This is a genomic window from Trebonia kvetii, from assembly GCF_007827045.1.
GTDB lineage: Bacteria > Actinomycetota > Actinomycetes > Streptosporangiales > Streptosporangiaceae > Trebonia > Trebonia kvetii.
This window is the reverse complement of the sequence record NZ_RPFW01000006.1, coordinates 455398-681557: the sequence shown is the minus strand read 5'-3', so window position 1 is coordinate 681557 and position 226160 is coordinate 455398. Positions and strand designations below refer to the sequence as shown.

The following is a 226160-nucleotide window of genomic DNA, read 5'->3' as shown; positions in this document are numbered from 1 at the left end:
TGGATCACCGTGTTCTGGACCCAGCTTCACCGGGTCGCCGCCCCCTTCGGCGAGATGGCCTGGGACCACGCCCGCGCCCGCCAGCCAGGGGCCACCGAGGCAGAACTCGCGGACGCCGTCGAAAGCCTGCTCCAGCGGGCCAGCCTGGGTCCTGGCGGCCCGGGCGGGCCGAAGCAGGACCGCCGAAGCCGGCGAGTCGCAGCACGGACCAGGGCAGCGCAGCAGCTCCCCGCCTCCCAGAAGAACCCCCGGCCCGCCCGGAACGACGCCCGGCCGCAAGCCGGAAGCCAGGAGGACGCCCCGCTGGCCGAGGTCATCCCGATGCCGATCTTCGACCCCTTCGCCGAGGCCGACAAGCCATGGTGACCCGCCAGCCCGGGCCCGACGTGGACCCCCAGCTCCAGGCCCTGACCTCCCTCTCCGGCTGGCGGCAGTTCGCCAGCGAGCTGCCCGCCATCCCAGAGCTGCTCGACACCGTGACCTGGCAGGACCTGGACCCTGGCAAGCGGGCTCACTATGACGATGACCGGATCGCCCACCACTCCCGGCTCCTGGTCGTCCAGACCCCGGCGGTCCGCGACGTCGTGACCACCGGCAGGCGGCTGGCCCACATGAACCGGGCCGCCCGCTTCGGCCGCTCCGGGCTGATCGTGTCCGGCCCTGCCCGGACGGGGAAGACCACCGCGATCACCCAGCTCGGCAAGACCATCGAGGTCATCCACCGCCGCCGCTACCCGGGCTGCGCCGATCACATCCCGGTCATCTACATCACCGTCCCGCCCGCCGCCACCCCCCGGATGATCGCGGCGGAGTTCGCCCGGTTCCTCGGCATCCCGGTCACCCGGCAGGCCAACATCACCGACATCATCGAGGCCGTCTGCGGCGTCTGCGCCGATGTGAGGACGACCGCCATCTGCGTTGACGAGATCCACAACCTCAACATCGCGACCCGCCCCGGGGCCGAGGCGTCCGACACCCTGAAGTACTTCTCCGAAAGGATCCCCGCGACCTTCGTGCTGTCCGGGATCAACGTCGAGAGAGCCGGGCTGCTGTCCGGCCCTCGCGGCGAGCAGATCGCGGGACGCTATTCGATGGTCCGCACCGGCCCGTTCCCCCGCGACGCGCAGTGGGCCACCCTGGTCGCCGCGATCGAGGGCAGCCTGCGGCTGCACCGCCACCCGGCCGGCGCCCTCCCGGACCTGGCCGGCTACCTCCACCAGCGGACCGGCGGGATGATCGGCAGCCTGCTCTGGCTCATCCGCTCCGCCGCCATCCAGGCCGTCATCGACGGCACCGAGAAGATCACCCGCACGTCCATGGACGCCATCCCCGTCGACATCGCCTCCCAGGCATCCAGCACCCGGCAGGGAAAGCCGTGACCGGGACCGGCAACGGCCAGAGGCCCCCGCCGCTCCCTGTCCGGCCCCGCCCCCGCCAGGGTGAGACCGCCGACTCCTACCTGCGCCGGCTGGCCGCCGCGAACCACCTGCGCTTCAGCTACCTGCGCCGATACCTCGCCACGCCCCGCGGCAGCTACGGCCCCATCGACGCTGCGGAACTCGCCGTCCTGGCAGGCCGCAAGCCGCACGCGATCCTGCGCGCCTTCCCCGAACTTGGCCCCGCCGCTCTCCGGCAAACAGGGACCGGACGCCGCTACACCAGAGAAGACATCCAGCATGCCTACGCCGCAAAACAGCAGAGATACGCGGTGATCCGCCGCGACTCCGACGCGGGCATGTCCGAGCGGACGATCGAGCGCAAGCACCACGTCGGCCGCCGCACCATCATCAAGGCCCTCGACTCCCCGGACCCGCCCGCGAGGAAGAAGATCCACCGCGAGCCAGCAGCCCTCAACGGCCTGCACCCCCAGATCGACGCGATGATCGACGCAGACCCCGCGATCGCCACCGCCACGATCTGGCAGCGCCTCGCCGACGACCACAGCACCACCGTCGCCTATCCGACTCTCCGCGCCTACGTCGTCAGCCGCCGGGCAGCACAGGCACCGGACAAGATCGACTGAGACAAACCTGCGTCAACGCGTCCTGCCCGCCCGACGGCGCCCCCACCACGGCAGCCAACCGTCCCATTCAAGATTGTCCGGCCCTGGTCACAGCGTCGCACCAGGCAACGAATCCTGAGACAGGACACGCTGGTCCGCAAGCGAACCGCGTCGCAGTCGCTGACGCAGCGGGCGCGGATCGTGCTGGCCTGCGCGGATGAATCCGGCTGGCTGACCGATGACGTCCTCGGCGGAGGTGGGGAGGGAAGACATGCGCGAAGCATTTCAGGACCGCCGCCGACGAGCAAACGACCGGCATGAGCAGACAGGCTTCGAGCGAGTCTGTGATGCATCGACTGCCGGCCATATCGGCGGATATTTCGCCTGCCCTGGCTCTGCGGACAGCATGGAACGTGACCGCCGCCGGACGCACTCGGAGGGGACCACCCGGGACCCAGCAATCAGGACGGAACGCGAAATGCCTGGCGCCCGCAAGCAGCGGCCGTTACGCTCAAGCCATGGAAATTTCCCCGAACTGGGGAAATTTCCCGCGTTTCCTTGTTCAAGTCCCCCTCGGACACAATCGCACGTCACTGACCAGTGCCGGTCCGTTTCCAGGATCGGGCCAAGATGCAAAGCCGCACGTCACAACAGAGCGGATTCAACTCCCTCTCGGACACAACCCCTTTGCGCATGGCGACACCGCCAATCTTGCGGCTAACCGTACTGAGGCGCGTCGATCGCCGATCCGGGCGACCGGGAAACGACTACGTCGGCGCGATATTTAGAACCTGGCAGATGACCACACGCTGCGCGAACTGCAGAGAGCGCCGCCCGCCGGTTTCGCTGTCTGAGCCGTGGCGCGCAGTCCATCCGCTTTGGGCATGTTGGCGGCCGGCCTTCCACGGGGTGTCTTCCTGCGGCAAGACGATCCCGTTACCGGCCACTGGGAACTTCAGCAGCCTCGAAACGGAAAATCGGAGGCGGTCGTGGTGAACAGGCTAAACGGCCGGATAGCGTCGCGGGTCCCCAACGGGACGAGGGGAATTTGCCCGGTGCCGGTAACTAGCCGAGCATGCTGCGGTAGACGGCAATCAGCGCCGCCTTCTGGTCTTCGTTGAGGCGCTGGTCGGCGCGGATCGCGACCTCGGTGGCCGGCACCGCTAGCTCCTGGTCGGCTTGCTTCCTGTCCGGGCTGGTGCCTGCCACCGCGTCGATCAGCCCTGCCTCAGCCAGCAGCGTCTCGGCCGACAGGTTAAGCGCGTCGGAGATCGCCTTGAGCACGCGGACCGACGGCTGGTGCAGGCCTCGCTCCACCTGGCTGAGGTAAGGGTTGGACAGGCTGGTCAGCTCAGCGAGCTGGCGCAGCGACAGGCCAGCCCGCTTTCGCTGCTGCCGGATGAAGGCGCCAAGCACTTCCCGCTGCGACTGCCACAGGTCCGTCACGGCCTGCCTCCTTCACGAGGGGAACGGGCCGCAGCAGCCCGGGGTGGGTTTCCGGCGCTGCCGCGGCCCGTTCCTCCCCCGCGCGCGGGGGATTCCGTGTGCCTGGGCCTCACTCGGCGGCCTTCTCTGCCCTAACGGGCCGCAGCGGGGACACTGCCGTGATCACCTCGTCGGCGAACTGCCGCTGGTTGGCGAGCAGGCGCTCGGCGAAGTCGTAACCGCCGGCCACAACCTCGTGCGCCGTCGGCAGCCGGTCGGCCAGCGGCACGCGGACGGCCGGCATCGCGGGGGTGACGAACTGAACACTCTCGACCAGGGTCTTCAGCGCGTCTAGCGCGATGTCCTGGCCCTTGCGGAGGGTAGACAGGAACTCGTCCTGCAGCTCCTCTCGAACCGTGGTACCCATGACCTTAACCTCCTAGATCCGCTCCTGTTGCTAAGTATATCAATCGATCGCTAGGTAAATCAAGCAGCATGCCGCGGCGCCATGGCCGGGCGCGGAGGACCTGCTTCACCTGACCGACCGGAGCACGCCGGCTTCGGCCGAGGCGCCAGCATGCCGGGGAAGTTAGGCACCCAAACAGCGCGGCGGACCGGCGCTACTCCGGGCCCGCCGCGCTGTCATGGTGCTCACGGAGCAGGTCGCGCATGACTGCCCACACATCGCGATGGTTGAGCAGGTCGAAATGATGCAGGCCGCCAAGCTGCCGGCCCAGGTCCACACGGAACGGGATGTGGCGAACCGTGCCACGCCACCCGTGTGCACTGGCGGGCTGGACCAGCAAGTCGCCAACCGCGGCACCGACCGGACCACCGGGACGGGCGGTGACGGTGGCGCTGACGACGCGCAGGTCCTTGATCCCGTCCGACGAGGCGACCATGCCCGCGAAAGGCCTGGTTTCTGGCGCCTACCCCAGGACCCAGCCCGCATACCCGGCAGCCCGGGCAAGCGGGGCACCCAGATGCGGTGAGCCGAGATAGAAGATGTGCCGGACCCGGTCTACCCAGGCGGCCCCGTCTCGCCGACCGTAGTGGCACGCGCTGCGGATGACGAGGCCGCCCATCGAGTGACCGATCAGCAGGATCTCGCCGACCCACTCCGGCCACGCCGCCATCAGGCTCTCCAGCAGCTCAGCCAGGTCGTGGCCGTTGGCGGACACGTGCCTGCCGGTGTTGTACCGGATATGGACCGGCGCATAGCCGAATTCCGCCGCCAGGCGGGGCCCGTAGGGCGCGGACGCACGGGCACGGCGCCGCCAGGAGTTCTCCGTCTCCGCTAGCCCATGGACGAAGACGGCGATGCCGGGCGTGGCATGCGGGAACTTCGCCGCGACCGCGCCGGCGGTCAGGGGGTCGAGGTCGTATCCGTCCGCCCGCACGGCCATGCGGATGGCCAGCGGGGCCAGATCACGGCCGAGCCGATCACCAGTGACCGCGTTTAGCGCGGCCATCGCCACGCCACCGCCCGGCCCACCCCTCAGCGGCTGCCTGGCCGCCCCGAGCAGCGACACCGCCTGTCCGCCCATCGTCCCTGCCGCCCGGCCGGTGGCCCGGACCGCGAGGTATACGGCACGCGAGACAGAATCATGGGCCGGCCGCGCCATCCCGCTCACTGGCCCGAGAGTGGTGAAGACACGCTGCCCGGTGGCCAGATGCGCTTGCTCGATCCGGGATACCAGCCCGGCCATGGCGTGACCGCCCAGCTTGCCCACCGCGCGGATTTCCGCTGGCGTCACCGTCCACCTCCACAGCGCCGCCGGACAGACCACTTCATTACGGCCCAGCCCGTTCATTACAGCCCAGCCCGCGGCTGCCGGCAAGGCATCACGTGCGGCGACGGTACGTGGCGAAGGTCCCGCAAGGTCAGGACAAACGCCGCTGACACGAGCCGGCTGGACGACAAACGCTGAAGAAGACAACGTCGCTTCGTTGTGCCGGATCCGTCACAACCTGGATCCCTCGCGCGGCGCGCGTTGGGTGACGGAAAAGGGGAGCAAAGCGATGAATTTCAACCTTGCGGTCATCCTGCGGGAAACGGCGCTCGACTCCCCCGGCCGTCCGGCGATCCTCTATCCGGGCGGGTCACTGACGTACGCCGAGCTAGACGGGCTGTCCGACCTGGTAGCGGCCAGCCTGCAAGCCAGCGGGATAAGGCCGGGCGACGCCGTGGCTCTGCAACTGCCCAACATCCCCGAGTTCGTGGTCGCCTACTTCGGCATCCTCAAGGCCGGCGGCGCTGCCGTGCCCGTCAACATCATGCTCAAGGCGCCCGAAGTGGCATTCATCCTCGGCGACTCAGCGGCGAAGATCCTCATCACGTGGGGTGGCGCGCTGGATCACGCGCTGACCGGCGCGGCGTCAGCCGGGGTGAGCGAGATCTACGCCGTCGGCGGCAGCGACGACGAACGCGCCATTTCCTTCAGCCGCCTGCTGGCGGTAGCCACGGCCAGCGGCCGGCTCGCCGAGCGCAAACCGGACGACACGGCGGTCATCATGTACACCTCCGGTACGACGGGGCAACCCAAAGGCGCCGAGCTTACCCACCTGCAGCTGTACATGAACGCCGATGTCCCCGGCCGCCTTTTCGACGTGCAGCCAGCCGACGTGGTGATCACGGTTCTCCCGCTCTTCCACGTATTCGGCCTGTCCAGCATCCTCAACGTGTGCGTGCGGTTCGGCTGCACGATGTCCCTCATCCCGCGGTTCGATCCCGCCGTTGTCCTAGAGGCGATCCAGCGTGACCGGGCCACCATCTTCGAGGGCGTCCCTGCCATGTTCATCAGCCTGCTGTCGTACCCGGACCTGGACAGCCACGACGTTTCCTCGCTCCGGGTCGCCATCTCCGGAGGGGCCTCGATACCCGCGGACGTTCTCGACGCGTTCGAGAAGCGCTTCGGCATCCCGGTCCTCGAGGGTTACGGGCTGACGGAGACGGCATCGACCGTCACGTTCAACAAGAACGCCAGCGACCGGCGGATCTACAGCGTCGGCAAGCCGATCTGGGGAACCGAGACGGAGATATGGAGCGAAGACGGCAAGGCACTGCCGCCAGGCAAGGACAACATCGGCGAAGTAGTCACCCGCGGTCTGCACGTGATGAAGGGATACCTGAACCAGGCGGAAGCTACCGCACGCGCCTTCGCTGGCGGCTGGTTCCACACCGGTGACCTCGGCTATTTCGACGAGGACGGGTTCTTGTTCATCGTCGGCCGGGCGAAGGAGCTCATCATCCGCGGCGGGTACAACGTGTACCCGCTAGAGATCGAGAACGTGCTGCGCGCGCATCCGGCGGTCGTCGAGGCCGCCGTCATCGGAATGCCGCACGAGCGGATGGGCGAGGAGATCATGGCCGTCGTCGTGCCGCGCCCCGGTACTCAGGTCACTGCGCCGGAGTTGACCGCATTCTGCAAGGAGCGGCTCGCCGCCTATAAGTACCCGCGGGTGATCGAGTTCCGCGCCGAGATGCCGAAGAACACCCTGGGCAAGGTCCTGAAGGATGAACTGCTCCCGGCCGCCGTGCGGAGCGCGGGCCCGCGCGATTACGAAGGATCGCGGCCATGACGACGACCACGGGTCAGCGCGCCCCGATCCCGCGCCTGAATCAGGACTACACCCGAGGCGCCGGTGCGCGTCGCCTGGAATTCCTCGGCGATGCCACCGGCACCCGTCCCGCGCATATCGGCCGTTACTCCATCGACCCGGCCGCGGTCGTCGGGAATGTCGAGAACTTCATCGGCGTGGCGCAAGTGCCGGTCGGGATAGCCGGCCCGCTCCTCGTCAACGGCGAGCACGCACGCGGTGAGTTTTACGTGCCGCTGGCGACGACCGAGGGGACGCTCGTGGCCAGCTACAACCGAGGCATGAAGCTGCTGCACCACGCCGGCGGGGTCACGACCACCGTGATGGATGACCGGATGCAGCGAGCGCCCGCGTTCGGGTTCGACAGCGCGCGAGAGGCCAGGGCCTTCGGGCAATGGGTGACCGCGAGCTTCGACGCCATCAAGCGGGAGGCCGATGCGACCACCCACACCGGCCGCCTGCACGATATCGAGCAGTTCTCGGCCAGCAGGTTCATCTTCCTCCGGTTCAACTACACCACGGGTGACGCCGCCGGCCAGAACATGACGGGCAAGGCAACGTCACGGGCGTGCGACTGGATCCGGGACCGCTACCCCGGGGTGCGCCAGTTCTGCCTGGAGTCCAACCTGGCCACAGACAAGAAGAACTCGCAGATCAACATCCTCGCCACAAGGGGCAAGCGGGTCACAGCGGAAGCGACGATCCGGGCCGGACTGATCCGTGAAATCTTGCACACCACCCCTGAGGAGATGTTCTGCGCCCGCCAGATGTCCAACCTCGGCGGCCTGCTGTCCGGGGTGAACAGCAACGGCAATCACTCGGCTAACGGGATCGCCGCGCTGTTCGTGGCGACCGGCCAGGACATCGCGAACGTGGCCGAGTCATCGGCCGCGCTCGTGCACAGCGAGCTGCTCGACGACGGGTCCTACTATTACTCGATCACGATCCCCGCCCTGATCGTCGCGACCTACGGCGGCGGCACCGGACTTCCCACCCAGCGCGAGTGCCTTGAGCTCCTGGGCTGCTACGGGACAGGCAAGGTGCTCAAGTTCGCGGAGATCGTCACGGCGACCGTCTTGTGCGGCGAGCTTTCGCTCGGCTCGGCGGTCGTGGCCGGGGAGTGGGTCGACGCGCATGAGCGGCTCGGCCGGAACAGGCCCTAGCACGCCCGCTACTACAGCGTGTTCAAGTGGCGGCTCGGACACTCGAACTCACGCATCCCGCTTTAACACGCCTGCGGTCGGCCTCGATGTCGCCCGCCTTCCGGCGTCCGATCCCGCTCTCCTCCCTGCGGGGAGGCAGCCGTGACCGCGCCGCTTCTCGCACCTGTCATCCCGTCGTCCCGCGTTTCGGAGGCCCGGCAGCGGCCCGGGTCCGCCACGGGTCGGCCGCTGCCTCTGGCGCACGCCGAGCCCGTGCCGCCGGCGCCCGAGGATGTGGTTTACGGGATCGGCCGAATCGATGCCTCGGGCCGTATCGCTGACCGGACCGTGACCAGCGCGCTGGGCTGGTCTGCCGGTGACCGGCTAACCCTGACCGCCGGTGATAACCGCCCGCCGCGACCCGGGCGGCATGGTGACCCTGCCAGACCGGGCGTACATCGCGATCCCCGCCGCGCTGCGCCGCCGCTGCGGCCTGCGGCCCGGCGACCGGGTACTGCTGGCCGCAGTGCCTGCCTCCGACACCCTCACTGCCTACTGTCTCGCCGTGGTGGACCAGGCCCTTCGCGCCCACGGCTTCTTCCCGCACGCGCAAGGAGCTTCCCGATGACTGCCACCTCTGTTTCCCGCCGCCTCGCAGCAGGCCGCCTTGGACGCGGCGCTGCTGATCCTGGAGCGGATGGGCCTGTCCCCCTGACGACCTGACCGCCGCCGCCATCCGGAAGCGCCCGCCTGTGCCGACGTTCGCCGACTATGTCCCTGGAACCGGGTGACCGAGCAGTGGGGCACCCGGCGCTTGGACGAGCCGACCCCATCGGAGATCCGGCAGCTTATGGCTCACGTCAGGGCTGCGATGCTGGGCGAGAAAGAGTTCTTCATCCGCAAGGCGATCGGCTGGGTCCTGCGCGAGGCCTCCAAGCGTGACCCCGAATGGGTCGCCGCCTGGACGGCGCGCCACCTGCGGGAGATCTCCGGCGTCACCTTCCGCGAGGCGGTCCGCCGCCTCCCGGTGGAGACGGCGGATCAGCTCCGCGCCCGGCGGGAATCCGTCCCAGCAGGACGAGCGTCAGGATCTCGACCGCAGGAAATCCGCGGTTAAGCCGGGACGGAAACCGGGACGACGGTTATGACGGACTCGAGTCCGTGAAAGTCTGCTGGGTTGGTGGTAAAGAGAGGTAGCCTGTTCGCCGCCGCGATGCTCGCGATCATCAGGTCGGCCACGCGCCCGCGCGGTTTGCGGCCGATGCTGATGACCTCGGCGGCGATGATTCCGTACCGCCTGGCTGCTTCGACGTCGAAGGGCAGCGGGCTGAAGGTGGCTTCCACTCGCTGCACGCGCATCATCCGCCGGGCGCGCTCGACGGCATCGACGGCCGAGTGGACTCCTGCTGAAAGCTCGGCGAGGCTGACCGTGCTGATGGCAAGCTCGGACGGCAGATGATCTGCTGCCAGCCGCTCCAGGAAGATCAGGATGTTCGTGTCGCCGAGCCCTCGCAGGTAGCGGGTGCTCACTCTCCGTCCTGGGCGTCCTCGGGATCGCCAGCGCGGCTGTAGGCGTCGAAGTATGCGTCGGTGTCGGCGTAGCGGTCTTGCTCGGCACGGAAATCCGCGGCATTCATCGGCGGCAGGTCACCGAAGAGTCCTACGAGCTCGGCTGCCGGGACCAACTGACGGCGCAGCGGAGTGGGCTGATGGACGTAGGCGTCGATGGCAGCTTGGGCGACCTGCTGCATGGAACGATGCTCAGCCTCGGCCTTCCGCCGGAGGGCCTCGGTCTGTTCTTCGCTGAGTCGAAGCGTCATGGCCATAAGCAGATGATACCGCATGGTATCAGTAGCGCCTAGACCGCTGCACCCTGCGCTCGTCCTGGTCGCGCTGGTGGGAGCGGGGACAGCCGCGCATGAGCCCATGACCGTCCCTGTCGAGGATCTCGGCGAAAAGGCGGCCAGCCTGGCGGTGGCGGTCATCACGGCCACGGTCCTGCTCAGCGTGATCACGCACGGCGTCAGCGCACAGCCGCTGGCGCGCCGCTATGGGGCAGTGTCTGCCCCGGCAGGGAAAGGCCAGGACTCAGCCCCGCCCCAGCCCGAGGAGGGGACCGGGGCGCCATGCTTAGCCGGTGCCGCCCACCACGGCGGGATGACGCTGGTGAGCGGCGCTTGCTGGCCACCGGCGAGTGTCGCGGTCCCCGAACGTGCGGCGAGACGCCTTGCCCGGCCCGAGCCCGCAGGTACGAACGGCGCAGAGCCGGCGACTGGCGACTTCCACCCCGGCCGTCCGCGCACGGGTGCCGCATCACCGGATGCCGGCGCGAACTCGTCAGTGTCTCCCGTCTAGACCGACGGCCCGCGCGGCTGCCCGACATGAAGCCGCGCGCGAGTAGCGCGCACCGCGGGAACGCGATCGGGTGCCGTCATCAGCCACGCTGATAGGGCTTGTTCAGATTGGCCCTTTCCGCCCGCCTACGTAGTGAGGTCTGCTGGCAGCACCGAGATTTCTGCACCACGACGCGGTTCCCGCTCCGGAACCACCGAGAAAGGCCGGGAATCGGGACTTCTGGCCCCGGTTATCCGCCCTTAGGCGTGCATTGCGTACCCGTGGCATGGATGCGGCATCCGCAGGCACTGGCAAGGAGGAACCATGGACCAGAGCTACCCTGTGCAGGTTCGAGCTCGCCTGGACGAGCCGCTGAGCCGCTGGCTGTGGCTGGTCAAGTGGCTGCTGGCGATCCCGCACTACATCGTGCTGTTCTTCTTGTGGATCGCATTCACCGTCGTCACCGTCATCGCGTTCTTCGCGATCTTGTTCACCGCGCGCTACCCTCGCCCGCTGTTCAGCTTCAACCTGGGGGTGCTGCGCTGGTCCTGGCGGGTCGGCTACTACACCTACAGTGCCCTGGGGACCGACCGCTACCCGCCGTTCAGCCTGGATGAGGAGCCGGACTACCCCGCGAGGCTGGACATCGCCTATCCCGAGCGGCTCTCCCGCGGCCTAGTCCTGGTCAAGTGGTGGCTGCTGGCGATCCCGCAGTACGCCATTGTCGCAGTGTTCGCCGGCGGGGCCGCCTACACCGGTACCGGGACCCACGGGAATACCTGGCAGGCGGATACCCTCTCCGGTGGCCTGATCGGGCTGCTCGTGTGCTTCGCGGCGATCACGCTGCTGTTCGCGGGCCGCTACCCGCGAGGGCTGTACGACTTCGTCGTTGGCATGAACCGCTGGGTGCTGCGGGTCATCGCGTACGCCGCCTTGATGACCGACTCCTACCCGCCGTTCCGACTGGACCAGGGCGGGGCCGACCTGCCCGCACCCGCACCCGATGACCCCGCACCCGCATCGGCCGCTTCGGCCGCACGGGTCGGCTGAGGAACCTTTTCGCCCGCATCCACGCAAGCCACGCGGATAACGACCAACTACGGCCCACCCACAGATACACCCTGGCATTTACGATTTCTGCCGCGCTTCTCGGGCTCGGCGCACTTCTCGCGGTCGTCATGCTGCCGTCCCACCGCAGGTCCAGGGATCTAAACAACGAGGACACCATCCTCGTCTCCGCACCGCCCGCAGCGGCAGCCGCCGACGCGGCGCCCGCGCCGCAGCGGCGAAAGTGATGCCTAGGATGCAACGAGCTATCGGAGGACACCGTGGTTGACGACACCGCCCGAGACCGGGCCATCTACCAGGCGCTGAAGGCGACCGACGAAGTCGCGGCGGCACTTCAGACTCACCTCATCGAAGAACACGGAGCCGACCCAGAACGCGCCGCCCCGCAGAGCCCTTCGAGCAATTCATTCAAGCTGCTGCGACAGGCGCGCGAGCGCCTGGGAGAGGGACTGCGGGCCCTCGGGGCAGGCCGCATCGCCGAGTCCGACAAGATCTCTCAGCGTAACTAGCGCCACCGCAGGAACCGGCACCTTCCGGCACGCAGCCGATCGGCGGCAGTCACCGGGCACCACCGACTGCGAGAGTACCTGTCAGGGCATTGTCACCGGCATGCGCAGTCGGTAGGCCTTGGAGCTAACGCAAGAACCCCCAGCCGCGCCTGATGATCGCCCTACCTGCCTCCTACCTGTCTCGCAGCCTGGACCACGGGGCTGGACCCCGCCGGCCGCACCGTCCCTCATCGCACGGCAGCCCACGGCTTCCGCCGGGGCGACGGCACAGGTCTCCCGGAGTGGCCCCTCCTCGAGTGTGCGGCACTGGTCCGCTGCTACGCATCCCTGATCGCCGCCGTCCGCCAAGCGGTCAACCGCAGCGCACCGATGCGGACTGAACTGGTTCCTGCCCAGGGGCCGGGCTGGTGGAGCTGGATAACAACTCGAGGATGTCCCGCGGCTGCCCGGGATCAAAGATGACCTCGACCACCTCGGCATACCGCGGATTGTTGCCGGCGGCCGGGTTGCCGTTCTCCTTGCCGGCGCAGCCGACGCAACCGACGCGGGCGGAGATGCCCAAGTCGTGTTGACGGTTACTTTCGAGCGGCTCGCGCCGGACCCGCGCAGCCGGCCGCCAGGACGTCGGCGAGTACCAGTGCCGCCGTTCGGCACGCTGCTCTGGCCAGCGTGCTCTGTTCACCTTCGCCCTTCGTCGCGCCGCATGCCGCCGGTCGGCGTCCGCCAGCATCTCCTGCTGCCGTAGCCGCCCGAAGGCGCCAAGAAAGGAGGGGTCGTACACGCCTTTACCTCACTTCCGCCCGCGTCTGACTGCGCTGCAGCCAGCCGGCTGCCCGTCGAGCTACCTGCAAGGGTGCACAGTCCCGGCGATCGCGGCCATCCGACGTTCTGCGTATGTCGCGCCGGCCGCAGCCGAAGTAACCTGGCCTGGGAGGGACGGCGTTATGAAAGGACCGGCAGCAGCCAGCGGGCGGGACCTGCGCGCCCTGGCCCGGATCGTCACTGACGACCGCGGCGATCCCCCGGCCGAAGGACTGCCGCCGTCCTTGCTCAGCGACCTGGCGCAACTGGCCGGCTGCGACTTCCTGGTCTTCGGGGGCACAGACAGCAGGCGGATGACGGACTGGTTCGGGCAGACCGTCCCAGCCGAAGCCGACGACCCCGCCTACGACGTCTCGTCGTTCTGGGCTCACTACTGGGACAGCCCCTGCAGCCACCCTGAGCGCACCGGCGACCTGCGCAGCCTCGTGAAGATCTCGGACTTCTACACCGCCCGGCAATGGCACAGCACCGGCATGTACCAGGACTGCTGCAGGCCGTACGGGATCGAGCACGAGCTGATGCTGTGCCTGCCCGACGCCCCGGGGTGGACAGCCGGGCCCGGGAGGAGCCTGCGGCTGGTCTTCATCCGCGGCCCCGGCCCAGATTTCTCCGGCCGTCACCATGACCTGCTCACCGTACTGCGCCCGCACCTGCACCAGGCCTACCTCCAAGCCGAACGCCGCCGCCACCCGGTCCCGCGGCTCACCGCCCGGCAGCAGGAACTGCTGCGCCTGGTGGCCGCCGGGCACACCAATGCCCAGATCGCCCGCCGCCTGGGCATCTCCGACGGGACCGTCCGCACCCACCTGGAAAACATCTACCGCCTGCTGCAGGTATCCAGCCGGACCGCCGCCATCACCCGCGTCTTCGCCGACCGGCAACGGACAGAATGAATTCCCTCGCCAGAGCGATCTCGATCACGTAGGTAAGCTGCACCTCGGCCCGCACAACAGAACCCCCAGGCACGCCTGAACACCCTGGCCTACGGGGATTGGTCTGCGAGGTCGCCGCCGGCGCAGATCGAAGGCGGATACAGACAGATCGTGAAGCGGTAACCAGCGCCTAACACGGAATGTAACCGGACACGGCGTCCAGTCCGGGAGATGCTGTGATCCTGGTTCAAGCGTGGCCGATCTGCACGGGTTATGCAGTTGGGGCCCTTCGCTGGGGTGACCGGGTTGTCCGGCTACTGTCGGCGGGCCAGGAATTCGTCACGGATCGCTGCGAGTGAGAATCGCCCGTCGGGTGTGTCCGCTGTCCAGTATGTCCATCCGTTGGTCGATGTGCCGGAGGCGGCCCCACTTGCGGCCGAGGGAGTGTTGTAGGTCTGCCGCGCCCCGGTCTCTGCCACCGGGCGGGTGCGAGACTTCCCGATGCCTGACAAGCCTTCCGTGCTGTTCGTCTGCGTCCACAACGCCGGACGCTCCCAGATGGCCGCCACCTGGCTGACCCACCTCGCCGGCGACCGGGTCGAGGTTCGCTCCGCGGGCTCGGCCCCGGCCGATGCCGTCAACCTGGCGGTGGTCGAGGCGATGCGCGAGGTCGGCATCGACATCTCCGCCGAGACCCCCAAAGTGCTGACCATCGATGCCGTGCAGGCATCCGACGTGTGCATCACCATGGGCTGCGGCGACGCGTGCGCTGTCTTCCCCGGCAAGCAGTACCTGGACTGGACGCTGGAGGACCCGGCAGGCCAGGGCACTGCGGCCATCCGCCCCATCCGGTACGAGATCAAGAAGCTCGTCGAAAGCCTGATCACCGAGATCGCCCCGGAGACAGACCGCTAAGCGGAAGCTGCGGGTCTTCCGCAGCCGCTATGGGTGCCGACCACGCGGCCACGCGTTCACAGCCTCCTCCGGCCGATGGCGCTGCAGCCATTTGCGGGCGGCCTCCTCGCCGAAGCCGTGTGCCTGGAAGACGTCAAGAGCGGCGGTCCGAACAGTCCGCGCCCGGTCTTCGTGGTTCAGGTGCTCCTTCATGCGCGTCACCACGTCGTCCTGTTCGTAGACGTAGCGGCCGTTTAATGTCTGCGCAAATTGCGGCAGGAGTTTGTAGTAGCGGCGTTCTCCCACTCGGCTAGGCGCGGAAGGCGTGAAGTCAGCTGTCGTCGGCGTGATCGGCGGCTATGAACAGCGAGGCGACTCGCCTTGGTGTCGGGCTCGGCGGCGCTCAGGGCGGCGGTAGCAGCCCTCTACCAGAACACAGAGGCAAACGGCTGAGCTCCACCCGCCTTCTGGCGATCACGCGGGCGGGCCGGCAGCGCTACCTCCCGTTCGGGATGGAATCTCTTATCGGTGGCACCGGCCGGATTCCTGGGCTGAGGGCTGGTAACCCGCTGGCGTGTCTGTCTGCCCTTGTCCTCGCTGGTTGCTCAGGCCGCAGGCCGGCCTGTGTCCGTGTTGTCGCCGAGCGAGAGGTAGGTCTCGTCTTCCTGCGCCGTGTGCAGCCGCAAGATGGCGTGCAGGCCGTACAGGAGGCCGCGCAGTTCGGCGATGTCGGTGTCGTCGGGCTCACGCTCGCCGATATCGTCAGCGAGGCGCCCGAGCCGCGCTATCTGGACGGCGATCTCGGCGTGCGCCCTGCTCATCGGGGCGGTGGGGTCCACTCCGCCGAGCACCCGGTTCAGCGCCGGGTACAGGTCCGATTCCTCCGCGTGCTCGTGCGGCCATACCTCGCTGGTGAGCAGTTCGCACATGCGGCGGACCCTGGCCATCGCACCGGGCTCGGTCAGCGTCTCAGCGACCGTCCGGAGCTGGTCAATGTCCGTCCGGATCGCCTCGTGCTCGGCGCGGAACCGCCGGGTGAGGCCGGTGTCGGCGGCTGTCAGCCGGACCTCGGGAGCGGCCGGCCGGAGGGCACGAAGCGCGTTCAGTATGACCGCGACGTCGATGGCCTCTTGCAGCAGCGCGCCCCATACCGCGGGCAGCATCCCGGCCGCCGCGACGCCCATGGCGGCCAGTGACATGCCCATGCCGGCCATCACGCTCTCCAGGGCGATCCGCCGGGTACGCCGGGCTATTACGGCCACCTCGCCGAGGCGGCCGATCTGGTCGACGGTGAGGACTGCGTCCGCCGCTTGCGACGACGCGGTGGAACCCCTGGCTCCCATGGCGATCCCTACGTCGGCCAGGGCCAGCGCGGGGGCGTCGTTGATCCCGTCGCCGGTCATGATCACCGGTGCCAGGCGCTGCTCACGGCGCACCACGTCCAGCTTGTCCTCCGGGGTGAGCTCCGCGATCACCTCGTCGACGCCGGTAAGCGCGCCGACGGCGTCGGCCGCTTCCGCGCGGTCGCCGGTCGCCAGCACGATCCTGCTGATTCCGCCCTGGCGCACTGCCCGGATGGTCTGCCGGGCATCGGGGCGGATCCGGTCCTCAAGCAGCAGCACGCCCGCCGGCTGGCCGTCGACGGCGGCGAACACCGTCAGCGCGCCGTCCAGCCGGACCCGGCGGCGCGCGGCCCGGACCCACGGCTCGGTTTCCGCGGCGCCGACCCATCCGGCGCGCCCCAGCCTGACCACGCGGCCGCCGACGGTGCCTGTGATGCCCTGCCCCGCTACCTCCGTCACGGCGGCCGGCCGGCTGATCGGGCTGCCGTGCTCGGCCGCTGCCCGGACGACCGCGGCGGCCAGCACGTGCCCGGACACCTGGTCCAGCGACGCGGCGAGGCTCAGGATCTCTTCCTGGTCCGGGCAACCGGTCCCGGCCGGGATGACCGCGGTCACCTCGGGCTGCCCGACGGTGAGCGTCCCGGTCTTGTCGAGCACCAGGGTGGTGCAGCCGGCCAGCCGTTCAAGGACACCTCCGCTCTTTACCACCACGCCGCGCCGGGCGGCCGCCGACAGCCCGGAGACCAGGGCGACCGGAGCGGCCAGGATGAGCGGGCACGGCGTCGCGACCACGAGAACCGCGACGGCGCGGGCCGGCCCGCCGAGCGCCCATGCGATCCCGGCTACGGCGAGGGTCAGGGGCAGGAACCACATGGCGTACCGGTCGGCGAGCCTGACGAACGGTGCCTGCGAGTTCTCCGCCTCGCTGACCAGGCGCACGATGCCCGCGTAGGTGCTTTCCGCGGCGCTGCCGCTGGCCCGCAGGCTGAACGGGCCGCCGGCGTTTACCACCCCGCTCGCTACCGGGTCGCCCTGGACGCGTTCGGCAGGCCGGACCTCGCCGGTCAGGGCGGACTCGTCAAGGACGGCAACGCCCGCGGCCACGATGCCGTCCACGGGGACCACGTCACCGGGCGCTACGAGCACCATGTCGCCGGCCGCGATCTCCTCAAGCGGCACGACTTCCACCCGGTCGGCGCGCGACCGGCGCGCGGTCCTGGGCGCCCGGTCCAGCAGCGCGCTCAGGTCATGCCTGGCGCGCAGCGCCGCCCACGCCTCCAGGGCCCGGCCGCTGGTCAGCATCACGCTGATCACCGCCGCAGCCAGCAGCTCGCGGACGGCTACCGCGCCCGCCAGCGCGAGCAGCGCGATCACGTCCACGCCCAGGCGACCGCGCCGGATGCTGTCGGCGGCGGACCACAGCGCGTAGCCCAGGCCGCACGCCGCCGCGGCGAGCCACGCCACGTCCGCGGTCCCGCCCGCACCGGCCAGCCAGGCCACGCCACCCGCCGCCAGGCCAGCAGCCGTCAGGGCCAGCAGCACAGCCGCCGACCGCCGGCTCAGCCGTGCTGCCGCCGCCCGGAATAGACCGCTCCCCATCATTCCCTCAGCATGCGCGCCCCCTGACCGGGAAGCACCCGGGCGGAAGGTACCCGTCCTGGGGACCTTGGTCACTCCTTGCTTACCTGTCTTCTCGCGTCTGATCTAGCCGTTCAGCCGGCCCGCGGTGCCGCCGGCATGCGGCTCCCTGGGGTGCGTCGCCCGCCCCTCGGCAGCCGCCCGGACCTGAGCATCCGACGGGACGCCGTCATCAGCACTCATGCCCCCACTAGACCAGCCGACTCCGGCGTCCACGGCGGCCCCCTCGGCCTAGACCGCTCAGAAGTGATGCTCTGGCTGCTCAGAGGGGGAAATTAGCTTCAGCTGTGAGAATGTGGCCGTGATGAGCGGCGGGCAAGTCTACGAGTCTGGTCAGTTGCCACCCCAGGAAGAAACACGGACATGGAGTAATCCACCGCCGGCGCCCGTGCCGCGTCCTGCGCTAGTTGACGCGGGTGCCGCGCTGGCCGGGCTTGGCTTCGGCGCCGTCCTCGCCGCGGTGATCCTCGGCGAGTCCCGGGGCTCGCTCGCCGCGCCGGGCGGGCTGTTTTCTGCGACCGGCCGGCTCGCCGGCTTTGCCGGCACCTATCTCATCCTGATCATGGTGGTGCTGATCGCCAGGCTGCCATGGCTGGAGAGCTCGGTAGGCCAGGACCGGCTGGTCCGCTGGCACCGGCAGCTTGCCCCCTGGTCGATCAGCCTCATCACGGCTCACGTAGTACTGATCACACTCGGTTACGCACAGGCGGCGCGCACCGGGGCGCTGCACGAGCTGTGGGTGCTGGTGACGTCCTACCGGGACATGCTTGCCGCGGCGGTCGGCTTCGGCCTGCTGATCATGGCCGGGGTCAGCTCGTACCGGCATGTCCGGCGTCGCCTCAGGTACGAAACCTGGTGGGTCATTCACCTGTACCTCTATCTAGGGCTCGCCATGGCGTTCGCGCACCAGATCTTCACGGGCGTCTCCTTCATCGGTCACCCGCTGGTCAGGGCGCTGTGGATCATTATCTGGACGGCTACCGCGGGGATGGTCCTGGTGTTCCGGGTCGCGCAGCCAGTCTGGCGGAGCCTGCGGCACCAGCTCCGGGTGGTCGAGGTCCGCCAGGAGGCGCCCGGGGTCGTCTCGGTGGTCTGCCAGGGACGGCATCTCGACCGGCTTGCGGTATCCGGCGGCCAGTTCTTCCACTGGCACTTCCTCACCAAGGGGATGTGGTGGCAGGGGCACCCGTACTCGCTGTCCGCCCTGCCGCGGCCGCCGTACATCCGGGTCACCATCAAGGGGCTCGGCGACCAGAGCCGCGCGGCGGCCAGCCTGCGTCCTGGTACCCGGGTCGCGGTCGAAGGCCCCTATGGCACGTTCACCAGCCACGCACTCGTCCGCGACGGGGTAGCCCTGTTCGCCGCCGGGGTCGGGATCACCCCGGTGCGCGCGCTGCTTGAGGACCTGCCGGCCGGGGTCGACGTGGTGGTCGTGGTCCGCGCGTCGACCCCAGCGGACCTCGTTCACCGGGACGAGGTGGCCACCCTGGTCCGGCAGCGCCGCGGCCGGCTCCAGGAGATCGTCGGGTCGCGGCACAAGGTCAAGCTCAACGCCCGGGTCGTGCGGTCCCTCGTGCCCGACATCGCGCACCGCGACGTGTACATCTGCGGGCCTGCCGGGTTCAGCGCGGAGATCGCCGCCGCCGCGCTGCAGCTCGGGACGGACGCGGAGCAGATCCACACAGAGACGTTCGGGTTCTGATGCCTGAAAGGGGCAGACAGCAGATGCGCACCAGCCAAGGCCCGGCGCTGTGAAGCGGGCACCAATCGTAATCACGGGGACCGTAGCGGGCCTCATCGGCGTGCTTGCGTTCCATACCCGGTCGCCGGCCATCTCCGTCGCGACGATCCCCGCGGCGGGAGCGGCCGCTACCAGCCCCGCGGGAGCAGCCATCTCCCAGGGCAGTTCAGGGACGGCGCCCTCGTCGAAGAGCAAGTCCAAGGCCAAGGCCGGGCGGTCTGCCGCGCCCAAGGCGAGTTCGGCAGGCACGCCGAGCAGTTCACGGACGGCCGTCGGGCCCCAGGTGAACTACAGCTGGGGCGTGCTGTCGGTCTCCGTCACGGTGTCCGGGACCAAGATCACCAAGGTCGGGATCGCCTCCCTGGACGACGGCGGGAACCCCCGCTCGCAGTACATCGACCAGAACTCCATCCCGGTCCTTGAACAGCAGGCCGTGGCGGCGCAGAGCGCCAACATCCAGGGCGTCTCCGGGGCAAGCTACACCAGCGCGGGATTCCAGCAGTCGCTGCAGGCGGCGCTGAAACAGCTGGGCGTCGGGTGACCCCTGACCCCGGCGCGGCGGCCGGGCCGGCTGGCTCGCCGCCCGTTCACCTCGTCCACCATCTCGAGGACGTGATGGGCACAATCGTGGTCATCGACGTCTACGCGACCGCGGGCTCCGCCACCCCGGACACCGCCGCTCGTCGGGCGAGCCAGGAGATCAGCGGGCAGCTAGCCGAGGCGGTAGCCACGTTGCACCGGGCCGATGAGATCTTCAGCACCTGGAAGCCCGACAGCCCAGTCAGCCGGCTGCGCCGCGGAGATCCCAGCAGCGCCCAAGCCCCCGTCGAGGTGGCCGAGATGCTTGACCTCTGCGCAGCAGCCCGCGACCTGTCCGGCGGGTGGTTCGACCCGTGGGCCGTGCCCGGTGGGTTTGACCCGTCCGGCTACGTGAAAGGCTGGGCCGCGCAGCGGGCGCTCGCCGCGTTCCGCGCCAGTGACATCTGCGGGGTCCTCGTCAACGCCGCCGGCGACATCGCAAGCAGCGGCGGCCTTGGCGACGGCACGCCCTTCAGGATCGGCATCGCCGACCCTCATGCGCCGCACCGCCTGGCTGAGATCGTCGAGCTGACCGGGGCGATCGCCACCTCGGGAACCTACGAGCGGGGCGAGCACCTCATCGACCCTCGCTCGGGGCGGCCGGCCGCGCGCGCCGCCTCGGCCAGCGTGACCGGACCCGACCTCGGCCTCGCGGACGCGCTGGCCACCGCGCTGGCGGTGGCCGGAGAGCCTGGCCTCGCGCTGATCGAAGGACTCGACGGTTACGAGGCGCTCATCATCAACCCCGACGGCAGCAAGCGGCGGACGAAACGGTTTCCCCTCGTCGCGGCCGGCACCGCGCAAGCCCGGTAACGACGCGCACCTCCCTGAGTGCTTTGCCTCAGGCCAGCGATTACCTGGGGCGGGTTCCTGAGACGATGCCGGCTTCCGCGACGACCGGCTCGAAGCGCACGTCGCTGAAGCCGGCATCGCGCAGCGCCAGCTGCCAGAATTGCGGTGCGGCCGGGTGCTCGTGGCCGACGCCAAGCCCGTACCTGGCAAGGTTCTTGGCGATCCGCCACCAGCCGGCAGGGCCCCTGAGCGCGAACGTCTGCAGCTTTTCGCGGAGTATCTCCCGGTCGCGCTGGGTCGCGCCGCGGCCGAACATCATGTCGGCGACCACGATGCGGCCCCCGGGACGCAGCCACCGCGCCGCCTCGGCGGCAAGCATCCGCTTGTCGTTGTCCCTGAGGTGGTGCAGTGCGTAGCTGGAAACGACCAGGTCGACGCTGGCTGGCGGCAGCCGCAAGACCCGCAGGTCTGCCACCGCGGTTCTGACGTTGCACGATCCGGCCTGCACAGCACGCGCGGCCAGAGATTCCGCCATCGCGGCCGAGATATCGACAGCGAGCACAGAATTCACCAGCGGGGCGAGCGCCAGCGCCACGAACCCGGTGCCCGCGCCCAGGTCCACGCAGGCATCGGCGGGCCCGGGGGCCGAGATGGCGAGCAGCCGGTCGCGCACTATGTCGAATCCGCTCGCTGAGGTGACGTGCGTATGCCAGCCCGCGACGCGCCTGTCCCATATCCGCGCTAGTGACAAAACGGCACCCCCTTCAGGTTGCCTGGAAGTTACGCGGTGAGGATCTGTCGCACCGATCAAGCTGGCATGGAGAATTTCTGCATCCGCGCCGATTCCGCAGAGGTCGTTAAGTGGCTCTGAATACGACCCGGACGGTGCACGGGAGAAGCACGGCCGGGTTATGGTGGCGGATCGAAACGTGCAGATATCGACGGGACAGCCGCATGCCCCGACGGGCAGCCGGCGTGCTGGCGGCTGCCGCGAGCCTGGCGGCTGCCGCGAGCCTGGCGCCGAGCACGGACGCGATCGCCAGTCCGGCCGCGATATCCGGAAAGGCGGGCGGCCCTGTCGGACCGGGAGTCGAGAAGGTCGCGAGCGGGACCGTACGCAGTCTGGGGGAGCCGGCCGCGGCGCAGGACGCCGCGGCCACCGCGGTCGCGGCGACCACCTTCGGCACCGCAGGGGCACAAGCGGCGGTCTGGACCAGGCGGGTCGGCAGCGCGGTGTGGCGGCGGTCGGGGTCCGTCCTGCCGGCCGGGTTCGGCTCCAGTTACGACCCGGCGGCGGCCGCCGTGCCGGGCGGGCCGCTGCTCGTGGTGGCGGGCACGGCGCCGCCTGGGGAGCAGTGCATTACCAGCGGTTCCGTCGCGATCGCGAGCGTCGGCTCCCGCGGCACCCTCGGCACCGCCAGGCTGGTCAGCGATCAGCGCGGGACGGGCAGCTTCGATGACCGGCCGATCGTCGCGGTCGGGCAGCACGGCACGGCATGGGTAGCGTGGTCACAGGGACCTGACGCGGACGCCTGCCAGGACGTAGGCAGGGCTGACCGGATCGAGGTCGCCGTCTCCCACGACGCGGGCATGACCTTCGGCGCCCCGGTCGCCATGCCCGGCGACGGCGGCCACTCGGCATTCGGCGTGCGGCTCGCGCCGCTGCCCGGCGGGCAGGCAGCGGTCTCCTGGACCGAGACGACAGCGACCGGAGGCCAGGCAGTCCTCGTCTCGGTCCTCGGTGCCGACGGACGCCCGCGGCAGCCGGAGCCGGTGCTGACCGGAGACGGACCGCCGCTGGTCCTGCCGGGCGCCACCTTCTACGACTTCCCCGCCGGGGACATCGCCGCGCTCCCCGACGGGAAGCTCATGGTCGCCGCGCCCTTCTGGGTATCGGGCCGGAGCGTGATCAAGCTGGCCGCCGGCACGCCGGGCGGCCCGTGGCAGCAGACGAGCCTGAACCCGCCAGCCGGCGCCGACCTGCTGCTACCCGCGCTCGGACTGCTGTCACCCGGCGAAGTGCGGCTGCTGTGCGCCGTCCACACCCGCTCCGGTGACCGTCTCGGGTACCACTGGGCCAGCATCACCCTGACGAGTCGCGGCGCTGCCGTCAGCCTCGCCGGGCTGAGGGAGCTGACGCCCGCACCGCCTGGTCCCGGCTTCTTCGAGATCGGCGAGGAACTGGCGCTCGCCCGCACGCACGACGGACTGCTGACCGCGGTCGTAGTCGCCGGCCAGGACGGGGCCGCGCTCGAGACCGCCACGTTCAGCTCGCCCGCCGCGGCCACCACCCCGCCGGACAACACGGGCACGCCCGCGTCCAGGACGCCATCGCCAGGAACACCGGGGACATCCGGACGCACCGCGGCAGGTGCTGGCACAGCGAAGGCCGCGAACGCCCGGCCGCGCGGTTTCGCTACTACGGCCGCGTGGCTGGCCGCGGCCGCGCTGGCCTGCGCCGGCGCGGCCGGCGCAGTGCTCCTCCGGCGCCGCCGCGGCAGCGCACGGCACCATCGGCCCAGTCACAGGAGACGGTGACGCGATATCCGGTCAGCGATGGAACCCGACGGGGGTGCCTGCCGGCCGCCACTGGCCCGCGAGGTGCACGGTGAGCAGGGCGATCACCAGGCCGGCCAGCAGCGAGGCGATCAGCAGCGCCAGCCGGGTGCCGCGCCCGCCGAGGACTTCCACCGCCCGGCGGGCGTGCCGCCCGCCGCCCGCGTGCCCGACTGCGCCACCCTCAGGGATGGCGAGGCCCCGCGCCTCGGCGGCGAGCAGCCTGGGCAGGCGCGGGACGTAGGCGAGCACGTGGACGGCCATCGCGCAGAACCACACTATGAACGAGGCCTTGTGCAGCAGGAGCCACGGGCCCTGACGGGAGCCGGTAGCGACGAGCATCACGCCAGAGCCGAAGACGCACGCCGTCAGCAGGATGAGGACCGGCCCGAGCAAGCGCAGCAGCGGCGCGGGCGGCCCCTTGCGCCGGTACGGGGCGCTCCCGGTGTAGTAGCGGACGAAGCGGTAGATCACCGACCCGGCTTTGAGTGCGACCGGGCCGAGCAGCAGCATGCCGAGGAAGACGTGCAGGGTAAGCAGGCGGCCGAGCCGCAAGATGGTGAAGCCCTCGACGGCGAGCAGGACCAGCAGCACCGCCCCGGTCATCGCGGTCAGCCGCTCGTTGCCCTCTGTCCCGCCGAACCGATGGGCATGCTGAGCCGGCCCTGGCGGCCGGAGCCGCTGGGGTGGCTGCGGTGGCCGCTGGCGGGCACCCAGAGAATCCGGCCAGTTCCCCCGGTCCCCGTACTGGTCTGGATATGACACGCTCGCAAGCTAGCCAACGATGCTCTGCGCCCGTTCGAGCCAGTGTTTCAATTTCCTATGAAGAAGTTCTGCTAAAGCCCCCTCGCACCCGGTTCGTTGCCGTCAGGCAGAACCTGTTTCCCTGGTCGTGAACGGCAGGCCCAGCGCGCTCGGGTTCACGCGGCGCTGGCGGGCGTGGGGCGGCACCTGCCCCTGCGGAGCTGAGCATCCCGGATCGGAGTACCAGTGGCGGTCAGGCCTGGGCTGGGCCACCGCGGGCGGCGCCCTCATCTACGTGGCCGGCCCGGTGCTCGTCATCCCGGTCCTCGAGTTCCCCGAAGAGCAGGAGCAGGACGGTGAGGAGGGGTGCCTGTCCTTCCCCGGCATCTTCTACGACGTGAAGCGGCGGCTGGCCCCGGTGCCTGCAGCACGAGACCGACCACCTGGACGGCGTGCTGTTCATCGACCGAATGGACGTGGCGATGAGGAAGCTGGGTATGAGGGAAATCAGAGCATCAAAGTGGGATGTGCAGATGAAGATGAGCGGGCATCGAAAGACTGGCCGCATAGTCTGGCACCTGGCGCGGGCGACTGCGCTCCCGCATAGATTGCGCCGGAAGCTGCAGGTAACTGGGCCGAGGTGTGGGTATTGGCTCGTAACGATTCCTTCAAATTGAGGCAGGCGGCGTGCCCACGAGACTGACCTACGCAGGAGGTATGCGATATGTCACGAAGGGTGCCCCGTGGTGGACCAGGCCGTGAGTGGCTTAACGAGCCCGATGACGGACAGGCCCGCGACGACCAGGGCGCTCAGCGCAACGGTAACGGCGCTCCCGGCCAGGATCAGCAGCAGCACCAGTACGGCCAGTACGGCGGACCCGCGGGTTACGGCCAGCAGCAGCCCTACGGCGGCCAAGGCGGTAATGGGCCCGGGCCGCAAGGCTACGACCAGCCCGGCCCACCGCCTGGCCCCGGCCAGGGCAATGAAAACCAGCCCACGCAGACGTTCAACCACCAGGGCCGTGGCGCCACTTACCCGGGAAATGGTGACCCGCGCGGCCACAACGGCTGCGACGGCGGCCCTCGCGGTTACCAGGAAGGACCCGTGCAGGGAAACATGCGCCGGTACGAGGACCCGCAGCGATTCGACGGCCAGCGCTACCAGCTGCCGGGGCAGGGGCCTGGTGGCCCGGCATCCCCTGGGGAGCCGTCACCGGAACCGCCGACCAGGAAGGTCCGGTTCCGCCGGACCCGCAGGTTCTTCCACCGCCGCACCGTCCGCGTGATCAGCGCGATAATCGCGCTGTTCCTGCTCGTGACGATGTTCTCCGCCGGGCAGGCGGCGTTCAAGAACAACGGCCAGGGCATGACGGCGAACCTGGCGGAGTGGGCCCGCGACCACTACCTCGGCCCGGTCGTGACGTTCGGCGAGTGGCTCTCCTACAACCCGCCACCCAAGGGGGGCAGGCCGTCATTCTCGCTTGCCGTGCCGAGCGGCGAGGGAGTTGCCCCGACTAAGCCGCCGAAGGGCAAGACCAAGATCAAGACCAAGCAGTTCGTGCCCGACATCCCGGGCACGCTGAAGTCGCTCGCGCCGTCGCCGATAGCCGGCGAGGGTCAGTGGCGCGTGGTGGAGAAGGTGAAGGGAAACCCGGCCATCCTGACCACGTTCCTCCGCGACGCCACTTATACCTCCCAGGTCAACGGCGTGGCGTCGATCGACCAGCGGCTGGTCAAGTTCTCACTGCACCCTGGCTCCGAGGACCCGGGGTCAAGCCCGTGGGGCTGGAATGACACCTTCATCCCCGCGGGCAAGCGCACCGGCCTGCTGGCCACGTTCAACGGCGGGTTCAAGCTTAGCTCGGCGGGCGGCGGCTTCTACCTGAACGGCTCGTACCACGGCTCGCTTGTGACGGGTGCCGCGTCGGTCGTCTACTACAAGAACGGCACGATCAAGATCGGCAAGTGGGGCCGCGACTTCTCGATGAACGCCAAGATCGCGGGCGTACGGCAGAACCTCAAGCTGATCATCGACCACGGCAAGATCTCGCCGAACCTCAACCAGGACATCATGACCAATTTCGGCGCCACGCTCGGCGGCGGGTACTACGTGTGGCGCTCCGGCCTGGGCATTACCAAGGACGGCCGGATCGTCTACGTGTACGGCCCCGCGCTGAACGTGCAGGACCTGGCCGAGCTGCTGCACCGGGCAGGCGCGGTCGAGGGCCTGCAGATGGACATCAACCCCGCCTGGATGAAGTTCGACACCTACCAGGCGAAGGGCAACCCCGCCAACCCGACCCCGGTGACGCTGCTGCCGACGCAGCAGCCGAGCGCCTACTCGTACTACACCGCCTCCACCCGTGACTTCACAGCCGTTTACGCACGGTGACCATCGACAACACGGTGACCTCTGGTGGTACACAGCCGCATCCCCAAGGTGAACCTCACAGCACATACCTGCCAACACATACCGCAAACGCTCCAAATAACCTCAGAACGTCCAGCCCAACCGCATACCTGGCAAGCCCGTGCCCCGCCTCGAGTACGCCCAGCTCGGCATACCGCAATAATGGATCATCGAGCACACCCCGGCGCCCTCGGTCCAGGTCCTCACGCTCGATGGCACCGCCTACACCGCCGCCCCCGCAGTAACCCAGGGCACCCTGCTCGAAGCCGTCATCGACGCCGACAAGCCCTTCACCGTCAGCCTCGACCCCGCCGACCTCCTCGACTTCTGACCCAAGCACCCCGCAACGACGGCCAACCGCCCGCAGAACACCAGAACCAGAACCAGAAATGCTTCGAGCACGCGGAACAGCTTTGGAGCAGACTTCCAGCTCGGGGTCGGCGACTGGTCAGGTTCCCGTCACATCCTGGGGCTGTGAAAGCCGTAACGGCGCCGGCCCGGTTGCTCGTCGTAGACGACGAGGCGACAATCCTGGAACTCCTGTCGGGCTCGCTGCGCCTGGCGGGGTTCGAGGTAGTGACGGCGTCGAGCGGCGCCGAGGCGGTGCAGGCCGCCGCGTCGTCCCGCCCGGATCTGGTCCTGCTGGACGTGATGATGCCGGACGGCGACGGGTTCGAGGCGCTCCGCCGGATTCGTTCCCGGGGCAGCGAGGTTCCGGTGATCTTCCTTACCGCCCGGGACGAGGTGCCGGACCGCGTCCGGGGCTTCGACGTCGGCGGGGATGACTACGTCACGAAGCCCTTCAGCCTGGAGGAGTTGCTTGGCCGCATCCGGGCGGTGCTGAAGCGCACCCAGCCGGCCATTCCCGGTTCGCGGCTGCGCGTCGCTGACCTTGAGCTGGACGACGACGCGCACGAGGTCCGGCGAGACGGTGCCATCGTCGCGCTGACGCCCACTGAGTACCGGCTGCTGCGGTTGCTGATGGTGAACGCTGGCCGCGTGGTCAGCAAGGGCGAGATCGTGGAGCATGTCTGGGGGCACGACGACGCGGACGGTGACGGCAACGTGCTCGACCCGTGCCTTAGCTACATGCGGCGCAAGGTCGACCAGGGGCAGCCGCGGCTGATTCACACGGTCCGCGGATTCGGCTATGTGCTCCGGATCCCGCCGCCGTGAGGGCCGGCCGGCGGCGGGCGGCCGTGCGGGGCATGTCCCTGCGGACCCGGGTGATGGCCGCCGCGGCGCTGCTGGTCGCGCTGACCTCGCTGGTGACCACTGTTCTGGGCACCACGCTGGTGCGCAGCTACCTTTTTTCCCGTGCAGACGCCCAGCTTCGGGGCTTCGCGACGGTCGCGACCCGCATCGTGGAGCGGCAACAGCTCCAGCCCAGTGACAGCAGTCGCCCGCAGACGCTGCCCGAGCAGTTCCTGGTAGAGGAAATCGCGCCGGACGGCCAGATCAGCGTAGCGGGCGGCCCGCTGGGCTCCGCGGACGGACCGGAGCTGACCGCCGCGCAGCTCAGCGAGACCGGAACGCCGTTCACCGCTGCGGCTTCGGCGGGAGGCTCCTGGCGCGTGCTGGTGCAACCGCTGTCCGGTGGAAGTCATCTGGTCATCGCGTCCAGTCTCGGCGACCTCGACAGCACGATCACCCGGCTGGAGATCGCCGACGCACTGGCCGCGGCCGTCGCCGTCGTGCTGCTGGCCGGTGTCGGCCTGCCCCTGGTGCGCGCCAGCCTGGCACCGCTGCGCGGGATCGAGTCGACGGCGGCGGCGATCGCGGGCGGTGACCTCTCCCGGCGCATCGACCATGCGGCACGCAATACCGAGGTCGGGCGGCTGGCCGAGGCGCTCGACGTGATGCTGGCCAGCATCGAAGCCGCCTACCTGGCGCGAGCGGACGGCGAGGCCCGCGCCCTTCAATCGCAGGACCGCATGCGGCGTTTCATCGCAGACGCCAGCCATGAACTGCGCACACCGCTGACCTCGGTGCGCGGGCTCGCCGAGTACGGCCTGCAGCAGGGCAGCGACGCCAGCCCCGAGGAACTGCTGCGGCTGATGGGGCTGATCGCCCGCGAGGCCGGCCGGATGGGCCGGCTGGTGGACGACCTCCTGCTGCTGGCCAGGTTCGACGCCGGGCGCGCCCTGGACTGCCGGCCGGTCGACCTGGCCAGCATCGCGGCCGAGGCCGTCCAGCAGGCCCGCCTCGTGGCCACCACGCGGCCGATCACGCTCGAGGCAGCCGAACCGGTGATCGTGGATGCCGACGCCGAGCGGCTGCGCCAGGTCATCGATAACCTGATCGGCAACGCCATCCAGCACACCCCGCCAGCAACGCCGGTCGCGGTAACGGTGTCGGGCGAGCCCGGCACCGGGCGGCTTACCGTCACCGACCGCGGGCCCGGCATGACGCAGGAACAGGCCTCGCACGTGTTCGAGCGGTTCTACCGCACCGACAACGCCAGGACCCGTGGCGGCGCCGGGCTTGGCCTGGCCATCGCGGCGTCGCTGGCCGCCGCCCATGACGGGACGCTCACCGTGGACACCCAGCCCGGCCACGGAACCGCGTTCCACCTGCGCGTCCCACTTGCAGAATCCTTCCCGGTAATCTGACCTACGCTCGCGTGGTCCTTGGCGCGCCCTTGCGGAACGTTTGCCGAAAACTTGGGGTAAATCCGCGCTGCACAAGCTACCGGTGCGCTTCCCGTTTCCCTCCACCGAACCTCCAGCGTGGGCTGGCATAACTGAGATCAACAGCCCGGCGACAAGGAGTAAAAGAAATGTTTTCCGGCATACGGTCTAAGGTCATCGCAGGTGCAATAGCGGCCATCGTGATCGGGGGAGGTTCCTACGGGATCGTCGCTGCCACCTCCGGCAGCGCAACTACCACCACGGCCAGCGGCAGTGGCAGCGGCCACGCCTTCCCGGGCGGCTCCGGAACCGCAGGCGGCGGATCCAACGCCCGGTCCGGGCCTGCCGCGGGCGGCTCGGCCGGGACGGCCGGCAGCGTGTCCGCGTCCGGCTTCACCCTGACGACTTCGGCCGGACAGAAGGTGACCGTCAAGGAGGCCTCCACCACCACCTACGAGCAGGGGACCAGCCCGGCCTCGGCCGGTGCCGTCACCGCCGGCGTGCCCGTCCTCGTGCTCGGGATGACCGACAGCACCACCATCACGGCCGCCGAGGTCATCGTGCAGCCCCCGGCCAGCAGCGCATCGTCACCCGGCGGGCAGGTGATCGCCTACTCCAAGGGGACGCCCGGTTCCTCCCAGCAGGTCGGCATGATCCCGGCGGACTACACCCAGGGGACGGGAACGCTCGCCAGCGGCACCACCGCGGACAAGGCAACCCAAGCCGCGCTGGCCGCCTACCCGGGCGGCGTCGTCGACCGGATCGTAGAACTGGGCAACGGCGACTACGAGGTCCACTACATCGGCGTCAACTGGCCGCATCACATCTTCGTCAACCAGTCCTTCCAGGTCATCGGCGCCAACTCGTAGCTGACGGCAGCCTGAGGTGCCCGCCTGAGCTCGCCCGACCGGCCGAGCAGCGGGTAAGAAACCTCGTATGGGCACAGTTGAGACTGGTTCGGCAAGCCTTCCCGACATTTGGCAGCCGGAAATCGTCGTCGGCCTGCTCGCATCACCAGGGCCGGCTTCAGAGCTGACGGAGAGCCTGGTGCCGGAGATAGCTGGCCGGCTGCCTGAGCGACTGCCCGGCGTGCGCTGGCGGCTTGAATTCATCTCAGACCGGCTGGTTGAGCCGCCAACCGACCTTAGCGCGATAATCTCGGCGGGACGCCGGATGCTTCTTGACCGCGGCTGGCACCTGGCGGTATGCGTCACCGACCTCCCGCTGCAGACCGCGCGGAGGCCGGTGATCGCCCATGTCAGCGCCACGCACGGCGTCGCGGTCCTGTCCATGCCCGCGCTCGGCCCGGTCTCGGTGCGCAAGCGCACCGCTGAGACGATCGTCCGGCTGATCAGGCACATGCTCGGCGATATCACGCTGGCGGCGGACGCCGGGCAGCGCCGTACGCTCGATGACGGTGTAACCCGGCGGATGCGCGAACTGGGCACGCGGATAGAGCACGGGGAACCTGGCGTGGGCTTCGCCGCGCGGGTCGTCACCGGCAACATCTCGCTGCTGCTCGGCATGCTGCGCGCCAACCGTCCCTGGCGACTCGCGCTGCGGCTCATGCGCGTCCTCGCCGCCGCGTTCGCGGCCGGGGTGTTCGCGCTGGTGACCAGCGATATCTGGCGCCTCGCTTATTACCTCGGGCCGACGCGGCTCGCGGTCATCGCCGTCGGCTCGGTGGCCGCCGTCATCGTTACGATCATGGTCACCACCGGGCTGTGGGAACGGAGCCCTCATCCGGCCGCGCGCGAACAGGTCATCTTGTTCAACATCGTTACCGCGGCCACGGCGGGCATCGGAGTGGTCGTGCTGTATCTCGCACTCTTCGTCGCCATGCTCGCCTCGGCCCTCCTCCTCGTGCCAGGAGACCTTCTCGGCGTCCAACTCAGCCACCCCGCTGGCGCGGCGGACCAGATCAGGCTGGCGTGGCTGGCCACCTCGATCGCGACGCTCGGCGGAGCGCTCGGCGCCGCGCTGGAGAGCCATGAGACCGTGCGCGAGGCCGCATACACCTATCAGCCGGATGCACGGCTGGCCGCCGCCCCGCCCGAGCAGGCACCTCACCCCTGAGCACGATCGCTGCCGGGACATCGCCGTGAGGCCGAGCGACCGCGCGAGAAACTGAATGGGGGATCGCGACTAACTGAATGGGGGATGCGGCCAGGCTCCAGCCCCGGCTGTATTCCTGAGTGAGGACAGATTCCCGCGTGAGGACAGGAGGGCATCGGCGGACGCAGGCGATGATTTTCGGCGCCGGCGAGTTCGCCGTCCCGGCGTCCACCCCATGAGCCTGGGGCTCCGGCGCAACCAGCGGGCCACCCAGATCAGCGCCGCGGCACGGACGATTACCCAGCGCGCACCAGTGACCTTGACCCTGGCGCGGCACCGGGCACAGCCAACGGCCGCGTCCATAATCAGGCTGGCCACCTGCGCAGTCTTCGCCTACCTGATCGCCTTGCCGGTGCCGGAGACGTCGCCTCCCGTGCTCGCGCCGTTGACGGCGATTATTGTCCTGCAGGTCAGCATCTACCAGACGCTGTTCAGCGCGGTGCGCCGAGTCGCCGCCGTAATGGCAGGCGTCCTGATCGCGCTCGGGCTGTCCAGATGGATCGGGTTCACGTGGTGGAAGTATCGGGCTCACGATCACGCTCGGGCTCGCAGTGGGGTACGCGCTGCGGCTGCGCGAGGCCGTCCTAGAGGTCGCGATCAGCGCGATGCTCATCCTGTCGGTCGGCAGCAAGGCGGCGGCGACCAGCAGGATAACCGAGACATTGATCGGCACGGCCGCGGGGCTGATCGCCGGGTTCGTCCTCACGGCACCGCGGGTAGAGCCGGCCGAGGAAGCGATCGCGGACCTCGCCCGCACGATGGCCGACCTGCTCGACCAGATGGCGGCCGGGCTGAACGACGGGTCCGTTAACGACTCGGCGCGCGCCTGGCTCGACCGGGCTCGCGCCCTCGGCAACGAGATCAGGCGCGTGGACGAGGCACTTCAGCAGGCCGAGGAGAGCACCAGGCTCAACCCGCGCAGCATGCGGCTGCCATACAGCACAGTGACACTGCGGCAGAGCCTGGAAGCCCTGGAGCACTCGGCGGTGACGGTTCGCGTCCTTGCCCGGTCGCTCGTCGATACCACCCGGCTGGCTGGCGACGACAACTCCGTCAACGATCCTGATGTGCGCCGCGGCCTGGCCGACACGCTGCGGGAACTGTCCGCCGCCGTGCGGACCTACAGCAGCCTCGCGACCGAGTTGGACGCTCACGGTCACGAAGTGCTGAAGGCTGACCTGGAGCGTCACCTGGCCGCGGCGCGCGACGCGCAAGACCGGCTCAGCGAGCTGCTGGCGACCGCTCCGGCGGTCCGCCCGGTCGGATGGCCGTTGCGGGGCGAGCTGATCAGCCATCTCGACCGGCTCAGGTCCGAGCTTGAGGCGGGCACTCCGGACCAGCGGCCCCGGCCACGGCGCAACCGCTCCTGGCGGCCGCCGCGGCCGAGCTTGCAGCGAGTGCCGCCCGCGTTGCGCAAGCTTATGAAGTAATCGGCTCCACGGGCCCGGAGCGGGATGACCGCTATACGCGCCGGAATATCTGCACATCGCGGGCGGCGACCACGACCTTGGTTCCCGCCGGCTGCGGCTGGGAGGGCACGGGGACAACGGCGGTGTCGAAGTCCAGCCGCCACCGCTCGCCCCAGGGCCCGTCGGGGAGCAGGAACGTGACGTCCTCATAGTGAGCGGTGAAAAGCAGCAGGAAGGAGTCGTCGCTGATCCGGTGACCGTGACGATCCGGATCAGGCAGCGCGTCACCGTTGAGGAAGACGCCGAGGGATTTGGCGAATCCTGTCTGCCAGTGGTCCGGCGTCATCTCGGGCCCGTCCGGCCGGAACCACCCGATGTCGGACAATCCGGTATCGAAGACGGGGCGTCCTTCGAAGAAGTGACGCCGCCGGAAGACCGGATGCCGGCGGCGGAAGGCGACAAGCTCAGCACAGAAGTCCAGAAATTCCTTGTCAGCGTGCTCCCAGTCGAGCCAGGAAAGTTCGTTATCCTGACAGTAGGCATTGTTGTTGCCACGCTGAGAATGGCCGAGTTCGTCACCGTGCCGCAGCATGGGGACGCCCTGGCTCACCAGAAGGGTCGTTATCAGCGCGCGCCGGCGGCGCTCGCGTATCCCGAGGATCACCGGGTCGTCGGTCGGGCCCTCCGCGCCGCTGTTCCACGAGCGGTTGTCGTCGGTGCCGTCGTGGTTGTCCTCGCCGTTCGCCTCGTTGTGCTTGCTGTTGTAGGCGACCAAGTCGGCGAGAGTGAACCCGTCATGCGCAGTGACGAAATTGACGCTGGCGTAGGGGCGCCGCCCGGTCCGCGCGTACAGGTCGGAGCTGCCAGTCAACCGGTAGGCGAAATCCGGCAAGGTGTAGTCAGCGCTACGCCAGTAGTCACGGACGGTGTCGCGGTAGCGGCCGTTCCATTCCGACCACAGCGTCGGGAAATTGCCAACCTGGTAGCCGCCGTCACCGAGGTCCCACGGCTCAGCGATGAGCTTGACCTGGCTAACCACGGGATCCACCTGAATCAGGTCGAAGAACGCGGACAGGCGGTCGACCTCGTGGAACTGGCGGGCCAGGCTGGCAGCGAGGTCGAAGCGGAATCCGTCCACATGCATCTCGGTCACCCAGTAGCGCAGCGAGTCGATGATCAGCTGCAGCACGTGCGGCTGCCGCATATTCAGCGTGTTCCCGGTGCTGGGCCTGCTCGATGAGGCGGTGTCCGCGCACCTCCTCGCGGCGACACCAGACGGGCTGGCGTTCCAGCACGAATTCGTCCGGCAAGCGTAGCGCAACTGCTGCCGAAACCCATCCAGCAGGCCCTGCACTGGCAGTTCGGGCACATGCTCCTCGCGCGGGGCGGTTCGGCGGTTCCCGCGGCGCAGCACCTGCTCAACGGAGCCCGACCCGGTGACGCCATCGCCTTCGCCGGGCTTGACAGCGCCGTGGCGGAACTGCTGCCGTTCACTCCCCGGGCCGCGGCTGACCTGGCGACCCGAGCGCTCGTGCTTACCCCGCCGTCCGACCCGGAACGGTCTGCCCGCACGGCGACCACGGTCAGGACGCTGACCGCGGCGGGACAGTGGGACGCGGCGGAGACCCTGGTCCGCTCGGCACTCGCCGCGCCCCTGCCCGCGCTCGACAGCGCGGCGCTGGGATGCGCGCTGTCGTCGCTTCTCACCCTGACCGGGCGGGCCGCGGACGCGATGATCGAGGCCCAGGCCGTGCTCGCCACCCTCGACATCACACCGGACCTGCGCGACGACGCGACCATAGCCCTGCTGTGGGCGTGGGTGGGACTGCGCGGCAACAAGCAGGTCGATCAGCTGGCCGGGGCCGTCCTCGCCGAGCCAGGCGCTAAGCGCGGTGAGGTTGTGATCGCCGCGCTGGTGGCATTGGCGATGGCCGCCTGGGACGCGGGCAGGCCCACGGAGGCGCTGGACCTGGTCGCCCAGGCCGTCAGGAAAGCGGCGGAGGGATCGTACGAGGTCACCCATTTCAACCCCCGGCTTTTTCTCGCCGCGAGGCTGATCGACGTCGGCCGGGCCGACGAAGCTGCGGCGATCGTGAACTCCGTGGAATCTGTCGAGGTGTCGTCGGCGAGCCCCTGGCCGGAGGGAATCGCCGAGGCGATGCGCGCCCGGATCGCCCTGGTGACGGGCCGGCTCGACGACGCGGCGGCGCTCGCCCAGTCGGCTTCGGAGGCGACGGGGACCCACGGACCTGACGGGCTTGACGCGCTCGTGCTGCCGATCCTCGCCACCGTCGCCCTGCGCCAGGGCGATCTGCGCGCGGCCGACGACTATGCGGAGCGGCTGTCGGGTAACGGCCGCTTCCACGGATCGGCCTACCGGGAGGGCGCGGCACGCCTGGTGACAGCCCAGGTTTGCGAGGCCCGCGGCGGCCCGCGGGCCGCACTGGACATGCTGGCAGGCGTGCTGGGCGAACTGGAGGAGCACCGGTCTGTTCTGCTTGCCGATCCGGGCAACGCGCCCTGGCTGGTCCGCGTCGCCCTTGCCGCGGAAGACCGCGGGCAGGCAGCGAACATCGCCTCCGTCATCAGCGAAACGTCCCGGGCCAACCCCACGTTCACGGTCATCCGCGCGTCGGCCCACCACGCCGAAGGGCTGCTGGCTGGCGACATTCCCCGTCTGGGGCACGCGGCCTCCCAACTGCCGGACCCGTGGCTCCGCTCACGCGCGACCGAGGACCAGGGTGTCCTGCTCGCTGAGGCGGCCAAGGGGGACGAAGCCGCCCGGGCATTTGACGAGGCGCTGCGCGAGTACACGCGGTTGGGGGCAGGCAGAGACGTTGCGCGCACGCGCCGGCGACTGCGCGAGCTGGGGATACGGCACCGGCACTGGGGAACCGCGAAACGGCCCGCGGCGGGCTGGGAGAGCCTCACCGACACCGAGCTGGCTACGGCCCGCCTCGTCGCCCAGGGACTGACGAACCAGCGGATAGCCAATCAGCTGTTCATCAGCACGCACACCGTCGCGTTCCACCTGCGCCGGGTGTTCCGCAAGCTCGACATCAGGTCACGCGTCGAGCTGACCCGCATCGCGCTGGAGCAGGCCGAGGCCGGGGAGGAAGACGCTTCATGACTGCCGGAGGCGGGATCGAGAACCTGACGGAGCCGCTGCATCGGGCCGTAGCCTCTTACCGGAGCCCAGTCCTGCCACCACGACCGGCCAGGCCGCGGCCCACGCCAGCAGCCGCTCGGCCTGCGCTGCGCTAGCGCGCACCCGCAGCTCACCCAGCGGCGCGGTAGCCGGTGCGACCATCGACCTGGGCCGGCACGAGCAGGCCGACCTGGTGGTAGTGCCGCAACGTCTCCACCGTCAGCCCCGACAGCTGCGCGAACGCGCTGACACCGACCAACTCGCCTGAGTCCACTCCAGCAGTGTGCAACCCTCGGCCGCCCGAGAGTCAAAGCCGGACCGTTAGGCCCGGATCGCTCAATAGGACGCTGGCTCGGCCCGTTTGCTTGGGCAACGGGCTTGACCACGCTGGTCTCAAGAGCGCCGCGCAGATCAGCCTTTCGGGCTCGGCGTCGAAGCCCGCGCCGACGATCAGACCTTCCGTCCAATGAGGCGGCTCGCACTCAGGCTTAGTGGTGACGCCTCGTGACAGTTTGATCGTTACGAGAGCCGCTGATGACCGCATCAGCCGACGGATCCCGAGGCTGCTGGCGGGAGTCGCCCGCTGGGTTCCTGGGGCCGGAGGCTCTCAGGGACCGCCCGGCTCGCGACGGAAGAGTGCCTTGTCAGCCGTACGGCGGGGGAGGCTCATGGTCGGTATCCGGTCCGCGGTTTGCATTTCATCGGCCGAGTACCTCGCCATCCGGAACGTGGCGCGGGCCGTTCACGGCCAATCCGCCCTGTCGTGAAACTGGCTGAAATGTAACGAGGAAGGCGAATCCGAATGGATTGCCCAGGTTAATTCCACCCTATTCCCTGGCCGCGATCGGTTGCATGGTTCAGGAGTAGCCCCCCCTGCTACCTGCAGCCATAATATTGGCGCCGTCGCCCTTCAATGGCGAGCCGAAAGAGCAGTTTACGCGTCCACAAAAGACCGACCTTTAAGGAGCGGCAAATAAAATGAGGCGAATCAGGGCAATCATTGCAGCGTCAGGGCTGCTCGGGCTGGGCGTTGCCGGGTCCATCGCTGCCGCTGGCAGCGCGACGGCCGTCGGTGCCGGAGACGGCCACGGATGCGGGGACGGTCAGCGGTGCGGATATGTATACGTGAACGACAATACGACCGGGACCAACACCATCGCCGGCTTCCTCCGGCACGCCGACGGCAGTCTGAGTCCGCTGCCCGGCTCGCCGTTCCCGGCTGGCGGTGCCGGCACGGGGTCGGGCATCGGATCGCAGGGCGCGCTCCAGCAGACCAGCGATGGGCGGTACCTGCTGGCCGTCGACGCCGGCAGCAATCAGGTATCAGTGCTGAAGATTGGGTCCGGCGGCGGGCTTAGCCTGGCCGGCAGCCCGGTTTCCTCCGGCGGGACCATGCCCGTCAGCATCGCCGTGCACCAGAGCCTCGTCTACGTCGCAAACGCCGGCGGAACCCCGGACTTCACCGGTTTCACGATCAACTCAGCGGGAGTGCTGGCACCGCTTGCGGGCTCCACGGTCACCCTGCCCTCCGGATCATTGCCCGGCGACGTCCTGTTCAACGCCACCGGCGCCGTGCTCGCGGGAACGCTGGTCGACAGTTCGCAGATCGTCACGTTCACTGTCGGGTCCGGCGGGCTGCTGACGCCCGCGCCGGGCTCGCCGTTCCCGGCCCAGGCGACCGGCCCGTTCGGCAGCGAGTTCCGGCCCACCAACCCGGGCCAGCTGTTCGTCTCCAACGCACATGCCGGAGCCAACCTGGGTACCGTCTCGGCCTTCAGCGTGGCGGCCGACGGCACCCTGACTTCCATCGGAGCCTCCCCGTTCGCCGACCTGCAGACCGCGCCTTGCTGGGTCGAGATCACGCGCAACGGACGATTCCTGTTCACCGTCAACACGGCAGTTCCCAGCATCTCCAGCTATGCGATCAGCCGCGACGGCTCGCTCAGACTGCTGGGCAGCACCGTGTTCAACTTCCCGACCGGCCTAGGCCCTGAGGACGCCCGGCTCAGCCCGGACGGCAAGATCCTCTATGTCGTTGGCACCGGAGCCGGCAAGGTAAGTGGGTTCAAGGTCCGCAACGGCAGCCTGACCGAGCTGCCATCCTCACCGACATCGGTGCCGGCCGGCTCAGCGCCGTTCGGCATCGTCGTCACCGGGCTATCAAGATAGCGGTGACAGCTTCGAGGCGGCAGCGCGAACTGACAGCGAAGAACATTGCCAGTACGCGCTGCCGCCGTCGGGCGCCAGTTCACCAGTGCGGCGGTGAGCGTGATCTTCCTGACCTTTGCCGCCTGCTCCATCTTCTACGTCGTCATCCAGCTGCTCGGCGTGGCGCATAAGAAGGCCCGCAAGGACCTTGAGCCGGGGGAGTCCTGATGTCCACCAATGCCGACCGACGGCGGGCCCACCGGGCGCTGGCGGCCCAGCTGGCGGATCAGCCCGAACGGCAGGCTTGGCACCTGGCCGACCCGGATCTGCACGACAAGCTGAACAGGGCATTCACGGGCCCTCCGCACAGCTAACCTCTCGCCCGCGTGACCGCGAAGGCGATCTCCCGCGGGGCGGTGGCGGCGGTAGGCGGTTCACCTGGGGTCATCGGCGGGCGGCGGCGGCTGCTGCTTTGGCGGCCAGGACGGCGGTGGTGAGTGCGGTGATGTCGTAGCTGCCGTAGTAGCGGCGGCCGTTGACGAAGAAGGTGGGGGTGCCGGTGACGCCGCTGAGGTCGGCGGTGTCGGTGTCCTCGGCGATCCGCGCGTCGCCGGCCCGGTTGCGGAGGTACTCGGCGAATCGGCCGGTGTCGAGCCCGAGGTCGCCGGCATAGCGGGCCAGGTCGCGCGGCAGGAGGGCGTCCTGGTGCTGCAGGAGCAGGTCGTGCATTTCCCAGAACGCGTCCTGGTCCGCGGCCGCTTCCGCGGCCTCGGCGGCGAGCTGAGCGTGCGGGTGGACGTCGTTGAGCGGGAGGTGGCGCCAGACGTAGCGGACGTCGCCGTGGCCGGCGAGCAGTTCCCGCAGGGCAGGCTCGGCCTGGCCGCAGTAGGGGCACTCGAAGTCGCCGTATTCCACGATGGTGACCGGCGCCCGGGCGGGGCCGCGGATGCGGTCGCGGGCCGGGTCGACCGGGGCGCCGAGGTCGGTGATGACCTGCGCGGTGCCGAGCAGTGCGCGGACCTGCAGCCGGGCCGGCAGCAGGCCGGCGGCGCGGAAGACCAGCCAGGTGAGCGCCGGCGCGGCCGGCACGGTGGACAGGACGCCGAGCTTGGCTTCCTGCAGCTGGGTGCCGGTGAACGCGAGGGTCGCAATCAGGATGGACACCGCGAAGCCGATTCCGGCGATCGTGCCGACCCCGGCGACGGTGGCCCAGCCGACCGGCGGCCGGAGCCGTCCCCGGCTCAGGCGGGTGAGCAGCCACGACGCGCCGGTGATGCCGAGCGGCTTGCCCGCGACGTAGCCGATGAGGATGCCCAGGGTGACGGGGGAGGTGTAGGCGCGGGCGAGGAAGGCGCCGCTGAGCGGGATGCCGGCGTTGGCGAGCGCGAACAGCGGGACGATGACGTAGCTGGTCCAGGGATGGTAGAGCTGCTGGAGCCGCTCGTTCGGGGACAGTGCCGTGGCGAGCCCGGCGCGCGCTGACTGCGCGAGGCCGGGGGTTGGCTGCTCGCGGAAGCTGCGGAACAGGTCGCTCGCCCGTTCCAGGTCGGCCCGGGCCACCGGGTAGGCGACGGTCAGCAGCCCCATCACCAGGCCGACGACAACCGGGTCGACGCCGGACTCCAGGACCGCGACCCACGCCGCGGTGCCCGCAGCCGCGTAGATGACCCCGGACCGGACCCCGGCCCGGCGCAGGAGCAGGATCACGGCGAAGATCCCGGTCGCGATGCCCAGCGGGGCCAGCACGACGGCCTTGCTGTAGGCGGCGCCGATCACCACCAGCGAGATCAGGTCATCGACGACCGCGACCGACAGCAGGAACGCGCGCACCCGGCCGGGGAAGCGCGGCCCGGTCAGCGCCAGCGTCCCGAGCGCGAACGCCGAGTCCGTGGACATGGCCGCACCCCAGCCATGAGCCGCCGGGCCGCCGGAGTTGAAGGCCAGGTAGATAGTCACGGGGATGACCAGCCCGCCCAGGCCGGCCGCGACGGGCAGCGCCAGCCGGGCCCGCTCGCGCAGTTCGCCCATGTCGAACTCGCGGCGGGCCTCCAGGCCGAAGACGAAGAAGAAGAACGTCATCAGCCCGCTGTTGACCCACTCGCGCAGGTCCAGCGATACCCCGGTTCCGGCGAGGATGACCGACAGCCGGGCGCCCCACACGGCCTCATACGACGACGCGCTGATGTTCACCCAGGCCAGCGCGGCCACCGCCGTGCCCAGCAGCACCGCCGCGCTGCCGGCTTCCGTGCGCAGGAACACCTGCAGCGGCGTCTGCAGGTTCCGCGCCCACGCGGTCCGCCCGGAAAACGGGTGCACTGCAGCCGGGGGCCCATCCTCAGGCACGGCATCCTCCTCACGGCCGCGGCGACCCGCACAGCGCTGGCCAGCAGGAACGCGCCAGGCGCGGGGCTAGCTGCCCGGCCCCCGGAAAAGGCCATGCTAACTGGAGTGCCTGCCAGCCGGGTTATCAGCCGACGTCGTCGAACTGCGCCGCGCGGCGCAGCAGGCGCACGCCCGTGATACCGCACGGGGCCTGCCTGCGCGCAGCGCGGCCGGCGCTGCCTGCCGATGGCCGAGGCCGGTCGGCCGGGTCGACCAGGATAGCCGCGGCCATGTGGATGGCGTAGTTCAGCTTGCGGTTCCCGCACGCGCGACAGCCGGTAGGCCTTCCGCTTGCGAAGGAGACCTCCATTGGTCGCCGACGGGCGGGACTACCACCGCTGGTCTGGGACCAGCTGCATGTACGCCGGCGGCCGGAGGCTACTGTCACTTTGTGCCTTCCACGCGATTCGTCGTGCAGCTGCATGACGCGACGACGCTCCACTTCGACCTGCGCATCCAGGCCGGCGCGGTGCTGCGCTCCTGGGCCGTCCCGAAGGGACCGTCGCTCGATCCCGCTGTGCGGCGCCTGGCCGTTCCCGTCGAGGATCATGAGCTGTCGGCCGGCGGGTTCGAGGGGGTGCACGACGGACAGCCGCGGGGCAGCGGCGCTGTGATCATCTGGGATGAGGGACTCGCCGAGATCACCCGCGATGAGCCCGGCCACCTGGCCTTCACCCTCCACGGCAGCAAGCTGGCCGGGGGCTTCGCTCTGACTCGCACAGGCGAGCGCCGGTGGATCTTGGTTAAGACCAGGGACGCAACTGCGCGGCCTGGCTCCGACATCGTCGCCGAACGTCCGGAGAGCGTGCGCACCGGAAGGACATGGAAGGAGGTCGCCGCAGAGGCCGGGCCCAGCACGCGCGCCTTGAGGAGTCCCCGCAGCGGCACGGTCTAGTGCGGTCGACCGGCGTGCACACCACGTGCCGGCGAAGCCGCTGCCCTCCCCACAGGGGAAGATGGCCGGAAAGCGGGCCTCAAGTGCACCGATCCGGATGTGGACCTTGCCCGGCTTGATATCAGCCTCCGCACCCAGACCAGTAACCAGTACCTGTTGAACACGAGCGTTGCCGGGATAACCGCACCTAAGGAATCCCTATCGAGTGATATCAGGGCCCAGGCGCCGCTGGCCGGTTAACTTGCGATGCGGTTGCCGACTCGGCCCGGGCGGCCGCTCGCGCCCGGTAGGGGAGAAACCGCGGAGCAGCGCAAGATACGCGTCGAGCCGTGAGTAGCTCAGGCGCCCTGGTCCGTTCGGGCCGCACGGGCCAGCCGGCCGCCGATGACCGCGGCTGCCGCCGCGGCTAGCCGACGCAGTCGCCTGGCGGGTGCCGACGCCGTGGTAACGCCCGGGGTCCTGGCTGCTATGTCACGCTGGTGGCGCTGGTGCTGGTCGGCTTCTGCGAGCACCTGGCGCTGCTGCTGGCAGGCGAGCTGGGTACCGAGGTCCGGATTGATAAACATGACCTTCTCCTGCCTGTCCGGAGCGGCCCTGGTAGCTGGGCCTTTACCAGGCAGGTTCGCCCGCCCGGACAGGCGCGGGGCAGGGATCAGGTGACCCCTTTCGCGCGCGGCGGCGGCCGGGGGCAAATGACCCACACGTGACTTCAAGGGGCCGCGGACAGGCGGCGGGTTCGGGTGCTAGATCAGGCCTTCGTCCGCACGATCACCTCTTCCACCTGGGCGTCGGTGATCGTGCGCGGAACCCCCGGGCGCGGCTTGTCGTGCAGCCCGTCCAGCCGTTCGCGCAAGAACCGCGCCCGCCACCTGGTGACCGTCTTGCGGTCGACGCCCAGCCGCGCCGCGACTGCGACGTTGCTGCCGCCCTGGGCGCAGGCCAGCACGACCCGCGCCCGCAGCGCAAGGCCCTGTGCGGTACTGCGCCGCTTGACCCAGTTCTCTAAAATGCGCCGCTCGTCTTCCGACAGCACCAGCGGCTCCAGTCTCGGATCTGGCATGCCCTCAGCAGAACGCATCCGCCAGCCCGGCGAAAGCCCGGAACCGGAAACTGGGACGCGAAACCACTCGTGTGATGCCCTTTGAACTCAGGGGACCGGCACACTAGCCGTACCGCCTCAGCTACCTCGCCGGCGGCCGCGGCGGCCTGGGCGAGCTGCGCCAGGGCGAGCACCTGCCCGTCTGGATAGCCCGCCGCGCGGGCGACGGCCAGGGCACGGCGGCCATCTTCGGCTGCCTCGGCGAGCCGGTCCTGTGCCATCAGTGCAAACGACCGGCCGTTGAGGGCTTCAGCCAGCGCCCGGGATGGCGGCCGGCCCGCCACCGCGTCGCGCAGCGCGGTGAAATGCCCCAGCGCCTCGGCCGCGCCGGGCGAGTCAAGCGCTGCCCAGCCGGCCCACTCCTGCGCGGTGCACCACCCGTCGCTGCCCGGCTCGGCGCAGCCTACGGCAGCACGCAGCAGCGGGTAGACACCGCGCAGCCCGTTTCGCAGCAGCCACCACCAGCCCAGCGCGGCCACCAGCCGCAGCGCCGCGCCCGCATCGTGCGCCACGCTCCAGGCCAGCACCTGCCGCATGGTGGCATCCTCGGCCTCGAGCCAGCGCGCGGCCTGCCGCTCTTCCGCGCCAGATTGCAGGCCCGCGGCGGCCTGCTCCGCCACCCCCACCGCCCACCCGGCCAGCGCGGAAGCCGCCTGGTCCCGCTCGCCCGCCTCGGCCAGCAGCCCGGCCCCGTAGGCGCGCAGCGTCTCCAGCATCGAATACCGGGCCCGGCCATCGGGCCCGGTGCACGGCGGGGCCAGCAGCGAGCAGTCCACCAGCCGCAGCACCGCCGCCGCCGCGTCACCTGCCACCGCCTCGGCCGCCTCCAGCGTGAACCCGGCCGGGAACACCGACACCGCCCGGAACACCCGCTGCTGCTGCTCAGCGAGCAGCCGATAGCTCCACTCCACAGTGGCGGCCAGCGACCGCTGCCGGGGCGGTGCCAGCCGGTCCGCGCCGGCCAGCAGCGCGAACCGGTCATCGAGCCGGTCAAGCAGCTGGCCCACCCCCAGCGATTCGGCCCGCGCCGCCGCCAGCTCGATCGCCAACGGCATCCCGTCCAGCCGCCGCACCAGCTCAGCCACTCCCGCAGCGGCCTGCTCATCCAGCAGCAGGCCCACACCAGCGGCGCGGGCCCGGTCGGTGAACAACTCCACCGCCTCCGACCCGCTCACATCACCATCCTGGCCGGGCAGCGACAGCGGCCCCAGCCGGTACCGGGCCTCCCCGCCCACCGCCAGCGGCTCCCGGCTGGTCGCCAGCACCCGCACGTCATCGGCCGCAGCCAACAGCCCGGCGCACAACTGCGCCGCCGCGCCGATCACATGCTCGCAGTTATCCAGCATCAGCAGCAGCTGCTGGCGAGCCAGCACCCTGCCCACCGCCTCCGCCACCGGGACACCGGGCTGCTCGCGCACCCCAAGTACCGCGGCCACCACCCCCGCGACCTGGGCCGCGTCCCGCGCCGGCGCCAGCTCCACCAGCCACGCCCCGTCGGCGAACTCCCCCGCTACCCGCCGGGCCACCTCAGCGGCCAGCCGGGTCTTGCCCGACCCGCCGGACCGGTCACCGTCACCAGCCGGTACCGCTCAAGCAGCCCCGCGACCTCCCGCAGCGGCCCGTCCCGGCCGATGAACCGCGTCAGCACACCCGGGAAACCACGCACGCCACCGGCCGCGGTCACCGCAGAGTCCCTCACGCCCGTACCTTAACCGCAGGCCGTAGCGGCCGTACAGGTCACGCTGGCCGCGCGGGCGTTTACCACAGGCGGCGCCGGCACGGTCACTGTCCCTAGCCATGTCAACGACGCAGACGCCTTGGTCGGCCGCGGCGTAGACAGGGGCGGCTCCGGATAATGACCGTTATGGGCGCGGTTGCGAAGTCCTCGGGAATCCGATCTCCACGCGCGCCTAGACGGTTATTCTCCGCTCGGGCGGTTTCCTCAGGCGGCCGACGAGATCCTTGGGGTGGCTTCCGGATATTCGCGGGCAGCGCCTGACTGCTGAGTGCCGCAGAGCACTGTCAGGTACGTGCGCAACCGCCGAGCCCGCGACTGGCCGACATGCAGCCGGGCACGGATCGCACGCACTGACGGAACCCGGCCGGCCGCGACCTCTCCCGCGAACGCCAACGTGGCCTGCGCCGCCACGGCAGCGCCGATGCCCACCAGACGACGACTCTCAGGGCACGGGCGGGCCGAGTGTGGCGGCCGTACGGACGAGGGGGTCGGGCACGACCCCGAGCTGGCGCAGCAGCCGGAGCTCGTCGCCGAAGAACCACGCCTCGGAGACTAGGCCATCCTGGAGCCGCCAGATGCCGGTTTCAAGCACCTCGATCGGCCTGCCGGTCGCCGGGATGCCGAAGAGCTGGCCGGTGTGTGTGCCGCGCATCGTCCACACGGCCCACACCCGATCGCCCTTGGCGATCAGGTCCTCGATGGTGTCAACCCGATCGGAGCAGGTCCGCGCGTCGTAGCCGGCGCCGTCCTTCATGCCGGTGATGTCGGCCAGCGACGCGAACCCCCAGCGGTGACGGACCATCGCGGGGTGCATGTACTTCTTCCGCTGGCTGAACGGCGCCGACCGCAGCCGCAGCACGGTCTCGATGTTCGCCTGCTCCTCGGCCGTGTACGACCGCGGGTCGGTGCCGGTCGGGAGCAGGGCGGAGACGAGGCTATGCATGGACGAGCTCGACCTCAAGGCTGATCGTCACCGTGTCCGACACCACCGCGCCGCCGGTGTCGAGCAGCGCGCCGAACGACACGCCGAAGTCCTTGCGATTGATCGTCGTCGTCGCGGAGAACCCGGCCCTGGTCGCGCCGCGGTGGGAGATCACGCCGCCGAACGTGGCGATGAGGGTGGCCGGCCTGCTGACGCCCTTGATGGTCAGCACGCCGGGGATCTTCCAGTTGCCGTCGGCGCCGTCCTCGGCCGGCTCGGAGGTGAACCTGATGACCGGGAACTTCGCGGCGTCGAGGAAGTCGGCCGAGCGGATCAGCTCGTCCCGCTTGGGGTGCCCGGAGGCCACGCTCGACACGTCGATCGAGACCGTTACCGTGGCGGCGAGCGGGTCTCCGTCTGGCACCTTCACCTCGCCGCTGACGGCGGCGAACCGGCCGGTCACCCGGGCAACGGTCATGTGGCGGACGGCGAACTCGACGAGGGTGTGCGCCGCGTCGATGGTCCAGGTGCCAGGCTCAAGTGGTGCGGTTGTCATGAGTGAATGTCCTCTCGTGGGCGGGGCTGGTCAGTCGCTGAACGCGTGCGAGGCGGCGACGCCGCGCGCGGCGGCGACCGGGCCGGAGAACCTCGGCATCACCGAGTCGATGAACCGGCGCAGCGACGCGGCGGCCAACGCCGGGTTGAGCTGGCCGTAGATGAAGACCAGGGTCAGGTGGTCGACCCCGGCGGCCTGGTACTCGGCGATCGATTTCGCCACGGTCTCCGGGCCGCCGACGATCATCGCCTTGTTCAGGAATCCTTCCCTGTCGACGGCGGAGACGCCGACGATGCTGTTCTTGAACCCCGCGCCCTCCGCGCTGCCGCCGAAGGACTTTGACGACTGCGCGGCCAGGTAGTTGAGCGGCTCGTCGACGTCCGCCATCGCCTGCTCGTCGGACTCCGCGACGTAGATCATCTTCTGCACCATCGACCACTCGCGGCAGAAGGCCAGCGTGGCCCCGTCGTGCCCGGCCGCGTCCAGCGTCGCGTGGTAGAGCGCGAGTTTCCGCGCCGTCTCCTGCGCCGCCTCGCGGGCGGTCATCAGCGCCCAGCCACGCCTCGCGGTGCTCACGATTCCCTCGTCGGACAGCGACGCCCGCCCGAAGCGGGGATGCGGTCTGGTATACGAACCCGGCATGATCCGCCTAGTCAGCACGCCGGCCGAGTGCGATGTCGAGTACGGAAGCTCCGGGTCGTCATCCTCCTTGGCCATCGCCGCCAGGGCGATGTCGATGACCTCTTCCATGAGAGCATTGCGCTGCACGGGGTCGCGGCCGAGGCCCTTGTACTCCTGCGGCGACCCGCCGGTGCCGACGCCGATCACGCACCGGCCGCGGGTGAGCAGGTCGAGGGTGTTGACCGCCTCGGCGAAGTTCATCGGGTTCCAGAGCGCAGGCACGGCGACCGACAGCACCACGTGCGCGCTCTGGAGCTGCGGCGCCAGGTACGCGCCAAAGGTGAACGGGTTGCCGTAGGTGTTGTAGCCGGTGAAGTGATGCTCGGTCAGGCACACGCCGGCGAAGCCGGACCGGTCCGCGAGCACGGCCTGCGCGGTGATGGCGTCGATGACGTCCAGGTCGTGCGCGGGGCCGGGCGACTGAGCGTTCAGGTAAATCGAGAATCGCATAAACGTTTCCCTCGGTGATAGGACGAGCGCGTTGAATTGATCCGCGCCGCACCAGGCCAGCCTGTTGGCACCTCAAATTCAACAGCGCGCTTCGCATACGGGCAACAGGAAAGCGTGTGCAGTTCTGCACAATTGATTTCGCCGTGTATTTCTGCACACACGCTTGCCGGCCGAGAAGCACCCGCCTCATGCTGGCTGCAGCAAGGCAATATCAGACGGACGGAGGACGATATGAGCGCGTGGAAAAATTCGGCGTTCGTGGATTGCATGTCGATGTCAGCCCCGGTCAACCTGGCCGGCTACGGCGTCGCACCCGATCATTTCCGTTCCCTGGCCGCGTCGCTCCCGACCGGCGTCGCCGTGATTACCACGGCGGGCGCGGACGATGAGCCGCTTGGCATGACCTGCGGAACCCTCTGCTCGCTCTCGTGCGAGCCGCCCCTGCTGCTGGCCTGCGTCGGGCTGGGCTCACGGACGCTGACCGCCCTGTGGGCCCGCAAGTCGTTCGTGGTCAACGTCCTGGCGGCCGACGCCGAGCGCCTCGCGTCGCGTTTTGCGGGTCAGGTGCGCGATAAGTTCGCCGGAGTCGAGTGGGCCACCGGCAAGCACGGCCTGCCCGTGCTGCTCGAAGGCATCGTCGCGCACGCGGAATGCGAGCTCTACCAGGTGGTCGACGCCGGCGATCACGCCATCGTGATGGGCCTTATCCTCGACGGCGCGCATCGGCTCGACGTCAGCCCGCTGATGTATTTCAGGCGCGCCTATTCCGGTTTTCCCGTCGGTTAACCGGACGAGCCGGATTTCCTTTTCAGCCGCTCGATATCGAGGATCACTACGGTCTTCTGCTCAAGCCGCACGATGGACCTGGCCGCGAGCTCGGAGAGGGCCTTGTTGACGCTCTCCCGCGACGCGCCGATGTGCTGCGCGAGCTGCTCCTGTGTGAGGTCGTGATGCACGCGCACCCCGTCTGGCACAGGGTCGCCGAACCGCTCCGCCATATCGATCAGGGTCCGGGCCACCCGCCGCGGCACGTCGCCGAACAGCAGGTTCTCAAGCGTGTCGTTAACCCGGCGTAGCCGCCTGGCGAGCAGCCGCAGGAAGTGCCACGCCGCCTCGGGCTCCGCCGCAAGCCACTCCTTCATGGCCGACGCGGTGAACTCCGCGATCTCCACGTCCGTGATCGCGGTCGCGGTGGCCTTCCTCGGTGCGGGATCGAAGAGCGTCAGCTCACCGAACAGGTCACCGGGACCGAGCAGCGTGAGCAGGTTCTCCCTTCCCGGGTCGGCTGGCCGGGTCATCCGCACCTTCCCGTGCAGGATCACGTACATCGACGCGCCCGGCTCGCCCTGGCGGAAGATCACGTCGCCGCGCGGGATGTCGCTGCACTCCGCGACTGCGTATAGCCGCTCCGCCGCGTCGGCGGGCAGTCCCTGGAACAGCACTGTTCCGGCGAGAACCTTGTCCATGAAAACTCCAGACCCATACCTGTTTCTCTCGGGCATCATGCACCTGACCTGGCAGACTTGGCCAGGCACGACTGCACGAAATCGCTCTGGCTGAGTGAGTAAGCCGCTCCCGTTCGGGATTCGCTGCTTTGATCTTGATGTTCGTGCGCGAAGCACGAACCGGGGCGGGCCATGTCAGGCGCTTTCCCGCACCGCCCGCCCCGGCGCCTCACTCAGTCACCCAGATACGCCTGCAGGACCCTCGGGTCGGCCTGTACCTGCGCCGGGGAGCCGGCCACGATGGGGGCGCCCTGGTTCAGCACGATGATCGGGTCGCAGACGCGCATCACGAAGTTCATGTCGTGCTCCACGATCAGGAATGTCACGCCCCGGTCGTGCCGGTCGCGGATGTGCCGCTCCATTGTCTCGATCATCACCGGGTTGACGCCGGCCGTCGGCTCGTCGAGCATGACCAGCCGGGGGTCGGAGATCAGGGCCGCGGCGAAGTCGAGGAGCTTGCGCTGCCCGTAGGACAGGGCCGACGCCTTCTTCCCCGCGTGCTCGGCGAGGTTGAACTCGCTGAGCATGTCCATGGCCTGCTCGCGGTCCCGGTCCGTGACGCGGCGGCCGAACAGGGCACGGACGTCCCGGCGCGCCGCCACCACCAGATTCTCGAGGACGGTCAACTCGGGGAACACCCGGGCCTGCTGGAATGTCCTGGTCAGGCCCGCCTGGTACATCCGGCGGGGGTCCGGCCGCGGGTGCCGCGTGCCGGCGAAGCGGACCTCGCCCGAGGTCGCGGCGAGGTACCCGGTGATGATGTTGAACGCCGTTGTCTTGCCGGACCCGTTGGGACCGATCAGGCCGGTGATGGTGTGCGGTGCCACCGCGATCGAGCACTCCCTGACGGCGTGCACTCCGCCGAAGCTGCGGTGCAGGCCGCGCACGTCGAGCAGCGGCGGGTGCGGCGCATGCCGGCCGGCCGGGGTTTCGCTCACCGGGCCGCTCCAGCGGGTGCGGGTTGCTGCGGGTCGGGTGCGGTCGCGGACGCGACGGATGCCTTGGCCCGACGGCTCCTGATCCACTCGCCGAGCGACGGGACGACGCCGCGCGGCAGCAGCAGGATCACGACGAGGAAGATCGCCGCGTACGAGACCAGGTACAGGTCGCTCGCGCCGAGACGGAACGCGAAGTACTGCTGCGCGGGAACCACGATGAGCGCGCCGATCGTCGGCCCCCACAGGGTGCCCTTGCCGCCGAGGAATGCGGTCAGCGCGGTGCCGACCATGACGAGCGGGTCGATCGCGTACTGCGGCTCGATGAACGTCAGGTAGTAGGCCCAGACGCCGCCCGCCATCGCGGTGATCGCGACGGAGACCGCGAAGGCGCCGATCTTCAGCGGCTGGGTCGGCACGCCGAGGCCGCGGGCCTTCTCCTCGTCCTCGCGTAGCGCCGTGAGCGACAGCCCGAGCCGCGACCGGCGCACCGTCTCGAAGATCACGACGCACAGCGCGAGCAGGATCAGCATCGCCCAGTAGAACGGCCGCTCGAACCAGGACGCGGGGAACGGCGGCGCGGCGACCGCAAGCCCTTGCGAGCCGCCGGTGAGGCCGGTCAGGTTGAACGCGAGCGTCTGCACCATGAACAGCAGCGTGATCGTGACGATCGCGAACGTCACGTGCCTGGTGCGGAGGATCAGCCAGCCGATGGGCAGCGCTGCCACGCCGACGGCAAGCCCGATCGGGATCGTTAGCACGAAGGGGCCGTAGCCGCCGAGTGATGCCGCGCTCGGCCCGGTCCACAGCGCGAGCGAGTAGGCGCCGATGCCGAAGAACGCCGCGTGGGCCAGCGAGATGTAGCCGGTGTAGCCCGCCAGGAGGTTCCACGACGAGGCGAGCACCGCGTACAGGAGGCCGAGCACGGCCAGGTTCAGCTGCCACGACGTTGTCATCACGAACGGCAGGCAGGCGAACAGCGCGAGCGGGATGACAACCCGGACGAGCCACGAGTCCGCGCGCGGTGCGAGCCGTTTCATAGCGCACCTCGTTCCACCACGCCGAAGATGCCCTGCGGCCGCACCAGCAGCACGACCATGAGCACGACGAGGAAGGTGAACGGCGCCCAGACCGGGCTGACCGTGGCCGCGACCACCGCCTCGGCCACACCGAGGGCGAGAGAGCCGACGACCGCGCCGATGACGCTGCCGAGGCCGCCGAGCACGATGATGGACAGCAGCCGGGACACCAGGTCGTAGGAGCTGTTCGCGTTGAACGGGTAGATGAGCCCGAACACCGCGCCCGACGCCCCGGCCAGGGAGATGCCCAGGCCCATCCCGAGCGCGCCGATCCGTTCCGTGTCCACCCCGAGGAGCCGGGCGGACGTCGGGTTCTGCACCGTCGCCCGGACAGCCCGGCCGAAGCCGGTCTTGTTCAGCACCAGCCACAGGGCGCCGAGCAGTACCACCGCGAGCGCGAAAGCGAGCACCCGCACCACGGAAAGCGTGTAGCCGCCGACGGTCCACGAGGAGTTCGCGTACGAGGTGGTGATGGAGCGGTATTCGCTCGAGTACACCAGGTCGAGGATGCCCTCGATGCCGACCGCGAGCGCGAACATGATCAGCAGGGTCTGCTCGAAGCCTGCCTCCGTCCTGTTCCGCTTCACCGGGCGGATAAAGGCAAGCTGGATTCCCACGCCGACCGCGAACATGACCGGTATGACGATTACCAGCGTCAGGAACGGGTCGATGCCCAGCTTCTGGTGCACGGTGTAGGACAGGTAGGCCGACAGGATCACCAGCATGCCCTGCGCCACGTTCACCACTCGCATAACGCCGAACACCAGCGTCTGGCCGGTTGACATCAGTGCGTACACCCCGCCGGTGAGGATGCCGAGAATGAGTGCTTGCAGGAAGGTGTGCACCGATTACCCTCCCCAGGCCGGCTTGGCGATCTCCGGCGCGTGCGCGGCGTCCGCCGCGGGGTAGACCGGGACGAGCTCGTGATTGATCCACTGGAGTAGCAGGCCCGAGGTGCCGTTGGTGGCGCCGTCGGCGTCCCAGGACAGGCTGCCCTCGATCGTGTCGAATGTCCCCGCGTGCAGTGTTGCGATGATCGTGGCGTTGTCGACCTTGCCGGTCTTCTGCGCGACCTCCTGAACGAGCTGGCCACACGCGTACGCCTCGGCCGACGTCGAGTCGATCTGTCCGGCCGTCCCGCCGTAGGCGGCGAGGTATGCCTTGATGAAGTCCGCGTTGCCCGGACGGCTCGCCATCGGCGTCCAGTCGTTGGCAGTGAAGATGCCGTCGACGTTGCCCATGCCGACCTGGGCGGGGAAGTTCACCGGGTCGGAGGCGTCGTTGGGCATGAACAGGATCTTCGGGCTGAGCTTCTGCTGCACGAAGTCCTTGACGGTCTCATATCCGTCCTCGCCCTGCGTGCCGTCGACCACCAGGTCGGGTTTGGCGGCGACGACCCGCGCGACGACCGGGCCGAGGTCGGCCTGCTCCGACGGGTAGGTCTGGTCGAGCACGGTCTTGACCCCGGCTGCCTGGAGCTTTTGCCGGACCAGTTCCACCACTGGGGCGGCGAACGGGTTGTCGACGCTGGAGTAGGCGGCGGTCTGCGGCCGCTGGCCTGGTGGGAGGGACAAGATGTAGTCGGCGAATGAGACGCCGAGGTCGAGCACCGGGGCCGGCTGCGCGAGGAACAGGTTGTGCAGGTGGAGCGCGAACACTGTGGGCGCTCCCCCGGCCGGCTCGATGAACGCGTAGCCGTAGCGCGCCGCGACGCGCGCCGCCGGGACGGTCAGCAGCGAGGAGACGGGGCCGAACACCAGGTCGACGTGGTCCTGGTTGATCAGGGACTCGTAGTTGGTGACCACCTGGGTGGCACTCGTGGTGTCGTCGACGATCTTGAGCTGGACCTGGCGGCCGAGGATGCCGCCTGACTTGTTGACCTGGCTTGCCCAGAGCTCGTAGCCCTTCTCCGCGGCCTTGCCGGTGTCGCCGAAGTCGCCGGTCAGGGAGAGGGAGATGCCGATGACAAGTGGCGCCTTGGTGCCCGCCTGCGTGCCTGCGCCGCCGGTGGCCCCGGTGCCGCCGGTGCCGCCGGCGTGGCCCGGTGCGGAGCAGGCGGCCGCGCCCGCCACGAGCGCCGCGGCCGCGAGTAGCGCGGGCAGCGTCCTCTTCGACGCAATGCGTCTGCGCATGCTGTGCCTCCAGTACATAACGAAGAATGGCAGCTAGTGCCTTGTTACGCTCACTCACAATTTCGGCCCAGGCAAGGCGGTGTTAAAAATTCCACAACGGTAAGCCGAGGGCGTTGGCGTGTTGAAAATTCCACACGCGCCCGCCCGCCCAGCAAACCGGCGGGATCTTGACTCCCTTGCTCAGCCTGGCCTAACATCAGCGCAATCGTTTGCTTCGACCCCGCGCGGAGGAGCCGTCATGACAGCGCCAGAAACCGCTGAGCATAACTCGCCGCCACTGCTATCGCTGAGCGATGTCGTGGCCGGATATGGCGCGGGGGATATCCTGAAAGGCGTATCACTGAAAGTCAGGCAAGGCCAGGTGACCTGCCTGATAGGACCGAATGGCGCGGGAAAATCGACCGTGCTCAAATGCGTGAGCGGCCTGCTGCGGCCGCGCGCCGGCTCCGTCTCGTTCGGTGGGAAGGACATCACCAGCGCCTCGCCTCGCGCCACGCTCGCCCTCGGCCTGGTGCACGTCCCGCAGGACCGCAGCCTCTTCCCGCACATGACCGTGTGGGACAACCTCCTCATGGGCGGCTACAGCACCCGCGACCACAGCGTGATCAGGCCCAGGATCGAGGAGGCCGCCGACCTGTTCCCCATCCTCGGGCAGCGCAGGCACGCGCACGCCGGCTCGCTGTCCGGCGGCGAGCAGAAACAGGTCGAGATCGCCCGCACGCTGCTGCTCAACCCGCGGCTTATCATGCTCGACGAACCGTCAATCGGACTCGACCCCAAGTCGCGCAGGCTCGTCTTCGACGCGATCGGCACCCTCGCCGCGTCGGGCCGCACCGTGCTGCTCGTCGAGCAGAACGCCCGCTCGGGCCTGGCCGCGTCGCAGGTCGGCGCGGTGCTCGAATCCGGGATGGTCCGGCTGGTACGGGCAGCCAGTGCGCTCCTCGCCGACCCTGAGGTCGCGCGGCTCTACCTGGGCGCGCACGCCCAGGCAATTGAGGCGAAGTAACACTGGGTGTCCGGTGAGCCTGCCTGGCTGTTCGGCCTGGCAATGCTGTATCCGCCGTTAGCGTAGGCCCCAGCCAAGATCAGGTCGCTGCGCAAACCCGCAGGTCACACACGCGCGGGTTTAGGTCGCTCTCGGACACGAACCCTTTGGGCATGGCCCGATTCCGCCAGTCTCGCATTCCTGCATCTTGCATCAGGGCTGTCAAACTGACCCGGCAGCCTGGCGGCCGAAGCGAGCGAGGACGGTCCCGTCGGACATGGCGGCGATGAGCATCCCTTTCACCTTCTCCTTGGTCTCTGTCATGGGCAGGTCGATGAAGCATTCGCACTTCGTCAGGTCTCGGTTGTCCATGACGCACAGCAGGATGCCGGCGACCTGGACGCCGCCTGCAACCACGACCATCTTGGCGTCGATGGGGAGCGGCCGTTTGGCCTGTCAGGCGCGGTCGTGCAGGGTGACTTGGTAGCCGTCGGGGTCGGCGAAGGTGAATGTGTGGCCGAAGGGGCCGTCGATCGGGGCGGAGACGATGGTGTGACCATCGGCGACGAGCGCATCGTGAATGGCCTGGACGTCTGTGGCGTGGAGCCAGATCGCGGCACCGATACCGGGCTGGGCAACGGATGCGAGTGCCGTGCCGGGGACGACGTCGCGCAGTGCGAACGCGATCGGCTTCGTCTCGAAGACGACGGCGTGCGGAGGTCCGGCCTGCGAGCGGACGAGGCCGAGGTACTGCTCGTAGAACGCCTGCGAAGTGTCGAGGTCGCGCGTTTGGAGCGAGATGAAGTCGGGGCCGGTGGCGGGCATGATGATGCTCCTTCCCTTTCGTGTCAGTTTTCTGACACAGGCAATCTATGTCAGAATACTGACATGAGTCAAGACGGTGCCGGCGTCGACCTGGAGACGTCACTGGGCTACCTGCTGAAAGAGGCGTCGAGCGCGCTGCGTGCGGCCATGGAGGAGGTGCTGCGGCCGCTCGGGATGAGCGTGACGCACTACTCCTGCCTCGAGCTGCTGGCCCAGCGACCGGGCTTGTCGAACTCCGAGCTCGCGCGGGGCGCCTTCGTGACCCGGCAGACGATGAACGTGCTGCTCCAGGCCCTGGAACGAGACGGCTACGTGACTAGGCCCGCGGAGGCACCCGTCGGGAAGGTTCTTCCCACGCGGCTCACGCCTCGCGGCCGACGCAGCCTCGAGAAGGCGACCGTAGCGGTCCGGTCCGTCGAGGTCAGAATGCTGGCCGGCCTGACCGAGACCGAGCAGTCAGACGCGTTCCGGATCCTGCAGAGCATGACCCGTTCCCTGCGCGATGGCAACGACGGCGCGTAGCCCGTTCCCCGGCGCACGTCTCATCGCGCCCGGACAGGAGTGCAGCCGGGCACGGATGATGCGCACCGGGGGCACCCGCCCGGCCGCTACCTCACCCGCGAACTCCCCAGCGGCCTGCGCCTGCAACGAGTCATCACCAGCAGTGCCGGATGCTACCGGTTCAGCCACTCGACCCGTAGGCACCTGGCCAGAGCGGATGCACCCCGCAGGCCGGCCGCCTCGCGGTCGGCCACCAGTTCTGCGGTCCAGCGCCGTCGGGAGGCGGCTGACGACACGGCTGGCTCAGCAAGCACAGACGTGAGCATTCCGTGCTGGTCAGCCGTCCGCATGCAGTTTCCCGCGGTAGCCCGCGCCGGAGCGAGCACCCCTCATGGTGCCACCCAAAATACTCATAGAGATACTGAGAGTAATTGCCTGCTGGCAGCCGCCGCAACGGTGGGAGACTCCCGCCGAATGCGCACCTGGCGGCCGCCCGGCCAGACGCGAACTGCTCGCTGGAACCACGGCCTTGGGGGCAGCACCCTTCGGGCACCAACCGGGAGCAGTTCGCTTCAACTCGGTCACAGCAACGCCGCGTTGACTCAGGGCAACGCGCCCAGCGGGGAGGACGTTCTGCTAGTCGACGCTGACTCCGCCTTCCGGTCGTTTAGGTCCGCGCTCAAGATCACGATCGGCGCGGGCGGACATGCCTTGCGGCCGATGATGTGGATGTTCGTCGCGATCCTGGTGACTTTCCTTGTCACCAGAACCGTGACTCGGCTGATTCGCTCAGGGAGCGGCGCTGGCGCCGGACTTGGCGACCTCCAGGTCGCGGGCGTTCATGTCCACCACCAGGTGTTCGGGATATTGATCATCATCGCCACCGGGATCGTCCTGGTGTCCGCCACACCCAAGGGAACAGCGCTCGATGTCGCCGCCGCGATCTTCGGGATAGGGGTCAGCCTCTCGCTCGACGAGTTCGCCCTGTGGCTGCACTTGCAGGACGTCTACTGGACCGAGGACGGGCGAAAATCGGTCGATGCCATCTTCTGCGTGCTGGCGGTAACCGGAGCGCTGATCGGCGGCGCCGACTTCCTTTCCGGCCGCGTCGGCACGGCAACATGGTGGTCGTCCGCCTCCCTTCTCGCCGTCAATCTCCTCCTTAGCGTGATATGCCTGCTCAAAGGCAAAGTCCCAACCGGCGTCGTCGGCACCGTCATCGGCGTCATCGCCTTCGCAGGGGCAGTGAGACTGGCCAAACCGGGGTCGTGGTGGGCGAGGCACCGCTACGCTCACCGACCTCAACGAGCGGCACGCGCCGCACATCGCTACGGCCCGCGCTACCAGCGGCGCTGGAACCGGCTGCGCGACTTCGTCGGAGGCGCTCCTTCCCGAGAACGCCCGCTCTAGGAGGCAAGATCGCCGCTGGCAACGGCGTTGTGCGCTTGGCCAGACTGGCAAGTCGGTGCTGCTGCCACCGGTCACCGCCGATTGCGAAACTCCTGGTCAGCGCTATTCCGTAATCCTGCCTGATCGGTAGGCCCGGCCGGGACGTTCGGTAACGGCCAAACCGCGCCGGCGGAAACAAGCGATCTCATATCCGGTCTACGGAGCTGATGGCCCAGGTGCGCCTCATCCTGACCATCCGCAGGTGCGCGTGATACGGGCCGTACCTGACCCGGTAGAGGGTCATCACCACCCCGGACGGGACCGCCCCGATGGAAAACCGGGTCACCGGCCCGCCCGTGCCGTCCAGCATCTGAGCGAGCCGCAGGAACGAGGCCAGCGTCAGCGGGCGGCCGTCCGGCCCTGTCGCACCGGGGGCGAGGTAGCCGAACGCCTTCCGGTAGTTCCTGGTCACGATGGCCTGGTAGTAGCCCGTCACGACCGCGACCACCGATCGCATGGCGGCCGGTGACGACGGGGCGGGCGTGGCACCAGCCACGGTGGACGTCACGGGTGCCGGCTGGGTGGGAGACCGCGCTGGCGTGGCGGCGGTGCTGCCAGTGCACGCGCCGAGAGTTGCCGCACCGGTCCAGGATCGCCTCGGCGCCGACATACGCCTCCAGGCAACCGAAAGATCCGCACCGGCAGCGCCTGCCGCCCGCCACGATCGTGGTGTGTCCCCACTCGGTCGCGCTTGAGGTCGCCTCCTGGCAGGTAGTGCCGCCGGAGATGAGCGACGCGCCGACCCCGGATCCGACCAGGACCACCACGGCGTTTTCCGCGCCCCGGGCCGCGCCGAACCACAACTCGGCCTGGCCCATGTTCTTGGCGCAGTTCTCGAATCGCAGCGGCAGGCCAGTGTGCACCCGCACCAGCCGCTCAAGCGGTACCGCGTCCCAGCCATAGGTCTGGCCATGCACGAGAACTTCGGGGCCTTGCTCGACGAGCCCAGGCACCCCGACTCCGACACCGAGGACCGCGGCGGGGTCTACTCCTCCGTCGGTGAGTACCGCGTTCAGCCCGGACACGATGCCCTGCACGACGGTGTCCACGTCATGCTCGGCGGGGTTGAGCGGGTACTCCGCCTTCGCCCGCGGCGTCATCGCCAGGTCGAATAGCTCCACCCTGATGCGGGTCTCGCCAACATCGACACCGATCGCGTACCGGTGATTCGGGTTGATGTCGAGCAGCATGCGCGGACGGCCGCCGTCGGATCCCTCAGATCCAACCTCGATGACGATGCCGTCGTCGATCAGCTCGCGGACGACATTAGTGACGGAAGTGGTACTCAGCCCGGTCGCGGCACTGAGATCCTGGCGGCTGCCGGGACGGCTGAAGTACAGCGACCAGAGAACTGCTGCCCTGTTCTCTCGCCGGAGATCCAGCATCGTACCGCGACGCCGCCGCAGCATCGCCACCCCCAATTCGAAACTTGTAACAAGCTTCACTATAAAGGAAGCCGTTAATGTAGCATCCGCTGGTTTACGGACCCCTGTCATACGAGCCGACGCCGCCTTCTTGGACAGCGTGGGCACGGGGGCGACCGTGAACCTGCGGCACTTCGCCGCTGTCAGGTGTCGTAGTCGTAACCGTCCCAGGGCGCGTAGTAGCAGATGAAGTCGCCGGGCTCGATGCTGGAAGGCGCTGAAGAACGGGTAGAAGGCGGCGGGCGTGCTTTTATCGGTGGTCGGGATCAGGGTGCAGCCCGCTCCGAAACTCCCGCTGGCCAACACTCCGGGTTGATGGCGGCTGTCGGCGGGCTCGCGAATGAGCACGCAGCAGGCCGTCAACTACGCGGCCGCCGATGGCGCCGGTTTGCTGGCTGGTAAGTAATTTTCATGACTTCACGGTCTCTTTCAAGTCCCTGACCTGGCCCTAAGGTTGGGGTTCCTGGCACTTTATGGCTTTCGGACCTGCTGTCGCCCTAGCGTCCCGAATGTTCGATATCGAACGGAAGATTCGCGAAGGGAGACGCGTCCGGTGTCTCGGATAAACAGGGCGGCTGGTCTGGCCGCAGCCGGGCTGCTCGCGGCCGGGCTGCTCGTAACCGGGTCGGGCGGCGCACGTGCGGCGACCACCCAGCTTTGCCAGTCGCAAACGGCGGCCGTGGGCGGCGGCGTATACACCGTGCAGAACAACGAGTGGGGCTCCAGCGCGCCGGAGTGCATCACGACCGACGGCAACGCCGACTTCACGGTCGCCAACTCGTCCATCAGCAACGCCACCAACGGGGCACCCGGCGGCTACCCGTCCATCTACCAGGGCTGCCACTGGGGCAACTGCACGTCGGGCGGCCTGTCGGGTAACCCGGTCCAGGCTTCGGCCATCACCGCAGGCAAGGTCACCACGAGCTGGAGCACCACGCAGCCCGGCGGCAGCAACGCCTACGACGTCGCCTACGACATCTGGTTCAACCAGACACCGACGACGTCCGGCCAGCCCAACGGTACCGAGCTGATGATCTGGCTGAACCACAACGGCCCGGTGCAGCCGTTCGGCTCGCAGGTCGCCACCGGCACCGCCATCGGCGGCCGCGGCTACAACGTCTGGTTCGGCACCCAGGGGTGGAACACCGTCTCTTACACCATGACGACCCCGACCACCTCGGTGAGCGGTCTCGACCTCGCGCCGCTGGTGCAGGACGCGATCAGCCGCGGCTACATCCAGCCGTCCTGGTGGCTGATCGACATCGAGGCCGGCTTCGAGCTGTGGCAGGGCGGGGCGGGTCTCGCGACCAACTCGTTCTCGGTGAACGTCGGCGGCTCCAACCCGACTCCGGCGGCCTGCACCGCGGCCTACTCGGTGGTGAACTCCTGGAGCGGCGGCTTCCAGGCCCAGGTCGTGGTGAAGGACACCGGAAGCAGCCCGAAGAACGGCTGGAAGCTCGCCTGGAACTTCCCGGGCAACCAGCAGATCACCAGCTTGTGGAACGGCGTCTACACGCAGTCAGGACAAGCGGTCACGGTGACCAACCAGCCATACAACGGCACGATCCCCGCTGGTGGCTCACTCACCGTGGGATTCACGGCCAACGTCACCGGGACTAACAACGCCCCGGCGAGCATCACCTGCTCCTGACCCCGCCGTATGACCAGGGCGCACGGTTACGGCGGCTGGGCTGCCGTAACCGTGCGCCCATGTGCATGACTTGGATGATCCCGAACGGGTTCGGCTTACTCCTATCCGCACCCGCGCTGCGCACGGCCGCGCTGTTCTATGTCGTGCGCTTGGCGGCGGCCAGCCGCTCGTTTTCCGCGATCGCCCGCGCCTGCTGCTGCCGTACCCGCTCGGGGACCACGTTCTCCCGCGGCGCGGTCGGCACGAAGTCGAGCCGATCGACGCCAAGCCCGCGCAGAAGTGCCTGCTCCACCAGGGAAAAGTCATCCGCGTGCGGCCGGCTGAAGTTCATCGGCTGGCGCAGTGCCAACGGCGGGTTCGTGATGATCCGGCCGACACCGAGGACGTTCTGCGACGTGGCGTGCAGCGTGTACGGATGCAGCAGCACCACATCACCGGCCTCGCCGGTCATCTCCACGAAGTCGTGACACTGCGCGATCAACTCGGCGTAATCGAAATCCTCTTGCAGGACTCCCTCGGGGTGCTCGGCGAGGAAGCGAGCGACCACCGGCACCGAATCGGCCGCCACGAACGTGCCCCCGCCCTTGTGCAGCATGTCCGTCCACAGCACGAAGGTCAGCAGCGCCTGCTCTGCCGAATCCAGGAAATGCCGGAAGAAATCACCGTCCTTGTGCCATCCTCCGACCGCCGGCGACGGCGGCTGCCACGGCCGGTCGTCACCCACCCCGAGATTGGCGATGAAACCGTCGCCCCACTGCCACGGCAGCGTTACCCGGCTCTCGCCGCCGACCAGGTCCATGGCCGCGCCCAAGGCGGCAGGCGCGAACGTCCGGGCGTCCACATGCGAACGTGACGATAGATGGATCCGCTTTTCTGCCCAGCTCGCCGGATCATGACGGTCATAACCGAAGCGGAGCCACGCATTGTCCAGCCACTGCTCCGCGTCGGCAGGGTCGAAGGCACCCCGCACCGTCACGAAACCTCGCTCCAGAAAATGCTCGACCTGTTCGCCGGTCAGGTGCCTGCAGTTCCTCGGCACGCGATCTCCTCCCAGCCATGACTTTTCATCATTATGGTCCGCCGTCTAGGGCGGGCCGACGTGAACAGACTGCGTGCGGGGACCAGCGAAGCCACCTTCCGTTCGGGACAATATCTTTCTATCCCGAACGGAGACACGTCGCTGGAACGTCGGGACCATCTCGACGACTCTGGACGTACTTGACGGTTTGGTTCACGACTTGGCGCCGCCGGTTCTGGAGGACCGTGGTCCGGGATTACCGGCCGTCTCGGGACTGGTCAACAGGTGCGGTTCTGGGTAGCCAAGAGGGCACAGGCCCGTTGTAAGCGAGCTGTGAGACCCAACCAATAGCCAGCCGTCACCCTGGAGATGCCGCCCGAGCCTGAGCGTGACTGGACTCGCGTTCACTGGCTGTCCCCAGCAGCGGGTCCCCAGCTCACCGGGTGACACTTTGGAGGTTTCGGTTATGGCCACCGCACTCATCGGCACTGGAGGGCTCGGATCCGTCATCGCCCGCCAGCTCGCCTCAGGCGGCGAGAACTTGCGGCTCTACAACGCCGACAGAAAGACGGCTCGAACACTGGCTGCACAGATCGGCCCCGCTGCGGTCGTCGCCGCCGACAACCGCGACGCGTTGCAGGGCGCCGATGCCGTCGTGCTGGCGCTGCGGTTTACCGTGCTGAAGGGCGTCATAGAGGAGATCGCCGGCGCGCTGGCCGACAAGGTCGTGGTCGTTCCGAGCAACCCGGTCACCATCGACGCGCAAGGTAACCTCGCGCGTGTCCTGCCGAAAGGGCAATCCTCCGGGAAGGTTGTGACCGGGTGGTTGCCGGCTGGGGCGGGCCTGGCCATGGCCTTCGGGACCATGCGGGCCGATCTCTTGGAGTCCGCTGGCCGCCGGCCGCTGAAGCCGGCGGTCCTGTTCTACGTGACCGACGACGACCGCGCTGGCCAGGAGGTCCAGCGGCTGATCCAGACGGCCGACTTCGAGCCGGTGAAGGCCGGCGGGATCGAGCAGTCGGGGCGGCTCGAGGTGGGCGGCGACCTTCACGATCTCGTCGTCGGCAGCACAGAGGCGCGGTCCCTGATCGGTGAGGCCTGAGTCTGGCTGCATCTACTCAGGGCTTGCTGCGGTTGATAGCGGAAGGATGCCACGTCGCCGTCTGGCCGCTGACCTGGCTGGGCACCGGTCAGAGCAGGGGGGAGGCCATTCCGATCGCGTTGTCGACCAGCCGGGCTCGGAACGGCCAGTCCTCGACGGTCTCGGCCTTGACGATGGTCGACTGGGAGAGGTAGCCGAGCTGGCGGTCACGGATCGTCGCGGTGACGCCGGGGTCGATCACGAGCAGGTTGTTTTCGAAGTTGAGTTCCAGGCTGCGCCGGTCCATGTTCGCCGAGCCGACCAGGGTGATCCGGGCGTCGACGGTGATCGACTTGGTGTGCAGCAGGCCCAGCGGGTACTCGAACAGGCGCACGCCGCACCGCAGCATGTCCGGGTAGGCGCTCCGGCAGGCGGCCGCGACGAGCCGGGAGTCGTTGCGGGCGGGCACGACGAGGGTCGTCTCCACGCCGCGGCGCGGCGCGGCGCACACGGCCCTGAGTAGTGCCTGGTCGGGCACGAAGTACGGCGTGGTGATGATCAGCTCGTGCTCGGCGGCGTACAGGGCGCTGACGAAGGAGTCGGACATCGTGTTGCCGGGCGTGGTCGGCCCCGTGCCGAACATCTGCGCGACCACGCCGTCGTCGTACCGCTGTGGCTCGGGTGCCGCCGCGGGCAGCGCGTAGAGGTCCTCGCCGGTCTCGGCGATCCAGGTGCCAAGGAACAGGTGCTGCGCCTGCCGCACGACCGGCCCCTCGCAGCGCAACAGGACGTCGATCCAGGGCGCGTACCTCGCCTTGACCCGGAACTGCGGGTCGGCGCAGTTCTGGCTCCCGCAGAACGCGATCCGGTTGTCGATGACGACCAGCTTGCGGTGGTTGCGCAGGTCGACCCGGCCGACCGCGGCGTGGCCCAGGCGCGGGATGTCCTGCAGGGCGGCGAGCAGATGGGCGCCGGCCTCGCGCAGCTGGCGCCAGCGGGGGCCGCGGACGAAGTCGCGCGACCCGAGCGCGTCGACCATGACCCGGCAGGCCACGCCCCGCCGTGCCGCGGCGCTGATCGCGTCGGCGACCCGGCCGCCGTTGCCGTCATCGAGCCAGATGTAGAAGCTCACGTGGACATGCTCGGTCGCGGCCTCGATCGCCTCGATCAGCGCCTTCATCGCAAGGTCGCTGTCGAGTGCCGGCTCGGCCGGGGACGCAGCCGGATCGCCAAGCAGCACGACGCGGTTGCCCGGCGTCGGGCCGAAGCCGTTGATCGAGCGGCACAGCTCCGAGACGGCCGCGGCGACCGGGTCGCCCGGCTCGGCGCCCGCCGAGCCGGGCGCGGCCAGGCGCCGCTCAGCCTCGTGCAGCCGGCGGACCCGCTCGCGGCCGATGCTGGTCTCGCCGAGGAGCAGATAGGCCACCACCCCGATGACCGGCAGGCACATGACCACCGCGACCCAGGCCACCCGCGAGGCCGGCGTGCGGTTCGGCCGGGTGACCGCGCGAAGCACGGTCAGCAGGTGGATGGCGAACACGCTGACCGCGACGATCGCCACAACCAGATCAGCGGACGCACCCGTCATCACGGCTCCTTATCCTCAGCGCTCGACACGCAGAACGTACCGTTCGATGCACTATCCACGCAGAAGGCCTGGCCACGCAGGCTCCCGAGGTCGCGATGGGTCTCAGCGACGACGGCAAGGTAGCCGCGTAGCAGGATCGGCCGGGCAGACGTCGTCATACGCGCTGGGCGTGAACGCCGGTGTCTGCGCCGCGGATGACCATCATGAGGAGCTCGTACGAACCGACCAGGGCGACGCGGGCGACCGGGCTGAAACTGCTCCCGGAGTGATTCCAGCGGCCATCATGGGATGACGGGCACAGGGACTCCAGTGACTACGGGGCGTAGTAGCTCCGATAATCACCGGCCCGGTGCCTGCCCGCATATCGACTGCAGTCGCGTCACCTGGCGGAACAAAGGAGTTGCCGTGTCCGGGCATGTCGCGCAATCGCCGCGCTTCCGCCGCCTCGCCGCCGCGGCGACGCTGCTGGCCGGGGCCGCCGTCCTGCTGGCCGCCACCGTGGCCGAAGGGCCGGGCGCCCACGCCGCCGCCAAGGCCTCCGCGCCGCCCCTGGCCTGGGGCGTGGTCCAGCGGATTCCCGGCCTGGACGCGATCGCGGCCCGGGGGAACTTGAACTGCCCGGCCGACGGCAACTATTGCGGCGGGATCGAACTCAGAGCCCTGTCGTGTCCCGCGCCCGGCGACTGCACCGCGGGGGGCGAATTCACGGGCCAGGGCCTCAACGACGGCACGGTGGGCGAGGGATGGGTGGCGACCGAGTCGGGCGGCACATGGACGGCACCGAAGATCGTCGAGCTCGGCCAGGGGGGCTTTCCGAGCTACGTGGGGGTCAGCGCGATCTCGTGCGCCTCGCCGGGCAACTGCGCCGCCGTCGGCTACGACTCCGAGGAGGTCGAGGTCAACGGCTACGTGGACACCTACGGCGCCTTCTACCTCAACGAGGTGAACGGCAGGTGGAGCGCGCCCCGGCAGATCCCGGGCACCGACGCGCTCAACCAGGGGAATTACGCCAATGCCACCTCGGTGTCTTGCAGCGCTGCGGGCGACTGCGCGGTCACTGGGAACGTCAACGGCTCGCAGGAGTTCGTCGACACCGAGACCAAGGGCGTCTGGGGCACCGCGGTACTGGTGCCCGGGTCCAAGTACGAGGGCTCGACCTCCCCGGTGATCTCGTGCCCGAAGCCGGGTGACTGCGTCTTCGCGGGCAGCGACGTCTCCGCGGCGAATACCTCGGTGACCGCTGTCGCCACGGAGACCGACGGGGTCTGGGGCGACGTGGCGACGCTGCCCGGCTACGCCGCCGCGGGCGGCGCGGTCACCTCGCTGTCCTGCCCCGCAGTCGGCGACTGCTCGGCTGGCGGCTGGACGAACTCGGGCAAGCACACGGTCCCGTTCGTCGCCAGCGAGTCCGGCGGCACGTGGACATCGAGCGTGGTCGGCGGCTTCGCCAAGCTCAGCCCGGCGTCGGTCGACACCGGCAGCGTCACGGCGATCTCGTGTGCCACCCCGGGCAACTGCTCCGCGGGCGGCAGCTACCGGCCGTCGGCGCCGGAGCAGAACGTGTTCTTCGTCAGCGAGGTTGGCGGCAAGTGGCAGACGGCCCAGCCGGTCGCGGGCATGGCCAAGACGGAGCGGGGCATCGGGGTGGCGTCGATCTCGTGCCCGGCCGCCGGCGACTGCGGGGCCGGCATCAGCCGGGCCGCCATCAGCTACGTCGCCCAGCAGAGCGGCGGCACCTGGGCGACCGCCAGGCAGGTCGCCGGCAGTACCGGCAGCGGGGGCCTGCGGGCCGTCTCCTGCTCCGCCCCCGGCGTGTGCGTCGCGGGCGGCAACGACCACGGCGGCACCGAGGTTTGGGTATTGTCCCGGGGGACGCCGGCCAGCACGCTGACTACCGCGTCGCCGTCGGCCGCGAAGGTCACGTATGGCAAGGAGACGGCCGAGAAGATCTCCGTGGCGGTCACGGCGACCACCCCGACCCCGGCCGGCAAGGTCACGGTAACGGTCAACGGCAAGGCCGTGTGCACCATCACCCTGAAGGTCGGCGCCGGCAGCTGCAAGCTCAGCGCCAAGCAACTGAAGAACGGCACGTACAAGCTGGTCGCCAGATACCACGGCGCCGCCCCGTACGCGGCCTCGTCCTCGGCCGTGAAAACCTTCAAGGTCACCGGGTAGTGGGGACGTGCGGCCGGCTGACGTTCAGCTGGTAATGGCTCCAGTCCGGGGGCCAGTCGGCTGAATGGCCTTCGCGGCGGTCTGCCGCAGGACTGCTTTGCGGATCTCGGCGGCCACCACGATTGACAGTGCAACTGCGATGCAGATCAGCCACTGCTGGCCGTCGAGGCTGACAGTCTTCATAACGGTATGGAAGATGCCAAGGACGGTGGACAGGATCAGCAGGATGAAGGATCCACTGCTCGTGATGACGAACGTCTTGTCGGAGAAGGTGCCAACAGAGAACGCTGAGTCCAGTTCGTCCTTGGACTCGATTGAGAAGAACAAAATGAACAGTGCGAACGTGACCATGCCCATCGTCCGGGCGATGGCCAGCCCGTGAGCCTGGTCCGCCCAGCTGATCGCGCTCATGGTGCCGACGGCCATCAGGAGTCCCACCGCGGCGAGCCAAACGATGAGCGCGCGGGTCAGGATCGGCCGGCTAGGCGGCAGCGGCGGGCGATCCATCAGCCCAGCGGCGGGCTTGCTGTACCCGAGCCCGACCGACTGGATGGACAGCATGGTGAAGCTCACCCACAACGTCTGTAGCGGGAGCAGGGGTATGCCCTCCGCGACATTGAAGATGCTGGCACCGAGGAACGTGGTGATGTAGCCGACCAGGCCGCCGATCTGGAACCGGATGTACCGGGCGAGGTTGTCATACAGCCCGCGGCCCAGTTCGACCGCCCGGACGATGGTCGAGAACGCGGCCCAGTTCGACCGCCCGGACGATAGTCGAGAAGTTGTCGTCGGTCAGGATCATCACCGCGGCTTCCTTGGTCACCTCGGTGCCGGTGCCATGGAGATCCCGATGTCGGCCTTCTTGACCGCGGGCGCGTCGTTGACACCGTCGCCGGTCATCGCGACGATCTGGCCCTTCTTCCTGAGCACGTCCACTAGGCGGACCTTGTGCTCGGGACTGACGCGGGCTCACGCCGATGCCGTCGACCTGAGCTAGGGGTGCTGGGCCCTGCGGAGCTCGAACGCGGTCACGAACTCGGAGATGCCGCGGAACAGGGCGAACAACCCGATCCAGACCAGCAGCAGCGCCCCTTGTATCGCGTAGTACTGCTGGGAGGCCCAGAAGCCGAGCAAGATCTCCAGGATTCCGGCCACGAGGCCAAGCCACCAGGTGCTGTTGGCGTCCCTGGCGCCGACGGAACTGATGATGTCGAGTGTCCCCCGGAAGATCAGCAGCAGGCCCAGGATCGAGGCCAGCGTCCAGAACGCGTCGAACGGCTGCGCGAACGACCAGGCGGCGCCGAAGGCGAAAATGACGCCCATCAGCGCGTGCAGCCAGCGCCAGCTGGAGCGCATCGAGGCGAGCAGGAATTCATTGAACATGCTGAACAAGAACAGCACGCCAAGCAGGGCCCCCACGGTAGCGATGGAGGCGGGGGTGAACCGCAATGCAATCCACCCGATGATCAGCCATGCGATGCCGGTCAGCAGGAACATCCACCAGGGACCGGTCAGCCGCCACAGCCCTGCGCGTGTCCTGGATCCGATGTCCGTTCGTTCGTCCATGGTGCTCATGAGCAGCCTCCATCATGCCGATGGTGACCGCGGCCAACTTTCTGTGGCAGCGGCCTGCCTTCCCCGTTGACTACCCGGGTATGGCCGCGCTGACGCCCGGCATAGCCAGCTCAGAGAATCTGTGTCCAGCCGCCTGGCCTAACCACGACCCCGGCCGTGGCGACCCGCCCGGCCCGGCGCAGCGCCGAACACCGTATAGCCCCGGCCACTGTCGTGAGAGCCGACGTCGCCGTTTCCGCTGGCGACCCTGCCTGGTGGAATGACTCCTATGCGGAGGAGGGCCAGCCTTTCTGGCTCGACATCGAGAACCCGACCGACGAGATCATTGACCAGCTCGCCACCCGCCTGGGGCTGCACCCGCTGGCGGTCGCGAACTCAAAGCAGTTCGGCCAGCGCGCAAAGCTGCGGGTCTACGGGAACGGAGTCATGCTCATCGGCTTCGGCCTCGACAAGCAACTGCGCGAGCCCGTGGAAGTGCACTGCTACTACACCACCGGATTCCTGATCACGCTGCGCCGCGCGCCGAGTCCCGCCCTTGACGCCCTGCGCCAGGCAGGCTCGGTCCGGCCGCAGCCCGGAAGCGACCCGATCCGGGCACTGCACCCGTTAATCAGCTCGCTGTACACCCAGTTCTCGGCACTAGCCCTGCAGCTAGGTGAACAGCTGGACGGGCTCGAGCAGCGGGTGCTGCACAATCCCGACGACCAGGAGCCTCGCTCGCCAGCAAGCACACGGCGGTCGTGAGCCGCCGACTCGCGGACGTGGCCACCATTTTCCTGCCCGTCTCCTTCCTTGCTGGCTTCTGGGACAGAACTTCGACGTGCTCACCGGCAGCATCGAAAAGGGATGGCCGGCGTTCCTGACCCTCGGTGTGGGACTGAGCGTGGCTTGCGTCGCGGTGATCATCTTCATGCTCAGCCGTCGCGGCTGGAGGTAATGACAGGCGAGCTTAAAGCCAGGAACTGACGATGATCCGGCGGACATCCTCGTCGGGATGGTCGCGCACACCGTAGATCGCGCTGGCTCCCACCCATAGCACCCATCGCCCGAGGTGGTTTGGGTACCGCTGGACCATGGCGTTGAAGAAGCCGACCGCGGTGTCCTCGATCCGCAAAAGCTCGTCGGCGTGATCCAGGTACTGACGCGTTTGCGCGATCGTCCGCCCAGCGTCGTCGTCGAGCAGCTTGTTCTGGTGCCCGCAGACAATATGCCGCGGCCGGAGGGCCTCGACCTTGTCGATCGCCGCTTGCCAGGGCCCGAAGCCGCCCGCGACCACGCTTTGAGCGAGGTACATGTGAACCCCGTTGTAGATCACGTCACCGGCGACAACCAGGTCGAGCTCGGGGACGTGCAGAACGCTGCTGTCGGCGGAGTCGCTATCGCCGACCTCAACGATCCTCAGTTCATGTCCCTCCACCTCGAACTGATTGGCCGGGACGGTCACGGCCGTGATCGGGGACGGCGGGATCATCCCGCCGGGGTACACCTTGTCCCAGAGCAGTGGGCGCGTGGCGACGCTGGCGTGCATCTGCTCGATCGTGCCCGCGGAGGCGACGACCCGGGCCCCGAACCTGTCGGCCAGCAGTCCGGCGGCGAACCAGTGATCGCCGTGCCCGTGGGTGACGAAAATGTCGCTCAGGTCGCGTCCCTTTCCTGCGACCCAGTCGCCGACCGCCCGCGCCTGATCCTCAGTCATACCCGGATCGGTCAGCACCGCGCGGTCGCTCCCGTAGATCAGCGTGCTGGCCTGGGGAGAGAACTGCTTGGGTTCCCCGTTGGGCAGGAAGCCGTTGTCCTGTGGCGGCGGGTCGTTGACGAAGACGTCGTAGCCGAGGCTCCCTGCCGAGTTCACAGATCTCCCGCCTGCGTGCGGTAGTTCCGGTCTTCGATGGCCTTGACGGTATTCTCCAGAGCCTTGCCCAGGACGCGCTTGCCCCCGGTTCCGACCACGATCCCGAGGAGCCGTCCCTTCAGGTTCTTGCCCTCGCGGACTATGACGGCGTCCACCTCGGTCGTCCCGTCGGGCTGCGGGGTCAGGGTGTAGGTATGGCCCGAGTGGCCGCCCCACACATTCGAGTCGGTGGTGGTCAGGGTGATGCGGCGGGGATCGGACCAGTCGTAGTGCAGGGTTTCCCAGATGCTGCGGGAGCCCTCGGTGACGTCGGCCTCGGTGGGGCCCTCGTCATGCACCTTGAGGCAGTCGTCGGTGCTGTTACCCCATATCTTCGAGCGGTCTGGCCCGAAGTCGGTGAGCCCGGCGAGGAACTGCTCAGGCGTGGCGATGGTGGTCTCGTGCAGGTGGATCGTGGGCATGGAGTGCTCTCCAACCGGGGTTCGGGATGAACAGGAATCCTCCGGCGACCTGGCCCGCTGCGAGCGCTGCAATCGCCCGGTGCCGATTCAGCGAGAGCGTCGCCTCATTGGCCGCGCCGTGAACCGGCAGCTCTGCTCGCCTCTGGTGGCCGTACCGCTGCCCCGCGAACAACTAAACCTCACCCTAACCACTGAGGTAGGCGGGTAAACCCGGCGGCTCAGCAGCCCTTTCGGGGTGCCAGGCCGCCGGGGCGCACCACACGATCACGGTAGGTGGCCTGGACGAATGCCAGGAGCCGCTCCACGTCGTCGACATTGGAAGCCAGACCCAACGAGGCGCGCAGCGACCCGCCGCTTGGCATGCCGAGCAGCTCAAGGTACTGATCCGTCGTGCGGGCGGTTCCGCGCAGCGCTCTGCGCCAGTCTGCTCTGGTCAGGTTAAACGCAGCTTCGACGGCGCCCGGGTTGCAAAAGCATCCGGTGCGGATCGCGTAGATCCGCGCCATCGGCTCGCCGTTGCGGTGTCGCAGGGCAGCGAGCCGGTCCAGGAGCCAGCCGGTCAGGCACATCACCCGCTGATGGATCAGGTCGATCCCGATGCCGTTGATCCACGACAGCCCAGCCTCCAGGTCGGGTATCTGCAGGAAGCTGAGCGTGCCGTCCTCGAACCGGGCCTCGTCCGCGGCCGGCGTGCACCAGCCGGCCAGCGCGCTCGCGAGGTAAACCGACCCGCCGGCGAACCAGGGACGCCGCAGGCGCTGCAGCGCCTCCCGCCGCGCGATCAGGCAGCCGACGCCGGTCGGGTAGCCGAACACCTTGTACCAGCTGACCGGCACGAAGTCGGGCTTGACCATGGAAAAGCGCACGGCGCGGGCCAGGCTGTCACGCTGTGCCTGGTTGTGCAGGCTGGCCATGCGGGCCTGCGCCAGGGGTATCCGGAGGCGCGGCGCGGTCGCTTCGCCCTTACGGGCCAGATTTACCCCGCCGCGGCAGATGGCCTGTTCGGGCCAGGCTCAGCCATCACCCATAAGAGTGCCGTTGGCGGTCGGCCTTCCACATGCAGGCGTTCGCGGCCAGGTAGCGTCGCGGGTTACTCGCGCCTGAGCGAGATCGCCAGGGACGGCATGACGAACGACAGGAGAAAGATCGGCAGGATGTTCTTTCCGCTGCACCGGAAGGCGATGACCTGGCCCTCCTCCGCGTCGAAGGTGGCGGTCCTGCTCGAGTTCCGTCCGTTGCGGATTTTCAGGGTGTGACGCCCGGGTTCGACTGGAGTCCCGAACGTGCCATGCAATGCGACCGACCCGGCTCGCTCGCCGTCGACCACGACGTCATACGTGCCGCGGCGGACCTCCACGCCGATTGCCTTGTGCGTCACCTTGAGCGTTGCCGGCATCCTCGGTCTCCCTTCCTTCGGGCCGCTGGGCAGGCCATTCGGCCAGGGTTTCCAGGTAGGCCGTCCGGACCTGCGCGATCCGTTCCCGCATGTTCCGCGGTGTCCAGCCCGCGACACTGACGGGCGGCAGCACGGCGATGTCGACAGTACCCGGATTGAGCTTCGCTGTGTTTCTGCCCGCCACCGACTCGGAGTTCCTGATCACGATCGGGACGACCGGCAGTCCGGCCGCCATGGCGATGAGAAAGGCCCCCCTCTTGAACGGGCCGACCGACTCGGTATCAAGGCGGGTTCCTTCCGGGGCGATCAGGATTGACAGCCCCTTGCGCGCGGCCGCCTCAAGTGGCCTGAGCGCGGCGGCCGTTCCTGGGTGCTCGCGGTCAACGAACGCGACATCGAGCAGCCTCCCGAGCTGGCCGAACACATGGCTGCTGCCCATCTCCTTCGTGGCGATCCCGGTCCAGTTGTCCTTGACAAGCGCGGCCACGAGGAACACGTCCACATTGCTGCGGAAGTTGAACAGGAAGACCGCGGGCCGCTCGGTGAGGTGCTCCGCGCCCGTCACGTTAAGCCTGACGCCGTTCAGCGCGAGGACCGTGCCCGGCCAGAACCTGGTGAGGAAGTTGATCCCGGCGCGCTTGTTGCGCCGGGCCAGCCCCACGCCTAGCGCGACGGCGGCCAGCGGGCCGAGGGAGCTGACGCTGGCCAGCCGGCGGGCCACCCCGAGCGGGCCGCCGCTGCCCCGGCTGCGGAACCGCATGATGGGCCAGCCGCGGCTGGCGGCGACCTTCGCTAGCATGGGTCCCGGGTTGACCGGCCGTGGATGGCCGACCAGGCGCATAAGGCTGAGGTCTTCGTCGCCGTCCGCGTAGAAGTAACTCAACCCCAGGTCAACCTGATGATCGGCGGCGAACTGCTGCACGCCGCTTGCCTTGGTTGGGCCCCACACCACGGGCTGCTCGATCTCGCCGGTCAGTAGCCCCTGCCCGTCCGCCACGAGCTGGTTGCACACGATGTAGTCGATGCCGAGGTAGCGCGCCACCGGCGCCACCTGATTGGTCAGCGCCGACGAGCTCAGCACCACGGTATGGCCGCGGCGCTGATGGGCCCGGACGAGTTCGCGCATTTCCGGGTAGATCAGGTCTGCCACGGAGTGACGGAAGATGTGCTCCCCCCTCTCGTCGACCTCTCGCGCCAGTCGTCCCTTGACGGTAAGGGCGCTGCTTTCAATCAGGGTCTCGAATGCGCGCCTGCCGAGCCGGAACTGCACCGCTAGCTCCACGATCGTCAGGAACTCGACCACCCGCAGATCCCGGCGGCGCAGCCGGTCCCTCGTCTGGGCCGCGGCGGTGTACCCGGCGACCAGCGTCCCGTCCAGGTCGAAGAACGCGCCGACTTCCGGGCCCTCAGGACCCGCGTCGACTTCCGCCGTCGGCCCGGGAAGCCTCGGCGGCGGGTAAGCATCGTTCGTGCCGCTCACGTCAGGCTGACTCTGGCGGCATCCGCAGCAGCAGGGCACCTGGCTGAGCCACCACCGTGAGCTGACGGCTCGATCCCATGAGCTCGCCGTCCAGTTCCCACGCCTGCTCGTGGTCCAGCCACACCTGCAGCTCGGTGAACTTCACCCGGTAGATCTTGCCGTGGGCCTGACGGCGCAGCACGATGGCGGCGGCCACCGCCAGCCACCTTGCAGGTCCGCCGGCGATCAGCACGACAGCGTCAAGCATCCCGTCGTCGGGCCGTGCGTCAGGCAGCAGCGGAAGCCCGCCGCGCAACCAGCCCACGTTGCCGACAACCAACGTGCTTGCCCGCATCCGGCGGCGCCGGCCGCCGTCGGCGCTGACGGTCACCCGCACCGGCCGGTCGCCCAGGTGACGGGCGGCCGAGATCGCGTAGGCGAACCAGCCAAGCCGCTTCTTGAGCGGATCGCTCGCGCCCCTCAGCATTTCGGCATCCAGGCCCAAACCCGCCATCACGACGAACAGCGTGCCGTTCACCCGGCCCGCGTCAATCGGCTGCTGCACGCCGTCGAGCGCGACCGCGAGCGCCTCGTCAAGGCCCGTCGGCAGGCCGATATTGCGGGCAAGCAGGTTGCCGGTCCCCATCGGGATGATCGCCAGGGGCACCCCGGTGTCGGCGACGCCCTCCGCGCACGCGGTGACCGTCCCGTCGCCGCCGCAGGCGAGCACGAGGCCGACCCCGGCGGACACGGCCGACTCGGCCTGGCCACGACCGGGATCCTCCGGCGTCGTCTCCAGCCAGAGCGGCTCGTCCCAGCCGTGATCCTCCATGACCCGGCGGACAGACTTGCGGAAGGTCTCTTGGTCATCCAATTTGGTCGGGTTCACCACGACCGCGGCACGGCTCACCGGAGCAGCATCTGGCATGAGCCCTAGCTGCCCATGGTGAACCGGTTCACTCTGCTTGTCCGTCCCTTATTTGCTCATTGCCAGCCCCGCACTCGCGATCCGGCGTGCGGAACACAGCAAGCCGCACCCGTTCTGGGTGACCGGCGGCTACCGCTGGCCGCCGCACGATGACGATTAGCCGGCAACAACCCGGGTAACGCAGGGGGACCTCACAGGACGACGAAGGGACCATTAGGCATGTGGGCATTTTTCTCCAGGCGCCTGCGTCTGTGGCTGCTGCTGACCATCGCCCTGCCGCTGACCCGGGCGGTCGTCCATCGCCTGGCGCTGGCGGCCAAGCGCCGTAATCCGTCCACCCGGACAGCGAAGGCGCTACGCCAAGCCGACTCCGCGGTCACCGGCGCGTCCCGGCGGGCGGCCCGTGTGAAAGACCGGCGCAAGGCAGGACGCTAACCCGTCACGAACTCGACAGCGGCGACGGCGTTATGCGGACTCGAACGCGCGCAGCTGGTGCCGCAAGGCAGACAAGGCCACCAGCGATCTCCGGTGGAAGAACGCCGTCATCTACTGTGCCGACGTCGCGACCTGGATGATTCCGCGCCTGCCGAATCCGAGCAGCCGTCCGAGGATGGCGCCGAGACCAGCCGCGAAGTAGAGTTAATGGTGCGAGCAATTGCTCGCTGGGTCGAGATCCCGCCTGGCTGTGCCGGCTGGAGGCGTCCGCCCATGAGCAACGTTAAGCTGTGGACCCGCGTGTACCGCGGTTGTGCCGTAGTGGTGCTGCGTGGAGAGCTGGATACCAGGAGCGCCGAAGACACCGCCGCTGCGGTGGCAGCCCTGATAGCGGGCGGCCAGCAGCTGATCATCGACCTGGAAACCCTGGACTTCATCGACTGCCATGCCGTCGGCGCGCTGCTTGGGGTGCGCGAGGCGGCCCGGCGGGCTGGCGGAGATGTGCTGCTCGCCGCGCCGCACGGGCCGGTGCTGCGGCTGCTGACCGTGCTGGGCGTACCCGGTGTCCATGCCAGCCTGGCCGCCGCCGCGGACAGCGCCGGGGGGCGCGATGCCCGGCGGCGTGCGGTTGACACCATACGATCCGGGAGAGCGGCGCTGTCAGGTGCCCGGTTCTGGATGACGGCCTGGTGGGCGGCCGTCCTGGGGTAGCGTGCCGGAAACCGGTCGGCTGATCCCGGCCGGATCCCGCCACGGCCAGGCCGGCGCATCGCCCCGGCAAGCCTGGGGGCGATGCCACCCGAGGCACCGCTGGATATCTCTTTGCTGGAAAGGCGTGTAATGTAAAAACTGAGCTCCGGTCCCTGGCAGATTCACCCGCAAAATCTGCGGTGGCGTTACAGGGCCCGGGTTTTTTTATGCCCTGGGCCGCGCACGAGGGCTGCAGCCGGCGGGTAACACGCACCAGACCAGGCTTGTCCTGCGGGAATGACCTGTTAGCGCGTAGGCCAGTCATTCCGGTAACCAAAAGGGCCCGATCAGGCACGTCATCGCCGGGTCATTTCCCGGTCAGGCCGTCGCCCGTTCACGAGCGCGCTGACCCGGCCACGTAACTCATCCTGATAACTGAATAGAGGCACATGATGGAGATCCTCATTATCGTTATCGTCGTTGTCGCGGCGCTGGCCCTGCTGGGGCTGGCGATGGCGGCGAGGATTGTCAAGCAGTACGAGCAGGGGGTGCTGTTCCGGCTGGGGCGCGTGCAGGGCCCGCGGGATCCCGGGTTCCGGCTGATCATCCCGTTCGTCGACGTGCTGCACCGGGTGTCGCTGCGGATCGTGACGATGCCGATCCAGTCGCAGGGCATCATCACCAGGGACAACGTCAGCGTTGACGTGTCGGCGGTCGCCTACTTCCGGGTGACCGACGCGGTGAAGTCCGTCGTCGCGATCGAGAACGTGAACGCAGCGATCAACCAGATCGCGCAGACCACGCTGCGGAAGGTCGTCGGCCAGCACACGCTGGACCAGACGCTGTCGGAGACCGACAAGATCAACCTGGACATCCGCAAGATCCTCGACGTGTCCACCGTGTCCTGGGGCGTGGAGGTGACCCTGGTCGAGCTGAAGGACATCCAGCTCCCAGAGAGCATGAAGCGCGCGATGGCCAGGCAGGCCGAGGCCGAGCGGGAGAAGCGCGCGAAGATCATCAACGCCGAGGGCGAGTCCCTGGCCGCCGCCGCGCTTGGGGAAGCGTCCGACACGATGATGGCCCACCCGCTGGCCCTGCAGCTGCGCAACCTGCAGAGCCTGGTCGAGATCGGCGTAGACAAGAACACCACCGTGGTGTTCCCCGCCCCGCTGATGACCACCATCGCCGAGCTCGGCGCCTTCATCGCCCGCGAGCAAGCCGCCGCCACCCCCGCCCTCCCGCCCGCCGACAGCACCAGGTCGGCCCCCGTCACGGCCGCCAGCGGGACCGTCCTGAACGGAAGCGCCGGGCCCAGCTAGGCATTACGGCATACGGCCGGCCGGGCGCCAGCGGCCCTCATCCAGGACACGAAGGAGCCCGCCCAGCTTCCGGGCACCTGCCTGACGACCGCGGAACTTCCCGCCAGCCCTTGTGATGCGGCCTGGGCCCGCGGAAATCTGGAGCGCGGGCAACCCCAGCCCGGCCGGCTAAGCCGGCCGGGCATGCTTAGCTGGCAAGGGCCCGGGCACCGGCGCCGACAGCTGCCCGTCGGACCAATCAGGACAAAGCATCAAGGAGCCATGATGAGCATGGTGAGCCGGGCCGATGCCTACCAGCGGCGCCACCCCTGGGCCGGGCTGCCGGTGGCGGTGCTGTACAAGTTCGCCGACGATCAGGGCACCTACCTCGCCGCGCAGATCACCTACTACGGGTTCGTGGCGGCGTTCCCGCTGCTGCTGCTCCTGGCCACGATCCTGGGATACGCGCTGCACGGCAACCCACATCTGCAGCGCGACGTGCTGGATTCAGCGCTGGCCCAGTTCCCCGTGATCGGCGGTCAGATCACGGGGAACATCCGGTCCTTCCACGGGAGCACGGCAGGCCTGGTCATCGGCATACTGGGCTGCGTCTACGGCGGCCTTGGCATCGTCCAGGCCGTCCAGAACACGCTGAACAAGGTGTGGGGAGTGCCGCGCGACTCCCGCCCGAACCCGGTCAGGGCCCGGCTGCGGAGCCTGCTGCTGCTGGCCTTCGGCGGCGTCAGCGTCATCGTCACCACGGTGCTGTCCGCACTGGGCGCCGCCGCGGACGCCTACGGCGCCAGCCTGGGCGGCAGCGTCCGGGTGCTGGCGACCGCGGCGGCGGTCGCGCTGAACATGACGCTGTTCATGGTGGCGTTCCGGCTGCTGACCGCACGCCCTGTCAGTATCGGTCAGATCCGCGCCGGGGCGGTCGCCGCTGCGGTGACCTGGCAGGCCCTGCAGTGGGCCGGCACGCTGCTGCTTGGGCGCGAGCTCAAAGGCGCCACCGCCACCTACGGGCTGTTCGCGCTCGTCCTGGGCACGCTCGCCTGGATCTACCTCGGCGCGGTCACCACAGTGATCTGCGCGGAATACAACGCAGTGCGCGCCGGGCAGCTATGGCCGCGCAGCCTGCTCGCGCCGTTCACCGACAACCCGGACCTCACCGCCGCGGACCGGCGTGCCTACACCTCCTACGCGAAGACCGAACGGCATAAGAGCTTCGAGAGCATCGACGTGAGCTTCGGCGAGCGCCAGCACCCCGGATCCGCGAAACCGTGACCATGAATGGTACCGCTGCGGCCCGCAGGGCCTGGCGCAGCTGCCCGGCTTGCCTCGCCCTGATCCCGGAGAGCCGCGCCCGCCGGGGACCAGCTTGAACGTTATCTGGCGGGGTGCGTGCCGGGGCGGCGGCGGCGCATCCGCAGGGCGCCGAGGAGGAGGGCGCAGAGGAACACGACGATGCCGATGATCAGCAGGTAGAGCAGGCCTTTCGCGACGACGCCGACGATGCCGAGCACGATCGCGATGAGTACCAGCAGCAGGAACAGTGCAATCATGGTGAGCCTCCGCTCAGCCGGGCGGGTCAGCGGCGTGCCAGCCGCCGTTCTCCGCCGGCGCCTGGCTGGTAGGCCAGGTCGTAATGGTTGAAGATCGCCTCTTCATCGCCGGCGGGCAGCTCTCCGTCGGTGCCGATCGACGGCGCATCCCTCACCAGCTTCTTGTCATAGGTGACCTTGAGGTACCCGGGTCCCACGGTGGCGTGGTCCAGGGGCACGAATACGAGCCGGTGCCGGGTCGGCATTCCGACCGTGACAGTGCCGAACGATGGCCGGTCGGTGGCCGTGTCAACGTAGACGGCCTCAAGCGCGCCGATCTTGCGGCCTTGGGCATCGACAACGTCGTGACCCCGCCATTCCCTGATGTCAACAGCTTCGAACATGCTGGTCCACTGCCCACGGACTCCGCTGCTACTCCACTGCCCAGCTAGCAGTCGGCTGCTGGACCTGACAGTCGCGTTTGAGGCAGGCATCGTGGGATAGTAGGGAGTGCGGCAATCCTTTGCCGCGCCGTCCCTGGACCTCGGGCGGCTTCGCGGTCATCTGGCCGCCTCCAACGCTCGAGGAGTCCCTGCGTGGCAGCTGTCCCCCTGTCCGGAGCTGAGCCCTGCCCCCTTTCCCAGCCTGCCGCGCGCGGCAGCGAGTACGCGATGTTGTCGCGGCAGGTCCAGCATGCGGGTCTGCTGGCTCCCCGGCGCCGCTATTACGCGTGGAAGATCACGCTCACCGCCGTGGCGCTGGCGATTGGCTGGTCGGCGTTTGCCCTGATCGGCGACTCGTGGTGGCAGCTTGGCAGCGCAGTTTTCCTGGCGGCCGTCTTCGCCCAGGTCGGCTTCCTCGGGCATGACGCCGGGCACCGGCAGGTTTTCGCCACGCGGCGCGCCAACTACGTTCTCGGCGTGCTGTGCGGCAATCTGGGGATCGGGCTGAGTTACGGCTGGTGGACCGGCAAGCACAACCGGCATCACGCGCATCCCAACACCGAGGGCGTCGACCCGGACGTCATGATCGGGGCGCTCGCCTTCTCCGGAACCCGCGCGCAGGCCGGCCGCGGGCTGCAGCTGGTCCTGTTTCGCTATCAGGCGTACTTGCTGGTTCCCATGCTGTTCCTCGAGGCGGCCAGCCTGCACGGGGCCAGCATCCGTGCGCTGCTCCAGCAGGCGACCCAGCCCGGGATGAGCCGACGGGCAAACGGCCGCCACTGGGCATGGGAGGCCGGACTGCTTGCATTTCACCTCAGCGCGTACCTCTGCGCCGTGTTCCTGGTCCTGTCCCCCGTCCGGGCCGTGCTTTTCATCCTGGTGCAGCAGGGACTGTTCGGGTTCTACCTGGGCTGCTCCTTTGCGCCGAACCACAAGGGAATGCCAGTGCTCGACGCCGACGACAAGACCGGCTTCCTGCGCCGGCAGGTGCTCACGTCCCGCAATGTCCGCGGCGGTCCGCTCACCGACTTCGCTCTCGGGGGACTGAACTACCAGATCGAGCATCATCTGTTCCCTTCCATGCCCCGGCCGAGCCTGCGACGCGCCCAGCCGCTCGTCGCGGCGTTCTGCGCCGAGCGCGGGCTGCCGTACTGCGAGGCCACCCTGCTTGGCTCGTACGCCCAGGCGCTCCGGCACCTCAACACGGTCGGCAAGCTCACCCGGCCAGGGTCACCCGTCGAAGTCCCCGCCTGAGCCGCTACAGGCAACCACCAAACCCTGCCAGACCTCTCCCCTCACCGCGGTTCGGGACCGCCAACCAGGGCAGTGGCAAAGGCGGCTTCCCACGGCGCCGCATCCCAGGCCAGTTCGGCCGCGACCTTCCCCCGCCGGGCCGCCGGGCCGCCACCGGACACCCCTGGCGCGCAGCCGTGCCGGGCCGAAGGGAGACTCCGCTGTGATACGAGAAGAACTGGCCAGGCTCTTCACCCTCGGGGAGCGGCACCGCCGGCTGCTCGCCCGGCTACTGATCGCGCTCGGGCTGTCAATCATGGTCTTCGCCGTCGGCACCGTGCTCATCTGGGTATTCGAAACCGGGCAGAAAGGCGGCGACATCCACGGACTCGGTGACGCCGCATTCTTCTGCTCCGTCCAGCTGCTGTCCGTTTCATCCAGCATGACTAACCCGCTCACGACAGCCGGAAAGATTATCGACGTCGGCCTCGAAGCATGGGCCATCTTCGTCATCACCGCAGTCGCAGGCAGCTTCGCCACATTCTTCAGCACCGGCGACAACAGCTAACCAGCGAGGGACAGTCACAGCAGCTCCCCCGCAGCCCCGGGCGGGCGGAGTTGCGATGGCGGCCGTCCTGCCTGTATGAGCAGCTCAAGATAGGCCGTGTAACACTACCGTTATGTCGCGACGATTGCGCTGTCTTGTTACCGGTGCGTCCGGGTACATCGGAGGGCGGCTCGTTCCGGAGCTGCTGAGCGCGGGGTACGCGGTGCGGTGCATGGCGCGCGATCCGGGGAAGCTCAGCGACCGGCCGTGGTCGGACGAGGTGGAGATCGCGGTTGCCGACGCGATGGACGAGAGCGCGGTGCGGCACGCCATGGAGGGCGTGGACGTCGCGTACTACCTCATCCACTCCCTCGGCACCGGCGCATCCTTCGGACAGCGCGACCGCGTCGCGGCACGGATCTTCGCCGCGGCCGCGAAGGCCGCAGGAGCGCGGCGCATCGTCTATCTGGGCGGCATCATCTCCGGGCCCGCCGATCGGCTGTCCCCGCACCTGCGCTCCCGGGGGGAGGTCGGCGACATCCTGCTCGCAAGCGGGGTGCCGACGGCCGCGCTGCAGGCCGCGGTGATCATCGGCAGCGGATCTGCGTCGTTCGAGATGCTCCGCTACCTCACCGAGCGCCTGCCCGCCATGATCACTCCCAAATGGGCCAGCACCCGGATCCAACCGATCGCCGTCCATGACGTGCTGCGCTACCTAGTCGGCAGCGCCGCACTGCCCGCCGACGTCAGCCGCCGCTTCGACATCGGCGGCCCGGATGTGGTCACCTACGCGGAGATGATGCGCCGGTACGCCGGGGTCGCCGGACTCACACCGCGGATCATCGTGCAAGTGCCCTTGCTGACGCCGTGGCTGTCGTCGCTGTGGGTCGGGCTGGTAACGCCGGTGCCCGCCAGCCTGGCCATGCCGCTCGTCGAATCCCTGCGGAACGAGGTCGTCTGCTCCGAGCACGACATCGCCGCGTACATACCGGACCCGCCCGGGGGAACCCTGTCTCTCGACCAGGCCATCGCCCTCGCACTCCGACACACCCGCGAGGGGGAGGTCTCCACCCGCTGGTCGTCGGCCGCGACGCCCGGCGCGCCCAGCGACCCGCTGCCGACCGACCCGTCATGGGCCGGCGGATCCCTGTACGTCGACGCGCGCAGCAAGATCGTGCACGCCTCGCCCGCGGCACTGTGGCGGGTGATCGAGGGCATCGGCGGTGAAACCGGGTGGTACTCCTTCCCCGCTGCCTGGGCCGTCCGCGGGGTGCTCGACCGGCTGGCCGGCGGAGTCGGACTGCGACGTGGCCGCCGCGACCCCAGCCATCTGCTCGTCGGTGACGCGCTGGATTTCTGGCGGGTGGAGGCGATCGAGCCGGGAAGGCTCCTGCGGCTGCGCGCGGAGATGAAACTGCCTGGGCTGGCCTGGCTGGAGATGTCGGTCGGCCAGGACGACGACGGGCTGACCACCTACAGTCAGCGGGCGGTCTTCCAGCCGCGCGGACTCGCCGGTCATGCATACTGGCGGTCCATCTCGCCGTTTCACGGCATCGTCTTCGGCGGCATGCTCCAGAACATCACGGCCGCCGCCGAACGGGCCGACAGCGCGGGCGGCACGCCACTGCCGACGCTCAGGCTTCTGCTACCCGTTTTTCGATTGGGTGGCAGGTCACCGTAAACAGCCGGCAAGCCGACTCGCCCCGTGCGGGCGGCGCACGCCTTCGTTCGCCTGTCACGGGGCTTCGGCCCACGATGCGAGCCGCGCCGCCAGCGCTCGCACTCGCACTCGCTCGCGCAGTTCGTCCGGCTCCTCGATGACGAACGGAAGGTCGAGCCCGGCAAGGACAGACGGAACCCAGTCGAGCCGCTCGGCCCGCCAGCGCACCCGCACCCAGCCGGGTTCTTCGCCGGCCGGCTCGATGCGGGCGATCGATCCGGGCATCCGCCGCTGTACCGCCCGCTCGCTTCCCTGGACTCGCACCGAGATCGCGTACCGGTACGACGCTCCGGAGACCGCCTCCAGCACGTGCGCCGCCGGGTCGAACCCGTCCGGCACCGGGAATTGGCCCTCCTGAACGACCGCCCGCGCGACCCGGTCCAGTCGGAAGGAGCGCACCTCGCCGCTGCTCGAGTCGAGCCCGGTGGCGTACCACCGCCCGCGAAGGGCGACTACGCGGTACGGCTCAAGCACGCGTTCGGTGGACCGGTCGTTCTTGTCGCGATAGGTAATGGCGAGCGGCCGGCGCCGGACAGCGGCCTCGGCGACGGTGAGCAGCACCCCCGTCTCCGGGATCGTCGGGCTTCGGCCCTCGCTTGCATAGGAGGTTGCCGCCACGAGGGCATCGAGCCGGCCGGCCAGCGCCCGGGGCAGCACCCGCCGCAGCTTGGCTGTCGCGCTCTCGACGGCGAGCACAGTGTCCGGTTGCAAGGCCGCGCGCCGCGTCCCGACCAGGCCGAGGAGGACAACGACCGCCTCGTCGTCGGTGAGCATGAGCGGCGGCATCCGGTAGCCCGGCGCGAGCCGGTAGCCGCCGTACCGCCCGCGCACTGACTCCACTGGCACGTCAAGGTCGAGCAGGTGGTCGACGTAGCGCCGGACTGTGCGCTCGTCCACGTCCAGCCGCTCAGACAACTCGCGCAGGGTGCGAGTGCCACCGACCTGGAGGATCTCGAGCAGCGCCAGAACGCGGGCGAGGGGTTTGGTCATGCCAGCAATTTTTCCAGAGATACCGGGCGGAAACTGTCCAGTATCCCGTCTAGCGTCGATGACATGACCACGACACGAGGCATCAGCCACCTGAACGCGAACGACGCCTCCACCAGCAGCGAAAGGAACGTCATGGACTTCGTCTCGGTCCGCGTGATCACCCACGATGTCGAGCGCCTGGCAACCTTCTGGGAGCAGGTGACCGGCCTGCCTGCCACCCGCCCTGTCCCGGTCTTCGCCGAGCTCCGAACGCCAGCTGGGACCATCGCCATCGGCGCCCCGGCGACCATCGGGATGCTCGGCGACGCCGCCCCGGTGACCGGACAGAACGGCTCGGTCCTCCTTGAGCTGCGCGTCGACGACGTCGACGCAGCCTGGGAGCGGGTCAAGCGCCTCGTCCCGCAGACCGTCCCCGAGATCGTGCTGGAGCCGACCGACATGCCCTGGGGTAACCGGTCGATGATCTTGCGCGACCCCGACGGCGGACTGGTCAACCTCTTCACCCCCGTCACCCCCGAGGCGAAGGCGAAGTACAGGCGCTGACCCTGCTCGGCTTCAGTCGGCGAGGTGCGGGGCAGGCCGAACCGCCGCGTTGCCTCGGTTGCCGTCAGCGGGCCGCTGGCGCCTCCGGGCCCCGGGGTGTTACACGTAGTTTCTACAGCCCCCGGAGACGGGCACTCGCGCCCCCCGGGGAACGCGTGACCGCGTGCCTTCGGAAGGACTCAGGACCAAGCGAAGTTCCTCGCCGCCGATCGTCGCAAAGGAGGCCCCGAGTGAAGCTGTGCGGGCATGTCCGGCTCGCGGTGCTCGCCTTGGCGACGGCGGCGCTCGCCGCCGCCTGCAGTCCGGGCGACGCTCCAATCGGGTCAGCCAGTGGGAGCGCCACGGTCTCACCTAGCGACGGGACCGCCTCGGGGACCGGCGCAGACTGGCCGGAATTCGATCAGAACGCTGCCAGGACCGGCGTCGCGGCCGGCGTGCCGGCCCCCGGGAAGCTCGTGACAGCCTGGACCACGGCCCTGGACGGAGCGGTCTACGGCCAGCCGCTGGTGATCGGCGGCGACGTGATCGCCGCGACCGAGAACGACAGCATCTACGCGCTCAGCCGGACGACCGGCAGGATCGTCTGGCGGACCCACGCCGGGACCCCGGTCCCGCAGACGGACCTGCACGGGTGCGGCAACATCTTCCCGCTCGGGATCACCGGCACCCCTGTCTACTATCCGGGCAACGGCCTGGTGTACGCGGTGGCCGAGGTCACTGGTTACCAGCACGTGCTGGTCGGGGTGGACGCGGCCACCGGGACGATCCGGTTGCGCCGCGCGCTCGACAATCCGACCGCAAGCAATCAGCCCGCCTATAACCAGCAGCGCCCGGCGCTGGCGATCGACGACGGGCGGGTCTACGCGACCTTCGGCGGGCTGGCCGGCGACTGCGGCCCGTATCAGGGGGCGGTGGTCAGCGCCCCGCTGGCCGGCAACGGCCCGTTGGCCCGCTGGCAGGTCCCGACCAGCCGCAAGGGCGCCGTCTGGGCGACCGGCGGGCCGGTCGTCGGCCCTGACGGCGACCTATGGGTGTCGGTCGGTAACGGCGCGGCCCGCGCCGGCGACGGCTACGACGGCAGCGACTCGGTCACCGAGCTAAGCCCGTCCCTGCAGCGGATTGCCTTCTTCGCCCCCAGCACCTGGGCCGACGACAACGCCCACGACCTCGACTTGGGCTCCACCGAGCCGGTCCTGGCTGCCGGCGGCACGGTGTTCATCATGGGCAAACGCGGCACCGGCTACCTGCTGAGCGCCTCCGCCCTGGGTGGGGTCGGCGGCCAGCTGGCGCAGCAGGCTATCTGCCAAGCCTACGGCACAGCCGCGGTCACCGGGTCAACGGTCTACGAGCCGTGCAGCAGCGGGGGCCTGGCCGCGGTCGACGTCGACGCGGCGACCCGGACGATCAAGGTGCTCTGGCGCGGGCCGTCCGGCAGCAACGGCACCCCCGTCGTCGGCGGGGGCGCGGTGTGGGTCACCCAGTACTCCGACAGTGGCGGCCCGGGCACCTTGTACGCGCTGAACCAGGCGACCGGCCAGGTCGAGCAGCAGATAACCATCGGCCAGGGGCTGCCGCACTTCTCCTCGCTAGCGCTAAGCGGAGGCACCGCCTACGTCAGCACCATCACCGGTGTCACCGCCGTCAACGGGGCCTGACCCGGACACGGAATGTCCGCGTTCCGCGGCTCGGTCGCCAGTGACTGCATGAGATGGCAACTCACAGCTCACTGCAAACACCGCCAGTGCCTGGCGCAGCGTGACGGCTGACCTGCAGCGACGTTTTCCTGAGATGCCCCGATACGTTACGCTTTTCACCCTTATCTCATGAACTCTCCCTATAAACCGTGATCCGCGCAACCGGGCCAGTTCCCTGGCAAGCTCAGGCGCATGAAATGCACCTCAATCGGCCTCATCACGCCCAAAAGCGCCACCTTCGCGGAGGCTGATGGGGATGACGGCATAAGAAGAAGCCCGATATTTGTTCGAACCACTCCCCTCATGGCCGGAGGGGGCCTTCAGGGGACCGCCTCGATGCCGCCGCGCCGCTGCTCTCCGCCCGGCTCGGTCACCGAAGCCGCCAGCATGGTCCTAGCCGGCCGGGAGACGGTCGCCGCAGCAGCGAGGATTACCGGGGCCGATCCGGTCTCGGTCGAGGCACTCGCCTGGGAGACGGCCAAGAAGCGGGTATATGAGCGCGATTGCGGCTCCTGCCTGGCCTGCCTTGCTGCGGGGACCGATGTCCATCACCGCGTCAGGCGCGTCCGCGGGTCTAGCGCGGATCCGGTGATCGCGTTCGGGTTCGCGAACACGACACTCCTTTGCAGGCCGTGCCACCTGAAGGCGCACGACATGGCCAACCCGGAGATGGCAGCAAGGGGATACCGGCTGGAGAGCTGGCAGTCACCAGAAGCCGAGCCGTTGGTGCTGTTCAGCCACACCTCCGGGACGACGATCTGGCTGACCCCAGCAGGTGAGTTCGCCACCGTTCCGCCGAGAGTAGGCACTAGCGCATGAGCGCCACTAAAACACTCACCCCGGCCGAGCTGCTGCGAGAGTCCCCGCAGGGCTTCTGGAACCTCAAGGTCGCCCTGTCGCCAGGCGGCGAGGTGTCGTTCCGGATCGGCGCCGAGGTCGTGACCCTTCAGCCGGATGAGGCAGAGGAACTCGCGGACAAGGTAAGGCGGCTCGCGGAACTGGGGCGCCAGGAGGATCGACCAGACGCCCGTTCACTTACACGAGTGCTGCATTAGGAACTGCCTGAACCCCGCCGCATTCTGCGATACTCCACGCAGAACATGGTCCGGCAGGCAAGGCGCGGGGGACGGAGAGCGGGATGGCTCGGCTCAGGAATAAGGCGGCGGTAGCAAGCGGGATTCGGGTCGGGGTTGCGGTGCCGCTCGCCCTGCTCGTAACGGGCTGCGGGGCTCTCGGCAGCGCGCTCAGCAGCGCAGCCTCGTCGCCAGGCACGTCATCTCCGGCGACGTCCTCCGCCATCGCGGCTAGTACCTCCGGCCCGGTTGCTGGACCTGGCCCGCAAGCGACGTACCGCGTCCAGCCCCAGCCCGCGCCCGGCACCTGCCATTACGTCGTGCTCAGCGCGTCGGCCGGCGACTATCTCCCCGACCCCCGCTGCACCCCGGGCGCCACCAATCCCCGGGTCACCCAGGCTGACCTCGCCTCGACCATCTGCAAGTCGGGCTATACGGCGTCCATCCGCCCGCCCGCGAGCATCACCGGCCGGGAGAAAAAGGCCAGCGAGGCTGCCTACGGCTTCACCGGGAAGGCCTCAACCACCGAGTACGACCACCTGATTTCACTCGAGCTCGGCGGCGATCCTAATTCCGCGCTGAACCTGTGGCCGGAGCCGAACAAGGCCCGCGCCGCCGGCGTCAACAACCCGAAGGACCGGGTCGAGGACAAGCTCAAATCACTGATCTGCAACGCGGTACACAAGAAGGCTTACCTGCCGCTGGCAAAGGCCCAGTACCTGATCGCCACCAACTGGACGACCGCGATCGCAACGGCGGAATCCGAGTTGGTCAGCTAACCGAGCACGCCGCCGGCCAGGCACCCAGTCGGCGCACGGTGAGATCGTCCCGTAGCGTGACGGTATGACGAGGACGCCGGCCGCGGGCACGGAGCTGCCCAGCGGGCACCATCGGGACCGGCCCCAGGCGGAGCGGCCTGCGTGACCGCTACCTCCGCCGCAGCCGTCTCAAGAACGCGGCGCGGCCCGTTCGCCGGCCTGCCGCGCGAGGCGGCGATCCTGTCCGCGGTGTCGTTCACCGTGGCGCTCGGCTACGGGATCGTGGCGCCGGCCATCCCCGCCTTCGCCCGCCAGTTCGGTGTAAGCATCGCCGCCTCGGCCAGCGTGATTAGCGCGTTCGCGCTGATGCGGGTCGCGTTCGCGCTGCCGGCGGGCCGGCTCGTAGACCGGTTCGGCTCGCGACGGGTGATGGCGATCGGCATCACCGTCGTCGCGGCGAGCAGCGTGCTTGCCGGGTTCTCCCAGTCGTTCGCCGAGCTGCTGGTGCTGCGCGGCGTGGGCGGACTCGGCTCGGCTATGTTCTCGGTGAGTGCCCAGGCACTGCTGCTGGCCAGCGTGCCGGGCAGCCAGCGGGGCCGGGCCAGCGGCCTGTACACCGGCGGGTTCCTGCTTGGCGGGATCACCGGCCCGGCGCTCGGCGGCGTGGTTGCCGCCTGGTCGCTGCGCGCGCCCTTCTTCCTGTACGGCGCGCTGCTCGTGGTTCCGGCGGTGATCGCGGCGGTCGCGCTCAGGCCGGCGGCGCGTCAAGTCACCCCGAGGACGGCCATCAGCCCGCGGGAGAGCCTGGCCGCACTGGCCGGGGCGCTGCGCAGCCGTGCCTACCGGGCGGTCGCCGCGGTGAACCTCGCCGACGGCTTCGCCGTGCTCGGCATCCGCGGCGCGATCATCCCGCTGTTCGTCCGCGACTCGCTGCACCGTCCCGCGACCTGGACGGGCATCGGGTTCCTGGTGTTCGCCGCCCTGAACGGGGCGGCGCTGCTGCCCGCGGGCCGGATTGCGGACACCGTCGGCAGGCGGCCGGTCATGGTGGCGGGCTGCGCGATCTCCGCGGCCGGGCTGTTGCTGCTCGCCGTGCTGCCGGGCCCGTGGGCGTACCTGGGTGCGCTCGCGGTTGCGGGCGCCGGGTCCGGGCTGCTCGACGTCGCGCCGGCGGCCATGCTCGGCGACCTGCTCAGCGAGCAGGGCCGCCAGGGCGGCATCCTGATCGCGTTCTTCCAGATGGCGGGCGACGCCGGCGCGGTAACCGGGCCGGTAGTGGCGGGCTTGCTTGTCGACAGCGCGTCCTACTCGGCGGCGTTCGCTCTGGCCAGCGGCGTGCTGGCCGTCGCCGCCCTGCTCGCCCTCATGGCCAAGGAATCTCATCACGGCAAGACGTAGCTGCCCGGCACAAGAACACCCGGCACGAAAACACCCGGCCGCAGCCGATGAGTCACCGCAACCCCGGTCATCCACCTCCTGGAACGCCAGCGCGCGCTGATGACACCGCGACTCAGCGCAGTGCCGAAGGAGGCCACGTGGCCGAATCGTCTTATCTGCGCTACCCGCACGTCGCACGCGATCTGATCACGTTCGTGGCTGAGGATGACGTCTGGCTCGCCTCAGTGGGCGAGGCGGCAGACGGCCGCGGCACCGAGGCGCGGCGGCTGACCGCTGACCGGGCACCGGTGCTGCATCCGCGGCTGAACCCGTCGGCCACGCACGTCGCCTGGACCTCGACCCGCGACGGGACCAGGTCGCTCAGCCGGCGCGCGCCGCGGGAGGCGTATGCGGTTCCCGTGGACGGCGGCCAGGTCGCGCGGCTCACGTACTGGGGTGACCAGTTCGCTACCGTCCGCGGCTGGGTCAGCGACACCGAGGTGCTCGTGCTCAGCGGGACCGGACAGCACGCGACCATGAAGACCTGGGCGTTCGGGGTGCCGCTCAGCGGCACCGCGCGCCGGCTCGCCTACGGGGCAACGGGCGACGTCGCGGTACGCGACGGTGCCGTGCTTGTCGGCAGTGCCATGAACAATGAGCCGGCCGAGCCGGCGCACTGGAAGCGCTACCGCGGCGGTTCCGGGGGGAAGATCTGGTATTCACCGGACGGCTCGCGGTACACGCGGATCCTCGCCGACGTGGGCGAGAACCTGGTGAACCCGATGTTCGTCGGATCCCGCGTAGCGTTCCTGTCGGACCACGAGGGGGCAGGTGCGCTCTACTCCGCGCTCCCGGACGGCAGCGACCTGCGCCGTCATACCGACCTCGGCGAGTACTACGCCAGGAACGCGACGACCGACGGCCAGCGCGTGGTCTACCAGCGGGCCGGGGAGATCTGGCTGCTTAAGTCGCTCGACGCCGAGCCGGTGCGCCTGGACATATGGCTCAGCGGGGTCCGTCAAGGGCGCGCACCGCGCCGCGTGTCGGGGAAGTCGGAGCTTGGCTCGTTCACGCTGGATGCCACCGGCGGGGTGCTTGCCGCCGAAGTCCACGGCACCATTCACTGGCTGCCGACCCGGGACGAGGCGGCCCGGGACGAGGCGGCCCGGGCGGTGCTCGCCGAGCCAGGCGTGCGCGGTCGCCATCCCGTGCTCATCCCCGGTGCGAACGCGGTTGCCTGCGTGTCCGACAGCGGCGGCGAGGACGGCGTGGACATGATTCCCGGGGATGGCTCAGCGGTGCGGCGGATCGGACACGGCCGGCTCGGCCGGATCCTCGAGCTGGCGGTCGCACCGGATGGGCGCACGGCAGCGGTTGCCTGCGCCGATGGCCGGCTGCTGGCGGTGGCGCTGGACGGCGTGCCGGTCATCACCCAGATCACGCACAATGCCAACGAAGCGATCAGCGGCCTGGCATTCTCGCCCGACTCCGCTCTGATCGCCTGGTCGCAGCCGTGGCGGACCGAGCGCATCTCTTCGCACATCCGTCTGGCCCGCCTGGCCGACGGCACCGTCATCGACGTGACCCCGCCCAGGTTCGACGACACCTCGCCGGCATTCACCCTGGACGGCAAGTACTTGGCGTTCCTGTCGAACCGCGCGTTCGATCCGGTCTATGACGCGCACGGACTTGATCTCGGGTTCCTGCCCGGGGTCCGGCCCTACCTGGTGACACTGCTGGCGACGACACCCTCGCCGTTCGCGCCGCGGCTGGATGACCGTCCGGCAGGCACCGCGGATCCCGGCCATGTCCCCGCGACTGGTCTCGACATCACAGGACTGTCCGAACGGGTTGTGCCGTTCCCGGTAGCAGCCGGATCCTGCGAGAAGCTCCGGGCGGTCAAGTATGGCGTTGTGTGGCTGGACCAGCCGCGTTCCGGAATGCTTGGCGAGGCCTCGATCGGCGCGGACGATGAGCACCCGACACGACTCCTGCGGTACGACCTGGCTCAGCGTAAGCGCACAGTCGAGATCGAGGCCCTGAACGAGTTCGCGGTCTCCGTAGACGGTGCCTGGCTTGCTTACTGGACCGGGGAGTCACTGGAGATCAGGCCGGCCGGCGAACCAGAGGCGAAGGCAGTCGGCGTCGACCTGGACCGCATCCAGGTGACGGTCGAGCCGGCGGCCGAGTGGCGGCAGATGTACCACGAGACGTGGCGGCTGATGCGGGACAACTTCTGGCGCGCCGGCATGGGCGACGTGGACTGGTCCGCGGCGGGCGACCGCTACCGGCCGCTGCTCGACCGCATCGGTTCCGCCGATGACCTGCACGATCTGCTGCGAGAACTGCAGGGCGAGACGCGCACCTCGCACACCGGGGTACTGCCGCCTGGCGGCGGCGGTGATCCGGCGCTCGTGCAGGGCCTGCTCGGCGCCGACCTAGAGCGCACCGCGGACGGGACCTGGCGGATCGCGCGGATCCTGCCCGGCGAGTCGTCGGTAATCGGCGCGGGCTCCCCGCTGGCCGCCCCTGGCATTGCCGCGGCGCCCGGCGATCTCATCGTCGCGGTGGACGGGCACCAGGTAGACCCGGACCTTGGCCCGAACCCGCTGCTGGCAGGTACGGCAGGCAAGCCGACCGAGCTGACTCTCCGCCGCGACGGAACCGACCGGCGGGCGGTCGTGGTTCCGCTGGCCAGCGAGCACGCGACCCGCTATTACGATCTGGTCGCCCGGCAGCGGTCCGCGGTCCGCGAGGCCTCCGGCGGGCGACTCGGTTATATGCACATCCCCGGCACGAATCCGGCGGGCTGGGCGGAGCTCCACCGGGACCTGCACACCGAGTTCGCGCGAGACGGCCTAATCGTGGATTTGCGAGACGCGCAAGGCGGCGACGCCTCGATGCTGCTCGCCGAGAGGCTCGGCCGGCGCATCGTCGGCTGGTACCTGTCCCGGCATGAGGGGCCGTCAAGCTACCCGTTCGAGACACCGCGCGGGCCGGTCGTAGCGCTCACGAACGAGTACGCCATGTCCGGCGGCGACATCGTCATCGAGGCGCTGAAGTCCTACGGCATCACCGTGGTCGGCACCCGCACCTGGGGCGGCGTGATCGGCTGTTACTTCAACGACCTGGTCGACGGGACCCTGGTGACTCAGCCGGCCTCCGCCTTGTGGCTGCCCCACATCGGCTGGGGGATGGATAACCACGGCGCGGACCCGGACGTCGAGGTGCCAATTCCGCCGCACGACTGGGCCGCGGGCCGCGACCCGCAGCTCGACACCGCCGTCCGGCTGGCACTGCAGGCACTGGAGCAGCACCCGCCCGCCACGCCGCCCACCCTCTGACGGTCAGCGCGCACGGTCCAAGCTTCCGAATAAAAGTGCTCAGTAGTTGAGCACTTTAGGTCGGAGACTCGTAACTGTCACTGGCAGACAGAAGGAGAAGGACCATGTTGCGCGGACTGTCCACGGTCAGCTTGTTCGCCGACGACGTCGCAGCCGCCCGGGCCTGGTATGCCGAGCTGCTCGGAATCGAGGCGTACTTCGTGCGCCCAGCCGAGGGGACGCCGGCCTACGTTGAGTTCCGCATCGGCGACTACCAGCACGAACTCGGCATCATCGACAGCCGGTTCGCGCCGAACGGCCGGCCGGCCACGGCCGCGGGCGCGGTGATCTACTGGCACGTCGACGACGTGCGGGCCGGCTACGAACGGCTGATCTCCATGGGAGCGACTGCCTACGAGGAACCGGTGGAGCGTGGCCCCGGATTCGTCACCGCCTCGGTCGTCGACCCGTTCGGCAACATCCTCGGCATCATGTACAACCGGCACTACCTGGAGGTTCTCGGGTAATGAGCCCACGTGTGCGGGCGGGAACGTGCCGGGGGGCGGGGTTACCCCGCCGCCCCCTGGCCGTGCGAATGCGGTGCGAATGCCGTGCGAGTGATCGGTTCGGGTTGATGGCGGTGTCATCCACGACGAAGGAGGTCTGCAATGAAGAGATCTTCCAGATCCTCAAGGCCAATAACATTCCGCTAGGTGGACACCGCCAAGGCCCTCCGCGGCCCAGCGCCTGCAGGAACTGAATTCCCTCCGTGCGATGGAGGCGATCACCGAGGACGAATACGCCGAGAAGCGACGGCGGATCATCGCGGAGATCTAAGGCGCATTCGATCGGCGGAGGCCCGCTACTTGGTCACCTTCAGGGTTTTGCTGGCCTCGGCGCCGGCGTAGTAGGTACTGCCGCCGTAGGCGGCGGTGAGCGAGTACGTGCCCGGCTTGAGGCGCTTGGCGGACAGGGTGCAGCTGCCGGCGCCCTTCGCGAGGCTGATGGTGCAGAGCACGGTGGATTTGATCTTGATGGTGACGGTGCCGGTGAGAGTGCCGCCCAGCGGGGAGCTGACCTTGACGGTTAGCTTCTCGCCGCTCTCGTGCCCGTAAGCCACCGACGACCGGGACAAGGTGAGGCTGACAGCGCTGGCCGCCCGCGCCGCGGTCAAGCCGGTCCAGGGACCGTAGCCCACCGAGACCTTCGCCCGGACCTGGCACTTGTAATTGACCCCTCGGATGAGCGAGGTCACCTTCACCGGCGAGGCGGAGCCTGTGCCGTAACGAGTGGGGTGATGCGGGGCCACGCAGCGGCCTTGGTAGGAGCGGACATAAGAGCCGCGGGCTCGCGCCGCGCGGAAGGAGAGGGAGGCCACCGTCGCCGACGTCCGGCGTGTGCTCAGCTTTGTCGGGGCGTTCGGTGTGATGCTGCCACGCTTGATGTGCACCATGCGCGCCGAGAACGTGATCCCGGTGATCACGATCTCGGTCGATGCCGGTCCCGGCGTGACGGTCACGGTTCCCGTCCCCACGCCGGCCGAGATGCCAGCGGAGGTGAGCGTGGCCGGGTCGTTGATGCCCATGTCCACAAGGAGCGCGTTGGGCAGCACCCCGTCCCAGAAGCCCTCGAACACCTGGCCGTTCAACTCGTGGGAGTTGCCGAGCTCCTCGCTGATGGTGAGCGGGTTCCCGGTGATCTGCGGCGGTATCTCGCTCAGTTCGGCGTTCGTCCACTGGTTGAGGCCGTCGAAATCGTTCCACTGGGCCGCATCGGACCATTGCTGCCAGTCGCCGATCTCACCCTGGAAGGCGACGATCGTGTTGGTCTCGTTCTGCGGGCAGGTCCAGGTGGTCGCGTTGCAGTCGGCGTTTACCCCTTGCTCGACAGCCGCGCCGGACACGGTGACGTCCCAGGTGCCGGCCACCTTGTCGAAGGCGTCGGTGACGCTCACACCGCCTGCGTACTCGTCGACGACGCGAGGCGGGTGCGCGCCGACGTTGACGGTGATGCTGAACGGAATCCCGGCATCCCCCGGCGCCATGTCTCGAACGAGCCTGGTGCCTGCGCGTCCGCTATCCCCCACTGGGTGAGGATCTCACCGTCGGCTTGCAGCGACCCCGCCGCCGATACCGCGTAGGTCGGATCATTCTCGGTGATGGCGACACCGTTGCGCGAGGCGGACACCACACACGGCGGCGCCTGGTTGCCGCACCACTCAGCGGGGAAGACGTCTGGCCGCATTGGCTTTGCCTGCGCCGACGTGCTGACCAGAGGCACTGCAAAGCCCGCCAGCGTCACGAGCGTCGCGGCCAGAACGGTGGCGCGTTTTGTCATTGCGCAAGCATGCCGGAAAGATCATGAATTGACGAGCGTCGCTGCGCGATCCGGACAACCATGTCCCCCGCTCCCGCGTCTCTCGCACAGAAGCAATTGAGAGGCGGGACACCAACGAGCTGTTCGGCGTGTCCTGCCCGGCGGTCACTGCAGTCCTGCCGACCGGGCTGAATGCCATCTTCGGCGATCTTGACGCCGTGTCCTGCACCTCGGCGAAGAACTGCCTCGCGGTCGGCTCCTGGTCGAGCGACACAATCGGAGCCACGCTCGCCGAAGCGTGGAACGGCACAGCGTGGAAGACCCTCCCGACGCCGGCGGGCTTCGCGCTCACCGGAGTCTCGTGCAAGTCGGCCACGTACTGCGTCGCCGTGGGCAATACCGGCGACGTCCTCGGCCCGCCGGAGCCCCTAGCCGGGTTCGCGGACGTGTGGAGCGGCAAGAAGTGGTCGCGGCCAGGACATCAACCTGCGCGCGCTTCCGCACACCGGCAAGGCCGCCGCCGCGACCCTGAACGGCAAGACGTGGACCATCGCGAAGCTGCCCGCACTCCGCACGGGCAGGGGCCAGCCTCTTCGACGCGGCCAGTTGAAGCCGTAGGCGTGGTGGCTGGGCACGCCGCCCGCCTTGCCCGCGATCACGCCGATGGTGACGACGATCATCAGCGGCAGCAGGATGTACAGGGTCCAGCGGAAGAGGCGGTGCACCCAGTCGTAGCCGTAGATCGCCAGCAGCGCGGCGCCCACCGTGACCACGATGGCGACCAGGTTCGCGTTCCAGCCGAAGGCATTGTGCAGCCCCTGCGCGAGCAACACCTGGTCGGCGACGTTGAAGGCCATGTAGACGTTGAAGGCCATGTAGGTGAAGACCATCGCGAAGAGCGCGACGATGACACCGCATCTAGTGCAGCCTGGCGGGCGTCCCCCCGATGCTGCCTGCCGTTGTTACTCTCAACGGTGGGGGAGATCGTGTCGCAGAGTCAATAGCCGCGCGTGCTAGCCGCTATTCGGTGTGGTGCACCGGGGCGCGCTTGTATACCGGTGTCGGTATGCCCTCCATGCGCGCCTTGAGCTGCAGGGCCAGGTAGAGGGAGTAGTAGCGCGACAGGGCGAGGTTGCCGCCGTGGAACCACAGGCCCTCCTGGGCCGTCGGCTTCCACATGTTGCGCAGCTCGCCCTCCCACGGGCCCGGGTCCTTCGTCGTACCAGAGCCGAGCCCCCAGACCTTCCCCACCTTGTCGGCCATGTCCTGGCCGATGATGTCGGCGGCCAGCTGATTCATGGAGCCGTAGCCCGTCGCGTAGACGACGAGGTCGGCCGGGAGCCTCGTGCCGTCATCGAGGACGACCGCATCCTCGGTCAGCTCGGTCACCTGCCCCTTGGCCAGCTTGACGTCGCCGTTCGCGACAAGTTCCGACGCGCCGACGTCGATGTAGTAACCGGACCCGCGCCGCAGGTACTTGAGGAACAGGCCCGAGTCGTCCTCGCCGAAGTCGAGGTCGAAGCCTGCCTGCTCCAGCCGCCGGTAGTACTCGGCGTCGCGCTCCCTGATGGCGTTGTACACCGGGGTCTGCACCGCGGGCAGGAACCGGAAAGGCAGCGAGGCGAAGATCGTGTCGGCCTTGAACGTGGTCATGCCGGCGGCGACGGCGCGCTCGGAGTACAGGTCGCTGAGGCCGAGGTCCATCAGCGAGTCGGACCGCACGACGTGCGTCGAGCTGCGCTGCACCATGGTGACGTCGGCGCCGGCTTCCCACAGCGCGGCGCAGATGTCGTGCGCGGAGTTGTTCGACCCGATCACCACGGCCCGCTTGCCCTTGTACCGGTCGGGACCCGGGTGAGCCGACGAGTGGTGCTGGTCGCCGCGGAACTTCTCGCTGCCGGGGATCTCCGGGACGCTCGGCAGGCCGGATGCTCCCAAAGCCAGTACCAGCTGCCTGGGCCGGAGCGTGATCTCCTCGACTGTGCCGTCAGCCCCGGTGCGCTCGACGACGACGACCCAGCCGTCACCCTCTCGGACGGCGGACTTGCAGGTCGTGGAGCCCCAGTAGTTGAGCTCCATGACTTTCGCGTACATCTCGAGCCAGTCGCCGATCTTGTCCTTCGGTGAGAACACCGGCCAGCCGGCCGGGAACGGAATGTAGGGCAGGTGGTCGTACCAGACCGGGTCGTGCAGCGCGAGGGACTTGTAGCGCTTGCGCCACGAGTCACCGGGCCGCTCGTTCCGCTCGACGATGATCGTCGGGACCCCGAGCTGCCGCAGCCGCGCGCCGAGCGCGATGCCACCCTGGCCGCCGCCGATGATCAGCACCTCTGGCTGCACGGTGTAGCCGAGCTCGGTGGCCTCACGGACCCGGCCCTCTGCCCACGTTTCCCGGTCACGGAAGGCGCCGTGGCGCACGCCCTTGGGCCGCCGGTCGTTGGCGGGCTCCTCGTGCCCCTTGAGCTCGTCGAGGGTCGTGAGCAGCGTGAACGCCTTGCCGCCGACCAGCCGCAGCAACCCGCTGCCCCGCCCCGCCCTGGTCTCGAAGGCGAGCCACGCGGTGATCACACCGTCCGCCTCGGCCGGCTCCTCGGTGACACGGAAGCCCACGGGATCGACGTCGTCGAGGGTGGCGCGCAGCATGTCCGCGACACCCGCGCTCCCCTCGGCCGTGGTGATGTTCCAGGTGAACGAGACGATGTCGCGCCAGTAGCTCTCGTCGGCGAACAGCGCCGCCGCGGCGTCGGCGTCGCGTGCCGTGAGTGCCTGCTGGAACGCGCTGAGCCACGCGTCGGTTTCGGACGCGGCAGCGCTCGCCTGCTGGTCGACGGTCTGGGTCACGTGGCCTCCTCGCCATGGGACGGCTGTCTTGCCAGCCTAGGTGCACCGCACTCGGCGATCCAGGTCGCCCGTCCGTTACCGTTGCCTGCACGGATCGTCATCGGGCAGGGATCGTCATCGGGAGGGGCCACATGCCGTACGTCGTCGACTTCGAGGACGTGTCCGCCGTCGGGTTGGAGACGTCTCCGGTCGCGGAGGCTCTCGCCGGGCTGCGGGCCAACGAGGCGCGCTACTTCAAGAACAAGTACGGTCACGTCTTCACCGTGAGCCCCGCCAGCGAGGAACCGGAGACTCTCGACTACGTGAACCGCATCCTCGCCGACGAGCGCAAGCTCGACATCGCCGCCCGTCCGCTTGAGGTGACTTCCTTCGAGGTGGACGGTATCCGGATGGCGTACGTGTTCTACGAGTCCGGCTTGTCGATCAACGTGATGTACACCATCGCGGACGCCGGGAAGCGCGCCGTCGGGTTCAAGCTCTCCGAAGGCATGGAAGTCCCAGCGGAACTGGGGGCGGCAGGCTTTAAGTTCGCCCGGCAGAAGTCGAAGCTGGCCGGAACCATACGCGGCTCCTTCTTCGTGATCAAGGGCGAATACTGAACCCGGGTTACCAGCGGCCGCGGTGCACGACGTCGCTGAACGGCCGGCGCTTGGGATTCTTGACCGGCGTGAGCGGGCGGTCGGCCGGGTAGCCGAGCGATACGAGCAGCGCCCAGTCACGGTCGCCGGGCAGGCCGAGCACGTCACGGGCGAGCCGCATATCGGCGACGCCCGCGTGACAGCTGCCGATGCCCAGGTCAGTGGCCGCGAGTGTCATGGCCATCGTTGCTTGCCCCAGGTCGAACTGGGCTCGGTGGAATTCGTTGTCCGCGACGGGTCCGACCACGACGATGGTCGCCGCCGAGCCCGCCACGTGGCCGGCTCCCGCGAAGACCTTTGCCAGTTCGCGCAGCTGCTCGCGGTCGGTGACGAGGATGAAGTCCCACGGCTGCCAGTTCTGTGAGGACGGAGACCTGCGGCCCGCCTCAAGAATCCGGTCTAGATCTGCCGCCGGAATCGCGCGGTCGGTGAAGGATCGTACGTTGCGACGCGACTCGATGGCTTCCCAGGTCTGCATGTCAGGTCTCAACACCAAGCACGGGCTTATTCATTCAAGATCGCTGCACACATTCGAGAGCACTGCTCTTGACATGCGCCCAGGCACTCGTGCACACTGATCTCATCTGAGAGCGATGCTCTCGTTCACGATGGGAGTCTGACATGCTGCACGTGATCGTCGGCGCCGGCCCGGTCGGCACCGCCACCGCAAACCTGCTTGCCGACCGCGGTGAGCAGGTACGGGTCATCACCAGGCGGGGAAGCGGCCCGGAGCGCCCGGAGGTCGAGCGGGTGGCCGCGGACGCGACCGACTCGGCGCGGCTCGGTGATCTCGCCAAGGGCGCCGGCGCGCTGTACAACTGCGCGAATCCCCCGTACGACCAGTGGCTCACCGACTGGCCGCCATTGAACCAGGCCCTGCTGCGCGCGGCCGAGTCAAGCGGCGCGGTGCTGGCAAGCGCCTGCAACGTCTACGGCTACGGGCCGGTGGCAGGGCCGATCACCGACGTTACGCCGCTGGCCGCGATGCAGCCCAAGCTGAAGCTGCGGGCCGACATGTGGCGCGACATGCTGGCCGCGCATCAGGCCGGGAAGATCCGCGCGACCGAGGTTCGCGCCAGCGACTACATAGAGGCCAACTCGATCTTCGGCTTCGTGCTGGCCAAGCCGCTGCTGGCCGGCAAGCGCGCGTTTGTGCCCGCGCGGCTCGATGTTCCGCACAGCTGGACGTCGATCAGCGACGTGGCGACGACCCTGGTCACCGCCGCCACCACGGAACGGGCATGGGGACGCGGCTGGCTGGTGCCGACCAATGCGCCGCTCACCATTCGCGAGCTGGCCACCAGGTTCACCGAGCTGAACGGGGCGCCGGCGCCGCGCATCACGTCGATGCCGTACGCCGCCCTGTGGGCGGCGGGCCTGTTCGACGCGACCGTCAAGGAGCTGCGGCACACCTATTACCAGTGGAGCCGGCCCTTCACCATCGACTCAAGCGTGACGGAACGGGAGTTCGGCCTCGTGCCCACCCCCATCGACTCAGCCCTCGCCAACGTCGTCAGGTAAGCCGCTACTACCCGTCCTGTGCTGCCTGCGCATCGCCGCTCGCCGTACTGATGAGTCCCTGCTCGGTCCAGGCCAGCCGGCCCGAGCGCAGATCGGCGATGACCGCGCGCAGCCATTCGAGCTGGGCCGCGGAGGTGGCGGCCACGTACTCGGACTCCAGCATCAGCACGCGCGGCAGGCCCGCGGTCGCGGCGAGTCCCGCCTCGAGGCCGGCGTGCAGGGCCGCGAGCGCCTGCTCGCGGCGTTCGAGCTGGTCCAGCGCCTCCGCGGGCGTGAGCATCATCAGGTGCGAGAGCGCCACGGGGAACTCTGGGTACTCCCGCTTGGGCTCCGCCAGCATGTCTTCAAGCCACTGCCTGGTCGCTGCCCGGCCGGCGTCGGTGATCTCGTAGACGGTCCGCTCCGGGTACTGCTGGTCCCTGCCGGTCGTCCGGACCGCGACAAGACCGCTCTCTTCCAGCCGCTCGATGGTCCGGTACAGGCTCGTCCGCTGCCCGACGTTGACCACCTGGTCCTTGCCCCACTGCTTGATCAGCCGCTGGATGCCGTACGGGTGGAGCGGCCGCGTGTGCAGCATGCCGAGCACGGTGAGGGCGAGCGGGGAGCTGCGGACGGTCTGCGTCATGGCTTTATCATAGAGGCAACGTTACTAGTTGACATGCAACTAGTTGCAATGCAACTATAGCGGCATGACGACGATGACCGCTCGCCCGGCGAGCTCAGCCACCCGCATCCACGCCGACCACACCGTGCTCAAGCACTTCGGAGACTGGACAGCAGACCGCGCGTTCCACGTGCGCTCGCGCAAGAGCACGGTGCTGCTCGACCTGCGTGCGGCCGGGCGCGACGAGATCGAGCTGCTGCTGGAGCTTGACGGCTCCACCCTCACCCTGCTGCTGGCCGACGACGCCGCCGTCGAACAGTGGGACCTGCACTTCGCCGGCCGCGGCCGGGTCAAGGACGATCAGGCACCCGAGCTGCCCGCGACCGTGCGGCTGCATGGCCGGGCCACGGCCAGCCGGGTGATCGTCCGGCGCGGCGGCACGGCCGAGCTCTACTCGCTCGCCTCCCTGGCCCGGCTGCGGGAGGCCCACCGCATCCACAGGACCGCCGAGCGCAGCGACGCCGGCCAGAACGCTTAAGGAGACTGAGATGACACGCACCGCATTGATCATCGGCGGCGGGATCGCCGGCCCCGTGACCGCCATGGCACTGCAGAAGGCCGGCATTGACGCCGTTGTGTATGAGGCCCACCCCGCCCGCGCCGTCGGCGCGGGCGGGGGGTTCAGCCTGGCACCGAACGGGCTGGCCGCGCCCCGATGCAGTTCTTCTACCGGTCGGACCTCTACCGTGCCCTGCACGAGGAGGCGGCCCGCCGCGGAATCCGGATCGAGTTCGGCAATCGGCTGACCGGCGTTCGCGAGGAGCCTGGAGCCATCACGGCACTGTTCGATGACGGCACCGAGGCGACCGCCGACCTGCTCGTCGGCGCCGACGGGATCCGCTCCCTGGTGCGCGAGCTGATCGACCCGCAAGCGCCCGCGCCGCAGTACGCCGGCCTGATCAGCTTCGGCGCGGCGGTGTCCGACCCCGGGACGGCCTCCACAGGGGGCCGGATGCCGATGGTCCTCGGCAAGCACGCCTTCTTCGGCTTTCAGGTCTTCGATGACGGCACGGCCGGGTGGTTCGCCAACCTGCCCGCGGACCATCCGCTCAGCCCGGCGGAGGCCCGCCAGACTCCGCCAGGGGAATGGCTCAGGCGGCTGGCGGCGGCGTTCGCCGAGGACCAGACTCCCGCGGCCCGGATGATCGGCCGGACCAACCCGGCCGACCTGCTGGTTGTCGGTGCGATGGAGAGCATGCCGAGTGTGCCCGCATGGCACCGGGGCCGGATGGTCCTGGTCGGCGATCCGCGCACGCCCCGTCGTCAAGCTCCGGCCAGGGCGCCTCGCTCGCCGTGGAAAGCGCGGTCGAGCTCGCCCGCTGCCTGCGCGACTTCCCGGCGGCCGAGGACGCCTTCGCGGCCTACGAGGCAACGCGCCGCCCGCGCGTCGAACGCATCGCGAAGGAGGCCGCGCGCAAGAACAGCACCAAGACCGCCGGACCGGTCGGGCGAGTCCTCATGGCCGCGGCGATCAGGGTGTTCGCCCGGCTGTCGAATCTCGAGAAGGCGGCCTGGATGCTGCACTACAAGATCGACTGGGACGCGCCTGCCGGGCCGGCGGCCGCAGGTCAGGCGACGGCAGCGCAGCCCGTTGCGTTATCCGGTCCGCCGCCGTGTCACCCGATCGGGCGTCATGACAGTGCCGGCCCCAATTGGTGATGCTAGCTATCGGGTCAGCCAGCGATCCGATCGGGCCGCGGCCCGGGCATCCGCCCGGCGCGCCGACTGCGGCCGTTTCGTCGCGGGCTGTGAGGGGGGCTTGGGTGTCCCGGGCCGGTTACCGGCCCGGGAGACCCATGCCGGGAGGATCGGCCGCGCCGCGGGCGAATGACTGGTACTGCACGATCTCGCCCGGCTTGAGAACGCCGTCCTCGATCGCGCGGGCGAGCAGCGCGTCCTTGCTCGCCGCGGTCCGCCCGGTGGCCGCGTACTTGGCGCGGGCCCGGCTGATGTACTGCCTGACCGTGTTCTCGCTGACCGACATGCGCCGCCCGACGGAGGCCTTCGACATGCCCTGGAACCACAGCAGCAGCGCCTTCCGCTCCTGCTGTGAGAGCACCGGCCGGGCCGGCTGCTGGTCGGCAAGCATCGCCCTGGCCTGCGACCTCGTCACGTACGGCCGGTCGGCGGCCGCCGCGAGCACGGCCTCGACCAGGTGCTCGCGCCCCTCCTCCTTGGACACGTAGGCGTGCGCGCCGTTGTCCAGGGTCTCCATAACGATCGCCGGATCGGTGTGCCCGGAGAAGGCCACCACCCGGTATCCGGCCGCCACTAGTTCGGGAATCTGCGCGGTGACCAGTTCGCCTGCCAGCTCCAAGTCCAGGATGATCACGTCGACTGCCTGCCGCGGCGGGGCGCGGAGCCCGGTCAGGTCCGGTGCCGTGCGCACCAGCCGCACCCGCTGGCCGGGGTCGGACCGGATCCAGGAGGCCACCCCCTCGGTGACGACCGGGTGGTCTTCGATGATCGCCACCGTCACTGGCTGTTCCATCGCACCTCCGCCCAGAACATCTCGCCGTCCTGCTGCTGCTGGATGACGAGGCCGTCGCCGGATGCCGGCAGCCGCACACAGGCGCCCGTATCGGCAACGAAGCTGACGGCGATTCCCGCGGTCACCGCCGCCAGGGTGATCCGCGCCTGGCTGCGCGCGTCCGTCAGGATCGCTATGGCGGCATCGGTTATCACCCGCCGGGCCGGGCGGGGCACCGGCGGCAACGGCCCGGCCGTCTCGATCTCGACGGCGATGCCGCGCCGCTCTGCCACATCGGCGCTCGCGTACAGTTCGTGCACCAGCGACCCGGGCACCTCATCGCCCTCGGCGAGCAGCCGGCGCAGCCCGGCCGCCTGGACCGCGCACCTGGTGCGCACCTGCGGGTCGCCCGGGTCCGCCGTACCCGCCGCCAACTCGGCGACCAGCGGGACAGCACTCTCCTGCAACGCCAGCCAGCGGGCATGCCGAGCGGCCCGGATGATCTCCATCGTGGCGGCCCGCTCGCGGGCGACGTGCTCGCTGTGCGCCGCCGTGGCGGCCTGCCCGGCGGCGGCATCCAGCGCCCTGACGCCGGCGGCCACCGCCACCTGGGCGCCGGTCGACCAGGCAAGCACGGCGAGGAAGCCGGCGAGGTCGGCGCGGTGCAGGCCGTCCCACGCCTGCACGCTCAGGGTGGCCGCGGCTTCCGCGGCGAGGAACCACGCCAGCTCGGCGAACCGGCGGCGCATCAGCACGAGCACGCAGGTCCAGCCGGCGCTGCCCCACGCCCAGTTGACCGCGAGCATCTGGCCGGCCGGACTGACCGCCGCCGCCACGGTACTCGCCGCGAGTGCGACGATGGCCACCGTCCATGCCGCACGCCAGCCGGGCGTGCCGCGCAGCACAAGGACCGCACCGGCGGTGATGGCCAGCGCCATGACCAGCCACATGGCGCCCTGGAAGGCGAACGATCCGTAGGCCGTCCTGTTGTGCAGCAGCTGTCCGCCCGCTCCGGCGAGGTGCCAGCCCGCGACGAGGAAGAGCACGGCGAGGGTGAAGGCCCGCTGATAGCGGCCGGACAGGATGGCGGCAGGCTGCACGGTCGTCATGCGGGCCAGCTCACGGTGACGGTCGTGCCCGCGCCGGGCTGGCTTGCGATCGCGGCCCAGCCGCCGACCGCCAGCATCCGCCCGGTGATCGACTCGCGGATGCCCCGGCGGGACGGCGGGGTGACGGACGGGTCGAAACCGCGGCCGTGGTCCGTGATCCTGACGATCGTCCAGCCCGCACCACCGGTGACCGTCACTTCCGCCTGGCCGGTCCCGGCGTGCCGCTCGACATTGCGCAGCGCCTCGCCCACGCAGGCGACGAGCTGATCCGCGACGGGAGACGGCAGGGTGACCGGCACGAGCTCCAGCCGCACGGACAGCTCATCCGTGCTGGCCGCGGCTCGCTCCAGCTGCGGCCCAAGGTCGGTCAGCGGCATCAGCCCGCTCGGCGCGGCCGAGGGGCCCGCGAGTCCCTGCAGCACGCGCAGATCCCTGGCTGCCTGCGCGGCCAGCGCCTGCGACGGCTCGGCGAAGGCGCCCGCCGCGACCATTGTCAGCGTCGACAGCACGGTGTCGTGCAGCTGGCGGTGCTGCTCGCGCTCGTCTGCACGCCGCGCCTCCTCGGCCCGGATCTGCCGCTCGGTCTGCAGGCCAGCGGCCACCACCGCGTCCGCCTGCCGCGCGCCGCCGCGGATCACCGCCACCAGCCCGGCGGCCACGGCCGTCTCGATCAACAGCAGCCAGCCATCGGCCGGATCGCCGGCGCCGATCCCGTAGGCGATAACCACGATCGCGGCTCCGGTCAGTCCGAGCCACGGGCGCAGTGCGATCTGCAGTATGTACACCGACGTGCAGGCGAGCGGGAGCATCCAGGTGGTGTTGTCCTTGATCAGCTCGGCCGGGACCAGGTGCTGCTGCGCCAGCGCAAGTGCTGAGATCACCGCGGTGTCGGCCAGAACCACGACGGGTGACAACCCGTACCGGCGGACCCGACGGGCGAAGAAGGCTGACCACAGGCACAGCGCCGCCAACGGGACGCCCAGCCACCAGCCGGAGGTCTGCCTCGTCGCGGCCAGCACGGCCACCACGGTGAACAAGGCAGCGCCACCGAGGCGCAAGGCGATCGCATACCAGCCTGCTAGCCAGTGCAGGGCCTGGTCGGATGGCCCTGCCATCCCTGGCCGGCGCTCGGGCCCGCGCCGGCCGGCCAGGGGTCGGATCTGCACTCCGATGGAATCCGCTGCTGGTTCCACCGGATCAGTATGCGCCAGGACCACGGCGCCGGCCACGGTAACTTCTCAGCCCCGTCACCGTCGGCCGGTCCCGGTCAGCAGGCCCCGTGGCTGAGCCGTGTCTGAGCCGTGTCAGGGCCGTGTCAGGACAGGCCCCGATGGTGGTCACATGAGCAATTCGGCCATAGCAGCGTCGGGGCTGCGGAAGGCATACGGAGACAAGATCGTCCTGGACGGCATCGACCTGGATGTCCGTGCGGGCACGGTCTTTTCCCTGCTCGGCCCGAACGGTGCAGGGAAGACAACGACAGTGAACGTGCTGACCACGCTACTTAAGGCGGACGGCGGGACGGCACTCGTCGCGGGACACGACATCGCGACCCAGACCAAGGCGGTGCGCGCCGCGATCGGGGTCACCGGTCAGTTCGCCGCGGTGGATGAGCTGCTGACGGGGCAGGAGAACCTGCAGCTGATGGCGGACCTCAAGCACGTAGGTGCCCGCGAGGGCAAGCGGGTCATCACGGACCTGCTCGAGCGGTTCGACCTGACAGACTCGGCGGGCAAGCTCGTGTCGGCCTACTCCGGTGGCATGCGCAGGAAGCTTGACCTGGCGATGACGCTGATCGGCAGCCCGCAGATCATCTTCCTCGATGAGCCGACGACCGGGCTTGACCCGCGCAGCCGGCGCGCGATGTGGGAGATCGTCCGCGGCCTTGTGGCCGGCGGCGTCACAGTGTTCCTCACCACCCAGTACCTCGAGGAAGCCGACCAGCTCGCCAGCCGGATCGCGGTGCTCGACCAGGGCCGCCTGGTCGCCCAGGGAACCCCCGAGGAACTCAAGCGCCAGGTCCCAGGCAGTCACATCAGGCTCCGGTTCGCCAGCGTCGCCGAACTCGACGCGGCGGCGCGAGTCCTGGCCGGGGCTACGCGAGACGACGAGAACCTCGCCCTGCGGCTTCCCGGCGACGGCAGCGTGCAATCGCTGCAGGCCCTGTTTGGCCGGCTTAGCGATCACTCGATCAATGCAGAAGAACTGTCCGTGCACACGCCGGACCTCGATGACGTCTTCCTTGCCCTGACCGGGCACGCAAACACTGGGCTCTCAAACACGGGGGTGAACGCACAATGAGCACCGACGCTCTCATCATGCTGCGGCGCAACTTCAAGCACACCGCGAGGAACCCGGTCACCGTGTTCAACGCGGTCCTGCTGCCGATCGTGATCATGCTGATGTTTGTGTACATGCTCGGCAACGCCTTCAGCGTTGGCGTCAAGTACATCGACTACGCGACGCCCGGCATGATCCTGCTGGCCGTCGCCTACGGTCTTGGGGCCACCGCGACTGAGGTGAACTCCGACATGACGACGGGAATCATCAACCGGTTCCGGGTCATGGACATCGCGCGCGGCGCGATACTGACCGGGCACGTCGTCGTCACGATACTGCGCAGCCTGATCTCCATCGCGGCCATCATCGGGGTCGCCTTCGCGCTGGGATTCCGCCCGTCCGCCGACTTGGGCGACTGGCTCGCCGTGATCGGCATCGTCGTGGCGGCCTGCTTCGCGACCAGCTGGCTCACGGTCGCTATGGGCCTTGCGGCGAAGACACCGCAGTCGGCGGGCATGGCCACCGTGCCGCTGATCATGCTGCCGTTCTTCAGCAGCGCGATCGTGCCTGCCGCGAAGATGGGGCAAGGCGTGCGGCAGTTCGCGCAGTACCAGCCGTTCACGCCGATCATCGAGTCGCTGCGCGGGCTGCTCGCGGGAACGCCGTCCGCCGGCTACATGTTCGCCGCCCTCGCCTGGTGCGCGGGGATCGCCATCGTCGGGTACGTGTGGGCGGTCACCACGTTCAGGAAGCGAGTGTGACCTCGGCCAGCTGGGTCCAGCTAGTCCCCGTGCCCTGCAGAGCCGCCTCGGCGAACCGCGCGTCGCCGAGGCGGCTCCGCGCTGTCCGCTCCACCCGGACCTCGTCCGGGTGCGAACGATCAGGAAGCCCGCGCACGCCGTCGCTCGCCGTGAGCAGCCGGGCGGCCTGCTCGTCCTGGCCGCGGCGCAGCGCCAGGTCCGCGACCCCGACGAGCACCTTCGCGATCAGTGGCGGGTACCCCGCGTCGGCCGCCGCCTGGCAGGCCGCCGCATGGTGCGCGCGAGCCTGGGCGACGTCGCCTGCCAGGTAGCCGAGCAGGTCGTGCGTCATCGCCCGGACGTGCGCCTGTTCCGCCGCGTCGCCAAGCACGGCTGTCACGAGGTCGAGCTGCCGCCGAACCTCCTGTGCGTCGCCGTCCCAGCGGGCGAGTTCCGCCCGCGCGAGCGCCAGCTCGGCCAGCGCGTCCGGCCAGTTGACCCGATCCGCGTAGCGCTGCGCCTCGGCCATGGCTGCCGCGCTCGGGTCCTTATCGCCGAGCAGCCAGTAAAGCTGAGCCTGCCGCGACCGTATCTGGATGACGTCCTCGACGGCCCCCGTTTCGATGAGGACCGCGACCGCCTGGTCGTAGTACTCGCACGCGGCGGCGAGATCACCGCGCACGGCGGTACGGTCCGCCAGCTCGATCAGGGCGAACCAGATGCCGAACCGGTCGCCGAGAGCGCGGAACTCGGCGAGCGCCGCCTCAAGGCAGGCGTCCGCGTCCAGCCCATCCTGGCCGCCAAGGCCGAGCACGATCCGCGCCTTGCCGACGTGCAGCCGGGCAAGTGCGCGCACCCACGGGTCGTCGGCGTCAAGCAACGGCTCGAACGCGGTCAGGAACGCGTCCGGTGCCCGCAGCATGCGTTCAAGCGCGACGACGATCTCAAGTGACGGGTGACGGCACTGGGTGCGCTGGCTGTAGCGGTAGGCCTGGCGGATCCACTTCTCCAGCTCGTGCTCGCCGCCGCGCCCGCCGCTCAGGAAGTGCACGACAAGCGCGTACACCAGGGCCCGGATCTCATCGGTGACCTCGCCCGGCGTGTTCGCGGCCGCGGTGAGCAGCTCGATGCCCTCTGCCTTGTGCCCGCCCAGCCACCAGTACCAGCCTGCGCCCGCGGCGAGCCGCATCGCCGCCTGCGCCTCGCCGGCCGCGAGGGCGCCGCGCATCGCGGACCCGATGTTGTCGTGTTCGGCCTCGAGCACGGCAAGCCAGTGGAGTTGCTCGGCGCGGCGAAGATGCGGCTCCGCGGTCTCCGCGAGTTCGGTGAAGTAGGCCAGATGCGCGCGCCGCGCCAGCTCCGACTCGCCCGCCTCCGCGAGCCGCTGCGCGGCGTACTCCCGGATCGTGCCGTTCATCCGGTAGCGCGGCACGCTGTCGTCCTCGGCACGCAGCAGCGACTTGTCGGCGAGCGCGGTGAGCAAGTCGAGCATCTCATCCGGCTCGACCGCACCGCCGGCGCAGACCCGCTCGGCCGCTTCCAGGCTTGCCCCGCCGGAGAACACGGACAGCCTGCGCAGGACCGTTCGTTCCGCGCCGGTAAGGAGCGTCCAGCTCCAGTCGACCACCGCCCGCAGCGTCTGGTGCCGGGGCAGCGCGGTCCGGCTGCCGCTGGTCAGCAGGCGGAACCGGTCGTCGAGCCGGCTGGCGAGCTGATCGGCGGACATGGTGCGCAGCCTGGCCGCGGCCAGTTCGATCGCCAGCGGCATCCCGTCCAGTGCCCGGCAGACGCGCGCCATCGTCGCCAGCGTGCGGGCATCGGCGATCAGATCGTTGCGCACCGCGCTTGCCCGGTCCCGCAGCAACTGGACGGCCGGGGATGACTCGATCTCCCCGGGGCCGGCGTTGCCCTCAGGCAAGGCCAGCGGCTCGACCTGCCACAGCGCCTCGCCGGTGATGCCGAGCGGTTCCCTGCTTGTCGCCACGATCCGCAGCCGCGGGCACTCTCCGAGCACCCGGTGCGCGAACTTCGCGGCCGACTCGATCACGTGCTCGCAGTTGTCCAGGATCAGCAGTGCCTCGCGCTGCCGGATCGCGGCGATGAGCCTGCCCGCCAGGTCCGTGCCCGGTGCCTCGGCGAGCTGGGCATCGCGGAGGCCGAGCGCGGTCAGCGTCGGCTGCGCCACGTCGCCGTCCGCGCCGATGGCCGCGAGTTCCACCAGCCAGGCCCCGTCCGGCAGGTCGTCGAGCAGCGTGCGCGCGGTCTCCGTGGCCAGCCGGGTCTTCCCCGAGCCGCCGGGCCCGACCAGGGTGGTGAGACGGCGGGTGGCGATGAGCTCGCGGACCGCCGCGATGTCGGCGTCCTTGCCGACGAAGCTGGTCAGCTCGGCATGCAGGTTGGTCTTCCTGGTTTCCTCGCGGCGTCCAAGTTCGCCCCGCAGCAGCGCCACGTGCACCGCCGACAGCCCCGGTGAGGGATCGACGCCGAGTTCGCTGACCAGGGTCTCCCTGGTGCGCTGGTACAGGAGCAGCGCCTCGTTGCCGCGGCCGGCCGCGGCGAGGGCACGCATCAGCGCGCCGACGAGCCGTTCCCGCATCGGGTGCGCGGCCACCAGGCCGGTCAGCTCCGCGACCACATCCGCGCCGCGTCCCCCGGTGGCCTCCGCGTCGGCCCACTCCTCCGTAGCGGTCAGGCGCAGGTCTTCGAGCCGGACGACCGCGGCGTCGAAAGCGCCGCTGTCGAGCAGCCCGACGTCCTGCATGGCCGCACCGCGCCACAGGTCGAGTGCCTCGCGCAGCAGCCGCACCTGCCGTGCGCCGTCCTCCCCTCGGGCCTGACCCGCGATGACGAGGCGTTCGAAGCGCACTGCGTCGACCGCGTCGGGCTCGACCCGCAGCACGTAGCCCTCCGGCTGCCCGTCGACCGCCACGTCGGGCAGCGCCCTGCGCAGCCGGGAAACCAGGCGCTGCAGGGCGTTCGCCGCGTCGGCGGGCGGGTGCTCTCCCCAGATCCAGTCAACGAGCGAGGCTTTCGGTATCACCTGCCCCGGCTTCAGCGCGAAGGCGACCAGGAGCCCGCGCAACCGCGCGCCTGGCACGTCCGCCAGGGCGCCGTCGTCCGATCGAACCTCCAATGGCCCGAGCATCCCGATCTGCACCCGCTGATCTTGCCATGGACGCTTGGCAGGCAGCCAATTGGCGACGTGCCGCGGGATGCTCCGGGCCTCCGGTTTCCCGCCGTCAGGACCAGACCGGGTCGGTCCCGGTCGGGCAGTACTGCTGAGCGACGGAGCTCACGTCGACGCGGCCGGCGTATTGCCCCGCGTACTGCCAGATGACGCTCTGGGTACCGGTCAGCACCTGAACGGCGTCGATGCTCGTCCCGCAGGTCACCGAGAACGCGCTGCCGCCATTGGCGCCGATGTACGCGCCGGCCGCCTGGTCGGCCTCGGCCAGGGTGTAGGTGCCAAGCGGGCTGGCGTCGGTCCATGTCTGCCCGACGCCGTCATCGTGCGTGACGCTGGTGGTGCCCGTGCTTCCACCAGCCGCCACGCAGGTCACCGCGATCGTGTTGTCGCTCGCGGCCGGCCGGACGGCGATGGTGCCTGCCTGCCCGTCGTGCGTGCTGCACGCCAGGCCGCCAAGATCGCTGATGTTGCTGAGGCTCGTGCCCGCCAGCCCCTGCGGCCCGGCAGGTCCTGTGTCGCCCGTGTCGCCCTTGGGTCCGGCAGGACCCGTAGCACCGGTCGCGCCCGTCGCACCGGCCGGACCAGCACCGCCCGCAGCGCCGACGGCCCCGGTATCTCCGGCGGGGCCGGCCGGGCCGGCGGGACCGGTCATGCTCCACGAGATGGCCGTGGTCCCCTTCGGGCACGTCGTTCCCGCATCCTGCAGCACCACGGCATGGCTGCCGTTGACGGCCTGATTCGTGTAACAGCCGTGAAAGGCCCCCGATGAGTCGACCGGCCCTGAGGCAACCCCGGCCGCATACGCGATGCCGCCGCCCGCCACCAGGACGACCGCCGAGCCCGTGCCGATCAGCAGCATTCGCAAGCGTGCGCGTTCCATTAGTGCTCCCCTTCCGCCGTGACTTTCCATGACGGATGATTTCTGAGCCGGGGGGCGCCGTACATGGTGCCAGCACGCAGAAAGCCGGAGGCGAGCAGGCCAGTCGCGGTGCGCGAAAGCGAACGTGCGCAGGCGGCCAGGCGCTCGACGGCGCCCAGCATCCGCACCCTTCAGAAGAAGCCCGCGTGCTCGTGTGAACCTGTCGCCGCGTCCGGCCGTCTGTAAGGGAGAGGAACTGACTCTTTCTACGTGTTCGCCCTGAAGGTTCCCGTCCGGTAACACTTCCGGTCGCAGTATCGCTGTTCCTCATATGCAGGTGATTGACCGATTTATGCTGTGTGGATTCTTGAGACATGGGGGCCGTTAACTGTGGCTGTTCATCAACGACTGTCCTGGCTTGGCCGGAAGCCGGCGCTGTACGCAACCCTTGGTGCCGCGCTCGCCGTGATAGCGGGCGGGGCCTGGACGAGCGCGGCAGGTGCGGCTAGCGCCGCGGTGCCCGTCGCCTCGGCGGCGGTACAGGTATCCGCCTCGCCGCTCGGCATAAGCCTCGCACCGTGGGACGGGATCTACTCCACCACCGGGAGCACGACGTACACGGGTTCTAAGATCGCCGCTGCCGCCGAATCGATGCTTAAGGCGGCCGGCGTCAACCAGATCCACTACGGCGGCGGCACCACCGCCGACGACTACAACTGGCAGACCGACCGGGAAACCGGGAAGACCTACAACGACGGCTTGGACTTCGCCAAGGTCTCCGCGGCCGCACGGGGGCTCGGCGCGCAGACCTTCGCGACGGTCAACTACGGAAGCGGCACGCCAGCCCTGGCCGCCGCCTGGGTGAAGCAGTCGCAGAAGGCCGGCCAGGGCGTCTCCTACTGGGAGATCGGCAACGAGAACTATGGGTGCTGGGAAACGGACCAGTTCCTGAAGACCTGCCCGGGGTGGAGCACCCAGGCGGACGTGCAGACCCTGGCGACTAGCTACGCCACGCACGCGGCTGACTTCATGGCCGCCATGAAGGCCCAGGACCCGAACGCCAAGCTCGGCGTGCCGTGGGCGTTCGACGCTACGGTCCCCGGCGCGTTCGTCGGCTTCAACAACGTATGGAACGACACGGTGCTCGGCACCGACGCCGCGGACATCAGCTTCGTGGACGCGCACTGGTACCCGTTCGGAAAGACGGTCCCCTCGGACCAGAAGGTCATCCAGTCGGTGATCCAGATTCCGGCGGAATATGCCACGATCCAGGCCGAGCTGAACGCGAACGTCCCCGGGGCGAAGGTCATCGTGGGCGAGACCGGCGTCAGCTACCTGGAGACCAGCATCCCGTGCAAGCCCGCTGGCGCACTGTTCGCGGCCGGCGACGCCCTAGAGTGGCTGGCGGCCGGCGCGCAGGGCGTCGACTGGTGGCCGATGGACACGAACACCAATGCCAACTACACCGGGACGAACTGCAAGGCCGACGAGGCCATGTTCAGCAACCCGGCAAATCCCGCCAAGGCCAACCCGCAGCCGCTCACGCCGTACGTGGGCTACCTGATGGCCTCCGCGCTTGCCAAGCCAGGCTCGCAGCTCTCGACGCTTACGCAGCAGGGCGACGTGCTCGGCTTCCAGTCGGTGTCGAGCGGACACGTCGCGGTGGCGTTCATCAACACCAGCACCTCGGCCGCGGAGACGGTTAACATCCCCGCGGCGCTGACCGGGCCGCTCTCGAAGCAGTCCTACAGCGCGGGCAACCAGAACTCGTCGAACACGAGGATCGTGACGTCGGCCACCACGGCCAGCGCGATCGCCGGCGGTCTCAAACTTCCCGCCGAGTCGATCACGGTACTGCAGACCATCAAGCCGAGCGCGATCACCGTGGGCACGAGCAGCTCGAGCAACACGTTCAAGGCCGGCACGAAGCTGGCAATCAAGGGCAAGCTCACCCTCAACAACGTGGCGGCGCCGGCCGGCGTCTCCGTGAAGATCACCCGCAAGGTGACCAGCGGCAAGGGGACGAACGCGACGCTGACCGCCAAGACGGTGAGCGGCGGAGGCTTCTCCGTCACGGATCTGCCGCCGGCCACCGGCAAGTACACCTACATCGCCAGCTACTCGAGCAACAGCTACGCGCCCGCCTCGCGCGCGGTCGTCGTGACCGTCACGGCGGCCAAGCCGTCGCTCAAGCTCGCGGTGTCCGCCAAGTCGGTCAGGCCGGGCACGAAGGTGACGGTCACCGCGACTCTGGGTGCGCCGCACGTCAACAAGACGCTGGTCATCTACGCGCAGGTCAAGGGCGGCGCCAAGAAGGTGATCAAGCGTGGCACGGTCAACTCCAAGGGCCACCTCTCCGTGGTGCTCGCGGTGAAGGCCAACACCACCTTCACGGTGACGTTCTCCGGCGACACCTGGTACACCTCGGGATCCGCTACCGCGGCTGTCAAGGCCTGAGTCCTCCCGCAAACGCGACTGCCGGGTCCACGTCCAACGTGGGCCCGGCAGTCGCGTTTCTGGCTTAGTTAGTGAACCGTCACGTCGAACGAGTTCGCCGTGAGGCCCTGGCCGCTCGTCCAGGGCTCGAATCCCGCCTCGACGTCGATGAGGAACCAGGAGTTCTGCATGTAGCCCTTGGACACCGAATAGGCGGCGAGCGGGCCAAGGTCCAGGTTGCTCACCGAGCTGACGGGGTTGTTGGCGACGAACGAAACCGTTCCTCCGTTGCCATTCCCGCCGTACCAGACGGTCCAGCTGATTCCGTCCAGGGTGACGGTCGGTCCCGCGCTTCCGGCCGGCTGAGTGCCGCCGAAGTGGTTGAGCCAGATCATCATCTCGAGCCCGCTGTTATTGCTGTTCGTGCTCCGGGCCGCGTTGTACCAGATGTCGTAGGCATCGTCCCAGGCACCGCTGTTGACGGTCGTGGTGCTGTAGCTCGTGGTGACCTTGCCGGCCGTGCTTGCCATGGCCGAGACCGCCACCGGCATGCCGCTGTTCGTCGTGCAGTCTCCCCAGTGGCAACCCTTGTAGACGGACGGATAGGCGCCAGGCGCACCGGAGTGCGACACGTTGACTCCCGAGGCCGCGATCGTGAAATTGGGGCCGCCGTTGGTGCAGATCGTGAAGGTCGAGGCGGAATTCCACTCGTTCGCCTGCAGGTGATAGGCGCCGCCGTCTAGCTCCGTGACGTGATCGTTCGGCCCGCCATTCTGGTTCGTCGTGCAGTTCGTCATGTTCCCCGTAGGCGGCGGCGTCGACGCGGGCGGGGTCGTGACAGGCGCCGGGGTGGTCGTCGTGGCGCTTGGTGTCGGCGTGGGCGTGGGCGAAGAGGAGGGGCTGGACACCGGGCTCGAGGACTCAGTCGGCGTCGGTGTGGCAGAGGAGAGGACCTTGGGTTCGCGCCTGGGTGTCGCGGTCAGCGATGGGCGCCTTGACGCAGACGGACTGGCCAGCGAACTCGGCGACGACACCGGGCCGGAGGGCGAACTGGACGGGCAACCGGAGGTTCCGCTCACCGCCGCGTCCGCGAGCGTCCCCGACGCGACGCAGCCATCATCGGTGACGTGCCGGCTGGATACGACCAGCGCGTTTTCCAGCGCCGGAATCCACGCACTGTCCATCGACGTCGCCTGCGGCGCATGATGCCTGCCCCGCAACGCCGACCCGCCTACCACCGCGCCCACAAGCAAGCACAGCACCCACAGCAAAGCAACGCCAGCACGCGGAACGAGCCTTCGTTTCTTCCTGTGCGAAGCCATCTGCCCTCCTCACCGTTCTCGGCGTCCACAGTGCCCGCCTGCACCACCAGGAGATCAAATCGTTACCACACAGTGACAACGCCGGAATGCGGCTTTCACGTAAAACGAGGTGCCATGATGGCAAAAATAGCTCGATGAGACTACGGGTGATGGCTCGGATGGGTGAGCTAGATTACGAAGTGATTAGTCCTTTTTGACTAGATCGAAAGACGCGTGTCAACCGGCGCGCCGCGCTCACCGTCTAGCTTCGAAGTGCGCTTTTGTGGCTTCAGTTCCCCACTTATTCACACACGCAAATCCAACGATTTCGAACCAGTCAGCCCGCGCCCGGACGATCGCGTGGCTTACGAGCCGAAGCGCGCCTGGATGAGCGGCGCGGCCGAACTGCGCAGCCAGATCACGCCGGACCTGCCCGCCTGGTCCACCGCGATCTGCGCGTGTTCACCGTCTGCGGTGAATTTGATCAGGCGCCCGAAGGTGCCCTTGGGCGCGGTGACGTGCCGCCCGTAGATCGTGGTGACAAGACCGGACTGATAGGTCGTCGACTGCCAGGTGATCAGTCCGGCGCCTGCCGGGTCGATGGCGACATGCGGAAGGTAGCCGGTGCCGAGCCGGACCGCGGGACCGAGCGTCCCCGCGGGTGACAGCCGCCTGCCATACACCGCGGCCTGGGTGCTGCTGAGGGCGCTGTTCCACACAACGACCGCGTCGCCCGCCCCGTCGGCCGACAGTGACGGGCCGTCCGGGATGTTGTTGACTGTGACCGTCGGTGCCGCGATCGCGACCGTGACTGCCTTGCCGAGGACGCGCGCCTTGCTCCACTTCCGCACCACCAGATGCTCGGTCTGGGTGTTCTTGACGCTCACGATCTGCGGCACGAGAACGAAGGTGTCCCCGTTGCTGTCGTCCGCCAGCTGGGGCTTCCCGAACGAGGTCCCGATGGCGGGGCTGAGGACGACGGCCGGCTGGCCCACGCCGTTGGGCGTGAGACGGACCTCGTAGACCTTCGTCGCGGTGTACGAGACGGTCGCGGTGCCGGTCTTGTCGAAAACCGGTGCGGACACCAGCTGGGTGCTCGCGCCCAGGAAGCGCACCGGGCCGAGCGCGCCGCCCGAGGAGATGAAGCGGGCAAGGACCCCGTTGGGTCCCGTGCTCGTCGCGTTGATCGTCTGCCACACCACCAGCGCCTGCCCGGCCGGCGAGACCGCGACCATGGGGAAGTAAGCCTGGTTGTTCTTCGGGGTTACCGTGAGCACCGGACCGATCTTCCCCGCCGGCGACACCGTGACGGCCTGGATCGCGTCATCCTTGACCCGCAGCCAGGCGACGACGCCGTAGCCAGCGGGGTTGTATGCCACAGCCGGGAAGACCATTGTGGGACCGCTGCACGGGGTGAGCTGATGAATGCTCCCCCACTTACCCGCGCTCGACCGCAAGCGGATCTGGATCTGGTTGCCGCAGTTGGGATCGGCGTTGTTGATGCCCTCCCAGGCCGTGATGAAGGCGCCTTTCGCGTTGGCGGAAATGGCCGGGTCGACACCTTCCCACGTGCGTCCGGTCAACGTCGTGACAGGCGTCCAGCTCGCCTGGGCGGCGGTCGCCGCGGCCAGCGCGGCCCCGCCGACACCGGTCATGATCGCCACCGCACCGATGGCGCGGCCCAGCCGCCGCCTGCCCCTGAGCCCCGTGCCGGCGGGCCGTATGCCGGTAACGCGTCGCATCCGTTTCCTCTCGCCGCGGAAGGCTTACTTGAGCGTCTGGGTCGCGCTTGAGCCGAGGAAGTTCCCCTGGGCGGCGAAGACGATCTTGAACTTCCCCGTGAGCGTCTCGCCCGGCTCGACTGACACGCTGCCGCCGTTCGCGCTCGTCGCCTTCGAGGCGCCCAGGTAACGCCAGGTCTTGCTGCCGACGGGCAGGTAGTAGAACTTGGCGGTGCCCGTGACGTTGGCGTAGTGCACCCCGCCCGACGGCGGCCAGTCCTGCATGATCGCCCCCCGGTGACGTGGCGCCGTGCAGGTGCAGGGCCACGAAGTTCGTGACATATGTCCGGTCGACGAAGGCGCTGTTCTTCGCGTTGCTGTCTGATGGCTCGAATGTCGTGCTGCCGGCGGTGGCCTTCAGGACCCTGGCCTGCCACTGCAGGTGGCCAAGCCTGGTGAGCTCCGGCGCCCAGGAGATGGCGCCCTTCGCGTTGGCCTTGCTCCGGCCGGCGTAGGACCATTTCCCGCTGGGCAGCGAGCGGACGTAGTAGGCGACGACGGCGGCCGCGGCCGGCTGCCACTTGCCGCCGTTCAGCGCCTGCACGACGCCAGTCGCCTTGAACGCGCCGTGGATCTCGTGGGTGGCCGGCACGGTGAACTTCTCGACCCGCGTCTTCTCCTGGTGCGAACTGGCGGGTGCCCCGCTGGCCGCGAGTGCCGGGCCGGCCGCGCAGGCGCCGGCTATCCCCGCGGTCAGCACGACGGCAGCAAGTGCCCCAGATCGGCGCATAACGCTGTCCTCGCAATCATTAACGATTCAGGCAACCCCGGCAACGGCTTGAGGCTACCCGCGGGATGCGCCGATCTGGTGGCACTTGTTAAGTTAGTAGCGGTTTGTAATAACTTCCGCTCAGGCCTGCCCGAAGTAGTGCCCGTTGTCTAGGTCATCGATGAGGCCCGGGTGCTCCGGCTGCCAGCCGAGCAGCTTCCGCGTCTCCTCACTTGACGTCGGGTTGTCCACCCCGACGAACGCGCCGAGGAAGGCGAACCGCTCGGCGGCGTCGGACGGGGAGACGCTGGCGGTTGGCACGCCGGCACCGCGCCCGATGGCGGCCGCGATGTCCCGGAACGGGATGCCTTCGTCCGCGACGCCGTGCAGCCGGCTCCCCGCCGGAGCCCCCTCAACGGCCAGCCGGTACACCCGCGCCGCGTCCAGCGTGTGCACGGCCGGCCACCGGTTGGCGCCGTCCGCCACGTATCCCGACACGCCCGACTGCCGCGCGATGCCGATCAGGATGTGCGCGAACCCGTGGTGATCGAGCGAGCTGTGCACGATCGGGGGCAGCCGGACGATGGACGACCGCACGCCGCGCTCGGCCAGGCCGACCACGAAGTTCTCCGCGTCGACCCGCGGCCCGCCGGACGCGAAGTCGGCCTCGGTGCCCGGCCGCCCGGTGATGCTCGCGAAGGCGAGCATCAGCGTGCCTGAGGTGGTGACGAGCGGCTTGCCCGTCCCATCGAGCGGCGCCGCGAGCGCCTGGATGGCGGCGAAGTCGGCGGCGGCCGCACCCGCGTAGTCGCCGGCCCCCATCAGGTCGTGCTTGAAGGCGAGGTGGATGACGCCCTCGGCCGCCCCAGCAGCCTCGCGCAGCCCGTCGAGATCGTCCAGGTCGCCGCGCCGCACCTCGGCGCCTGCGGCCTCGAGGGCCGCCGCGGAGCTGTCGGAACGTGCCAGCCCGACGACCTGGTGCCCGGCCTCGAGCAGTTCGGGCACGAGCGCCGAACCGATGTGGCCGGACGCGCCAGTCACGAAAACACGCATGGGAAACCCTCCCGGATCGAGTGATGTCACCTGGTGTCATCACCATAGCATGCCCATGACACCAAGTGACATCAGCTAGTCTTGGCGCATGGGCAGATGGCAGCCGGACGCGCGCGAGCGCCTGCAGCTGGCGGCCCTTGCCCTTTACGGCGAGCGCGGCTACGAGGAGACAACGGTCGCGGAGATCGCGGAACGCGCGGGGCTCACGAAGCGGACGTTCTTCCGCTATTTCGCAGACAAGCGCGAGGTGCTGTTCTGGGGCTCGGAGCTCCTCGAGCAGCAGATGGTGGCCGCCATCGAGGCCGCTCCCGCGTCAGCCTCGGCGCTGGGCATGATCGGCGAGGCGCTTGACGCGGCCGCCGTCCGGTTCGAGGAGGTCCGCGAGTTCGCCGGCCCGCGGCACCGGATCATCGCCTCCAGCCGCGAGCTGCGGGAACGCGAACTGATCAAGGCCGCGTCGCTGGCCGCCGCCATGGCACGGGCACTGCGCGCGCGGGGACTCGACGAGACGGCGGCGTCCCTCGCCGCGCTGACCGGCACGACCGTCATGCACGTCGCCTTCGAGCAGTGGGTCGATGACCCCGGCCGCAGGTCGTTCGAGCAGATCGCCAGGGATGCGCTGGCGCAGCTCCGCGAGCTCGCGAGCACGGCGTAATCTCCGCGGTTAATCGGTCGCGATCGGGATCGCGGTGGGGCATCGTGGGCGGCATGTCCACGGAGATTCGCAGGGTCAAGCCCGACGAGATGGTCGATTACCTCAAGGTGCTGCCGTTCGCCAACGGCCTGCCGCACTGGGAGCCGTATCCTGCCGCGTGGCACGGCGGGCCGGAGGCGTGGCCGCAGCCCGGCGCGCCGGCATCGGCGGAGCAGCTGGCGAACTGGGCCGATGAGCTGGTGAGAGACGAGCAGTTCCACCCGCAGGCCGCCTTCGTCGACGGCCGCCTGGTGGGCGGCTCAGCCATGATCAGCTTTGAGATGACCGTTCCAGGCAGGCGGCAAGTGGCGCTCGGCGGCGTCACCTCGACGGCGGTGGCCGCCACTCACCGGCGCCGTGGCCTGCTTCGCGGGATGATGCAGGCGATGTTCGACGAGGCCCGCGGGCGGGGTGAACTGCTCGCCGCGCTCAGCGCGAGCGAGGGCTCGATCTACGGCCGCTACGGCTTCGGCCCGGCCACGTACCGCACCCGCTGGGAAATCGAGCGAACCCAGGCCCGGTTTCTCTCACCAGTCGAACCTGGCGGGAGCCTGGAGATCACCGACGCCGCCACCGCGCGGCGAGCCTGGCGTGCGGTCCATGACGTCGTGCGCGTGAGCCGTGCGGGTGAACTGTCGGCGCCGCCGGACAAGTGGTCGGACCTGAGTGACACATCGAGCGGCCCGGCCGGCCCGCGGCGCTACCTCGTGCACCGCGACCGCGGCGGGACCATCGACGGGGTCGCTACCTACCGGATCCCCTGGTCGCCGCGCATCGAAGAGGTCGGCACGCTCGTCGTCGAAGGGCTGCAAGCCGCGAGCGACGACGCTTACCGGGCGATGTGGCAACTGCTCCTCGACTTCGACCTGACCAGGAAGGTGGTGGCGGCGCCCCGGCCGAGTGACGAACCGCTGCGCTGGATGCTCGACAATCCCCGCGCCATGCGCGTCACCCGCCAGTCGGACAACCTGTGGATCCGGCTGCTCGACGTCGGGGCCGCACTCGAGGCCCGCCGCTACGACACGGCGGGCACGATCGTCATCGGGATCGAGTCCGATCCCATGTGCCCGGGCAACGCGGGATCCTGGAAGCTCGACGGCGGCCCGGACGGTGCCCTCTGCGCGCGGGTAAGCACCGCGCCCGACCTCACGATCGACCTTCAGGCCCTCGGCTCGCTGTACCTGGGCGGGATGTCCACCTCGCTGCTGTCAAGCGCGGGGCGGATCCGCGGCAGCCGCGAGTCCATCGGTCTGCTGTCCCGCATGTTCCGTACCGATCAGGAACCCTTCAACACGTTCGCCTTCTGAGCCAGGCCATCCGTGTCGGCACACGGCCGCGCCCGCTCGCCGGCGCTAGCGACCGGGGAGCGGGCGGGGTGGCCGCGCTGCGGAGTCAGTCCTGGCCGGGACCGCTGACCAGGGTGGTGTCGCGGATGATCTCCCAGGTGACGGTGCCGGCCGCGGGGAGCTTGAGGTGCTTGGCCTTAGCCGTCACCAGCTCGGCCTTGGTGTAGTGGCCGGCGCTGACGGTGCGCCGCCCGACGACCTGGTAGGTGTTTGGGTCGAGCAGCAGGTCACGGAAGGCCACGAGGAACGCCTCGGCGGCGAGGTCATCGGCCGCCTGGTAGCCGAGCCGGCCCGCGACGTATCGGTGAATCACCGGGAAGTACCTGTCGTAGATGCCGGTAAACGCTTCTGGGTCTAGGCGGGACCGGGCAAGTTGCGCCGCGTCGCTCGCGTCCGGGCCGGGTGCCGGCGCCACCGCCAGCCACTCGCCGCCCGCCATGCTCGGGCCGGGATCGGCGGGCATGCGATCGCGTTTCATCACGAAGTGATCTATCGCGCCCTCACTCCGCCGCAGCCAGCCGCAGCGTTCCCGCCGGCACCGGACGTTACCCGATCGTGATCTCAGCCGGCCGGGTGGAGGCCGGGTGGAGACCGGACATCCACCCGGTATCGAACCGTCGGCCGGCGCGCCGCTGGTGCCCGCTTCCGTAGCGTCATCGGTGTAAGGAACCACCCCGGCAAGCAAGCCGGACAGGAAAGGAACTCAGATGGACGCGAGCGTGCTGATCCCCAACCTGGTCATCCTGGTCACCGTGCTGCTGTCGGACTACGGCAGGCGCCCGGTCACCACCCTCCGGCTTGTCCGCCCCTTCATCGCCGCGGCGGTCATCATCCCGTTCTTCTTCAAGGGCGTGCAGGGCTCAGGCAACGGCCTGCTGCTCGAAGTGGCCGGCGCGGCTGCGGGCATCGCGCTCGGCGTCCTGGCCGCCTCGCTGCTGCGTGTCTTCCACGACTCCGCGACGGGACGGGTCGCCACGATCGGCGGCAAGGCCTACGCGCTGTTCTGGATCGTGGTCGTGGCCGCCAGGCTCTACTTCACCTACGGCGCGCAGCACGTCTTCGGCAGGGAACTCGGCCAGTGGCTCTACACCAACCACATCACGGTGGACGGCCTGACCGCGGCGCTGATCTTCTTCTCCGTCGCCATGCTGCTCGGCCGCACCGGCGCGCTGGCCGTCCGGGTCCGCAAGGCCAGCACCGGGCAGGTCACGGCCCCGCGTGCCGTGGCCGTCAGGGCGCACCTGTCGGCTCCGGTCCGCTAAACGGTCATCCCAGGACCGGCGCCCTGCTGCGCGATCCAGGCGTTCCAGTTCGCGTGCGTGAGCTTCAGCCAGTGGCCAGCGGAGGTCTTCAGCTGGACGGAGGCGATGGCGTTGCCCGTGTTCATCACCACGAGAGCCAGCCAGTACCGCGATGATCCGTTCTTGACGAGGAAGCCGACGGGTCCGGGGAGCGGCGGGTTGCTGATGGTGTGGTACGAGACCTTGATGATCCCCGCGCGCAGCGGCGCGAGCTTGGCGAACGCCGCCTCGCTCAGGTCGATGTGCCCGCTCTTGCACTCGGGGCACTGGTCGATCACCTCGACGCGGACCGAGCCGTGCGGTCCCTTGACCTGAAGGTAACTGCCGCACGGCGCCGCGCCGTGATACTCGGCGGCTGACAGCGCCACGAACATGTGGTTGGCAGGCGGTCCCGGGTAAGAGCAGTTGCCGCCTCCGCTTTGCAGCACGTAGTGGGTGGCGATGCCCGAGGCCGACCCGACCGCCGGAAGCGTTGCCGCGCCCGCCGGACTCCCGGGCACGCAGAGACCGGCCGTCAGCGCGATGACGGCCGCCGCGATACCCCCGCCGAGCATCCGCCTACGCAGTGGCCCGTGCATAATGTGACGCGTTCGTAGCCGCTTCGTAATCATGGGTGGGAGTGTAGGGAGTGAAGGAGCGACGCCGCTGGGCTTCTGCGCGATCCGCCGGTACCAGCCGCCGCCACCAGCACAAGCCCAAAAAAAATCGGCGCCCGCCCGTCGGAGTTCCGCCCGCCGTGACGACGATGAGGGTATGACGCACCCGCAGGTGCGGCCCGATCCGGCGCTCGGGCTGCTTGAGCTGTACGACGACGCGCTGCCGCACGTCTACGGCTACCTGTTGGCCAGGTGCGGCGACGCCGGCCTGGCCGAGGATCTCACGGCCGAGTCGTTCCTCGCCGCCGTGCACGCGGCCCGCGAGCCGGGCGCGGCCCGCCCCTCGATCCCGTGGCTGATCGGCGTCGCGAGGCACAAGCTCGCCGACCACTGGCGGCGTACCGAACGGGAGCGGCGTGGCCTCCGTCTGCTCGGCGGCGAGCCGGGGCTGACCGACGACCCATGGGACGCCGCCCTGGACCGGATTCGCGCCCGCGAGGTGCTCGGCCAGCTCGGCGCGCACCACCGCGCCGCGCTCACGCTGCGCTACCTCGACGGGCTGGCGGTCCCTGAGGTGGCAAGGCACCTGGACCGCAGCGTGCACGCCACCGAGGCGCTGCTCGTGCGGGCCCGCGCCGCGTTCCGCCGGATCTACGAGGGAGAGGAGGGCTCGTGGTGACCGATCCGTTCGAGGCTCTGCGCGAGCCCGTCACGCCAGTCGCTCCCGATCCCGATCTCGCCGGGCGGCTGCGCCAGCGGCTGACCCGGGAGGTATTCGCATCCACAGGAGGAGCCATGCCCCAGCAGACCACCGCGATCCGGGTCGGGCCGGAAGTCACGAGGACCCCGGCGCTGGCCCCCTACATCGTCGTGTCCGACGCGCGGCGCGCCATGGACTGGTACGCAGAAGTGTTCGGCGCGCAGCCCCGCGGCGATCTCTACGTCAACGCGGACGGCACGATCGGGCACGCCGAGGTCAGCATCGGCGACTCGGTGCTGATGTTCTCCGAACACTCCGACCTGTGGCCGAACGTTCCGGTGCGCGCGCCGGACAACCCGGCGACGTTCAGCCACACCCTCCACCTGCAGGTGGAGGACGTCGACGGGACCACTCAGCGCGCGCGTAACAGCGGCGCCGCGGTGGAACGGGAACCGACCGACCAGCCCTATGGCCGCGGCTCGGTAATCGTCGACCCGTTCGGCCACCGCTGGATGCTGCTGCGCCCGCCGCCCGCGTAATCCCGGGGCCGCGCTCACCTGGGGCGGTGGCCGAACAGCGCCATCGTCTCGTTCAGCCGAGCCCGGACCCAGTTCTGATGGGCGGGCTCGGCGAACCCCCGGTAGGCGGTCTCGATCACCATGACCAGCATCAGGTGCAGGCAGTACAAGCGCCTGCGCACCTGCTCGGTCTCGGTGAGCGGCCCGCGGCCGTAGCCGCGCAGGAAGGCGGCCGGGTCGCCAAAAGCGGGCAGCTGGGTGGCGATGAAGCCGAACTCGATCAGCGGGTCGCCGTAAAAGGCACGCTCGTGGTCGATGATGCCTACGATCTTCCCTGACCGGACCAGGACGTTGCCTGCCCATAGGTCCCATTCCACGAAGGCGGGCTCTGTGACCTCGTCCAGGCTCGCGGCGTGCCCGGCGACGACGGCGCGCATCGTGTCGTAGTCCCAGCCCAGGTCGACCTGGCGACGCTCGCCGTCACGCAGCACGTCCTCGGCCATCCCGGTGAACACCGTGCGCCATGACGGGTCGCCGCGGGCCGCCCCGGTCAGCGGGCCGAATGCCGTGCCCCGAAGCGAATTGAGCTCGCGGTTCGCCGACCCGAGCGCCTCCTGGTAGGCGTCGCGATCGGCCGCCGTCAGGTCATTGCCGATAACGGCGAGGTTGTCCCCGTCGACGAACGGCATGAAGAAGTAATCGGCATCGCACAGGTCGCGGCTGCTGTCGGCATAATCGACGGCCGGGACCGGCACGCCGGTGTTCTCCCTGATCATCCGCAGTGCGGCGACCTCGGTCGCCATGGCGCCGCGTTCGTACGTCAGGACTTCCACGCCGGGTGGCGGGGCGATCTTGAGCACGACGTTCTCCCCGTCGCGCAGCCTGATGCGGTAGGCCGCATTGAACATGCCGAACCCGAGCTCGCTGGCCCACTCAGCGCCGTCGGCAGGCACTCGGTCCGGGCCGTAGCCCCGCTCGACCATCGCACGCAAGATCTCAGCCGGCTGCCGGTTCTTGGTGATGCTCTCCACGTACGCGCACTCCTTCGCCGCATCCGGACATCCCGCTAGTTATAGCGGGAACGGCGCGGGAGCTACCAGGTCCCCCACTCCAGCGCAGGCGCCGGCAGTTCCGGAGGCGTCAGGAACGCGGGCGGCGCCGTCAGGTCGAGTGCACCGAGCGGCGCGGTGGCCGCCGCGTCCCGCCTGGTCAGCGCGGGCAGGTTCCACTTCTCCTCGAGAAGCTTCAGCACCGAGGTGTGGTCGAACACGTCGGACAGGACGCAGTCCGGACGGGCGTAAGGCGACACAATCACCGCGGGCACCCGGAACCCGTAGCTGTCATAGGTATTCGGTCCGGCGACGAGCTCCTCGGCATGCCGCACATAGTGCGGGAACAGGGGCTTCAGCAGGGTGCGCAGCGGGGATCGGTGCGCGACAAGGCTGCGGCCGCGCACGTCGTCCGGCGGCACCGCGGCGGGCGGCGCGACGTGGTCGTAGTAGCCGCCATGCTCGTCGTAGGTCCAGATAAGCAGGGTGTCCGGCCAGCCGCGGCCGTACATGACCCGGCTGATCACCTCGGCGGCAAAGCTCTCGCCCTTGCGGATGTCCTGCGGGTTCTCCTCGGAGAAGCTGCGGAAGTCAGGATCCACGATGCAGAACGAAGGCAGGTTTCCCGAGTCGGCGTCGGCGAAGAACCGCTCGATGCTGCGGACGTGAGCCATGTAGCCGGCCATCCCAAGCGGGTAGATGGCCGAGGTGAACTGGAGATCCCGGTTGAACGCGTACCCAGCCTGCTGCCGCAGGTGGCCGGCGTGGGTCAGGTGATGGCTGGTCCTGCGGCGCCGGTAGCTCAGGAAGCGGCGGAACTCGGACTGGTCGCTGCCGGCCGGCCGGTAGTTGACCCAGGAGATCCCGTGCCTGGTCAGCATCTCCATGATGGTGCCCGCCGGCGGCCGGTCAAGCAGGTTGACCGGCAGGTCGTCCATCAGGCCGTTGGCCGTTCCCGCCAGCAGGAACCTGCGGTTCGGGAACGTCGGCCCGAGGCACGAGCTGAACCAGCGGTCGGCGAGCGGGAAGGTCCGCGCGAGCCCGTGATAGAAGGGCAGGTCCTGCTCGGTCCAGTAGGACATCGCCGTGGTCTTGTCGGCCCCGGGCGCGGCCTGCTCCGCCGAGGTCACGAAGCCGTCCATCTTCCCGCCGTCCCACTGCGCGTGGGTGGCGCTCCAGCTCTGGCAGGGCACGCCGTCGCGCTGCACGGTGGACTCCGCGTGCCGGGCCCTGATCATGGTGCCCGCGGAGTCCGGGTTCTCGGCATCCGGCGCGCCGTCGTCGGCGACAGGAAAGCCCTCTCCGCGGCCCAGCGTGCCGAGATAGTTGTCGAAGGAGTGGTTCTCCATCATCAGCACGACGATGTGCTTGATCTGCGGCAGCATGTCGGTGCCCGGCTCGACTTCTGGATGCGGCCGGTCACCCGGCCGGACATGCCGCCGCCACCGTTCCCGCCGGTGCAAGTTCTGGCGTTCGATCCGCTCCCAGGTGCGTTCGCTGACCATGTCGGTCCGTCCTTCGTCAGTCCGTCCTTCGCTGATTGCTTGAGCTCGCAGGCACGCTGCTGTCCGCCGGCCCCGGCTGGGCCGCGGGCGGCCGCTTCCGCCGCCGCACGATGACCACGACAATCCCGGCGATCACCAGCAGGCCGATCAGCCCGGCGATGGCGTACGCGGGCCCGTTCACCAGGCGCTGCACGTGCTGCCAGTTGGCTCCGGCCGCGTACCCCGCCCAGGCCAGGCCGCCGATCCAGGGAATACAGCCGGCCGTGGTATAGACGCCGAACCGAACCGGCCGCATGCGTGCCCAGCCCGCAGGCAGCGAAATGAACGTGCGCACCACGGGCAGCAGCCGCCCGATGAAGACGGCTCGGCCGCCGTAGCGGTCGAACCACCGCTGGGATCGCTCGATGCCGGACCGGCCGCCGAGGAACCGCGACCAGCGGCGCGTGGCCGCCTCGCCGCCGTACCGGCCGGCCGCCCAGGCCAGGTAGCTGCCGAGGACATTGCCGACGACGCCGGCCACGATGACCAGCGCGAGATTGAGATGGACGCCGGCTACCGCGCCTGCGGCTATCGCCCCTCCGAAGGGCATCGTGAGCTCGGAGGGTATGGGTATGCAGGCCGACTCTGCCAGCATCAGCAGCAAGATGGCCGCATACCCGTATGAGCTAATGAAATGTTGCACCAGTGCCGTCCCGGTGAGTTGAGTTTCGGGGTTTGCCGTTCCCGGCGCACGGTTCCGGCTACCCGCGTGATGTGCGGTGAAACGAGGCCTAGCGGGTCACGGGCGCGGACTCATGGCCATGCCGGGCGTGGTCCTTGCGGCGCGGCAGGCCGAGCGGCCCGCGCTGTGACCGCTCGAAAGCGTCCTTGTTCGGCTTGATGAGAATGGTGGCGGTGGTCAGCCACAGCGCGGCGAACAGGACGCTGGCGAGGATGTCGGTCGGGTGATGCTCGCCCCGGTACATGCGCGCCACGGCGATCAGCACCGGCATGACGATCGCGGGGATCAGGAACAGGTAACGCCACCAGCCGCGGGCATGCCCGATGACCAGGATCGCGATGGCGACGTAGAGGCACGTGGTGGCGGCCATGTGCCCGGAGGGGAACGCGGAGGTGGGCAGGTTCGTGTCCAGGTGCGTGACGTCGGGGCGCGGCCGCTTGACGACGTAGGCGATCGCCAGGAACGCGGCGAGCTCGCCGAACATGACCGCGGCGACGAATACCAGCGGCCGCCAGCGCCGGGTCACCGCGAGGAAGACGACGCAGGTGACTGCGCTGACGATGAGGATGTCCTGGGTGGCGCCGAGGTTGCTCGCGATCAGGCTCCAGCCGTTCAGCGACGGCGTCCGGTGCGCGGCGAACCAGTGCGGGATGGTGTGGTCGCCGAACAGGTTGCCGTTGCCGTTGTGGGTGATCATGATCAGCTTGCCGATGCCGGTCAGGGCGCCGACGATCAGCACCCAGATCACCACCACTCCGGCGGCGTTGCGGCCGTACGCGAGGGCGCGGTCATGTCGCATGGGGGTCTCCGGTTCTGCGGGTTGCAGGTCTTCGCGGGCCTCGGGCTCAAGGCCCTCGGTGACCGGATCGGTCACCGGCTCGCCCGCTGCCCTGCGGGATAGTTCGACGGCGAAGGCGGTGACGCCCAGCCAGGTGATGCCGAGCGCCCAGGCGCCGAGCACGTCAGAGAGGTAATGCACGCCGAGCAGCAGCCTGCTGACGCCGATCGCGGCGATCAGCGTGACGATCACCGCGGCGAACACGCGGCGCCATATCCCGCGCACCGCGGGAAGGAAGACCAGGAAGAGCGCGCCGTAGCAGACGATCGAACCGAGCGCGTGCCCGCTGGGGAAGCTGTTGCCCCCGCCGTACGCGACCGGGTGCGCCACCACCGGGCGCAGCCGCCCGACCAGGGCCTTGAGCACCGGGTCGAGCACGAGCTCGCCGGCGCCCGCGACAAGCAGGTAGACCGCGAGCCGCCAGCGCCGCCTGATGGCGAGCAGGACGACGGCGGCACCCGTCACCGTCCACAGCACGCCGCCGCTGCCCAGCCAGGTGACCGCCTTGATGACGCCGACCAGTGCGGCATCGCCGGCGACGAGGCTGTTCAGCCAGGCCGCCGCGTGGTGATCGGCGGACTCAAGCGGTGCGAATTGCAGCCGGACAAGAAGCAACAGAATAGCGAAAATGAGTGCCGCAACGGTGACGGCTGCAATGGGAGTGAGGGTGCGTCGGGTAGTGGCTGCTACGGACATGGCCTTCCCGCTTCCCTTTGCGAGCCGTTTCACGCCCGTTTACGGCCGGGTTCACTTTCTGCGTTTCCTCTGAATGGCGTGGCAATGTAGCAAATGTTTGACGGCGGGCTGACAAGGTAGTCACGGGCATGCACTCTTTGTCATCGCAGCGAGCAACTCGCTCCGCCCGGCGGGCTTCTCATAGCCCGGCCGCGCATTTCCTGGCTCGTGCGGGCCTGACCGCCCGCGGTGTCATTTACATCCTGGTTGGGTGGGTCGCGGTGCTCGTCGCACTGGGGCACAGCTCTCGCGAGGCGGACCAGCAGGGCGCCTTGCAAATGCTGGCGGGCAAGCCCTACGGACTTGTCTCGCTCTGGCTGCTCGCCATCGGCTTCGCGGCCTACGCACTATGGCGGCTGAGTGAGGCCGCATTCGGCGTCTCCGGCGAACCCGGGACCGGCCCCCGGCTCAAGTCGCTCGCCCGGGCGGTCATCTACGCGTTCCTGTGTTACCTGGCGGTCTCGGTGATCGCAGGCAAGGCAGGCAGCCAGTCCGGCAAGCAGCAGGACTTCACCGCCTCCGTCATGCATCACCCGGCGGGACGGATCCTAGTCGGCGTCGTCGGGCTGATCGTCGTCGTCTGCGGCATCGCCCTGGTCATCGAGGGCGCCCGCAAGAAGTTCATGAAGCACCTGGAGACGTCCCGGATGAAGCCAGAGACGCGGCGCGCAGTCAAGCTGCTCGGCATGACCGGCACGATCGCCCGCGGCGTGGTCTTCGGCCTGGTCGGCATCGGGATAATCGCCGCGGCGGTCACCCATAAGGCGTCGGAATCCGGCGGCATCGACAAGGCGCTGCTGACGGTGCGCAATCAGCCGTTCGGCGAATTCCTGATGCTGCTCGCCGCGCTCGGACTCGTGATCTTCGGCATTTACGGGCTGTGCGAGGCTCGCTGGCGCAAGGTCTGAACCTCCCGCAGGGTCTGAGCAGGACGTCAATCCCGAAAGGACAATGCGAGTGGCTGATGTCGCGGTGGTGGCGCATTCACTGAAGAGCCTCGGTGGCGGCCTGCCCGAGCTACGGCGGATCCTGGCAGCCGAGGGCGTGACCGATCCCCTCTGGTACGAGGTGGAAAAGAGCCGCCGCGCGCCCAAGTACGCGCGGCGGGCGGCCGCCAAGGGCGCCGACGTGCTTTTCGTGTGGGGCGGCGACGGCACCGTCCAGCGCTGCATCGACGCCGTCGCCGGCACGGACACTGCGGTGGCGATCCTGCCGGCCGGGACCGCGAACCTCCTGGCGGAGAACCTGAACGTGCCGCACGACCTCGAGGAGGCGGTGCGGACCGGGCTGCACGGCGACCGGCGCAGGCTGGACACCGGCTCGGTGAACGGCGAACGCTTCACGGTGATGGCCGGCGCCGGGTTCGACGCGCGGATGATCTCCGACGCCGACCGGGGGGCGAAGGACCGTCTCGGCCCGGCCGCCTACGTCGTCACCGGGCTCAGGAACCTCGGCGGCCGGCGGATACGGGCGACCATCAAGGTGGACGGCAAGCGCTTCTTCGAGGGCAAGGTCTCGTGCGTGCTCGCCGCGAACGTCGCCAAGATCATCGGCGGCATCGAGGCCTTCCCGCAGGCACGGCCGGACAGCGGCCACCTCGAACTCGGGGTTGTGACGGCGCGGAACCCGGTGCAGTGGGCAAGGACCTTCGGCAGGCTCGCGCTCGGGCACCCGGAGCGATCGCCCTTCGCCAAGGTCACCGAGGGGAAGAAGTTCCGGATCCGGTTCGACCAGAAGGTCCGCTTCGAGCTCGACGGCGGCGCGCGCCCGCCGAGCAGGCGCCTGCGGATCGACGTCCACCCGGAGTCCGTTACGGTCTGCGTCCCGCCCGCAGCATGAGGCCGAGCATGGTGTCGAGGCCGAGCTTGAAGGCATGACCAGCCAGGCCGCGCTCGCCGCCAACGAGGAGCACGTTGCGGGCCGGATCGCACCCGGGTACCGCGCCGACCTGACCGCCTTCTCCGTCGACCCGGTCACGGCTCCCGCCGACGAGGTGGCCGGCGCGCCGATCCGGCTCACGATGGTGGACGGCACCGTCACCTACCAGGGCTGATTATCGCAGACTAGAATTACCTGGTGTAACTGCACGATCACAGTAACGGAGGCCTGCCCATGTCGGGACTCGAGGCTTCGCTGGTACTCATCGGCGTCTTCATCGGGGTGATGGGCCTGCTCGCGGCCGGCGCCTGGCTCGCGCTCCTTCTTCTAGATCGCGTGGAAACCCGCGGCACGGCGTCGCGGCGGCTCGCGCACGGGTAGCGGCCATGATCCGCGGTGCGGAGAATCCTGCCCGCTTGGCTGCCCGCGCCTGAATAACCAGCAGGGCAGCCAAGCGGCACTTGCGGTCAGCCCTGCTCGCGGTCGTTGGAGCGGTAGGACCGGTAGAGGTCGGACATGCCGGCGGTCCCGTGCAGCCCGGGGATGTGCCCGAAGGTCTGCGGGTGCCGTGGATGGTTCACCGGGGCCGGTGACACCGACTGCACGCTGTCGGCCGAGCAGATGGCGGCCGGGTCGTAGGACGCGGTGCCGGTGAGCACTTGGAGCAGCGACTCCGACGGCGGGCTGATCGCCGGGCCGATCACGTCCGAGCTTGCCGGGATGCGCGACGGCTTAACCGCTCTGTGCGCGGGCACCGGCGCCGGCAGCAGGATGTCCGCGATGTTGCGCGCGTGCTTGTCGCGGGCGGTCAGCGGGTTAAGGCCGAAGGTGGACTCGATCAGCGCCAGGCTCGAGGAGTGCTCGAACGGTCCCTCGTGCGCCACCCGGTGCGGCTCCGCGAGGTTGGTGATGACAAGTCCGGGTACCCGGAAGCCAAGCTGCCGGTAGTCCGGGGTGAGCTGCCCGTCCGTCGGCGTGCTGCTGTCGCCGGCGTGCATGACGTTGGCCGGGTTGGTGTTGTCGATGACCCGCGGCGGCGGCACGTGGTCGTAGAAGCCGCCCCATTCGTCGAACGTCACGATGAAGACCGTGTCGTCCAGGTAGCCGTTGTCGGCGAGTGCGTGATACGCGTCGGCGATGAACCGCTCGCCGAGCCGGATGTCCGCGAGCGGGTGGTCGTCCCCCGCGGTGCCGTTGCCCTCGTTGTCGAAGGCGGGGTCGATGTAGCAGACGTTCGGCAGCGTGCCGTTCTCGCAGGCCGCGATGAACGAGGTGCCGGCCGACAAGGCCGCCGTCGAGGCGTCGGCGTCGGAGAACGGGTGGAAGAACGCCTGGTACTTGAACGTCGCTCCGGGCGCGATCGCCGGGCTTGCCCACAGGGCGAGGAACGGCTGGTCCCGGTAGTAGTAGCCGCCGGTGGGGATGCCCTGGTCGTTGGGGATCGGCGAGAGCTGGTCCCAGATGGTCGGCAGAGTGGAGACGGCCTCGGAGTTGTGGTCCCGGTCGGTCTGGCCCGCGTGCTGATAGAAGCGGTTGGGGAACGTCTCGCCTGCGAACGAGCAGAAGTAGCGGTCAAGCGTGGTGTAATGCTCGGCGAGCGCGCCGATGACCGGCAGGTCGGGCACGAGCTTGCGCGTCCCGTTGTGGTTGAGGTTGGTGTAGTAGCCGACGGGGAAGGTGTTCGCGGCGGCGAGCGTGACGCCCGGGTTGTTCGCCGGAGTCGTCGGCCGTTGCAGGAAGCCGTCCATCTTGCCGAAGTTGTGCTGGACGAGCCAGCCCTCCCAGCTGTGGTCCGGGTCGCTGTACCCGCACCCCTGGAAGTCCGGCGCGAGCGGGTAGTTGGGGTAGGTGCTGCCGTCGACCGCGGACACGAACGTCATGTCGTGCCTGCCGTCGGCGCCGGGGAGCCAGCCGAGGAAGTGGTCGAACGAGCGGTTCTCCATCATGAGGATCACGATGTGCTTGATGCCGCGCGATCCGTCGGGACGGACCATGCTCGACGCGTTGGCGACCGCCTGGGAGAGGAGGTCGGTGCCGGTGACTGCGAGGCCGGTGGAAGCGGCCGCGATCTGGAGGAACCTGCGACGAGAGAACATTCGCCAACGCTAGGGCGCGAAGGAAGACAGGAGCTCTTCCTGCCCCCTACGCGCAGTCAAAATCGCGGAGACAAGGATGTGACGTGCCGGGCGGCGGACGCTCACCGGCCGGCCGGGGTGATGTCGTTCAGGCTGCGCCGCCGCGGGCTCCAGCTCACCTGCACCGGGTCACCGACGCTGAGCCGCCGGTAGACGATCTGCGCGACGTCGAACTTCAGGCTGACGGGTGAACCGTCGTCGACCCAGACCAGGTAATCGTCTGGCGAGTCGCTGCCCCCGTCGACGAACTGCAGCCTGATCACCTCACCGGGGAACGTCACGGTGTCCGGCAGCGTCATGCGGTGGCTGAAGGACGGCAGCCAGAAGACCACGATGATCAGTGCGCCCAGCGCAGCCGGCGTGATCGCGAGCAACTTGCCCTGGGCGTTGAGACCGAGGCCAAGGACGCCGATCATCACGGCGGGGAACGAGCCCATGAGCGTCAGCATCAGCACGAAGCCGAGTCCCGTCGTGGTGCTCCAGTACGGACGGCTGACCACATTGCCCAGCTTGACCGTGTGCCACTGCCCGCCGAATGAGGACCAGGCGTGCCCCTTGGGCAGCGGCGCGGCTTGCGGCCCGTCCAGCTGCCATATGGTCCGTCCCGTGTCACTGCCAAGGCCCCATCCGCTCCGGCCCGCTGCCGCACCCGGCACGCCGCGACCCGCGCGCCGCCAGACGGCGACGGCCGCGGCGCCATCGGGTGTCAGTCGCCACTTCCGCAGGCACGCCGGTACGAAAAGCGCGATGAGGGCGGCGGTAAGCACGGGGCCCGCGATGGCGTCCCCAGTCTTCCAGTCGACCGTGTGCACGGCGACAACAGCGACGACGGCGCCGAGGGCCAGCGAGAGGACGGCCTGCCAGCTGCCCCTCGGCGCCGACTTCACGGCCATGCCTGCCCGCCGCGCCTCCTGGCCGAGTTCCTCCTCCTGCTCCCTCACCCAGCTCTTGTAGTCATCCCCCTCGTCGCTGACCAGCGCGGAGAACGGGACGCGGGGCAGCCGCTCGGCGCGAGCACGGACCCGCGCGAGCGCGACCTGCTCGAAGGACAGCAGCGGCCGGCCGGAGCGCGGCACCTGCGTCCCGAGGCTGATGACCGGCATCCTGGCGGCGTCCGTCTCGTACCGCACAAGCCCCTCGTCGGCCAGCTCGCGCAGGCAGCTGGTGAGCGCCTCGTGCGGCTGCAGCTTGCAGTCGCCGAGCAGGAATGCGACGACCGGCCGTGACAACTCTTCGAGGCCGTCCGTAGGCCTCTTCACTCCCAGGGGCCCTCCCCTGGCTTCTTCTTCTCTTTGCACGTACACCAGTGCACTGCAAAAGCGCCTGCGGCTGTCCCGCACGACTGCGGGGTTCCTGACCGGCCAGCACGATCCGGTAGTGACCTGCGAGGTTGGACCGCGCCGGTATGGTACAAGGGTGCCGGAACTGTCGGATGTGGTGTCAGCGGGAGGCTTGCTGAAGCGGGAACCCCGCCAGGCGCGCTCCAGGGCGCGGCTCGCACAGATCCTGACGGCGGCCGACGCGATCCTCGCGGAGGAGGGCGTCGAGGCACTCACCATCCGGCGGATCGCGGATCGCGCAGCGGTGTCCGTCGGCACGCTTTACCAGTTCTTCCCCGACAAGGGCTCGGTCGTCGACGCGGTGGCGCACGCGTATATCGCAGAGTTCGACACGCTGGTCGAAGGGCTGATTAGCTCGGCGGACGGCGGTGACTGGTCCGATCCCGTCGGGCGGATCGTCGACGAATTTGTCGCCCTGTACCGGTCGCATCCTGGGTACGTGGCGCTATGGTCCGGCCGGCATCTGTCGCCTGAGCTTGCCCGTGCCGACGAGGCGAACAACCAGCTGATCGCCGCGGGCGTGCAGCGCATGCTCGCCGAGCATGCCGGGCTGGCCGGTAATGACGGCCTCGAACTCGCGGTTCAGGTCGCCGTCCGCGCGGCGGACGCGCTGCTGCAGTACGCGTTCACCGTGTCACCCGACGGCGACAATGCTGTACTCGCCGAGCTCAAGACCCTGCTCCGGCTATACCTGGCAAACCTGACCCCAGGCACCGGCCGCTAGGCGGACGGCGGCGTCATCCGGTTGCCGGCCAAACGGTACTCACTCAATGGAAAGCGCCGGATTCAGGCGGGCTGGGAGTTCAGTTTCGCGTAGATGGCGCGGTTGGCGCGGTAGTGCCGGAGGAATGCCGCGTAGGCCTGGTCGTAGACGTCGCGGTGCGCGTTGTCCGGCTCGAAGCGCTCGCTGACCTTGACCAGGCCGGGGATTTCCGCCCAGGTCACCGCGCCGGTGGCGACGCCGGCGAGCAGTGCCGCGCCGCGCGCGTTCGCGGCGGCGGGCTCCGCTACCTGGCAGATGGGCCGATGCAGGATGTCGGCCATCGTCTGGCACCACAGGCGCGACGTGGCACCGCCGCCGATGAACCTGATCGGGCCGAGGCCCTCGGGACCGGTCTTGCCGGTGAAGTGCTCGACGGCGTCCAGCATCCAGCGGGTGTTGTAGGCGATGCCCTCGAAGACCGCGCGGGCGAGGTCCTCGCGCCTGGTGTCGAGGGACAGGTTGAGCCAGCCGCCGCGCAGGGTCACGTCGTCGACCGGGGTCCGCTCGCCGTTCAGCCAGGGGGTGAAGATGACGCCGCGGCTGCCCGGCGGCGCGCTTGCCGCCAGCGCGTTGAGCTCGGCGAGCGCCTGCGCGGAGCGGGCCGGGCCGTGCTGGTCGAGCACGTTGTCGATGAGCCAGTCGACCGCCTTGCCAGCGACGTTCTGGATGGTGGCGACCCAGTACCGGCCGGGCACCACGGAAGGCATCGAGGCGATGTTGCGGAAGACGTCGGTCTTCTTGCGCGGCACGTGGCAGGTCAGCCACGCGCTCGTGCCCACGTACAGGTGCGGCACATGGTCACCCACCGCGCCGGCGCCGAGCGCCGCGGCGGTGGTGTCGCCGGTGCCCGCGACCACCCGCACGCCGGCCGGCAAGCCGAGGTCCTCTGCCGCCGGCCCGGTCAGGGTGCCGACGACGCTGGCGGGCGGCACGATCTCGGGAAGCTTGCCGAGGTCGATGCGCGCCGCCGCTGCGAGCGACGCATCCCAGCGGACGCGACGCGGGTCGCGGTTGTCCGTGCACCAGCGCAGCACCGCGGTGTCGAAGGCGGTCACCGCGCGCCCGGACGCCCGCATGGTGAGGTACTCGGGGACGTCGAGCAGGTACCGCGCCGCGGCGTAGGCGTCGGGCCGCTGGTTAGCCAGCCACAAGGTCTGGCCCACCGGGTCCTGGCCGGTGCGGCTCGGCGCGCCGCCCGTCTTGGCGACCCAGGCGCGCAGCTTGCGCGGGCCGTACCCGCTGCCGGGAAGCGCCGGCCAGCCGCCGGTCACCTCCCGGGCGTACCGCGCGCCGCGGCCGTCCATCCAGATCAGCGCGGGATGGGTGGCGCGCCCACTGGCGTCCACCGGCACGGTGCCGCCCCACTGGCTGGAGAAGCAGATGGCGGACACCCGGTCCGCGCTGCCCGGGTGGCCGGCGATCAGCTTGCGGACGCAGTCCGCGATCGCCTGCCACCAGTCGTCGGGATCCTGCTCGGCGCCGCCGCCCGGCAGGATCCGCGTGGCCACGCTGGCACCCTCAACGCCGACGAGTTCACCGCGATCGGTGGCCAGCGCCACCTTCGGGCCGCCGGTACCCAGGTCGACCCCGATGACAAGCGCGGGCGCGCCCGTCATGCGGCGGGGATCTTCGCGAACACGCGCTCGAAGCCGGCCAGGGCCTCGTCGACCACCTCGTCGGTGTCGGCCATCGAGGTGTACATCCGGGAGCCGGCCAGCGTGACGATGCCCTCCGCGGCGAACGCCATCGACATGTGGCCGAGCATGTCCTTGCGCGGCCCGAGCTCGGTGAAGAACGCCGGGTCGTTCAGGTTCAGGTGCAGCACGCCCGAGGTGTGCAGGTGCACGATCGACCCGAAGTTGTACGTGACGTACGGCAGGTCGTACTTGGCGATCAGCGTGGTCAGGCCGTCGCGCAGCCGGTCGCCCGCGGCGCCCGCCTTGGCGGGCGCGTCCGTCCGGTCCATCTCGAGCAGCGCGTGGTAGCCCGCGGTGCAGGACAGCGGGTTGGCCGACAGGGTGCCGCCGGTGAGCGCCCGCTGCCCGCCCGCGGTGAGGCCGCCGGCGTAGACCGCCATGACCTCCTCGCGGCCGCCGACGCCGCCGGCGGCGGGGTAGCCGCCGGCCACGCACTTGCCGAACACGGTCAGGTCGGGGGTGACGCCGAAGTAGCCTTGCGCGCCGCCCATGCCGAGGCGGAACCCGGTGACCACCTCGTCGAAGACCAGCAGCGCGCCGAACTCGTCACACAGCTCGCGAACGGCGGCATTGAAGCCGAGCCTGACCGGGTAGCTGCCCGACTCGGGTCCCACCGGCTCGAGGATGACCGCGGCGGTGCCGCCTGCCTCGGCGTTGGCGGTCAGCCTCGCGCGGAGCATGTCCAGGTCGCCCGGCAGGATCTCGCTTGTCGCGGCGAGCGCGCCGGCCGGGATGCCGACCGCCTCAAGGCTCCCGGTGCCGGGGATGCGCAGGCCGTAGACGACCTGGTCGCTCCAGCCGTGGTAGGCGCCGCCGATCTTGATGATGTTCGCCTTGCCGGTGAAGGCACGGGCCGCGCGGATCGCCGCCATGACGGCCTCGGTACCCGAGCCGAGCATGCGGAACTTGTGCACGCCCGGCATGAAGTCATGGATGAGCTTCGCGAGCGCGATCTCGCTGGCGTGCAGCATGCCGGTGACCGGGCCGCAGCTCGCGAGCAGCTCGATGACCTTCTCCCTGACCGGCGCATAGTTGGAACCGAGCACGGTCGGCCCGCCCGCCTGGAGGAAGTCGACGTAGCGGTTGCCGTCGGCGTCGTACAGGTACGCGCCGTTGGCGGCGACGATGTCCAGCGCCCACGGGTCGTTGAGCGCCAGGTTGTGCTGCACACCGCCGGGGATCGCGGACTCGGCCTCGGCGGCCGCCTCGCGCGACGCGGGGGTGTGCTCGGCGTACCAGGCGTGGTACTCCTCGAGCTGCTCCTTGGTCAGGGTCCTGATCGGGGTCGAGGTCAGCTCCGCCAAGCGCGCCTGGATCGCGGGGACGTCGGGGTACTGGCTGATGCCGTAGCGGCTGGTCATCGCGTCGTCGCCTTCTCTACTTGGAGCCGTCGAGCTTCTTGGTCGTGCCGTACCCGGCCGTCAGCGCGGCCGTGATCACGTCTTCCTGTTCCTGCTGTGTCAGCTCGCGCGGCGCCCGGCCGGTCACCGCCGAGGCGAGCAGCGCCTGGTAGTAGACCTGCGCCGACCACTCGAGTAGTTCCAGGTTGTCCACGGCCTTGGCCAGGCTCGACCCGGTGGCGATGGACCCGTGGTTGCGCATCAGCGCCGCCTGCTTGTACTCGAGCGCCTTGACCACGTGGGCGGCCAGCTCGTCGGTGCCGTAGCAGGCGTACGCCGCGACGCGCACCACGCCGCCCAGGTTCAGCATGCCGTAGTGCACCAGCGGTATCTCGTCGGTGACGAGCCCGAGGGCGGTCGAGGTGGGCGCGTGCGTGTGCGCCACGGCGCTCGCAAACGTGCCGCGGTAGATCGCCAGGTGCAGCGGCACCTCGCTGGTCGGGGCGAGGTCGCCGTCGGCCACCGCGCCGTCCAGGTCGATCACGGTCATCTGGTCCGCCGTTAGCTCGCCGAGCGCGCCGCCGGTCGGGGTGACCGCAACCAGGTCGCCGACGCGCACGGAAAGGTTCCCGCCGGTGCCGATCACCAGTCCGCGAGCCTCGAGCCGCCGGCCGGCCTCTGCCAGGGCATGACGCTCCTCAGCGAGCAGCAAGACTCCTCCTAGAAGATGAACATGAGCACTTGTTCATGTTTATCAGAGAAACGGGCCTGGTCAAGCGAATCTCCGTGTTAAGGTCTGCGGCCATGAGAACCGAGGACCAAACCGCGCAACTCCGGACGGTGGCCGCAAAAACGGCGCTGACCTCCGCTTTTGTGCTGGCCGCCGCCCTTGCTCTGCTAACCGCGGTGCTAGGTTACCTGGACGGCACGGGGTTGTTCGCCCCGGAGAACTGGGTGGACGCCGGCGCGTTCCCCGGTTCCGCCACGAGTCCGGCATGGGCCACAGTCACGTACCTGCCGCTGCTGGTCGCCGGCGGCGCCGCCGGGTGCTACGTCGCCGTGTGGGCCGCGCGGCAAGGCGTGCGCGCCCGCTGGGTGCTAGCGGCCGCCTGGTCCTCGGTCGTGCTCGCCGCCTTCCTCGCCAAGCTGGTGTACAGCGCCGCGCTCCTCGCCGTGGCAGGACCGGCGGGCCTGCACCCGTGGCCGACCCTAACCGCGGTGCTCGCCGAGTGCGGGCTGTGCGGCGCCAAGTACGCCTGCTTCGGCGTCCTGGCGGCCGCGCCCGCGGCGCTGGCGTACCGGATCGGCGCGCGCCGGGACATCAAGGCCGCCAGGCAGGAACAGGACGCCCCGAGCGCAGTCGTCAACCGGTGGTCGCCCGCCTGGCTGGTGGCCGGCGTGCTGCTCGCCGCCGCGGTGGCCGGCCGCGGCTTCCCGCGGCCTCACCGGCGGCTTCGGCGGGGGCCTCTACCCCGTCGTCGGCGCTCTGATGCACGTGGCCGCCGGCGTCACCGCGGGCGCCTGTGCCGCCGCGCTCGCACTGGCCTGGTCGGCAGTGACCGCACTGCGTCCGCTGCGAAACTGGGGCCCGCTGCAGAACTGGGGCCCGCTGAACGCGCTCGCCGGCAAGAGCCGGGCCACCGCTGCCGTCAGGTACTCCGCGACCGCCGCGGCGGTGGTCGTCATGCTCGGCATCGACCTCGTACCCGCCGCGGTGGCGGCGGCGCCCGCCTCGTTCCCAGTGCCGGCCTCGCCGAGCGCGGACGGCGGCGGCCTGCCCGCGCTGACCGTGGTGCGCAGCGGGGGAAGCGGGCCTGTCATCGGCGACAGCGCCGGGCGGGAGGTCCTGCTCCGCGGCGTCAACGTCAACCAGCTCATCGACTACGGGCAGCCGGACAAGTCCAAGCCCACGGTGCGCCCGCTGGCCGATGCCGACTACGCCCAGATGGCGTCGGAGTACGGCTTCGACGTGCAGCGGCTCAACCTGTCGTGGTCACAGCTCGAGCCGGCCCGCGGGCAGTTCAGCCAGGCCTACATCGCACGCGTCAGGCAGGCGGTCGACTGGGCCGCGGCGCACGGCATCTACACGGTGCTCGACATGCACCAGGACACCTACTCCAAGTACGTCACCGCCACGCCGGGCACCACCTGCCGGGCCGGCGCGTCGCCCGAGTTCGGCAACGACGGAGCACCCGCCTGGGCAACGCTCAGCGACGGCGCGAAGGGCTGCGGCTTCCAGGGCAGGGACCTGTCGCCCAACGTGGAGCAGTCCTTCACCAACCTGTACGACGACACGAACGGCATCGGCGCCCAGTTCGCCGACGCCTGGGGCGTCCTGGCGCGGGCGTTCGCCGGCGACACCGCGGTGGCCGGCTATGACCTGCTCAACGAGCCGGGCCCGGGCAACTCGCCGGGCGTGACCTCGGCGCTGCTGCTCGGCCGGCTCTACCAGCAGGCCATCACCCAGATCAGGGCGGCGGAGTCGGCGACGGCAGGCGGCTTCCACCACCTGGTGTTCTTCGAGCCGTCCATCCTGTGGTCCGGGCTCGGCTTCGACGTGACGCCGCCCGCCGGCTTCAGCGACGACCCCGGCCTGGTGTTCTCGCCGCACCTGTACAGCCAGTCGATCACCATGGACCAGGGCATCGGCGTCACGCTCGTCACCATCGAGCAGGGCTTCTCGCTCGCCGAGCGGACCGCGGCGGCCTACGGCCTGCCGCTGTGGTCGGGCGAATGGGGCTGGTTCGGCACCGGCGCGAGCACGGTCGCCGACTTCGACCGGTTCCTCGGCAGGCAGAACGCCGACGTGCTCGGCTCCGCCATCTGGGTGTGGAAGAAGGCCTGCGGCGACCCGCAGTCGGATCCGAACGGCACGGAGGCGGGCGGACTCGACCTCATCTCCTGCCCGGCGGGCAAGAACCTGCCGAGCCCCGCGTACCAGGCGCCCGCGCTCGGCCAGGCCTATCCGCGCAGCATTCCCGGACGGCTCAGCCGTCTTAAGTCCTCGCCAGACAGCGTGGACCTGAGCCTGGCCGGCGACGGAGCCGGCGTGCTCGACGTCTGGATCCCCGGCGCCGCCAAGCCGGCGGGCAGCTGGACCGGCCTGAGCGACGTGACGATCACCGCACGGCAGGGCGGCGGGTGGCGGCTCACCGGCACCGCCGCGGGCGGCTACACGCTCAGCCTGAAGTAAGCGGACGCCAGGCCGACGTCACGCCGCCGGGGTGCTCTCCTGCACGGGGAGCACCCCGTCGGCCGTTACCGGGGCGAGCGCGCCTGCGCAGGCGAAGGCCGCGATGAACAGCGCGGCGATGATCCACAGCGAGCCGAGCAGGCCGACGTGCTGCGCCAGCAGGCCGATGGCCGGCGGCCCCGCGAGGTTGGCGAAGTAGCCGATCGAGGAGACGACGCTGACCCGGGCGGCCGGGTCGGGCCCGCTCGCCGCCGCCGCCGACGTGCCGAGCGGGAAGCCCATCGAGACGCCGATCGACCACAGGATCACCCCGGCAAGAACGACCCACTTGTCCGGTCCCTCGATGAACAGCACCACGCCGATGACGCCAAGCGCGGTAGTGATCTGGATGGTGCGTACCCGGCCGAGGCGGTCCACCAGGGGCCCGCCGAAGATCCTGGTGGTCGCCTCGACGATGGCGAACGCGGCGAAGAACAGCGCGGCGACCGCGGCGGTCTGCCCGCGGTTGTTCCGCACCGCGAGGGTGAGCCAGTTGCCCGCCGAGCCCTCGCCGAGCTCGACGCCGAGCATCACCACGCCGATGAGCAGCAGCCGCGGGTCAAGCCAGCCGCGCAGCCAGTGGCGCAGCAGCGCGGCACGCCCCTGTCGCGGCCGCGCGGCCGGGACCGCCTCCTCGTGGATGCGCTGCGGGATGCCGGACGCGATACCCAGCGCGATCGCGGCGACAACCACCGCCTCGGAGATCATCTGCACCGCCGGGCTGATGCCGAGCGCCGCGCAGGCCGCGCCGATCCCCGCGCCCGCCGCGACGCCGATCGACCAGGCCGCGTGCATCATCGGCATCAGGGTGCGCCCCGCCGCCCGCTCGACGGCAGCGCCGTTCACGTTGAGCAGCACGTCAAGGAGGCCGACGCCAGCGCCGACGACCACGAACGCGACCGCAAGCAGCGGGACCGAGCCAGCGATAAGCCCAAGGCCCATCACGGTCATCGAGGCGACGATGACCAGCAGCGCTCCCGCCACGGCCCGGCGGCTGCCCAGCCGGTGCAGGAGCGGGGCCGCCGCGAGCAGCCCGAGGATGGCACCGACCGTCACGCCGGAGAGGAGCAGCCCGATCGTGCCCGTGTCGATGCCGAGGCTCGCCTTGATGGCCGGCAGCCGCGGGCCCCAGGCCGAAACGGTGATGCCGCCGAGCCCGAACCCGGTGGTGATCGTCCACCGCCAGCGGGCCAGCTGCCGCTCATTCGTGACAAGGACGTCCGGCACCGGGATGCTCCCAACCAGGCGGCGGACGCCGCCTCCACGCAAAAAACCTTCCAGTGGAAAGTATCACGCTCGGGCGGAAAATCCAGGGTCGCCGGGTAGCAGCCGTTCCAGGATCGACAGCGAGCGTCCGACGTCCACGGGGCCGGGATCGAGCAGCCACTGGATCTGCAGCCCGTCCGACGCGGCGATCACCAGCGCGGCCGCGTCCCCCGGGTCGATGTCCGGCGCGATGCGGCCCGCTCGCTGCCCGGATTCGATCCGCGCGGCCAGCATCTCCCGCAGCGAGCGGAACCGGTCGCGCACGAACTCCCGGGTGACGGCGTGCTCTTCCTGCAGCGCATCGGTGGTTAGCGTCGCGTACAGCTCGACGAGGCCGGGGATCGACCGGTTCCGCTCGGCTGCCTCGACCATCTCGCCGACCGCGGCGCCCGCCGCCGCTTGCGTGTCGGAGAAGCTCAGCGCCTCGTGGGTGCGGTACACCTCGACGAGCAACTCGTCACGCGAGGAGAAGTAGTGCCGCAGCGCGGTGTGCGACACCCCGATCGCCTCGCCGACCGAGCGCAGCGACGCGCGGTCCACACCCCGCTGCCCGAACAGCCCGATCGCGCTCTCCAGGATCTGCCGCCTGCGCCGCACGCCCTTCGGGTAAGAGCGCCGCTCGTGCCCCGCTCCGCCAGCCTGCTCCGTCACCCCGCCATCGTAGGAGCTGCGAGCGCCGGGAGAGTCGCTACAACCCGTTCGGAAAATTCAAATACCTCTGATCCCGAACGGGTTGTGGACACTCTCTAGGGTTGGTGTCATGAAATTCTCGCTCTGGCCCGGCAACGACCGCGCCCCCGCGGACCTGCTTGACGAGGTGCGCGCGGCGGATGCCGCGGGCTGGCACGGCGTCTGGCTGGCCGATCACTACATGCCCAACACCGCCGACGCGACCCCCGCGCGCGGCGACACGTACGAGTGCTGGGGACTGCTGCCCGCCCTGGCGGCGGTCACCGAGCGGGTCAGGGTCGGCACCCTCGTCTCGCCCACCACGGTGCACCATCCGGCCCTGCTCGCCAAGCGCGCGGCCACGATCGACCGGCTGTCCGGCGGCCGGATGGTACTCGGGCTCGGCGCGGGCTGGCAGGTCAACGAGCACCACGCCTATGGCATTGAGCTGCCGCCGCCCGGCAAGCGGGTGGGCAGGTTCGAGGAAGCGATCACGATCGTCCGGGCGATGCTCAGCCAGGACTCGGTCACCTTCCAGGGCGAGTTTTTCCAGGTCACCGACGCGCCCTGCGACCCCAAGCCGGTGCAGGCGCCGCTGCCGCTGCTCGTCGGGACGCGCGGGCCGCGCATGCTGCGCATCACCGCCCGCCACGCCGACGAGTGGAACACCTGGGGAACCCCGGAGCAGGCCGGCCCCATGCGCGGCGCGCTCGTCGAGGCCTGCGAGACCGTCGGCCGCGACCCGGCCACCATGCGGACCTGCGTCAACGCGTTCATCGACCTGGACGGCAGCGCACCGCCGAACGGCCGCGCCACGCTGACCGGCCCCGCCGCCGCCGTGGCCGACCAGATCGGCCGGTACGCGGAACTCGGCTTTGACGAGTTCATCCTGCCCGACTGGAACCTCGGCAAGGACGCGGGCAGGCGCGCCGACAAGCTCGCCCGCATCAAGGCCGAGGTCTTCGACCAGCTCCCTGCCTAAATGATTCCCGCCCGGCTCCGCCTGTCCGCCAACTCAGCGCGTAAGAAGGGGGGCGTGATAGCGCCCCTTTCTTACGCGATGCGCGGAATCTACGCGAACGCGCCGGCCTACCAGAGGTAGGCCGGCGCGTTCCCGGTGCGCATCACCCGTGCGTGCTCAAGCTGAAGCAGCGCGCGCTTCCTGTCCAGGCCGCCGGCGTAGCCGGTGAGGTTCCCGTTGCTGCCGATCACCCGGTGGCAGGGAACGATGATGGACAGCGGGTTGCGGCCCACCGCCGCGCCGACATCCCGCGGGTCCGTCCCCGGCCCAAGCTGGCGCCCGAGCTCGCCGTAGGTCGTCGTCTGCCCGTAAGGCACGGTGGCGATCAGCTCCCATACCCGGCGGTCGAACTCGCCGCCCGTGGCCTTCAGCGTCAGCTCGAACTCGTCGCGCTCCCCGGCGAGATACTCCGCCAGCTGCCGCGCGGCATCCTCGAATCCCTCGTCGGTGCGCGGACCGAACGCGGCGCGGTCGGGCCTGGGCCAGTGCCGCGGAAAGTACAGCCCGGTCAGCGCCTCGCCCTCGCGGACCAGCGTGAGGTCTCCGAGGCTCGTCGCGAGCACCGTGTGCGCGGCAGCCGCGCTCGGCCCGTCTGTGAGCGTCATTGTCCCTTCCCCTCCGTGTCGATCGTCTACACCAGGCAGACGCGCCGCCGGGACCGGACGTGAGATGAGATCTCACGCCCATCGCAGCCCTGACGTCTGCTCAGCGAATCGCTACCGCGCTAGAAGGGAAACGCCATGCCGATCGTTCCTTACTACATCGGCCGCCCGGCTCACGTCTGGTTCGCGCTATCCGGTGGTACCCGCCGTCTGGACCGCGTAGACCACCACGTTGCTGAGGTAGGACCGCGTCGCCGGGTCGAAGGTGCCGCCGCAGGTGATCAGGCGCAACTCCGCATCGGGCACCGGGCCGTAGACGGCGAGCGTGGGGAAGTGCTGCTTCGCGTATGACCGTACGGCCGTGACGCGGAAGAGCGCGAGCGTCTTGTCTGCCCGCCGCACGTAGATCCGGTCGCCCGGATGCAGCCGCGACAGGAAGAAGAACACGCCAGGCCCGGTGCGCGAGTCAATGTGCCCGGCGATCACCGCCGATCCGATGGCACCGGGCCGCGGGCCGCGAGCGTACCAGCCGGCGACCGTCGTGGATGGCGGCACCTGAAGGGCGCCGCTTGCCGTCACCCCGAGGTCGGTCAGCTTCGTCTGCACCCCGATTGACGGAATTATCAGCGTGACGGGCCGGGGCACGTTGTCGCCGTTCCGCGACTGTGGGAGCGCGGCGATAGGCCCGATGGGGACGGGGAGCGACCCGGCGGCCGCCCACCGGACCGCGACCGGCTGCCTGTTAAGCACGAACCCTGCGCCGGCGGCGCTCGCGGCGATCAAGCCGATCGTGAGCGCGAGCACCGCCAGGAGTCTCCGTGTCACGATGGTCAGCTACGAGGGCGGGGAAGCCGGCGCAGGGAAAGTCCGCCGGCGACCGCGACGAGCACACCCGCCGCCAAGAGGGCCAGCCAGGGCAATGGAGAGGGGATCCGCGGCGCCGTGCCGCCAAAACCAGTCGCAGCACCGCCCGCGGGCACCACCGCGCTGCCCGCCGCGTCCACCAGGTTGTCGACCTCAAGGCCGCTCGCCCCGTCGAGGACGACCAGCGTATGCACCGTTCCCGCGGCGACTGTCACGGTGCTGCTCGTGCTCTCGCCGGAGCCGGCGACGCGCACTGTCACGGTCCCTGGGCTCACGGTCTCATACACGCTGACCGAACCGAACGCCAGGCCGCTGACCAGCGCGCCGCTGCCATAGCTGACCGTGACGACGTGCTCCTTCAGTGACGCCTGGATCACCCGCACGAGCGCCTGGCCGCCCGGCGGTGTCAGCTCGTCGCCCAGAACCGCGAGCCGCAGCCCCGACTCCGGGCCAAGGCCGGCCACCGTGTACGAGTGCCCCGCCTTGACCGTGATGCTGGCGGACAGCGCCGGCTTGCTGGTGGCCCCGGCGCCCGCGGCGCGCATCGCCACGGTGTAGTCGCCTGCGGCGAGCGTCTCGTAGGGAGAGGTGTCGCCGTAGGAGACATGGCGCAGCACAAGCTCGGCGGACGGGTCGCCGAAGGAGTACAGGTAAACGTCCACGGCAGGCGTGTTCGGCGAGAAGTGGGCCAGCCTGACCCACCCGACTCCCGCGGACGAGGCCGAAGACGACGTCGACGCCGACGCGACGCCGGCCATGCCGAGGAAAAACATGGGCGCGGCCAGCGCGGCGGCCGCCAGTCTGATGAAGCGCGAAATTCTCATCGGTCCCCCACAACACTTATTTGTTAGTTACGGTGTGCTCAGCTCCAAGAGGGCTAGGTGCTGCATATTCGAAACTGACATCGGTAGCGCGGTCGACGCTCGCGCGCAGCGGAAGGAACGGCACCCGCTGCGCGTGGAGGAAGGACAGCATGGACTGCAGGCGCGCCCCGGTGCGGCCGCCCGAATGCGCCGGTGCGAGCTCGACTCCGCGCAGCGGCGCGGCGGGCGCGCCAGGCGATGGATCGGTGAAGGCGAGGATCCGCAGCGGCTGCTGTGTGGCGAGCGCGGCGAGCGTGATGAGCAGCCGCGGGTCGACGTCTCCTGAGCGCAGCGCCGTCTTGACGGCGGACGAGGCGTCGATGTGCGCGTTCCGCAGCAGCTGGCGTCCCGCGTCGATTCTGGCGAGCTTGTCGGCGGCAAGCGCCGCCCGGTAGGCGGCGGCGCCGGAGGGCGCGATGGCGCGGATGTCGATCTGAGCCGCTCCGGAGCCGAACCGGGCGATCACCGCCGGGGCATAGACGCTCGCGAGCCGGCCGCCGAATTGATTGCGCACGGCCGGGGTCGCCACGACCACGTCAGAGCCGAGCGGATCGGCGGCCGCGGTCCCGAGCACGAGCAGCCGGGCCGCGGGGAGACCGTCCGCCTGCAGTGCGGCGCACATCGCGGGATCGCAGGCCACAATGGCGCCGGGGGCGATCTGCTGCGCGACCCACTGCGCGGCGCGGTCACGCGTGGCGATGGAGTACCCGAGGCCGCCGGCGGGCGCGGCGGCTGCGGTCGCCTGGAGCGGCGCCGCCGTGCTCGGGGCGGCCGTGCTCGGGGCGGCCGCGGAGGACCTTCCGGTTCGCCCGATCGCCACGCCGGCGACTCCCGCGGCAACCGCGCTGATCAGGACGGCGACCAGCACGGCGAGGCGCCCCCAGGTCCACCGCCTGCCGGGGACAGGATGACGCTCAAGCCAGAGCCGCACCGTGGTGGCGATCACCGTCGGCCAGGACGGTTCCGGCTGCGGCGGGCGCCGAGAGAAGCCTGTGTCGTGGTATTCCATCCCGCCCCCCGCTAACCACAGGCAAAGATTCAAAACCCCAAAGATCAGAGAATCACACAGTTAGCACATTTTTGTGGAAATAGCGATTCTGCCGCATGCCTAGGTATTTGCCGTATACCTAGGTAACTGCGGCCGGGAGGCGAAGCCGCCAACCGTTCCGGATAAAAGTGATCTTTGCCGAACGGATGGCGACTTCGCTCGCCAGGAATGGCGTGCCCGCGGACTGGCCGGACGCGAGACTAGACGGCCGTTGCCCGCTCGTAGGTGAGGTAGGTGAGGCCCTCGCCAACGGTCTGCGTGCCGGCCAGCCGCAGCGACCGCTGGTCGCTGGTCTCGCCGAAGAGGCGCTCGCCGGCGCCGAGCACGACAGGGAAGACGGTGAGCCGCAACTCGTCCACCAGGTCGTGCTCCATGAGCACGCGACCGACCTGATAGCTGGCGTAGACGACGATGTCTCCGTCAACCTCCTGCTTCAGCTTCGAGACCTCCCCGGCCACATCGCCGCGCAGGACCTTCCCGTCACCCCACTGGACCTTGTCCAGAGTCGACGAGACGACGTACTTGGGCAGGCTGTTCAGCCTGTTCGCCCACTCGTCTGTCCGGGACAGCCACCGGGTGGCGAACCATTCGTCGCTGCGCCGCCCGAGCAGCAGGGCCTGGGCGTTGCGCGCTTCCTCGAACATGATGGCGCCCCACGCCTTGAGGTCGTCGCCTCCGTAGCTGAGGAACCAGCCTCCCTGCCTGAAGCCCTCCTTGCCGTCCGGGTCCTGTACGACACCGTCGAGCGAGATGTTCGTGCTGATGACGATCTTTCCCATGGCAGTTTCTCCTTTGACTGGCGTATGTCGGCTGCCACTGGGGCTGAACCCGCGACATGGTGAAACTGGGCGGGGGCGGAGCGCCCAGTTTCCCTCCGGGCCGGTGTCCACCAGAAGACGAAGTTCGGCATCGCGCGGAAGACGGTGGAGTTATGGTGACGCTGGTGGCTGATGACTTGATCTCACGGGCGCGTTCCGGTGACGATGACGCGTTCCGTGAGCTGACCGAGCCGCATCGCAGGGAACTGCAGGCGCACTGCTACCGGATGCTCGGCACCTTGCAGGACGCCGAGGACGCCGTGCAGGACACGCTGCTCGCCGCCTGGCAGGGCCTCGCCGGGTTCGAGGGGCGGTCCTCGCTGCGCACCTGGCTGTATAAGATCGCCACCAACCGGTGCCTGAACGCACTGCGCACCGCGAGCCGGCGGCCCGCCAAGGAGTGGAACATCCCAGGGATCGAGCCGCCGCAGCCGACCAGGCTCGCCGAGGCCGTCTGGCTCGAGCCTTACCCCGATGCCCTGCTCGCCGAGGTGGCAGGGACCGCGCTGCCGCCGGGCCCCGAGGCCCGCTACGAGCAGGCGGAATCCATCTCGCTCGCCTTCGTGGCCGCCCTGCAGGTGCTGCCGCCCCGCCAGCTCGCGGTGCTCATCCTGCGCGATGTGCTCGGGTTCCACGCCAGTGAGGTCGCGAGCATGCTCGACGCCACCGTCGAGTCGGTCAACAGCGCGCTCAAGCGAGCCCGTGCGGGCATGCAGCGCCGTCAGCCGGCGGCCGGCGTTCCCGAGCCGCCGCCCGCGCCGGGCTCGCCCGCGGAGGACGCCATGGTGGCGCGGTTCACCAGCGCGTACGAGTCTGCCGACCTCGACGCGCTGGTGGCACTGCTGACCGACGACGCGTTCATGTCGATGCCGCCCATGCCGCTCGAATACGTGGGCAGGGACCTGGTGGCCGATTTCTGCGGCCGCCTGTTCGCCGCGGGCCGCGGCATCGACCTGGTGCCGACCCGCGCCAACGGCCAGCCGGCGTTCGGCGCTTACCTGAGGGTCCCGTCCGGCCCCCGGCCGGCCACCGGCCTGATCACCATCACGCTGGCCGGCGACCGGATCTGCGCGACGAGCCGCTTCGAAGGCAGCGTGCTCCCGTGGTTCGGGCTGCCGCTGTCGCTGCCGAGCCGGTAGCCAGCACGGGGGCACACCCACCCCAACCGCGCCTTTCATGATCGGGTCCATTTCGGGTATCACGCCCGGTGGCTGCTACGCGTCAAGGAGATCCGGACATGATCATCGATTGCGCTCACTACCAGGACGGCCGGAGGATCGACGAGGGCGGGGTGCCGCTCGAGGAGGCGGCCGCGCGGGCCGCCGAAGGAGGTTTTGTCTGGCTCGGGCTGTTCGAGCCGAGCGAACAGGAGCTCGCCCAGATCCGCGAGATCTTCGGACTGCACGAACTGGCCGTGGAGGACGCGCTCAACGTGCACATGCGGCCAAAGATCGAGACCTACGACAAGGGTGTTCAGCTCGTCATCTTGCGCACCGCGCGCTACGACGACGCCGCCGAGGAGGTCGAGTTCGGCGAGATCAGTGTCTTCCTCTCGCCTACTTTCGTGATCACCGTGCGGCAGGGCGTGGCGAGCGAGCTGCGCGGTGCCAGGCTGCGGCTTGAGCAACGCCCTGAGCTGCTCGCATCCGGCAGCGTGTCGGCGCTCTGGGCCATCCTGGACACGGTGGTGGACAACTACCTGCCCGTCGTCGCCGAGCTTGAGCACGACATCGACCAGATAGAGGGCACCGTCTTCTCGGGTGCTCCCGCGCCGACGGAACGGATTTACTCGCTGCGCAACGAGGCGACCGACTTCTACCGCGCCGTCCACCCGTTGCTCGGGGTGACCGGCATTGTCGAGCGCATGGTCGACAAGAAGCTGCGGCACTACCTGCGGGACGTCCGGGATCACCTGCTCCAGGCGGACGAGGAGATCGCCGCGCAGCGGGACCTGCTTGGCACGATCCTCGAGGCCAACATGGCGGTGATCTCGGTCGAGCAGACGCGGATCAGCATCAGGCAGAACTCCAACATGGAGAGCCTGACCCTCCTCGCGACGGTGTTCCTGCCGCTCACCTTCGTCACCGGCTTCTTCGGCCAGAACTTCGGCTGGCTGGTCAAGAACATCGACGGCCAGATCGCCTTCATCGTCTACGGAATCGGCGGCCTGGTGGTCCCGCTTGTTCTGCTGTGGGCCTGGGTCCGCAGGCGGAACCAGGTCCAGATCTTATGCCTTCACCGCCGCGGTTAGGGTTCCCGAGGTGTACCAGGTGTCGCCCCCGAAGACGAGGGTGAACGTGGTGTTCGCCTTGACGGGGTAGATGACCGAGATCTGGCCCTTGGCGTTGACGGTCGCCCGCTTGATGACCCTCTTCGCGCCGCCCTTCGGCTGGGCGTAGATGACCAGCGTCTTGTTGACGTGCGGCGCGCCGAGCGTGGCGGTCACGGTGATCTTCTGTCCCGGCTTGACGGACGTGGCGGAGAGCTTCAGCTTCAGCGACGGCTTCGCCGCGGTGATCTTCACCGCGTAGGAGGCCGACGCGGGCAGGTAGCTGTTGCTGAGGTAGCTGGCCTGGTAGGCGTAGCTGCCGGTGGCCGGCGGGAGATCCGTGACGGAGAAGCCTCCTCCGCTCACCGTCTTGGCGGTCAGCGTCGCGGACGTCCCCTTGCCGCTGGTCACCTTGCGGGTGACCTTCACCGAGACGCCGGCGGGCGCCGCCACGCCGTTGAGTGCGAGCTTGCCGTTGAGCGTCACCTTGGTCCCTGCCTTGACGCTGGCGCTGCCGGTCAGGGTCATCGTGCTTGGCTTCAGGGTGCGCTCGCTCAGGACCACGATCGACTCGATCGGGAGCGTGATGCCGCCGGCGACGGCCGCGGCGGTAGTGGTCGGCCCCGTCGTTATCTTGCCAAGCGTCGTGCCAGCGGCCGGGCCGTAGTTCTGCACGGCCAGAGAGCCGGCCAGCGAGGATCCGAAGGTCACCTTCCTCGTTGACGTGGTGCTGGAATTGATGAGGGCCACCGCGACCTTGCCGCCGGGAAGGACCGACTGGAAGGCGAGCACGTCTGGTGAGGAGGTGGACAGGACCGAGAGCTGCGCGCCGGGCTGGGCAAGCTTCGAGGCGAGCAGGTAACCGTAGTAGGCCGAGGTCGGCGCGCCGGTGCTCGTGAACATGGCCTCTTCTGGGTTGACGCACTGGTCGGTTGTGTTGTCGGCATTGTCGAGCGGCCACCAGTCAACGGTCTGTGCGCCCGCCGCCAGCCACTCCAGCACGTCGCCCGCGGCGAACAGCGCGCCCGCGGGCGTGCACGGGACGTTCGTCGGCAGGTAGCTGACGCCGGTCTCGCCCACGATGACCTGTGCCCCCGGTGCGTACGTGTTCAGCTCGGCCTGAATCTGGGCGTACAGGGATGGGATCGTCTTCACCGACTGGATGACCGTATAGTCCGACGGCTTCTTCACCCCGGTGGGATCCGTGGCCCCGCCGAAACCGAAGGGGTACCAGTGCGCGTCCACGAAGTTGATGTCCGGCCCGTCCGTGCTGAACAGGGTGTCGTTCCACGTGGTGTTGTCGTTGACAGACGCGCCGCCCACCGTGTTGCCGAATGCCCAGGGCACGCCGATCCGCACGTTGGGCTCCACGTTCCGCATGGCGGTGATGAAATGCTTGGCGTTCGCGGCGTAGGAGGTCGCCATGGTCTGCATGCCTGCGTCGTTGCCCTGGGTGACGTCCGGGCAGGTGGTGCTGTCACCCGCCACGTAGCCGTGATAGTTTTCCGGCGGGTCGGCGAGCCAGTTGTTGACTTCCCAACAGCCGTAGCTCTCGTTGCCGATCTCCCAGTTGGTCACTGCCTCGCCGGCCTTGGCTGACTCAGTCACCCAGTTCGCAGCCAGGGCGGGCGTGCCCGAGCCGTAGTTGACTGTCACGAAACTCTGCGCGCCGAGCGAACGCGCTTTCTGCGAGAACAGGCCGAAGTCGACCCCGTCGGTGTTGGCGCACTTGGCGGTGAACTCCGCAAACGCGGTGTTCGGTGCGCAGCCCTGGATATCGGTGTTGGTCTGCCAGTTGTACAAGTCGGCGGTCACACCGCCGCCGTAGTGCAACTGGCTGATGCCGGCCGCCTTCAACAGCGGCGAGACCCTGGCAAAGGTTGCGGAATTAGAGAAGACAGAATCCCATGGCGCGACGTCGGCGCCGAGCGGTGTCGCACCAAGCGTGACTGCCGCACTTGCCGCAGGGGCGCCGGCGGCCGCGCCGGCTGCGCCAGGCAACGCCGCCCCAGCCAGCACCACGAGCGTCACGCCGGCGCCAGCGAACACCGCCTGTTTCCGTCCAACCCGGGCAAGCCGCCGAATATGCACAATCAACCGTCCTATTTATGGCCGTGAAAACCAGTACAGCCTAGGGCTGCCAAATCAGCTACGCGGGAACAACACACACATTGTGAGCTGAGAGTTTTATGTGTGCCGCGCAGGGGTGGTGCTAAGTCGTGCAATCCGGCACGCTGGGCGCCGAGTCCGCGGTACCGGGCGCGGTTGCCTGCTGCACCCCGCGCCTGAGGCCGACGAACGCCACCACGGCGGCCTGCCCCGCGCGGTCCGTACACGGCGATCCCACCAAGTCCAGGTCCGCCCGCGGCGTGGCGCGCACCGCGGCGCGGTTGTCACGGTCGTTGCCCGTCGCGAACAGGTGCCGGCTTCAGCCGGGCAAGTATGCGAAGAGCGGACCCGGGTGAGCCAGGAGGGTGTGGCTCACCCGGGCCGCTTTCTTGGATGGTCCGGTTAGTTGGAGTACACCTGGAACTCGGCGATCTGCGGCGCGCCCTGGACGTCGTTGTTGCTGACGTCAAGGCGGATGTAGTTCACCGTGGTTGAGGGCACGGCGATGTCGACCACGTTGTTGCCCGCCGCGTTGTTCGCGCTGAACAGGTACGCTGCCGAAGCGACGAGCGGGGTCCAGGTCTGGCCGTCGGTGCTGCCGTCGACCTCGATGGTCTGGTGGCGGTCACCCCAGCCCTGCGGTAGCTGGAGCACGATCCGGTCGACCGGGGCGGCCTGGGCGAGCTGCAGGGTGAGGACGCCAGAGGCGTTCGCCGCCTGCCAGTAGGTGGCCTGGTTGCCGTCGTTGGCATTGCTGGCCGGGAACCCGGCGAGCGTGTTGTCGGCCGACGCGGTGGCAGTCAGCGCGAGGTTGCCGTTCGGGTTGTAAACGGCGGCGCTCAGGTTGACCACGTACGGCGCGAACGGGTCATTCGCGGGGTCGGCGTCGAATACCAGGTTGCCCACGTATTGCTGCACCGCGGTGGGCGTGACGGTAACCGTGGCCGTGCAACTGGCACCGGCGGCAAGCGTCGCCGGGCAGTTGTTGGTCTCGGCGAAACCGCCGGTCGCGTAAACGCTGGAGATGGGCGTCGGGTTCGGTCCTGGGTTGGTAAGGGTGACGGTCTGCGCCGGGCTCTGGGTGTTCAGGGTGACGAGACCGAAGCCCAGCGACGATGTGGATGTGCTGAGGATGTTGAACGGCGGGAACGTGCATGCCGAGCTGCTCCAGCCGCTGTTGCCCGGGCCCTGGGTCAGGGTGATCCCGTAGCCGCATGCCATCATGCCGTCGAGGCCGACACCGGAGGCGACGACGTTCGACATGGTGGCGGAGCCCGCAGACTGCAGCTGGGCGACGAAGGTGCCGACGTTGCGCACAATCGCACCGTTGATGTTGACGTTGGTGATCGCGTAAGCGGGCGGGGTGGCGTTGGGGATGTAGTCGCCGACGAAGCCGAACGCGTCGTAGGGACTGTCCAGGATCGTGTTCTTATCAACGTTGATGGTGCCAGTCATGTCCGCGCCGTCCGAGGCGTAGAACCAGATGGCGCCGACGCCGAAGTGCCAGTTCGGGTCCAGGGTGCCGGTGCGCACCAGGGTGTTGTTCGCGATCGTGGTGGTGCCGGAAAGCGGCACGGCCGAGAAGCGGTTGCCGACCTGGATGCCGCCCCCCTGGGTGATGGTGTCCGTGGCGTAGTCGCTGGTGATCGCGTTGTCGTGGCCGCCGTAGATCGCGAAGTTGTTAGCGAGGATGGGCAGCACCACGGTGTCGTACGTGAACGAGTCGCCGGAGTCGGCGGTGCCGAAGGACCACAGCGCGAGGCCGTCGTCACCGGTGTTACGCACGTAACTATCCCGAACGGTTGCGTGTGTCACCCCGCCGTCGAAGTTAATACCGTCGGCGGTGGTGTCCTGGATGCGGACGCCGCTGATGGTCAGCCCGTCGAACGGCCCGGTGAACCACATGCCGACCTTGGTGTGCTGTATCCACAGGTTGTCGATGGTCGAGCTGCCGCCGATCGCGCCGCCGATGCCGTTGAGGTCTGCCGAGTCCACCCGCTCGGCGACCTCGCCGAAGATGGCGAAGTTGGACAGGTGGACGTTCGTGCTCGGGTTGGGTGCCGCGTCGCCGTAGACGCCGACGCCCGCGCCGTGCAGGACGGAGTACCACTGGCCCGCCCCGGTGAGCGTCACGTTGTTGACCATCAGGTGCGCGGTGACCGTGTAGTCGCCCGGCGGCAGGTAGACGGCGCGGTGCTGCGCGCTGCCCGCGTTGATGGCGTTCTGGATCGCGGTCGTCGAGTCCTGCTGCCCGGTCGGGTCGGCGCCGAAGGACGTCACGGACAGGGCACCGCGCGGCGGCGGCAGCGGCGGAGCGACCTGCTCGAAGTCGGCGACGTCGATCGTGACCGGTACCGCACCGTTGGCGGTCTCGAACCGCACCCGAGTGCCGGGCGGCAGCGTACGGCCGAACATCGTCCGCACGTCGTCGTACAGGTGGTGGCCGTGCAGGTCGGCGGGGTTGTTGCTGAACGGGTAGCCGCCGTAGAACCAGGTGTACTTCGAGGTGAGGGTCAGGTCGGGGGCCGGCCTCCCGTTGACGAGGACGTGCAGCGGCGTGCTCAGCCCGGTGCCGTCGGCCGAGTCGGGGATCGAGTACCGCAGGTCCACGGCGTTGGCCGCTTTGGCCAGGACAAAGTCGACGTACTTGCCCGCACCGCTGAGGGTCACCGCGGTGCGTCCGACGGCCTCCGCGGGCAGCGTGTAGAGGTTGAAGTTGGGGCCGATCGCGGTGCCGTTGGTCGGCGATCCGGTGGCCGAGTACTCGGTGAACGCGACGCTGGCGCCGCGGCCGCCGTCGGACGTCGGCACTACCGGGCTGTGGCCCGATGCCGGCGCTGATGAGGCGCTTGCCGCGGCTACCCCAGCGGAGCTTGCCAATGCTACGAACGTGGCCAGCACCACGCCCGTGGTGAGGCTTCGTGCGAACACGGCCCACCGCCTTCCATGGACTCGATGAAGCGCGGGTACCGATGTCACAACATTTCCCGCGTTCATCCGTTCATGTAACACGGATGCGCCATTTCTTGCAATGAACTCTTTACTCGTTGCAGATTTTCAGTAATTTTTTGCAAGTCTTTGTCGCGGACACGCCATCTCACGCAAGCGGCCGATGCGATGAGAACATGCGGCCGACATGGGACCGACATGGGACCGCGCGGGGAGCGTCGTCAGGCGGGCAGGCTGAACGGCACGGTGACCGTGATGCTGTCGGGAAACCAGCGGGCTCCGCCCGAATGCAGCGGTGCCCCGCAGACCGTCTGCAGGTACCGCATCGGGGGGCCGAAGCCGGCGAGCGTGTCACTGACGGGGAATCCGTAGCTGTCCCGCATGACGTAGGTGAGTGTGCCCGTCCACCGTCCGTTCGCCAGCCTGCCGTGCCCGGTGACGGTCAGGCCCTGGGTGCCGCGAAACCCCCAGTACAGGTCGCTGCTCTCGGATTCGAACGCCACCATGGGCAGTTGCGCGGCCGGCAGGTTAACCCGCGTCAGGTCGGGACCGGCCCTGAGCCGGCTCAGGATGGCTTGCTGTACCTCGCGGTCGAGCGCGCGGAAGGCGCTGCTCGCACGGGCCTGCCTGGCGATCGCCGAACCCGGCGGGAAGGCCACCTTGGTGCCGTCCCCGGCAAGGAAGTGCGTCAGCAGGCCGGACGCGACGGGGAAGCCGTCGAGCGCGAACCCCGCGGCGATCTCCGCGCCGAGCGTCTTGTCTGCGGAGAACTTCGTCTTGTCGCAGACGGTCCCTGGTGCCTGGTCGTTCGTGTCCTGGCTTCCGTTGGGCAGCACCGGGTTCACCCCGGTGACCGTGAACGAGGGTGCCGCCGCGGCGGAGGCGGCAGGGTCGGAACTCGCGGGCGCGGAGCCGGCCGACGCGGACGTGACCGGCGCGGAGCCGGCCTGCGCGGTGCTGACCGTGGCCGTCGGCGCCTGTCCGGTGGCGTGCGACCCGCCAAGGCAGCCAGAAAGCATCGTGACCAGGCACGCGGCGGATGCGGCGGCGAGAATGAGGTGCTTCTGCTTGCGCGTCGGCATCTTATCGGGGCGTCGCATGACTTGAGCATGCCACGCCGCGGGCGTCGCGAATCCCGGCCCGCACCGGACGGCTCTTTTGCGGAGGCTCCCTCCCTTTTTTGGCCCGAAGGCGGAACAAGGCCACTCAACACACGGGTTGACCCATAGGTGGTTAACCTGATGCTGTCCTGGCAGCAGGCAGCAGTGCTGGCTGCCGGGCTCGGCGCAGCGGGGATGCTGCTCGTCCGGGCGGGACACACCGCGGGCGGCGCCGCCGGGCATGCACTGCAGGACGGCGACCGCACGCGCCTGCGCGAAGTGGCCGGACGGTGGGGCGCGCACGTGGGACCGTTCGCGCGCGAGGCCGGCGTCGTGATCGGGCTGTACGCCCTGTGGCAGCTGGCGGGCAATCTCGCCGCGGGCGGTTTCCACGATGCCATCGGGCACGCGTGGTGGATTTGGCACGCCGAACGGTCGCTTCACCTGCCGAGCGAGCTCGCGGTACAGCACCTGGTGCTGCCGCGCGCGCTGCTGTCCCGCATGGCGAACATGTACTACGCGACGATGCACTTCGGGATGCTGATCGCCATGCTGATCTGGCTGTTCGCCAGGCACCGCGACGGCTATCCCGCGGTCCGCAACGCGATGGCCGCGAGCACCGCGATCTGCCTGCTGGTCTCGCTCATCCCCGTCGCGCCGCCCCGGATGCTGAGCTCTCTCGGCTTCGTCGACCTCGCCGCGCGCTACGGCGAGTCCGTCTACTCCGTTGTCGGCTCCGCCGCGGGTGCCGATCAGCTGTCCGCGATGCCGTCGGTGCATGTGGCCTGGTCGCTCCTAGTGGCGTGGGCAATCGTCACCAGGGGCACGGGCCGCTGGCGCTGGCTGATCGTCGCGCATCCGGTCGTCACGGTGCTCGTCGTGGTCGCCACGGGCAACCACTACTGGGCCGACGGCATCGTCGCCGCGGCGATCGTCATGGCGGTGCTTTCGGTCCAGGCTCTGCTGACCGGTAGTGTCGGCAGGGCGAGGAAGCTACCTGGGGCGTAGGGATCCCCAGCTGGAGGCAGTGGTGAACCAGCAAGACCAGCAGGCCATCGACGAGTTGTTCCGGCATCTGTACCAGGTGGCGGAGCAGGCCGGGCCGCGTGACGACGCGGCGGAGGCACTGATTCAGCGCTACGTGAAGCAGGCGCCTCCCGGCCTCCTGTACCAGATGGCCCAGACGCTCGTCGCGCAGCAGCACACCATCAACGAGCTCCGCTCGCGGCTCGCCTCCGGCCAGCAGTACGGCGCGCCGGCCGGGTTCGCGCCGCCAGCGGGAGCGGGCTACCAGGGATACGGGCAGCCGGGCGGCTACTACCAGCAGCCGGTGCGGCAGGGCGGCGGCTTCCTGGCCGGCGCGGGCCAGCTCGCGCTCGGCATCGGCGGGGGCATCCTCGGTGCCGAGGTGCTTACCAGCATCTTCGACGGCGGCCTGTTCGGCGGCGACCGGGACAGGGACTTCGAGCAGGGCTACCAGGATGGCTTCGCTGCCGGGGATGACTACGGCGACCGTGACAACGATGGCGGCCAGGGTCCCGGTTACGACAACGACGGATACGACGACGGCGCGTTCGGCAACGACGGCTTCGACGACGGCGGATTCGACAGCGGCATCTTCTGATCGGTCAGCCGACTCAGCCGAGCGCGAGTGCGATGGCGTGCAGCGCGATGCCGACGCCCGCGCCCACCACGGTGCCGTTGATCCTGATGAACTGAAGGTCGCGCCCGAGCAGCAACTCGAGCTGCGTGGACGTCTCCGCGGCGTCCCAGCGTTTGATGGTCCCCGTGACCAGGTCGGCGAGCTCGTCGTGGAACTGGTCGGCGAGCGCCCGCGCCCACGACTCGACCACCCGCTCGAGACTCTCCTGCAGGCGGGGGTCTGAGCTGAGCCGCCGCCCGGCGGCCGTCAGGCCCGCTGCCAGCCGTCGCCGCAGCTCGGAGCCCGGATCGGCCGCCTGCACCCGCAGCGTTTCCTTGGTGTTCTTCCACAGCGACGAGGTCCACTCCCTGAGCCCGGGACTGGCCAGCAGGTCGCGCTTGAAGCTCTCGCCACGCTCGCGCATCTCCGGTGACGTCTTGAGGCGCTCGGGCAGTCCCGCGACCCACTTGTCGAACTGCTGCCTGGCCTCGTCGTCCGGATCGGCGGCCATCGCCGCGAGCCGCTCGCGCAGCCGCGCGTGCAACCGGTCGAAGGCGCGCCCGTAGACCGCGTCGGGCAGCCAGCGCGGCGCCTCGGCCTCGAACCTGTCGCGAAGCTCCTCGTAGTGATCGGCCAGATACCGATCGGCGGCGGAGACCGAGGCGTTGAACAGTTCGGCATGGTGCCCGCCCGCGATCATCACACCCACCGCGCGGCCGGCCAGCGGCGCCACCTCGACGGCTTGCAGCGCCCGGATGACCTCGGCGTTGAGCACCCGCTGCACGTCCTCGTCGCGGAGCGTTCCGGCGAGCGCCACCGCGATGTCGGCGGCGTGACCGGCGAAGCGGGCGGCACTGCCGGGGTCGGCCAGCCAGGCGGCGAGCCGCGGCGCGGGCCCCGCGGACCGGATGCGATCGGCGAGCACATCGGCGTTGAGGAAGTTCTCCTGAACGAACTGGCCGAGCGTCGCGGCGAACTGGTCCTTCCGCTCGACGATGACCGCCGTGTGCGGTATCGGCAGGCCGAGCGGACGGCGGAACAGCGCGGTGACCGCGAACCAGTCGGCGACACCGCCAACCATGGCTGCCTCAAAACCCGCCTGCACGTAACCAAGCAGTGTCCCGTGCACGCCGACCGCGGTCACCACAACGAATCCGACGGTGACCGCCCCGAGTAGTGCGGTGGCACGACGGCGGGCGGCGGCCAGGCGGCGCACCCGCATGTCCATGGACTCGCGTTCGAGTTTGGATACGGGTGAGGCGGACGTCGTGGCGGCAGGTTCCATCGGTTCCCCCGGTCAGTCCGCGGCGCTCTGCTTTCTCACCACGCTAGCCGGCCATGAAGCCTGGTAACTCCTTGGTTGCCACGCCGCCGGAGAAGCTGTGGTGCACCTCGGGATGAAGGCTGTGCGCCGGCGCGGACGGCCGCCAGTCGGCGAGCGGCACGAGACCGGGCTCGACCATTTTCCACTGGCCGAACCAGGACAGGATCTGGGCGTCCTCGCGCCAGCGGATGGAACCGAGGGCCCCGGTCATCAGTGCCTCGCCCTCGAGGGTGACGGCGCGCTGCTCGGCCAGTTCGTGCCCGGGCAGCCGGAGGCTGGAGATGGCGAGGTTGCTGCCGGCCGGCATCGCGTCGCGGAGCTCGGCCATGATCCGCTCCGGCTGGTCTTCGTCCTCGATGTGATGCAGGACCGCGAACAGCAGCAGCCCCACCGGCCGCCCGAAGTCGATCAGCGACCTGACGACGGGATCGCCGAGGATCTCCGCTGGCCTGCGGGCGTCGCCAAGGACGAAATCCGTGGTCCTGGCGTCGGCGAGCAGCGCCTTACTGTGCGTGTAAACGACCGGATCGTTGTCCACGTGAACGATGCGCGCGTCCGGGTAGATTTCATGCGCCACGTCGCTCACGTTGCCGTGAGTGGGCAGTCCCGACCCAATATCGAGAAACTGCGTAACACCCGCCTCAAGCACCAGGTAATGCACCACACGGCGCAGGAATTGCCGATTGGCAATGGCGCCAAGCGGGGCCATCGGCGCGAAACGCAGGACCTCGGCCAGGAATCCGCGATCGGCGCTTATTCGCCATTACGTCACAGGACGGATACGCAAACGACGCGTGCGCGCCGCGACAGCGGCGATTGGTATCGACGTGGCTCGCCGCCGCATGGCACTCTGAATTGAGGGACGCCAATTCAGGAGAGCGGGGCGATGGCGGCGCACGCATCAGGTCAGCCCGGCTGGCGGCGCCACGCATGGCTGGTTCCCGCGGCCCTCGTCGCCGTGCTGATCGGCCTGCTGTGCTGGGGAGCATGGGTCTACGGCTATGACCCGGCCTGGTTCACCGGTTCCCGTGCCTGGTGGCTGCCCGCACTCGAGACAAACCAAGACTGGACGATGCTCGCGGCGATGGCGCTGCTTGCTGCCAGCCTTAGTGCCTACTGGTGGCCGCGGCGGCGTCAGCAGCTTCCTATCGGACTCATCTCCGTGGTGGTGATGGTCCTGACGGCGGCGACTCTCGGACTCGCCTCGTACATTCCGTGCCGCGGGCGGGTGAGCACCACCGGCGTCGTGTTCTGGATACTCCAGCTTTACGTGGGGCAGCCGCCGAACATTTACCAGAGCGTGCAGCCGGAGACGGCAAAGGCACTCGCCTGCGGCGGTGCGCCGCCGCTCGCGCTGCAGCTCGGCCAGATCGCCGGCCTCGGCGCGACGCTGATCGGCGCGATCGCCTTCGGCGCGGTACTGTGGCGGCAGCCGCTTGGCAGGCTCCAGTCCCGGTTCGCGCGAGACGCGACGATCGTCACCGGCCTCAGCTCACTGACCATTCCCCTGCTCAAGCAGCTGACAGAGACGGCGCGCAGCCCGCGCGCGATCATCGTCATCGAACCGGAAGAGGATCATGCGCTGCTCGAGGAGGCAAGGCTCACCGGCGCCCGCGTCGTCATCGGCGACCCGTCCTCGACGCACTTGCTGCGCCCGATCATCTGCACCTGGCGCGGCTGCGCGCTTAACCATCTCTACGCGCTGCGGGACAATGTCCAGGACAACGAGAGGATCATCGACGCGGCCACCGGCATTCTCCGCCGTTACCAGGCGGTCCCCGACCGCCATCCGCATCTCGTCGCGCTCATCGACGACCCGAGGCACGCCGATCACTGGCGCGGCACGCACAGCGGAACATCGAGCGTGTGGTTCGAGGACGCGCTCAGCTCAGCCGAGGCGACAGCGCGCGGCGTCGTCTCCAGGGTCTTGCGCGCACAACCGAGACATCTGCTGGTCTGCGGTGACAGCACCCTGACGGTTGCCATCTTGCTCGAACTCGCGCGCCGGGCGTGGGAACAGGCCGAGCTCGTCAAGGCTGCCGCGATCGGCCGTGCCGCGGATCCGGCCACGCCGCCACCGTCCGACGAGCCCTCGCTGCTGCCGCTCGACCGGATCGCGCTGCTCGACCTGCGCGCACCCGACATCAAGCGCGAGTACCTCGCGTCCGCTCCGAAGGCGACACTCGAGTCGCTCCCCGCTGTCGTCGCCCACCCCGTCCGATGGCATGACCTTCTGCTGAAGACGCTTGACGCCATGGACCCGGCCCAGGCGCGGCAGACCGCCGTCATCATCACGGAGAGCCCGCCCGGCAGCGGAGTGCACGAAGCCGGGCGGGTCGCCAGGCTGCATCCGGAGACCCCGGTGTTCGTGCTCGCGCTCGCCGGGGCGGGCATGGACGGCGCGATCTTCGACCTCCTCCACCCGTTCGAGCACGGGCTGCTCGACGAGGGCGAGGTTCCCGAGGACACCTGGACCCGGGTGGCCAGGCACTGGCACGAGTGCTACCGGCTGAGCCATCCGCTGCCGGCTGGGCACCCGCAGAGCCCCGCCCGGCTGCCCTGGCCCGAACTCGACCCGTTCCTCAAGCAGGACAACATCCTCGAGCTCCGCTCGATCCTGTCCGCGGTCGCCGCGTGCGGCAGGCAGTGGGCTCCGGTCCACCTGGTGCCGCCGGGGAGCGTCATCGAGCTGAGCGAGGGGGACCTGGACGGCATCGCCATCGCCGAGCACACCCGCTGGCAGCAGCGCAGGCTCGCGGCCGGACGGCCTGGCGAGTTCGTCGTCCCCTGGGCGGAGTTGCCTGACCACATGCGGGACGGGATAAGAAGTCACCTGGTCTCCCAGCTCGCACAGCTCGAGGACGTGGGCTTCGTGCCGATCGTGCCGGCCGGCGGCCCGCCGGGAGCGGCCCGCTACGAGCGGGTCGGCCTGGTCCGGGCTAGCCAGCTGAGTGAGCCCCTGGCGTGGACCACGCACGCGGGCGAGCAGATGCACGGCTTCGCGGGCGACTGGCACGTGGTGGACGACAAGGGGAACATGCGGACCGTCTCCGACCCGGACTTCCAGGCGAGCCACGAGCCGGCCGGCGACGGCCGCTGGCGCCGGATCGGCGTATACCGGGCCTGGCAGGTGGAGCAGGCGGTGGTCATCAGGACCAAGGAGGGCAAGGCGACCGCGCAGCAGGGTGACTGGGTGGTCGAGGCGCCGACCGGCGAGCGCTGGCCGGTGCGGAACGAGCAGTTCGGCTGGAGCTACCGGCCGACCCCGGGTCAGCCGCGCCGGCCGGAACCGCCGGACCAGGCGATCGCGCCCGCGGCGACGAGCAGCAGCACCGCGCCGACGATCTCCTCGTAGAGCGTGGTCTTCACGTAGGGGACGGACCAGCTGTCCTTGAACCCGAACATGCCGACCTCGACATCGATGACGAGGGCAGCGACAGAGGCGACAAGGAGGCCCGCGCCGACAAGGACCGCGCCGAGGCGCCGGATGATGATGACAAGCAGCCCGATGAGGATCGCGACAATGCCCTGGATGAGGAAGAGCGGACCGATGGTCGGGATGTCCCGGTAGGGAAACTGCTGCCTGCCCCACAGGTACAGGTGGATGTATCCCGAGTACACGGTGCAGGCGGCGCCGCCGGCGATCAACAGCGTGACGATTGCACGGCCGGGGGCTGACGCGAGAGCCGACGGCCCGCGCAGCAGCACGTCAAGCCACCAGGGCCTGTCTCGGTACACCGTTTCTCCTGACAAGTTCCGCCTCCTCGCCGACCGCGAATGGCGGTCACCCTAGATGTCAGGGACACCCTTCTGAACGCTGCAACGCGCACCCTGGTTCAACCTCAGAGGAAACCCGAAGCTTTCTGCGGAAACCTTCATCGTCCGCGCCCGTGCCGCCCGCCCGGACTCAGCGGAGCAGCTGGCGGCTCGCGAGCGGAACGGCGAACCACAGACAGCAGAGCACGAGGGCGGTCAGCGCCGTGATGACGGCGCCCGCCAGCGCGCCGCCGACGTACCACGTCACGAGCAGCACCGCGGTGAGCACCGCCCCTCCGACGGCGGCCAGCCCAAGTATCGCCACGCCGTTGGCGAACCGCACCAGGCGCTCCTTCATGCCCTGACGGAAGACCAGCCGGTGGTAGGCGACCGGCGCGATCAGCAGGACGGTCGCCACCGCGGCGAGGACAACGCATGCCAGGTAAAGGTCCCGCTGGCCCGCGGTGAGCTTCGTGAACCTGGCGGTAAACGGCAGCGAAAGGAGGAAGCCGAAGAGCACCTGCACTCCGAGCCCCACCACCCGCAGTTCCTGTATCAGTTCGGCGGTATTGCGGTCGTCGCGCTGGGCGACAGTCTCGTCGCGCGACTCCCCGGCCTCGCCTGCCCCCACACTGACCACCTCCCGGTTGCCGAATTGCTGAGCTACCCCGGGGTGTCAGCAGTAAAACGATGGGTAGGCGCGGCCAATGGGAACGCTCAACACGACAACGACGCGCATGACACCAGCACCTGAGACGCGCATGACACCAGCACCTGAGCGGGTCGCCGCCGGCTGGCGGCCGGCCCGGCGCAGGCGGTTCACGAAGAACTCGCCGGCCGGCGAGGTAGTGCTCGCCTATCTGGACGCCAACACCGCCCGGCTCACCGCACTCGACTTGGCCGTGCGCAGGGAAAAGCCGGACGCCGTGCACCAGATGCGCGTGACAGCCCGCCGGCTGCGCGCGGTCCTCCAGGCCTACCCGACGATCCTCAGGGAGCCCGACACCAGGCACCTGCAAGGTGAGCTGAAGTGGCTCGGCGGGGTGCTCGGCGAGGCCCGCGACGCCGAGGTGCTCGCCGACAACCTGCATGCAGGGCTCGCCGCGGTGCCGACAGAGCTCGTGCTCGGTCCCGCGCAGGCGCGGATCACCATCCACTTCGCACCGATCGAGGCGAACGCGCGCAGGGAAGTGCTCGAGGCACTCGACTCCGAGCGGTACCGCGAGCTGCGCGCAGAACTCGGCCGGCTGCTCGACAGCCCGCCGCTCACCCCGGAGGCGGCAGAACCCGCGGGTACGGTGCTCACGCGCGCCGTGCGGAGCGCCACCCGGCGGGCGAACCGCCGCATGCGCCGTGCCCGCCGCGCGCCGGCCGGCCGGCCACGCGAGGTCGCGGTGCACGAGACGCGCAAGGCGGCCAAGCGCGCACGCTACGCCGCGGAGGTCGCCGAGCCCGCGCTCGGCAAGAAGCGCGGCAAGAAGGCGCACCGGTCCGTCAAGCGGATGAAAAACGTGCAGTCCGTACTCGGCGACCACCAGGACGCGGTGCTCGCCAGGGCGGTTGCCCGCGACATCGGCATACAGGCGCACCTGGCGGGCGAGAACGCCTTCAGCTTCGGCCTGCTGCACGAGCGCGCGCATCATCAGGCCCTCGACGCACGGACCCAGGCGCGCCGCGTGTGGCGGCGCGCCTGGAAGTCGCGTCTCTAGGCGCGGCCGACCACCCGCCAGCCTTCCGCGTAGTGCTCGCGGGCCTCGCTGGAGTACGGCACGGGCGAGACGGTGGCGCGCACCTCGACCTGCTTGTGCGGCCGCTCGACCGACGCCTTCTGCGAGCCGCCGTCCGGCTCGCCCCAGACCAGCGTGACCTCGGTGCCGACGTCGATCGACGGGTCGATGATGCCGAGCGACAGCTCCTTGCGCTCGTTGTGGCTGTAGCCGGTGAACAGCGACAGGCCGACCACCTTGCCGTCGAGCAGCAGCGCGTCGTAGTTCGACGAGGAGTAGTTCGAGATCGGCACGTCCAGGCCCTTGGCCGGGATCTCGTCGATGAACAGCGAGGCGGCGATGCGGCCCGCGTCCTCGCCGTTCCACGCCAGCGTCACCTTGCGCCGCTGCGACGGCTTGTCGAGCGCCTCGAGCGCCTCGCGGCCGATGAAGTCGTGGTCGAACCTGACCATGTGCCCGTAGCCGAGCTCGTAGGGCGTGAGGTAGTAGTCCTCGATGTTGGAGGAGACGAACGAGCCGCCGAGCGTGCCCGCGAAGCCCTCGTAGCCCTGCGCCGGCAGCCACTCACGGTATGCCTTGAGGTCATCGCCGGTGTAGATGGCGGGCAGCGGCGACGGGATCCAGCCGGACTCCAGGGTGTTGGACGCATACGCGCGGGAGCCGACCGGCGTGATGCCGAACTCCGCGCCCGCCTCCAGGATCGCGTCGCGGATCTCCAGGTACTCCTCGTACGGGCCCCACACCTCAAGGCCGGGCTGGCCGGACATGCCGTGGCGGAGCGCGTGCACCTTGCGGCCCTTGATGTTGATGTAGTCGGTGCGGAAGAACTTGATGTCCGCGATCGGGCCGCCGTTCAGCTTCTCGATCACCGCAGAGGCGTTCGGGCCCTGGATCTGGAAGCGGTACTGGGTCCTGGTGACGGCCTGACCCATCGGGCGCGACGGCGAGCGGTCGTCACGGACGAGCTCGACGTTCCAGTCGCCGGTCTCGACGTGGAACTGCACCCAGTTCACCGTCGGCACCCGGCCGACGAACTCGTACTCGTTCTCCTCGAGGTGGAACAGGATGCCGTCGCCGATCACGTGGCCGCTGTAGGTGACCGGCACGAACTGCTTGGCCATGTTCAGCGGGAAGTTCTTGAACGTGTTGATCCCGAGGTGGGAGATCAGCTTCAGCGCGTCCGGGCCCTTGATGTACACGTTCGCCATGTGGTGCGTCTGGTCGAACAGCACCGCGGTCTTCTGCCACGCGACCTGCTCGGCCTTCCAGTTGGAGAACTCGGTTGGGACGACCGGATAGACGTAAGCGCCCTCCTGGGAGTTCCGCAGCAGCTCGACGGGGTTCACCGTCTGCAGCAGATCCTCAAGGCTTCGCTGCGTCATATGGTTTGCCTACCTTCCTCGTTACCACGTGCTGTCTCGGCCAGTCAGTACGGGGTCCAGCCGACGGCCCGATGACCATGATGTACCTAGTCGGGCACCTTGTCCCTGTTGCGCGGACCCACATTTGGGTCGGCCCTATGGTTCCCGGCAACAGTCCGAGGACGCCCTCTCTTGGAGGCCTACCTCGCAGGTAGGGCGGGTAACCGGCTCCGGTCAGGTCCCCGGTTGGACGTCAGGCGAGTTCACGATCGTGGCAGACCACAAAGGCCGCGTGCTGGCCGCGCGGCCCCTCGATGCGGTATGCCTATCGAGTCGCTAGGCAATGACCGAGCAGAGGAGCTGTCACACATGGAGACTTGGGACGCCATCCGCGCCCGGCGCAACGTGCGGACCTACCGCACGGACCCGATCCCCGCCGCCGACCTGGACCGCATCGCCGAAGCCGGCTGGCGCGCACCCTCGGCGAGCAACCGGCAGCACTGGAACTTCATCGTCGTCACCGACCGGGAGCAGCTGCAGAAGCTGTCGACCGTCTGGCAGGGCGCGCGGCACATCGCGGGCGCCGCCGCCGCGATCGCGCTCGTCATTCCGCAGCCGCAGGACGAACGCATGAAGGTCGTCGACCAGTACGACCTCGGCCAGGCCACATACGCGATGATGCTCGCCGCGACCGACCTCGGCGTCGGCACCGGCCACTCCTCGGTCGGCGACCAGGCGGCGGCCCGCGCGATACTCGGCGTCCCCGACGACCACGACGTGGCCTTCATGATCGGCCTCGGCTACCCGGCGGACCGGCCCTTGACCCCGGTGCTCAAGCCGAATCGCCTCCCCTTCGACGAGGTCGTCCGCCACGGAAGCTGGTAGGGGATCGGGCGGAGCCACGAACCCGTTCGGGATGATCTAGATCTTCCATCCAAACGGGTTCGGCCTACTTCTGGCTGCCTGGCCTTATCCCTAGGTCGGCGAGCGCCAGCCGGGCCGCGTGATAACCGCCCATGCCGTGCACGCCAGCGCCGGGCGGCGTGCTACCCGAGCACAGGTACACGCCGGGCAGCGGGGTCCGCCACGGGTGCGCGGACAGCACCGGCCGGCTGACGAACTGCGACAGGCCCGAGTATCCGCCTGCGATGTCGCCGCCGACCAGGTTCTCGTTGTGCCGCTCCATGGCGGCGGTGTCGTGCGAGGTCCGCGCGATGATCAAGTCGCGGAAGCCGGGTGCGAACCGCTCGACCTGGTTCTCGATCGCGGCGGTCATGTCGGCGGCCGACCCGTTGGGCACATGACAGTAGGCCCAGAGGATGTGGCGGCCGTCCGGGGCGCGTGACGGGTCGGCGGCGCATGGCTGCACTGCGAGGACGTACGGACGCTCCGGTATCCGTCCGGCCGCGACCTCGGCCTCACCGCGGGCGATCTCGTCGAGTGTGCCGCCGAGATGGACGGTGGCCGCGCCCGCCACCGCGGGGTCGCGCCACGGCACCGGGCCGGACAGTGCCCAGTCCATCTTGAACACGCCGGGCCCGTACCGGTACGAGCGCAGGCCGCGCGCGTAGCGGGCGGGAAGACGCTCGCCGCACACGCCGAGAACCTGCCGCGGCGTCAGGTCGAGCAGGATGATCCCCGCGCGCGGCACGTCGGCGAGGTCCTTGACCGGGCGCCCGGTCTCCGCGACGCCGCCGCGCTCTTCGAATCGTGTGACGAGGGCCGCGGCGAGCCGCGCCGAGCCGCCCCTGACGACCGGCCAGCCCACCTGGTGCGCGAGCGCGGCGAGCAGCAGCCCGTACCCGCCGGTGATCGGCCGGCGCAGGTCGACCATGGAATGCGCGGCCATGCCCGCGAGCACCGCACGGCCGCGCTCGCCGCCGAACAGCGTCCGGGCGAGCAAGGTCGCCGGCAGCCCGCCGAACATCCCGTACCTGACGAGCCGCAGCGGCGCCCGGGGCACCGACAGCGGTGAGAGCAGGCTGTCCGCGAGCCCGAAGCCGCCGCGTGCCGCCGCGCCGACGGTCTCCCGCCAGGCGCGGGCGTCCCGGCGCGAGCCGAGTCCGTCCGCGGTCTGCGCCACGTCCCTGTGCACGAGGACGGCCTGCTGTCCGTCGAGCGGGTGCGCCGCCTGCACCGCAGGGAACGACCACTCGACGGGCAGGTCAAGGTCGCGGAACGCGGCCGAGGCCCTGGCCAGCGGCAGCACGGTGGCGCACCAGTCGTGGGTGAACCCGTCGAGCCCGGTCAGCTGCCCGCTGCGCAGGCCGCCGCCGAACTCCTCGGCCGCCTCGACGAGCAGCACGCGGAGGCCGGCCTCGGCGAGCGTGACCGCGCCGATCAGCCCGTTCGGCCCCGACCCGACGACAACCGCGTCAAATCCGTCCGCTGCGCTCACTAGTGCACGTCCTTTCCCGACACGAGCATTACACCGTCACCGGTGCACCTCGTGACAGGGTGCTGGCCACACCAGGAGGCGTGGTGGCGGACGCCGCCTGGCGTCAGGCGCTGCCTGCCACCGGGGGGACGACCCCCCCAGACCCCCCCGAGGCTGTCGCCGAGAGAAGCGGGCGGCGGCCGCCGTATATGACGAAGTCCAGTTCTTTCCAGAACACGTCCACGCCCTCGAAGCCCGCCGCGCGCAGAAAACCGACCTGCGGTTCGAGCGGGATCATGTAACGGACGTGGTTCGCGTGGCGGAACTTCTCCTCGTCGTTCATGTGATGACGCCGGTGGTGCGCCTCGGGATCGCGCCGGTCGCCGGCCCGCAGCCACGCCTCCTCGACCACCGGGTCCGGCGGCTTGACCGGGTCGTAGTTGAGGTACCAGCCGCCTGGCGCGAGCTGCGCGTGGATCTCCGCGAACAGCGACTGCTTCCGTTCGTCGTTGAGGTGGTGGACGGACAGCGAGCTGATCACGGCGTCCACCCGCGCCGGGATGCCGGCGGGCCAGTCGCCCGCCGCGGTCAGGTCGAACTCCACGTAGCTGTAGCGGCCGGCGTAGGGCTCGAGCTCGGTCTCGCCCTGCGCCATCATCTGCGGCGAGAAGTCGGCGAGGATGGCATGCGCGGCCGAGTAGTGGTCGAGGATGGTCCTCGCGGCGGCGCCCGTGCCCGCGCCGAGGTCCACGAACGTGAAGGGCTCGTCGCCGGCGAACGGCAGCAGCTGGGCCATCAGGACGCGGCGCTCGGCATCGCGCCGTGCCCTGTCGTCCTTACGCGACCGCCAGAAATTTACCCCGATGTCCGACTTCCAGATGGCGGCGTTGGTGTCCTCGCTGGCGGCTGCGTCGTCGGTGTCCGGCATGCCACCGATGTTAGTGCCGCCGGCCGGATCAGCGAGGACCGCGGAGTGCGCCGGGAGAGAACGGCTGCTACCCGAGGTCCAGGTTCTTCCTGAGCTGCGGGGCGGCGACGCCGCGCCGGTCCAGTTCGGCCCGCTGGGCCGGAGTCGCGCTCATCGCGGGCAGCCAGGTGATGCTCCACGCCGACGCCTCGGTCTTGGCCGCGTTCCAGACGTCGTAGCCGACCCCCGCGAAGGACTGGGAGACGCCGCTGCTCAGACCGTAGCCGCCGGACCCGAGGATCGCGACCACGGTGAAGAGGGACGCCCACACCTGGCTGATGCCGCTGAGGTTCGCGATGATCAGGGCGAGCAGCCCGCCGAGCGCGACGACCGCGATCACCACGATGGGCCAGAACCGGCGCAGGATGGAGATGGTTATCAGCCGCGCCGCCCGCACCATCGAGGAGGCCGCCTGTACCCAGGCGCTCATGCTCGGCTGCACGGTGACCCCAGTATCGCCGGTGAGCACAGACCGCCAGATCCACCCTTGGACGCGTAGCGCCGCGAGCACCGTGCCCGCGTTCTCCGACCAGGCGTCCGCGTTCGCCGAACCGATCCGCGCGGTGTTGACGTCGATCCAGTCGGCCCAGTTGCTGAGCGACCTGGACACGATCGTGGCCGACCCGGCGGGAAGCTGCTGGCCTGCGCCGCTGAGCAGCGTCTGCACGGTGGACAGGTGCGTGCGGGAGAAGAGCCCGAACAGCGCGCTTGGCCTGGCGGCCGGCGCCTCAAGGCCGGAACCTTCGGCGCGTGGCACCCAGGTGAGGTCGCTGAGCGAGAGGCCGAGCTGGTAGGCGCTGAGCCGCTCGGGATCGGCTGCGAACTCGTCGAGGATAGCCTGGTTCAGGCCGGCGACCGCGGCGAGCAGGTCGGTCTCGGAGAAGGGCGCCTCGACGACGGCCGCCGCGGCAGCCTGCATGGCGGCCACGTCGTCGGCCTGCTCGGCCGCGGTCGCCGTGGCCAGGTTCTCCGCCTCCACCGCGGCCTTCTTCTTGTCCGTCTGCGCGGTGACAAGCGCGAGGGGGGCAGCCAGCCCGGGGAAGAACTGCAGGAGCTCGGCAAGCTGGGCGGCGAGGAAGACAAGCTTCGGATCCGCCTCCAGGTCCGCCACCAGCGGCAGTTGCGTGTCTGGGTCGAAGGGCGGCTGGCGCATCGCGTCGCTCACCCGTCGCCTGGGGTCGAACAGCTCGGCCATCGTCCAGCCGAGCGCGAAGACCGCGCCTGCGGGCTGCATGGCCCGGAGCAGCGCGGGTGGAACCGGTTCCGGCACGAGGCCGACGGGGACGTTAGCGCCCTCGGTGCTTACCGACATGTGCGGAGACTAGCCGTTTTCCGGCGATCAAAACGCTCATTTCATGGCAACTCACCCAGCATTAATGATCATGTGCATTCTCGGCGAATAAAGAGCGAATTGACGTTGCCTGACTGGCGTCGCACCGATCCGCTTTCCGCCTGGCCACGCGCTGTAAACGAACCGGTTTCCGCGACCGGGCACTCTCCGCTCCGGCTGACCGCGCGTAAACGGCGACGTATCGTGTAGATGAGCGGTGACGCGGGCACACCGTGCGGTAGGCCCGTGACCCCACACCCCTAAGTCCCCCAAGGAGACGGATGCCTGAGCAGCTGGCGCTGCACCGCGCTCACGATGTCAAGGTCACGCCATGACCGAGCTGGCGAGCACCATGACCCCGCGCGAGATCGCTGGCCAGGCGGCGCACGCGATCGCGGTGCTTAACGAGCTCACGCATGGCGGTGGCGAGCTTTCCAACCTGAGCGATGTCCGCGACATCGTCGCCAGCCTCGAGCTGATCGGCCACGAGCTGCCGCAGCTGTGCGAGCAGCTGGCCAGGTTCCTTGTTGTCCAGCACGAGGACGGGCAGCTCGGTTGCGAGGCCGGCGTGGACGCCGATGAATCCGTGACAGAGGTGATCGAGGCGCTGGCGGCGGCCGGCCAGGCCGCGGACATGATGACCGCGGCACTGACCGAGGCGCGCGCCGCGTCCTCGCTCTTCACGCCCTAGCGCGGCAGGCCAGGCCCCGGCCGCAGAGCGCCGCGCCCGGGATCTTCAGCGCTTCCCCAGCCACAGTGGCATTTCACAGGCTGCTCAGAAGTTGCGCTTTCACTCATAGGCGGCGTGCAAGTCCGGGGCAGCGGCGGCACAGACCCGGTTCGCACACTCGGGGCCATGAGTGAGACACCTCAAGTAGATATCGTCGTTCCAGTCAAGAACGAAGAGCGCGACCTCGCGCCTGGCGTCATGCGGCTCGTCGCGTACCTGCGCGAGGACTTCCCGTTCACCGCCCGCGTCACCATCGCGGACAACGGAAGCACCGATGGCACCTGGCCGGAAGCCTGCGCGCTCGAGGCCATGTTCCCCGAGGTGCGCGCCGTCCACCTCGACATGCCAGGCCGCGGCCGGGCGCTGCACCAGATCTGGTCGTCGTCGGACGCGGAAGTGCTCGCGTACATGGACGTGGACCTGTCCACGGACCTGAACGCGCTGCTTCCGCTCGTCGCACCGCTGCTGTCCTGCCACAGCGACATCGCCATCGGCACCAGGCTCGCCAAGGGATCACGAGTCATCCGCGGGCTCAAGCGCGAAGTCATCTCCCGCTGTTACAACCTGCTGCTGCACACCACGCTCGGGGTCGGCTTCACCGACGCCCAGTGCGGATTCAAGGCGATCCGCGCCGATCAGGCGAGGGAACTGCTGCCGCTCGTCGAGGACAGGGGCTGGTTCTTCGACACGGAACTGCTCGTGCTCGCCGAGCGGGCCGGGCTGCGCATCCACGAGATTCCGGTCGACTGGACCGACGACCCGGACTCGCGGGTGGACATCGTCGCCACCGCCCTCGGCGACCTGCGCGGCATCCGCCGGATCGGCACCGGTCTCGCGCGGGGCACGATCAAGGTGCCACTGCTCCGGGCGAGCGGCCTGGCTCGCGAGCGCGGGCTCGCCTGGCAGGTACCACGATTCGCGGTCATCGGCCTGGCATCAACGCTGGCCTACATCCTGATCTTCGTCGCACTGCGCGGGCCGATGGGCGCGCTCGGCGCCAACGCGCTGAGCCTGCTGCTGACCGCGATCGGCAACACGGCGGCGAACCGGCGGCTCACCTTCGGGGTCACCGGCCGGGCCGGGGCAGCCAGGCACCATTTCCGCGGCCTGCTCGCGTTTGGCGCCGGCCTTGTCATCACGTCGGGCTCGCTGCTGTGCCTGCACGCGGTCACCGGCAAGCCGGGGGACTTCGCCGAGATCGCCGTGCTTGTCGTGGCCAACCTCGTCGCGACCGCGCTCCGGTTCGCCCTGTACCGGGGCTGGGTGTTCGGCGAGGACGTCGCCGAACCCGTCGTGGCCCGCGCGGCCGCCCCTATGCCGAGTCACTCCCTTGGAGGTACCCGATGAGCACAGCGACCGCCCCCGCCTTCCCCGCCGCGCACCGACCTCAGGCGTCCGCGGGCAGGCTCAGCAGGCTCTGGCGCGGGTCAGCACAGGACCCGCGGTGGGCGCGCCCCGCGCTGCTCGGCCTGCTCGCCTGCACCGCGCTGCTCTACCTGTGGGACCTGAGCAGGAACGGCTACGCCAACGACTTCTACGCGGCCGCCGTGCAGGCCGGCACGCGGTCATGGAAGGCGTTCTTCTTCGGCTCCTTCGACTCCTCCAGCTTCATCACGGTGGACAAGACGCCCGCCTCGCTGTGGGTGGACGAGCTGTCCGGACGGATATTCGGCTTCAGCTCGTGGTCGCTGCTCGCGCCGCAGGCGATCGAGGGCATGCTGTCGGTGCTCGTGCTGTTCGCCGCGGTGCGCCGCTGGTTCGGCCCAGGCGCCGGCCTCATCGCGGGCGCCGTGCTCGCGCTCACACCGGCCGCCGCGCTGATCTTCCGGTTCAACAACCCGGACGCGCTGCTCGTGCTGCTGATGACGGTTGCCGGCTACTGCGTGCAGCGCGCGATCGAGCGGGACAGGACCCGCTGGCTCGTGCTGGCCGGCGTGGTGATCGGCTTCGCGTTCCTCACCAAGATGATGCAGGCCTTCCTCGTGGTGCCCGGGTTCGGGTTGGCGTACCTGTGGGCGGGCCCTGCCCGGCTGCGCCGCCGGATCTGGCAGCTGCTCGCCGCGCTCGGCGGCCTGATCGCCGGGGCCGGCTGGTGGGTGGCGATCGCCGAGCTGATCCCGGCCGCCGACCGCCCGTACTTCGGCGGGTCAACCAACAACAACATCCTCGAGCTCGCACTCGGCTACAACGGCCTCGGGCGGCTCAGCGGCAGCGAAACCGGTTCGATCGGCGGCGGAGGCAACGGCGGCGGCAGCGCCTTCGGCGGCTCGACCGGGCTGCTGCGGCTATTCGGCTCGGAGTTCGGCGGTCAGGTCAGCTGGCTGCTCCCCGCGGCGCTGCTGTCACTCGGCGCGCTGCTCTGGGTGTCGCGCCGCGCTGCCCGCACCTCGCGGACCCGGGCCTTCGCCCTCGTCTGGGGCGGCTGGCTGGTGGTGACCGGGCTGTGCTTCAGCTACATGCAGGGAATCATCCACCCGTACTACATGGTGGCGCTCGCACCCGCGATCGGCGCGCTCGTCGGCGTCGGCGCCATGTCGCTCTGGCAGGCCAGGCTGTCCCTCGCCGGCCGGATCTGCGCGGGGGTCGGCGTGCTCGGCTCGGGAATCTGGGCCTACCTTCTGCTCAACAGGACGCCCGAGTGGCTGCCCTGGCTGCGGTGGACCGTCCTGCTGGCCGGCCTGCTCGGCGCGGCGGCCGTGTTCGCCGTCCCCGTGCTGCTGCGCGGCCCGGCCAAGGGGATGCGGCTGCTCGGGTTCGCGCCGCTGGCGCTCGCCCTGGTGGCGGGCCTCGGCGGGCCGCTCGCCTATTCGCTCGATACCGCTAACACCACGCACACCGGCTCCCTCCCGACTGCGGGGCCGACGGTGGCCGGATCGTTCGGCGGTCCTGGCGGTGCGGGCGGCCCGGGCGGCGGTACGGGCGGTCCTGGCGGCGGCTTCGGCGCTCGCACCGGAACGGGGACGGGCACCGGCACCGGAACCGGCACCAGCCGATTCCCCGGCGGTGCCCCGGGCGGGGGCAGCGGCACCTCCCCCGGCGGAACCGGTTCGAGCACCGGGACCGGCGCCAAGACAGGCACCGGCGCGGGAACCTTCCCCGAGGGCATGCGCGGCGGCCTCGGCGGCGCGGGCGGCGGGATGGGCGGCCTGTCGGGCAGCACCCAAGTCAGCAGCGCGCTGGTCAAGCTGCTCGAGCAGGACGCGCCGAAGTACAAGTGGATCGCCGCGACCGTGGGCACCCAGTCGGCCGCACCGATCGAGCTGGCCACCGGCGGCGACGCCGTGCTGGCGATTGGCGGCTTCAACGGGACCGACCCGTCGCCCACGCTGGCGCAGTTCGAAGCGCTCGTCGCCAAGGGCGAGATCCACTACTACGTGGGCGAGAGCGGCAACACCTTCGGCGGTGGGACCGGCTCGTCGTCGATCGCCTCCTGGGTGGCCGCCCACTTCAAGTCGCAGACTGTCGGCGGCGTCACGGTCTACAACCTCACCGTGAAGAAGTAACCGCCATCCCGGTGCCCCGCGGCCACCAGCCGCGGGGCACCGGTGCGCCGCCACGGCGCGCAACCGCGGTGGTTCCAGGTACGCGTCATTATGGTCAAGCCGACCGCACTGGTCTCTATGGCCCGGATAACCTCATCACGCGCAACACTGACAAGCGTTGGGATCTTTGAATCTTGAGAACTTACTCACCGTGGGAAGAAGAGCTGTCCGATCCCGGCTCAGGTCCCGCGGACGTCACTGAGACGCAGCAGCTCGATTTCTTCGCCGCCGTTTTCGCGGAGCAGGACGCCCGATCGCACGCCAGGCGGGGCACGGCGGCGCCCCGCGCACTGCCAGCGCTGCTGTCAAGGCTCATGTCCGGGCAGCTGGCCAGGTTCCTCGCCATCGGCGTGGCGTCCACCCTCGCCTACATGTTGCTCTACCTGGCACTCAGCTACGTCATGCCGGCACTCGACGCCAACGCGTTGAGCCTGCTCATTACGGCGGTCGCCAATACGGCGGCGAACCGCCGGCTGACGTTCGGCGTCCGCGGCTCGGCTGGGGCGGCGCGCCACCAGGTGCAGGGTCTGATCGCCTTCGCGGCGGGCCTGCTGATCACGTCGGGCGCCCTCTGGTCGCTGCACCGGCTGTCGGCCACGCCGGGCAAGGCGGCAGAACTCACCGTTCTCGTCGTAGCGAACCTGGTCGCGACCGCGGTCCGGTTCCTGCTCTACCGGCTGTGGGTATTCGGCGGCGCCACGCCGCCCGCGGCCGAACGCTCCTGAACGGCACACGGTGACCGCGGCGCGGCGGCTCCCCGCCCGCACTGAGCCGCGGGCTCGGGAACTGTCTCGCGGGTTCGGCAGGCGGTCAGCCGATGAGCACCGGCGCGAAGGACGTCCAGGTGCGGCCGGAGTCCGTCGTCGCGTACAGCGCCGGAGGGGTGCCGCCCTGGGCGTCGCCCGCTTGAGTCCATTCGATGCCGTCTCGCGGGTTGGCGAAGTCGACGCTGGCGCCGAGCTGCGTGAAGTGCCTGCCCTGCGGAACGGGCGACCAGGTCGTGCCGCCGTTGTCCGTCGTGTAGAAGACCCGGCCGAGCGCCGCCTGTGAGCCCATCGCGACCAGCAGGCCGTCCGTCGGCGTGAAGAAGCTGACCTGCGGATACTGCCCTGCGCCGGAGGGCAGCTCGACTGGCTGCCAGGCCTGGCCGAGATCACTGGTTGCCACCAACGATGGTGCGGGGGACGTGCTCATCAGCGCGATCGTCACGAAGGCCGTTCCGCCGGAAAGCTGGGGGCCGAAGACCGTGCACCGGGCGCCGGGTGCCGTGCAACTGGCCGCGAGCGGCAGCGACTGGGGCCGCCAGGTGCCGCCGCCGTCGCTGCTCCGCACCAGGAACTCACCGGAGCGGCAGCCGACGTGCAGCCAGCCCGTCGTCGCGGTGGGGAAGGCAAGCCCGAGTTTCTGGCACATGTTGTTCGTGCCGCCGCTGCCCGGCGGTGCGGCGCTCGCGGCAGGCGCCCAGTGCCTGCCGTCGGTGGTCCGGTACAGCCAGGGCAGCGGATGACCGGCGCTGTCACCGCCGGTGTCTAGCAGCAGCCACCCACGGGTCGCGTCCGCGAACGTCATCTGGACCAGCGCGCCTGTCACCCGGAATGGTGCCGATTCCGTCCAGGTGCGGCCGCCGTCCGCGGTCGCGAAGACGGCGGTCGGGTCGTCCGCGGCATTCTCGCCCTGCGTGACCGCGCTCACCGCCAGGTAGGCGTACGCCGCGTCTGTCACGTCAAGCGCCGCGGAGGTGAACTTGGTGGCGAGCATCGCGCGGGCCGCCGTTGGCGTCACATCGGCCCAGGTGCGACCGCCGTCGCTGGTCCTTGCGAGCAGCTGAGCCGCGTTGGTTTTCGCTGGATCCTGGGTGAGGCCAAGCGCCCACCCACTGCTCGCCGAGGTCATTCGCACCGACGCGAGCCACAATGCCCGCGGCCGCTGACCCGGCGCGGCACTGGCCGGCGCCGTCGCCGTGGACACGGCGGTGGCTGCGCTCCCGGTGGCGGTCCCAGTGGCAGCGCTCCCGGTGGCGGCGGTCGACCCGGTGCCGGCCGAGCCTGCCGACGCGGCTGCCGACAGGCTGGACCCGCCGGGCGGAGTATCGCCGGCGTGTCCGCTCGCGCAGCCGGCGAGCACCAGGCCAGCGCCGACGAGGCTCACGACTGTCATCTTCCGCACGCTCATCACCATTTCCGGCCGGCTCGGTCCGCGATTACTACTTGGACTGACAACCGGCCCCCGCGGTTGCGCCGAAGAACACTGCCGCAGGGGCTTTCGGGACTGACGAGTCTCGTGAGTTGCGGGCAGGCGTGGTCGAGCTCGGCGCGCAGTGTCACCGGCGGGAGTCGGCGCTCAGAAAAGCGCGGGCTGCTGCACGCGCGCCTTGCGACGCGCACGAGCAGCTCCAACATCACCACGGTCATCGAGCAGGGCCGGGTCGACCGAGGCGAGGAACGGCGACGGCGTACACGCGGTGACCTCGCCGCGCAGCGTCCGCCTGGTCGCGGTCAGCAGCGTCAGCCGGGTGGTGGCCCGAGTCATTCCGACGAAGAGCAGCCTGCGCTCCTCCGCGTAGTCAACCTCGGCCCGCCCGGAACCACGGTGCCAGGATCGCAGCGGGAGCAGCCCGTCATCGCAGCCCACGATGAACACCACGGGGAACTCAAGGCCCTTCGCCGCGTGCAGCGTCAGCAGCGAGATCCGGTCGGCGCGCGGGTCCCAGGTGTCCACCTCGGCGCCGAGGGCGATCTCGTCGAGGAAGCGGTCCAGGTCGCTGCCGCAGCGGACCGCGAGCGGACCGAGCACGTCGGCCGCCGCCCGCATCGCCGCCCTGGCCTCAGCACCATGCGTCTCATCCTGCACGGGAGCCCGCTCCGATTCCGCGACCGCCCGCCGCACCGCCTCGCCAAGCAGCCCAGCGACCATCACCGCACCGGACGGTTGTGGCAACGAGACGGTTATAGGCGTCTCGTTGCCACAACCATGCCCTTCCGACAGCAGCTGCTCGGCGAACGGCGGCGGCACCGATGACGGCTGCTCCGACCGCGGCTGAGACAACGGGAGCGTTCCGGTGCCGGAAAGGGCCAGCTGAGCCAGGATTTCCGACACGCCTGGCATCTCCGCCAGCCGGGAGTGCGCGCGGCGCTGGACCGGGAACCCGCGCCTGGCGAGTGCCTCCTCCACCGCCGCCGCCTGCGCGGAGGTCCGGTACAAGACCGCGAAGTCGGCGAACGACAGCTGATGCCGCAACTGATCGCGGCCGTCCACGGCGCTGCTGTCCAGGGCGTGGAAGGAAGTGGCGCCGAGCAGCTTCTCGATCTCCGCCGCGACGGCGTCGGCTTCCTCGCGCTCGTCGGCCACCGCGTGCAGCACGACAAGGGCGTCTGGGATGTCCGTCCTGGCGGGGATCAGCTCCCGCCCGGGAACCAGCGTGCCGGGCCTGATCAGCTGCATCGCGGCCCGGACGATCGTCGGCGCGGACCGGTAGCTGCGCGACAGCCGCACGGTGGCGACTGGGGCTCCGCCGGCACCGAAGTCCTCGGCGAACCGCAGGAAGTAGCCGACGTCGCCGCCGCGGAAGCCGTAGATCGCCTGGTCCGGGTCGCCGATCGCGCACACGCGCGGGCCGGGGGCGGCCGGGCTAGAGTGCGCGCTCGGGCTGAATGACGCGCCCAGGCTGAATGACGTACCCGGGGTGGCTGGCGGGGCCGGCTGGCAAAGCTGGCGAAGCAGTAGGTACTGCTGCTCGTCGACGTCCTGATACTCGTCGACGAACACGTCGGTCCAGCGTTCCCTGTACGCCTCGGCGAGTGCGGGATCGCCGGCGAGCAGCGCCGTCGGCAGCGTGACCAGATCGTCCAGGTCGACCATTCCGCGCTCGCGAAGCGCCGCGTCGTACCGCGCGAGGAGACCGTCCACTTCCGCCTCCCTCTCGCTCGCGGCGGCGGCGAGAGGCGAAGCACGAACCCGTTTAGCTTCGGCGATACGGGCACCCAGGGCGGCGGTACGTTCCGCCGCGGACAGCGACCGGAGGATCTCCTGTCGGCTCTTCTCGTCGGCGACCTTCGGCTCGGTGTCGAGGCCGGCGCGCTTGAACTGCTCGCGCAGGATCAGCAGGCCGAGGCCGTGGAAAGTGCCCACGCTGACGCCGGCCGCGCGTTCCTCGCCGAGCAGGGCGGTGAGGCGGTTGCGCAGTTCGTCGCGGGCGCGGCGGGTGAAGGTGACGGCCAGGCAGCGTTCCGGTGCGAGGCCGGCCGCGATCCGGTGCGCGATCGCGTGCGTGAGCACCCGGGTCTTGCCCGCGCCGGGACCCGCCACGACAAGCAGCGGGCCGCCGTCGTGCGTGACGATCGCCTGCTGGTCCGGGTCGAGTCCGGCTGGACCGCCGGCCGACGAGCCGGGCTCGGCAGGCGCGGCGAGCGGCGCGGAGCCAGAGCCGGAGCCAACGCCGATGCCGGCGCCAACCCCGACCCCGATGCCGGCGCCCGGGCCGGCAGCGGCAGGAACCCGTCGCTGCGGCGCAGCACGCGGCAGGTCGAACAGGGCCGCGCCTGCCAGCTCGTCCGGCTCGAACAGCCGGATCGTGCCGTACACGCCGTCGTACCCCGCTTCGCGGCGCACCTCGCCGCGGCGCAGCCTGCCGATCGCCTCGGCGACGATCGACGCCGCGCCCGCCGCGAGGTCATCAAGCGGCACGTCGCCGAGTATGGCCAGTTCCGGGCCGAAGCGCTCGACGAGCGCGGCGGCCTGGGCGGTGACCGACTTGGCCTTCGGGCCGACGCCGGCGATCTCCCCGAGGATCTCGGGCAGCTGCACGAAGGAGGTGAACCCCGCCGCGCCGTCGGGGCGGTAGCCGGCGGGCCGGTCGGCAAGCACGTCAACCCGGTGCTGCACGCCGATGGTCGGCTTCTTCCCGCAGCCCGGGCAGAGCCCGCCAGCCTCGCGGGTCTCCTCGGGGGTCATCCGGACGTCGCACGCGCGGTGGCCGTCGAGGTGGTACTTGCCCTCCTCGGGGAAGAACTCGACGGTGCCGCCGAAGCCGTCCCCGGTGCGCAGTGCGTGATAGATCCCGTAGTAGTCCGGCGACGGTAGCATGAACGCCGTCGCCTCCCGCCCGAGCATCGGCGGTGAGTGCGCGTCGGAGTTGGAGACGAGCCGGTACCCGTCGAGGCTGGACACCCGCCAGTTCATCTCCGGGTCGGACGACAGGCCGGTCTCGATCGCCACGATATGAGCGGAAAGGTCGGCATAGCAGTCGGCGACCCGGTCGAAACCGGACTGCGACCCGAGCACCGCGAACCACGGCGTCCAGGCGTGCGCGGGTATCAGGTAGCAGCCGTCACCGCCGGACAGCGTGATCTCGAGGAGGTTCCGCGAGTCGAGTCCGAGGATCGGCCGGCCGTCGGCGGCGAGGTTCCCCACCCGGGCGAGGGCGCCGGTGATCGCGTCGACGGCGTCGAGCGACGGCGCGTACAGCAGGTGATGCACCTTCCGCGTCCGGTCGTCCCGCTTGTAGATCGTGGAGATCTCCGAGGACAGCATGAACCTGACCGGCGTGCGGCACGCGGGCGGCAGCGTCTCGTGCACCGCCCGCTCCAGGTCGGGCCGCAGCCGGAACAGCCCAGGCGCGTCGGGTACCAGCTTCGCGCCGAGCTCCTCCCGCCAGGCGGGATGGGTGAAGTCGCCAGTCCCGATTACCGAAAGACCCTTGCGCCCGGCCCACCACGCGAGGTGCTCAAGGTCGCAGTCCCGGCTGCACGCGCGGGAAAACTTGGAGTGAATGTGCAGATCCGCGTAGAAGCGCACCGGCCAATCATTCCGAACGGGAGCGCGCTTCGCACGTCTTTTCGCTTGCTCCCGTGCGCAGGGTCACGCTGGGGACGCGTGCGCCCGGGAAGCCACGGAGGCCTCCCGGGCGCAATGGTCACTCAGGTGACGCCATGCACCGGGTGTACCGCGCCGCAGTCCACACCGAGCGCCGCGTGGTGCTTGCGCACCGCTTCCTCGTCGGGTGCCTCAAGCAGGCAGTACACCTGGCCGCTTGCATTGTGGTAGAGCTCGACCTGGCGGACTCCGAACTGGTCGGCACGCTTGCTGCGGGCGTCCTCGCCGATCTGCGCGATGTCCTCGCCGCCCAGCGGCAGGTGCTCGTGGAAGTCCATGAAGAGCGCCATGTCACCTCACCTTCGAGACGTGAGCAGGGACGTCGCGCGCCGCCGGCACGGTTGTCGGCCGCCTGCGCGCGGACCTGGCGCGGTCGGCGAGGACCGCGAGCGCCGCCGCGACGAGTGCGGCGCCCACCGCGATAAGCGTGATCTGCCAGCCGGGCATGCCGCCGATGACCGGTGCAGGCGGGGGCGGCGGCGCGTCGGCCGCACCGCCAACTTCCGGCGGTGCCACCATCGCAAACGCGGCCGTGCCGGTGACCACGAGCATGGTCACCAGCGCGCCGAGGCCCGCGAGCAGTCCGCCCAGCCTGCGCGCGTGCCGGAACTTGAAGCTGTTCATCTGATTCCCCTCCGTGAGGCGGCGGGAGGTACGCTCCCTGCCGCCCGTATTGCTTCCGAGAACGAACGTATGGGGGAGGAAGACGGCGCGAATCGGTAGTGACTGCCCAGTTTTGGCGGCCGGGCGCCCCAAGTTTCCGCGCTAGGACGTCGGCCGCAGGCGAGCGGCCGCGGCGGCGCGAGTGGGTGCGCCGAGCTTGCCAACTGCCGAGGCGACGTGGTGATCGACGGTCTTGGCCGAGATGAACAGCCGGGCCGCGATCTCGGCGCTGGTGAGTCCCGCGCCGACCAGAGTGAGAACCTCATGCTCACGGCGGGTCAGCCCGAGCGGATCGGCCCGGGTGGCGGACCTCGGGCCGACCGGGATCGACCTGATGCCGGCGCTGCGCATCTGCTGCCGCGTCACCCTGATCGCGGCGGTCGCGCGCAGCTCGGTGAAGAGCTCAAGGGCCTGGCGGAGCAGCCGCTCCTCGCTGGTGCCCAACAGCGCCAGCCCCGCCTGGTAACGGCAGCCCAGGTCGAGCCAGAGCTGAGCGGCCTTCTCCTGATAGCCGTCGAACTCACGCTGAAACGGCTCGGCAACCGGGCCGGGAAGTTCCTGGCGAGCGCCGCAGCGGTCCAGCCAGGAAAGCGTCGCGCCGCGATCCCAGGGGGAGATGTCGGCGGCCGCCGCATCGCTGATGTCTGCCTCCGCGCGCGCCAGGGCGGTCTCTCCCGCCAGCCAGTGTGCCTCGGCGCGGGCAAGCCTGGCCGCTACGATCCACTGCGGCTCGGCGCTGCCGTCGGCCGCCAGGGCCGCCTCGTCGAGGCATTCCCACGCGTCGCCGTCACCACGGCGGGCGCGAATCTGGCCGACGACCACCAGCGACTGGATGCGGTTGATCGGAGATGCCGTGGTCGCGAGCAGCTGCTCGCCGAGGGAGACCGCTTCATCCCACCGCCCGGTCTGCTCAAGCAGGAAAACCTGGGTGCCCCGCAGGCAGTTCGCGTACACGCCGATGTCGTGGTCATCGGTGTAGCGGAGGCCGGCCGCGTAATACTGCTCGGCCTCGGTGAACCGCCGCTGCTCGGCGAGGATGCTGTGCAGGTTGGCGAATGCCCTGCCCGCCTGCTCCGGCAGGCGAGCGGAAACCGCGATGTCCAGCGCCTGCCGCAGCGGGACCGCCCAGTCGTCGTTGCCCTTGGCCAGGCAGCAGCCCAGGGTGTTCATCGCGTCGCTGAGCACGGCGGGAGCGTTCACCGCCCCGGCCATCTCGGCGGCCCGCCTGGACAGGCCGATTGCCTCGGCCTGGCGGCCCGCCACCATCCGCATCCCGGCAAGCACGCCGTAGGCTTTGGCCAGTTCGCCACTGACGCCAAGGGGGCGCAGGATCTCCACCGCTGACTCGGCAGCGGCGATCGCGTCCGCGCCCCGGCAAAGCCGCGAACGCACGCGGGAGAGCTGGGTCAGCGTGTCACCCTCGCGGCGCCGGTCGCCGAGCTGGCGCCACAGCTCAAGCGCACGCGCTCCCGCTAGCTCGGCCTCGGCCCACTGGTCGACGAGTGCCGTCTCCCGCGCGAGCGCCCCGTAGAGTTCGGCCGCCGTGGCGGCCGCCGTCGCGGTCGTCGTGTCCGCGGCGAACCGCACCGCGCGCTGATACTGCGCCGCGGCCTCCCGGTGCGAGGCGAGACCGGCGGCGCGCTGCGCGGCGGCCGGAGCGTACCGGAGAACCGCCGGCCCGTCTCCGGCTCCCTCGGCGTGGAAGGCGAGCCGCGCCTCGTCCGTGCAGCCGAGCAAACCGAGCGCACCGAGTATTCGCCGGTGGATGGGTCCGCGCCGGTGCGCGGGAATCGCCTGCTCGACGGTCAGCCGGGCGATCTCATGCCGGAACCTCAGCCTGCTGCCGTCCTCGGCGAGCAGGCCGGAGGCGAGTATCTCGTCGAGGAGCGCGGCCGAGTCTGGCGCGACCGCCTCGATCAGCGCGGGCTCGACCTTGGTCCCGAGCAGTGCCGTGGCGTCGAGCAGCTGACGCGACTGCGCCCCCAGCCGGGCGGCCCGGGCAAGCACCGCGTCGCGCGCCGCGGCGGGCACCTCACTCACGCCCGCCTGGAGCACCTCGGTGATGTAGAACGGATTGCCGCCGGTCAGCCGGAACAACTTGGCCGGGTCAAACCCGCTGGCCGCGGATAGCAGGCGCACGCCCGCCGCCGACAGCGGGCCAAGCCTGACCCGGTTGGTCGACCGCAGCGCGGCCAGGTCGCCGACGGCGATCCGCAGCCGGTGGTCGGCGGCCAGGCCATCGTCGCGGTAGCTGGCGATAAGCAGCGCGGGCGCCGTCTTGAGCCGTCGGCCAAGGAAGCGCAGCAGGTCAATCGTGGCCTCGTCGGCCCAGTGCACGTCCTCGATGACAAGGATGTCGAGCGCGCCTGGCTCGCTCACCTGGCGCAGCAGCGCGCCGAACAGCTCGTCTCGGCCGGCGCCCGCCCGGCACAGCTCCTCCAGCGGGCCGCCGAGCTGCGTGGCGATGTCGAACAGCGGGCCGAGCGGACGTGGCGTGAACAGCCCGTCGCACGCACCCCACGACCAGCGGGCGCCGGGCAGGTCGCGGGCAAGCCGCTCAAGCAGGGCGGTCTTGCCGACTCCCGCTTCCCCGGAGACGAGTACCAGGCCGCCTTCACCAGCCTGGGCTCGCCGCGCGTGCCCGGCCAGCTCCGCCAGCGCGGACTCGCGCTCTACGAGTTCCACGTCATCAGTCTGCGACCTGCCACGCGAAGATGCCAAACGACTACTCGCCGGGGTACTTACCCCAGGCGTCAGGGACGAACTCCTTACCAGTGACCGGGTGCCGGTAGTGGAACGCCAGCGTGGAGGTCTCCGGCCATAGCCGCGGCGCGTTCGCCAGCAGCTCATCGGGGCCGTACTCGTCGTCTGGATAGGTCACCGACGCGTTGGGCACGTAATCCGCAGGGATGTAGGCCCAGCCGTGCTCCATGGTCCCGTGCCAGAACGCACGGTAGAACAGCTTCTTGATCTTCCAGGTGCCGCCGTCGTTCACGTAGGTGTTCTCGTAGACGCCGCCCTCCATCCACTGCCGGACAGGGGTCCGCTCGTTGGCGGCAAGCTGGTGGGTGCCTGCCTGCATCAGCGTCCGGTAGCGCCCGAGTGCGGTCTGCCTGTCGGGCGCGACGCTGATGAAGTCCTGCAGCATCGGGTGCTCAAGCAGCCTGCCGAACTCCGGCCCGTTGTGCCCGTCGGCGAACCGGGACCTGAACCTGCCGGTGTACAGGCGTGCGGCGCCTGCCCTGCCCTTGTAGACGCCGCCGATGAAGATGACCTCGCAGTCCTCATCGAACAGGTCGACAACCTCGTCGTAGTAGCATTTGTCCAGGTAGTAGCCGTAGGCGTGCTGCAGCCTCCTGATCGCGAGCTCATCCTCGACGATGCCGAGCCGGTTCTCGAGCTCGGCGATCCTGTCCTCTGCCGTCATGCGGAAGGGCCTCCTTGTCCGTGCGGGCTAGCCGGCTCGCTGCGCGAGCTGCTCGTCTGTCACCCAGTTGCCGTGCAGGCCGCCAGGCATCCTGATCGGGATCCGCAGCGTGGCGACCGGCGGCTCATCGATGCGCTGCGCGTCGAGGATGAGCAGGTCGGTCGTGCCGGTCTCGTGCCGGTCGACCAGCTGCATCACGTATCCCTCGCCGTTGGCGGTGTCCCTGCCAGGCGGTACGAAGATCGCCTCCTGCACCGTGGAGTTCCGCCCGGCGAACCTGGTCTTCATCGCCCCGGTCGCCGGGTCGATCTGGCCGAGCCAGCGGAATCCCGGCAGCCCGTCGTCTGGCCGTTCGCCCGGCACGTCGGTGAGATTGATGACGCCGAACCGGTAGCCGCGGGTCGCCCACCGGTCGTCGGTGCGCGGGAACTCGCCCGAGCAGCCGGTGAGCCGCCGCTGTTCGAACGCCGTGGCACCGTCACCGAGGTCTTCCGGCGCGGCGGTGTCGATCGTCCACCGGGTCAGCTGCGCGCTCGCCTTCTCCGGGTCGAACGGCGCGCCCGCGATGTCCGGGAACCAGGGGAACGCGGACTTCTCGCCGACCGGCGTGTCGATGTGGATGTGCCGGCCGTCGTCGTAGGCGTTCATGATGTGCGAGGCGAACCGGTTGCTGCCGCGGTACCAGCGCACGCTGTTACCACGGCGCGGCACGACGCCTAGGTAGACGTCCTCGGATCCGTCCCACACGTACAGCGGACCGCCGGCCGCCAGCCGTTCGAGCGAGGCGGTGAGCGGGATGATCGGGAAGATCACGAAGTTTTCTGTTACCGCCCAGTCGTGCACCATCGAGGAGTACGGCGCCTCGAACCAGGCCTCGTGCACGATCCGGCCGGCCGCGTCCGCCTCGTAGTAGGCGATGTCCCGCGTCGCCTCGCCCTTGGCCATGTAGCCGAAGAACACCAGCGAACCGTCCCGCGGGTCGATCTTCGGGTGCGCGGTCGCGGTCTGCGAGGACAGGTCGCCCTCCCAGGTGAACTCGCCGACCGTGTCCAGCGTGTCCGGGTCGATCTGGACCGGCGCGCTGTCCTCCTTGGAGGCGAGCAGCCGCCCGCCGTGCCAGTACACGTTGGTGTTGGCGAGCCCGCGGGACAGGCCCGCGACTGACGGGTCGTCGGTGAACGGGTTGCGGTAGGCGCCGAACAGCGACCGCCGCGCCGCACGCTCCGCCACGAAGCGGGGCGTGCGCACATACCTGGACCTGAAGTCGCAGTACCCGTTGGCGAACCGGAACATCGCGACCATGCCGTCGGCGTTGAAGTAGAAGTCGCGCTCGACGAACGGCGGCCAGGCAGGGTCCGCGCCGCCCCGGTAGAACGTGCCGCTCAGCGACGCGGGGATCTCCCCCTGCGTCACCTCGACACCGCGGATCTCGCCTTCAAGCCGTACCGGAGCGAACCGGCCCTGGAAGCCAGGCTCGTCAGGGAACCGCACCGTCATCTCGCACCGCCTTCGCCACCGGGTCGCGCTGAGCGTAACCCGGCGGCCGCGCGCAAAGTAGGTCGCGCGGCGCGCGATTCACCCCCGGTCGGCTTGTGTCATAAATACAAAACCGATCATCCGGAACGGATGCGGCTTGCTGCGGTCAGCCCCGGCTTGCGCGGCGAGGACGCGGAGAGTGGCTCCCGGCTCGCGGCGGGAGCGCGCCTAGCGAAGGAGCACGGCTAGCGCAACTCATAAGTTCTTCACGGTACTGCCGCGGATGTTGTTCACGGTTGGTGACCTGACGTGGTGTCCGCTGTTTTGTCGGTGTGCTGTGCTTTGATGGTGTCATGCCCCGAAAACGTGAGCGAGATGGGTCGCGCGTTGTGTACCGGACCGCGCGGTGCGGGCTGCGCGTGACCCCCCATCAGCGGGAGAGGGTTTTCGGGCTGCTGCGGTCGGCGGGCGACGTGTGGTGCTGCGTCCTGGACCTGGCCGCCTGGCGGCGGCACCGGCAGGACCCGCCGCTGGCCGGGTACCAGGAGCTGTGCAGGGTGCTGGCTGTCTCCGGGCCGGGCACGTTTGGGGAACTCGACAGCACATGTGCCCGGTCGGTGCTCCGCCGCTACAGTGACGCCTGGTTCGCCACCGCCAAACGCCGCAAGGAGGGCGAGGTGAGCGCCCGGTACCCGCGGCGCAAGCGCGGCCTGGTGCCGGTCCGCTGGTATCACGGCACGTTCCGGCTCGACGGGCGGGTGCTGGCGATCCCGATGGCAAGGGGCTGCCCACCGCTGGCCATCCGGCTGGACCGGGACATCCCCTACCTGCCCGGCCAGGTCCGGTCGGTGACCCTCGGGACGGTGGCTTCATACTGCCCATCCTTGCCGTGGAGTGTTGGGATCATGCTCTTTCCGTGGTGCTCGTTGCTGGCTAGATGATGCCAGGGGTGCCGGCATCTGAGGCTGCTCAGCGGGGCAGCGGGGCGTTTTCCGTGGCCGGGTGCGGCGGGCACCGGGGTTGAGGTGCCCGGAGGCCGCGATGTGCTCGCGGCACGAGGCTTCGGTGGCGGCGTCCCAGGCGATGCAGAGCCGGTTCCCCGGTCCGCGCCTTGCGGTGAGCTGGCCGTTCTCGATCCAGTAGTAGACGACGCCGGCGCTGCAGCCGAGCTTGCCGGCCGCCTCTGCGACACTGACCTCGCCGTCGGCGCAGGGTTCCGGTGCCGGGATGCCGTAGGCGCGGCGGATCCACTGCACGGCCTTGACGTCGAACGGCCGGCCGTTCCCGGTGACCAGCCCGGCATCGTTGAGCTGCGCGGCTAGTTCAGCGGTCGGGGTGGACGGGCCGAGCCGGCGGACCATCTCCACCGCCGGCGACGGGCTGCGCCTGGCCGTTCCGGGGTGAGCAGCGCGGCTGACGCGGAGCTCGTCGGTGGCACCGGTGTGCCAGCGGATCCCGATCCTGGCCTTGGCCCTGTCGGGCTCGGGCAGCAGGGTGACGTCGGCGATAAGCGTGCGCAGCAGGCGCTTGCGGTCCTTGTTGCCGGTGGCGGGGTCGTGCCAGAGCCCGGGCAGGTCGGCGGCGAGTTTCTCCAGCTCAGCACGGCCCGGCAGGGGCGGCAGCGCCTCGGCCGCTGCCTCCAGTGCCTGCTCGGCCTCGGCGAGCCCGGCGAGGCGGGCTTCCCACCGTGTTTCCAGGGTGCGGGCGACGAGCCGGTTTTCCGGCTCGACGGCGGTGAAGGCGCGCTCGGCGCGCTCGGCGTCGTAGCGTGCGCGCTCGACGGCCAGCTCGGCGGCGCGGCCCGCCCGCTGGTGCCGGCTGGCGACTTCGCCGGCGGCGTCCAGGGCGAGCGCGACCTGCTCGCCGGTGAGCGCGTCCAGCATCACTCGCGGGAGCGCGGCATCGACGGTGTCGGCCGCTATCGGCCGGCAGGACGGGGTGGTCCGCCGGTCGGCCCGGCCCCAGCACGCGGAGCCAGGGTGGGCGTCGTCGTGGTAGTTGGTGCGCATCGGCGTGCCGCAGGCCCCGCAGTAGATGATCCCCTGGCAGAGGGCACCGCCCTCACGCGGCGGGCGGGCCCCGGCGTTGGTCTGGTTCGCGGCGAGCTTCTTCTCGTTGGCCAGGTAGTCCGCCCAGGTGACGTAGCCCTCGTGGTGGTCGCGGATCAGCACCGGCCACTCCGGGCGCGGGCGTTCGACCAGGCTGCTGCGCACGATGCCGTCCGGGCCGACGGTGCGGCGGGAGGTGTAGCGCCCGTGCACGTAGGCCCCGGCGTAGCACGGGTTCTTCAGGATTCCCAGGACGCGGGAGTGGGTGAGCCTGCCCCAGCGCAGCTGCCCGGCCCAGGCGCCGCCGTAGGCGCGCAGCGGGAACCTCCGGCCGGCGAACACGTCAACGACGCCGTAGGCGGACCCGCAGGCGGCGAACGCGGCGAACACGTCCCGCACCGCTGCCTGGACCTCATCATCGGGATCGATCATGATGCCGCCGGCGTCATCGTGGACCAGGCCGACCGGCAGCGGGGTGCGCAGCTCCCCGCGCGCGGCCGCGGCGCGCTTGTTGGCCTGCAGCCGCTGGGCCATCACGTGGAGCTCCATTTCTCCCATGGTGCTCTTGAACCCGAGCAGGACGCGGTCGTTCACGTCGGCGGGGTCGTAGACGCCGTCCGGGTCGATCAGCAGCGTGCCGGTGATCGCGGCGAACTCCGCCAGCCGGGCTACCTCGGCGTTCGACCGGGCCAGCCGGGTGATCTCGATGCCGAAGATCGCCCCGACCTCCCCGGTGCAGACCTGGGCGATCAGCCTGGTGAACCCTTCCCGGGCAACTCCCCACTTGCCGGAGATCCCCAGGTCGGTGTCGATCACCTCGATGTCGCGGCGCGCCCATCCCATCTCCGCGGCCCGGTCGGCCAGGGCGTACTGGCTGCGGGTTGACTCGGTGTGGTGGCGGACCTGCGCCATCGAGGACTGGCGCAGGTAGATCAGCGCCTTCCGGTCCAGGTGCGTACTGGTGATCTTGTGCTCGCCGTTCACGCGCGCCTCCCAGCGCCGAGACCGTCATGTTGGCCAGCGCCGCTACCGCCTCCGCCCGCGCGGAGCCTTCCAGGACGGTGGCGGCGCTCACGGTTACCGCAGCTCTCTTCGCGCCAGCAGCTCGGCGTTGACCGCCGAGATCTCCGCCAGCGCGGTCTCGGCCTGCTCACCACGGCGGAGATAACGCCGCACCACGTCGGCCAGGGCAGCCGGCACGTACCTGGCCCGGCCGCGCCCCGCCGGGCGCGGGGTGAAGTACGCATACGGGCCGTGCGGCTCGCCGTCCGCGCACCGGCAGCCGGGCCGGCCGCACTGCCGCGACTGCTCGGCCAGCGTCCCGGAAAGGACCTGCTCCACGTCGCCGAGCCGGGCCGCCGCGGCCCGGCGCCGGGCCAGCAGCTGCTCTGTGGTGAGGCCGCCAAGATCGTTCTTGTGTGCATTCATTACACAAGAAGATGCCGGCTCCGTGACCGGAAGTCAACGACCGCGCAGGTTCCGCGTCAGCGTGTCGAGTTCAGCCAGTCCCTCGGCCGACAGGCGGCGCGCTGCCTGCGGCTCGCCCCGGTCCGTCCACGCCAGCGGCAGCGTAATCTGCCCGCTGACGCCGCCGGAGCACACGAAGACCGTGTCCGGCCCGCGGCGCTTGGAGTAAAGAACCTCCAGCCGCTCGCCCTTCAGCGGGTGGAACGGGTGCGTGACAACTACGAAACCCGAAAGATCACTGGGAAACCCGGCACTATGCCGTGCCCGTCGGCTACGACGCGGGCCGACTCTACGCAGACGCGATCGTCGAGGTCCCGGTCACCGTATACCCGCCCGGGCAGGGGCCCGATCCGGACAGGACTGCCGGGATCGACCTCGGGATCATCCACCCTTACGCCGCCGCGGGGCCAGAGGGGCAGGGTCTGCTGGTGTCCGGGCGAGCGATCCGGGCGGAATGCCGGCAGCACTTGCGCGACCGCAAGGGCCGCTCCCGCGCCGCCGCCGGCCGCGCACCGAAGCCGGGGGAGCGCGGCTCCCGCCGGTGGCGCAAGCACCGGCGCCGCGAGAGGAAAACGGGGGCCCGGCATGCCCGGCGGGTCCGGCAGGCCCTGCACGAAGCCGCCAAAGAGGTCATCAGCTGGGCGGTGGCGAACCGGATCGGCACCCTGGCCGTCGGAGACCCGCGCGGCGTCCTGCACCTCAAAGCAGGACGGCGGCACAGCCAGCGGACCCGGGACTGGCGGATCGGACACCTGATCCGCGCCCTGTCGGACAAGGCCGAAGCCGCCGGGATCACCGTGCACCTGGCCGACGAGCGGGGGACGTCGTCGACCTGCCCGCAATGCGCCCGGCGGGTACCGAAACCCGCCGGCCGGAACTTCACCTGCCCGCACTGCGGGCTGGCAGGCCACCGCGACCTCGTCGCGGCCGCCAGCATCGCCGCCAGAGGACCTGGCAGCGGCATCATCCCCGCCGTCCCGCACGGGCCGGGGATCACGCACCGTCGCGCCGGAGCCCACCTCCCCGGTGTGCACCCCGCGCGGCGTGACCCGCGGCGCAGGCCCCCATCACGGCCCGCACCCCGCAGGCACCTGGCCGGCACCGGCCCGCCCCCAACCCCGCCACATAGCGGCACAAGGGAAGTCGCTCGCGGCAACGCGAGGAACACTCAAGCCCGAGACAACACGTCAAGGACTTACGAGTTGGTGCACTAGCTGGGCAGCACGACCTCGACGCGGACCGTGTCACCGGCCGGGGCGAGCGGAAGCAGCGTCCCGATCACCCGCTCGCCGTTGACCGTCACGCTCGCGCCCTCCGCGATGCCCGAGTCGAGCGTGCCGGCCCGGCGGACGGTGATCTGGTAGGTCGCGTCGCGGAAGCGCCGCGTGGCGGTGAAGCCTGGCCACGAGGAAGGGATGACCGGGTCGACGCGCAGGCCGCCCAGTTCCGGCCGGATGCCGAGGATCCACTGGGTGATCGCGACGTAGTTCCACGCGGCGGTGCCGGTGAGCCAGGAGTTCTTCGCCTCGCCGTGGGTGGGCGCGTCCCGGCCGGCGATCATCTGCGCGTAGACGTACGGCTCGCACTTGTGCACGTCGCCGATGGCCTCGCGCGCCGAGGGGTTGATCCGCCGGTAGTAGTCATAGGCGGCGTCACCGTCCCCGGTCAGCGCCGCGGCGATCATCACCCAGGGGTTGGTGTGGCAGAAGACGCTCGCGTTCTCCTTGTACCCCGGCGGGTAGCTGGAGATCTCGCCGAGTTCCACGTGGTAGGTGGTGAACGCCGGCTGCAGCAGCATGATGCCGTGCGGCGTGGTGAGCCGCTCCCTGACGCTGGACAGCGCCCGCTCGGCGAGCGTCCCCGATGCCGGGTTGGCGGCGTCCGTCAGGCCGATGCCGGCCATCACGCACATGCCCTGCGGCTCGAGGAAGATCTGGGCCTCGGCGTTCTTGCCGGAGCCGACCGGGTTGCCGAAGTGGTCATAGGCGCGCAGGAACCACTCGCCGTCCCAGCCGTGCTCCGCGGTGATAGCGGCCATCTTCTCGGCGTCCGCGCGGTAGGACTCCGCCTCCGCCTCCCGGCCCGCCAGGGCCGCGATGCCGGCCAGTTCCCTGGCCGCGAGGGTGAACAGCCCGGCGATGAACACCGACTCCGCCACGCCGCCCTCCCGGTTCTCCGTGGTCTGGAAGGACTCGCCGGGTGTCTCGGAGAAGCAGTTGAGGTTCAGGCAGTCGTTCCAGTCGGCGCGGCCGATCAGCGGCAGGCCGTGCGGGCCGGTCCGGTCAAGCGTGTACTGGACGGACCGCTCGAGGTGGCCGTAGAGGGTGGCCTCCCCGCCGTCGCTGAAGCTGACCGTCTCATCGAGGATGCTGGTGTCGCCGGTCTCCTTGAGGTACGCGGCGACGCCGAGCACGAGCCACAGCGGGTCGTCGTTGAAGCCGGAGCCGATCGCGTCGTTACCTGTCTTGGTAAGCGGCTGGTACTGGTGGTACGCGCCGCCGCTCGCGAACTGGGTCGCGGCGAGGTCGATGATCCGCTGCCTGGCGCGCGGCCCGTCGAGCTGAACCGAGCCGAGCAGGTCCTGGCAGGAGTCACGGAATCCCATGCCGCGGGAGATGCCCGTCTCGTAGGAGGAGACCGAGCGGCTCATGTTGAAGGTCACCATGCACTGGTAGGTGTTCCAGATGCTTACCATTCGGTTGGTGTCGCGGTCCGGCGTGTCCACGTGCAGCACGCCGAGCAGGTCCTCCCAGTAGGACCGCAGGTCAGCGAGGGCGTCTGCCACGGTCTGCGGGTCGAGCCACTTTTCGATGACGGGCTTCACGCCGGCCTTGTTGACCACGCCGGTCGCCTCGAACTTGGCGTCCTTCGGGTTGGCCCAGTAACCGAGCAGGAAGACGACCTCACGGGTCTCGCCCGGCTGCAGGGCGAGCCTGACGTGGTGCGCGCCGTGCGGGGACCAGCCGTGCGCGATGGAGTTGCCGAGTTCGCCGCGCTCGACCCCGAGCGGCTCGTGGAATCCCCGGTACGGGCCGAGGAACGCCTCGCGCTGCGTCTCGAAGCCGGCCAGCGGCTCGGAGCAGGCGAAGTAAGCGAAGTGGTCGCGGCGCTCGCGGTACTCGGTCTTGTGGTAGATCACGCCGCCGACGACCTCGACCTCGCCGGTCGAGTAGTTGCGCTGGAAGTTCGTGGTGTCGTCCTGCGCGTCCCAGAGGGCGAACTCGACGGAGGAGAAGACGGACACCTCCGCCGCCCTCTCCCGGGTGTTGGTGACCGACAGCCGCCAGACCTCGTGATTCTCCCCGCGGGGCACGAAGTAGACGGTCTCGGTGGCGATCCCGGCCCGCGACGAACTGATCGCCGTGTAGGACAGGCCGTGACGGCACTCGTAGCTGTCGAGCGGGGTGCGCACCGGCTGCCAGGAGGGCGACCAGTACTCGCCGCTCGCGTCGTCGCGCAGGTACAGGTAGCGCCCGCCGCTGTCGCCTGGCACGTTGTTGTACCGGTACCGGGTGAGCCGGCGGAGCCGGGCGTCCAGGTGCCAGGAGTAGCCTCCGGCCGTGTTCGAAACGATGCCGAAGTACTCATCCGTGCCGAGATAGTTGATCCACGGCACCGGAGTGTCCGGGCGGGTGATCACATACTCGCGGCGAGCGTCATCGAAGTAGCCGTAGCGCATGACCGTTACTTTACCGGTTTAGTTCCGGTTAGACCATGGGTGATTTCCCGTGATTTGCGTCCGTTGCCGTGCGGTTGTCACCTTGTGGCTACCAGACCGTGTTCGCTACCTCAGCGACCAGTTCCAGCTTCTGTTCCTGAATATCCTCCGTCGTCAGGTTAGCGCCGGGCAGCGTGGATGAGAACCCGCACTGGGTGGAGATCCCGAGCCGCTCGAGGCCGGTGTACCTCGCCGCCTCGTGAATGCGCGCGGTCAGGTCGGCCGCCGACTCCAGCGTGGTCGTCTTGCTCGACACGAGGCCGAGGATGATCTGCTTGTCGCTCGGCGCCTTCGCCAGCGGCTCGAACGACCCTGACCGCTCGTCGTCGTACTCGAGCAGGAACACGTCGAAGTTGGTCAGCCGGCTGAACATCGCCTCGGCGGTGAGCTCGTAACCGCCCTCGCTCATCCACTGGCTCATGTTGTTTCCCTTGCAGACGTGCACGCCGAATGTCACCCCGGGAACGTCGCCGACGCTGTTGAAGATGTCCAGGCCCTCGGTGAGCGTCCGCTCGGTCGGCATGCCCAGCCTTTCGCGCGTCTCGCGGTTTTCCGGACCGACGATGCTGCCGATGTCTGGGGCGTCGATCTGGATGTAGGTGCAGCCCATCGCGGCGAGGTCCGCGATCTCGGACCTGATGATGGACGCGGCATCGGCGAACAACTCGAAGGCGTCCTTGTAGGCGGCGGTTGACAGCTCTGGTGACCAGCTCGAGTAGAACAGCAGCGGGGACGGGAAAGTGATCTTGATCTGCTTCGTCGCCATGGCCCTGTTGTAGGCGAACTCCTCCAGGGTGATCTTCCGCTTCTGGCTGATCTTGCCGGTCACGGTGAACGGGTTGTGCCAGACCCAGTCCTCGGTGGCGTTCTTGAAGCGGATCGGGGCCCCTTCGATCGGCTCGACGCCGTTGATCTCGCTGACCACCTGGTCGAGGAAGGAGAACCGGCGGAACTCGCCGTCCGTCACCACATCGAGCCCGAGGCTCTCCTGCATCGCGATCGCCTGGTCGACGGCCCGGTCCTCGATGCGCTTGAACTCCGCCGGGGTAAGGTCGCCGGCCGCGTAGGCGTCCCTGCCCCTGGTCAGGTACCCAGGCCTGAGCAGCGAGCCAATGACATCCGAGTGGAACACCTGGGACATGGGGCCTCCTCGACAGCATCGTCTGGATTACTAGTACCGGACTACTCGCAGTCGGCCGTGCTGGGAATAGGCGGTGCTCACGCTTTTGCCTGGCACGTTTTGTTTCCGCGGTCAGCGTTCCGGCCCGCCGCCGCGCTTAGCGCGCTTCCACGACGGCGAAGGAGGCCGGCGGCATGGTGATCACGCCCGGCTTGACGGAAATGCCGGGATCGCTGCCAAGCACGAGGATGTCCTCCCGCCCCGCTTCGCCAAGGCCGACGGGTACCGCGACCGGATCGCCGGCCAGGCTGGCGACGATGCGCAGCGCTCCGCGGTGCAGGACGAGCCAGCGGGCGTCCTCGTCGAACTCGGCGCGCACCCGGTCGAGGCGCGGGTCGGTCAGTTCGGGGCGTGCGCGGCGCAGCACGATCAGCGAGCGGTGCCAGTCGAGCAGCCCGCGGTACGGCTCGCGGCCCGGCTGAGCCCAGTCGAGCCTGGAGCGCAGGAACGTCTGCCTGTCCTGGGGGTCGGGCACGTCGGAGGACGCCCAGCCGTGGGCGGCGAACTCCGACCTGCGGCCCTTGCTCACCGCGTCGGCGAAGTACGGATCGGTGTGGTCGGTGAAGAACTGCCAGGGCGTGTCCGCGCCCCACTCCTCGCCCATGAACAGCATCGGGGTGAACGGCGCGGTGAGCACCAGTCCCGCCGTGACCCGCAGCAGCCCGTCCCGGTTTGGGTGCCGTGCGATGGTGGCCGGGAGCCTGTCGCCTGTCGCCCGGTTGCCGACCTGGTCGTGGTCCTGGGCGAAGACGACGAACCGGTACGCCGGGGTGCGGTGGGTGTCCACCGGCCTGCCGTGGCTGCGGCGGCGGAACGAGGACCACATGCCGTCGTGGAAGTACGCGCCCGTCATGACCTTGGCGAGGCTGGCGATCGTGCCGAAGTCGCCGTAGTAGCCCTGCCGCTCGCCGGTCACCAGGGCGTGCACCGCGTGGTGGAAGTCGTCGTCCCACTGCGCGCCGAGGCCGTAACCGCCGGCCTCGCGCGCGGTGATCAGCCGGGGATTGTTCATGTCCGACTCGGCGACGAGCACCAGCGACCGCCCGGTTGCGGCCGACAGCGCGTCCACCGCGACGGCGAGCTCCTCGAGAAGGTGCACCGCGCGCTGGTCCTGGAAGGCGTGCACGGCGTCGAGCCGCAGCCCGTCGAGATGGTAGTCGCGCAGCCACATCAGCGCGTTGCCCACGATGAAGGAGCGCACCTCGTCGGAGCCCGGCTGGTCCAGGTTGACGGCGGGGCCCCAGGGCGTCGCGTAGACCTGGGTGAAGTACGGCCCGAACGAGGCGAGCCGGTTGCCGGGACCGGCATGGTTGTACACGACGTCGAGGTAGACGGCGAGCCCCCTGGCGTGGCACGCGTCCACGAACCGCTTCAGCGCGTCAGGTCCGCCGTACGGCTCGTGCACGGCCCACAGGCCGATGCCGTCGTATCCCCAGCCGTGCTCGCCGGGGAACGCCGCGAGCGGCATTAGCTCGACGACCGTGATGCCGAGCGCTATCAGGTGGTCGAGGCCGCCGATCGCGGCGTCCAGCGTTCCCTCGTCGGTGAACGTGCCGACGTGCAGCTCGTAGATGACCGCCCCGCCGGCCGGCACCCCGCGCCACTGGCTGTCGGTCCAGGAGAAGGCGGCGTGGTCATAGGTCCTGCTCGCCCCCGCGGGTCCATATGGCTGGCGCAGCGAGCGCGGGTCGGGGAGCGGCTCGCCGCCGTCCACGCGGAACGCATAGTCGGTCCCCGCCGGAGCGTCCGCGTCCACGATCCACCAGCCAGGCCTGCCGGGCAGCGACGCCATGCCAAGCGGTCTGCCTGCTACCTCGACCTCGACCCGCTCGGCCTTCGGTGCCCACACGCTGAACGTCACTCATCCCCCAGGAGTAGGAACAAGGAGCGCGACCGGCAGGCCGCCCGTCAGTTCGGTCACCGGGACGGCACCACCGCGATGGACGGTACCGCTCAGCACGTCCGCCCAGGCGGTGCCGGCGGGCAGCGGCAGCGTCGTGTCCTGCCAGCCGCCGCGGCGGCGCAGCCCGACAGGCAGCCTGGTGACCACCGTGATCGGCCGCTCGTCCCGCTGGAAGGCGACCACGTGTGCGGACGCCGAGCCGGACGCCCACAGCGGACGGTAGCTGCCCGCGAACCACTCGGGCCTCGCGCGCCGCAGCCGCAGCGCCCGGGAGGCGACGAGCAGCTTGGCCCGGCGGAAGGCGGCGAAGTCGCCGCCTTCCAGGTCGGCTGGCCTGATCGCGCCGCTGCCCGTGTCCAGGTCCATCAGGTCGCGGCGGATGCGGGGGTAATCGATCGCCCGCCTGTTGTCCGGGTCGACAAGGGAAAGCGCCGGCTCCTCGCAACCCTGGTACACATCGGGCACGCCCGGCATGGTGAGCTGCACCAGCTTCGCGCCAAGCGAGTTGACCACGGCGTCGGCCGCGATCTCCGCGACGAAGCCGGCGATGGACTCCGCCACCCGGGGGTCGTCAAGCGCCCTGGCCGCCAGGCCGAGGACCGCGGCCTCGTACTCCTGGTCAGGCGAGATCCACGAGGTGCGGCGCTTCGCCTCGCGGATCGCCTTGGTGAGGTAGGCGGCAAGCCGCTCGGTGCCGATCGGCCACGCGCCGACCAGTGTCTGCCAGATCAGGTATTCGGTGTCGGGGTCCACGGCGGCCGCGACGGCGCCGAAGAAACGGAGCGTCACCGCCCGTTCATGCCACTGCCTGGCCCGGCGGCCCCACTCCTCCGGCATTTCCGCGAGTACGGCGAGCCGTGCCCGCACGTCCTCCTGGCGCTTGGTGTCGTGCGTGGACAGCGTTGTCATCGTGTGCGGCCAGTCGGCCGCCAGCCGTGCCGCCGTGGCGTGGAATTCGGCTGGCTCCGTGCCGAGCCAGTCGGGGTCGCAGCCCACCTCGTTCAGCGAGACAAGCCGCGACCAGCGGTAGCCCGCGGTGTCCTCGACGCCCTTGGCCTGCACCGGACCCGTCGTCTGCTGGAACCGCACGACGAACTCGCCCGCCCGCCCCGCCGCGCCGCTCACCGGCCGCTGCTGGCCGAGTGCGGCCGCGCCGAGATCGGCGGCGAGGCCGCGCAGCCGGCGGGGCAGGTGGCGCCGCGCACCATCCACGGCCTCCCTGATCGCGGCCGCCGCGGCCGCGGGCGGCGGCTCGCCAGGATGCACGTAGGCGCGGTAGACGGGGAACGCGGCGAGCACCTCGGTGAGCACCGCGTGCACGTCCTCCGCCGGCGTCTCCGGGGCGACGGAGCAGAGGATACGGGCGAGACGCGCCACCTCCGCCGCCAGCGGGCCGCCCGCGATTTCCCGCTTGGCCTCGGCGGCGACGTCCGCGAACCGCCTGGCCGAGCAGTCGTCACCGGATATCCGGCAGAACCGGGTGTACTCGGCGCCGAGTATGTCGCCCGCGGCCGGATCGAGGAAGAGCCCGTCGACCACGCGGAGCGCGTCGTACCCGGTCGTGCCCGCGCATGCCCAGTCGGCGGGCAGCGCCTCCTGCGGCGCGAGGATCTTCTCGGCCACCACCCAGGCTCGGCCTGTCGCCTCCGCCAGCCGGCTCAGGTAGCCGCGCGGGTCGGCGAGCCCGTCGGGATGGTCCACCCGCAGCCCGTCGACCAGGCCCTCCGTCACCAGGCGGACGATGACCTCGTGGGTGGCCTCGAACACGGCGGGATCTTCCACTCGTATCCCGATGAGGGTGGCGATGTCGAAGAACCGCCGCCAGTTGAGCTCGGTCGTCGCGTCCCGCCACCAGGTGACCCGGTAGTGCTGCGCCTCGAGCAGGCCACGTAGCGGCAACCGCGTCGTCCCCGGCAACAGCGGCAGCACATGGTCGAAGTACCTGAGCACCGGCTCGCCGTCGGGACCGCCGTTCGGCTCGACCCGCAGTTCGCCCAGGCAGGATTCGAGCGGTGCGCCGAGAATGGGCAGCACCATCCGGTCGTCCTGCGCGGCCCAGTCGATGTCGAACCAGGTGGCGTAGGGCGAGCCGCGGCCCTCCCTGAGCACCGACCACAGCTGCCTGTTCTGCCTGAGGTCGGCAGGCACAGCCATGTGGTTGGGCACGATGTCGAGGACGATGCCGAGGCCGCTCGCGCGCAGCCGCTCGGCCATCGCGCGGAATCCCTCGGCCCCGCCAAGCTCGCCGCGAATCCGCGCGTGATCCGTGACGTCGTACCCGTGCGGAGACCCGGGGACCGCCTCGAGCACCGGTGACAGGTACGCGTGACTGATGCCCAGGTCCGCGAGGTAGTTTGCGGCCTCGGCCGCCGCGGCGAACCCGAATTCCGGGGTCAGCTGCAGCCGGTATGTCGACCCCAGCACGCTGCCAGCCGCCACAATTCCCCCGATGGTTGCCTCTTCCTGAGGAAGTTCCCCGCCGGGAGACTTTCTCAACGTGCTCTACGGCTCTCCAGAAGCACCCGATGTAGTCACCCATGACCTGCCGTTCGTGCACATTACGACGCCGTGTAGTCTCAATGGGATGCCCGGCCTCCGCGCGGGCCAGGAAAGGTGGTCTTATCCCAGGTGAGCGCGGTCAACGTCCGTCAGCCAGTCAGCACCGCCGCCGTCGACGGCACGGCGCAACTGTCCGGCGTCCGCGCCACGATCGGCGCGTACGTGGCACTTTGCAAGCCCAGGATCGTGGAGTTGCTGCTCATCACCGCGGTCCCCACGCTGTTCCTGGCCTATGGCGGGCTTCCCTCACTGCTCGTCACCGTGGTTGTCGTACTCGGCGGCGCCCTCGCCGCGGGGAGCGCGAACGCGCTTAACTGCTACATCGACCGCGACATCGACGAGATCATGCGCCGAACGAGCAGCAGGCCGCTGGTGCGGCACGAGGTCTCGCCCCGTGCGGCGCTGATCTTCGGGCTCGTCCTCGCGGTGGTCTCCGTCACGCTGTTCGCCGTCACGACCAACCTGCTCGCCGCCGGGCTCACCCTCGCGGCGATCTTGTACTACGTCGTGATCTACACCATTCTGCTCAAGCGGCACACGTCCCAGTCGACGCTATGGGGCGGCGCCTGCGGCGCGGCCCCAGTGGTGATCGCCTGGGCGGCCGCCACCGGTTCACTGTCCTGGCCCGCCTGGCTGCTGTTCGGCGTCGTGTTCTTCTGGCAGCCGCCGCACTTCTGGGCGCTCGCCATCAAGTACCGCGACGACTACCGGCGGGCCGGCATCCCGATGCTCCCGGTGGTCGCCTCCGTGCGCCGGGTGCTCGCCGAGTCCGTCGTGTACAGCTGGCTGATGGTGGCGGTATCGATCGCGGTGTGGCCGTGGGCGGGCCCGCTCTACGGCGCGGTCGCCTTGCTCGCCGGCGGCGTCTTCCTCTACGAGGTGCACCGGCTGTTCCGCTCGTCCGGGCGGACAAGAACCGACGGCGCGGACGGCGCTGAGATGCTTGCCACAATGCGCCTGTTCCACCTGTCGATCCTGTACCTGACCTTGGTGTTCGCGGCCGTCGCGGCCGGCGTTTTCATCCGCTAGCCGCTCCCGCAGAAAAACCGTGAACCGGACACGGTCCCGGTACGTGCTTCTGTATGGAGAAGGCCCGCGGGCGGACCAGATGACGCCCCAACGTTGTAAACCCGCGGGTCTTCTCCAGTCGGTTCCCAGCGCCGGACGCGAGGAGGACAACCCCAGGTCCCCCGGTACCTCGACGGCTAGCGCCGTCGTACCGGGCGCGCGGCAACTGGTCCCCTCAGGATCAGCGCCACGTGAACGCGTATCGTTACATCCGTGATCCTGATCGTGGCTGGCACGGCCGGGTGTGGTAAGACGACCGTCGGAGCCCTCATTGCGGGACGGCTCCGGTGGCGGTTCGCGGACGCAGACCCCTTCCACCCCGAAGCGAACGTCGCCAAGATGCGGAAAGGCATTCCGCTGACCGACGAGGACCGGCAGCCCTGGCTGCGTGCGGTCGGTGACTGGATCGACGAGCGGATCGCGGCGAATCAACAGGCTGTGGTGACCTGCTCGGCGCTCAAGCGCGCTTACCGGGACATGCTGCTTGACGGCCGCCCTGATGCGACCATGGTCTTCCTCACGGTGACCAGGCAGGTGCTTGAGAAACGGCTACTTGACCGGCCCGACCACTTCTTCCCGCGGAAGCTTCTCGAGAGCCAGCTCGCCGACCTGGAACTGCCAGGGCCCGATGAACGGGTGCAGTCGGTGGTGTCCGAGGGAGGACCCGCGCAGACCGCGGCGAAGGTGATCGCCATGCTGTGGCCCTACGGCGAGCCGAACCCCGAGGGGCCCCCGGTGCCCGGCGTGCTATAGCCGCACCGGGCCAGCGCCGCATAGCCTGTGCGAATGAAGCTGACGCTCGACCTGCATGACATCTACAACCGGGGCTCGGAAATCGAAAAGGAATTGCAACGGATCTTCGATGAGGCCATCGCGAAGAAGGCCCCGATGATCGAGATCATCCCTGGTAAAGGGTCGGGCCAGCTCAAGAAGCACGTCCTGCGGTTCCTCGACAAGAAGCGTCCGTCGACGAAGAACATGCGGATCGAGAAGCCGTCCAAGAACTTCGGCACCATCAAGGTGCATTTCAACTGGAATGAGCCAGGCAGGCGCTAGCCAATCACAGCGTGTCATTCCGCTGGTGCGTCGCGCCGCCGAGTTGCTAACAAATCGTCCGCGTACGGTCACGGATGTGCAACATACCCTTATCTATCCGGATCGGAACGTTTATAAATATTTCAGACGAGGGATGAGTAAGTCCTGACAAACTGGGACTTTTCGAGACGCCAAGCTCCCGTCAACCCGCAGCCGGTTGCTTGAGTTCTGTGATGAATTAAACCTGGATGCCTAGTTGCGCGTCTTAGGTTAAACACTTGGGGCAGGAGGACCACCATTGAGTGGGCTCGGGGAAGTCATAGACGCCGTCGTGCGCGCGGTTCCAGCACATCAGCCAAGCCTCAGCAGCGCGGAAACGGACCGGCTGCGGGAGCTGACGGCGGAACTTTTCAGAGTGAAACCGGATGCGACCTCGGAGTACGCGCGCTTTCTCAGCATCAGGCAGCGGGGACTGTGCCTGCCGGAGGCGCAGCTCAATGAGCGGTTGGCGGGGGCCACGATCCTGGTCACCGGGGGGACCGGTTGCATCGGCTCGGCGCTGATGACCCAGCTCGCCGCCAGGAACCCGGGCCGCCTGGTGAGCGTGTCCCGCGGCGTCACCACCCCGTGGGAACAGCCGCAAGGTGCGGAGTACGTGACGGGCGACGTCAGGGACAGGGCACGGCTTGACGAGCTCATCGCCCAGCTGCGCCCCGACGTCATCTTCCACGTGGCCGCCCAGCGCTCGCCGGCGCTTGCCGAGATCGAGGTGCACCGGACGGTCACCACCAACGTGCTCGGCTCGCGCAACGTGCTCGCCGCGGCCGCCGCCGCGGGGGTGCCCCAGGTGGTCTGCGCGTCCACCGGCAAGGCGCTGCGCCCCTACTCGCCCGAGACGTACACGGCGTCCAAGCGCGCCGCGGAGTGGATCGGCGCGACGGTCGCCGCCTCCACTGACATGCTGGTGTCCGCGTGCCGGTTCACCCACGTGCTCGACAACTCGATCATCTACGAGCGCCTGCTTGACTGGGCGGCGGACGACCAGGCGGTGGTCCGGCTGCACAGCGCCTCGATCGCCTTCTACGTGCAGTCGGCACTCGAGTCCGCGCAACTGCTGCTGCTCGCGTTCGCCGGCGCCGCGCGCGGCGAGTTCCGCATGCACGCCATCACCGACCTCGGCTGGCCGCTGAACCTGCTCGACGTGGCGCTCGGCGTGCTCGAATCCAAGAAGTCCCGCACACCGATCTACATCAGCGGCTACGACCCGGGCTACGAGGAGGTCCCGTTCCCCGGGCTGTACGACCCGGCGACCGCGGGGGACGTGTCTCCGCTGCTCAACGCGTTCGAGACCGCCGCGCTCACCTCGTCGCCCTGTCCGATGATCGACGCGTTCCGCCTCGACATGACCCAGGACGCGGTCGGCCAGAAGCTGCTCGCGGCGCTCGAGGCGGTGTGCGAGCGCACCGAGAACCAGGTCCAGGTCAAGGCCGCGCTCGACGAGCTGAGCTGGTCGCTGCTCGACGCCACGCTGAGCGCCGCCCCGCAGGCGGTCCTCGACCGGTCCGCCAAGCTGATCTGCCGCCACGAGGAGTCCATGACCCCGGTGCACCGCCGGGTGACCGAGGCCATCAAGGCGCACGCGACCCCAGGGCCATAGTCCCCGGCGATCCGCCCGGCGATCCCGTCAAAGACCAGCCCCTCGCCGTCCACCCCGACCGGGCTAAGTCCCACCAGCCCCACGTTTCACGTGAATCACCACGGTGAGATACTCCGCAGCTCCCGCCGCAGCGAGGACCTCGGGGTATGGGGACCCGGCAGCCCTTGCCGCAGCGCGGCGGCCCGATACGATGGCGCCCCTTGCCATCGGGCCGCCGCGCGAGGACCTCGGGGGGTACGGGGGGTCGCCCCCCCGGGAGTTCACTGACACGGGCGTCGGCGATCTTCGACGGCGCCGGGGTGAGTGGATGGACAATACCGCTAAGGAATCATTCAGGCATTGTCTGGCGAGTTCCACGCTAATCAGACGCCGACCGAGGAAGGCGTAACGATGCGATTTGACTTCAAGGAAGGCCGGGCCTACCTAGCTCCCGTGCTCGGCCTATTGCTCGCTGCCACTCTCGCCGCCTGCTCAAGCGGCGGTTCAAGTTCCTCCACTCCGTCTACCGCGCCGTCATCGTCCGCTGCGTCGTCAGTGACGGCGCCCGCGGGCGGTTCAAGCTCCGCCGCGAGCGGCGGCTCCGCGGCCGCGATCGCGGCGATCAAGACGAACTGGGAGGCTTTCTTCAACTCTGCCACGCCGAACGCCAAGCGGCTCACGCTGCTGCAGAACGGCGACAAGTTCTCCGCCGCGGTGACGGCGTTTGCGGCGAGCCCGCTCGCGTCCGCTGTCTCGTCCAAGGTTGACTCCGTGACGCTCACCTCCGCCACCCAGGCCAGCGTGAAGTACGACCTCACCGCGGCAGGCGCCACGGTCGCGAACGGCCAGACCGGTACCGCGGTGCTCCAGGACGGCACCTGGAAGGTTGGCGACGACGTCTTCTGCGGCCTGCTCAAGGAGGGCGCTTCCCTGATGAACATCAAGGTGCCTGCGGCATGCAACTCAGCCGCCTGAGCCAGTCGGGCGCGACAGCGGCAAGCGGCGTGCGCGACCGGACGAAATCGGTCGCGCTCGCCGCGCTGTGCACGCTGCTCTTCCTGACGTTCCTCGACAACACGATCGTCTCCGTCGGGCTGGGCGCCCTGCAGACGGACCTTCATGCGTCCGTCGCCGACCTGCAGTGGGTGGTCGGCGGCTACGCCCTCGCCTTCGCGTCGATCATGCTGGCCTGCGGCATGATCGGGGACGAGCTCGGCCGCAAGGCGGTCATGCTCACCGGCGCCGGCGTCTTCTGCGCCGGCTCCGTGGTTTGCGCGCTCGCGCCGAACGCGCAGACCCTCATCGCGGGCCGGGCCATCATGGGCCTCGGCGCCGCGGCGAGCGAGCCGGGCACCCTGTCGGTGCTGCGGCACATCTACACCGATGACCGCGCGCGGGCACGGGCGGTCGGCGTGTGGGCCGCGGTAGCCGGGCTCGCGCTGGCGCTCGGCCCGGTGGTCGGCGGCGCGCTCGTCGGCGCGTGGAGCTGGCGCGGCATCTTCTGGTTCAACCTGTTCTTCGGCCTCGCCGCCCTGCTCGTCGCGGCTATCACCGTGCCGGAGAGCGCCGACCCGACGGCCGCCAGGGTGGACGCACTTGGCACCCTCCTCGGCGCGGGCACGCTCGCCGCGCTGATGTTCGCGATCATCGACGCCGAGACGTCCAGCTTCGGCTCCGCGAAGGTGGTGGCGTTGCTCTGCGCGTCCGCGGTGCTCGCCGTCGCGTTCGTCTTCCGTGAGCGCCGTGCTTCCCATCCGGTGCTCGACGTCAGGCTGTTCCGGCTGCCTCAGTTCACAGTGCCGAACGTGGTCGCCTTCTGCACCTACCTGGCCACCTTCGCGATCTTCTTCTTCACCGCGCTGTACCTGGTGGAGGTGCCGAGCGACTCCGGCTACCGGATCGCGCTCGTCTTCGCGCCGATGACGGTGCTGATGATCATCGCCTCGGTGCTCGCGGGCCGCTGGACCGGGCGGGCGGGGCCGCGCTGGCCGATCACCGTCGGCTGCGCCGCGTTCGCCGCGGGACTCCTCCTCGCCAACCCGCTGATCACCCCCCATCCCGACTACTTCGCGCTGTCGCTGGCCCTGGCGCTCGCCGGGGTAGGCATCGGCATCACGGTGGTCCCCGTCACCTCAGCCGTGCTGGACGCCGTCCCGCCGGAGCGCTCGGGCATGGCCGCGTCGGCCGCCAACACGAGCCGTGAGATCGGCGCCGTCTGCGGCGCGGCGGTTCTCGGCGCGCTCGTGTTCTCCAGGCTCAACGCGAGCCTGAGCTCTCACCTGGCCGCGCTGAACGTGCCGGCCAGCGAGAAGGCCGAGATCCTGGCCTTCAAGCCGGTGATCATCCAGTTCATCGAGACCGGCCAGGCGAACGTCGGCGGCTATTCGAAGTACGGCCCGATCGTCAACAAGGTCATCGACGCGGCCTACGCCTCCTTCGGCGACGGCCTGCACGCGGCGCTGTACCTCTCGGCTGGGCTCGTCCTCGCCGCCGGCCTGCTCGCCGCCCTCACCCTGGGCAAACGCTCCGCCAGCAAGGAGGCCGCCCAGGACTTGACGCCGCCTGCTTAGACTGGAAGGCGCGGCCGGTGCGAGCCACGCGCGTAGTCACCTTTGTCGGGGGGCCTAGAGCCTTTGCCCGAGATTGACATACATTGGTGGCCCACCGGCCGCGCGCCCGATGGCAAAGGGCGCCATCGTATCGGGCGCGCCCGGCCTGTCTCCCGGGGGGACGACCCCCCGTACCCCCCGAGGTCCTCGCGCGGCGACCCGACGGCAAAGAGCGCCGTCGTGCCGCCGCGCTGCGGCAAGTGCCCCGGGTGATAACTGCTCGGAGCACGAATCCGTTCGGGATAACTCTGATCTTGGTGCTCGCAGGACCTGCAGCGAACGCGGGCGGGCCTCGATGAGGTCGCCGGTGTGCTTGGGGAAGACGCGGGCGGCGGAGACCGCGGGGTCGTAGCTGTCCAGCTCGACGAACCAGGTCTGTGGCGTATCGCGCACCGGCGGGATGGTGAATGGGATCGGCTCCCAGTAGGCGTTTACCAGGATGAGGAAGTCGTCGTCGAGCAGCGGCGTGCCGTCGTCCGCCTCGTCTGGCGCGTCGCTGCCGTCCAGGTAGACCGCGATCGCGTGCATGGTCGGGTCGCCCCACTGCTCGTCGGTGAGCTGCGTGCCCGCGCTGGAGTACCAACCGAGTTCGGCCGCCTCGACGCCGGTGAGGAACCGCTTGCGGCGGAAGACGGGGTGCTCGCCGCGCAGCGCGAGCAGCCGCTTCACGTAGTCGCGCAGGTTTTCGTCCGCGCGCTCCCAGTCGAGCCAGGAGATCTCGTTGTCCTGGCAGTAGGCGTTGTTGTTGCCGCCCTGGGTGCGGCCGATCTCGTCGCCGGCGGTCAGCAGCGGCACACCGAAGGAAAGCAGCAGCGTGGACAGCATCGCCCTGGACTGCCGCGCCCGCAGGGCGTTGATCTCCGCATCATCGGTGGGGCCCTCGGCCCCGCAGTTCCACGAGCGGTTGTCGTCGGAGCCGTCCCTGTTGTTCTCGCCGTTGGCCTCGTTGTGCTTGGTGTCGTAGGAGACCAGGTCGCGCAGGGTGAAGCCGTCGTGCACGGTGATGAGGTTCACCGATGCGGTGGGGCGGCGGCGTGCCGCGCCGTACAGGTCGGACGACCCGCTGAACCGGGTGGCGAACTCGGCGACGCCGACGTCCCTGCTGCGCCAGAAGTCGCGCATGGAGTCCCGGTACTTGCCGTTCCACTCGCGCCAGTCGGCGGGGAACTGGCCGAGGTCGTAGCTGTCCGACTGCCCCACGTCCCACGGCTCGGCGATCATCTTGGTCTCGGCGAGCATGGGATCCTGCGAGACGAGCTCGAAGAAGGCGGAGAGCTGGTCGAACCGGTTGTCGCCCTCCCTGGCCAGGGTGGCCGCCAGGTCGAAGCGGAACCCGTCCACGTGCATCTCAGACACCCAGTACCGCAGGCTGTCCATGATCAGTCGCAGCGTGAACGGGTTGCCCGCGTTCAGCGAGTTGCCCGTGCCCGTGGTGTCGTAGTACCTGCTCGCGTCGTCCGGCGCGAGCCGGTAGTACATGCCGTTGTCCAGGCCGCGGAAGCCGAGCGTGGGGCCGTTCTCGTTGGCCTCTGCGGTGTGGTTGTAGACCACGTCGAGAATGACCTCGATGCCGGCCCGGTGCAGCGCCTTGACCATGTCCTTGAACTCGCTGACCTGGCCGCCCGGGTGGCCGGCGCGGACCGCGGCCGAGTAGCCCTGGAACGGGGCGAAGTACCCCATCGTGTTGTAGCCCCAGTAGTTGGTCAGGCCGCGCCCGACGAGGAACCCCTCAGGCACGTTCTCGTGGACCGGCAGCAGTTCCACCGACGTCACGCCGAGATCGCGCAGGTAGCCGGTGGCCGCGTCGTGGGCGAGGCCGGCATACGTGCCGCGCAGCTCGGGCGGGATGCCGGGATGGCGTTGCGTGAAGCCCTTGACGTGCAGCTCGTAGAAGACGGTCTTCGCCGACCGGTGGTGCAGCGGGGCATCGCCCTCCCAGTCGTAGCCCGATGGATCGGTAACCAGGGACCTGGGCACGAACGGGGCCGAGTCGCCGTCGCTCGGCCGGCCAGGGTCATCGGGGTCGTGGCCGACCAGCGCGGGGACGAAGGTCACGGCGCCGGAGAAGGCCCGCGCGTAGGGGTCGAGCAGCAGCTTGGCCGGGTTGCAGCGCAGGCCGTGGGCCGGGTCGAACGGACCCTTCACCCGGTAGCCGTAGGCCTGACCGGCCCGGACGCCAGGGACGACGCCGTGCCACACGCCCGCGTCGTAGTCGTCGAGGTCGTACCTGGTCTCGTTGCCCTGGTCGTCGAACAGGCACACGGTCACCTGCTCCGCGACCGTCGAGGCGACAGCGAAGTTGACTCCGCCCTCGACGAGGGTGGCGCCGAGTTGCGTGCGGTTGCCCGGCCGGGCCTTGAGTACGAGCGATTCGCTGTCGATGGTGCCTGTCATGACGTCTCCCCGTTGTTGAAGAGGTCGGCGACCGCGTCGCCGGTCTCTGGCACAGCCCCGTGACGGCGCCGGATCACGTCCGCGATCAGCCCGGTCCAGCCGGTCTGATGGCTGGCGCCGAGACCCGCGGCGTTGTCGCCGTGGAAGTACTCGCTGAAGCAGATGTTGTCCCGCCACTGCGGGTCGTCCTGCAGCCGTTCTACCCATCCGTAGCAGGGGCGTCGCCCGTCGCTGCCGCGCAGGAAGATGGAGACGAGCCGCTCCCGCAGGTCGGCGGCGATCTCCCGGAGCGTGTGCTGCTCGCCGGAACCCGTCGGGTACTCCACGGTGAAGTCCTCGCCGAAGAACCGGTGGTACTTGAGCAGCGAGTTGATCACGAGATAGTTCAGCGGGAACCAGATCGGCCCGCGCCAGTTGGAGTTGCCGCCGAACATCCCCGTCGTCGACTCGGCGGGCTCGTAGTCGATCGTGGCGGTGGTGCCCTCCAGGTGCAGCACGTAGGGCTCGTCCTTGTGTACCGCGCTCAGGCTCCGCAGCCCGAACGGCGAGAGGAACCTGGACTCGTCGAACAGCGACCGCAGAAGGATCTCCAGCTTCTCCGTGCCCACCACGCTGAGCAGCAGCCGTTCCGGGTTGCCCGTGCCGTCCCGCAGCAGGCCCTTTTCCCGCAGCTTGGCCTCGTCGGCCAGGCCCTGCCGCTGGAGGAAGTCCGCGAATTGCTTGCCGAAGCGGAGCGACTTGTGCAGCATTTCCTCGTCCACGATGGCCACGGCGAGCAGCGGGATCATGCCGACCATGGAGCGCGCCTTGACCGGGATCGTGGCACCGCCGGGCAGCGACAGGTGGTCGTAGAACATCCCGTCCTGCTCGTCCCACATGCCCAGGTCCTCCATCGCCCCGGCGATGGCGGCGTAGTGCTCGAGGAACTTGAGCACCAGGTCGGCGCCGTGCCGGCGGCCGCTGCGCCACAGGACCGACGCGATCAGCGCCATGGACAGCGCGTAGAAGGCCATCCAGCCGGTCGCATCGGACTGCTCGAGCACCGCGCCCGCGGGCAGGTGGGACCGGTCGATGGGGCCGATGTTGTCCAGTCCGAGGAAGCCGCCCTCGAAGAGGTTGTTACCGTACATGTCTTCCCTGTTGACCCACCAGGTGAAGTTGACGAGCAGCTTGTCGAAGATCCTGGCGAGGAAGTCCGTGTCCCGTGCACCGTCGAGCACGAAGACCTCAAGCGCCGCCCACGCCTGGACCGGCGGGTTGACGTCGCTGAAGTCCCACTCGTAGGCCGGCAGCGCGCCATTGGGATGCTGGAACCATTCTCGGCACAGCAGCACCAGCTGGTACTTGGCGAACCCGGGGTCCACGTGGGCGAGCGAGACGCAGTGGAAGGCGAGGTCCCAGGCGGCGAACCAGGGGTACTCCCACTTGTCGGGCATCGACATGATGTCGAAGGCGTTGAAGTTGCGCCAGCGCGCGTTCCTGTTGAGCTCGCGCTCCGGCGGCGGCTTGGGCTGGCTCGGGTCGCCGTCGAGCCAGGTCGCCACGGCAAAGCTGTAGAACTGCTTGGACCAGAGCATGCCGGCGAACGCCTGCCGCATGACGCTTGCCTCATCCTGGCCTGCGGCTTCCGGCGTCAGCGCGCGGTAGAACTCGTCCGCCTCGGCCTTCCGCTGCCGCAGGACAAGATCAAAGCTGTCACCGAACGAGTTCGTGGTCCCACCGGCGGGCTTCGGCCTGAGCCTGACCCGCACCGTAGCCGACTCACCCGGCGGCACTGTCAGGGTGTACCAGAACGCGCACTTGGTCCCCTGCTGCTGCGGGTTCACTGTGGCGGCGCCGCTGACCACGTGGTCGTTGATGCCGTCCTTCGGGAACTGCGTGACCGGCGCGCAGCCGAACAGCCGCTCGTCGTTGGTCTCGTTCTCGCAGAACAGCGGCCTCGGCGCGGTGCCGTCCGACGCGGTGTCCGCGAGCAGTTCGAGCGGACCGAGCCAGGGATGGCCGATGTCGACGCCGGCGGCCGCGTCGCCCGCGCTGCCGGTGCCGTTGGCGGCGGCCTTCAGCCGCGGCCGCGGCGCGGAATCGTCCCAGGACCAGGTGTTGCGGAACCACGCTGTCGGCAGCACGTGGACCGTGTCCGCCTCGCCGCCCGCGTTCGTGATCGTGATCTCGAGCAGCAACTCCGCCGCGTCGTCGCTCTTCGCGTAGCTGACCTCGGTGATCCAGTAGCGGTCCTGGTCAAAGACCCCGGTGTCGAGGAGCTCGTACTCCGGGCTGCGCCGGTCCCTGCGCGAGTTCTCCAGCCTCAGCTGGTCATAGGGAAACGCGGACTGCGGATAGTGGTAGCGCCACCGGTTCCACGCGTGACTGGGCAGCGCGTCCAGGTACCACCAGTGCTCCTTGACGTCCTCGCCGTGATTGCCCTCGGGGCCGGTCAGCCCGAACAACCGCTCCTTGAGAAAGGGGTCCCTGCCGTTCCACAGCGCGAGCCCGAGGCACAGGTCCTGGTGAATGTCACTGAAGCCGGCGAGGCCGTCCTCGCCCCACCGGTAGGCGCGCGACCTGGCGTGATCGAACGGGAGGTAATTCCACGCGTCGCCGTCTTCGCTGTAGTCCTCGCGGACCGTACCCCACTGCCGCTCGCTGACATAGGGGCCCCACACGTACCAGGGGCTCGCATGACGCAGCCCGTCCTCCAGCCGCCCGAACCCGGCGACCCGATCCCCTTCGGTAGTCACCCGAACACGCTACCGCGTTCCGCTGCGCAATCCCTGGCGGGCCCGACCACTCGGACGAAAGACGGTGGATAGTTCTCCACACCGGGATGTGGCGAACTATCCACCATCCTGCGGAACGCGCTACGTCAGGTGGAGATATCCGGGTACGGGAGCGTGAAGTGCGACAGGCACTGGGCGTAGTAGAGCTGGTAACCGAGCGGTTCTGTGTAATCGCGTTCGAACATGGCGATACACAGGGTCAGCGTGAGGAACGGGTGCGCGCCGAGCTCGAACAGCTTCGGGACGTCATGAGTGGCGAGCGCCTCACGCTCGGTGTCGTCGAACTTGAGCCAGCTCGACTTCTCGCCGGTGAGCACGTTCAGGATGACGTTGGCCCGCTCGGCCTCCCACCACTCCACCGTGCCGCGCGGGTCCTCGCGGTAGCGCTCGACAAGCTCGGGGTCGCGGTCGACGGTGTAGAGGAACTTGTTCAGCAGGTACCTGGACATCAGGCCCGACCGCCCTTCGGGTACCAGGTGAAGTAGGCCTCCATGGTGTGGAACAGGTCGAGGGTGTCCACGTAGTCGGCCTTCTCGCCGGCCCCGGCCACGCCCATCATCAGCATGAAGTCGAGGAACCCGTGGGTGGCGTTGCCCGGCTCCCACAGCGAGTCGAGCGACACCTCGCCGAGCGCCTTCTCGATGTCGCCGGATGCGATCCACTCGACGGCCTTGCGGTCGAACTCGGGGTCGGGTCCGTGCGGTCCGAACTGCCTGGGGCCGCCGAGCTCGAGTGACAGGTGCCCGGTGCCGATGATGGCGACCCGCAGGTTCTCCGGCCAGGACTCGACGATCTCGCGGATCGCCCGGCCGAGCTGCACGTACCGCTTCGGCTGCGGCAGCGGCGGCGCGAAGATGTTCGTGTAGACCGGCACGATCGGCAGGTCGCACTCCGGCCGCAGGGTGATCATCGGGCAGGTGACGCTGTGGTCGATGCGCAGCTCGTTGCTGAACGCGAGGTCGAAGCCCGCGTCGAGCCCGCTGCGCAGCAGGTGCGCCGACAGGTTCTCCTGGCCCTTGAAGAACATCCGCGGCAGGCCGAACTCGCGCTCCTCGTTGTACCAGTTGGCGTCGTAGAACGGCGCCTTGCCGACGAGGAACTGCGGCATGTTGTCCAGCCAGAGCTGGTGGAAGTGGTCGCTGCCCACCAGGACCAGGACGTCGGGGTTGGCCTGGGTGAGCGTCTGGCGGAACGAGGTGATCTTGGAGACCCACTCATCGGCGAACGGCGGGCGGTCCGCGCCCGTCGACGTGCTCGCACGGTAGTAAAACGGGTGGTGGGTCGAGGCGATGACCGCTGCGATGGTCGCCATGGCGGCTCCCTTGCCGTGGAGGATTTGCTGGGGGGCGGGGACCGGCCCCTGGGGGCTATTCGTGGATGAGGGGCCTTACTCAGACTTGGGTACTACGTAGGTGGCGTTCCTGTCGACATGCATGTAGATGTCGTTGGCGATCGGGTTGCGTTGCTCCTCGGCGAGCTGTCCGAGCAATCCGCCGGTCCTGGCGAGCAGCGCGAAGCCGCGCAGCATGGCAAGTGGCAGCCCCAGGTCGGCGAGCACCGCGCCGCAGACGCCGGCGCCGTTGAGCGGCAGCGTCCGGCCGAGCACCTGCGGGTGCACCCGGCCGATCGCCTCGAACAGCCGCAGGTGCGGCCCGCGGACGCCCTCCTCGGTCGCGATCTCGATGAGCCGCGGTGTGCGCGGGTCGCGGACCTTGTGCACCGGGTGGCCGATGCCTGGCACGAACTTCTTCGCGGCGCGCGCCTGCTGGACCGCGTCCAGGGCAAGCGCGTCGAACCCCGCGTCGTCGGCGGGGATCTCGCCCGCCTCCGCGAGCACGGCGGCCAGGTACTGGCCGCAGTCCTCGGTCACCCCGAGGAAGCGCGACCCCCCGCCGAGCAGCCCGGCGGCAATCGCGCCCTGCAGCGAGTCGGGCGCCGACAGGTAGGTCAGCCGGGCGGCGATGGCCGTCGGCGTGAAGCCGTGGTCGGCGAGCGCGACGAGCACCGACTCGAAGACCCGCACCTCGGACTGTGTCGGGCGGCGCTGGGTCACCATCCACAGCACCAGCTCGCCGAACCCGACCTTGCCCATCAGGTCCTCGGCCAGGTCCTGACCGAGCAGCGTGATGTGGTCGGCGTCCGAGGTGCCAAGCGACGTCGGGTACTCAGCCATGCTGTCATCCTTCCGTCGCTGGCTTCGCCAACCAACCGCGGATCTCCTCGCCCTGCTCGTCGAGCTCGGGCGGGGCGAGCGGGTAGCTGGCCGGCGTCTTGGAGAAGGTGACCGGGTGCCGCATCGTCGGCCTTGTCCGATCGCCGCTGCCCGCGGTGACGATCGGCTCGAGGCCGATCTTCTCGGCGAACGCGATGCCCTTGTCGACGGTGTTGATCGGACCGCACGGCACGCCGACCGAGATCAGCGCGTCGAACCACTCACCGGCCGACTTGGCCGCCAGCTTCTTCGCGAGCAGCGGCTTGAGCACGGCCCGGTTGGCCGTCCTGCCCGGGTTGGTGTTGAACCTCGGGTCGTCGGCGAGCTCGGGCGCGCCAAGGACGTCGCACAGCTTGCGGAACTGCGCGTCGTTGCCCGCCGTGACGATCAGCTCGCCGTCGCCGGTGGGCAGCGGCTCATAGGGGAACAGGCTCGGGTGGGAGTTGCCCATCCGGAACGGCACCACGCCGCCCGCCGCGTAGGCGCTCGTCTGGTTCACCATGCCGGACATCGCCGACGCCATCAGCGACGCCTCGAGGTGCTGGCCCTCGCCTGTCGCGTTCCTGTGGTTGAGCGCGGCGAGGATCGCGATCGTGGTGTGCAGGCCCGCGATGACGTCGAACGCCGAGATGCCCGCGCGGAACGGCGGGCCGTCCGGGTCGCCGGTAAGCGACATGAGCCCGGACATCGCCTGAACCATCAGGTCGTAGCCCGGGAAGTCCTTGCCGCCCGCGCTGCCGAAGCCGCTGATCGAGGCGTAGATGACCGCCGGGTTGAGCGCGCTGACCGCCTCGTAGTCCAAGCCGTAGCGCCGTAGCCCGCCCGGCTTGAAGTTCTGCACGAACACGTCGGCGCGGCTGGCGAGCTCGTGCGCGAGCGCGAGGTCGCCGTCGTCCTTCAGGTCGAGCGCGACCGACCGCTTGTTCCTGTTGATCGCGAGGAAATAGGTCGAGGTTCCGTCCTCGGTGACCGGCGGCATCCAGGACCTGGTGTCGTCGCCGCCAGGCGACTCCACCTTGATGACGTTCGCGCCCAGGTCGGCGAGCAGCATCGTGCAGTACGGCCCGGCGAGAACCCGGGAGAAGTCGGCAACGAGCAGCCCGGAAAGGGGTCCGGGCCGCGCCGTGTCCGCATCGCTCATGCTGTCATCTCCCGTACGTTGTCCGCGTATCGGACATCCGTCCGCCTGCCGAGTATCTTAACGGATCGAAGACCTGTCAAGACGGCTCGGCGGCAGGCAACGGCCCGCCACCGGCGGTACCGCCTGGCACCACCGTAACCTGGGGCGCGCTTTGCCGCGCCGCCCAGTCGGCGCTTATCGACCCTGCCGTCTGCAGCAGCAGCGGCAGGTGCTGGCCGATCAGGACGTCGAGCGGCGTCTCTGCCGCGTGCGAGTTGACGTTGACCGCGGCGATCACCCGGCCGTCGCCGTCCCGCAGCGGCACCGCGACCGACCGGATGCCCGGAGCGAGCTGCTCATCGGTGAGCGCCCAGCCCCGCGCGCGCACCTCGCGCAGCGCCGCGGCGCGCTCCGCCGCGTCCGGCTGCCAACGGGGCGTGATGCCTGACCTGGACGGTTCGGCAAGAACTCGTTCCGCCTCCGCCAGGGGCAGGGCGGCGAGCAGCACCTTGCCGAGCGACGTCTGCATCGCGGGAAAGCGGGTGCCTATTGTTACAGAAAGCGTCACGATCTTCGGCACGGCGACGCGGGCCACATAGACAATGTCCGACCCGTCGAGCTGCGCGATCGACGTCGACTCCCTGGTGCGCGTGACCAGTTCCTCCATGTGCGGCCGCGCGATCTCCCACAGGCCGCGCGACAGCACGTAGGACATGCCGAGATCGAGCACCCGCGGTGTCAGCTCGTATCCGCCGGAGGAAGCGGCCTGCTGGCCGGGACCCGCCGCGCCGCCGGCCTGCCGTACGTAGCCGAGCTGCTCGAGCGTCAGCAGGATGCGGCGCGCGGTCGGCCGCGGCAGTCCGCTCGCCGCCGCCACGCCGGCCAGGGACATCACCGGCTTGCCCGGCCCGAAGGCCCGGATCACGTCGAGTCCGCGGGCGATCGCCTCGATGAAGTCCGGGCTGTCATCCCGACGAGCCACAAGTAACCTCCAGAAACGAGCGACCGTGACAACCTGCCCGCACTCTAGCGCGTCTTCGGCAATCTGTCCGCATGCCGGACAACCAGTGCTGGCTGACCATCAGGCGAGCCATTTCACCACACTTGACACGGCGACGAGAAAGGGACAGTGTTCCGATCAGGTTCTGGTGACCGACTATCGGACGGCCGTCCGTATTGCGCTTTTGACTAGCGCCTCACCGTGGAGGTTTCCCCATGACTGCACCGCAGCCGGGCCAGCCGGTTGTGTTCAGGAACGCGACCGTGCTGACGATGGACGACGCGCACACGGTCCTGTCCAACGCGGACGTGCTCGTCTCCGGCGAGCGGATCGCCGCGGTCGGCCCGGGTCTCGCCGTGCCCGACGGCACCGCGGAGATCGACGCCGCCGGCGGGATCGTGATGCCAGGCATGGTCGACACGCACCGGCACATGTGGCAGACGGCCATGCGCGGGTACGGCGCCGACTGGACCCTGACCCAGTACTTCGTCTACTACTACCTGCAGTGGGGCAAGATCTTCCGTCCCGAGGACTACTACGCGGGCAACCTGCTTTCCGCCATCGAAGCGGTGGACGCAGGCGTGACCACCAGCGTCGACTGGTCGCACGGCCTGCGGACCACCGACCACGCCGACGCGGCCGTTGACGCGCTCGAGTCGGTACCCGGCCGGTTCGTCCTCGGCTACGGCAACATCTTCGCTGGCGCGTGGGAGTGGGCGACGACTCCGGAGTTCCGCGACTTCTACACCCGCAGGATCGACGGCAAGGGCGACATGCTCGGCTTCCAGATCGCCTTCGACCTGCCTGGCATCGAGGGCTTCCCGGAGAAGGCCGCCTTCGACGTCGCCCGCGACCTCGGCGTGAATGTCACCACGCACGCGGGCGTATGGAAGGTCACCGGCGACGTCGGCATCAACCAGATGTACGACGGCGGATACATGACCCCCGGCACCATCTACGTGCATGCGGCGTCGCTCTCCCCGGACTCCTACCACAAGATCGCCGCGACCGGCGGCTTCGCCTCGGTCTCCACAGAGTCCGAGTGCAACGCGGGCCAGGGCTACTCACCGACCTGGCGGCTGCGCAAGTACGGCATCCCTGTCTCGCTGTCCAACGACACCAGCGTCTGGTGGTCCGCCGACATGTTCGCCGCGATGCGGGCCACGCTCAACGCCGACCGCGCCAAGACGCACGACGAGGCGCACGAGAAGGACGAGACCCTCACCAACCACTTCCTGCGCGCAGAAGAAGTGGTTGACTACGCCACCAGAGGCGGCGCGAAGGCCCTCGGCCTCGACGCGTCGATCGGCAGCGTCGAGGTGGGCAAGAAGGCCGACCTGGTGCTGGTCAAGAACGACAACTCGCCGGTCAGCTTCCCGGTGCTGCACCCCTACGGCCACGTGGTCTACCAGGCCGGCCGCGGCGAGGTGCACACCGTGCTCGTCAACGGCAAGGTCGTCAAGCACGACCACAAGCTGGTCGGCATCGACCTGGCCGCGGCGAAGGCGAAGATCGACGCCACCATCGAGTACCTCAAGGCCGAGCACGGCGCGGAAGAGTGGGAAAAGGGCATGCACCCGGAGATCCCGGAGCACGAGATCCTCAACAACCCGTACACCTACCGGGACGACGTGTCGGCCTGGAAGGAGTCCGACTAGCACCAAGGCCGGTTAGTTAGCCGGGTTGGGCTGCCGTCAAGGCGTTTCGATGGGTGCCGATGCTGCTGCGAGAGCGGCGGGGCTCCGGTAAGTGAGGTTTGTCCGCCAAGACGAACCAGGCCGCCGGGAGCCCCGCCGTTGGATAAGTCTGTCATCACCCGAGCCGTCATGGTGGCCGGAGGGCGTTTCGCGCCTGGTCATCTGGGCGAACTGACCCAGCAGGTGCCGTTCGAGATGGCCGGCGCGGTGCTGGAGCAGACTTGCCGTCTCCAGCGGCGGGTCCATGATCTGCCGGCCCGCGTGGTGGTCTACCTGCTGCTGGCGGGCTGCCTGTTCGCCGAGCTGGGCTATTTCCAGGTCTGGGGCAAGCTCACGGCCGGGCTGGAGGGGCTGCCGGCCGCTGACCCGACCGTGTCCGCGATGACCCAGGCCCGCCGGCGCCTGGGGCCGGGGCCGCTGCGAGAGCGACCAGGTCATCCTGGCCGCGGGCGTCATCGCCGGGACAAGCATCGACCTCGCCGGCCGGATCGGCCGCCTCGTCCTGGCCAGCCTCATGCCGCCCAGGCGGCTGCGCATCAGCCCCCGCGTCGTCAAGCGCGCCATCTCCAAGTACAACGCACGAGGCAAAGTCGACCGCGCAACCTACAAGGCCACCATCGACATCGCCATCCTCACCGCCGATTTGACCCCCAAGACGGGCCTTAACTTACTGGCCTTGCGACTAGCACGCGGTCCAGACGGAAAGGAGCGGGGTGGCCCGAATGGGCCACCCCGCGCTCGTTCGGGCTGTAACTCAGGCGTCCGCTTCGCGTAGGACAAAGCGCTCGTGATCCTGCCCGACCCGGCGGATCACGTAGAGCACGAGCGACACGAGCAGCACCCCGACCGCGATCAGCACGTTGCGCATTGACCCGTAACCGACCTCCTGCGGATGCGTGGCGCCGATCGCGGTGATCACGATGTCGGCGAGCAGCACGATAACCGCCAGGACCACCCACGGCCTGGCCAGCTTGATCGGCCGCGTCCAGTTGGGGCGGTCCTTGCGAAGCAGCAGGAAACCGGACACCGCGAACACGGTGCACAGCATGTAGCCGAGGTTGGCGGCGAGCAGGATCGCCAGCGGCGAGGAGACGAGCAGGACCACGAGCGTGTTCACCACCATGTCCATGGTGAGCGCCCTGCCCGGCTCGCCGAAGCGGTTGAGCTTCTCGAACTGCCGCAGGGTCAGCCCCTGCTGGGCAATGCCGAAGATGGCACGCCCGCCGTCCGCGCTGGCCGCAATCATGGCGAGCAGCAACTCGGCGGCGATCACGATCATCACGATGTCGGTGATACCTGATCCGAACGCCTGCTGCAGCAGCAGCACCGTATAGGTGATCGGGTTGGCGCTGATCGCCGACTCGCCAAGCACCCCGGTTGCCGATAGTGGGGTGATCAGGTAGGTGGCGAACACGAACAGCGCGCTGTACTTCATCGCGCGGAACGTGTCCCGCCCGGGCTGGCGGTACTCGGGCGCGAACGTGGCACAGATCTCCGTGCCGTAGACGGTCCATGCGGCCGCGTACATCCAGACCAGCATGGTGATCACCGGGTGGGAGCCGACGTGCCAGCTCAGCCGCGACATGTGCCAGCCGCCCGCGAACGCCGGGGCGATCAAGACCAGGGCCACGAAGATCATGAAGGACACCGAGATGACCCGGTTGACCGCCGCGGCCACCCGGATCCCGAGGATGTTGGTCAGCCAGCTGGCCACGATCGCAAAGATGGCGAGCAGCTGCGGCAGGCCCATGGTAACCGGCCCGCCGTGCAGGCTCCAGGTGGAGTGCGGGAACCACTGCGCCTGGATCAAGCTGCCCAGCGTCTCGCCGACGACGCCGAGCGTCAGCGACCACCCCACCCAGTAGCCGAAGGTCGCCAGCGGCCCGACCAGCGTGGAGTACCGCCGCCATGCGTGGTTCGCATACAGCGCGATCCCCCCGGTTTCCTTGGGGAACATCATCGCCATCTCGGCGTAGAGATAGTTCTGGACGTAAGCGATGGAAGTACTGAGCGACCAGAACAGCAGGGCGGGCCACGCGCCGACGGCGGCGATGGTGTACCCCAGGCTGGTGATGATCCCGTTTGGTATGCACATGGCGAGCGAGAAGCCATCGAACCAGCTCAGTGTGCCGGAAGTCGGCCCCTCGGTGGTGACCGGCTCAAGCGTCTCCTGCATGGGCGCCTCCGTAGAGTGTAAGATCGTTCGCGTCACACTACACATGAATTGAAGTGGAAGTCTACGGCGAATGAAGAGGACTGATGGATACCACGACGACCGCGCAGGACGTGGGCAGCAAGGTCCGTGCCTATCGCCAGATGCGCAAGATGACCCTGCGTACGCTCGCCGAGCAGGCCGAGGTCAGCGTCAGCTTCCTCAGCCAACTTGAGCGCGGCGCTTCCGGCGCATCTATCCCTACACTGCGGATGATCGCAGAGGCACTCGGCCTCACCCTGGCCGACCTGTTCTCCGACGAGACCGCATCACCGCACCGGGTGCTGCGCGCGGCAGACCGGCCCACGATCAGCACGTCGTCGGTTGACAAGTTCATGCTGACTCGCAGGCCGCTGCAGAACATGGAGGTGCTTGAGGGGGTCGTGCACCCCGGCGGGACGGTGGGCAGCCCCAGCTACACGCACGGCGATTCCCAGGAGCTGCTGCTGGTGCTGTCCGGGACCATCCGGCTGGTACTCAACGAGGAGGAGTACCTGCTGACGGCCGGGGATAGCGCCGAGTACCGCAGTTCGTTCACCCACTGCGTGATCAACGAGACCGACGAGGACGTGAGGGTGCTGTGGATCATCAGCCCGCCGAGTCTGTGAGCTTCTGGTGGGACGCCCTTGGCGGCCCGCCGGCGGCCAGGCCGTCGCTGTCCGGCGACCGTAGCTGCGACGTGGCGATCGTCGGGGCGGGCTACACCGGCCTGTGGACCGCGTACTACCTGGCCAGACACGACCCGTCGCTGCGAATCATCGTGCTGGAATCTCGCTACGCCGGCTACGGCGCGTCCGGGCGCAACGGCGGCTGGCTGTCCGCAGAGATCGACTTCCCGCACGACGCCCGGCTCAGGCAGGCCATGACCGACAGTGTTGACGAGGTACTCAAGGTGTGCGCTGCCGAGGGGATCGAGGCCGACGCCGTCAAATCCGGCTGCCTGCGCGTCGCCGTAACCCCGGCTCAGGAAACCAGGCTGCGCGCGTTCGCCGTAGTTGCGGCGGACTGGCGCCTGCTTGAGCCGGCTGAGCTCGCTACCCGGGTGCGGGTTGCTGGTGCCCGCGCCGCCGCCTTTACCCCGCAGTGCGCCCGCGTGCAGCCAGCCGCGCTCGTTGCCGGCCTTGCCCGTGCGGCCGAACGGGCGGGGGTGCTGCTGTTCGAGCAGACACCGGTCACCGGGATTTCCCGCGGCGCCGTCAGTACCCCGCACGGTACCGTGCGAGCCGAGGCGGTGGTCCGTGCGACGGAGGGTTTCACCGCCACCCTGCCCGGCCAGCGGCGGCGGTGGCTCCCGATGAACAGCTCTGTGATCGTGACCGAGCCGCTGCCCGCGTCGGTCTGGTCCGAGATTGGCTGGGCCGACGCCGAGACGATGTCGGACTTCGCGCACGCGTACTGCTATCTGCAGCGCACCGCCGACGGCCGGATTGCGATCGGCGGCCGCGGCAACCCCTACCGGTACAGCAACGGCTTCGACCCCAACGGGCATACGCCAGACTCCACCGTGGCCGCGCTCACCGGGATGCTGCGGCGGCTGTTCCCGGCCGCGGCAGAGGTGCCCGTCGCGCGGGCCTGGTCCGGGGTGCTTGGTGTGCCGAGGGACTGGCGGGCGGGCGTCGCGTTCGACCAGGCGACCGGCTTCGGCTGGGCGGGCGGGTACGCGGGACACGGGGTGACCACAGCGAACCTGGCAGGCCGCACGCTCGCAGGCCTGATCACTGGTTCCGGTAGCGAACTCGCCGACCTACCGTGGGTCGGCCACGTTGGCCGCCGATGGGAGCCGGAGCCGCTTCGCTGGCTCGGCGTGCAGGCCATGTACGCCGCCTACCGTCATGCCGACCGGACGGAAACGGCACGCGGCCTGGGTCATTCAACGCGGTTGTCGCGTCTCGCCGACCTCGTGTCCGGCCGCGATAGGTGAAACCGGGTACTTGGATCCGGCCGAGAAGGTGCGGGGTGGGCTGAAGGTGCCACCCCGCACTCGTTCGGGCTAATCCGTTATTCTCCCCAGATCTCCTCGGCGACCTCAACGATGAAGCGCAGCTTGTCCCACTGCTGCTGCTCGCTGAGGTCGTTGCCCTCGCTGGTGGAGGAGAAGCCGCACTGCGCGGACAGGCAGAGCTGGTCGATGTCCGCGTACTTGGCGGCGTCCTCGATGCGGCGCTTGATGAAGTCCTTGGTCTCGAGTTCGCCGCGCTTGCTGGTGACGACGCCGAGCACGACCCGCTTGCCCTTCGGCAGGTAGCGGAGCGGCTCGAAGCCGCCGGAGCGCTCGTCGTCCCACTCGCAGAAGAAGCCGTCCACGTCGAGCTTGTTGAACAGGGTGTCGGCCACGAAGTCGTAGCCGCCCTCGGCGGCCCACATGGACTGGTTGTTGCCGCGGCACATGTGCGTGGTGATCGTCAGGTCCGCCGGGCGGTTGGCGAGTGCCTTGTTGATCGTGGCGATGTAGGTCTCGTGCTGGTGCAGCGGGTCGCCGCCGATCGCCCTGATGTGCTCGCGCTGCACCGGGTCGTTGATGTAGGCAAGGCTGGTGTCATCGAGCTGCAGGTACCGGCAGCCGAGCTCGTGCAGCTGCGCGATCTCCTGGCCGTAGGCGGCGGCGAGGTCGTCCCAGAACTGGCCAAGCTCCGGGTAGACGGAGTCGCTGATCGCGGCCCGGCCGCCACGGTAGTGCACCATGCTCGGCGACGGGATGGTTAGCTTGGACGTCTGGCCGGCGGCCGCGTTGTCGCGCAGGAAGGTGAACGCGTCGGCGAAGATCGTCCGCGGCAGCGAGATGCGGTCGGTCACGTGCGCCGACGGCGGCGCCCACTCGTACTCCCTGTCCTTGTTGTGGAACGCGACCTTGATGGTCTCGTCCTGCACCTTCTGGACACCGCCGAGCTGGTAGATGAAGTCCATGTGCCACGACTGGCGGCGCAGCTCGCCGTCGGTCACCGACTTGAGCCCGACCTCGCCCTGCATGCGAATGATCTCGCGAATCGCCTCGTCCTCGATCTGCGCGAGCTGCTCAGCGCTGATCTCGCGGCGCGAGAACTCGTCGCGGGCCTGCAGCACCTGCTTGGGGCGGAGCAGGCTGCCGACGTGGTCGGCACGGAAGGGCGGACGTACGTTGTCGGCCATTTGCGGCGCGCTCCTCTGTGGCTGGGGTGTGTTGGTGACGGCGAACTGCAGTGACGCCAGTTGAGTCTCGCGTCTCGCGGTGCCCATCAATCGTAGGCAACTGTGAAAAGGTTACGGTAACCGGCATCCGTTTCAGTGCTCTTACGACAACCGGCGAAAGCGGATCGTAGCGGTGATGTGACGTAATGCGATGGGTACGGATACGCCGATGACCGCCACGGAAAACGCCGCCGCAGGCAACGCGGACCCCGAAGTCGACACGCTGCTGAGCGGCCTGACCCGTTTCCTGCTGCTCCACAGCCGATGGGGCGCGTTCGAGTTGCGGGATACCGTGCGGGCCGTCGGCCGCAGGTACGGTGCGCACGCCGAGATCCTCGCGGTCGCCGACGGGGCGGTGCTCAACGTCAGGCACGCCGACGCCCCGGCCTACCACGACACGATCCGTGTCGGACCGGAACTGACCAGGCTGGACCTGGTTTCCAAGGCGAAGTTCCTCGTCAACAGGATCCTGGCCGGGCGGCTCAGCGCCGCGGCCGCATCCCGGGTGCTTGCCCGCCTCGAATCGAGCCGGGACCCGTACCCGTGGTGGCTCAGGGTCGTCGGCGCGGTCCTGTTCGCGGTCGGCTTCGCCCCCGGCGTGCAGCAGACCTGGCGCGAGGCGGAGATCGCCGTCGGGCAGTTCACGCCGGGCGCCGTGCCCCTCGCCCAGGCCGCGGTCACCCTGATCCACGGCTAAGCTGACCTGCGGCACACCGCCTGCCGCACATCGGGAGACTCAGTGCAGCTGATCGGAGGCACCGGATGACCGGCGCGGCGTCCGGATCGGTCCTGCTGCAGCCGCTGCACGTGCCATTGTGGATCGACCTGGCCGCGGTGATGGTCGGCGCCCTGGCCGGCGCGGCCATCGCGGCACGGGAAGAGCTTGACGTCTTCGGCGCGCTGCTGCTCGCGGTCGTCATGGGCCTGGGCGGCGGTATCGTCCGTGACCTGCTGCTCGGGCTCCGCCCGGTCGCCGTCACCAGCCCGTACTACCTGCCAACGGTCACGGTGGCCGCCCTGGCCGGCCTGCTGTTCACCAGCCTGATGCGTCGCCTGCGAGCAATATTCGTGCTGCTCGAGGCCCTCTCCGACGGCCTTTTCATGCTTGTCGGCGTGGGAAAGGCCCTCTACTACGGCCTGCCGGACGTCTCGGCGATCTTCGTCGGCGTGTGCGCCGCGGTCGGCGGCGGCATCCTCGCCGACCTGCTGGCCGGACGCCCGGCGGCGGTGATCCACCGCGGGCCGTGGAACGCCACCGCCGCCCTGGTCGGCGCCAGCGTCTACGTCACGGCCAACGCGATGCACGTCGACGTCGCCGTCAGCCAGGCCGTGGGCTTCCTCGTGGTGGTCGCGATGCGCCTGGCCTCGCTGCGCTGGGACCTGCAGACACCTTTCCCGCCCGACGTCCCGCAGCGGCTTAACGCCCTGAGACGCCAGAAGGGCGGGCCTGCTTCCCGTTCCGGCGACGACTCTTCCGGCGACGACTCGTCCCACGACTCATCCCGCGACGACTCCCCCGACGGAGACCAGCCGCCGGCGTGATGGATCACCGCCGCTAGGACTCTTCCAGCGACACTTCAGTGGCCATGAGCGCGCCGAACGCCTCGATGGCGAGGTCGATGTTCTTCGAGGCCATGTGGCCAACCATGAAGGCAAGGCCTTCGCGACCGAGATCACTCATCATGCCGAGCAGTCCGATCAGCCGCTCCGCGTGCTCAGGGGTGATCTCCTCTGCGGGATTCATGGTGTTTAGGTTACCTTTGTTCCGCTTTGGGCGAAACCTATCAGCAGTGACGCGGCTGGACTACCCGTCGATGAGCCTTCGAAGCGCCCGTTAGTTAGCCGACGTCACAGAAACGATGTTCCGGTCGGGGTCCTCGTACACGGCATTGCGCCCCCACTCCCCGTCATGGGGCTGCTCCAGCACGGTTACCCCGAACTGGTCCGCCTTCTGGTGTACCGCGTCGACATCGTCGACGGTGGTCCCGATCTGCGCCCCGGTTGTGCGCTGACCCGGCCCGGCCGGCGCGATGCGCAGCATCACGTACTCACCGGAAGTGAAGTCTCCCCAAGCCAGGTCGTAATGCGGGGCCTCGTTACCTTCGTGCTGGTGGGAGCTCTTCATCCAGTTCAAGCTCGATGAACTGCCCGTAGAACTGTGCCGCGGCCGCCAAGTCGGCGACCCAGACCTGCAAGCTGTTAAGCCGCGCCATACCCAGAACGTAGCACCGGGCATGTCAAGGGCCGGTCCCGAGAGCGGGACCTGAGCCTGACCCGATTTGACGGACATCCACCATCAGGGGTTCTGCCCCGAGAGGATGTCCGATCATGGAGAGCATGGGGAAGAAGCCCCGGCGGCGCCGTTCGTTCACTCCGGAGTTCAAGGCGGAGATCGTTGAGCTGTGCCAGCGCGGGGAGCGGTCGGTGGGGCAGGTCGCGAGGGACTTCGACCTGACCGAGACGGCCGTGCGGGAGTGGGTCAGGCAGGCCGAGCGCGATTCGGGGACCAGGGATGACGGGGGCCTGACCAGCGACGAGCGCCGCGAGCTGGCCGAGCTGCGGCGGGAGAACCGCCGGCTGCGCGAGGACGTGGACATCCTCAAGCGGGCCACGGCTTTCTTCGCGAAGGAGACCCGGTGAGGCTTTACCCCTTCATCGAGGCGGAGAAGGCGCAGCAGCACAACGTCAAGCGGGCGTGCGAGCTGCTGAAGGTCTCCAGGTCCGCCTACTACGCCGCACGCAGCGACGAGCCGTCGAACCGGGACCGGGACGACGCCGAGCTGGCCGCCCAGGTCAAGACGGTCCACGAGGACTCCAAGGGCCGCTACGGCGCCCCGCGGGTCCACGCCCAGCTGCGCGCCCAGGGTAAGAAGCACTCGCGCAAGCGGGTCGCCCGGCTGATGCGAGCCCAGGGCCTGCGCGGCCGGGCGGCCAGGCGGTGGAAGAAGACCACCATCCCCGACCCGGCCGCCGCCGCGAGAGCCGACAGGATCAGGCGGGACTTCACCGCCGACGCCTCCAAGCTGAACACGAGGTGGTGCGGGGACATCACCTACATCGCGACCTGGGAAGGATGGCTCTATCTATCAGTTACGTGGAATCACCGCGGCGTGGCTCCACGTGAGCGCCGCGACCGCCCGATAGCGTCACCGCAGGCCGACGGGGACGGGGGTCCTGCGGGGGATGGATACGGCGTTGTCCGGCAAGTGGCCGGTTCTGGGGCGGCACGAGCGGGCTGCTGAATGGCTGGGGATCTGGGCTGACCTGGGGCGGGCGCCGCGGACGATCGACGCTTACGCACGTGGCCTGGCCGAGTACCTGGAGTCGTGCGAGGGCAGCGGGTCCGACCCGGTCACGGCGACCCGCGCTGACGTCGCCGGGTTCGTGCGGGAGCTGAGGACCCGGCCCAGCCGCAGCGGCGGGAACGTGATCGCGCTGGACTCCGGTGCCGGGCTGTCGAACGCCACGCTGCAGCAGCGGCTGGTGCCGGTGCGGCTGTTTTACGACTATCTCGTCGAGGAGGGCGTCCGCGACTCCAACCCGGTCGGGCGCGGCGCCTATACCCCCGCCCGCCGGTTCGGCGGTGCAGGCCCGAGGCCGCTGGTGCCGCGGATGGAGAAGCTGCCGTGGATCCCGGGCGAGGCTGAGTGGCTGCAGGTGCTGGGGGCCTTCCGGGCCGAGCCGGCTCGCAACCGGCTGATGCTCGCTCTGGCCTATGACGCGGCGCTGCGCCGCGAAGAGCTGTGCTCGCTGCGCACCGACGACCTGGACCCGGCGCACCGCACGATCCGGGTGCGGGCGGAGACGACGAAGACCCGGCGGGGGCGCGTGGTGCCGTACTCGGCGCCGACGGGGCTGCTGCTGGCGGCCTACCTCCGGCACCGGAACACGGTCAGCCGGGAACGGGGCCCGCTGTTCTTGTCGGAGTCGCGGCGCAACCGGGCCGAGCCGCTGTCCTTGTGGTCGTGGTCGAAGACAGTCCGGCGGGTCGCGCTGGACGCCGGGGTTCCCCGGTTCTCCACGCATACCACCAGGCACTTGTGCCTGACTGACCTGGCCAGGATGGGCTGGGAGGTGCACGCGATCGCCACCTTCGCCGGGCACCGCTCGACGGACTCGACGCTGCGGTATATCCACCTGTCCGGCCGGGAGCTGGCCGAGAAGCTGAACGCCTCGATGACGCACGTCCACGCCTGGCGGGTGCAGATGCTCGCAGAGCCGGCGGCGGCCGGCGGCGGTGCGCGGTGAGGGCCGCGCCGGCGCCGGCGAGGGCCACCCGGGCTCCGTGGAGTCCCGGGCTTGAGGCCGAAGGCTGGGACCGCAGGCGGGAACTGCTCGACGGCGAGGCCGCCGCCATCATGGCCATCGGCCCGGTCAGCCTGCGCCGCAACCGGGCGACGGGCGTGCCGCGGCGGACCGCACGGCAGTGGGACGCGATCTCGCGCCTGGTAGTGCCGCTGGACGCGGTCCGCGCCGTCCTGCACCACGGCGATGACCCCAAGTTCCGGCGGGCCGGGGCGCAGGCAGCGGCGGTCGTCCTGCAGCACTGCGCGGACGCCGGGCAGTCGTACTGGGCCTGGAGCAGCTGGGACTGGGCCCGGCTGGCCGGGGCTGGCAGCGGGGAGTTCCTGGCGGCCCGGTCACTGCCGACTGAGCGGGCGGTGCGCCCGTTCCTGGTCGCCCTGGCCTACCTGCTCGGAGGTTTCACCGATTTCCAGCACCTGGGCATGTTCAACCGGCTGCACCTGGCGCAGCTCGTGTTCGGGAGCGAGGCCGCCGACGCGGCAATGAGCGAGGCAGCCGCGGTCCTGGACAGGTGGGGTTACCGCAGCCAGGCCCGCGACGCCGGGCGCCAGCTGCCCGGCGTGCTGGCGCAGGCGCTGCTCATCAACGGCAGCCCTCGCCTGGCCGACCTGAGCACGGAGGCGTTCGCCCGGCTGCGCGGCCATCCTGCCGCGGCCGGCCGCCAGCACCAGACGACGCTGTTCGCGCTGCAGAAAGCGGCCGCCGACCTCGGTTACTGCCAGCCTCCCGTCCGGCCCGGCCGCAACCAGATGCCGGTGATCGAGGGCGCTGACCCGGCCTGGGCGCAGTGGGTCGAGCAGTGGCACGCCACCTCGGCCCTGACTCCCCGGGTCCGGGCGATCATCCGGACCATCATGGCCAAGGCCGGGCGCTGGCTGGCCGCCGAGCACCCGCAGATCACCGAGCCGGGGCAGTGGACCCGGCAGACCTGCGCTGCGTGGGTCGCGGCCGTCGACCGGATGTCGGTCGGCGACTACGTTCAGCGGACCGACGCGCTCGGCGGCCGGGCCGGGAAGCCGGTCTCCCCGCGCACCAAGGCCCACCAGCTCATGGCCACCCGGGTGTTCTTCCGCGACTGCCAGGAATGGGAGTGGATCCCCCGCCGGTTCGACCCTGTCCGCGCACTGGGCGTCCCGCGCAGCGTCAGCGCGCTGATCGGCACCGACCCGCGGGTGATCGCCGACGACGTGTGGGCCAAGCTGCTGCACGCCGGGCTGAACATCGAGGCCGGCGACCTGCCCGGCACGTCCGCGGGCAGCTACTACCCGGTCGAGCTGATCCGCGCGCTAACCCTGACCTGGCTGTTCTCCGGGCTGCGCAGCGACGAGATCGTCCGGCTGCGGACCGGCTGCATCCGCTGGCAGCACGACGGGATGCCCGTCCCGGCCGACTCCCGCGAGATCCTCGCCGGCGAGGCAGTCTGCCTCCTCGACGTTCCCGTCCACAAGACCGGCACCGCGTTCACCAAGCCCGTCGACCCGATCGTCGGCCAGGCCATCGAGACGTGGCAGGCGCTGCGGCCCGCCCAGCCCCCGCGAACCGACCGCAAGACCGGCGAGCAGGCCAGCCTGCTGTTCTCCGTCCGGGCCCACCCGGTCGCCAGGGCATACATCAACCGCACCATCATCCCGGCGCTCTGCGCCAAAGCCGGCGTCCCCGCCGC

At 69.4% G+C, this 226160-nt stretch carries 214 protein-coding genes and 5 pseudogenes (2 of these 219 only partly in view); 103 read left to right on the top strand and 116 right to left on the bottom strand.

The window, feature by feature from the left end:
- The 3 genes in view from EAS64_RS31800 to EAS64_RS31790 are tightly spaced (each overlapping or abutting the next) and all read left to right on the top strand, a layout consistent with a single transcriptional unit that may run on beyond the window.
- A protein-coding gene (locus tag EAS64_RS31800) for a Mu transposase C-terminal domain-containing protein (RefSeq protein WP_145859017.1) crosses the window boundary here: on the top strand, positions 1-366 show its 3' portion. The gene continues 468 nt to the left of window position 1, outside the view; only the last 366 of its 834 coding nucleotides appear in the window; the start codon falls outside the window, past its left edge; it ends in the stop codon at positions 364-366.
- Complete coding sequence (locus tag EAS64_RS31795; protein ID WP_145859015.1) at positions 360-1379, top strand: AAA family ATPase; 1020 nt, start codon at positions 360-362, stop codon at positions 1377-1379. The genes EAS64_RS31800 and EAS64_RS31795 overlap by 7 nt, the downstream gene beginning before the upstream one ends.
- Complete coding sequence (locus EAS64_RS31790) at positions 1376-2023, top strand: TniQ family protein (protein ID WP_187366316.1); 648 nt, start codon at positions 1376-1378, stop codon at positions 2021-2023. Before EAS64_RS31795 ends, EAS64_RS31790 begins: the two co-directional genes overlap by 4 nt.
- 1044 nt (positions 2024-3067) lie before the next feature.
- Here EAS64_RS31790 and EAS64_RS31785 read toward each other — a convergent pair.
- The 4 genes from EAS64_RS31785 to EAS64_RS31770 form a co-directional block, all read right to left on the bottom strand.
- Complete coding sequence (locus EAS64_RS31785) at positions 3068-3448, bottom strand: helix-turn-helix domain-containing protein (RefSeq protein ID WP_145859012.1); 381 nt, start codon at positions 3446-3448, stop codon at positions 3068-3070.
- A gap of 109 nt (positions 3449-3557) precedes the next feature.
- Positions 3558-3854 carry a hypothetical protein gene (locus EAS64_RS31780; RefSeq protein ID WP_145859011.1) on the bottom strand — a complete coding sequence of 99 codons (297 nt, stop codon included), beginning with the start codon at positions 3852-3854 and terminating at the stop codon, positions 3558-3560.
- 193 nt (positions 3855-4047) lie between these two features.
- On the bottom strand, positions 4048-4329 hold the full coding sequence (locus EAS64_RS31775) for a hypothetical protein (RefSeq protein ID WP_145859009.1): 282 nt from the start codon (positions 4327-4329) through the stop codon (positions 4048-4050).
- 27 nt (positions 4330-4356) lie between these two features.
- A complete protein-coding gene (locus tag EAS64_RS31770; RefSeq protein WP_145859008.1) occupies positions 4357-5184 on the bottom strand; it encodes an esterase/lipase family protein in 828 nt (275 codons plus the stop codon).
- 265 nt (positions 5185-5449) lie between these two features.
- Here EAS64_RS31770 and EAS64_RS31765 point away from each other — a divergent pair, with 265 nt between their 5' ends.
- The 4 genes from EAS64_RS31765 to EAS64_RS31750 all read left to right on the top strand — a co-directional run bounded on the left by EAS64_RS31765 (position 5450) and on the right by EAS64_RS31750 (position 9286).
- The gene (locus EAS64_RS31765; RefSeq protein ID WP_145859006.1) at positions 5450-7009 is read left to right on the top strand and encodes a long-chain-fatty-acid--CoA ligase; all 1560 of its coding nucleotides are present in this window, start codon (positions 5450-5452) and stop codon (positions 7007-7009) included.
- The gene (locus EAS64_RS31760; protein ID WP_145859005.1) at positions 7006-8190 is read left to right on the top strand and encodes a hydroxymethylglutaryl-CoA reductase; all 1185 of its coding nucleotides are present in this window, start codon (positions 7006-7008) and stop codon (positions 8188-8190) included. The genes EAS64_RS31765 and EAS64_RS31760 overlap by 4 nt, the downstream gene beginning before the upstream one ends.
- A 379-nt stretch (positions 8191-8569) precedes the next feature.
- On the top strand, positions 8570-8797 hold the full coding sequence (locus EAS64_RS31755) for an AbrB/MazE/SpoVT family DNA-binding domain-containing protein (RefSeq protein ID WP_145859003.1): 228 nt from the start codon (positions 8570-8572) through the stop codon (positions 8795-8797).
- Positions 8798-9019: 222 nt separating this feature from the next.
- Positions 9020-9286, top strand: a complete 267-nt coding sequence (locus EAS64_RS31750; protein ID WP_145859002.1) for a DNA alkylation repair protein — start codon at positions 9020-9022, stop codon at positions 9284-9286.
- Here EAS64_RS31750 and EAS64_RS31745 read toward each other — a convergent pair.
- A complete protein-coding gene (locus EAS64_RS31745; RefSeq protein ID WP_145859000.1) occupies positions 9283-9699 on the bottom strand; it encodes a type II toxin-antitoxin system VapC family toxin in 417 nt (138 codons plus the stop codon). The two genes, EAS64_RS31750 and EAS64_RS31745, sit on opposite strands and share 4 nt — an antisense overlap.
- Positions 9696-9995, bottom strand: coding sequence for a hypothetical protein (locus EAS64_RS45180; protein WP_222849755.1), 300 nt, complete (start codon positions 9993-9995; stop codon positions 9696-9698). Before EAS64_RS45180 ends, EAS64_RS31745 begins: the two co-directional genes overlap by 4 nt.
- 832 nt (positions 9996-10827) lie before the next feature.
- On the opposite strand from EAS64_RS45180, the gene EAS64_RS31735 reads away from it, so the two are divergent.
- A complete protein-coding gene (locus EAS64_RS31735; protein ID WP_145858998.1) occupies positions 10828-11553 on the top strand; it encodes a DUF4389 domain-containing protein in 726 nt (241 codons plus the stop codon).
- A 278-nt stretch (positions 11554-11831) separates the two neighbouring features.
- Complete coding sequence (locus tag EAS64_RS31730; protein ID WP_145858997.1) at positions 11832-12080, top strand: hypothetical protein; 249 nt, start codon at positions 11832-11834, stop codon at positions 12078-12080.
- 352 nt (positions 12081-12432) lie between these two features.
- Here the strand turns inward: EAS64_RS31730 and EAS64_RS31725 are convergent, their stop codons facing one another.
- Positions 12433-12861: a hypothetical protein gene (locus tag EAS64_RS31725; RefSeq protein WP_145858995.1), complete on the bottom strand. Its 429-nt coding sequence runs from the start codon at positions 12859-12861 to the stop codon at positions 12433-12435.
- A gap of 163 nt (positions 12862-13024) precedes the next feature.
- Here EAS64_RS31725 and EAS64_RS31720 point away from each other — a divergent pair, with 163 nt between their 5' ends.
- Positions 13025-13795 carry a helix-turn-helix domain-containing protein gene (locus EAS64_RS31720; protein WP_145858994.1) on the top strand — a complete coding sequence of 257 codons (771 nt, stop codon included), beginning with the start codon at positions 13025-13027 and terminating at the stop codon, positions 13793-13795.
- A 480-nt stretch (positions 13796-14275) separates the two neighbouring features.
- Positions 14276-14689: an arsenate reductase ArsC gene (locus EAS64_RS31715; protein WP_145858992.1), complete on the top strand. Its 414-nt coding sequence runs from the start codon at positions 14276-14278 to the stop codon at positions 14687-14689.
- 27 nt (positions 14690-14716) lie between these two features.
- Here the strand turns inward: EAS64_RS31715 and EAS64_RS31710 are convergent, their stop codons facing one another.
- Both EAS64_RS31710 and EAS64_RS31705 read right to left on the bottom strand, forming a co-directional pair.
- Entirely contained in the window at positions 14717-14974 is a 258-nt protein-coding gene (locus EAS64_RS31710; protein WP_145858990.1) for a hypothetical protein, read from the bottom strand.
- A gap of 299 nt (positions 14975-15273) precedes the next feature.
- Complete coding sequence (locus tag EAS64_RS31705; RefSeq protein WP_246115938.1) at positions 15274-17613, bottom strand: heavy metal translocating P-type ATPase; 2340 nt, start codon at positions 17611-17613, stop codon at positions 15274-15276.
- Between the two features lie 424 nt (positions 17614-18037).
- Between EAS64_RS31705 and EAS64_RS31700 the strand changes: the two genes are divergently transcribed.
- Genes EAS64_RS31700 through EAS64_RS31690 form a run of 3 tightly spaced genes read left to right on the top strand, consistent with a single transcriptional unit; the run spans position 18038 to position 20782 of the window.
- Positions 18038-19351 carry a ferredoxin reductase family protein gene (locus tag EAS64_RS31700; protein ID WP_187366315.1) on the top strand — a complete coding sequence of 438 codons (1314 nt, stop codon included), beginning with the start codon at positions 18038-18040 and terminating at the stop codon, positions 19349-19351.
- A 49-nt stretch (positions 19352-19400) separates the two neighbouring features.
- Entirely contained in the window at positions 19401-19931 is a 531-nt protein-coding gene (locus tag EAS64_RS31695) for an FMN-binding protein (protein ID WP_145858986.1), read from the top strand.
- Positions 19928-20782, top strand: coding sequence for an FAD:protein FMN transferase (locus EAS64_RS31690; protein ID WP_145858984.1), 855 nt, complete (start codon positions 19928-19930; stop codon positions 20780-20782). Before EAS64_RS31695 ends, EAS64_RS31690 begins: the two co-directional genes overlap by 4 nt.
- 40 nt (positions 20783-20822) lie before the next feature.
- Here EAS64_RS31690 and EAS64_RS44005 read toward each other — a convergent pair whose 3' ends face one another.
- Positions 20823-21512: a class I SAM-dependent methyltransferase gene (locus tag EAS64_RS44005; protein WP_187366314.1), complete on the bottom strand. Its 690-nt coding sequence runs from the start codon at positions 21510-21512 to the stop codon at positions 20823-20825.
- Positions 21513-21715: 203 nt separating this feature from the next.
- On the opposite strand from EAS64_RS44005, the gene EAS64_RS31680 reads away from it, so the two are divergent.
- Positions 21716-23299 carry a hypothetical protein gene (locus EAS64_RS31680; protein WP_187366313.1) on the top strand — a complete coding sequence of 528 codons (1584 nt, stop codon included), beginning with the start codon at positions 21716-21718 and terminating at the stop codon, positions 23297-23299.
- 12 nt (positions 23300-23311) lie between these two features.
- On the opposite strand, the gene EAS64_RS31675 is transcribed toward EAS64_RS31680, so the two are convergent.
- Positions 23312-24082 (bottom strand): hypothetical protein, encoded by a 771-nt coding sequence (locus EAS64_RS31675; RefSeq protein WP_145858980.1) that lies wholly within the window; start codon positions 24080-24082, stop codon positions 23312-23314.
- A gap of 232 nt (positions 24083-24314) precedes the next feature.
- Positions 24315-24524, bottom strand: a complete 210-nt coding sequence (locus tag EAS64_RS46290; protein WP_246115937.1) for a hypothetical protein — start codon at positions 24522-24524, stop codon at positions 24315-24317.
- On the opposite strand from EAS64_RS46290, the gene EAS64_RS46285 reads away from it, so the two are divergent.
- From EAS64_RS46285 to EAS64_RS46280, 8 genes and pseudogenes are all read left to right on the top strand, one after another.
- The gene (locus tag EAS64_RS46285) at positions 24484-24738 is read left to right on the top strand and encodes a hypothetical protein (protein WP_342782092.1); all 255 of its coding nucleotides are present in this window, start codon (positions 24484-24486) and stop codon (positions 24736-24738) included. The genes EAS64_RS46290 and EAS64_RS46285 overlap by 41 nt on opposite strands.
- A gap of 47 nt (positions 24739-24785) precedes the next feature.
- Entirely contained in the window at positions 24786-26453 is a 1668-nt protein-coding gene (locus EAS64_RS31665) for a phosphodiester glycosidase family protein (protein WP_145858979.1), read from the top strand.
- A gap of 492 nt (positions 26454-26945) precedes the next feature.
- Positions 26946-27647: a response regulator transcription factor gene (locus EAS64_RS31660; RefSeq protein WP_246115936.1), complete on the top strand. Its 702-nt coding sequence runs from the start codon at positions 26946-26948 to the stop codon at positions 27645-27647.
- A 32-nt stretch (positions 27648-27679) separates the two neighbouring features.
- On the top strand, positions 27680-29083 hold the full coding sequence (locus EAS64_RS31655; protein WP_145858976.1) for a sensor histidine kinase: 1404 nt from the start codon (positions 27680-27682) through the stop codon (positions 29081-29083).
- Between the two features lie 167 nt (positions 29084-29250).
- Positions 29251-29970 (top strand): PepSY domain-containing protein, encoded by a 720-nt coding sequence (locus EAS64_RS31650; protein ID WP_145858975.1) that lies wholly within the window; start codon positions 29251-29253, stop codon positions 29968-29970.
- A 67-nt stretch (positions 29971-30037) separates the two neighbouring features.
- Positions 30038-31177 (top strand): hypothetical protein, encoded by a 1140-nt coding sequence (locus EAS64_RS31645; RefSeq protein WP_145858973.1) that lies wholly within the window; start codon positions 30038-30040, stop codon positions 31175-31177.
- Positions 31178-31391: 214 nt separating this feature from the next.
- A pseudogene (locus tag EAS64_RS47695) lies at positions 31392-31724 on the top strand (aromatic acid exporter family protein); the annotation flags it as partial.
- A gap of 43 nt (positions 31725-31767) precedes the next feature.
- Positions 31768-32646, top strand: a complete 879-nt coding sequence (locus EAS64_RS46280) for a hypothetical protein (protein ID WP_246115935.1) — start codon at positions 31768-31770, stop codon at positions 32644-32646.
- 31 nt (positions 32647-32677) lie between these two features.
- On the opposite strand, the gene EAS64_RS31630 is transcribed toward EAS64_RS46280, so the two are convergent.
- Entirely contained in the window at positions 32678-33829 is a 1152-nt protein-coding gene (locus EAS64_RS31630; protein WP_145858967.1) for a GlgX family protein, read from the bottom strand.
- Positions 33830-33994: 165 nt separating this feature from the next.
- Between EAS64_RS31630 and EAS64_RS31625 the strand changes: the two genes are divergently transcribed.
- Entirely contained in the window at positions 33995-35755 is a 1761-nt protein-coding gene (locus EAS64_RS31625; protein ID WP_145858965.1) for a helix-turn-helix transcriptional regulator, read from the top strand.
- Between the two features lie 148 nt (positions 35756-35903).
- Here the strand turns inward: EAS64_RS31625 and EAS64_RS31620 are convergent, their stop codons facing one another.
- Positions 35904-36047 (bottom strand): MerR family DNA-binding transcriptional regulator, encoded by a 144-nt coding sequence (locus tag EAS64_RS31620; protein ID WP_246115934.1) that lies wholly within the window; start codon positions 36045-36047, stop codon positions 35904-35906.
- A gap of 851 nt (positions 36048-36898) precedes the next feature.
- Here EAS64_RS31620 and EAS64_RS31615 point away from each other — a divergent pair.
- The 3 genes from EAS64_RS31615 to EAS64_RS43995 are packed head-to-tail and all read left to right on the top strand — an operon-like array spanning position 36899 to position 38295.
- Positions 36899-37942: a lactonase family protein gene (locus EAS64_RS31615; RefSeq protein WP_145858961.1), complete on the top strand. Its 1044-nt coding sequence runs from the start codon at positions 36899-36901 to the stop codon at positions 37940-37942.
- Between the two features lie 45 nt (positions 37943-37987).
- The gene (locus EAS64_RS44000; RefSeq protein ID WP_187366312.1) at positions 37988-38149 is read left to right on the top strand and encodes a hypothetical protein; all 162 of its coding nucleotides are present in this window, start codon (positions 37988-37990) and stop codon (positions 38147-38149) included.
- Positions 38149-38295 carry a hypothetical protein gene (locus tag EAS64_RS43995; RefSeq protein WP_187366311.1) on the top strand — a complete coding sequence of 49 codons (147 nt, stop codon included), beginning with the start codon at positions 38149-38151 and terminating at the stop codon, positions 38293-38295. The genes EAS64_RS44000 and EAS64_RS43995 overlap by 1 nt, the downstream gene beginning before the upstream one ends.
- Before the next feature lie 70 nt (positions 38296-38365).
- On the opposite strand, the gene nhaA is transcribed toward EAS64_RS43995, so the two are convergent.
- Both nhaA and EAS64_RS43990 read right to left on the bottom strand, forming a co-directional pair.
- Positions 38366-40264 carry a Na+/H+ antiporter NhaA gene (gene nhaA, locus EAS64_RS31610; RefSeq protein ID WP_246115933.1) on the bottom strand — a complete coding sequence of 633 codons (1899 nt, stop codon included), beginning with the start codon at positions 40262-40264 and terminating at the stop codon, positions 38366-38368.
- Between the two features lie 124 nt (positions 40265-40388).
- The gene (locus EAS64_RS43990) at positions 40389-40535 is read right to left on the bottom strand and encodes a hypothetical protein (RefSeq protein WP_187366310.1); all 147 of its coding nucleotides are present in this window, start codon (positions 40533-40535) and stop codon (positions 40389-40391) included.
- Between the two features lie 159 nt (positions 40536-40694).
- Between EAS64_RS43990 and EAS64_RS31605 the strand changes: the two genes are divergently transcribed.
- On the top strand, positions 40695-41198 hold the full coding sequence (locus EAS64_RS31605; RefSeq protein WP_145858960.1) for a DNA polymerase ligase N-terminal domain-containing protein: 504 nt from the start codon (positions 40695-40697) through the stop codon (positions 41196-41198).
- Between the two features lie 338 nt (positions 41199-41536).
- Here EAS64_RS31605 and EAS64_RS31600 read toward each other — a convergent pair whose 3' ends face one another.
- The 7 genes from EAS64_RS31600 to EAS64_RS31570 form a co-directional block, all read right to left on the bottom strand.
- A complete protein-coding gene (locus tag EAS64_RS31600) occupies positions 41537-41764 on the bottom strand; it encodes a hypothetical protein (RefSeq protein ID WP_145858958.1) in 228 nt (75 codons plus the stop codon).
- Between the two features lie 182 nt (positions 41765-41946).
- Positions 41947-42231, bottom strand: a complete 285-nt coding sequence (locus tag EAS64_RS31595; protein ID WP_222849754.1) for a helix-turn-helix domain-containing protein — start codon at positions 42229-42231, stop codon at positions 41947-41949.
- The gene (locus tag EAS64_RS31590; RefSeq protein WP_145858957.1) at positions 42201-43823 is read right to left on the bottom strand and encodes an ATP-binding protein; all 1623 of its coding nucleotides are present in this window, start codon (positions 43821-43823) and stop codon (positions 42201-42203) included. Before EAS64_RS31590 ends, EAS64_RS31595 begins: the two co-directional genes overlap by 31 nt.
- The gene (locus EAS64_RS31585; RefSeq protein WP_145858955.1) at positions 43808-43996 is read right to left on the bottom strand and encodes a hypothetical protein; all 189 of its coding nucleotides are present in this window, start codon (positions 43994-43996) and stop codon (positions 43808-43810) included. Before EAS64_RS31585 ends, EAS64_RS31590 begins: the two co-directional genes overlap by 16 nt.
- Before the next feature lie 481 nt (positions 43997-44477).
- Positions 44478-44978, bottom strand: coding sequence for an ester cyclase (locus tag EAS64_RS31580; protein WP_145858954.1), 501 nt, complete (start codon positions 44976-44978; stop codon positions 44478-44480).
- The gene (locus tag EAS64_RS31575; protein ID WP_145858952.1) at positions 44971-45513 is read right to left on the bottom strand and encodes a YceI family protein; all 543 of its coding nucleotides are present in this window, start codon (positions 45511-45513) and stop codon (positions 44971-44973) included. Before EAS64_RS31575 ends, EAS64_RS31580 begins: the two co-directional genes overlap by 8 nt.
- 30 nt (positions 45514-45543) lie before the next feature.
- Positions 45544-46644: an LLM class flavin-dependent oxidoreductase gene (locus tag EAS64_RS31570; protein WP_145858951.1), complete on the bottom strand. Its 1101-nt coding sequence runs from the start codon at positions 46642-46644 to the stop codon at positions 45544-45546.
- A 114-nt stretch (positions 46645-46758) separates the two neighbouring features.
- On the opposite strand from EAS64_RS31570, the gene EAS64_RS31565 reads away from it, so the two are divergent.
- Positions 46759-47430 (top strand): flavin reductase family protein, encoded by a 672-nt coding sequence (locus EAS64_RS31565; RefSeq protein WP_145858949.1) that lies wholly within the window; start codon positions 46759-46761, stop codon positions 47428-47430.
- Here the strand turns inward: EAS64_RS31565 and EAS64_RS31560 are convergent.
- From EAS64_RS31560 to EAS64_RS31540, 5 genes are all read right to left on the bottom strand, one after another.
- A complete protein-coding gene (locus tag EAS64_RS31560; protein WP_145858947.1) occupies positions 47427-48110 on the bottom strand; it encodes a Crp/Fnr family transcriptional regulator in 684 nt (227 codons plus the stop codon). The two genes, EAS64_RS31565 and EAS64_RS31560, sit on opposite strands and share 4 nt — an antisense overlap.
- A 212-nt stretch (positions 48111-48322) precedes the next feature.
- A complete protein-coding gene (locus EAS64_RS31555) occupies positions 48323-49087 on the bottom strand; it encodes an ABC transporter ATP-binding protein (protein WP_187366309.1) in 765 nt (254 codons plus the stop codon).
- Positions 49084-50124 (bottom strand): branched-chain amino acid ABC transporter permease, encoded by a 1041-nt coding sequence (locus EAS64_RS31550; protein WP_145858943.1) that lies wholly within the window; start codon positions 50122-50124, stop codon positions 49084-49086. The genes EAS64_RS31555 and EAS64_RS31550 overlap by 4 nt, the downstream gene beginning before the upstream one ends.
- Positions 50121-51008, bottom strand: coding sequence for a branched-chain amino acid ABC transporter permease (locus EAS64_RS31545; RefSeq protein WP_145858941.1), 888 nt, complete (start codon positions 51006-51008; stop codon positions 50121-50123). The genes EAS64_RS31550 and EAS64_RS31545 overlap by 4 nt, the downstream gene beginning before the upstream one ends.
- A 3-nt stretch (positions 51009-51011) precedes the next feature.
- On the bottom strand, positions 51012-52295 hold the full coding sequence (locus tag EAS64_RS31540) for an amino acid ABC transporter substrate-binding protein (RefSeq protein WP_187366308.1): 1284 nt from the start codon (positions 52293-52295) through the stop codon (positions 51012-51014).
- 238 nt (positions 52296-52533) lie between these two features.
- Here EAS64_RS31540 and EAS64_RS31535 point away from each other — a divergent pair, with 238 nt between their 5' ends.
- On the top strand, positions 52534-53301 hold the full coding sequence (locus EAS64_RS31535; protein WP_145858937.1) for an ABC transporter ATP-binding protein: 768 nt from the start codon (positions 52534-52536) through the stop codon (positions 53299-53301).
- 201 nt (positions 53302-53502) lie between these two features.
- Here EAS64_RS31535 and EAS64_RS31530 read toward each other — a convergent pair whose 3' ends face one another.
- Entirely contained in the window at positions 53503-53703 is a 201-nt protein-coding gene (locus tag EAS64_RS31530) for a hypothetical protein (RefSeq protein WP_145858935.1), read from the bottom strand.
- Between the two features lie 33 nt (positions 53704-53736).
- Positions 53737-54105 carry a VOC family protein gene (locus EAS64_RS31525; RefSeq protein ID WP_145858934.1) on the bottom strand — a complete coding sequence of 123 codons (369 nt, stop codon included), beginning with the start codon at positions 54103-54105 and terminating at the stop codon, positions 53737-53739.
- Between the two features lie 63 nt (positions 54106-54168).
- Here EAS64_RS31525 and EAS64_RS31520 point away from each other — a divergent pair, with 63 nt between their 5' ends.
- Together EAS64_RS31520 and EAS64_RS31515 are read left to right on the top strand one after the other, a co-directional pair.
- Complete coding sequence (locus tag EAS64_RS31520) at positions 54169-54627, top strand: MarR family winged helix-turn-helix transcriptional regulator (RefSeq protein ID WP_145858932.1); 459 nt, start codon at positions 54169-54171, stop codon at positions 54625-54627.
- Positions 54628-55335: 708 nt separating this feature from the next.
- Positions 55336-56016, top strand: coding sequence for a hypothetical protein (locus EAS64_RS31515; RefSeq protein WP_222849753.1), 681 nt, complete (start codon positions 55336-55338; stop codon positions 56014-56016).
- Between the two features lie 184 nt (positions 56017-56200).
- Here EAS64_RS31515 and EAS64_RS46275 read toward each other — a convergent pair whose 3' ends face one another.
- Both EAS64_RS46275 and EAS64_RS46270 read right to left on the bottom strand, forming a co-directional pair.
- Positions 56201-56563, bottom strand: coding sequence for a hypothetical protein (locus tag EAS64_RS46275; RefSeq protein WP_246115954.1), 363 nt, complete (start codon positions 56561-56563; stop codon positions 56201-56203).
- Between the two features lie 121 nt (positions 56564-56684).
- Positions 56685-57155: pseudogene (locus EAS64_RS46270) on the bottom strand (ROK family protein); the annotation flags it as partial.
- An 877-nt stretch (positions 57156-58032) separates the two neighbouring features.
- On the opposite strand from EAS64_RS46270, the gene EAS64_RS31505 reads away from it, so the two are divergent.
- Entirely contained in the window at positions 58033-59130 is a 1098-nt protein-coding gene (locus tag EAS64_RS31505; RefSeq protein WP_145858931.1) for a GH12 family glycosyl hydrolase domain-containing protein, read from the top strand.
- A 136-nt stretch (positions 59131-59266) separates the two neighbouring features.
- Here the strand turns inward: EAS64_RS31505 and EAS64_RS31500 are convergent, their stop codons facing one another.
- Entirely contained in the window at positions 59267-60106 is an 840-nt protein-coding gene (locus tag EAS64_RS31500) for a phytanoyl-CoA dioxygenase family protein (RefSeq protein WP_222849752.1), read from the bottom strand.
- 508 nt (positions 60107-60614) lie between these two features.
- Here EAS64_RS31500 and EAS64_RS31495 point away from each other — a divergent pair.
- Positions 60615-61250 (top strand): NADPH-dependent F420 reductase, encoded by a 636-nt coding sequence (locus EAS64_RS31495; protein ID WP_145858928.1) that lies wholly within the window; start codon positions 60615-60617, stop codon positions 61248-61250.
- Positions 61251-61338: 88 nt separating this feature from the next.
- On the opposite strand, the gene cls is transcribed toward EAS64_RS31495, so the two are convergent.
- Positions 61339-62817, bottom strand: a complete 1479-nt coding sequence (cls, locus tag EAS64_RS31490) for a cardiolipin synthase (RefSeq protein ID WP_145858927.1) — start codon at positions 62815-62817, stop codon at positions 61339-61341.
- Between the two features lie 405 nt (positions 62818-63222).
- Between cls and EAS64_RS31485 the strand changes: the two genes are divergently transcribed.
- Positions 63223-64992: an Ig-like domain-containing protein gene (locus tag EAS64_RS31485; RefSeq protein WP_145858926.1), complete on the top strand. Its 1770-nt coding sequence runs from the start codon at positions 63223-63225 to the stop codon at positions 64990-64992.
- A 24-nt stretch (positions 64993-65016) separates the two neighbouring features.
- Here EAS64_RS31485 and EAS64_RS31480 read toward each other — a convergent pair whose 3' ends face one another.
- The 3 genes from EAS64_RS31480 to EAS64_RS31470 form a co-directional block, all read right to left on the bottom strand.
- A complete protein-coding gene (locus EAS64_RS31480; protein ID WP_281283349.1) occupies positions 65017-65589 on the bottom strand; it encodes a cation transporting ATPase C-terminal domain-containing protein in 573 nt (190 codons plus the stop codon).
- A gap of 222 nt (positions 65590-65811) precedes the next feature.
- Complete coding sequence (locus tag EAS64_RS43985; RefSeq protein WP_187366307.1) at positions 65812-65928, bottom strand: cation-transporting P-type ATPase; 117 nt, start codon at positions 65926-65928, stop codon at positions 65812-65814.
- A gap of 57 nt (positions 65929-65985) precedes the next feature.
- Positions 65986-66567 carry an HdeD family acid-resistance protein gene (locus EAS64_RS31470; RefSeq protein WP_145858922.1) on the bottom strand — a complete coding sequence of 194 codons (582 nt, stop codon included), beginning with the start codon at positions 66565-66567 and terminating at the stop codon, positions 65986-65988.
- A gap of 213 nt (positions 66568-66780) precedes the next feature.
- Between EAS64_RS31470 and EAS64_RS31465 the strand changes: the two genes are divergently transcribed.
- Positions 66781-67311, top strand: coding sequence for a CorA family divalent cation transporter (locus EAS64_RS31465; RefSeq protein ID WP_187366306.1), 531 nt, complete (start codon positions 66781-66783; stop codon positions 67309-67311).
- Between the two features lie 205 nt (positions 67312-67516).
- On the opposite strand, the gene EAS64_RS31460 is transcribed toward EAS64_RS31465, so the two are convergent.
- From EAS64_RS31460 to EAS64_RS31435, 6 genes are all read right to left on the bottom strand, one after another.
- Positions 67517-68419 (bottom strand): MBL fold metallo-hydrolase, encoded by a 903-nt coding sequence (locus EAS64_RS31460; RefSeq protein WP_145858918.1) that lies wholly within the window; start codon positions 68417-68419, stop codon positions 67517-67519.
- Positions 68416-68880 carry an SRPBCC family protein gene (locus tag EAS64_RS31455; protein WP_145858916.1) on the bottom strand — a complete coding sequence of 155 codons (465 nt, stop codon included), beginning with the start codon at positions 68878-68880 and terminating at the stop codon, positions 68416-68418. The genes EAS64_RS31460 and EAS64_RS31455 overlap by 4 nt, the downstream gene beginning before the upstream one ends.
- 218 nt (positions 68881-69098) lie before the next feature.
- Entirely contained in the window at positions 69099-69794 is a 696-nt protein-coding gene (locus EAS64_RS31450) for an aminotransferase class V-fold PLP-dependent enzyme (RefSeq protein WP_145858915.1), read from the bottom strand.
- A 176-nt stretch (positions 69795-69970) separates the two neighbouring features.
- The gene (locus EAS64_RS31445; protein ID WP_145858913.1) at positions 69971-70276 is read right to left on the bottom strand and encodes a hypothetical protein; all 306 of its coding nucleotides are present in this window, start codon (positions 70274-70276) and stop codon (positions 69971-69973) included.
- Positions 70212-71756, bottom strand: coding sequence for an HAD-IB family hydrolase (locus EAS64_RS31440; RefSeq protein WP_187366305.1), 1545 nt, complete (start codon positions 71754-71756; stop codon positions 70212-70214). The genes EAS64_RS31445 and EAS64_RS31440 overlap by 65 nt, the downstream gene beginning before the upstream one ends.
- Before the next feature lies 1 nt (position 71757).
- On the bottom strand, positions 71758-72645 hold the full coding sequence (locus EAS64_RS31435) for a diacylglycerol/lipid kinase family protein (RefSeq protein WP_187366304.1): 888 nt from the start codon (positions 72643-72645) through the stop codon (positions 71758-71760).
- A 237-nt stretch (positions 72646-72882) separates the two neighbouring features.
- Here EAS64_RS31435 and EAS64_RS31430 point away from each other — a divergent pair, with 237 nt between their 5' ends.
- The 4 genes from EAS64_RS31430 to EAS64_RS31415 all read left to right on the top strand — a co-directional run bounded on the left by EAS64_RS31430 (position 72883) and on the right by EAS64_RS31415 (position 76370).
- Positions 72883-73098 carry a hypothetical protein gene (locus EAS64_RS31430; protein ID WP_145858909.1) on the top strand — a complete coding sequence of 72 codons (216 nt, stop codon included), beginning with the start codon at positions 72883-72885 and terminating at the stop codon, positions 73096-73098.
- Between the two features lie 273 nt (positions 73099-73371).
- A complete protein-coding gene (locus EAS64_RS31425; RefSeq protein WP_187366303.1) occupies positions 73372-73809 on the top strand; it encodes an STAS domain-containing protein in 438 nt (145 codons plus the stop codon).
- A gap of 428 nt (positions 73810-74237) precedes the next feature.
- Positions 74238-75107, top strand: coding sequence for a slipin family protein (locus EAS64_RS31420; RefSeq protein ID WP_222849751.1), 870 nt, complete (start codon positions 74238-74240; stop codon positions 75105-75107).
- 261 nt (positions 75108-75368) lie between these two features.
- Complete coding sequence (locus EAS64_RS31415; protein ID WP_222849750.1) at positions 75369-76370, top strand: YihY/virulence factor BrkB family protein; 1002 nt, start codon at positions 75369-75371, stop codon at positions 76368-76370.
- A 101-nt stretch (positions 76371-76471) separates the two neighbouring features.
- Here the strand turns inward: EAS64_RS31415 and EAS64_RS43980 are convergent, their stop codons facing one another.
- Together EAS64_RS43980 and EAS64_RS31410 are read right to left on the bottom strand one after the other, a co-directional pair.
- Positions 76472-76648: a hypothetical protein gene (locus tag EAS64_RS43980; RefSeq protein WP_187366302.1), complete on the bottom strand. Its 177-nt coding sequence runs from the start codon at positions 76646-76648 to the stop codon at positions 76472-76474.
- Between the two features lie 26 nt (positions 76649-76674).
- Complete coding sequence (locus tag EAS64_RS31410) at positions 76675-77031, bottom strand: PRC-barrel domain-containing protein (protein ID WP_145858905.1); 357 nt, start codon at positions 77029-77031, stop codon at positions 76675-76677.
- Positions 77032-77223: 192 nt separating this feature from the next.
- Between EAS64_RS31410 and EAS64_RS31405 the strand changes: the two genes are divergently transcribed.
- The 3 genes from EAS64_RS31405 (at position 77224) to EAS64_RS31395 (ending at position 80531) form a co-directional block, all read left to right on the top strand.
- Complete coding sequence (locus EAS64_RS31405; protein WP_246115932.1) at positions 77224-78324, top strand: fatty acid desaturase family protein; 1101 nt, start codon at positions 77224-77226, stop codon at positions 78322-78324.
- Between the two features lie 202 nt (positions 78325-78526).
- The gene (locus tag EAS64_RS31400; RefSeq protein ID WP_145858903.1) at positions 78527-78871 is read left to right on the top strand and encodes a hypothetical protein; all 345 of its coding nucleotides are present in this window, start codon (positions 78527-78529) and stop codon (positions 78869-78871) included.
- Positions 78872-78983: 112 nt separating this feature from the next.
- Complete coding sequence (locus EAS64_RS31395; RefSeq protein WP_145858901.1) at positions 78984-80531, top strand: SDR family oxidoreductase; 1548 nt, start codon at positions 78984-78986, stop codon at positions 80529-80531.
- 54 nt (positions 80532-80585) lie between these two features.
- Here the strand turns inward: EAS64_RS31395 and EAS64_RS31390 are convergent, their stop codons facing one another.
- The gene (locus EAS64_RS31390) at positions 80586-81560 is read right to left on the bottom strand and encodes a helix-turn-helix transcriptional regulator (RefSeq protein ID WP_145858900.1); all 975 of its coding nucleotides are present in this window, start codon (positions 81558-81560) and stop codon (positions 80586-80588) included.
- Between the two features lie 63 nt (positions 81561-81623).
- On the opposite strand from EAS64_RS31390, the gene EAS64_RS31385 reads away from it, so the two are divergent.
- The 9 genes from EAS64_RS31385 to EAS64_RS47690 all read left to right on the top strand — a co-directional run bounded on the left by EAS64_RS31385 (position 81624) and on the right by EAS64_RS47690 (position 91165).
- On the top strand, positions 81624-82103 hold the full coding sequence (locus EAS64_RS31385) for a VOC family protein (RefSeq protein ID WP_246115931.1): 480 nt from the start codon (positions 81624-81626) through the stop codon (positions 82101-82103).
- A gap of 230 nt (positions 82104-82333) precedes the next feature.
- The gene (locus EAS64_RS31380; protein ID WP_145858898.1) at positions 82334-83758 is read left to right on the top strand and encodes an outer membrane protein assembly factor BamB family protein; all 1425 of its coding nucleotides are present in this window, start codon (positions 82334-82336) and stop codon (positions 83756-83758) included.
- A gap of 342 nt (positions 83759-84100) precedes the next feature.
- The gene (locus EAS64_RS31375; RefSeq protein WP_145858897.1) at positions 84101-84616 is read left to right on the top strand and encodes an HNH endonuclease; all 516 of its coding nucleotides are present in this window, start codon (positions 84101-84103) and stop codon (positions 84614-84616) included.
- Complete coding sequence (locus EAS64_RS31370) at positions 84613-84852, top strand: hypothetical protein (RefSeq protein WP_145858896.1); 240 nt, start codon at positions 84613-84615, stop codon at positions 84850-84852. The genes EAS64_RS31375 and EAS64_RS31370 overlap by 4 nt, the downstream gene beginning before the upstream one ends.
- An 83-nt stretch (positions 84853-84935) precedes the next feature.
- Entirely contained in the window at positions 84936-85649 is a 714-nt protein-coding gene (locus EAS64_RS31365) for a hypothetical protein (RefSeq protein WP_222849749.1), read from the top strand.
- Positions 85650-85790: 141 nt separating this feature from the next.
- On the top strand, positions 85791-87026 hold the full coding sequence (locus EAS64_RS31360; RefSeq protein WP_145858894.1) for an MFS transporter: 1236 nt from the start codon (positions 85791-85793) through the stop codon (positions 87024-87026).
- A 137-nt stretch (positions 87027-87163) separates the two neighbouring features.
- Positions 87164-90349, top strand: a complete 3186-nt coding sequence (locus tag EAS64_RS31355) for a S41 family peptidase (protein WP_145858893.1) — start codon at positions 87164-87166, stop codon at positions 90347-90349.
- A gap of 104 nt (positions 90350-90453) precedes the next feature.
- The gene (locus EAS64_RS31350; RefSeq protein ID WP_145858891.1) at positions 90454-90855 is read left to right on the top strand and encodes a VOC family protein; all 402 of its coding nucleotides are present in this window, start codon (positions 90454-90456) and stop codon (positions 90853-90855) included.
- Positions 90856-91075: 220 nt separating this feature from the next.
- On the top strand, positions 91076-91165 hold the full coding sequence (locus EAS64_RS47690; protein WP_145859133.1) for an SHOCT domain-containing protein: 90 nt from the start codon (positions 91076-91078) through the stop codon (positions 91163-91165).
- A gap of 25 nt (positions 91166-91190) precedes the next feature.
- On the opposite strand, the gene EAS64_RS31340 is transcribed toward EAS64_RS47690, so the two are convergent.
- From EAS64_RS31340 to EAS64_RS31325, 4 genes are all read right to left on the bottom strand, one after another.
- Positions 91191-92372 (bottom strand): Ig-like domain repeat protein, encoded by a 1182-nt coding sequence (locus EAS64_RS31340; RefSeq protein ID WP_145858889.1) that lies wholly within the window; start codon positions 92370-92372, stop codon positions 91191-91193.
- Positions 92279-92665, bottom strand: a complete 387-nt coding sequence (locus EAS64_RS31335; protein ID WP_145858887.1) for a hypothetical protein — start codon at positions 92663-92665, stop codon at positions 92279-92281. Before EAS64_RS31335 ends, EAS64_RS31340 begins: the two co-directional genes overlap by 94 nt.
- 407 nt (positions 92666-93072) lie before the next feature.
- The gene (locus tag EAS64_RS31330; protein WP_145858885.1) at positions 93073-93534 is read right to left on the bottom strand and encodes a hypothetical protein; all 462 of its coding nucleotides are present in this window, start codon (positions 93532-93534) and stop codon (positions 93073-93075) included.
- Positions 93535-93664: 130 nt separating this feature from the next.
- The gene (locus tag EAS64_RS31325; protein ID WP_145858884.1) at positions 93665-95485 is read right to left on the bottom strand and encodes a flavin-containing monooxygenase; all 1821 of its coding nucleotides are present in this window, start codon (positions 95483-95485) and stop codon (positions 93665-93667) included.
- A gap of 131 nt (positions 95486-95616) precedes the next feature.
- Between EAS64_RS31325 and EAS64_RS31320 the strand changes: the two genes are divergently transcribed.
- A complete protein-coding gene (locus EAS64_RS31320) occupies positions 95617-96084 on the top strand; it encodes a DUF8821 family protein (RefSeq protein ID WP_145858882.1) in 468 nt (155 codons plus the stop codon).
- A 7-nt stretch (positions 96085-96091) separates the two neighbouring features.
- Here EAS64_RS31320 and EAS64_RS31315 read toward each other — a convergent pair whose 3' ends face one another.
- Positions 96092-96601, bottom strand: coding sequence for a nitroreductase family protein (locus tag EAS64_RS31315; protein WP_145858880.1), 510 nt, complete (start codon positions 96599-96601; stop codon positions 96092-96094).
- A gap of 143 nt (positions 96602-96744) precedes the next feature.
- Here EAS64_RS31315 and EAS64_RS31310 point away from each other — a divergent pair, with 143 nt between their 5' ends.
- Positions 96745-97644, top strand: a complete 900-nt coding sequence (locus EAS64_RS31310) for an NAD-dependent epimerase/dehydratase family protein (RefSeq protein ID WP_145858878.1) — start codon at positions 96745-96747, stop codon at positions 97642-97644.
- A gap of 7 nt (positions 97645-97651) precedes the next feature.
- Here EAS64_RS31310 and EAS64_RS31305 read toward each other — a convergent pair whose 3' ends face one another.
- On the bottom strand, positions 97652-98269 hold the full coding sequence (locus tag EAS64_RS31305; protein ID WP_145858876.1) for a PadR family transcriptional regulator: 618 nt from the start codon (positions 98267-98269) through the stop codon (positions 97652-97654).
- Between the two features lie 64 nt (positions 98270-98333).
- Here EAS64_RS31305 and EAS64_RS31300 point away from each other — a divergent pair, with 64 nt between their 5' ends.
- From EAS64_RS31300 to EAS64_RS46265, 4 genes and pseudogenes are all read left to right on the top strand, one after another.
- On the top strand, positions 98334-98786 hold the full coding sequence (locus tag EAS64_RS31300; protein ID WP_145858875.1) for a hypothetical protein: 453 nt from the start codon (positions 98334-98336) through the stop codon (positions 98784-98786).
- A gap of 10 nt (positions 98787-98796) precedes the next feature.
- Positions 98797-99054, top strand: coding sequence for an FAD-dependent oxidoreductase (locus tag EAS64_RS45175; protein ID WP_222849748.1), 258 nt, complete (start codon positions 98797-98799; stop codon positions 99052-99054).
- Positions 99000-99134, top strand: a pseudogene (locus EAS64_RS47685) (FAD-dependent monooxygenase); the annotation flags it as partial. The gene EAS64_RS45175 and the pseudogene EAS64_RS47685, both read left to right, overlap by 55 nt.
- Positions 99135-99520: 386 nt before the next feature.
- Complete coding sequence (locus EAS64_RS46265) at positions 99521-99967, top strand: hypothetical protein (protein ID WP_246115930.1); 447 nt, start codon at positions 99521-99523, stop codon at positions 99965-99967.
- Positions 99968-100085: 118 nt separating this feature from the next.
- Here EAS64_RS46265 and EAS64_RS31290 read toward each other — a convergent pair whose 3' ends face one another.
- Genes EAS64_RS31290 through EAS64_RS31280 form a run of 3 tightly spaced genes read right to left on the bottom strand, consistent with a single transcriptional unit; the run spans position 100086 to position 103080 of the window.
- On the bottom strand, positions 100086-100799 hold the full coding sequence (locus EAS64_RS31290) for a DNA-binding response regulator (RefSeq protein WP_145858873.1): 714 nt from the start codon (positions 100797-100799) through the stop codon (positions 100086-100088).
- A complete protein-coding gene (locus EAS64_RS31285) occupies positions 100784-101887 on the bottom strand; it encodes a hypothetical protein (RefSeq protein ID WP_145858870.1) in 1104 nt (367 codons plus the stop codon). Before EAS64_RS31285 ends, EAS64_RS31290 begins: the two co-directional genes overlap by 16 nt.
- A complete protein-coding gene (locus tag EAS64_RS31280; RefSeq protein WP_145858868.1) occupies positions 101884-103080 on the bottom strand; it encodes a sensor histidine kinase in 1197 nt (398 codons plus the stop codon). Before EAS64_RS31280 ends, EAS64_RS31285 begins: the two co-directional genes overlap by 4 nt.
- A 148-nt stretch (positions 103081-103228) precedes the next feature.
- Here EAS64_RS31280 and EAS64_RS31275 point away from each other — a divergent pair, with 148 nt between their 5' ends.
- Entirely contained in the window at positions 103229-104188 is a 960-nt protein-coding gene (locus EAS64_RS31275; RefSeq protein WP_145858866.1) for an ATP-binding cassette domain-containing protein, read from the top strand.
- Complete coding sequence (locus EAS64_RS31270) at positions 104185-104928, top strand: ABC transporter permease (protein WP_145858864.1); 744 nt, start codon at positions 104185-104187, stop codon at positions 104926-104928. The genes EAS64_RS31275 and EAS64_RS31270 overlap by 4 nt, the downstream gene beginning before the upstream one ends.
- On the opposite strand, the gene EAS64_RS31265 is transcribed toward EAS64_RS31270, so the two are convergent.
- A complete protein-coding gene (locus tag EAS64_RS31265; protein ID WP_246115929.1) occupies positions 104912-108040 on the bottom strand; it encodes an AfsR/SARP family transcriptional regulator in 3129 nt (1042 codons plus the stop codon). The genes EAS64_RS31270 and EAS64_RS31265 overlap by 17 nt on opposite strands.
- A gap of 106 nt (positions 108041-108146) precedes the next feature.
- Positions 108147-108974 (bottom strand): hypothetical protein, encoded by an 828-nt coding sequence (locus tag EAS64_RS31260; RefSeq protein ID WP_145858861.1) that lies wholly within the window; start codon positions 108972-108974, stop codon positions 108147-108149.
- Positions 108975-109343: 369 nt separating this feature from the next.
- On the opposite strand from EAS64_RS31260, the gene EAS64_RS31255 reads away from it, so the two are divergent.
- Positions 109344-111410, top strand: coding sequence for a hypothetical protein (locus EAS64_RS31255; RefSeq protein ID WP_145858859.1), 2067 nt, complete (start codon positions 109344-109346; stop codon positions 111408-111410).
- A 68-nt stretch (positions 111411-111478) separates the two neighbouring features.
- Here EAS64_RS31255 and EAS64_RS31250 read toward each other — a convergent pair whose 3' ends face one another.
- On the bottom strand, positions 111479-112186 hold the full coding sequence (locus EAS64_RS31250; RefSeq protein ID WP_145858857.1) for a GH12 family glycosyl hydrolase domain-containing protein: 708 nt from the start codon (positions 112184-112186) through the stop codon (positions 111479-111481).
- Here EAS64_RS31250 and EAS64_RS43975 point away from each other — a divergent pair.
- Positions 112173-112595 carry a hypothetical protein gene (locus EAS64_RS43975; RefSeq protein WP_187366301.1) on the top strand — a complete coding sequence of 141 codons (423 nt, stop codon included), beginning with the start codon at positions 112173-112175 and terminating at the stop codon, positions 112593-112595. The genes EAS64_RS31250 and EAS64_RS43975 overlap by 14 nt on opposite strands.
- A gap of 460 nt (positions 112596-113055) precedes the next feature.
- On the opposite strand, the gene EAS64_RS31235 is transcribed toward EAS64_RS43975, so the two are convergent.
- From EAS64_RS31235 to EAS64_RS31225, 3 genes are all read right to left on the bottom strand, one after another.
- Complete coding sequence (locus EAS64_RS31235; RefSeq protein WP_145858852.1) at positions 113056-114432, bottom strand: hypothetical protein; 1377 nt, start codon at positions 114430-114432, stop codon at positions 113056-113058.
- A 24-nt stretch (positions 114433-114456) separates the two neighbouring features.
- The gene (locus EAS64_RS31230; protein ID WP_145858850.1) at positions 114457-114696 is read right to left on the bottom strand and encodes a hypothetical protein; all 240 of its coding nucleotides are present in this window, start codon (positions 114694-114696) and stop codon (positions 114457-114459) included.
- Positions 114697-115321: 625 nt separating this feature from the next.
- Complete coding sequence (locus EAS64_RS31225) at positions 115322-116233, bottom strand: SDR family oxidoreductase (protein ID WP_145858848.1); 912 nt, start codon at positions 116231-116233, stop codon at positions 115322-115324.
- Between the two features lie 88 nt (positions 116234-116321).
- Here EAS64_RS31225 and EAS64_RS31220 point away from each other — a divergent pair, with 88 nt between their 5' ends.
- Both EAS64_RS31220 and EAS64_RS31215 read left to right on the top strand, forming a co-directional pair.
- A complete protein-coding gene (locus EAS64_RS31220) occupies positions 116322-116888 on the top strand; it encodes a TetR family transcriptional regulator (RefSeq protein ID WP_145858847.1) in 567 nt (188 codons plus the stop codon).
- 53 nt (positions 116889-116941) lie between these two features.
- Complete coding sequence (locus EAS64_RS31215) at positions 116942-118234, top strand: GNAT family N-acetyltransferase (protein WP_145858845.1); 1293 nt, start codon at positions 116942-116944, stop codon at positions 118232-118234.
- 85 nt (positions 118235-118319) lie between these two features.
- On the opposite strand, the gene EAS64_RS31210 is transcribed toward EAS64_RS31215, so the two are convergent.
- A complete protein-coding gene (locus tag EAS64_RS31210; protein ID WP_145858844.1) occupies positions 118320-118751 on the bottom strand; it encodes an RNA polymerase sigma factor in 432 nt (143 codons plus the stop codon).
- 229 nt (positions 118752-118980) lie between these two features.
- On the opposite strand from EAS64_RS31210, the gene EAS64_RS31205 reads away from it, so the two are divergent.
- Entirely contained in the window at positions 118981-119535 is a 555-nt protein-coding gene (locus tag EAS64_RS31205) for a hypothetical protein (protein WP_145858842.1), read from the top strand.
- On the opposite strand, the gene EAS64_RS31200 is transcribed toward EAS64_RS31205, so the two are convergent.
- Positions 119532-120128 carry an expansin EXLX1 family cellulose-binding protein gene (locus EAS64_RS31200; RefSeq protein WP_222849746.1) on the bottom strand — a complete coding sequence of 199 codons (597 nt, stop codon included), beginning with the start codon at positions 120126-120128 and terminating at the stop codon, positions 119532-119534. The two genes, EAS64_RS31205 and EAS64_RS31200, sit on opposite strands and share 4 nt — an antisense overlap.
- 199 nt (positions 120129-120327) lie before the next feature.
- Here EAS64_RS31200 and EAS64_RS31195 point away from each other — a divergent pair, with 199 nt between their 5' ends.
- Both EAS64_RS31195 and EAS64_RS31190 read left to right on the top strand, forming a co-directional pair.
- On the top strand, positions 120328-120849 hold the full coding sequence (locus tag EAS64_RS31195) for an RNA polymerase sigma factor (RefSeq protein WP_145858839.1): 522 nt from the start codon (positions 120328-120330) through the stop codon (positions 120847-120849).
- The gene (locus tag EAS64_RS31190; protein ID WP_145858837.1) at positions 120843-121409 is read left to right on the top strand and encodes a VOC family protein; all 567 of its coding nucleotides are present in this window, start codon (positions 120843-120845) and stop codon (positions 121407-121409) included. The genes EAS64_RS31195 and EAS64_RS31190 overlap by 7 nt, the downstream gene beginning before the upstream one ends.
- Before the next feature lie 14 nt (positions 121410-121423).
- On the opposite strand, the gene EAS64_RS31185 is transcribed toward EAS64_RS31190, so the two are convergent.
- The 4 genes from EAS64_RS31185 to EAS64_RS31170 form a co-directional block, all read right to left on the bottom strand.
- Positions 121424-122419, bottom strand: a complete 996-nt coding sequence (locus tag EAS64_RS31185) for a phosphotransferase family protein (protein WP_145858836.1) — start codon at positions 122417-122419, stop codon at positions 121424-121426.
- Positions 122420-122481: 62 nt separating this feature from the next.
- Positions 122482-123942 carry an alkaline phosphatase family protein gene (locus EAS64_RS31180; protein WP_145858834.1) on the bottom strand — a complete coding sequence of 487 codons (1461 nt, stop codon included), beginning with the start codon at positions 123940-123942 and terminating at the stop codon, positions 122482-122484.
- A 16-nt stretch (positions 123943-123958) separates the two neighbouring features.
- Positions 123959-124576, bottom strand: coding sequence for a DedA family protein (locus EAS64_RS31175; RefSeq protein ID WP_222849745.1), 618 nt, complete (start codon positions 124574-124576; stop codon positions 123959-123961).
- A 136-nt stretch (positions 124577-124712) separates the two neighbouring features.
- Positions 124713-126116 carry a phosphatase PAP2 family protein gene (locus tag EAS64_RS31170; protein ID WP_187366299.1) on the bottom strand — a complete coding sequence of 468 codons (1404 nt, stop codon included), beginning with the start codon at positions 126114-126116 and terminating at the stop codon, positions 124713-124715.
- Positions 126117-126325: 209 nt separating this feature from the next.
- On the opposite strand from EAS64_RS31170, the gene EAS64_RS31165 reads away from it, so the two are divergent.
- From EAS64_RS31165 to EAS64_RS43970, 4 genes and pseudogenes are all read left to right on the top strand, one after another.
- Complete coding sequence (locus tag EAS64_RS31165) at positions 126326-127144, top strand: DUF1206 domain-containing protein (protein ID WP_145858828.1); 819 nt, start codon at positions 126326-126328, stop codon at positions 127142-127144.
- A 43-nt stretch (positions 127145-127187) separates the two neighbouring features.
- On the top strand, positions 127188-128075 hold the full coding sequence (locus EAS64_RS31160; protein WP_145858827.1) for a diacylglycerol/lipid kinase family protein: 888 nt from the start codon (positions 127188-127190) through the stop codon (positions 128073-128075).
- A 10-nt stretch (positions 128076-128085) separates the two neighbouring features.
- Positions 128086-128289: pseudogene (locus EAS64_RS31155) on the top strand (amidohydrolase family protein); the annotation flags it as partial.
- A 59-nt stretch (positions 128290-128348) separates the two neighbouring features.
- The gene (locus EAS64_RS43970) at positions 128349-128495 is read left to right on the top strand and encodes a hypothetical protein (protein ID WP_187366298.1); all 147 of its coding nucleotides are present in this window, start codon (positions 128349-128351) and stop codon (positions 128493-128495) included.
- 86 nt (positions 128496-128581) lie between these two features.
- Here the strand turns inward: EAS64_RS43970 and EAS64_RS31150 are convergent, their stop codons facing one another.
- Both EAS64_RS31150 and EAS64_RS31145 read right to left on the bottom strand, forming a co-directional pair.
- Entirely contained in the window at positions 128582-130210 is a 1629-nt protein-coding gene (locus tag EAS64_RS31150; RefSeq protein ID WP_145858825.1) for an alkaline phosphatase family protein, read from the bottom strand.
- A gap of 101 nt (positions 130211-130311) precedes the next feature.
- Positions 130312-131508, bottom strand: a complete 1197-nt coding sequence (locus tag EAS64_RS31145; protein WP_187366297.1) for a hypothetical protein — start codon at positions 131506-131508, stop codon at positions 130312-130314.
- A 157-nt stretch (positions 131509-131665) separates the two neighbouring features.
- Between EAS64_RS31145 and EAS64_RS31140 the strand changes: the two genes are divergently transcribed.
- A complete protein-coding gene (locus tag EAS64_RS31140; protein WP_187366296.1) occupies positions 131666-132313 on the top strand; it encodes a TetR/AcrR family transcriptional regulator in 648 nt (215 codons plus the stop codon).
- A gap of 62 nt (positions 132314-132375) precedes the next feature.
- Here the strand turns inward: EAS64_RS31140 and EAS64_RS31135 are convergent, their stop codons facing one another.
- The 4 genes from EAS64_RS31135 to EAS64_RS31120 form a co-directional block, all read right to left on the bottom strand.
- Positions 132376-133968 (bottom strand): xylulokinase, encoded by a 1593-nt coding sequence (locus tag EAS64_RS31135; RefSeq protein WP_145858821.1) that lies wholly within the window; start codon positions 133966-133968, stop codon positions 132376-132378.
- Complete coding sequence (locus EAS64_RS31130; RefSeq protein ID WP_145858819.1) at positions 133965-135410, bottom strand: aspartate aminotransferase family protein; 1446 nt, start codon at positions 135408-135410, stop codon at positions 133965-133967. The genes EAS64_RS31135 and EAS64_RS31130 overlap by 4 nt, the downstream gene beginning before the upstream one ends.
- 16 nt (positions 135411-135426) lie before the next feature.
- The gene (locus EAS64_RS31125; RefSeq protein ID WP_222849744.1) at positions 135427-136101 is read right to left on the bottom strand and encodes a class II aldolase/adducin family protein; all 675 of its coding nucleotides are present in this window, start codon (positions 136099-136101) and stop codon (positions 135427-135429) included.
- A 497-nt stretch (positions 136102-136598) separates the two neighbouring features.
- On the bottom strand, positions 136599-136835 hold the full coding sequence (locus EAS64_RS31120; protein ID WP_145858818.1) for a hypothetical protein: 237 nt from the start codon (positions 136833-136835) through the stop codon (positions 136599-136601).
- Positions 136836-136878: 43 nt separating this feature from the next.
- Between EAS64_RS31120 and EAS64_RS31115 the strand changes: the two genes are divergently transcribed.
- On the top strand, positions 136879-138582 hold the full coding sequence (locus EAS64_RS31115; protein WP_145858816.1) for a glycoside hydrolase family 5 protein: 1704 nt from the start codon (positions 136879-136881) through the stop codon (positions 138580-138582).
- Between the two features lie 18 nt (positions 138583-138600).
- On the opposite strand, the gene EAS64_RS31110 is transcribed toward EAS64_RS31115, so the two are convergent.
- Both EAS64_RS31110 and EAS64_RS31105 read right to left on the bottom strand, forming a co-directional pair.
- Positions 138601-139848, bottom strand: coding sequence for an MFS transporter (locus EAS64_RS31110; protein WP_145858814.1), 1248 nt, complete (start codon positions 139846-139848; stop codon positions 138601-138603).
- 63 nt (positions 139849-139911) lie between these two features.
- Complete coding sequence (locus EAS64_RS31105) at positions 139912-140538, bottom strand: TetR/AcrR family transcriptional regulator (RefSeq protein WP_145858812.1); 627 nt, start codon at positions 140536-140538, stop codon at positions 139912-139914.
- Positions 140539-140647: 109 nt separating this feature from the next.
- Between EAS64_RS31105 and EAS64_RS31100 the strand changes: the two genes are divergently transcribed.
- On the top strand, positions 140648-141538 hold the full coding sequence (locus EAS64_RS31100; protein WP_145858810.1) for an LLM class flavin-dependent oxidoreductase: 891 nt from the start codon (positions 140648-140650) through the stop codon (positions 141536-141538).
- Positions 141539-141702: 164 nt separating this feature from the next.
- On the opposite strand, the pseudogene EAS64_RS31095 reads toward EAS64_RS31100, so the two are convergent.
- The 5 genes and pseudogenes from EAS64_RS31095 to EAS64_RS31075 form a co-directional block, all read right to left on the bottom strand.
- Positions 141703-142182 (bottom strand): annotated as a pseudogene (locus EAS64_RS31095) (methylated-DNA--[protein]-cysteine S-methyltransferase); the annotation flags it as partial.
- 186 nt (positions 142183-142368) lie between these two features.
- Entirely contained in the window at positions 142369-143004 is a 636-nt protein-coding gene (locus EAS64_RS31090; RefSeq protein ID WP_187366295.1) for a class F sortase, read from the bottom strand.
- Positions 143005-143009: 5 nt separating this feature from the next.
- Positions 143010-143867, bottom strand: a complete 858-nt coding sequence (locus EAS64_RS31085; RefSeq protein ID WP_145858805.1) for a DUF4397 domain-containing protein — start codon at positions 143865-143867, stop codon at positions 143010-143012.
- Between the two features lie 16 nt (positions 143868-143883).
- A complete protein-coding gene (locus EAS64_RS31080) occupies positions 143884-144915 on the bottom strand; it encodes a hypothetical protein (protein ID WP_145858803.1) in 1032 nt (343 codons plus the stop codon).
- Between the two features lie 239 nt (positions 144916-145154).
- Complete coding sequence (locus EAS64_RS31075; RefSeq protein ID WP_145858802.1) at positions 145155-145733, bottom strand: dihydrofolate reductase family protein; 579 nt, start codon at positions 145731-145733, stop codon at positions 145155-145157.
- Positions 145734-145897: 164 nt separating this feature from the next.
- Between EAS64_RS31075 and EAS64_RS31070 the strand changes: the two genes are divergently transcribed.
- Positions 145898-146911: a sigma-70 family RNA polymerase sigma factor gene (locus EAS64_RS31070; protein ID WP_222849743.1), complete on the top strand. Its 1014-nt coding sequence runs from the start codon at positions 145898-145900 to the stop codon at positions 146909-146911.
- Positions 146912-147009: 98 nt separating this feature from the next.
- Complete coding sequence (locus EAS64_RS31065; protein ID WP_145858801.1) at positions 147010-148023, top strand: magnesium and cobalt transport protein CorA; 1014 nt, start codon at positions 147010-147012, stop codon at positions 148021-148023.
- On the opposite strand, the gene EAS64_RS31060 is transcribed toward EAS64_RS31065, so the two are convergent.
- The 3 genes from EAS64_RS31060 to EAS64_RS31045 all read right to left on the bottom strand — a co-directional run bounded on the left by EAS64_RS31060 (position 148000) and on the right by EAS64_RS31045 (position 154199).
- Entirely contained in the window at positions 148000-150090 is a 2091-nt protein-coding gene (locus EAS64_RS31060) for a hypothetical protein (protein ID WP_145858799.1), read from the bottom strand. The genes EAS64_RS31065 and EAS64_RS31060 overlap by 24 nt on opposite strands.
- Positions 150091-150552: 462 nt before the next feature.
- The gene (locus tag EAS64_RS31050) at positions 150553-153081 is read right to left on the bottom strand and encodes a discoidin domain-containing protein (protein ID WP_187366294.1); all 2529 of its coding nucleotides are present in this window, start codon (positions 153079-153081) and stop codon (positions 150553-150555) included.
- Between the two features lie 239 nt (positions 153082-153320).
- The gene (locus EAS64_RS31045; RefSeq protein ID WP_145858795.1) at positions 153321-154199 is read right to left on the bottom strand and encodes a hypothetical protein; all 879 of its coding nucleotides are present in this window, start codon (positions 154197-154199) and stop codon (positions 153321-153323) included.
- Positions 154200-154328: 129 nt separating this feature from the next.
- Here EAS64_RS31045 and EAS64_RS31040 point away from each other — a divergent pair, with 129 nt between their 5' ends.
- A complete protein-coding gene (locus EAS64_RS31040) occupies positions 154329-155207 on the top strand; it encodes a phosphatase PAP2 family protein (protein WP_222849742.1) in 879 nt (292 codons plus the stop codon).
- Positions 155208-155229: 22 nt separating this feature from the next.
- Complete coding sequence (locus EAS64_RS31035) at positions 155230-155823, top strand: DUF2076 family protein (protein WP_187366293.1); 594 nt, start codon at positions 155230-155232, stop codon at positions 155821-155823.
- A 13-nt stretch (positions 155824-155836) separates the two neighbouring features.
- Here EAS64_RS31035 and EAS64_RS31030 read toward each other — a convergent pair whose 3' ends face one another.
- Positions 155837-157126 (bottom strand): DUF445 domain-containing protein, encoded by a 1290-nt coding sequence (locus EAS64_RS31030; RefSeq protein WP_145858790.1) that lies wholly within the window; start codon positions 157124-157126, stop codon positions 155837-155839.
- 43 nt (positions 157127-157169) lie between these two features.
- Complete coding sequence (locus tag EAS64_RS31025) at positions 157170-157874, bottom strand: SAM-dependent methyltransferase (RefSeq protein WP_145858789.1); 705 nt, start codon at positions 157872-157874, stop codon at positions 157170-157172.
- A gap of 177 nt (positions 157875-158051) precedes the next feature.
- On the opposite strand from EAS64_RS31025, the gene EAS64_RS31020 reads away from it, so the two are divergent.
- A complete protein-coding gene (locus EAS64_RS31020) occupies positions 158052-160520 on the top strand; it encodes a Rossmann-fold NAD(P)-binding domain-containing protein (protein WP_145858787.1) in 2469 nt (822 codons plus the stop codon).
- On the opposite strand, the gene EAS64_RS31015 is transcribed toward EAS64_RS31020, so the two are convergent.
- Both EAS64_RS31015 and EAS64_RS31010 read right to left on the bottom strand, forming a co-directional pair.
- Complete coding sequence (locus EAS64_RS31015; protein WP_145858785.1) at positions 160436-160903, bottom strand: hypothetical protein; 468 nt, start codon at positions 160901-160903, stop codon at positions 160436-160438. The two genes, EAS64_RS31020 and EAS64_RS31015, sit on opposite strands and share 85 nt — an antisense overlap.
- A 169-nt stretch (positions 160904-161072) precedes the next feature.
- The gene (locus EAS64_RS31010) at positions 161073-161552 is read right to left on the bottom strand and encodes a DUF6328 family protein (RefSeq protein ID WP_222849741.1); all 480 of its coding nucleotides are present in this window, start codon (positions 161550-161552) and stop codon (positions 161073-161075) included.
- Between the two features lie 130 nt (positions 161553-161682).
- Between EAS64_RS31010 and EAS64_RS31005 the strand changes: the two genes are divergently transcribed.
- A complete protein-coding gene (locus EAS64_RS31005) occupies positions 161683-162630 on the top strand; it encodes a CHAD domain-containing protein (RefSeq protein WP_187366292.1) in 948 nt (315 codons plus the stop codon).
- On the opposite strand, the gene ligM is transcribed toward EAS64_RS31005, so the two are convergent.
- A complete protein-coding gene (ligM, locus tag EAS64_RS31000; protein WP_145858780.1) occupies positions 162627-164030 on the bottom strand; it encodes a vanillate/3-O-methylgallate O-demethylase in 1404 nt (467 codons plus the stop codon). The genes EAS64_RS31005 and ligM overlap by 4 nt on opposite strands.
- Positions 164031-164378: 348 nt before the next feature.
- Between ligM and EAS64_RS30995 the strand changes: the two genes are divergently transcribed.
- Complete coding sequence (locus EAS64_RS30995) at positions 164379-164894, top strand: nitroreductase family protein (RefSeq protein WP_145858778.1); 516 nt, start codon at positions 164379-164381, stop codon at positions 164892-164894.
- A 64-nt stretch (positions 164895-164958) separates the two neighbouring features.
- Here EAS64_RS30995 and EAS64_RS30990 read toward each other — a convergent pair whose 3' ends face one another.
- The 3 genes from EAS64_RS30990 to EAS64_RS30980 all read right to left on the bottom strand — a co-directional run bounded on the left by EAS64_RS30990 (position 164959) and on the right by EAS64_RS30980 (position 168665).
- Positions 164959-166407 (bottom strand): phytoene desaturase family protein, encoded by a 1449-nt coding sequence (locus tag EAS64_RS30990; RefSeq protein WP_145858776.1) that lies wholly within the window; start codon positions 166405-166407, stop codon positions 164959-164961.
- A 103-nt stretch (positions 166408-166510) separates the two neighbouring features.
- Positions 166511-167314 carry a class I SAM-dependent methyltransferase gene (locus EAS64_RS30985; protein WP_145858774.1) on the bottom strand — a complete coding sequence of 268 codons (804 nt, stop codon included), beginning with the start codon at positions 167312-167314 and terminating at the stop codon, positions 166511-166513.
- Positions 167315-167381: 67 nt separating this feature from the next.
- Positions 167382-168665 carry a hypothetical protein gene (locus EAS64_RS30980; protein ID WP_145858773.1) on the bottom strand — a complete coding sequence of 428 codons (1284 nt, stop codon included), beginning with the start codon at positions 168663-168665 and terminating at the stop codon, positions 167382-167384.
- 349 nt (positions 168666-169014) lie between these two features.
- On the opposite strand from EAS64_RS30980, the gene EAS64_RS30975 reads away from it, so the two are divergent.
- The 4 genes from EAS64_RS30975 (at position 169015) to EAS64_RS30960 (ending at position 173680) form a co-directional block, all read left to right on the top strand.
- Positions 169015-169374 (top strand): hypothetical protein, encoded by a 360-nt coding sequence (locus EAS64_RS30975; protein ID WP_145858771.1) that lies wholly within the window; start codon positions 169015-169017, stop codon positions 169372-169374.
- Between the two features lie 165 nt (positions 169375-169539).
- Entirely contained in the window at positions 169540-170760 is a 1221-nt protein-coding gene (locus EAS64_RS30970) for a glycosyltransferase (protein ID WP_145858770.1), read from the top strand.
- Complete coding sequence (locus EAS64_RS46925; RefSeq protein ID WP_145858769.1) at positions 170757-172916, top strand: ArnT family glycosyltransferase; 2160 nt, start codon at positions 170757-170759, stop codon at positions 172914-172916. Before EAS64_RS30970 ends, EAS64_RS46925 begins: the two co-directional genes overlap by 4 nt.
- A gap of 173 nt (positions 172917-173089) precedes the next feature.
- Complete coding sequence (locus tag EAS64_RS30960; protein WP_222849740.1) at positions 173090-173680, top strand: GtrA family protein; 591 nt, start codon at positions 173090-173092, stop codon at positions 173678-173680.
- An 85-nt stretch (positions 173681-173765) separates the two neighbouring features.
- Here EAS64_RS30960 and EAS64_RS30955 read toward each other — a convergent pair whose 3' ends face one another.
- From EAS64_RS30955 to EAS64_RS30925, 7 genes are all read right to left on the bottom strand, one after another.
- Positions 173766-175112, bottom strand: a complete 1347-nt coding sequence (locus EAS64_RS30955) for a WD40/YVTN/BNR-like repeat-containing protein (protein ID WP_145858767.1) — start codon at positions 175110-175112, stop codon at positions 173766-173768.
- Between the two features lie 183 nt (positions 175113-175295).
- Positions 175296-178748 carry a UvrD-helicase domain-containing protein gene (locus EAS64_RS30950; protein ID WP_187366291.1) on the bottom strand — a complete coding sequence of 1151 codons (3453 nt, stop codon included), beginning with the start codon at positions 178746-178748 and terminating at the stop codon, positions 175296-175298.
- Between the two features lie 122 nt (positions 178749-178870).
- Positions 178871-179116 carry a nickel-binding protein gene (locus EAS64_RS30945; RefSeq protein ID WP_145858766.1) on the bottom strand — a complete coding sequence of 82 codons (246 nt, stop codon included), beginning with the start codon at positions 179114-179116 and terminating at the stop codon, positions 178871-178873.
- Position 179117: 1 nt separating this feature from the next.
- Positions 179118-179450: a hypothetical protein gene (locus tag EAS64_RS30940; protein WP_145858765.1), complete on the bottom strand. Its 333-nt coding sequence runs from the start codon at positions 179448-179450 to the stop codon at positions 179118-179120.
- A 141-nt stretch (positions 179451-179591) separates the two neighbouring features.
- Positions 179592-182174: an ATP-binding protein gene (locus EAS64_RS30935; RefSeq protein ID WP_187366290.1), complete on the bottom strand. Its 2583-nt coding sequence runs from the start codon at positions 182172-182174 to the stop codon at positions 179592-179594.
- Between the two features lie 40 nt (positions 182175-182214).
- The gene (locus tag EAS64_RS30930; RefSeq protein WP_145858761.1) at positions 182215-182916 is read right to left on the bottom strand and encodes a nuclear transport factor 2 family protein; all 702 of its coding nucleotides are present in this window, start codon (positions 182914-182916) and stop codon (positions 182215-182217) included.
- Positions 182917-182943: 27 nt separating this feature from the next.
- The gene (locus EAS64_RS30925) at positions 182944-184413 is read right to left on the bottom strand and encodes a carotenoid oxygenase family protein (RefSeq protein WP_145858760.1); all 1470 of its coding nucleotides are present in this window, start codon (positions 184411-184413) and stop codon (positions 182944-182946) included.
- Between the two features lie 332 nt (positions 184414-184745).
- Here EAS64_RS30925 and EAS64_RS30920 point away from each other — a divergent pair, with 332 nt between their 5' ends.
- Entirely contained in the window at positions 184746-185333 is a 588-nt protein-coding gene (locus tag EAS64_RS30920; RefSeq protein ID WP_222849739.1) for a hypothetical protein, read from the top strand.
- Here EAS64_RS30920 and EAS64_RS30915 read toward each other — a convergent pair.
- The 3 genes from EAS64_RS30915 to EAS64_RS47680 form a co-directional block, all read right to left on the bottom strand.
- A complete protein-coding gene (locus tag EAS64_RS30915) occupies positions 185262-187424 on the bottom strand; it encodes a recombinase family protein (protein WP_145858756.1) in 2163 nt (720 codons plus the stop codon). The genes EAS64_RS30920 and EAS64_RS30915 overlap by 72 nt on opposite strands.
- A 93-nt stretch (positions 187425-187517) precedes the next feature.
- Positions 187518-187868, bottom strand: a complete 351-nt coding sequence (locus EAS64_RS30910; protein WP_145858754.1) for a DUF6788 family protein — start codon at positions 187866-187868, stop codon at positions 187518-187520.
- A gap of 33 nt (positions 187869-187901) precedes the next feature.
- On the bottom strand, positions 187902-188204 hold the full coding sequence (locus tag EAS64_RS47680; RefSeq protein ID WP_187366327.1) for a DUF5372 family protein: 303 nt from the start codon (positions 188202-188204) through the stop codon (positions 187902-187904).
- On the opposite strand from EAS64_RS47680, the gene EAS64_RS30905 reads away from it, so the two are divergent.
- Complete coding sequence (locus EAS64_RS30905) at positions 188168-189121, top strand: RNA-guided endonuclease InsQ/TnpB family protein (RefSeq protein WP_145858753.1); 954 nt, start codon at positions 188168-188170, stop codon at positions 189119-189121. The genes EAS64_RS47680 and EAS64_RS30905 overlap by 37 nt on opposite strands.
- On the opposite strand, the gene EAS64_RS30900 is transcribed toward EAS64_RS30905, so the two are convergent.
- The 4 genes from EAS64_RS30900 to treY all read right to left on the bottom strand — a co-directional run bounded on the left by EAS64_RS30900 (position 189118) and on the right by treY (position 197132).
- Positions 189118-191586: a glycoside hydrolase family 94 protein gene (locus EAS64_RS30900; protein WP_145858751.1), complete on the bottom strand. Its 2469-nt coding sequence runs from the start codon at positions 191584-191586 to the stop codon at positions 189118-189120. The two genes, EAS64_RS30905 and EAS64_RS30900, sit on opposite strands and share 4 nt — an antisense overlap.
- 88 nt (positions 191587-191674) lie before the next feature.
- Entirely contained in the window at positions 191675-192766 is a 1092-nt protein-coding gene (locus EAS64_RS30895; RefSeq protein WP_145858750.1) for a cobalamin-independent methionine synthase II family protein, read from the bottom strand.
- A 136-nt stretch (positions 192767-192902) separates the two neighbouring features.
- Positions 192903-194666 (bottom strand): malto-oligosyltrehalose trehalohydrolase, encoded by a 1764-nt coding sequence (gene treZ, locus EAS64_RS30890; RefSeq protein ID WP_145858748.1) that lies wholly within the window; start codon positions 194664-194666, stop codon positions 192903-192905.
- The gene (treY, locus tag EAS64_RS30885; RefSeq protein ID WP_222849738.1) at positions 194667-197132 is read right to left on the bottom strand and encodes a malto-oligosyltrehalose synthase; all 2466 of its coding nucleotides are present in this window, start codon (positions 197130-197132) and stop codon (positions 194667-194669) included.
- A gap of 204 nt (positions 197133-197336) precedes the next feature.
- On the opposite strand from treY, the gene EAS64_RS30880 reads away from it, so the two are divergent.
- The 6 genes from EAS64_RS30880 to EAS64_RS30855 all read left to right on the top strand — a co-directional run bounded on the left by EAS64_RS30880 (position 197337) and on the right by EAS64_RS30855 (position 203576).
- On the top strand, positions 197337-198296 hold the full coding sequence (locus tag EAS64_RS30880; RefSeq protein WP_222849737.1) for a heme o synthase: 960 nt from the start codon (positions 197337-197339) through the stop codon (positions 198294-198296).
- A 252-nt stretch (positions 198297-198548) separates the two neighbouring features.
- Positions 198549-199088, top strand: a complete 540-nt coding sequence (locus tag EAS64_RS30875) for a gluconokinase (RefSeq protein ID WP_222849736.1) — start codon at positions 198549-198551, stop codon at positions 199086-199088.
- A gap of 33 nt (positions 199089-199121) precedes the next feature.
- Entirely contained in the window at positions 199122-199391 is a 270-nt protein-coding gene (locus EAS64_RS30870; protein WP_145858744.1) for a Smr/MutS family protein, read from the top strand.
- A gap of 394 nt (positions 199392-199785) precedes the next feature.
- Complete coding sequence (locus EAS64_RS30865; RefSeq protein WP_145858743.1) at positions 199786-201027, top strand: polysaccharide biosynthesis protein; 1242 nt, start codon at positions 199786-199788, stop codon at positions 201025-201027.
- 390 nt (positions 201028-201417) lie between these two features.
- Positions 201418-201981 carry an MTB12 C-terminal domain-containing protein gene (locus EAS64_RS30860; protein ID WP_145858741.1) on the top strand — a complete coding sequence of 188 codons (564 nt, stop codon included), beginning with the start codon at positions 201418-201420 and terminating at the stop codon, positions 201979-201981.
- Complete coding sequence (locus EAS64_RS30855) at positions 201963-203576, top strand: MFS transporter (protein ID WP_222849735.1); 1614 nt, start codon at positions 201963-201965, stop codon at positions 203574-203576. Before EAS64_RS30860 ends, EAS64_RS30855 begins: the two co-directional genes overlap by 19 nt.
- Before the next feature lie 54 nt (positions 203577-203630).
- On the opposite strand, the gene glgX is transcribed toward EAS64_RS30855, so the two are convergent.
- The 7 genes from glgX to EAS64_RS30820 form a co-directional block, all read right to left on the bottom strand.
- Positions 203631-206009, bottom strand: a complete 2379-nt coding sequence (glgX, locus tag EAS64_RS30850) for a glycogen debranching protein GlgX (RefSeq protein WP_145858739.1) — start codon at positions 206007-206009, stop codon at positions 203631-203633.
- A complete protein-coding gene (locus tag EAS64_RS30845) occupies positions 206006-208747 on the bottom strand; it encodes an MGH1-like glycoside hydrolase domain-containing protein (protein WP_145858737.1) in 2742 nt (913 codons plus the stop codon). The genes glgX and EAS64_RS30845 overlap by 4 nt, the downstream gene beginning before the upstream one ends.
- A 125-nt stretch (positions 208748-208872) precedes the next feature.
- Complete coding sequence (locus tag EAS64_RS30840) at positions 208873-209235, bottom strand: hypothetical protein (protein ID WP_145858735.1); 363 nt, start codon at positions 209233-209235, stop codon at positions 208873-208875.
- A complete protein-coding gene (locus tag EAS64_RS30835) occupies positions 209235-210098 on the bottom strand; it encodes a DODA-type extradiol aromatic ring-opening family dioxygenase (protein ID WP_145858734.1) in 864 nt (287 codons plus the stop codon). Before EAS64_RS30835 ends, EAS64_RS30840 begins: the two co-directional genes overlap by 1 nt.
- A gap of 75 nt (positions 210099-210173) precedes the next feature.
- Positions 210174-210959, bottom strand: coding sequence for a citryl-CoA lyase (locus EAS64_RS30830; RefSeq protein ID WP_145858732.1), 786 nt, complete (start codon positions 210957-210959; stop codon positions 210174-210176).
- A 4-nt stretch (positions 210960-210963) separates the two neighbouring features.
- The gene (locus EAS64_RS30825; protein ID WP_145858731.1) at positions 210964-212139 is read right to left on the bottom strand and encodes a CaiB/BaiF CoA transferase family protein; all 1176 of its coding nucleotides are present in this window, start codon (positions 212137-212139) and stop codon (positions 210964-210966) included.
- 76 nt (positions 212140-212215) lie between these two features.
- Complete coding sequence (locus tag EAS64_RS30820) at positions 212216-213100, bottom strand: IclR family transcriptional regulator domain-containing protein (RefSeq protein WP_145858729.1); 885 nt, start codon at positions 213098-213100, stop codon at positions 212216-212218.
- Positions 213101-213333: 233 nt separating this feature from the next.
- Between EAS64_RS30820 and EAS64_RS30815 the strand changes: the two genes are divergently transcribed.
- Complete coding sequence (locus EAS64_RS30815) at positions 213334-214776, top strand: amidohydrolase family protein (RefSeq protein WP_145858728.1); 1443 nt, start codon at positions 213334-213336, stop codon at positions 214774-214776.
- A 168-nt stretch (positions 214777-214944) separates the two neighbouring features.
- Positions 214945-215481, top strand: a complete 537-nt coding sequence (locus EAS64_RS47675) for a transposase domain-containing protein (RefSeq protein ID WP_369333570.1) — start codon at positions 214945-214947, stop codon at positions 215479-215481.
- Between the two features lie 88 nt (positions 215482-215569).
- Here EAS64_RS47675 and EAS64_RS30805 read toward each other — a convergent pair whose 3' ends face one another.
- A complete protein-coding gene (locus tag EAS64_RS30805; RefSeq protein ID WP_187366289.1) occupies positions 215570-216991 on the bottom strand; it encodes an APC family permease in 1422 nt (473 codons plus the stop codon).
- A gap of 83 nt (positions 216992-217074) precedes the next feature.
- Here EAS64_RS30805 and EAS64_RS30800 point away from each other — a divergent pair, with 83 nt between their 5' ends.
- Both EAS64_RS30800 and EAS64_RS30795 read left to right on the top strand, forming a co-directional pair.
- A complete protein-coding gene (locus tag EAS64_RS30800) occupies positions 217075-217635 on the top strand; it encodes a helix-turn-helix domain-containing protein (protein ID WP_145858724.1) in 561 nt (186 codons plus the stop codon).
- On the top strand, positions 217608-218948 hold the full coding sequence (locus EAS64_RS30795; RefSeq protein ID WP_187366288.1) for an NAD(P)/FAD-dependent oxidoreductase: 1341 nt from the start codon (positions 217608-217610) through the stop codon (positions 218946-218948). The genes EAS64_RS30800 and EAS64_RS30795 overlap by 28 nt, the downstream gene beginning before the upstream one ends.
- Before the next feature lie 77 nt (positions 218949-219025).
- Here the strand turns inward: EAS64_RS30795 and EAS64_RS30790 are convergent, their stop codons facing one another.
- A complete protein-coding gene (locus EAS64_RS30790; RefSeq protein WP_145858722.1) occupies positions 219026-220153 on the bottom strand; it encodes a 5-methyltetrahydropteroyltriglutamate--homocysteine S-methyltransferase in 1128 nt (375 codons plus the stop codon).
- 208 nt (positions 220154-220361) lie between these two features.
- On the opposite strand from EAS64_RS30790, the gene EAS64_RS30785 reads away from it, so the two are divergent.
- On the top strand, positions 220362-220889 hold the full coding sequence (locus EAS64_RS30785) for a threonine/serine exporter family protein (RefSeq protein ID WP_187366287.1): 528 nt from the start codon (positions 220362-220364) through the stop codon (positions 220887-220889).
- 65 nt (positions 220890-220954) lie between these two features.
- A complete protein-coding gene (locus tag EAS64_RS30780) occupies positions 220955-221734 on the top strand; it encodes a trimeric intracellular cation channel family protein (protein WP_145858718.1) in 780 nt (259 codons plus the stop codon).
- 13 nt (positions 221735-221747) lie between these two features.
- On the opposite strand, the gene EAS64_RS30775 is transcribed toward EAS64_RS30780, so the two are convergent.
- A complete protein-coding gene (locus EAS64_RS30775; RefSeq protein WP_145858716.1) occupies positions 221748-221936 on the bottom strand; it encodes a hypothetical protein in 189 nt (62 codons plus the stop codon).
- Between the two features lie 90 nt (positions 221937-222026).
- Complete coding sequence (locus tag EAS64_RS43960; RefSeq protein ID WP_187366286.1) at positions 222027-222317, bottom strand: VOC family protein; 291 nt, start codon at positions 222315-222317, stop codon at positions 222027-222029.
- Positions 222318-222520: 203 nt separating this feature from the next.
- Here EAS64_RS43960 and EAS64_RS30765 point away from each other — a divergent pair, with 203 nt between their 5' ends.
- The 4 genes in view from EAS64_RS30765 to EAS64_RS30750 are tightly spaced (each overlapping or abutting the next) and all read left to right on the top strand, a layout consistent with a single transcriptional unit that may run on beyond the window.
- Complete coding sequence (locus EAS64_RS30765) at positions 222521-222832, top strand: transposase (protein ID WP_145858713.1); 312 nt, start codon at positions 222521-222523, stop codon at positions 222830-222832.
- Complete coding sequence (locus EAS64_RS30760) at positions 222829-223434, top strand: IS3 family transposase (RefSeq protein ID WP_145858711.1); 606 nt, start codon at positions 222829-222831, stop codon at positions 223432-223434. Before EAS64_RS30765 ends, EAS64_RS30760 begins: the two co-directional genes overlap by 4 nt.
- Positions 223376-224440 carry a tyrosine-type recombinase/integrase gene (locus tag EAS64_RS30755; RefSeq protein WP_145858710.1) on the top strand — a complete coding sequence of 355 codons (1065 nt, stop codon included), beginning with the start codon at positions 223376-223378 and terminating at the stop codon, positions 224438-224440. Before EAS64_RS30760 ends, EAS64_RS30755 begins: the two co-directional genes overlap by 59 nt.
- Positions 224437-226160, top strand: partial view of a tyrosine-type recombinase/integrase gene (locus EAS64_RS30750; protein WP_222849734.1) — the 5' portion only. The gene runs 613 nt beyond the window's last position; the window shows 1724 of its 2337 coding nt (coding positions 1-1724); its start codon is at positions 224437-224439; the stop codon falls past the right edge of the window. The genes EAS64_RS30755 and EAS64_RS30750 overlap by 4 nt, the downstream gene beginning before the upstream one ends.

Excerpts from the sequence above, each read along its gene's own strand:
- EAS64_RS31235 (WP_145858852.1), bottom strand. The coding sequence starts at position 114,432 with ATGCGACGCGTTACCGGCATACGGCCCGCCGGCACGGGGCTCAGGGGC.
- EAS64_RS31250 (WP_145858857.1), bottom strand. The coding sequence starts at position 112,186 with ATGACGAACTGCACGACGAACCAGAATGGCGGGCCGAACGATCACGTC.
- EAS64_RS31160 (WP_145858827.1), top strand. The coding sequence starts at position 127,188 with ATGCGAGTGGCTGATGTCGCGGTGGTGGCGCATTCACTGAAGAGCCTC.
- EAS64_RS31305 (WP_145858876.1), bottom strand. The coding sequence starts at position 98,269 with ATGACGCAGACCGTCCGCAGCTCCCCGCTCGCCCTCACCGTGCTCGGC.
- EAS64_RS30970 (WP_145858770.1), top strand. The coding sequence starts at position 169,540 with ATGAGTGAGACACCTCAAGTAGATATCGTCGTTCCAGTCAAGAACGAA.
- EAS64_RS31100 (WP_145858810.1), top strand. The coding sequence starts at position 140,648 with ATGAAATTCTCGCTCTGGCCCGGCAACGACCGCGCCCCCGCGGACCTG.
- EAS64_RS31445 (WP_145858913.1), bottom strand. The coding sequence starts at position 70,276 with ATGCCGGCAACGCTCAAGGTGACGCACAAGGCAATCGGCGTGGAGGTC.
- EAS64_RS31020 (WP_145858787.1), top strand. The coding sequence starts at position 158,052 with ATGGCGGCGCACGCATCAGGTCAGCCCGGCTGGCGGCGCCACGCATGG.
- EAS64_RS43980 (WP_187366302.1), bottom strand. The coding sequence starts at position 76,648 with ATGATTGCACTGTTCCTGCTGCTGGTACTCATCGCGATCGTGCTCGGC.
- EAS64_RS30930 (WP_145858761.1), bottom strand. The coding sequence starts at position 182,916 with ATGACGGCAGAGGACAGGATCGCCGAGCTCGAGAACCGGCTCGGCATC.
- EAS64_RS31525 (WP_145858934.1), bottom strand. The coding sequence starts at position 54,105 with ATGCCCGCCACCGGCCCCGACTTCATCTCGCTCCAAACGCGCGACCTC.
- EAS64_RS31215 (WP_145858845.1), top strand. The coding sequence starts at position 116,942 with ATGTCCACGGAGATTCGCAGGGTCAAGCCCGACGAGATGGTCGATTAC.
- EAS64_RS47675 (WP_369333570.1), top strand. The coding sequence starts at position 214,945 with ATGGTGGCCGGAGGGCGTTTCGCGCCTGGTCATCTGGGCGAACTGACC.
- EAS64_RS31410 (WP_145858905.1), bottom strand. The coding sequence starts at position 77,031 with ATGTTCGAAGCTGTTGACATCAGGGAATGGCGGGGTCACGACGTTGTC.
- EAS64_RS31130 (WP_145858819.1), bottom strand. The coding sequence starts at position 135,410 with ATGACCAGCCGCTACGGCATCAGCCAGTACCCCGACGTCCCCGCGATC.
- EAS64_RS31165 (WP_145858828.1), top strand. The coding sequence starts at position 126,326 with ATGCACTCTTTGTCATCGCAGCGAGCAACTCGCTCCGCCCGGCGGGCT.
- EAS64_RS31370 (WP_145858896.1), top strand. The coding sequence starts at position 84,613 with ATGAGCGCCACTAAAACACTCACCCCGGCCGAGCTGCTGCGAGAGTCC.
- EAS64_RS31005 (WP_187366292.1), top strand. The coding sequence starts at position 161,683 with ATGACACCAGCACCTGAGCGGGTCGCCGCCGGCTGGCGGCCGGCCCGG.
- EAS64_RS31195 (WP_145858839.1), top strand. The coding sequence starts at position 120,328 with ATGACGCACCCGCAGGTGCGGCCCGATCCGGCGCTCGGGCTGCTTGAG.
- EAS64_RS30825 (WP_145858731.1), bottom strand. The coding sequence starts at position 212,139 with ATGAGCGATGCGGACACGGCGCGGCCCGGACCCCTTTCCGGGCTGCTC.
- EAS64_RS31765 (WP_145859006.1), top strand. The coding sequence starts at position 5,450 with ATGAATTTCAACCTTGCGGTCATCCTGCGGGAAACGGCGCTCGACTCC.
- EAS64_RS30910 (WP_145858754.1), bottom strand. The coding sequence starts at position 187,868 with ATGAATGCACACAAGAACGATCTTGGCGGCCTCACCACAGAGCAGCTG.
- EAS64_RS30840 (WP_145858735.1), bottom strand. The coding sequence starts at position 209,235 with ATGTCCAGGTACCTGCTGAACAAGTTCCTCTACACCGTCGACCGCGAC.
- EAS64_RS31085 (WP_145858805.1), bottom strand. The coding sequence starts at position 143,867 with ATGAGAATTTCGCGCTTCATCAGACTGGCGGCCGCCGCGCTGGCCGCG.
- EAS64_RS31135 (WP_145858821.1), bottom strand. The coding sequence starts at position 133,968 with ATGACGGGCGCGCCCGCGCTTGTCATCGGGGTCGACCTGGGTACCGGC.
- EAS64_RS31205 (WP_145858842.1), top strand. The coding sequence starts at position 118,981 with ATGGACGCGAGCGTGCTGATCCCCAACCTGGTCATCCTGGTCACCGTG.
- EAS64_RS31560 (WP_145858947.1), bottom strand. The coding sequence starts at position 48,110 with ATGGACAAGGTTCTCGCCGGAACAGTGCTGTTCCAGGGACTGCCCGCC.
- EAS64_RS31330 (WP_145858885.1), bottom strand. The coding sequence starts at position 93,534 with ATGGTCTTCACCTACATGGCCTTCAACGTCTACATGGCCTTCAACGTC.
- EAS64_RS30945 (WP_145858766.1), bottom strand. The coding sequence starts at position 179,116 with ATGGCGCTCTTCATGGACTTCCACGAGCACCTGCCGCTGGGCGGCGAG.
- EAS64_RS31550 (WP_145858943.1), bottom strand. The coding sequence starts at position 50,124 with ATGAAACGGCTCGCACCGCGCGCGGACTCGTGGCTCGTCCGGGTTGTC.
- EAS64_RS31630 (WP_145858967.1), bottom strand. The coding sequence starts at position 33,829 with ATGCGGCAGCCGCACGTGCTGCAGCTGATCATCGACTCGCTGCGCTAC.
- EAS64_RS31515 (WP_222849753.1), top strand. The coding sequence starts at position 55,336 with ATGTTCGTCGCGATCCTGGTGACTTTCCTTGTCACCAGAACCGTGACT.
- EAS64_RS31300 (WP_145858875.1), top strand. The coding sequence starts at position 98,334 with ATGACGACGATGACCGCTCGCCCGGCGAGCTCAGCCACCCGCATCCAC.
- EAS64_RS31315 (WP_145858880.1), bottom strand. The coding sequence starts at position 96,601 with ATGCAGACCTGGGAAGCCATCGAGTCGCGTCGCAACGTACGATCCTTC.
- EAS64_RS31220 (WP_145858847.1), top strand. The coding sequence starts at position 116,322 with ATGGGCAGATGGCAGCCGGACGCGCGCGAGCGCCTGCAGCTGGCGGCC.
- EAS64_RS31025 (WP_145858789.1), bottom strand. The coding sequence starts at position 157,874 with ATGGCCCCGCTTGGCGCCATTGCCAATCGGCAATTCCTGCGCCGTGTG.
- EAS64_RS31750 (WP_145859002.1), top strand. The coding sequence starts at position 9,020 with ATGGCTCACGTCAGGGCTGCGATGCTGGGCGAGAAAGAGTTCTTCATC.
- EAS64_RS31655 (WP_145858976.1), top strand. The coding sequence starts at position 27,680 with ATGTCCCTGCGGACCCGGGTGATGGCCGCCGCGGCGCTGCTGGTCGCG.
- EAS64_RS31310 (WP_145858878.1), top strand. The coding sequence starts at position 96,745 with ATGCTGCACGTGATCGTCGGCGCCGGCCCGGTCGGCACCGCCACCGCA.
- EAS64_RS30790 (WP_145858722.1), bottom strand. The coding sequence starts at position 220,153 with ATGGCCGACAACGTACGTCCGCCCTTCCGTGCCGACCACGTCGGCAGC.
- EAS64_RS31450 (WP_145858915.1), bottom strand. The coding sequence starts at position 69,794 with ATGGCCAGCCTGCACAACCAGGCACAGCGTGACAGCCTGGCCCGCGCC.
- EAS64_RS31175 (WP_222849745.1), bottom strand. The coding sequence starts at position 124,576 with ATGCTGGCAGAGTCGGCCTGCATACCCATACCCTCCGAGCTCACGATG.
- EAS64_RS31715 (WP_145858992.1), top strand. The coding sequence starts at position 14,276 with ATGCCTGACAAGCCTTCCGTGCTGTTCGTCTGCGTCCACAACGCCGGA.
- EAS64_RS31415 (WP_222849750.1), top strand. The coding sequence starts at position 75,369 with ATGATGAGCATGGTGAGCCGGGCCGATGCCTACCAGCGGCGCCACCCC.
- EAS64_RS30955 (WP_145858767.1), bottom strand. The coding sequence starts at position 175,112 with ATGACAGTCGTGAGCCTCGTCGGCGCTGGCCTGGTGCTCGCCGGCTGC.
- EAS64_RS30835 (WP_145858734.1), bottom strand. The coding sequence starts at position 210,098 with ATGGCGACCATCGCAGCGGTCATCGCCTCGACCCACCACCCGTTTTAC.
- EAS64_RS30940 (WP_145858765.1), bottom strand. The coding sequence starts at position 179,450 with ATGAACAGCTTCAAGTTCCGGCACGCGCGCAGGCTGGGCGGACTGCTC.
- EAS64_RS31320 (WP_145858882.1), top strand. The coding sequence starts at position 95,617 with ATGCCGTACGTCGTCGACTTCGAGGACGTGTCCGCCGTCGGGTTGGAG.
- EAS64_RS31350 (WP_145858891.1), top strand. The coding sequence starts at position 90,454 with ATGTTGCGCGGACTGTCCACGGTCAGCTTGTTCGCCGACGACGTCGCA.
- EAS64_RS31780 (WP_145859011.1), bottom strand. The coding sequence starts at position 3,854 with ATGGGTACCACGGTTCGAGAGGAGCTGCAGGACGAGTTCCTGTCTACC.
- EAS64_RS30765 (WP_145858713.1), top strand. The coding sequence starts at position 222,521 with ATGGAGAGCATGGGGAAGAAGCCCCGGCGGCGCCGTTCGTTCACTCCG.
- EAS64_RS31375 (WP_145858897.1), top strand. The coding sequence starts at position 84,101 with ATGGCCGGAGGGGGCCTTCAGGGGACCGCCTCGATGCCGCCGCGCCGC.
- EAS64_RS30775 (WP_145858716.1), bottom strand. The coding sequence starts at position 221,936 with ATGAATCCCGCAGAGGAGATCACCCCTGAGCACGCGGAGCGGCTGATC.
- EAS64_RS31335 (WP_145858887.1), bottom strand. The coding sequence starts at position 92,665 with ATGACAAAACGCGCCACCGTTCTGGCCGCGACGCTCGTGACGCTGGCG.
- EAS64_RS31455 (WP_145858916.1), bottom strand. The coding sequence starts at position 68,880 with ATGCCCACGATCCACCTGCACGAGACCACCATCGCCACGCCTGAGCAG.
- EAS64_RS31270 (WP_145858864.1), top strand. The coding sequence starts at position 104,185 with ATGAGCACCGACGCTCTCATCATGCTGCGGCGCAACTTCAAGCACACC.
- EAS64_RS30855 (WP_222849735.1), top strand. The coding sequence starts at position 201,963 with ATGCAACTCAGCCGCCTGAGCCAGTCGGGCGCGACAGCGGCAAGCGGC.
- EAS64_RS31150 (WP_145858825.1), bottom strand. The coding sequence starts at position 130,210 with ATGTTCTCTCGTCGCAGGTTCCTCCAGATCGCGGCCGCTTCCACCGGC.
- EAS64_RS31570 (WP_145858951.1), bottom strand. The coding sequence starts at position 46,644 with ATGCGATTCTCGATTTACCTGAACGCTCAGTCGCCCGGCCCCGCGCAC.
- EAS64_RS30830 (WP_145858732.1), bottom strand. The coding sequence starts at position 210,959 with ATGGCTGAGTACCCGACGTCGCTTGGCACCTCGGACGCCGACCACATC.
- EAS64_RS31065 (WP_145858801.1), top strand. The coding sequence starts at position 147,010 with ATGATCATCGATTGCGCTCACTACCAGGACGGCCGGAGGATCGACGAG.
- EAS64_RS31365 (WP_222849749.1), top strand. The coding sequence starts at position 84,936 with ATGGCTCGGCTCAGGAATAAGGCGGCGGTAGCAAGCGGGATTCGGGTC.
- EAS64_RS46290 (WP_246115937.1), bottom strand. The coding sequence starts at position 24,524 with ATGAACAGCACGCCGTCCAGGTGGTCGGTCTCGTGCTGCAGGCACCGG.
- EAS64_RS31115 (WP_145858816.1), top strand. The coding sequence starts at position 136,879 with ATGCACGTGGCCGCCGGCGTCACCGCGGGCGCCTGTGCCGCCGCGCTC.
- EAS64_RS31580 (WP_145858954.1), bottom strand. The coding sequence starts at position 44,978 with ATGCATAGCCTCGTCTCCGCCCTGCTCCCGACCGGCACCGACCCGCGG.
- EAS64_RS31230 (WP_145858850.1), bottom strand. The coding sequence starts at position 114,696 with ATGCAGGACTGGCCGCCGTCGGGCGGGGTGCACTACGCCAACGTCACG.
- EAS64_RS31735 (WP_145858998.1), top strand. The coding sequence starts at position 10,828 with ATGGACCAGAGCTACCCTGTGCAGGTTCGAGCTCGCCTGGACGAGCCG.
- EAS64_RS30985 (WP_145858774.1), bottom strand. The coding sequence starts at position 167,314 with ATGCCGGACACCGACGACGCAGCCGCCAGCGAGGACACCAACGCCGCC.
- EAS64_RS31705 (WP_246115938.1), bottom strand. The coding sequence starts at position 17,613 with ATGATGGGGAGCGGTCTATTCCGGGCGGCGGCAGCACGGCTGAGCCGG.
- EAS64_RS30805 (WP_187366289.1), bottom strand. The coding sequence starts at position 216,991 with ATGCAGGAGACGCTTGAGCCGGTCACCACCGAGGGGCCGACTTCCGGC.
- EAS64_RS31045 (WP_145858795.1), bottom strand. The coding sequence starts at position 154,199 with ATGCGACGCCCCGATAAGATGCCGACGCGCAAGCAGAAGCACCTCATT.
- EAS64_RS30780 (WP_145858718.1), top strand. The coding sequence starts at position 220,955 with ATGACCGGCGCGGCGTCCGGATCGGTCCTGCTGCAGCCGCTGCACGTG.
- EAS64_RS31075 (WP_145858802.1), bottom strand. The coding sequence starts at position 145,733 with ATGGGAAAGATCGTCATCAGCACGAACATCTCGCTCGACGGTGTCGTA.
- EAS64_RS30920 (WP_222849739.1), top strand. The coding sequence starts at position 184,746 with ATGCCCCGAAAACGTGAGCGAGATGGGTCGCGCGTTGTGTACCGGACC.
- cls (WP_145858927.1), bottom strand. The coding sequence starts at position 62,817 with ATGACGGGTGCGTCCGCTGATCTGGTTGTGGCGATCGTCGCGGTCAGC.
- EAS64_RS46265 (WP_246115930.1), top strand. The coding sequence starts at position 99,521 with ATGGCACCGGGGCCGGATGGTCCTGGTCGGCGATCCGCGCACGCCCCG.
- EAS64_RS31795 (WP_145859015.1), top strand. The coding sequence starts at position 360 with ATGGTGACCCGCCAGCCCGGGCCCGACGTGGACCCCCAGCTCCAGGCC.
- EAS64_RS43970 (WP_187366298.1), top strand. The coding sequence starts at position 128,349 with ATGTCGGGACTCGAGGCTTCGCTGGTACTCATCGGCGTCTTCATCGGG.
- EAS64_RS30900 (WP_145858751.1), bottom strand. The coding sequence starts at position 191,586 with ATGCGCTACGGCTACTTCGATGACGCTCGCCGCGAGTATGTGATCACC.
- EAS64_RS30870 (WP_145858744.1), top strand. The coding sequence starts at position 199,122 with ATGAAGCTGACGCTCGACCTGCATGACATCTACAACCGGGGCTCGGAA.
- EAS64_RS31030 (WP_145858790.1), bottom strand. The coding sequence starts at position 157,126 with ATGGAACCTGCCGCCACGACGTCCGCCTCACCCGTATCCAAACTCGAA.
- EAS64_RS31540 (WP_187366308.1), bottom strand. The coding sequence starts at position 52,295 with ATGCGCAGACGCATTGCGTCGAAGAGGACGCTGCCCGCGCTACTCGCG.
- EAS64_RS31425 (WP_187366303.1), top strand. The coding sequence starts at position 73,372 with ATGAGCAACGTTAAGCTGTGGACCCGCGTGTACCGCGGTTGTGCCGTA.
- EAS64_RS31275 (WP_145858866.1), top strand. The coding sequence starts at position 103,229 with ATGAGCAATTCGGCCATAGCAGCGTCGGGGCTGCGGAAGGCATACGGA.
- ligM (WP_145858780.1), bottom strand. The coding sequence starts at position 164,030 with ATGACGCAGCGAAGCCTTGAGGATCTGCTGCAGACGGTGAACCCCGTC.
- EAS64_RS30980 (WP_145858773.1), bottom strand. The coding sequence starts at position 168,665 with ATGTCGGTAAGCACCGAGGGCGCTAACGTCCCCGTCGGCCTCGTGCCG.
- EAS64_RS31395 (WP_145858901.1), top strand. The coding sequence starts at position 78,984 with ATGTCGCGACGATTGCGCTGTCTTGTTACCGGTGCGTCCGGGTACATC.
- EAS64_RS43960 (WP_187366286.1), bottom strand. The coding sequence starts at position 222,317 with ATGAAGAGCTCCCACCAGCACGAAGGTAACGAGGCCCCGCATTACGAC.
- EAS64_RS31290 (WP_145858873.1), bottom strand. The coding sequence starts at position 100,799 with ATGGAACAGCCAGTGACGGTGGCGATCATCGAAGACCACCCGGTCGTC.
- EAS64_RS30755 (WP_145858710.1), top strand. The coding sequence starts at position 223,376 with ATGGATACGGCGTTGTCCGGCAAGTGGCCGGTTCTGGGGCGGCACGAG.
- EAS64_RS31600 (WP_145858958.1), bottom strand. The coding sequence starts at position 41,764 with ATGTTTATCAATCCGGACCTCGGTACCCAGCTCGCCTGCCAGCAGCAG.
- EAS64_RS45180 (WP_222849755.1), bottom strand. The coding sequence starts at position 9,995 with ATGGCCATGACGCTTCGACTCAGCGAAGAACAGACCGAGGCCCTCCGG.
- EAS64_RS43995 (WP_187366311.1), top strand. The coding sequence starts at position 38,149 with ATGTCCACCAATGCCGACCGACGGCGGGCCCACCGGGCGCTGGCGGCC.
- EAS64_RS31420 (WP_222849751.1), top strand. The coding sequence starts at position 74,238 with ATGATGGAGATCCTCATTATCGTTATCGTCGTTGTCGCGGCGCTGGCC.
- EAS64_RS30815 (WP_145858728.1), top strand. The coding sequence starts at position 213,334 with ATGACTGCACCGCAGCCGGGCCAGCCGGTTGTGTTCAGGAACGCGACC.
- EAS64_RS31285 (WP_145858870.1), bottom strand. The coding sequence starts at position 101,887 with ATGACGACCGTGCAGCCTGCCGCCATCCTGTCCGGCCGCTATCAGCGG.
- EAS64_RS46925 (WP_145858769.1), top strand. The coding sequence starts at position 170,757 with ATGAGCACAGCGACCGCCCCCGCCTTCCCCGCCGCGCACCGACCTCAG.
- EAS64_RS31650 (WP_145858975.1), top strand. The coding sequence starts at position 29,251 with ATGTTTTCCGGCATACGGTCTAAGGTCATCGCAGGTGCAATAGCGGCC.
- EAS64_RS31430 (WP_145858909.1), top strand. The coding sequence starts at position 72,883 with ATGTGGGCATTTTTCTCCAGGCGCCTGCGTCTGTGGCTGCTGCTGACC.
- EAS64_RS30975 (WP_145858771.1), top strand. The coding sequence starts at position 169,015 with ATGACCGAGCTGGCGAGCACCATGACCCCGCGCGAGATCGCTGGCCAG.
- EAS64_RS31530 (WP_145858935.1), bottom strand. The coding sequence starts at position 53,703 with ATGGTCGTGGTTGCAGGCGGCGTCCAGGTCGCCGGCATCCTGCTGTGC.
- EAS64_RS31720 (WP_145858994.1), top strand. The coding sequence starts at position 13,025 with ATGAAAGGACCGGCAGCAGCCAGCGGGCGGGACCTGCGCGCCCTGGCC.
- EAS64_RS31680 (WP_187366313.1), top strand. The coding sequence starts at position 21,716 with ATGCCCCGACGGGCAGCCGGCGTGCTGGCGGCTGCCGCGAGCCTGGCG.
- EAS64_RS31470 (WP_145858922.1), bottom strand. The coding sequence starts at position 66,567 with ATGAGCACCATGGACGAACGAACGGACATCGGATCCAGGACACGCGCA.
- EAS64_RS45175 (WP_222849748.1), top strand. The coding sequence starts at position 98,797 with ATGACACGCACCGCATTGATCATCGGCGGCGGGATCGCCGGCCCCGTG.
- EAS64_RS31495 (WP_145858928.1), top strand. The coding sequence starts at position 60,615 with ATGGCCACCGCACTCATCGGCACTGGAGGGCTCGGATCCGTCATCGCC.
- EAS64_RS31390 (WP_145858900.1), bottom strand. The coding sequence starts at position 81,560 with ATGACCAAACCCCTCGCCCGCGTTCTGGCGCTGCTCGAGATCCTCCAG.
- EAS64_RS31645 (WP_145858973.1), top strand. The coding sequence starts at position 30,038 with ATGGGCACAGTTGAGACTGGTTCGGCAAGCCTTCCCGACATTTGGCAG.
- EAS64_RS31625 (WP_145858965.1), top strand. The coding sequence starts at position 33,995 with ATGCTCCTCGCGCGGGGCGGTTCGGCGGTTCCCGCGGCGCAGCACCTG.
- glgX (WP_145858739.1), bottom strand. The coding sequence starts at position 206,009 with ATGACAGGCACCATCGACAGCGAATCGCTCGTACTCAAGGCCCGGCCG.
- EAS64_RS31775 (WP_145859009.1), bottom strand. The coding sequence starts at position 4,329 with ATGGTCGCCTCGTCGGACGGGATCAAGGACCTGCGCGTCGTCAGCGCC.
- EAS64_RS43990 (WP_187366310.1), bottom strand. The coding sequence starts at position 40,535 with ATGGCCGCGGCTATCCTGGTCGACCCGGCCGACCGGCCTCGGCCATCG.
- EAS64_RS30925 (WP_145858760.1), bottom strand. The coding sequence starts at position 184,413 with ATGACGGTGCGGTTCCCTGACGAGCCTGGCTTCCAGGGCCGGTTCGCT.
- EAS64_RS31080 (WP_145858803.1), bottom strand. The coding sequence starts at position 144,915 with ATGGAATACCACGACACAGGCTTCTCTCGGCGCCCGCCGCAGCCGGAA.
- EAS64_RS31180 (WP_145858834.1), bottom strand. The coding sequence starts at position 123,942 with ATGGTCAGCGAACGCACCTGGGAGCGGATCGAACGCCAGAACTTGCAC.
- EAS64_RS31385 (WP_246115931.1), top strand. The coding sequence starts at position 81,624 with ATGACCACGACACGAGGCATCAGCCACCTGAACGCGAACGACGCCTCC.
- EAS64_RS30860 (WP_145858741.1), top strand. The coding sequence starts at position 201,418 with ATGCGATTTGACTTCAAGGAAGGCCGGGCCTACCTAGCTCCCGTGCTC.
- EAS64_RS30895 (WP_145858750.1), bottom strand. The coding sequence starts at position 192,766 with ATGTCCCAGGTGTTCCACTCGGATGTCATTGGCTCGCTGCTCAGGCCT.
- EAS64_RS30995 (WP_145858778.1), top strand. The coding sequence starts at position 164,379 with ATGGAGACTTGGGACGCCATCCGCGCCCGGCGCAACGTGCGGACCTAC.
- EAS64_RS31760 (WP_145859005.1), top strand. The coding sequence starts at position 7,006 with ATGACGACGACCACGGGTCAGCGCGCCCCGATCCCGCGCCTGAATCAG.
- EAS64_RS31575 (WP_145858952.1), bottom strand. The coding sequence starts at position 45,513 with ATGACAACCGCACCACTTGAGCCTGGCACCTGGACCATCGACGCGGCG.
- EAS64_RS30800 (WP_145858724.1), top strand. The coding sequence starts at position 217,075 with ATGGATACCACGACGACCGCGCAGGACGTGGGCAGCAAGGTCCGTGCC.
- EAS64_RS31520 (WP_145858932.1), top strand. The coding sequence starts at position 54,169 with ATGAGTCAAGACGGTGCCGGCGTCGACCTGGAGACGTCACTGGGCTAC.
- EAS64_RS31200 (WP_222849746.1), bottom strand. The coding sequence starts at position 120,128 with ATGCTCGGCGGGGGTATCGCGGCGGCCGTCATCGCGCTGACGGCCGGT.
- EAS64_RS31210 (WP_145858844.1), bottom strand. The coding sequence starts at position 118,751 with ATGAAACGCGATCGCATGCCCGCCGATCCCGGCCCGAGCATGGCGGGC.
- EAS64_RS31260 (WP_145858861.1), bottom strand. The coding sequence starts at position 108,974 with ATGGAACGCGCACGCTTGCGAATGCTGCTGATCGGCACGGGCTCGGCG.
- EAS64_RS30785 (WP_187366287.1), top strand. The coding sequence starts at position 220,362 with ATGACCGCCACGGAAAACGCCGCCGCAGGCAACGCGGACCCCGAAGTC.
- EAS64_RS31665 (WP_145858979.1), top strand. The coding sequence starts at position 24,786 with ATGTCACGAAGGGTGCCCCGTGGTGGACCAGGCCGTGAGTGGCTTAAC.
- EAS64_RS31535 (WP_145858937.1), top strand. The coding sequence starts at position 52,534 with ATGACAGCGCCAGAAACCGCTGAGCATAACTCGCCGCCACTGCTATCG.
- EAS64_RS31225 (WP_145858848.1), bottom strand. The coding sequence starts at position 116,233 with ATGCGTGTTTTCGTGACTGGCGCGTCCGGCCACATCGGTTCGGCGCTC.
- EAS64_RS31340 (WP_145858889.1), bottom strand. The coding sequence starts at position 92,372 with ATGGCGCCGGGGGATGCCGGGATTCCGTTCAGCATCACCGTCAACGTC.